The organism is Mesorhizobium sp. B2-4-6 (assembly GCF_006442775.1).
In the GTDB taxonomy this organism is placed as follows: Bacteria; Pseudomonadota; Alphaproteobacteria; order Rhizobiales; family Rhizobiaceae; genus Mesorhizobium.
The window spans coordinates 169,678-373,371 of sequence record NZ_VFVI01000005.1; the positions used below are offsets into that span (position 1 = coordinate 169,678).

Consider the following 203,694-nt stretch of genomic DNA (forward strand, 5'->3'; position numbering starts at 1 on the left):
CGTTCAACGGCATCGTGCCGGAAACCGCCGTGCCGTCGTTGCCCTACATCTTCCGCTCGGTCGAGCATATGCGCCATGTCATGGACGGGCCGATCGGCGACGAGATCCTGAAGGCCTTCGAAGCGCATGACCTTGTCGGACTCGCCTTCTACGATTCCGGCGCGCGCTCCTTCTACAACACCAAGAAGGACATCGCCTCGATGGCAGACATGAAGGGCATGAAGTTCCGCGTCATCCAGTCGGACGTCTTTGTCGACATGGTGAACGCGCTTGGCGCCAACGCCACGCCGATGGCCTATGGCGAGGTCTATTCGGCGCTGCAGACCGGCGTCATCGACGGCGCCGAGAACAACTGGCCGAGCTTCGAGTCCGCCAAGCATTATGAGGTCGCCAAGCACTACACGCTGGATCAGCACCAGATCGTGCCGGAGGTGCTGGTGATGTCGAAGGCAAGCTGGGACAAGCTCGCGCCGGAAGACCAGGCGATCGTGCGCCAGGCGGCCAAGGACAGCGTCGTCAAGATGCGCGAGCTGTGGGACGCGCAGGAGAAGAAGTCGCGCGACGTCGTCGAGAAGGCCGGCGTCAAGGTCAGCGAGATCGACAAGCAGCCGCTGATCGACGCCATGAAGCCGGTCTACGACAAATATCTGTCGACGCCCGAGCTCAAGGACCTCGCCGCCCGCATCCAGGCGACGAAATGACCGGGATGGGCAACGGGCCCGGTGGCACGGAGGCTTCCGTGCTGCCATCCAGCCGGTCGGGTCCGAAAGGGTTCTGGCTGCGAGTGGAACGGACCCTTTCCGGGCTTGCGCGGTTGGCCTTATGGGTCAGCGGCACCGGGTTGACGCTGATGACCGTCATCATCTTCTGGCAGGTTTTCTCGCGCTACGTGTTGAACCGCTCGCCGAGTTGGACCGAATCCTCATCCGTGCTGCTGATGGGCTGGTTCATCTTTCTCGGCGCCGCCGTCGGCGTGCGCGAGCGCACGCATCTCGGCTTCGACGTGCTGCTCTATGTCTTGCCTGCCTCGGCCAAGGCGGTGCTGCGCAGCATTTCCGATCTCGTCGTGCTGGCCTTCGGCGCGGGCATGATCGTCTATGGCGTGCAACTGGCCAGGTTGACCTGGAACACGGTGATGCCATCGCTCGCCTTGCCTGGCGGTGTCAGTTTCCTGCCGGTCATCCTGGGTGGCGGGCTGGTCTGCCTGTTTTCACTCGAGCGGCTGGCGGGCCGCTTTGCCGGGCTGCCGGTCGATGCCGACATCTACGCAACCGGCGAGGAGCTTTGAACCATGGCGCTGATCGTGCTTTTCGGCACTTTCGTCTTCCTGCTGGTTATCGGCACGCCGATCGCGTTCTGCCTCGGCGTCGCCAGCTTCGCGACGATCCTCACGATCGGCCTGCCACCCGTCGTGGTGTTCCAGCGGCTCAATTCCGGCGTCAGCGTCTTTTCGCTGATGGCCATCCCGTTCTTCATCTTCGCCGGAGACCTTATGGTTCGCGGCGGCATCGCCGCCCGCCTGGTGGCATTGGCCGGGTCCCTGGTCGGCCATCTGCGCGGCGGTCTGGGCCAAGTCAACATTGCCGCGTCGACCATGTTCGGCGGTATTTCCGGTTCGGCGGTGGCCGATGCCTCAGCCGTCGGCGGGCTGATGATCCCGCAGATGAAGGCGCGCGGCTACGGCGTCGACTATGCCGTCAACATCACCTCCGTCGGCGCCATCATCGCGCTGCTGATCCCGCCATCGCACAACATGATCATCTATTCGATCTCGGCCGGCGGCCGCATCTCGATCGCGGATCTGTTCACCGCTGGCGTTCTGCCGGGGCTGTTGCTGGCCTTGTCACTGATGGTCACCGCCTATCTGGTGGCAAGCCGGCGCGGCTATCCGACGGAACCGTTTGCCGGTTTCGGCCGGGCCTTGCAGTTGCTTGTCGCCGCCATTCCCGGGCTGATCCTGATCGGCATCATCTTTGGCGGCGTCCGCTCCGGTATCTTCACCGCCACCGAAAGCTCGTGCATTGCCATCGTCTATGCTTTCCTGGTGACGTTGATCATCTACCGGTCGATGAGCTGGAACGATTTCGTCACCGCGACCACCGCGGCGGTGCGCACGACAGCGATGGTGCTGATGATTATCGGCTGCGCCGCGGCCTTCGGCTGGCTGCTGGCCTATCTCCGGGTCCCGGCAGCGCTTGTCGCGTTCTTGCAGTCCGTGTCCGACAACAAGCTGGTCATACTGCTTCTGATCAATGTCGTCCTGCTTATCCTCGGCACATTCATGGACATGTCGCCGCTCATCATTATCACCACGCCGATCTTCCTGCCGGTGGTCATGGCCTATGGCGTCGATCCCGTGCATTTCGGCGTCATCCTGATCCTCAATCTCGGCATCGGCCTTTGCACGCCGCCGGTCGGCGCGGTGCTGTTCGTCAGTTGCGCCATCGGTCGCATTCCCATCTGGACGGCAATGCGCTCGATCTGGCCGTTCTATGGAGCGGCCTTCGCGGTGCTGATGCTTGTCACCTACATACCGGAAATCTCATTGTGGCTGCCGAGCCTGTTCCATTAGGAGGGCACCACGTGTCCCAAACAGTTGCCGACCTCAGGGTCGAACGCAAGCCGAAACTGTCGGAGACAGTGGTCGCGGCGATCCGCAAGCAACTCCTGGCAGGCGAGGTTCCGCCTGGACAGAAGCTGCCAACCGAAGGCCAGCTGACGGAGACTTTCGGCGTCAGCCGCACGGTCATCCGCGAGGCGCTGGCCAAGCTTGCCGCGGATGGCATGGTCGAAGCGCGGCAAGGCGCCGGCGTCTTCGTCAGCGAGCACATCTCGACGACCTTCGGCGTTTTGGCCGCCGACATGGGAGCCAAGGATTCGGTCGCGCTCAACGTGCTCGAGGTCCGCCTCGCGATCGAGATCGAATCGGCGGGCCTGGCCGCCATCCGCCGCAACGCCGCGCAGGAGGCCGCGATCCAGGAGGCCTTCTTCGAGTTCGAGCGGCTGCTGCTCGCCAGCCAGCCGACCGGCCCGGCCGACCTCGCCTTCCACCGCACGATCGCCAGCGCCACCAACAACCCGTTCTATGTCGAGATGCTCGAGGTGCTGGGACGCCGCGCCATTCCCTGCGACGTGACCTCGCCCTGGTCGACAGAGCTCGTCCAGTCGGACGAGTACCAGCGCGGCCTGCAGCGCGAGCATCTCGTCATCCTCAATGCGATCTCGGCGGGCGATGCCGAGGCCGCGCGCGAGGCGATGCGCACGCATCTGACCCGCAGCCAGCAGCGCTACCGCGAGCGGCTGCAGGCCAGACAGGCCTATTATGCCAATTCGCTGAAAGCCGCATCGACCGAGTGACCGTCGGACAAGGCCTAGAAATGGACCAGAGCCTAGAAATGGACCAGACACACACCGAATTTTCCTCGCGCTTCGCCATCGATCCTATCGCCGCCGCGGCCATGGGGACCGACGAGCTGCGCCACCATTTCCACGTCGAGGGGCTTTTCCAGCCGGGCCTCGTCAGCCTGACCTACACGCATTACGACCGCATGATCGTCGGCGGCGCCATGCCGGTCGACAAAATCCTGCCGCTCGAGGCGGTCAAGCCGACCGGAACCAAGGCTTTCCTCGACCGCCGCGAACTGATCGCCGTCAACATCGGCGGCGCCGGCACCGTCATGGCCGACGGCCTGCCTTACGAATTGGCGGCGCGCGACATGGTCTATCTCGGCATGGGCACCGAGCAGGTGTCGTTCGCCTCGGCGGAGCCCGACAAGCCGGCAAAATTCTACCTGCTTAGCGCACCGGCGCACCGGACCTATTCCAGCCAGTTGATCCGCATCGGCGACGCCAGGCGGCTCGACCTCGGCAGCCAGGCGACCAGCAACGAACGCTCGATCTTCCAGTTCATCCACGCCGACGGCGTCAAGACCTGCCAGCTCGTCGCCGGCATGACGCAACTGGCGCCCGGATCTGTGTGGAACACCATGCCCTGCCATGTGCATGACCGGCGCATGGAAGCCTATCTCTATTTCGATCTGCCGGAAGGGCAGCGCGTCTTCCACTTCATGGGCGAACCGGACGAGACGCGCCACATCGTCATGCGCAGCGAGGAGGCGGTGCTGTCGCCGGGCTGGTCGATCCATTCGGGCGCCGGCACATCCAACTACGCCTTCATCTGGGCGATGGCCGGCGACAATGTCGACTATACCGACGTCGACCAGGTGGCGATGGATCAATTGCGGTGAGCGATCTTTCCGCCTTCAGCCTCACGGGCAAGCGCATCCTGGTCACCGGCGCCAACACCGGCATCGGGCAAGGCATCGCCGTGTCGGTCGCGCGCGCCGGCGGCATGGTCGTCGGCGCAGGCCGCTCGGCGATGGACGAGACGGCCGGGAAGGTCGCGGCGGCGGGGGGCAGCTTCGAAGCGGTGAAAGTCGACCTCGGCGATCCCGCCGAGGCAGCCGCGATGCTCGACCGGGTCTGGGACGAGAGCGGCCCGCTCGACGGCCTCGTCAACAATGCCGGCATCATCCGGCGCGCCGATGCGGTCGACCTCAGCGAAGCCGACTGGGACGAGGTGATGGAGGTCAATTTGAAGACGGTCTTCCGCCTCTGCCAGGGTTTCGCGAGGCGCGTGCTTGCGGATACGGGACGGCGCGGCAAGATCGTCAACATAGGCTCGGTGCTGAGCTTCCAGGGCGGCGTCCGCGTTGCCTCCTACACGGCCTCGAAGCATGGCGTGCTCGGCCTCACAAAGCTGCTCGCCTGCGAATGGGCGGCGAAAGGCATCAACGTCAACGGTATCGCGCCGGGCTATGTCGAGACCAACAACACCGAAGCCTTGCGCACCGACCCCGACCGCAGCGCCGCCATCCTCGGGCGCATCCCGGCCGGACGCTGGGGCCAGCCCGAGGACATAGGCGATGCAGCCGTGTTCCTGCTGGCGCGGGCGTCGGACTATATGCATGGCGCGGTCATGCCGGTCGACGGCGGCTGGCTGGCGCGGTGACTGTCTCCTGCCCCTTTCGAACGGACGTTGAGCGATGACCGATATCTTTTCCCATGCGGGCGAAAAAGCCTGGGAGCCGACGCTGGACGGCAACCGACGGCGGGTGCTGGTGCACACCGATGAATTGATGATGGTCGAGTTCGCCTTCGACAAGGGCGGCATCGGCGCACTGCATTCGCATCCCCACGTCCAGGCAAGCTATGTCGCCGAGGGCCGCTTCGAGGTCACCATCGACTGCCGGTCGGAGATCCTCGAAACAGGAGGCAGCTTCATCGTGCCGTCCAATCTCGTGCATGGCGTCAAGGCGCTGGAGGCCGGGCGGCTGGTCGACAGCTTCGCGCCCTGCCGGGCCGATTTCCTGAACTAGATCGTGATGGCGTTTCGTTGAATCGCCGTCACGATCTAACTCTTTGTTGGAGCATGATCTTTCTCCGAAAACCGGTTCCCGCCACGTGGTCGCGGCAGCCTGCCGCGAGCAGGCGATGCGCGGCATCGAGTATGGCCTCGACCGGCGTGTCGGCGACATTGGCCGAACGGCCTCGCCTGGGCGCCGTGACGACCTCGACCGTATTCGAAAGCGGCCGCCAGCGCTCCATATTGGCGCCGTTGTTGACGATCACCGCCGGCGTCATGACGGTGGCCATGAGATGCGCCAGCCCGCCCTCCATGCCGATATAGGCGACCGCCATCTCGCCCAGCGCCAGCAGGAGATCGTCGAAGCCTGCGACGTCCGGCGCGAGTTCCGGGCCGGCCACCTGGAGGCGGCTTTCCCTTGCGACCAGAGCCTGCGGGGTCGGTCCGCTGCCGGGGGTCGCCAGATACAGCACCCGGTAGCCGGCACCGATGAGATTGCCGGCGACGGCCACCACTTGATCTTCGCTCATGCACTTCCTGCCCTGGGCATTGCCGCCAAGCAGGACGAGCGGACGGCCGCAACCGTCCCGCAGCTGGCGCGCCCGCGCGCGGGCGGCGTCTGGAACATCGAGCCTGTGATCGAAAGGCAGGTGCCGGCCCGCCAGGCGCTCGATGAGCCGGTGGTAGCGCCAGGCATTGTGTTCCGGCCGCAGCGTCAATCGCGTGTCCCAGCGCAGCGACAGAAGGTGGCCAGCAAAATTCGCTTCGTGGCGGATGCCCCGGCCCGCGAGTTGCAGAGCCGTGAGCATCAGGCCCGGCACGCCGGTCCGCAGATCGACGACGATGGCCTTGCGGCCGCGTGGCGCGAATTCGGCGAGGATGGCGGAAAGCGGCGTCTTCGTCCTGAAGTCATCGACGAGATGCGCGACATGCTTGCGCAACACCTGCGAGAGCGATGAACCGCGCATGGCGCCGTAGACGATATGGCTTTGGGGAAAGGCCGTTCTTGCCGCACGCAGGGCCGGAATCCGCAGCAGGCCGTCGCCAAGCGCGTCGTTGCGGGCATAAAAGATCAGCACGGGCGCGGACGAATCCATCGTGACGGCGAATTCCATTGATGTGTGATGCCGCAGAAGCTGGATCGCAAGAATTCTTGCAAGAAAAATCAGCACCCCGGCTGAAATCCCGCAAGAACATGCCTGGTTTCTTGTATAAGGAAAAGCTTGGCTTTGTCATCCCGCCGGCGGGGACCGGGTTGGCGATGTCAGGCTCGACATGGCCCGGGGGGTTCCGGCTTCGAACAAGGCTATTTCGGCCAATAAACCGAGGGCGGCTGGGGCAAGTCGTTCCACGCGATGGGGGTGGATATGCCAAAACTCGGGGCGGCCGTCGGTTTTCTGATGGCCCGGTCAAGCAGGGAGCTTGATCGCCTGGTGACAGCCGTCAAAATTCGCTGGCGGTCGAGGCCGAATGCGTGGGCCGCGCAGGCCAACAAGATATTCATAGCCGGGTGCGCGCGCAGCGGAACGACCCTGACGCAACGCGTCATGAAAAGCTTCGAGGATACTTTCGTCTGGCCGCCCGAGGCGCGGCACACGAAGTTCTATCTGCTGGACCGCCGGGAAAACAATCTGGTCGTCAAGCGCGATTCCCGGGCCTTCGTCCACCTTGCAAAATTGCCTGCCGGCATCGGTCTCGTCTATTGCGTTCGACATCCTTTGGATGTGCTCACCAGCGTGCATCCGCAGACCATGGGGGAACGTCGATTTCACACCACGGCGGACCGCTGGGTGCTGGAATACGATGCGCTGCTGAGCCTGAGAAAGGCGCAGCCGGCCCGCGATATTCTCTACGTGCGCTACGAAGACACGATCGCCGACCCGGACGCCGTGCAGCTGCGAATCGCAGATCGGTTCGGGCTCCGCCCGAGAGTGCCGGTGACCGCGGACGGGCAGGGCCCTATCCACGCACGCTCGCTGCGCAAGTGGGAGCGCAACGAAGACTATCGCGCCTATCTTCAAGGCCAGCTGTCACAGGCCGTCCTTGGACCCATGCAAGCCTTCTGTCGCGAATTCGGCTACGACATGCCTGCCTGGACCGGCGCTACCGGGTGAAGCATTTCAGCGCTGCTGCAGCGCCAGGCGTATGCCGAGCGCGCAATAGATGCCGCCGACCGCTTTGCCCTGCCATTTCAGCACTGCCGGATTGCGGCGCAGGCCCAGGCATTGGCTTCCGTTTCAACGCTCGCCGTTGTATCGAAACGACAAGGCCGAACGATGCCGGACGGCCATCGCCAAGGCGCCTGCCGCGCGCGGCGGCGGCAGGATCAATCCTTGAAGGGGGCTGGCTTGGAAGAGCAAGCGACACGTGACATCCAGCGAAACCGGGCTGGAACGTGCAGGCTCCACAACAGGCTGGCTGGTCGTCGGAACGGAACCGGCGACCGGAAGCAGCCCGCCGCATGATCGCGCAACCCGTTCTCACCGCAAGGCGGCATGGGCTCATCGTGACGCCGGACATGTTGCCCGGCGGCGATGGCATCAACATCAACGGGCCGTCGCTGATCGGCATGCCCGACTGGGCGCCCGGGCGGCTCGGCGCCTATCATCTCTATTTCGCCGACCACAATGGATCCTATATCCGCCTCGCTCACGCGGATTCGATCGAGGGTCCGTGGCGCATCCATCCCGGCGGGGTGCTGTCGCTCGATCAATGCCCCTTCATCGAAGGCCACATCGCGTCTCCCGACGTTCACGTCGATCGGCGCCAGCGTCGCTTCATCATGTATTTTCATGGACCGGCAAAAGGCAGGGAAGGCCAGATGACCTTTGCCGCGACATCCGGTGACGGCCTTCATTTCAATCCGCTTTCCGAGCCGCTCGGGCCTTCCTATGCCCGGTTCTTCCACCACGGCCAATGGTGGTACGGTCTTCTCGGGACAGGGGCCGTCACCGTCTTCCGCTCCAGGACCGGCATCTCCGATTTCGAACGGGGCCCGGCCGTTCTTCACGGCATGAAGCGTCTCCCCGTCCCACGGCATCTGGCGCTGCAGAAATCCGGTCGCTGGCTGCGGGTCTATTACACGCGCAGGGGCGACGCGCCGGAACGGATCCTTCACGGCACGATCGATCTCGCCGAGGACTGGCGAAACTGGACGGTGCGGGGCGAGACCGAACTGCTGCGGCCGCGGACGGATTTCGAAGGGGCGGGCTTGCCGGTCCGTCGCAGCCGGGAAGGCCCTGCCAAGGGCAGGGAGAACGCGTTGCGCGATCCCGCCATTTTCGAGGAGGACGGGCGAAGCTGGCTGCTCTACGCCGTCGCCGGAGAGAGCGGCATCGCCTTGGCCGAGATCATTTCGAGGGACGTCCCTGCCAAGGCAGTCCGGACGCCGGCGACCACTCTGCGGCGTGGCGCAAGACGACTGTTCTGGCGCTTGCGCAAGGCTGCGCCGTGGCTGCCCTCGGCAATGACGTCTCGCAAAAGAATCTTCATTGCCGGCTGCGCCCGCAGCGGAACCACGCTCGGCCGTCGCTTGATGGGGTGCTTCGACGATATCTATGTCCATGCGGACGAAGCGCCTTACCGGACGCTGCTCGAACTGGATCGCCCCGAATTCAATCTGGTCGTCAAACGCACCTATGAGAGCCACAAGGACATCGAGCATCTACCGGACTCGATCGGGTTGATCTATTGCGTGCGGCATCCTTTCGACGTGCTCACCAGCTCTCATCCGGAGACTGTGAACGAGCGGCGCTTTCATGTAACGACCGAGCGCTGGGAGGCGGAGTATGACGGATTGATGCGCCTTAGAAAGGCTCAGCCCGAAAGAGCCGTTTTCCATCTGCGCTATGAGGACTTGGTTGCTGAACCCGATATCGTCCAGGGCAGGATCGCTCGGTCGTTCGGTCTTTCACCGGTCACCCTGTACAGCCGGGATGCGGACAATCCGATACGGGCGACGTCGCTGAAAAAATGGGAGCGCAATGAAGAATTCCGGACCTATCTGCATGGCCTGCCGGCGGCGTTCCTCGCCCGCGTGGAAAGCTTCTGCCGCGAATTCGGCTATGACGTGCCGGCCGACGCCTTGAACGCGGGAACGGCGCGGTGATGCCGGTACAGGCAGCGGGCCTGCGGGCCGAGGACCATAAGCGGCGCGTCCTGAAGGATGTGTTCGGCTTCGACGATTTTCGCCCCGGGCAGGCGAGCGTGATCGAGGCGTTGCTGGCCGGGCGCCATGTGCTGGCGGTCATGCCGACGGGCGCCGGCAAGTCGCTCTGCTATCAGGTTCCGGCGCTGGTCAAGGGCGGGCTCACCATCGTGGTGTCGCCGCTGGTGGCGCTGATGCAGGACCAGGTCGCCGCCTTGCGCCTCGCCGGCGTGGCCGCCGACACGATCAATTCCTCGCTCGACCGTGACGCCAATGTCGCTGCCTGGCGCCGCGTGGCGTCCGGGCAGACGCGGCTGCTCTACATGGCGCCGGAGCGGCTGATGACGGAGCGGATGCTCGAAGCCCTGTCCCGGCTCGATGTCGGTTTGATCGCCATCGACGAGGCGCATTGCATTTCGCAGTGGGGACCGGCCTTCCGGCGCGAATATGAGGACCTGTCGAAGTTGCGCGGCGTGTTTCCGCAGGTGCCCATCATCGCGCTCACGGCGACGGCGGACGAGGCTACCCGCGCCGACATCGAAGCCCGGCTGTTTGCCGGGCGCGCCGAGACCCTGGTGCTGGGCTTCGACCGGCCCAACATCAGGCTGGCGATAGAGCCCAAGCAGGACAGCAAGCGCCAGCTGCTCCGCTTCATCGAGCGCCACCAGGGCAAGAGCGGCATCATCTATTGCCTATCGCGCCGCAAGACGGAGGAAATGGCGGCCTTCCTGGACAAGAACGGCGTGCGCGCGCTCGCCTACCATGCCGGAATGAGCAAGGACGCGCGGGAAGCGAACCAGAACACCTTCATGAGCCTGTCGGGCGTCGTCATGGTGGCGACCATCGCTTTCGGCATGGGCATCGACAAGCCCGATGTCGCCTATGTCTTCCACACCGACCTGCCCGGCAGCTTGGAGGCGTATTACCAGGAGATCGGCCGTGCCGGACGCGATGGCCGGCCGGCGGAAGCCCACATGCTCTACGGTGCCGGCGACATCCGCACGCGGCGGATGTTCATCGACGACGAGGATACCTCGCCCGAGCACAAAAGACGGGCGCATCGCCGGCTCGACACGCTGATCGGCTATTGCGAGACGGCGCGGTGCCGGCGCCAGGTGCTGCTCGGCTATTTCGGCGAGGAGGCGCAAGCCTGCGGCAATTGCGACAACTGCCTCGACCGGGCGCCGCGCGCCGATGGCGGCGCCGAGGCGCGGATCATCCTCGCGGCGGTCGAACAGAGCAGCGAGCGCTTCGGCGCCGCCCATGTCATCGACATCCTGCTCGGCCATGAGACCGAAAAGGTGCTGGCCAGAGGCCATCAGCAGCTCGCCAGCTTCAAGACCGGCATCATGCACCGGAAGCCGGTCTGGCTGTCGCTCATCCGGCAACTCGTCGCCGGCGGCTTCCTGGTGCCGGATCCCGATGGCCATGGCGGCCTCGCCATCTCCGAAAGCGGCCGCTCGCTTGGCCGTGGCGAGGTGGCGTTCGAATATCGTGTCGAGGGCCGGGACCGTCTTGCGCGCGGCAGGAAACGGGCCGCGCAAGGCTCCGCCATGGGCGGCGAGGGCGTGGACACTTCCTTGCTGGCCGCGCTCAAGACGTTGCGGTTGCGGCTCGCCAAGGAACGCCAGGTGCCGGCCTATGTGGTGTTCTCCGACCGCACCCTGATCGACATGGCCGAGCGCCGTCCGCGCGACCTCGACGACTTCGCCGAAGTCAACGGCGTGGGCGCCGCCAAGCTCAAGGAGTTCGGGGAGATCTTCGTGAGCGCGATCGCGGCGCATGAGGCGAGCGGGTCGATCTAAGGACCTCACCCCGCTGGGGCATGCGGATCGCTCGGCGGGCGATCGATGGCTGTGGCCTGCGAGCTGCCGTTCCGACGTCTCTGGCGAACAGCTCTGGTGCCCGCCGCGGGCCGCCGCTCAGCCGTCGCCGAGCTTGTTGGCGAGCTCCGTCTGGATCCGGCGCAACACGGCGGAGGCGGTCTCGAGCTCTTCATCGCCGATCAGCGAGACCAACTCGTGCCGGAGTTCGGCAAGCACCGCGTTGATGGTTTTCATCCGCGCCTCGCCTTCCTTCGTCAGCGACACGATCTTGGCCCGGCGGTCGCTTGGATCCTCCCGTCTCGCGACAAGGCCTTCCGCCACCAGAAGGTCGATAAGACGGACCAGCGAAGGACCTTCGAGACCGGCCTGTTCGGCAACGGCGCCCTGGCGAGCTTCGCGGCCCAATTGCCACAGCGCCAGAAGGGGCATGGCCATGGCGTGGGACAGGCCGCAGCGATCCAGCCGCTCGTTGGCGGTGCGGCGCCAGAGGCGCGCCACGTTGGTTATGATCTGGCCGATCGTTTCGCGGCTTCTGGACCGTTCATTTTCCATTGCTAATTGTTGGCATACAATCTATTAGGATGCAATCTATATCGGCGAGACAACATGATCGATCCGTTGTATCCGGACAGATCCGTTCTCACCAAGTCTCCGTTCTCAACACGGGGGACCGGCCTCGGCCCGTTCCCCCAAAGGTGTTTTCGATGTCCGTTGCCTTCGACGCAGTGCCAGCAGCTTCTCCCGCCAATCCCCGCTCCAGGGTGATCCTGGCGAGCCTCATAGGCACCACGATCGAGTTCTACGATTTCTATGTCTATGCCACGGCGGCGGTGCTCGTGTTCCCGCATCTGTTCTTCCCCGCCGGCAACGACACGACGGCGCTGCTCGCCTCCTTCGCGGTGTTCGGCGCGGCCATGATCGCGCGGCCGCTGGGCGCGATCTTCTTCGGCCATCTCGGCGACCGGCGCGGCCGCAAGATCACGCTGGTCGGCGCGTTGCTCACCATGGGGCTGGCGACATTCCTGATCGGCCTGCTCCCGACCTATGCGAGCGCCGGATGGCTGGCGCCGGCCCTGCTGGTGGTGCTGCGCCTCGCTCAGGGTTTTGCCCTCGGCGGGGAGTGGAGCGGCGCGGCGCTGGTCGCGACCGAGAATGCGCCGAAGGGCAAGCGCGCCGTCTACGGCACCTTTCCGCAGTTGGGCGCGCCGATCGGCTTCATCATCGCCAACGGCCTGTTCCTGATCATCGCCGCCATGCTGCCTTCGGACGATCCCTCGCGTCCGTCCCTGGCCTTCCTGTCCTGGGGCTGGCGCATCCCGTTCCTGTTTTCGCTGATCATGGTGGCCATCGGCCTCTGGGTGCGGCTGAATCTCGTCGAAAGCGCCGCCTTCGACAACGCCGTGCGGGCGGGCAAGGTCAGGAAGCTGCCGTTGGCCTCGGTCATCAACACGCATTGGAAAGAGCTCGTCCTCGGCACGTTCTACATGCTTGCCACTTACGTCTTGTTCTACCTGATGACGACGTTTTCGCTGAGCTACGGCCGCGCCGCGCCCTCGGCCGCCGTGCCCGGCCTCGGCTACGGCTACACGACCTTCGTGCTGATGATGATCATCGGCGTGGTTTTCTTCGGCGTCTTCACCATGGTCTCGGGGCCATGGGCCGACCGCTGGGGCCGACGCCGCACGCTGATCTGGATCACCATCGCCATCGCTATCTTCGGACTGTCGTGGGTGCCGATGCTCCATGCCGGAACCGTCGGCGTCATGGCTTGGCTCATCATCGGCTTCAGCCTGATGGGCATGACCTTCGGCCCGATGGGAGCGCTGTTGCCTGAACTTTTCCCGGCCAATGTGCGCTACACCGGCTCGGGGATTTCCTACAACGTGTCGTCGATCCTCGGCGCCGCGGTCGCGCCTTTCATCGCCGTGGCGCTGTGGAGCAAGGGCGGCGGGCCTCTCTGGGTCGGCGTCTATCTCTCGGCGATGGCGGTGCTCACGCTGGTCGCCCTGCTGATCGGGCGCGAAACCAAGGATGTCGACATCAACCGCTAGCCAACCGTGGCGCCCGCCAGTGAGGAGGCGGGCGCGAGAGCCAAATCCATGACGCTTCCCTCCTGGCAAGACTCGCTGTTTTCGATCAAGGCGTTCCTCGCCTCGATGCTGGCGCTCTATATAGCGCTTTCGTTCGACCTGCCGCGGCCATACTGGGCCATGGCCGCCGTCTATGTGGTGGCCAATCCGCTCGCCGGCGCGACCTCGTCCAAGGGGCTCTACCGCGCGCTCGGCACGCTGATCGGCGCGGCCGGGGCCGTCCTGCTGTTGCCGACCTTCGTCAATTCGCCGCTCTTGATGAGCATCGCCGTGGCGCTGTGGACAGGGGTTCTGCTCTACATCTCGATGCTCGACCGTACGCCGCGCAGCTATGTCTTCATGCTCGCCGGCTATTCGCTGCCGCTGATCGCGCTGCCGGCCGTCGACTCGCCCCAGACGATCTTCGACATCGCCTCGGCCCGCAGCCAGGAGATCATCCTCGGCATCGTCTGCGCCAGCGTGGTCGCGCAGCTGGTATTCCCGATCGGGCTGTCTTCATTGATGTCGTCGCGTATCTCCAGTTGGCTGGGCGACGCCGCCCAGTGGGCCGGTGAAATCCTGCGAGGCGAGGGCGCTGCGCGGCCGGCGCCTCCGGTCCGGCAGAAGCTGGCATCCGACATTTCCGGCTTCGACATCCTCATCAGCCAGCTTGGATACGATCACCAGACGCACGGGCTTACGCGGCAGGCGCGGCAATTGCGCGGGCGTCTCATGCTGCTGCTTCCCCTGCTCTCGTCGCTCGATGACCGGCTTCATGAACTGAGATCGCAGGATCGGGTGCTGCGCGACGATCTCATTGCCCTGCTCGACGACGTCGGGTCCTGGCTGCAGGCCGTGGCCGATCCGGATCGCGCCGTCGCGCTGCGCTCGCGCATCGCCGATCTGCGTCCGCCTGCCTATGCCGTCGACTGGAAGAGCCTGATCCTCGACAGCGCCTTAGCCAGGCTGCGCGAGATCGTCGATGCATGGCACGATTGCCTCGTCTTGAAGAAGCAGATCGCGACCGGCGAATCGAGCGGTGAAAAGCTTGCTTTCCGCCGGCGCCGGACCTTCTCGCGCACCCGCCATCACGATTATGGAATGCTGTCCTTCTATGCCGCTTCGGTGATCCTCGCCGTCCTGATTGCCTTCGCCCTGTGGATCTACTCGGGCTGGGCCGAAGGCTCCGGATTCGTTCTCATGGTGGCGGTCGCCTGCTCATTCTTCGCGGCGACCGACCGGCCCGCGCCGCTTCTCCTGTCGATGTTCATCTGGTGCACGGTGAGCCTGGTGGTCACCGCGGCCTATCAATTTGCCATCCTGCCCTCGATCCAGAGCTTTCCGTTGCTGGTTCTCGTGCTGGCGCCACCGTTCCTTGTGCTAGGCACCATCATTCCAAGGCCTCAGTACAACATGCTGGCAATGCTGCTCACCGTGAACACGGCGTCGTTCATCGCGCTCAGCGACAGGTTTTCCGCCGATTTCACCTCCTTCGCGGGCGGCGGGCTCGCTGCCTTGGCCGGCGTCGGTTTCGCGCTTGTGTGGACGCTGGTGGTCCGGCCTTTCGGCGGCGAGATCGCCGCCCGGCGACTGGTGCATGCCGGCTGGTCCGACCTTGCCCAGCTTGCCGCGGGCGAACGCGCCGAGGACCAGCGCAGGCTCGCGGGGCGCATGCTGGATCGCCTCGGGCAACTCGTTCCCCGGCTCGCATCCATGGAAAACAAGGAGCTGTCGACGATCGACGGCTATGCGGAAATCAGGCTGGGGCTGAACATCGTGGAGTTGCAGCGGCTGCGCAACCGGCTCACCTCGGCCGAAGGGACAGCGGTCGGCGAGGTTCTGTCCGCCATTGCCGTGCTGTTCAAGGAGCGGCTCCGGCTCGGCGAGCCTGTTGCGGCGTCACCGCGGCTGCGCGAACGCATCGACGCCGCGCTCGCCCTCGTGGCGGGCCGTCAGGCCGCGCCGGCGCGGCGATCCGTCGACGCGCTGGTCGGTCTGCGGCGCGCGCTGTTCCGAAACGCCGAGCCACCCGTTCATTCGACAGTGCCGGAGCCGATGCTCCTGGTAGCGGAGTAGGTCACATGCAGAACGATATCAGCATTGGCGGCGTCTATCTGCCGGGACTTCTGGTCACGATGCTGGCGGCCTTCATCGTGGCGCGGGTCGTCTGGCAGGTGCTGTCGTGGACCGGCCTCTATTCGTTCGTCTGGCACCGGGCGCTTTTCAACCTCGCGCTGTACATCCTCATCCTCGGGGCAATGTCCTCGCTCTCAAATCGGCTGTTCTCATGAAATACCGTCTTCTTCGACTGACCGGCAGGGTCCTCGTCACGGCCGCCGTCGTCGCCGTCGCCTGCGTCGCCGCCTGGAAGCTGTGGGACGACAACATGAACGCGCCATGGACGCGCGACGCGCATGTGCGCGCCGATGTCGTCGGCGTCACGCCGGACGTTTCAGGTCTCGTGGCCGAGGTCCTGGTCAAGGACAACCAGGCGGTCAGGAAGGGCGACGTGCTGTTCCAGGTCGACCGCCAGCGCTTCGCCGTCGCCCTCGCGCAGGCGCAGGCGATGGTCGAGGGCCGACAGGCGACGCTCGACCAGGCGAGGAGAAACCTGGAACGTCTGAAACGTCTGACAGCCTCGGCGGTCAGCGTCCAGCAGATCGAGGAGGCGCAATCGAGCGTGGCCGAGGCGGAGTCGGAAAGCCTGCAGGCAAGCGCTGCGCGCGACCTGGCGCAGCTCAACCTCGACCGCGCGGAAGTCAGGGCGCCCGTCAATGGCATCATCACCAATCTCAGCCTTCGCCCCGGCGACTATGTCACGATGGGAGGGGCGACGATGGCGCTGGTCGACACCGACACGGTCCGCATCGACGGCTATTTCGAGGAGACGAAACTGCCGCGCATCGAGGTCGGCGCCAGGGCGTCGATCAGGCCGATGGGATGGAAGTCGTCGCTGTCGGGCCACGTCGCAAGCATAGCCGCCGGCATCGAGGACCGCGAGCGCACGTCCGGGACGCTGCTGGCGGACATCAACCCGACTTTCACCTGGGTGCGGCTGGCGCAACGCGTTCCGGTGCATATCGTGCTCGACGGCGACACCGCCACCAAGGCAAGGCTGGTCGTCGGAACCTCCGCGACAGTGACCATCGACCGAGCGGCCGCCGACTGAAAACCTGGCGATCGGGGTCACCCATCGATCTGTAGCGGCGGCCAGCTTACCCGCCAATCGATCTGCTTGAGCCGGCTAACGCCAAAGGCACACCCGGACGTCATTTCCAACATAGCAGGCGCCTTCGCGGTGAAGCTCTCCCCAATCTTGTCCCTCGCCATGCGTTTCGCGGACGTCTCCGTTCGCATAGCCTGCCCAAGAATCTCCGTCCTTGTAGACGACGGCCCAGTAATCCTTGGACATTTCACCAGCCCCACTGTGCGTGTCGGGATAGTCGATACCTGCGAAAACCTGCCGGGGCCCCTGGATGTTGAAATCGCCGCCCTGCTCGATCTGATAGGAGCATTTTCCGGAGATGCGGGTCTCGCCGTGAACGACCAGCAGGCAGCGGCCCCATTTGTAGCCGCTCGGCAAACGATGCTGCGCGGCGTGCGAAGGCGAAACGGAAAACGCAATTGCCAGGGCAGCCGCTATGGTTCGGCCAGTCAACAGCCGATCCGAAGAGCGATCGGACAATGTTGGATTCCGCCCAGAGCGCATGTCGAACGATCCTCCGCGGGACGATCCCCTGAGGTCATACTATTATCGACCATGGTCGGATTTCTGTCACGCGTATGTGTGCTGCTTCACGACCCGGATATGGATCGATCGAAACGCGTTGATCCGGGCTCGAGGCGTTTTAAGTCCGGCGATCCAGCCCTCCTTCGCTAAAGCTTCGGAGGACATCCTGTTTCGCGCCAAGGATCGTGCTTATCCTGCGAAGCTCGAAGAGCGAAGCAGGATGGCGGAGAGGGAGGGATTCGAACCCCCGATACCCTTGCGAGTATGCCGCATTTCGAGTGCGGTGCATTCGACCACTCTGCCACCTCTCCGCGAGGTCATGGTCGGCCGTTGCCGGCGCGGCGCACTAGATAACGGCTGACTGTTAGAGTTACAAGGCCCTATTCGACCGATTTCCAGCTTCCGCGAAAAGCGACGGCGACGGAACAAGTCGATATTTGCCGGCAACGTCGCTCGATGCATCTGCAGGCGCGAGCCGCTTGCCTTGACTCCGGCGCAACCTTCGGTTAGGGACAGCCCGCAATCGGCGTGGAGGCTCTTCCGCGCCGCTTGTTTTTTGAACCCGCAGACTGACAAAAAGACGGCCGAACCGCCTGACGCGGTTCATCGAGGCCGACCGAACAGCGAAAGGCAAAAAATGTTCGCAGTCATCAAAACGGGCGGCAAGCAGTATCGCGTCGCCGCCAACGATCTCCTGAAGATCGAGAAACTCGAAGCCAAGGTCGGCGATATCGTCGAGATCGGCAATGTGCTCGCGCATGGCGAGGGCGAGAATGTCACCTTCGGCGCGCCGTTCGTCGATGGCGCCATGGTCACGGCGGAAGTCGTCGAGCAGGGCAAGAACCGCACCGTCATCGCTTTCAAGAAGCGCCGCCGCCAGAATTCGCGCCGCAAGATCGGCCACCGCCAGCTGCTGACCACCGTCAGGATCGCCGAGATCCTGCTGGGTGGCGCCAAGCCGTCGAAGAAGGCCGCCGCCAAGCCGGAAGCCAAGGCAGAGGCAAAGGCGCCCGAAGCCAAGGCGGAAGTCGCCGCCGAGGCGAAGGCCGAAGCCGCTCCGAAGGAGCCGAAAGCCAAGAAGGAACCCAAGGCAGAGGCCGCTCCGAAGGAAGAGGCTAAGGCCGAGACCGCCGCCGCGCCGCTGTTCAAGGCGCCGAAGGGCGAGCCGGACGACCTGACCGTGATCAAGGGCATCGGCCCGGTCGCGGCGAAGGACCTCGCCGAGCAGGGCATCGTCACCTTCGCGCAGCTCGCCAAGCTCACCGACAAGGATGTCGCCAAGATCGACGAGCACATGCCGTTCAGCGCCGACCAGATCAAGGACTGGCGCGAGCAGGCCAAGGAACTGGCAAAGAAGTAATTCTACCGGCGACGATCGTCGCCGGTACGGGACTTGAAACGGAACGCGAACGCGTTCATAAGACCATTCAAGCGCCTCAGGGCGCATCGGAGTTAGTCAAATGGCACACAAGAAAGCTGGCGGTTCGTCGCGCAACGGTCGCGATTCGCACTCCAAGCGTCTGGGCGTGAAGAAGTTCGGCGGCGAAGCCGTCGTCGCCGGCAACATCATCATCCGCCAACGCGGCACGACCTGGCATCCGGGCACCAATGTTGGCATGGGCACGGACCACACCCTTTTTGCGCTCGACGCCGGCGCAGTCACCTTCAACAAAAAAGCCAACGGCCGAACCTACGTATCGGTGAACCCGATTACCAAAGCAGCGGAGTAGCCGGTTCCGCACCATAACACCGGCGCCCATCTCGGGAACCGGTGTCTGGCCAGGCCAGGAAAAGGATCAGGAGAGATGGGCTTGCCCTCTCTCCTTTTTCATTTTTCTTTGCCCTGGAGGACTAAATGGTTGCCGAAGCGGAAGATACCGAAGACGAAAGTTACGTGATCGATTGCCCGGTGCTGGCCACCGAGCGGCTGGTCATGCGCGCCCCGCGCGAGAGCGATCTCGAGCAACTCGTCACGCTTGCCGACAACCGGCACGTCGCCGAAATGCTGGCCCGCATGCCGCATCCCTACGGCGAAGCCGAGGGCCGCACCTTCCTTGCCATGGCGGCGTCGCGTCGCGCCGGCATCGTCTATGCGCTGACGCTTGCCGGCACCGGCACCTTCGTCGGCTGCGCCGGCTTGAACACCACCGATCGCGGACTGGAGCTCGGCTACTGGATCGGCGAACCCTACTGGAAGCGCGGTTATGCGACGGAGGCCTCGCATGCGCTGGTCGACCTCGCGTTCCAGAACACTTCGATCCACGTGCTGCACGCCTCGACCCGGGTGATCAATCCGGCCTCGCGCCGCGTCATCCACAAATGCGGCTTCCAGTATGCCGGCCAGGGCATGCTGAACTCGATCGTCGCCGGCCAGGTGCCGGTTGAGCGCTACCGGCTCGACAGGAAGACCTGGACCAGTCTGCGCAACTGGGTCCACTTCTAGGCATATTGAAATTCAGGTGAGGCCGGCCTGCAAATGCCGGCTTCCTGCGCTTCCGGTGCTCACGTACTTTAAGTACGCTCCGCTCCGGTTCCCGGTAGCCATCATTTTCGGCTCGGCCTGACCTGAATAGCAACACGCCTAGGCGTCGGCGCTCGAAGGCGACTCAGCCCAGTTCGGCCCAGAGCGGCAAATGATCGGAGCCGACTGCTTCCCGGTCGGACCACAGGCGCTGCAGCGACTTGGCCAACGAGGCGCTGGTGAAGACATAGTCGATGCATTTGTGGCGGCTTTTGTCGCCGGGGCGGTCGGGGTCGACCCAGGTGACGAGGTCGGCGACGGCCAGACGCTGGGCGACGTCGACGGCAAGATCGGCGGTCAACGGCATGCCGAACTCATGGTCCGGGCGGCCCGCGAGCTCGACATATTCGGGCGATCCGGTCAGCATGTTGAAGTCGCCCATAACGATGAAGGCTTCCGGATAGGGCAGGTCCGGCAGGCCGATCTCGGGAATGCCCGACAGACCACCGCCTTCCAGCGTGTAGTTCAGCAGGCGTTGGCGCAGGAAACGGATCTGGCCCTGGCGCTCGACCGGGCTGCGGTGGTCGAGATGGGTGGAATAGAAGCGGATGAAGCCGAGCGGCGTCTCGATCAGCGCCTCGAGCGCGCCGCGCTGGAAGTTCATGGTCTCGAGGCTGCGGCTGCGCGGCAAAAGGAGGTTGCGCGACAGATGGATGGGCGTCTTCGACAGCACCATGTTGCCGAGCTGGAAGGACGTCGAGACGGCGCGGCCGTTCTCCAGGCGCGAGCCGATATTGACCTCGAAATTGCTGCCATAGGCGGCAAAATAATCGGGCAGCGCCTCGCCGATCTCGGCCACCATGTCGCGACCGCCGTTGCGCGGATTGTTGCGGGTCACCTCCTGCAGCGCGATCACATCGGCACCGCGTACCGCATCGGCGATGCGGCCAAGATCGTATTTGCCGTCGAGGCCGATGCCGAACTGGATGTTGTAGGTGACGACCTTCATTCGAGCATTTCCCCAACCCTGGCTCGCGAACAGTGCTACTGCGTCTTTTGCAAAAGGGCATCAGGCGCTTTAGTCGCAAAACAGCCTCGCCCTTCGTCCCGCCTTGGTTTAGAGCAATCCCGCAAGGCCACCAGCAGAAACTTGAAACGCAGATGAAATTCCTCGACCAGGCAAAGGTTTACATCCGCTCCGGCGATGGCGGCGCTGGATCGGTGTCGTTCCGGCGCGAAAAATTCATCGAGTTCGGCGGACCGGACGGTGGCGACGGCGGCCGCGGCGGCGATGTCTGGATGGAAGCGGTCGACGGGCTGAACACGCTGATCGACTATCGCTACCAGCAGCATTTCAAGGCCAAGACCGGCATGCACGGCATGGGCCGCAACATGACGGGCGCCAAGGGCGCCGACGTGACGCTGAAAGTGCCGGCGGGTACGCAGGTCTTTGCGGAGGACAATGAAACGCTGATCTGCGACCTGACGATCGTCGGCCAGCGCTTCCTGCTCGCCAAGGGCGGCAATGGCGGCTTCGGCAACCAGCATTTCAAGAGCTCGACCAACCAGGCGCCGCGGCGCGCCAATCCCGGCCTGCCCGGAGAGGAGCTGAGCATCTGGCTGAGGCTCAAGCTGATTGCCGACGCCGGCCTGGTGGGCATGCCCAATGCCGGCAAATCGACCTTCCTTGCCGCCGTCACCGCCGCCAAGCCGAAGATCGCCGACTATCCTTTCACCACGCTCTATCCCGGCCTCGGCGTCGCCCGCATCGACGGCCGCGAATTCGTGCTGGCGGATATTCCCGGGTTGATCGAGGGCGCGCATGAAGGTGTCGGCATCGGCGACCGTTTCCTCGGCCATGTCGAGCGTACGCGCGTATTGCTTCACCTGGTCTCGGCGCAGGAGGAGAATCCCGGCAAGGCCTACAAGACCGTGCGCGCGGAGCTCGATGCCTATGGCCATGGGCTGACCGACAAGGTCGAGATCGTCGCGCTCAGCCAGATCGATATCCTCGCCGCGGATCAGCGCAAGAAGAAGGCCGCCTCGCTGAAGCGCGCCGCCGGCCGCGCGCCGCTGCTTGTCTCGGCCGTCACCGGCGAAGGCGTCGAGGCGGTGCTGCGCGCGCTGATGGCGGTGGTCGCCGAAGCCCGCGATGCCGTTCCGGCTCCTGTCGACACGCGCTGGCGATAAGACCCATGAAATCGCTGAAATCATACCGGCGCGTCACCGTGAAGATCGGTTCGGCCCTGCTCGTCGACCGCGCGACAGGTTTGAAGCGCGACTGGCTGACCTCGCTTGCCGACGACATCGCGGCGCTTGCCAATGCCGGCGCGGAAGTGCTGGTCGTATCCTCAGGAGCCATTGCGCTTGGCCGCACCATTCTCGGCCTCGGCAAACGCGCGCTGAAGCTCGAGGAGAGTCAGGCCGCCGCCGCGGTCGGCCAGATCGCGCTTGCCGGCGCCTGGTCGGACGCGCTCGGCAAGGACGGGCTGAAGTCGGGCCAGATCCTCCTGACGCTTGGCGACACTGAAGAACGTCGCCGCTACCTCAACGCGCGCGCGACGATCTCGACCCTGCTCAAGATGAAGGCGGTGCCGGTTATCAACGAGAACGACACGGTGGCGACGTCGGAAATCCGCTACGGCGACAACGACCGGCTGGCGGCGCGGGTGGCGACGATGATGGGCGCCGATCTCTTGGTGCTGCTTTCCGATATCGACGGGCTCTACACGGCGCCGCCGGCCAAGGATCCGCAAGCAAAATTCATCCCCGTGGTCGACCGCATCACCCCGGACATCGAGGCGATGGCGGGCGTGGCCGCATCCGAGCTGTCGCGCGGCGGCATGCGCACGAAACTCGACGCCGGCAAGATCGCCAACGCCGCCGGCACCGCCATGATCATCACCTCGGGCACCAGGCTGTCGCCGCTGATGGCGATCGAGCGCGGCGAGCGCGCGACCTTCTTCAAGCCGAGCGCCAATCCGGTGAAGGGTTACAAGACCTGGATCGCCGGGCAGCTCGAGCCGGCAGGCCGGCTCACGGTCGATGCGGGCGCCATCGGTGCGCTCAAATCGGGCAAGTCGCTGCTGCCGGCGGGCGTTAAACTGGTCAGTGGCAATTTCTCGCGCGGCGACACGGTGGCGATCCTGTCGCCCGAGGGCCGCGAGATCGCGCGCGGCCTTGTTGCCTATGATGCCGCCGATGCCGTAAGGATCGCGGGCTTGAAGACGGCCGAGATCGAAAACGTGCTCGGCTACGAGGCCCGCTCGGCGATGATCCATCGCGACGACCTTGTGGTAAGCGTCGCCGGCGACCAAGTATTGGCCGACGACTAGAGCATCGGCCGACGACCAAGCGGAGGGATGAACCATGCTGAAGCTGCATGAAAAGTCCGGCGAAGACACCGTGGCCCTGATGGCCGATATCGGCCGCCGCGCCCGCGCCGCCGCGCGACCGTTGGCCGTCGCTTCCACCAAGGCCAAGAATGCCGCGCTCATCGCCATGGCCGATGCCATCCTGCGCAACGAGCAGGCGATCCTCGACGCCAACGCCATCGACATCTCGAATGGCGGGGAGGCCGGGCTGTCGGGCTCCTTCATGGACCGCCTGAAGCTCACCCCCTCGCGCATCAAGGCGATGGCCGACGGCATAAGCGAGATCGCCGCGCTCAAGGATCCGGTCGGCGACGTCATCGCCGAATGGGATCGGCCGAACGGCCTTCATATCGAGCGCGTGCGCACGCCGCTCGGCGTCATCGGCGTCATCTATGAAAGCCGCCCCAACGTGACGGCGGACGCCGGCGCGCTTTGCCTCAAGGCTGGCAATCCGGTGATCCTGCGCGGCGGTTCGGACTCGATCAACTCGTCCTCGGCGATCCACGCCTGCATGGTCGAAGGGCTGAAGGCCGCCGGCCTGCCGCAGGATGCCATCCAACTGGTGCCGACCGCCGACCGCGCCGCCGTCGGCGAGATGCTGAAAGGTCTCGGCGGCAATCTCGACGTCATCATCCCGCGCGGCGGCAAAAGCCTGGTCGGACGCGTGCAGAACGAGGCGCGGGTGCCGGTCTTCGCGCATCTGGAAGGCATCTGCCATCTTTATGTCGACCGCTCGGCCAAGCTCGACATGGCGGTGAAGATCGCCGTCAACGCCAAGATGCGGCGCACTGGCGTCTGCGGCGCCGCCGAGACCTTGCTGGTCGACCGCGCGGTGGCCTCCACGCATCTGGTGCCGATCCTCGAAGCGCTGCGCGCCGCCGGCTGCGAGATCCACGCCGATGCCGAGGTGACGGAAGCGTTCGCCGACGCCAGCCCGGCGACCGATGCGGATTGGGTGACGGAATATCTCGACGCCATCATCGCGGTGAAGCTGGTCGACGATGTCACCGGCGCGATCGAGCATATCGAGACCTTCTCGTCGCACCACACCGAGGCGATCGTCGCCGAGGATGCGCGGGCGGTCGAGAAATTCTTCAACGAGATCGACTCGGCGATCCTTTTGCACAACGCCTCGACGCAGTTCGCCGATGGCGGTGAGTTCGGCATGGGAGCCGAGATCGGCATCGCCACCGGCAAGATGCACGCGCGCGGGCCGGTCGGCGTCGAGCAGCTCACCTCATTCAAATACCGCGTGCGCGGGTCTGGGCAGGTGAGGCCTTGACGCTTGCCGCTAGAGCGTGAGCCTTTGCGCCAAGGCCCCCCCCTCTGGCCTGCCGGCGATCTCCCCCTCAAGTGGGGAGATTGGCAGCTTCGGCGCCGGCGCTCGGCTTGCAACGCCGGCGATTGGCGAAAGCATAGGCAACATCTGATCTCCCCCGTTGAGGGGGAGATGGCCGGCAGGCCAGAGAGGGAGGCCTAGCACCATGCTTTCCCTGCCCGAGCCTCCCGTCCCCGCTCACTACCTCCGCATGCCGCACGCCCCCAAGGGGCTGACCGTCGGTCTGTTCGGCGGTTCGTTCAATCCGCCGCATGCCGGTCACGCGCTGGTCGCCGAGATCGCGCTGAGAAGGCTCGCGCTCGACCAGCTGTGGTGGATGGTGACGCCCGGCAATCCGCTGAAGAGCGCGCGGGAGCTGGCGCCGCTCGCCGAGCGCATCGAGCTGTCCGAAAAGATCGCCAGGAATCCGAAGATCAAGGTCACCGCCTTCGAGGCGGCGCAGCACGTGCGCTACACCGCCGACACGCTTGCGCTGGTCAAGGCGCGCAACCCGGGCGTCGATTTCGTCTGGATCATGGGCGCGGATAGCTTGCGCGACTTCCACCGCTGGCAGCGCTGGCGCGAGATCGTGCTGACTTTCCCCATCGCGGTCATCGATCGCCCGGGCGCCACGCTCTCCTTCCTGTCGTCGGTGGTCGCCAAGACCTTCGACTATGCCCGCGTCGACGAGGGCGACGCGCCGCTGCTTGCCCGCATGCCGGCGCCTGCCTGGACTTTCATCCACGGTCCGCGCTCCTCGCTGTCCTCCACCGCGATCCGCAAGGCGGCGAAGGGGTAAGCGCCCTCCTTTTCCCGCAAGGGGAGAAGGTAAGTCCGGCCATGTCGCTTTTACGGCGGCTTTTTGCCTGTTCGTAGGCCAAGCTTGCGTGGACATGCTCAAGCAGAATCAATCCGCGAACGATCCCAGCCGCGCCACGCAATCGGCGCCGCTGATCGCCATTGCCAGCGTCATCGTGTCGATGGCGCTGATCGCAATCGGCAACGGGCTGATGTTCGCCTATATCCCGGTGCGGCTTGGCGCCGACGGTTTCGACCCGACCTGGGCCGGGCTGATCGTCACCGGGCTTTCGGCCGGCGGGCTCGCCGGCTGCATCCTGACCGGGCCGCTCGTCAAGCGAGTGGGCCACGCCCGCGCCTTCATGGTGCTTTCGGCGCTGATCGCGCTTTCCAATGCCGCGATCGGCGCCGGGCCGATCCCGTTGCTCTGGATCGCGGCCCGGGCGCTCTACGGCTTTGCGATCTGCGGGCTGTTCATCGTCGCCCAGAGCTGGCTGAACGACGCCTTGCCGAATTCGATCCGCGGCCGGATCATGGCGGTGTTCTACGTCGCCTATATTGGTGGATTGGGCGTTGGCTATGCGACGCTCGCCGCGATCGACATCCATACAGCCGCCGCCGCGCTGATCGGCATCACCTTCACCGCGCTTTCCATTCTGCCGGTCGGCATGACGCGGCTTGCCCAGCCGCCGGCGCCGCAGGCCGCATCGGTGGCGCTTCGCCGCGCCTGGCGGATCTCGCCGGTCGGCGTCGCCGGCATGCTGGCGGTCGGCGGCCTGTCGATGATCGTTTCAGGTTTTGCGCCGATCCATGCCACCGCCAAGGGCTACAGCCAGGCCGACGTGGCGCTGCTGTTGTCGGCGATGCCGGTCGGCACGCTGATCCTGCAGATCCCGCTCGGCTGGATTTCCGACCGCACCGACCGTCGCTATGTGCTGGCGGGCGCGGCGGCGCTCGCGACCGTCGCAAGCGCGTTCGCCATTGCCTTCGACGGCGGCGCGCTGATGGCGCTGGTGGTGATCTACCTGATCTGGGACGGGGCGTCGGAATCGATCTATGCGCTCTCCAGCGCGCATGCCGCCGATCGCGCCGGCAAGGATGAGCTTCTGGCGCTGTCGAGCTCGATGCTGTTTGCCTGGTCGCTGGCCGGCTTCATCGTGCCGGGCATCGTGACGGCGCTTTCCGTCGTCTTCGGCACAGCGACCTTCATCTATGTTGGCATCGTCATCGCATCGGCCTTCTGCCTGTTCGTGCTGTGGCGCGTGATGGCCGGCCGGCCGACGCCCGCGGCCACAAGCGGCAGTTTCGCGCCGATGTCGGCGCAGACGCCCTTGCCGGTCGAGCTAGCCTTCGCGCCGGACGAGACGGCCACGAAGCGCTGATCGGGCTACTGCTTGCGCGCCTCCGGCGCCGGCATTTCCGGCGGCGGCAGCGGGATCGAGATGCCTTCGCTGTCGAAAGCCTGCTTGGCGCGCTTGGTCATGTCGGTCTGGGTCGAGAAATAGTCGGCGGCCGACGTCCAGTAGCGCAAGGTGAGCGAAACGGTGGTGTCGCCGAGATTTGCCACGAAGGCGATCGGCGCCGGTTCGCGCCGGATGCGCCTTTCGGCGCCGGCGATGGCAAGCAGCGTCTTTTGCGCGCGGTCAATGTCGTTCCAGGAGCCGATGCTCAAGCTCATGTCGGTGCGGCGCACGCCGTTGCGGGTGAAATTGCGCACCGGCTGGTTCCACAGCGTCGAGTTGGGCGCCAGCACATAGACGCCGTCGACGGAGCGCAGCTTGGTGGCGAAGAGGCCGATCTCCTCGACGGTGCCGGCAATCGAGCCGACCTCGACATATTCGCCGATGCGGAAGGGCCTGAGCGCCAGAAGCATGATGCCGGCGGCAATGTTCTGCAGAGTGCCTTGCAGAGCCAGCCCGATGGCCAGGCCGATTGCGCCTATTGCCGCGATGATGGAGGCGGTCTGCACCCCGAACTGGCCGAGCACCATGATGGTGACCAGGATCAGGATGGCGTAGCGGACGATCTTGGAGAAGAAATGACGCAAGGTCACGTCGAAGCCGTGGATATGGCCGAGGCCGGCGGAGATCGAGCGCTCGGCGACACCAGCGACGAAATAGCCGACAACCAGCAGGATTATGGCGCCGATGGCCGAGAAGGAATAGGAAACGATCAGCGTGCTCAGCTGCGCAAGCCCCGCCTGGATGGTGATGAGGGCGCTTTGCGGGTCGGTTGGCATGGATGAAGTCCCCATTGGTCAGTGAGCCGATAACCTATGCAAAGCGCAAAGGGTTCCGATTTTTTCGGGGCGACGGAACCTGCCGGGCGGAGCCGCGTTGGCGCGGGCAGGGCGCGCCCGTCTTGAAACTGCAATGGAACTCTGCCTATCTAACTGGTGTCACCTGATTTGCCTGGTGATTTGGTTGTTCTTGTTGGGAAAGGAAACACACTGAGAACAGCACTGCGGAAGAAGGCTGACATCATGCCTTCGCCGGCAGGGATCAGCGTAAACGACGCCGCGTCCCTCGCCATCGACACAGTCCTTGCCAGTCTGGAAGACTCCAAGGCCGAAAACATCGTCTCAATCGACATCCAGGGAAAATCGAGCCTCGGCGACTACATGGTCATCGCCTCGGGTCGATCGCACCGTCATGTCTCGGCTGTCGCCGACCACCTCCTCAAGGCGCTGAAGGATGCCGGCCTCGGCACGGCGCGCGTCGAGGGGCTGGCAGGCGCCGACTGGGTCCTGATCGATTCGGGCGACATCATCGTCCACGTCTTCCGCCCCGAAGTCCGCGAATTCTACAATCTGGAAAAGATGTGGCAGGCGCCGGATCTCGAGGAAGAGACCTTGCACTGAGCCTTGATCCGTGTGCCGTGAACCGTCACGGTATGCGTTAGGACAAGCTCGCTGGGGCGAGGATGAAGATCACCGTTCATGCCGTGGGCCGGATGAAGACCGGCCCCGAGAGAGAACTCGCCGACCGCTATTTCGAGCGCTTTTCGAAGAGCGGGCCTGCGGTCGGACTGGAATTTGCCGGCATTGTCGAGGTTCCCGAAAGCCGCGGACAGAGCGCCGACGAGCGCCGCCGCGAGGAAGCCCAGAGGCTGCAGGCCCAGTTGCAGCCGGGCATTGTTCTCATCCTGCTCGACGAACGCGGCAAGTCGCTCTCCTCGGAGGACCTTGCCGCCCGCATCGGCCAGTTGCGCGACGGCGGCCGCAAGGCGCTCGTGGTCGCCATCGGCGGCGCCGATGGCCACGACAGATCCTTGCGCGAGCAGGCGGATCTGGTGCTGTCGTTCGGCGCGCTGACCTGGCCGCACCAGCTGGTGCGCGTGATGCTGGGCGAGCAGTTCTACCGGATCGCCACGATCCTTTCCGGTCATCCGTATCATCGATCGTGAATAACGGCATCGGCCGAAAAGCTGGGGATTGCCGGCCTGCGCCGCGATTTCCGCCTCAATCGCGCTTCCAACATGGTTGATGGTTCGTTAACGAAGCGGCGGATACAGTCGAGGCCTGATGTCTGAAGGCTGGAATTCCAGAACGCGCGCCTGGCGCAGCCGCTGCGGTTTGACCCTTGTCGCCGCCGTGGTCGCGCTCGGGCCGGTCCGGGCGGCCGAGAACTCGCTCGACATGGCGCCCGATCCGGATCAGAGCCGGGCCGAATACGAGCAGGTTTCCAAGGAGATCACCTTGTCGTCGGAGCGGCTGGGCAAGCTCGCCGCCGACATCGCCTCGGTGCGGAAGGACTATGCCTCGATCACCGCGGCGCTCATCCAGTCGGCGATGACGGAACAGAAGCTCGGCCAGGACATCGAGGACATCGGCGCCAAGCTCGAAGGGCTGAAGGCCGAGGAAACGAAGCTGCGCGCCTCGCTCATGGCGCGGCGCGACGTACTGGCCGAGGTGTTGGGCGCCCTGCAGCGCATGGGGCTCAATCCGCCGCCGGCGATCCTGGTCAAGCCCGAGGACGCGCTGTCGTCGGTGCGCAGCGCCATCCTGCTCGGCGCGGTGGTGCCGGAACTGCGCCAGCAGACCGAAAGGCTGATGGCCGATCTCAAGGAGCAGACGCGGGTCACGGCCTCGATCGAGGCAGAACGGGCGAGACTCACCACCGCGGTCACCGACCAGACGGCGGAAAAGAAGCGGCTCACCATGCTGCTCGAAGCCAAGAAGAAGCTGCAGGCCGATACCCAAACGGCGATCGCGGCCGAACAGCAGCACTCGCAGCAGCTAGCGGCGAAGGCGAGCAGCCTCAAGGACCTGATCGCCTCGCTCGAAGCCGACAAGGCGCGCAAGGCGCAAGAACAGGTCAAGGCGGGCGAGCGGAAATCGACGGACAACGACACCACGGCCTCGACCACCGAGCTCGCCGCGCTGCCGGTGCCGGAGGCCAATCGGCTGACCGGATCGGCGCCGTTCTCGGCATTGCAAGGCCAGATCGCGCTGCCGGTCATCGGCAAGATCAAACTGCGTTTCGGCGCCGACGACGGCAATGGCGCGGCGATGCAGGGCGACATGGTTGCGACACAATCGGGAGCCATCGTCACCGCGCCGGCGGATGGAAACGTGCTTTATGCGGGGCCGTTTCGCTCGTATGGTCAACTCTTGATCCTCAATGCGGGCGACGGGTATCATGTCGTCCTGGCGGGGATGAGCAGAATCAGCGTCGCGACCGGACAGTCGGTGCTCGCAGGAGAGCCGATCGGCGCGATGGGAGAGGCCCGGGTGGCAAGCACCTCTGCCTCGAGGAATGACAATTCGACGCTGGAACTCTATGTCGAGTTCCGCAAGGATGGAAAACCCGTCGATCCGGCCCCATGGTGGGCGGATCGATTTTCTGGAAGGACGTGAAATGATGCGGAAACTGTCGCTTCTGTTTGCCGGCGCGCTGATGGGCGCATCGGCAATGAGCCTGGTCTACGGCGCACCGGGTTCGGCGGCGAACGCTGCGGGTTCGGAAACCTACAAGCAGCTGGCGATCTTCGGCGACATCTTCGAGCGCGTGCGCGCCAATTACGTGACGCCGCCGGACGATAAGTCGCTGGTCGAGAACGCCATCAACGGCATGCTGGCCTCGCTCGACCCGCACTCCTCCTACATGAACGCCGAGCAGGCGCAGGACATGCGCGTGCAGACCAAGGGCGAGTTCGGCGGCCTCGGCATCGAGGTCACGATGGAGAACGACCTCGTCAAGGTCATCACGCCGATCGACGACACGCCGGCCGCCAAGGCGGGTGTGCTGTCGGGCGACTACATCGCCAAGATCGACGGCGAAGAGGTCCGCGGCCTGACCCTCAACGACGCGGTCGAGAAGATGCGCGGACCGGTCAATACGCCGATCAAGCTCACTATCCTGCGCCAGGGCGCCGACAAGCCGATCGAAATCACGGTGGTGCGCGACGTCATCAAGGTCAAGGCGGTCAAGTACCGGGTCGAGAACGACATCGGCTACATGAAGATCACCTCCTTCACCGAGAAGACCTATGACGATCTCGAGAACGCCATCGAGAACATCAAGAAGCAGGTGCCGAACGACAAGCTGAAGGGCTATGTGCTCGACCTGCGCCTCAATCCGGGCGGTCTGCTCGACCAGGCGGTCAGCGTGTCGGATGCCTTCCTCAAGCGCGGCGAGATCGTTTCGACGCGCGGCCGCGATCCGAAGGACGTCACCCGCTTCGACGCCAAGCCGAAGCAGGTCGACGACATCAACGGCAAGCCGATGATCGTGCTGGTCAATGGCGGCTCGGCGAGCGCCTCGGAAATCGTCGCCGGCGCGCTGCAGGACCTGCGCCGCGTCACGGTGGTCGGCACGCAGTCCTTCGGCAAGGGCTCGGTGCAGACCATCATCCCGCTCGGCGAGAATGGCGCGCTGCGGCTCACCACGGCGCTCTATTACACGCCGTCGGGCAAGTCGATCCAGGGCAAGGGCATCACGCCCGACATCAAGGTCGACCAGCCGCTGCCGCCGGATCTGCAGGGCCGCGACCTGACCCGCGGCGAATCCGATCTCAAGGGCCACATCAAGGGCGCCGACGAGAGCTCCACCGGTTCGGGCTCGGCCGCCTATGTGCCGCCGGATCCGAAGGACGACCTGCAGCTGATCTATGCCGAGCAGCTTCTGCGCGGCGAAAAGACCGATCCGTCGTTCCCGCCGAACCCGGACAAGGCCGTGCTGAACCAGTAATACCAGTAATGCGGTCCGGCTCTGGCCGGCTGCGCGAAGCAATGCAATGCTGCCGGGGCCGCGAGGTTCCGGCAGTTTGATTCGGGGACCGCGGTCGGGCGCCACGCGTCTGGGGTATCGCGCCAGCGATTGCGAAGTTTACGCGAGATGTCACGAAAAAGTGACCTTGGCGGGCTTCCGGGGAAACACGACTTGGCTGAGATCGGCAAGGATATCGAACGCCCGCTCGGACAGACGCTCCGGCCTCAGCGCAAGGCCTCGCGCGGCATCGGCTCCGGCACGCTCGTCGCTGTGCTGGCTGTGCTTGGCGTGATCGGCGTTTCCGGTGCTATCGCGCTGCGTGAAAAGCCGTTCCGCAAGCCAGAAGAAGTGGGAGTTTCGACGCCGAAGGTCACCGCTGCGCCTGCCGCTGCGGCGGCAGCGGCGCCCGCGCCGGCTCCGGTAGCCGCGGCGACGCCACAAGCCAGCACGCCGATGAAGAGCGGCGGCCCGCAGATCATCCACGTCCAGACCGAAGAGGGCGACGGCCCGCCGAAAGCGGCGATCGTCATTCGCGATCCGTCGACGCTCGGCCAGAACCTCAAGGTCGCCCATATCCCGGACAGGGCGCTGATCGAGGCCAGCGACACCGGTCCGCTGCCGATGCGCTCCGCCGACGGCAGGCGGCCTTTCGACGTCTATGCGCGGCCTTGGTCGGGCGCGCGCGGGGCGCGGGTGGCGATCGTCATCGGCGGGCTCGCCGTCTCGCAGACCGGCACGCAAGCGGCGATCGCCAAGCTGCCGGCCGAAGTGACGCTGGCTTTCGCGCCGCAAGGCAACAGCATCGGCCGCTGGATGCAGGCGGCAAGGCAGAGCGGGCATGAGATCGTCATGCAGGTGCCGCTCGAGCCATTCGATTATCCGAACGTCAATCCCGGCCGCAACACGCTGACGGTGTCGGCCAGCCCGGACGAGAACCTGAAGAGCCTGCACTGGGCGCTGTCGCGTACCACCAACTATACCGGGGTCATGAACTATATGGGCGCGCGCTTCTCGACCGACGCCTCGGCGATGGAACCGTTCATGGCCGAGCTCGGCAAGCGGGGGCTCGCCTATATCGACGACGGATCGTCCGCTCGCAGCGTTGCGCCTGACCTTGCGCTCAAGGACGGCGTGCCGTTCGTTGCCGGCGACATGGCGATCGATGCCGTGCAGGACCGCGGCGAAATCCTCAAGAAGCTGGACAGCCTGGAAGCGACGGCGCGGGCCAAGGGCTCCGCCGTCGGCATCGGTTCGGCCTTCGATATCACCGTCGACACGGTGACGTCCTGGATTGCCAAAGCGAAGAAGCGCGGCATCGAGATCGTGCCGATCTCGGCGGTGGCGATCGATCCGCAAAAAGGCTAACCCTACCCGCCTCGCCGAAGTCAATTCTCAAAGACGGCTGGAACGCTGACCCATGGCCAAGAAGATCGACCCTGAAACGCTGCCTTACCGTCCGTGCGTCGGGCTGATGATCCTCAACGGAGCGGGCCTGGTCTGGGTCGGGCACCGCATTGCCGAACCGGACAGCGAGTTCGCCGGCACGACGCAGCTTTGGCAGATGCCGCAAGGCGGCATCGACAAGGACGAAGAGCCGATCGAGGCCGCGGGCCGCGAACTCTATGAGGAGACCGGCATGCGCAGCGTGTCGCTGCTGGCCGAGGCGCCGCACTGGATCAATTACGACCTGCCGCCGCATCTGGTCGGCGTCGCCTTCAAGGGCCGCTATCGCGGCCAGACGCAGAAATGGTTCGCCTACCGCTTCGAGGGCGACGAAAGCGAGATCGAGATCAATCCGCCGCCCGGCGGCCACACCGCCGAATTCGACGAATGGGCCTGGCGGCCGATGCGGGATCTGCCGGAGCTGATCGTGCCGTTCAAGCGCAAGGTCTACGAGCAGGTCATCGCAGCATTCCAGCATCTCGTCCCCTGAGCGGTCGTCCGCCCCGGTTGTCGCGCCGGCCCTGTGGCCGTATTGATTGCCGATGCAATGAGCGGGGGTCGCCATGAACGACGACACCGGACGCGGGTTTCCGGCACATGATGCAAGCAGCGGTTCGACGGTGAGCGAGGCGGCCGCCGGCGCGATCCTGACGATCGACCTCGGGGCCATCCGGGAAAACTACCGCCGGCTAAAGCTGCGACTCGACGGCGTTCGCTGCGCGGGCGTGCTCAAGGCCGACGGCTACGGGCTTGGCGCCGCGCAAGTGGCATCGGCGCTGGCGAAGGAGGGCTGCGACATCTTTTTCGTCGCGCTGCTCGGCGAGGGCATCGCGCTGCGCAAGGCGATCGGGCCCGGGCCCGACATCTTCGTGCTGAACGGGCTGCCTCCGGGTTCTGAACCGGAAGCCGCGGCGGCCGGGCTTTGGCCGGTCGTCAACAGCGCCATGCAACTGAAGGCCTGGCGCGAGATCGCGCGAGCGATGGGCCGGAGCCTTGCCGCCGCCATCCAGGTCGACAGCGGCATGGCCCGGCTCGGCATGGCGCCGGCGGAAGTCGAGGCGGTGGTGGGCGAGGCCGGCGCCTTCGACGGCGTCGACATCCGTTTCGTGATGAGCCATCTCGCCCGCGCCGACGAGCCGCAACAGGCGGCGAACGAGAAGCAGCGACGCGAATTCGAATTGCTGCGCAAGATGCTGCCCGCGGCGCCCGCCTCCCTGGCCAATTCGTCCGGCATCTTTCTCGGGCCGGCCTACCACTACGACCTTGCCCGCCCGGGAGCCGCGCTCTACGGCGTCAATCCGACGCCCCATGCACCCAATCCGATGCTGCCGGTGATAGGGCTGCAAGCCAAGGTGGCGCAGACGCGGCAGGTCGGCGCGGGCGCGGGCATCGGCTACGGCCACACCCATCAAGCCGAGGGGCCGCTCAGGCTGGCGACCATTTCGCTGGGCTATGGCGACGGCTGGCACCGGCGCGCCGCTTCGGCCGCCTGGTTCGAGGGCGTGCGGTTGCCGTTCATCGGGCGCGTGTCGATGGACTCGATCGTCCTCGACATTTCGGCGCTTACGGCAGGCCGGCTCGGCGAAGGCGACCTCGTCGAGCTCATCGGTCCTTCGCAAAGCGTCGACGACGCGGCCGGCCACGCCGGCACCATCGGCTACGAGATATTGACCAGCCTGGGTGCACGCTTTCACCGCCGTTACATTGGTTCCTGAAGCGGGGGCTTGCTTGACAAGCCGGGACTTCTCGGCAAGGTTCTGCGCATGAGCAACATCGCTTATACCAAAACCTGCTTCAGGGTTTGCCCCATCGCGGGAGCGTAGCCCCGGCGTGGCCGCCAATGCCGGCGGCCGCGTGAACAGGGGCGTTTGAATTCCAGACAATTTCATCGAGCCGGTGGCCTTTGCGGTCCGGCTTTGTTCGCCGCCCTCGACGTGGCGGCTTGCGCGCATTCGCTTCGCCGATGCGCCAGCATATGAGGTATGCCATGCCCACAGCAACGCAATCGCGTTCCACCATCCTTGTCAGCGCGGCGGATCACGAGCGGCTGAGCAGTCTCGCCAGGGCCTTTCTCAACCGTACGCCCGATATGGCCGAGGACCTGCTTGCCGAGATGGACCGCGCCCGGGTCGCCACCGAGGCGGGAATGCCCGCCGACGTGGTGCGAATGGGCTCGACGGTGACGCTTCAGGATCCGGAAGGAAGCCTTCAGACGGTGACGCTGGTCTATCCGGCGGAGGCCGACATCGCCGAAAGACGCATATCGGTGCTGACGCCGCTTGGAACGGCGCTGATCGGCGCGCGCGCCGGCCGCAGGGTCTCCTGGCGCAGCCGCGACAGTCGGGTCCTCTCGGCTACGATCGACGCCGTCGAACAGACGCGGAGGACGGCATGACCAGGACGGTCTACCGCCTGACGGCCAAGGACTTCGCGGTGATCGAGGCGATGCTGATGCGTCGCCGCGCGTTTGCCGATCCGATCGCGCCGATGCTCGAACGCAAGCTCGCCGAAAGCCGCGTCATTGCGACGGGAACCGTCGAGCCCGACCTTGCCACGCTCAACAGCCGGGTGACTTTCCGCTTCGGCGGCGGTCCATCGCAAACGCGGACGCTGGTGCAGGCCGAAGCATCCGCTCCCGTCGGCTCCAGCCTGCCGGTCGCCACGTGGCGCGGCCTTTGCCTGCTTGGCATGAAAGCGGGCCAATCGGCGCTGGCCGAGCGGCCCGACGGCCCTGCCGAGGAGGTCCTTCTCGAGGATGTGGCCTATCAGCCGGAGGCCGCGCGGCGAGCGGCGCGGGATCGCGCCGCCGAGCGACCTCACCACGGCCTCAGGCTGGTCCACAGCGCATCCGCCGGTGACTGGCCCCTTGGCGGGCGCGGCAAAATCCGGCAGACAGAAGGGGACGATCCAGGCCCTTCCGCGGCATGATCGGCTTTGAGGGAGCATAGAATGAAAGTCATCGTGCTGGGCGGCGGCGTGATCGGGGTCACCACCGCCTACTTCCTCGCCGAGGCCGGTCATGAAGTGACCGTCTACGATCGCCAGCCGGGGCCGGCGCTCGAAACCAGCTTCGCCAATGCCGGCGAAGTATCGCCGGGCTATGCCTCGCCCTGGGCCGGGCCCGGCATCCCGGTCAAAGCCGTCAAATGGCTGTTGATGAAATACGGACCGCTTGTCGTGCGGCCGGCCTTCGACCCGAATATGTGGACGTGGCTCCTCAAGATGCTGCGCAACTGCACGGCCGAGCGCTACGCGCTCAACAAGTCGCGCATGGTGCCGCTTGCCGAATACAGCCGCGACACGCTGAAGGCGCTGCGCGAGGCGACCGGCATCACTTACGACGAACGCAGCAAAGGCACGCTGCAGCTCTTCCGCAAGCAGAAGCAGCTCGACGGCACCGGCGGCGACGTCGAGGTGCTCAAGAAATATGATGTGCCTTACGAGATTCTCGACCGCGACGGCTGTGTCGCGGCCGAGCCGGCCCTTGCGGCGGTGCGCGAGAAGTTCGTCGGGGGCCTCAGGCTTCCGGGCGACGAGACCGGCGACTGCAAGATGTTCACCGACAAGCTCGCGGAACTCTGCTTAGCGCGCGGCGTGACCTTCGAATACGGCTCGACCATCCGGCGCATCGTCAGGAACCGCAATCGCCTCACCAATGTGCTGACCGATCGCGGATGGAGATCCGCGGACGCCTTCGTGATGGCGATGGGCAGCTATTCGGCGCAGTTCATGCGCTCGCTGGGGCGGCCGATTCCAGTCTATCCGGTCAAGGGCTATTCGATCACCGTGCCGATCAGCAATGCCGAGGCAGCACCGGTGTCGACCGTCATGGACGAGACCTACAAGGTGGCGATCACCAGGCTCGGCGACCGCATCCGCGTCGGCGGCACGGCGGAGATTTCGGGCTATGATCTTCGCCTGCAGGAATCGCGCCGCCGCACGCTCGAACACTCGGTCGGCGATCTCTTTCCGGGTGGCGGCGACCTCAAGGCGGCGAGCTTCTGGTGCGGCTTGCGGCCGATGACGCCGGACGGACCGCCCTTGATCGGGCAAAGCGAGGTCGCCAACCTCTATCTCAACACCGGGCACGGCACGCTCGGCTGGACCATGGCCTGCGGCTCCGCCAAGGTGCTTGCCGACATCATGTCGAACCGGGTGCCGGAGATCAACGCGCGCGACCTCAGCCCGGAGCGGTATCTGAAGCCCATCTAAGGCGCGCCGATATTCAAGTGATGCCGGCCCTGTCGAGTGGTGGTGTTCAAAACGCTTCCCTGACCCAGGTGTCGCTGAACAGCAGCCGGTAGGCCCAGCCGATGGTGACATTGGTGGCGACCGGGCGCGAATGGGCGAGGTAATCGTCATAGACCGGCTTCATTCGGCGGTAGAAAGCCGGATCGAGCACGACCATGCCGTTTTCCGAGTCATGGAAGAAGCTGCGGTTGTTGAGGTTGACCGAGGAGATGGCGACCAGCCTTTCGTCGATCATCATGATCTTGGAATGCAGCACGACGTCCGGCGCCTTGAACTCGCGGATGTCGATGCGGTCGCCATATTTCTCGACGAACAGCTTGTTGAGCGCGGTGAGGAAGCGGCCGCCGATATCGCCCTTGAGGTCGATACGGCCGACGACGTCGATCTTCACGCCCCTGGCCAGCGCCCGGTCGATGGCCCGGGCGATATCCGGCGTCAGGTTAAGGTACGGATTGACGATCTCGATGCGATGCTCGGCGGTGTCGATCAGTTCGACGAAATAGGCTTCCAGCGCGTGCCCGTCCTCGTAAGGCACGGAAATGAAATGCCGCGCCACGCCGCGCGGGCTTCCACCGGGAACCGGAATGGAAAACGGTCGCGACAGGTTGGTGTCGGCGTCGCGCAGCCAGATTGTCGACATATGCGCGGCCAACGTCTCGACGGTCGCCGGGTCGGCGATCTCGATGTCGAAGTCGCTCCAGTTGGAATAGTAATTCAGCGAGAAGCCGTCGGTCTTGCCGTATTGCTCCAGGTCCGGATAGCGCGTCAGGTCGACGGGCTTGTGGAACAGAAAGCCGTCATGGATGTTGCGGCCGCCGATGATCACGCGCGAGCGTCCAGGATGCTCGGCCAACGTCGCCAGCATCTTGATATGGTGAACCTTGTGCAACTGCGAGATCTGCTCGTCGAACGGCGCGCCGTGGTCCGCCTGCCAGCGATATTCCTGTAATTGGACGTTAGGGAACTCAGCCGCGAGCCGGTGCAGCAGCGCGTCGTCCTTCTCACGCTCCAGCACGTCGGTCACCAGGATGCGCACCTTGGTGCCAAGCGCTGCATGATGGCGGATCAGCCGCTCCATGATGCGGCCGGAGAAATCCGCCTTGAACTCCAGCGACGACAAATAGATCAGCTTAAGTTTCGGCGCGCTTGAGAAGTCGAGCGGCAGTTCTGGGTCGGCCTTGTCGAAGGCGCTGTCGGGCAGTGTCCGGCCGAGCAGCGCCTCGACCTTGGCGTTGAAGCCGTCGCGCGATTTGCGCAGCAGGGTCGGCGACCCCAGCGCCAGCGCGCAGGTCTGCGACAGCCAGCGGCTGGCATAAAAAACGCGGTCGAGTTCCTCCATCCCCGCCGGGTCGGGCACCGGGCAGCGGTCGTAGCGGCTGTCGAGCTTCGCGATCCAGGGGTCGGCGGTCTCCTCGCGCAGCAAGGTCAGCGGCGCGCCGGCCGGCGCCAGGGTGGAGCCGACGCGCAGATCGCAGCGGGTCAGCGCCTGGTCCGGAAACAGGCCGACGGAGGTTTCGGCGACGGGCAGGCTTAGATGGAATGGGGAGGCCGCGGCGACGGTGATGGATCGCCCCGACGCGCGGATCGCGAGCGGGCCGTTGCAGGTGCCGCCGATGTCGACTTGCAGGTGCCCCGCCTGGCGCAACACGATCTCGACCGAGCGCGCCTGCAGGCCGGAGAAGCTGAAGGTCTTGGGCGCCGAGGGCCGCGCGGCGGCATCGAGATAGAGCGTCTGGCGCGACATGCGCCAACGGCCGGTGAACCGGCCTTCGCCCGGCTCGCCTCGTGTCGGCGTCAGCTCGGTGCCGTCGAGCGGTTTGGCGAGCCGTTGCAGTGTCGGATAGGTCGTGTGGAAGCCGCTGTTCTGGACATCTCGCCAGTCGCGGCCGAAACGGCCGGTGCCGTTGGCGCGGTCGAGCGCATCGAGGCGGCTTTGGGCGAGCAGCGCCTGGAACTGCTTGTCATAGGCGCTGTTGCCGTCGCCTGCGAAGTAGTGAGCTCCGGCTATCTCGGCGCCGCTGCTGTCCGCCGAGACCGGCAAGCGGCCGCAGGCGCCGTCGCCTGGAAAGAAGGCGCAGGCCGAATGCCCAGGCATGCCGGCGCAACCGGCAAGCGCTGCCAGCGCCAGTCCAAGCAACGCCCTGGTTAAGGCCGACCCGAGCCTCATCCAGTTGCCCCGTTCATGGCCTTGAGCTGGGCCGGGTTGCGCGGCGGCATGAAGCCTTGCGGAAAGATCCTGCAGACCGGAAACGCGAAGGTGGCGATCAGCAATTCTGCCTCGTTTCGCATTTTGCGCGGCGCCGTCCGGTCGTCGCGGATCGTCCTCGCGGAGGCGACAAGCGCTCCGTCGCAGTCGCAATGATTGTGCCGGGCAATGTAGCAGGCGTCGTGGACCTGGCAGGCGGCGTCGAGACGGTCGACCGGCTTTGCCGACAGATCGCCGGTGCGGGTGCCCGGGCCGCAATAATTGCCGATGACGAAAGGCGAGGGGCGCGCCATGGCGTAGCGGATCGGCTTCGGCAGCTCCGCTTCCGGAACCTTCGTCCAAGGGTTGGCGCAGTCCGACAGAAAAATCAGCGGCAAAATCGCAAGTACGGCTCGCATTTCTCCGCCGGCGTTCCGAAGATTGTCCCCAGAGCGTTTCACCGTTTCACGGAAACGGCGAACACTCTATCTCCTTGCTTTGACGCAATTCCAGACGGAAGGCTACGGCAAAGGCGCCGAGCCTAGCCGCTCACACTTTTCCTGGAATTGCTCTAAAGCGCGTCGCGCTGAAACGGATTCAGGCGACGCGCTTTAGGTCCTTGTTTTGATGCATGTCGTTGTCCCAGAACCGCTGCACACTTCTGGGCGACACGCGTTAGCGCTCCATCATGGCATGGCGAAGCGCGCTGACGCCACAGTCGCCGAATTTGTGGCGGAGGCAAGGCGGCAACAACCAACTGGCTGTGATAGGGATCGGACGCGGCGAGGGGACTTTGGGATGCGTGTTTTTCTTGTTGCGGCGGCGGCCTCATATCTGACCTGCACCCCGGTGGCGTTTGCCGCGGACAAGACCGTTCACGACAAGGAGCACGGCTTTTCGCTGACCTATCCCGAGGAATGGACGAGCGAAACCACCTTTGGCAATACCATGCGGCTCAAGGTCAAATCCGGCGAAGAAGGCCTAACCTGCAGGGTGTCGCAAAATCTCTACGACCCGACCGCCCCGGACAATCCGCCCGATCCCAGGGCATTCATCGAGAAGGACTGGTCGGCGGAAAACTGGCAGACCATGATCGGCGTCGCTTATCAGTCGGCCGGCTTCAGCCAGGACCGGCTGGCGCATTTTCCGGACGGCTATCCGGTGCGGGTCGCCGACATGGATTTCCACTACGCCGACGACAATGTCAGCTTCTACGGCCATTCCCGCATCGCGCTGACGCTGCGCAGCTCGCATTACGGCTTCGTCGATTGCGGGGTCACGGGCGACAGCGCCGACGAGGCGGCGCGCAAATGGGCGCCGCTTGCGGACGAAGCCGGGAAAGTGGTGAGTTCGTTCGTGCTCGACGCGGATTAGACAAAAAGTCCGCGCTCGCGTTCCACCACTTTGGTGATGAAATTGGCGACGAGCTGGACGCGGCGCAGCGGCCTCACCGATTCATGATAGACCAGCCAGTAGGCGCGGCGGATGGGCGCGACGATGTCGACCGGCACCAGCTCCGGCATCGAACGGGCAACGAAAGTGTGCAGGATGCCGATCCCGGCGCCGGAGCGTACCGCTTCGGCCTGGCCGAGCGCCGAGGAGATGGCGAAGCTGGTGCGCCATTCGGGGCTGAACTCGGCGGCATAGTCGAGCGACGGGCTGACGATGAGGTCCGGCACATAGCCGATCAGCGTGTGCCGGCCGAGCTCGGCCGGCGTTTTGGGCAGGCCGTTGGCCTCGGCATAGGCGCGGGAGGCGAAGAGGCCGAGCGTATAGTCGACCAGCTTGCCCGCCACCAGCCGGCCTTCGGTCGGCCGCTCGACGGTGATCGCGATATCGGCCTCGCGCCTGGACAGCGAGAAGGAGCGCGGCACCGGCACCAGCTGGATGGTGAGCTCGCGATGCAGCGCGGTCAGTTCGCCCAGCCGCTTTGCCAGGAAGGCGACGCCAAATCCGTCGGGCGCGCCGATGCGCACGGTGCCCGAAACGTCGTCGCCCTCACCGGCGATGGTCGAGCGCGCGGCGATCATGTCGCTTTCCATGCGCTCGGCTATGTCGAGGAAGCGCTCGCCGGCCGGCGTCAATTCGCTGCCGGTGGTCAGGCGGCGGAAGAGCTTTGTCCTCAGCGCCTCCTCGAGCGCGGCGATGCGGCGCGAGACGGTGGCGTGGTTGAGCTCAAGGCGCTTGGCGGCGCCGAGGATCTGCCCGGCGCGCGCCACGGCCAGGAAGATGCGGACGTCATCCCAGTTCATAGGAAATCCCCGACGACAGCGCACCTGTCATTTGCGACAATTAATGCACACTCCATTGTCGTTGTCTATTTTCCGCACAACGGTTGCGTTTTGGCTCGCGTTGCCATCGCCGCCGCAAAGGCGGATAATGCATCATCACCAAACAAGGGAGAGAAGGCATGATCGAATACGGTCATTTCATCGGCGGCAAGCGTGTCGCCGGCACCAGCGGCCGCAAGCAGGATGTGATGCAGCCGATGGACGGCTCCGTGCGCGGCACGGTGGCGCTTGCCTCGCAGGCGGAACTGCGCGCCGCGGTCGAGAACGCCAAGGCGGCGCAGCCGAAATGGGCCGCCACCAACCCGCAGCGCCGCGTGCGCGTGCTGATGAAATTCCTCGAGCTGGTCGCCCGCGACTATGACGAACTGGCCGACATCCTGGCGCGCGAGCACGGCAAGACGATCGCCGACGCGCGCGGCGACATCCAGCGCGGCCTCGAAGTGGTGGAGGTCTGCATCGGCGCCCCGCACATGATGAAGGGCGAGTTCACCGACGGCGCCGGCCCCGGCATCGACGTCTATTCGATGCGCCAGCCGCTCGGCGTCGTCGCCGGCATCACGCCGTTCAACTTCCCGGCCATGATTCCGCTGTGGAAGATCGCGCCGGCCATCGCCTGCGGCAACGCCTTCATCCTGAAGCCGTCCGAGCGCGATCCGGGCGTGCCGATCCGTATCGCCGAACTGTTCATCGAGGCCGGCCTGCCTGCCGGCATCCTCAACGTCGTCAACGGCGACAAGGAAGTGGTCGACGCCATCCTCGACGATCCGGACATCAAGGCGATCGGCTTTGTCGGCTCGACACCGATCGCGCACTACATCTATTCGCGCGGCACCGCAGCCGGCAAGCGTGTGCAGTGCTTCGGCGGCGCCAAGAACCACATGATCATCATGCCCGACGCCGACATGGACCAGACGGTCGACGCGCTGATCGGCGCCGGCTACGGCTCGGCCGGCGAGCGCTGCATGGCGATCTCGGTGGCCGTCCCGGTCGGCAACGACACCGCCAACCGGCTGATGGAGAAGCTGGTGCCGCGCGTGGAAAGCCTGAAGGTCGGTCCGTCGACCGATTCGGCGGCCGATTTCGGCCCGCTGGTGACGGCACAAGCGCTGGAGCGCGTGAAGAGCTATGTCGATATCGGCGTCAAGGAAGGCGCCAAGCTCGTCGTCGACGGTCGCGGCTTCAAGATGCAGGGCTATGAGAACGGCTACTATATGGGCGGCTGCCTGTTCGACAACGTGACGGCCGACATGCGCATCTACAAGGAAGAGATCTTCGGGCCGGTGCTGTCGGTGGTGCGCGCGCCGCGCTACGAGGACGCGATCAAGCTCGCCAACGACCACGAGATGGGCAATGGCGTCGCCATCTTCACCCGCGACGGCGATGCGGCGCGCGACTTCGCATCCAGAGTCCAGGTCGGCATGGTCGGCGTCAACGTGCCGATCCCGGTTCCGATCGCCTACTACACCTTCGGCGGCTGGAAGGCGTCGTCCTTCGGCGATCTCAACCAGCATGGTCCGGACGCCTTCCGCTTCTACACCAAGACCAAGACGGTTACGTCGCGCTGGCCGTCCGGTATCAAGGACGGTGCGGAATTCGTCATCCCGACGATGAACTGACCGGACAGGTCGTCCAAGCCAACATTGGGGAGGCGCGGTGCAAGCCGCGCCTTCTTTTTATGGATGCAGGTGGAATGCTGCGGCTTTCGTCCACCAGCTTTGCACCGTCCAGCTCACGCCGCCAAAAGCGAAGCGCAACTTCAGGTGCATGAATTCTGGTGCATCGCGCCAGGAGAGCATCCGCACCTTCTAATAATTCCATCGCCCTGTGATGGAACCAACAGACCACCCTCCGTCTTAGGCTGTATTCCTGCCATGCGTGCAGGCAAATCAAACAGCGCCGGTGGCAGCCGGGGTTCGCGTCTGGCGCGAGGAGGTGTCAGATGAAACGATTTCTTATGGCGACAATGCTGGCGGCGGCGGTGGTGACCGGTGGATCGGCGTCGGCGAACGCGGCGACGCAATGCGCTCCGCGCGCCGACATCATCAAGTCGCTCGGCGACAAGTTCCACGAAAGCGAGGCCGGGCGTGGCCTGATCAATCCCAACGTTGTGCTCGAAATCTTCGTGTCGGATCAGGGCAGCTGGACCGTGCTTGCCTCCGACACCAAGGGGCAAAGCTGCATCCTTTCCGTGGGCGAGGGTTGGGACAGCCCTACGATCGCGGCAGCCATGCCAGGCGCCTGAAGTCGCCAGGGAGCTGGGGTGAGCCACAACGGTTCCTCCGGTCGAGCGTCAAATTGCACCACGGAAGACGCTGGCAGCGGCATTCGAGGAGAAGCGGCTGGGCTATGGTGTGGCAGCCGGGAGGCTGAGGACGCCTCGGGCAGGCGCTGACCCGCTCAGCGCGTAGCGGCCACCTCGGCATGACCGCGCAGCAGCGCCATCAGTTTCTTGGCGTCCTTGGCGGCGCCTTCCTCGTCGCCGTCGAGGATGGAACGGATCAGCGCCACGTGGTGCTCGGCTGATTCGGCCAGCCCGGTGTCGGCTTTGTAGCGATACCAGAAGCGGCGGCTGTGCGTCTGCAAGGGGGCGGCCACGCGCGCCGCGAAGGGGTTGTCGGCGGCGATTGCCAGCGCCTCGTCGAGCGCCTTGTCGGCTTGGATGAAGGCAAGCACGTTGCCGGAGATCACTGCCTTCTGCATGGCCAGGGCCGCCTCGTGAAACAGGTCGGCGGCCTCGCGGGTGACGAAGCGGGCGGCCGAGCGGGCGAGCACCACCTCGATGCCGCGCCGCGCATCCAGCACCCGCAGCCAGTCGCCGGCGTGAAGCGGCGCGACCGCGATGCCCGCGCGAGGCCTGATATCCAGCAGTCCTTCCCAGGCGAGCCTCTGGATCGCCTCGCGCACGGGGGTGCGTCCGAGACCCAGCCGCTCGATCAGCGCGCCTTCGGTGACGAAGCTCGACGGCGCCAGCTCAAGCGTGACGATCATATGCTCCAGCGCGCGGTAGGCCTTGGTCGCCGCCGGCTCGAAGGCCGCGTTCGTGTCAGCGGATATCAGTGGGGAGATCAATGGCAGGCTCCTGATATATTTTTCATATATCATAATGGATTCAGCGTTGACGAGCCAGCTTTTAATAGATATACGACTGATATATCAATGGAGAAACAAGCCATGTGGACCGGAGTTTTCCCCGCCGTCACGACCAAATTCACTGCCGACGACCGGCTCGACCATGCCGAGATGGAGCGCTGCTACGGACTGCAGATCGAGGCCGGCTGCGACGGCATCATCGTGTGCGGCTCGCTCGGCGAAGGGCCGATGCTGTCGCCGGACGAAAAGATCGAAGTGCTGAAGACGGCGCAGAAAGTCGCCGGCAAGAAACCGGTGCTTTTGACCGTCAACGAGCCCGGCACGCGCGAGGCGGCGAGCATTGCGAAGCGCGCCGCCAAGGAAGGCGCCGACGGCCTGATGGTGGTGCCGAGCCCGATCTACCACACCAATCCGCAAGAGACGGTCGCCGCCCTTCGTGCGGTCGCGGAAGCCGGCGACCTGCCGGTGATGATCTATTCCAACCGGCTCGCCTATCGCGTCGACGTGACCATCGACCTGATGGAAGAACTGGCGTCGGACAAGCGCTTCGTCGCCATCAAGGAATCGTCCGACGACATCCGCCGCTCGACCGAGATCATCAATAGATTCGGCGACCGCTACGATCTCTTCACCGGGGTCGACAATCTCGCCTTCGAGGCGCTGTCGGTCGGCGCGATCGGCTGGGTCGCCGGCCTTGTCACCGCCTTCCCGCGCGAGACGGTGGCGATCTACCAACTGATGAGAGAGGGCCGCCGCGAGGAAGCGCTGGCGATCTACCGCTGGTTCCGGCCCTTGCTCGACCTCGATGTCTCCACCTATCTGGTCCAAAACATCAAGCTTGCCGAAGTGCTGGCGATCGGTACCAATGACCGTGTGCGCATGCCGCGCCAGCCGCTGTCGGGCGAGCGCCGCAAGGCGGTCGAGAAGATCGTGCGGGATGCGCTGGCGGTGCGGCCGAAGCTGCCGTCGCCCCAGGACTCTCCTCGATCGGCAGAGAAGATGGTGGCAGCCGAATAAGGGACAGCACTGACGTGCAGAAAAATTCCGAGGAGGGGCGCCGCCCCTCATCCGCCCTTCGGGCGCCGCGGCCCTCCGCTGTCGCTGCGGGCGTTCGTCATTCGGAAAGCCAAGCAATTGGCTTTCCGCCCGCTACGCGGAACACTCCTCACCCCCGTGAACGGGGAGAAGGGGAAGACATCGCCATCATCGGTGGCGGCATCGTCGGTATCTGCGCCGCGACTCTGCTCTCAGAGGCGGGCCGCGGCGTCACCGTCTTCGACCGTACCGGCATCTGCGAAGAGACGAGCTCCGGCAATGCCGCCGCTTTCGCCTTCTCCGACGTGCTGCCGCTGGCGCATAAGGGCATGATCCGGCAATTGCCGAAATGGCTCGCCGACCCGCTCGGGCCTTTGGCCATCCCGCCGGCCTATCTGCCCAAGCTGCTGCCCTGGCTGGTCCGCTTCTGGTGCGCGGGCGCCACCAAACACTACGAAGCGAGCCTGGCGGCGCAGGTCGGTATGATGAAGCTCGCCGAAGCCGAATGGATGGGACTGCTCGACCGCTCCGGCACGCGGCCGATGCTGCGCGAGGATGGTTCGCTGGAATTCTATGAGAGCGAGGCGGAGTTCCGTGCCTCGCTGCCCGGCTGGGCCGAGCGCGGGCGCTTCGGCATCGGCTTTCGCCATGTCGAGGGCGAAGAAATGGCAGCGCTCCAGCCAGGTCTTGCGCCGCGCTTCGTCAAGGGCACCTTCGTGCCAGGCTGGAAAACGGTCGCCGACCCCAAGCTGCTCGGCAAGGCGGTCTGGGCTTATGCGGAAAAGCTCGGCGCCCGTTTCGAGCATGCGCGTATCGAACGCGTGGAAGCGGACGCAAACGGAGCGACGATCGTCCTAGCCGACGGCACCAGGCGGAGGGCAAAGAAACTCCTGATCGCCGCGGGCGCCTGGTCGCATCTCCTGGCAAGAAATATCGGCGACCGCATCCCGCTCGAAACCGAGCGGGGCTATAACACGACGCTGCCGGTGTCCGCCTTCGACGTGAAGCGGCAGCTGATCTTTTCCGGGCATGGCTTCGTCATCACGCCGTTGGAAACGGGTCTGCGCGTCGGCGGCGCCGTCGAACTCGGCGGTATCGAGCGACCGCCGAATTTCGCCCGCTCGAAGGCGATGCTGGAGAAGGCGAAGCGTTTCCTGCCCGGGCTCGATTCGTCGGGCGGCCGCGAGTGGATGGGTTATCGCCCGTCGCTGCCGGACTCCTTGCCGGTGATCGGCGCGGCGCGCGCGCCGAATGTCTTTTATGCCTTCGGGCACGGCCATCTCGGCCTGACCCAGTCGGCGGCGACCGGTCGCTTGATCCGCGATCTCGTTCTCGGGCAGACTCCGCCGCTCGATCTCACCCCTTTCAATCCGCAGCGGTTCTGACAGTCAGGAATGGTCATGGCCAAAAAATCCTTCTTCTGCATCGACGGCCACACCTGCGGCAATCCGGTGCGCCTTGTCGCCGGCGGCGGGCCGCTGCTCGAGGGCTCGACGATGATGGAGCGGCGGGCGCATTTCCTCGCCGAATATGACTGGATCCGCACCGGGCTGATGTTCGAGCCGCGCGGCCATGACGTGATGTCGGGCTCGATCCTTTATCCGCCGACGCGCGAGGACTGCGACATCGCCATCCTGTTCATCGAGACCTCGGGCTGCCTGCCGATGTGCGGCCACGGCACCATCGGCACGGTGACGATGGCGATCGAGCATGGGCTGGTGAAGCCGAAGACGCCAGGCGTGCTGAGGCTCGACACGCCGGCCGGCCTTGTCATCGCCGAATACAAGCAGGTCGGCGAATATGTCGAGGAGGTGCGCATCACCAACGTGCCGTCCTTCCTCCATGCCGAAGGCCTTACCGTCGAATGCCCGGTGCTCGGCGAGATCAGCGTCGACGTCGCCTATGGCGGCAATTTCTACGCCATCGTCGAGCCGCAGCAGAATTACCGGGACATGGCCGACTATTCGGCGGGCGACCTCATCGCCTGGAGCCCGGTGGTGCGGCAGCGCCTCAACGAGAAATACTCCTTCGTGCATCCGGAGAATCCCGGCATCAACCGGCTGTCGCACATGCTGTGGACCGGCAAGCCGAAGCATGCCGAAGCCGATGCCCGCAACGCCGTGTTCTATGGCGACAAGGCGATCGACCGCAGCCCTTGCGGCACCGGCACCTCGGCACGCATGGCGCAGCTCCATGCCAAGGGCAGGCTCAAGCCCGGCGACAGTTTTGTCCACGAATCCATCATCGGCTCGCTGTTCAAGGGCAGGGTCGAAAAAGAGGTCAGCATCGCCGGCAAGCCGGCGATCATCCCTTCGATCGGCGGCTGGGCCCGCATGACCGGGCTGAACACGATCTTCATCGACGACCGCGATCCGTTCGCGCACGGCTTCGTCGTCACCTGATACGATCAGCCGGCAGGCGCTTCGGCTTCGGTTTCCGCTTTCGCCGACACCTGATCGCGGAACCAGTCGCCTCGCGAAAGACCTCGATCGGGCAAAGGGCGACACCGTGGCCGGCGATGACCGCCGTCGCCAGGATGGTGAAATCCGCAAAGACCGGGCCGCTTCCGACATCGCTGCCGCCGCTCGAAAAGCACAGTCTCAATGGAGAGGGAGGCTCCGCTTGCTGAGACGTCGCCTCAAGGCTTTTCCACTTCGGCGCGGCGTCTTCCGCCGAAGGCGTCTCGCCGTCACATGGCCGTCACAGATGGCGCAAACCTCACCCAACGGAAGGCGCGGCGGTTGAAAAGCAGCGCCTCGGTTCTTGCAAGAATTCTTCTCATCAACTTATTTTGACGCCGATTTCTTCGACATGAGGCCCATCATAAGGTTGAATCGTCAAAGACATTGCGTTGTGCCAATGCTACGGTCCGCGATAGTCCAGGGGTCGGGCGCGAAAAAAACGGGCAATCGGACGGCGTGCTTCCAAACCACGCAGAGCGATTGAAAAATCACGTTGCAATCCGGGCTCGAAACTTTACGACTAGGGGAAATACGAAAAGGAATGCGTCCTCAAAAGCGACATTCCAGGGGAGCCGCTTAAATATGCAGTACTTCGTCCAGCAGCTTATCAATGGGCTGACGTTGGGGTCGATCTATGGCCTGATCGCGATCGGCTATACGATGGTCTACGGCATCATCGGCATGATCAATTTCGCGCATGGCGACATCTTCATGGTCGGCGCCTTCACCGCGCTCATTGTCTTCCTGATCCTTGGCGCATTGTTCTATTCGGTGCCGGTCGTGGTGGCGCTTCTGATCATGATGATCGTGGCGATGCTGCTCACCAGTCTCTACAACTGGACGATCGAAAAAGTGGCTTATCGGCCGCTGCGCGGATCGTTCCGGCTGGCGCCGCTGATCACCGCCATCGGCATGTCGATCGCGCTGTCCAATTTCGTGCAGGTCACGCAAGGCCCGCGCAACAAGCCGATCCCGCCGATGGTGTCGCAGGTTTACACGATCGACGGCATCAGCATCTCGCTGAAGCAGATCATCATCGTGCTGGTCACCGCCGCGCTGCTGGCGATCTTCTGGTACCTCGTCAACAGGACGGCGCTCGGGCGGGCCCAACGCGCCTGCGAGCAGGATCGCAAGATGGCGGCGCTGCTCGGCGTCGACGTCGACCGCACCATCTCCATCACCTTCATCATGGGCGCCGCCCTTGCTGCCGTCGCCGGCACGCTGTTCCTGATGTATTACGGCGTCGTGGTGTTCTCGGACGGCTTCGTGCCGGGCGTGAAGGCCTTTACGGCGGCTGTGCTTGGCGGCATCGGCTCACTGCCCGGCGCGGTGCTCGGAGGACTGCTCATCGGCTTCATCGAGAGCATGTGGTCGGCCTATTTCTCGATCGACTACAAGGACGTCGCCGCCTTCTCGATCCTGGCGATCGTGCTCATCTTCCTGCCCTCCGGCATCCTCGGCCGGCCTGAAGTCGAAAAGGTCTGATCCTCATGGCCGTTACCGTGTCTTCGGAGCGCGACGCCGTCGCTACTCCAGTCCAGCGCGCTTTTCGCGAAGCGCTCTATGCAGGCGCCATCTCGCTCGGCCTGTTCGTGCTGTTCATCGGTCTCAGGACCGACCAGAATATCTCCAACGAACTGATCCTGGTGCAGCGCTGGGGCCTGCTTGCCCTGGTGGTCATCGCCACTGCCGTGGGCCGCTTCCTGTATGTCGCCTATGGCCAGCCCTTCGTGGCCAGCCTGAAGATCGCCGACATCGACACAGGCCTGCTGCCCGACACCATGGCGGCACGCTTTTTCAGGATGCCTTATTTCATAGCCGCGGTCGTTGTCGCAGCCTTGCTGTTTGTGCTGGCCGGCTCGCTTGACGGGCTGCTCGGACCCGACCTTGCCGGCTACGCACGCTTTGTGCGGGCGCTGGCGATCATTTATGCCGTCGCCTGGGTGATGTATTATTTCCGGGCCTTCATCCACGCCCACTTCTCGGCATTGGGCATCAGCGCGCTGGCGCTCTATCCGATCGTCGTCGTGCTGGTGCTTGCGCTCGTAACAGGATCGATGGCGGGAGGGTTTCAGGGCTCTCTGAAGTGGGTCGACAATTTCGGCATACAGATCCTGATCTATGTGATGCTGGCCTGGGGGCTGAACATCGTCATCGGCCTCGCCGGCCTGCTCGATCTGGGCTACGTCGCCTTCTATGCCGTCGGCGCCTATGCCTATGCGCTGCTCGGCACGCATTTCGGTCTGTCGTTCTGGATCCTGCTGCCCGCCGCCGGCTGCATGGCCGCCTTCTGGGGCGTCATGCTCGGCTTTCCGGTGCTGCGTTTGCGTGGCGACTATCTGGCGATCGTCACCCTTGCCTTCGGCGAGATCATCCGCCTCGTCCTGATCAACTGGCGCGAGGTGACAAACGGATCGGCCGGCATTTCCGGCATTCCAAAGGTCTCCTTTTTCGGACTGATGTCGTTCAACGTCTCGGATCCGAACTACATCGCCAAGGTGCTGCACATCGCCACATCGAGCGCCTATTACAAGATCTTCCTTTACTATCTGATCCTCGGACTCTGTCTTTTGACCGCCTTCGTTACCATCAGGCTGCGCCGGCTGCCGGTCGGCAGGGCGTGGGAAGCGCTACGCGAGGACGAGATCGCCTGCCGCTCGCTCGGCATCAACACCACCACCACCAAGCTGACGGCGTTCGCCACCGGCGCCATGTTCGGCGGCTTCGCCGGCTCGTTCTTTGCCGCACGGCAAGGTTTCGTCAGCCCCGAATCCTTCGTCTTCCTGGAATCGGCGATTGTCCTCGCCATCGTCGTGCTCGGCGGCATGGGTTCGCTGGTCGGCATCGCCGTGGCGGCGCTGGTGATGATCGGCGGCACAGAAGCGTTGCGAGAGCTCGACTTCCTGAAACGGGTCTTCGGTCCCGATTTCACGCCTGAACTCTACCGCATGCTTCTGTTCGGCATGGCCATGGTCATCGTCATGCTGTGGAAGCCGCGCGGCTTCGTCGGCAGCCGCGAGCCGACAGCCTTCCTGAAGGAGCGAAGAGCGGTTTCAAGCTCCTTCACCAAGGAGGGACACGGCTGATGAACGCGACTCCTTCCTCGAAAGACTTCATTCTGCAGGTCGAGCATTTGTCGATGAAATTCGGCGGCCTGGTCGCTATCGGCGACCTGTCGTTCCAGGCCAGGCGCGGCGAGATCACGGCGCTGATCGGGCCGAACGGCGCCGGCAAGACGACGGTGTTCAACTGCATCACCGGCTTCTACAAACCGTCGGAAGGCATGATCACGCTGAACCGGAACGACGGCTCGACCTATCTGCTCGAACGCCTGCCCAACCATGAGATCCCTGCGCGCGCCAAGGTGGCGCGTACCTTCCAGAACATCCGCCTGTTCTCGGGCATGACGCTGCTGGAGAACCTTCTGGTCGCGCAGCACAACAAGCTGATGAAGGCTTCGGGCTATACTCTCCTCGGCCTGTTCGGCTTTCCGAGCTATCGCCAGGCCTCGGCCGAGTCGATCGATCTCGCCAGGCACTGGCTGGAGAAGGCAGATCTTGTCGATCGCGCCGACGATCCCGCAGGCGACTTGCCCTATGGCGCGCAGCGGCGCCTGGAAATCGCGCGCGCCATGTGCACAGGGCCGGAGCTTCTGTGCCTTGACGAGCCGGCCGCCGGCCTCAATCCGAAGGAATCGGCGGCGCTCAACGAGCTGTTGATGGGCATCAAGAGCACCGGCACGTCGATCCTGCTCATCGAGCACGACATGTCGGTGGTGATGCAGATCTCCGATCACGTCGTGGTGCTCGAATACGGCCGCAAGATTTCCGACGGCAATCCGGAATCGGTCCGTACCGATCCGCGCGTCATCGCCGCCTATCTCGGCGTCGACGACGAGGAAGTCGAGACGGTGCTGACCGAAGTCGGCGACGAGGATGTCATCGAGCAGCTCGATACGGGCCCCGACTCCGCGCACGGACCGGGCAATTCCGCTTCGATGATGGCCGGGCCGGTTTCCGACAGCGTCGAACACGCCGGCGAGGGCGAGCGGGTCACGGTGTCGAAGGGCGCCTCGAAAGCGGCGCAGGTCGATGCGCGCGCCGCGGCGATCGCCAGCAAGCCGATCGCGGCTCCGGCAGCGACGAAGCCGGCGGCGAGGAAGCCGGCCGCAAAAGCGCCGGCGAAAAAGGCAATCGCAAAGGCCCCGGCCACGAAAGCCGGCGGCATCTCCAATCGCCTCGACGCGCCGCGTGGCGGCAAGGCGGACAGTCTGATCCGCATCAAGGGCATCGGCCCGGTCAACGAGCGAAAGCTGAACGAGCACGGCATCTTCCATTTCGACCAGATCGCCGCCTGGAAGAAGGCCGACATCGACGCGGCGGAAGCCTATCTCGCCTTTGACGGGCGTATTGCCCGCGAAGACTGGATCGGCCAGGCGAAGGCGCTGGCGAACGAAGTGGCGGCCAAGCCCGCGACACGTGGAGGGCGTAAATAATGGCCGGCACAACGCTGCTCGACATCAAGGGCGTCGAAACCTACTACGGCAACATCCGGGCGCTGAATGGCGTCAACGTGCAGGTTAACCAGGGTGAGATCGTGGCGCTGATCGGTGCCAACGGCGCCGGCAAATCGACATTGATGATGACCATCTTCGGCGCGCCGCGCGCGCGTACCGGCAGCATCACCTTCGCCGGCGCCGACATCACACAGATGCCGACGCACGAGATCGCCCGCCTGCGCATCGCCCAGTCGCCGGAAGGACGCCGCATCTTCCCGCGCATGACGGTGATGGAAAACCTGCAGATGGGCGCCAGCCTCGACAACCTCAAGCACTACGACGAGGACGTCGAGAAGGTGTTCACGCTGTTCCCGCGGCTGAAGGAGCGCATCGCCCAGCGCGGCGGCACGCTGTCGGGCGGCGAGCAGCAGATGTTGTCGATCGGGCGCGCCCTGATGGCGCGGCCGAAACTGCTTCTGCTCGACGAGCCGTCGCTTGGTCTCGCGCCGCTGATCGTCAAGCAGATATTCGACGCCATCCGCGAGCTCAACAAGACGCAGGGACTGACTGTATTCCTGGTCGAGCAGAACGCTTTTGGGGCGCTCAAGCTCGCCACGCGCGGCTATGTCATGGTCAACGGCAATGTGACGATGAGCGGCACCGGCAAGGAACTGCTCGCCAATCCGGAAGTGCGCGCCGCCTATCTCGAAGGCGGACATCACTGAGATCGAGGACATCAATCATGCAGGGCATTATCTACGAAGAAGCCTCGATCTGGCAGTTCCTGTTCGTCACCTGCCTGCTCGGCGGCTGGGCGGCATGGATGACCGGCAAGGCCGCCGCTCAGACCTGGAGCACCTACGTTCAGCTGTTTTTCTACATGCTGGGTCTCGGCGTCGGCATCAGGTTCATCCATCACGCCTTGTTCGACGGCACAATGTTCTCGCTGCATTACTATATCATCGATACCATCGTGCTGATGATCCTGGGCTTTCTCGGCTATCAATACACGCGCACCAACCAGATGGTCACACAGTATAACTGGCTCTATGAAAGAGCTTCATTGTTAAGCTGGAAACCGAAAGGTTGACGTTCACCATTGCGCCGTTCGGACATGAATCGGCGTGACAAGTGCCTGAAAATCGGCATTCTATGCTTTCTGCGATAAGGGTGGGCATCGCATGAAAGTATCATCCACGCCCACTCCGTAAATGGGAGCGTTTCAATGAAAAAATCACTCTTGTCCGCCGTTGCGCTGACCGCGTTCGTCGCGTTCAGCGGCAGCGCGTGGGCCGCTGACATCCTGATCGGCGTCGCCGGTCCGATCACCGGCCCGAACGCCGCGTTCGGCGCACAGCTGCAGAAGGGCGCGGAACAGGCGATCGCCGACATCAACGCGGCGGGCGGCATCAATGGCCAGCAGCTCAAGCTCGAGATCGGCGACGATGTCTCCGACCCCAAGCAGGGCATCTCGGTCGCCAACAAGTTCGTCGCCGACGGCGTCAAGTATGTCGACGGCCACTTCAACTCCGGCGTGTCGATCCCGGCCTCGGAAGTCTACCAGGAAAACGGCATCCTCGAGATCACGCCGGCCGCGACCAACCCGAAGTTCACCGAGCGCGGCATGTGGAACACCTTCCGCACCTGCGGTCGTGACGACCAGCAGGGCAAGGTGGCCGGCGACTACATCGCCAAGAACTTCAAGGACGCCAAGATCGCCATCATCCACGACAAGACGCCTTATGGCCAGGGCCTCGCCGATGAGACCAAGAAAAACCTCAACGCCAACGGCATCACGGAAGTGTTGTACGAAGGCGTGAATGTCGGCGACAAGGACTTCTCGGCCCTCATCGCCAAGATGAAGGAAAACGGCGTCACGCTCATCTACTGGGGCGGCCTGCACACCGAAGCCGGCCTGATCATCCGTCAGTCGGCCGACCAAGGCCTGAAGGCGCCGCTGTTCTCGGGCGACGGCATCGTCTCCAACGAACTGGCCTCGATCGCGGGCGACGCCGTCGCCGGCACGCTCAACACCTTCGCTCCGGATCCGCGCAAGAATCCGGCCGCCAAGGAAGTGGTCGAGAAGTTCCGCGCCAACGGCTTCGAACCGGAAGCCTACACGCTCTACTCCTATGCCGCGGTGCAGATCATCGCCCAGGCCATCGCCAAGACCGGCTCGGCCGACGACGCGCAGAAGGTTGCGGAGACGATCAGGGCCAACACCTGGAAGACGGCCATCGGTGACATCGGCTACGACGCCAAGGGCGACATCACCCGTCCTGACTATGTCATCTATGAATGGAAGAAGGGTGACGACGGCAAGTACAGCTACTTCGAGAAATAAGCCGGCAAACCCTAAAGCAGGTCGCGAGACCTGCTTCAGGTCTTTCGTTTCAAACATGTCTTTGTCCCGAACCGCTGCGCACTTTCGGGAGGCATGCTTGAGCCGACTTTTCGGAAATGCCCGGCGCACGCGCCGGGCATTTTCGTTTGCGGGTGGAGGCCGACCGGAAAGCTCCGCGTCGCGCGCTCGAAGAACGGCAATAACAGTTTGACGCAAACAAGCGACTTAAATCGTTTTAGGTGTCGCTCAAATTTGTTTGCAGTGCAGCATTTTCACGCTAATCATTGCGCCGGTTCATCTTCCCTTACGCTGCTGGAGCCCAGTCCTTGGCCATCACGAAGATCCTCGTCGCCAACCGGTCCGAAATCGCCATCCGCGTGTTCCGCGCGGCCAACGAGCTCGGCCTCAAAACCGTGGCGATCTGGGCGGAGGAGGACAAATATTCGCTGCACCGCTTCAAGGCCGACGAGAGCTACCAGGTCGGGCGCGGACCGCATCTGGCCAAGGACATGGGTCCGATCGAAAGCTACCTGTCGATCGAGGAGGTGATCCGGGTCGCCAGGCTGTCGGGCGCCGACGCCATCCACCCCGGTTACGGGCTGCTGTCGGAAAGCCCGGAATTTGCCGAGGCCTGCGCCGAGGCCGGCGTCACCTTCATCGGCCCGAAGCCGGAAACGATGCGCCGGCTGGGCAACAAGGTCGCCGCGCGCAACCTGGCGATCGAGGTCGGCGTGCCGGTCGTGCCGGCAACCGATCCGCTGCCCGACGACATGGACGAGGTCAAGAAGCTCGCCGCGCAAATCGGCTATCCGGTGATGCTCAAGGCCTCGTGGGGCGGCGGCGGCCGCGGCATGCGGGCCATCCGCGCCGAGGCCGACCTCGCGCGCGAGGTCGTGGAAGGCAAGCGCGAGGCCAAGGCGGCCTTCGGCAAGGACGAGGTCTATCTCGAAAAGCTGATCGAGCGCGCCCGCCATGTCGAGGTGCAGGTGCTGGGCGACACCCACGGCAACGCCGTGCACCTGTTCGAGCGCGACTGCTCGATCCAGCGCCGCAACCAGAAGGTCGTGGAGCGCGCGCCGGCGCCCTATCTCAGCGAGAAGCTGCGCCAGGAGCTTTGCGGCCATGCGCTGAAGATCGCGCGCGAAACCGCCTATATCGGCGCCGGCACGGTCGAGTTCCTGCAGGACGCCGACACCGGCAAGTTCTATTTCATCGAGGTCAATCCGCGCATCCAGGTCGAGCATACCGTCACCGAGCAGGTGACCGGCATCGACATCGTGAAGGCGCAGATCCACATCCTCGACGGCTTTGCCATCGGCACGCCGGAATCGGGGGTGCCGGCGCAACAGGACATCAGGCTCAACGGCCACGCGCTGCAGTGCCGCATCACCACCGAGGATCCGGAGCACAATTTCATCCCGGACTATGGCCGCATCACCGCCTATCGCGAAGCGGCCGGCTTCGGCATCCGGCTCGACGGCGGCACCGCCTATTCGGGCGCGGTCATCACCCGCTTCTACGATCCGCTGCTCGAAAAGGTGACGGCCTGGGCGCCGACGCCCGGCGAGGCGATCTCGCGCATGAACCGGGCGCTGCGCGAGTTCCGCATCCGCGGCGTCGCGACCAACCTCACCTTCCTCGAAGCGATCATCAACCACCCGCGCTTCGCCGACAATTCCTACACGACCAGGTTCATCGACACGACGCCGGAACTGTTCGAGCAGGTGAAGCGGCAGGACCGCGCCACCAAGTTGCTCAACTACCTGGCCGATGTCAGCGTCAACGGCCATCCCGAGACGCGCGGCCGGCCGATGCCGAAGGCGAATGCGGCGGCACCGGTGGTGCCCTATCTCAATGGCCATATCCCGGACGGCAGCAAGCAGAGGCTCGATGCGCTCGGCCCGGAAAAATTCGCGGCCTGGATGCGAGAGCAGCGACAGGTGCTGGTCACCGACACCACGATGCGCGACGGCCACCAGTCGCTGCTCGCCACGCGCATGCGCACGCATGACATCGTCGGCATCGCCGGCACCTATGCGCGGGCGCTGCCGCGGTTGCTCTCGCTGGAATGCTGGGGCGGCGCCACCTTCGACGTCGCCATGCGCTTCCTCACCGAGGATCCATGGGAGCGGCTGAGCAAGGTGCGCGAGGCGGCGCCCAACCTTCTGCTGCAGATGCTTTTGCGCGGCGCCAACGGTGTCGGCTACACCAATTATCCCGACAATGTCGTCCAGCATTTCGTCCGCCAAGCGGCTAGCGGCGGCGTCGATCTGTTCCGCGTCTTCGACTGCCTGAACTGGGTGGAGAACATGCGCGTCGCCATGGACGCGGTGGGCGCCGAGGGCAAGCTGGTCGAAGCGGCGATGTGCTACACCGGCGACATCCTCGATCCGGCGCGCGCCAAATACGACCTCAAATACTATGTCGGGCTGGCCAAGGAACTGGAGGCCGCCGGCGCGCATATCGTTGCCGTCAAGGACATGGCCGGCCTGCTGAAGCCGGCCGCGGCGCGCGTGCTGTTCAGGGCGCTGCGCGAGGCGACCGACCTGCCGATCCATTTCCACACGCACGATACGTCAGGCCTCTCGGCGGCGACGGTGCTCGCGGCGGTGGAGAGCGGCGCCGACGCCATCGACGCGGCGATGGATTCCTTCTCCGGCAACACTTCGCAGCCCTGCCTCGGCTCGATCGTCGAGGCGCTGAAGGGCACCGAGCGCGATCCCGGCCTCGATCCGCAGTGGATCCGCCGCATCTCCTTCTACTGGGAAGCGGTGCGCAACCAGTACGCCGCCTTCGAGAGCGATCTCAAGGGACCTGTCTCGGAAGTCTACCTGCACGAAATGCCGGGCGGCCAGTTCACCAACCTCAAGGAACAGGCGCGCTCGCTTGGGCTGGAGACGCGCTGGCATGAGGTCGCGCAGGCCTATCACGACGTCAACCTGATGTTCGGCGACATCGTCAAGGTGACGCCGTCGTCCAAGGTGGTCGGCGACATGGCGCTGATGATGGTCAGCCAGGATCTGACCGTTGCCGACGTCGAGAATACGGCCAAGGATATCGCCTTCCCGGATTCGGTCGTGTCGATGCTGCGCGGCGATCTCGGCCAGTCGCCAGGCGGCTGGCCGGCAGCGCTGCAGAAGAAGGCTCTGAAGGGCGAGAAGCCGATCACCGTTCGGCCCGGCTCGCTGCTGAAAGCAGCCGACCTCAAGGCCAGCCGCAAGGACATCGAGACGAAGCTCGACCGCAAGCTCTCGGAATACGAGTTCGCGTCGTGGCTGATGTACCCGAAGGTGTTCACCGACTTCGCCGCGGCGCAGGAGACCTACGGGCCGGTGAGCGTGCTGCCGACGCCGACCTATTTCTACGGCATGAAGTCGGAAGACGAGATCTTCCTCGATATCGAGAAGGGCAAGACCCTGGTGGTTCGCTGCCAGGCGTTCGGCGATGTCGACGACAAAGGCATGGTCACCGTGTTCTTCGAGCTCAACGGCCAGCCGCGCCGCGTCAAGGTGCCGGACAGGGCGCATGGCGCGTCCGCCGCCAAGGCGCGCCGCAAGGCCGAGCCCGGCAATGAGGGGCATGTCGGCGCGCCGATGCCCGGCGTGGTGTCGGCGCTTGCCGTGGCGGCCGGACAGGCGGTCAAGGCTGGCGATGTGCTGCTGTCGATTGAGGCGATGAAGATGGAAACCGCGCTTCATGCCGAACGCGACGGCGAGATCGCCGAGGTGCTGGTCAAGGCCGGCGACCAGATCGATGCGAAGGATCTGCTGGTCGCCTTCAAATAACAGCCTGATCGGGATTTTGAACGGCGGCTGACAGCAGCCGTCCACAGCCGCTCGACAAGTGTCTTGACCCGCCGCGCCCGCTCGGGCAGGGAACCCGCTCCAATTCGCCGTGGCGGGAATCGCCATGGCTCCAGAAGACGCGGAGAGAAAAATGGCCGACGAAATCACCGAGACCAGCCAGACTGTAGCCGCCGGCCAGCTGCGCACCATCATCGAGCGCATCGAGCGGCTCGAGGAAGAAAAGAAGACGATCTCCGACGACATCAAGGACGTCTATGCCGAAGCCAAGGGCACCGGCTTCGACACCAAGGCGATCCGCACGATCGTGCGGCTGCGCAAGAAGGACCAGGCCGAGCGCCAGGAAGAAGAGTCGATCTTGGACCTCTACAAGGCCGCCCTCGGCATGGCGTAAGCCTCATGGCCGGAGGCCGGCCATGAGTGAATTCGACTTCGGCGGCCGTCGCGCCTCGGAGTTCCGCCATCGCGGCTTCTGGGCGCTGTTCGCCGAGCGGCACCCGGAAGAGAGGTCCAGGCTCGCGCGGCGCGGACCGTGGTTCTGGCAACGCGGGCTGCCTGACTTCGCGCTGGTGCTTTCGATGTATGTCGCGCCGGCGCAGAGCCATGTCGGCGTCTTCTTCGGGCGTAACGAAAAATTCGGTGCCACGGACTCCTGGTCCCGGCTGAAGCCGTTCCAGCCGGCGATCGAAGCCAGGCTGAAACTCAAGCCGGAACAAAGCGCCCAGAATCTCGGCATCAATTCACTGTGGCGCGTCAACTGCTATGCCGAGGACAACTGGCCGGCGATGGCCGACTGGCTGGCGAACGAATGCTCGCGCTTCGAACGGGCCGTCGTCGAGGTGCTCGGAGACGAAGGCCTGCCGTAAGATTGACTGCCTACCGCTGCTCTTACGCGCTTTCAGCTCGCCGCCGCCCATCGCGGCCGATTTCATCCAGACGCTGCTGCAGGGCCAAGTGATCGAGCGATGTTATCGGCAGGTTCGTGAACAGCGCGATGCGGTTGCCGACCATGCGATAAGCCTCGGCGAAAGCGAAATGCTGCTCGGCTTCAGTGCCACTGGCCTTGGAGGGATCGGGGACAGCCCAAAGCGCGGTCATCGGATGGCCTGGCCAGACCGGACAGCTTTCATTCGCTGTGGTGTCGCAGAGGGTGAAGACGAAGTCCATCTCCGGTGCGTCCGGCCCTGAAAATTCGTCCCAGCTCTTCGACCGGGCAAACGACGTGTCGTGGCCCATGCTCTCCAACAACTGAATCGCACGGGGCTGGACGGTGCCTTTCGGTCGCGAGCCAGCGGAATAGCCCTTGAAGCGGCCGGCCCCGAGCTTGTTAAGTATGGCTTCGGCCATGATCGAGCGGGCCGAATTGGCATTACAGAGAAAGAGAACGTTGTAGACCTGATCGCTCATTCCGAACTCCTGGGTGTTGCGGCGAAAACGACAGAATACGATATGGGTCACGTGTCTGTGATCGTACAGGTTTTGGCGGCGGATTTCTGCGGCATCAGCATCAAATTTCGCAGCATCATCCCGCCGAAACCTTCGGCGCTCCGCTCAACGAGGCTTGATTGATGGGTGACTTCGACCCCACGGGCGTGACAGCGCTAATCGATCACAAAGCCGGCTTCTTGCGCTCACGCTGGAGGGGCGAAGCGCCGCTCGACCGGCTGTTCTGGCGCGACATGCTGCTTGTCGGGACGATCGTGAGCATCGCCTCTTCGGCGCTGGCGCTGGTCCTGCTTGGGCTGAAGCTGCCGCTCTGGCTGGTGCTGGCGGTGCATTTTCTCCCCGTTCCCTACACCATCTTCCTGACGGTCGCCGTCTGGCGGACCGCGGAGAAGGTCGGGGGTTTCAAGGCGCAACTGATGATGCTGGGCTCGGCGCTCTGGTTGATCGCGACGGCCATCGTCTAGAGCATGATGTCGCCCGAAAACCGCTTCGCGCTTTTCGGCGTCATGCTCTGAGCTCGCATGAAAAAGGGCGGCCGAGGCCGCCCTTTGCGACGTCATTCACGAGGCTTCAAGCTGCCGGCTCGAAGCGCAGCGCCACGCCATTGATGCAATAGCGCAGGCCGGTCGGCGGCGGGCCATCCTCGAAGACATGGCCGAGATGGCTGCCGCAGCGCGCGCAATGGCATTCGGTGCGGACCATGCCGTAGCTGCGGTCGACAGTGGTGTCGATCGAGCCCGGGACCGGATCGTTGAAGCTCGGCCAGCCGGTGCCGCTCTCGAACTTCAGCTTGGATTCGAACAGCGGCTGGTCGCAGCCGACGCAGTAGAAGGTGCCGGCGCGCTTCTCGTAGAGCAGGGCGCAGCTGCCGGGGCGCTCGGTGCCGTGATTGCGCATCACGGCATACTGCTCCGGCGTCAGCCGGGCGCGCCACTCGGCGTCGGTGCGGGTGACGGGATAGGCGTGGGTGTCCATGGAATCTCCTCGGCCTTGGCGGCTCGTTGTTGCTTGCAACGGGTATTCGCCGAAACATAGGCATTTGTTACAAACGCTGCCAGCGAAAGCGAGCTAATGCTTGCGCGACAACTGCTTTGTCGCCGCTTCGAGCCCGGCCAATGTCAGCGGGAACATGCGGCCGCCGAAGATGTCGCCGATCAACTGGATCGAATGCGTGTAGCGCCAGTTCTTCTCGGCTTCCGGGTTTAGCCAGATCGCGTTCGGCCATTGCTGCAAGAGCCGCGCCAGCCACACGCTGCCGGCCTCCGGGTTCCAATGCTCGACCGAGCCGCCCGGATGGGCGATCTCGTAGGGGCTCATCGAGGCGTCGCCGACGACGATCACCTTGTAGTCAGGCCCGTATTTGTGGATCAGGTCGAAGGTCGGGATCGTCTCGGCCAGCCGCCGCCGATTGTCCTTCCAGACGCGCTCGTAGAGGCAATTGTGGAAATAGAAATATTCGAGCTGGCGGAACTCGGCGCGCGCGGCCGAGAACAGCTCCTCGACGCCGCGGATATGGTCGTCCATCGAGCCGCCGACATCGAAGAACATCAAAAGCTTCACCGCGTTGCGCCGCTCGGGCCGCGTTTTGACGTCGAGATAGCCGTGCTCGGCGGTGGCGTGGATGGTGCCGGGAAGGTCGAACTCCTCCTCCGCGCCCTCGCGCACCCAACGGCGCAGCCGCTTCAGCGCTACCTTGATGTTGCGGGTGCCGAGCTCGACGGTGTCGTCGAAATTCCTGAACTCGCGCTTGTCCCAAACCTTCACCGCCCGGCGATGCCGGCTCTCGTGCTGGCCGATGCGCACGCCTTCGGGGTTGTAGCCATAGGCGCCGAAGGGCGAGGTGCCGCCGGTGCCGATCCATTTCGAGCCGCCCTGGTGGCGGCCCTTCTGTTCCTCAAGGCGTTGCTTCAAGGTTTCCATTAGCTTGTCGAAGCCGCCCAAAGCCTCGACGAGCTTCTTCTCCTCCTCGGTCAGATGCTTTTCGGCCAGCCGGCGCAGCCACTCTTCCGGGATGTTGGCGACGTCGACGGCGTCTGGACCGCCAAGCGCCTCGACGCCCTTGAAGACATGCGCGAAGACCTGGTCGAAACGGTCGATATGGCGCTCGTCCTTCACCAGGGCCGAGCGCGCGAGGTAGTAGAAAGCCTCGACGTCATAATCGACCAGCCCGGCTTCCAGCCCTTCCAGCAGCGACAGATATTCCCTGAGCGAAACGGGAACCCGCGCGGCCTTCAGTTCGAGGAAGAAGGGGATGAACATCGGCTATCTCTAACCAATGACCACGGCGGACCCACCTGAGATGCAGTCGATTTCGCCTGATCTCAGCAGACCAGCCAATGTACGTGGGCTGGGGATGGGCAGGCGCTTCGCAATACGAATCTCAGTCCATTCCCGGGTCGCGAGCGCTGCGTCGGCAACCGCTTCGTCGGGGCTCGCGCCACCGCCACGGCAACCCGGAAGATCGGGTATCCGAACCCCCCAGACGTCATCGGCACCGTCCAAAATTCCTACATAGCAGGTCATTCAGCTCGTTCCGGGTTTTCAAATTGCCTTATAGCAGATCGTACTCGATGAAGCCCGTTCGCCGCGCCACATGATCGTAGAGCCGACGCGCCGTGGCGTTGGTCTCGTGCGTCATCCAGTAGACGTTTTTCACCCCAATCTTGCCGGCCTCGTCCTGCACCGCTTTGATGAGCGCGGCGCCCACGCCCTTGCCGCGCACTTCGGGGTCGGCGAACAGGTCCTGCAGATAACAGTTGTTTTTCTCGGACCAGCCTGAGCGGTGATAGAGATAATGGGTGAGGCCGACAGCCTTGCCGTCGAGCGTGGCAATGAAACCCTTCGGCTCGAACTCGCCGTTCGTGAACAGGCGCTTCCAGGTGATCGCGTAGACCTCTTCCGGCAGCTTCGTCTCATAAAAAGTCAGATAGTCGGTCCACAGCCGGCGCCAGTCCGCGTGGTCGGACTGCGCGAGTGGGCGGATGGTGATCTCGGACATTTTTTTCCTCCAACATTTTGACCCGAAGCTGCGGCAGCGGCCGCTCGCCGGCAACGGTCCACGGACGGGAAAGCGCTATTGCTGCCGGCTTACTGCTGCCGTCTCGCCATGAAGGCCAGGCGCTCGAACAAATGCACGTCCTGCTCGTTCTTCAACAGCGCGCCGTGCAGCTTCGGCAGCATGTTCTTCGGATCGGCGCGCAGATCCTCGGGCGCGATGTCGTCGGCGACCAGCAGGCGGATCCAGTCGAGCGCCTCGGAGGTAGACGGCTTCTTCTTCAGGCCCGGCACCTCGCGGATCTCGTAGAACTGCGTGAGTGCCGCTCGCACCAGGTTCTGCTTGATGCCGGGGTAATGCACTTCGACGATGCGGCGCAGCGTATCGATGTCGGGGAAGCGGATGTAGTGGAAGAAGCAGCGGCGCAGGAAGGCGTCCGGCAGTTCCTTCTCATTGTTCGAGGTGATGATGACGATCGGGCGGAATTCGGCGCGGATCGTCTCGCCGGTCTCGTAGACGAAGAACTCCATCCGGTCGAGTTCCTGCAGGAGGTCGTTGGGGAACTCGATGTCGGCCTTGTCGATCTCGTCGATCAAAAGCACGACTTTCTTTTGCGCCGCGAAGGCATCCCACAGCTTGCCGCGCTTGATGTAGTTGGCGATATCGTTGAAGCGCTCGTCGCCGAGCTGGCTGTCGCGCAGCCGCGAGACGGCGTCATATTCGTAGAGGCCCTGCTGCGCCTTGGTGGTGGACTTGACATTCCATTCGATGAACTCGAGCCCGAGCGCAGATGCCACCTGGCGGGCGAGCTCGGTCTTGCCGGTGCCGGGCTCGCCCTTGACCAGCAAGGGCCGTTCCAGCGCGATCGCGGCGTTGACCGCGACCATCAGATCCTTGTCGGCGACATAGGCCGCGGTGCCTTCGAAACGCATTTTTTCTCCTGGCCATTTCGCGGCGACCGTAAGGAGGCGATTTCCGCAGCGCAATAGCCGGTCATCGCGGAGTGCTCCGCTGGCACCATTATGAGGTGGCAAATAATAGGCTGACAGCCGTCCGTTCTTCTGGCGTTCGGCAGGGCGGCGGCCTATATTGGGATCGGCGGTCTGCGCTTCCCGGCAGGAGAAACTTATCCCCGGGGCCTTATCGATCCTTAGGGAGCTGTCCCTGGGAAGACCCGTGGGTTTTCTCACACGGCGCCCACCTACTTTGTAGGCACCCGGGATCGACCTCTCCACCGGTTGTGTGGATCGTCACTCTCCCGATTTTGGGAGACTTGCGCTAGAAAACGTCGCTCCTGCAACGCTGTAGAACCTTGGCCTTTTCTAGCGTCCGCACATGACATCATCCAAAGACCTGAAGAAACAGCTTCGCAAGGAAGCGCTGGCGCGCCGCGACGCGCTCGACGAATTCTGGCGGGTGGAAATCGCGCTCGAAATGGCCGAGACCGCGAAGGAAAAAATCGATTTCGAGCCCGGAAGGGTCGTCTCCGGCTTCTGGCCGATGCGCTCGGAGGTCGATGTGCGGCCGCTGATGTTCGCGCTGCGCGAGAAGGGCGCCAGGCTCTGCCTGCCGGCGATTATCGACAAGACCACGATCGTCTTCCGCGAGCTGGTGCGCGGCGCCCCGATGGTCGAGATGGGGTTCGGTACCGTCGGGCCGCATGAAGGGGCGGAAGTGCTCGACCCCACGCTGATGCTGGTGCCGCTCGCCGCCTTCGACGCCCGCGGTCACCGCATAGGCTATGGCGCCGGCTATTACGACCGCGCCATCGCCAGGCTGGCCGACAGGGGCATTGTGCCCAGGCTGATCGGCATCGCCTTCGATTGCCAGGAAGTGCCGCTGGTGCCGAACGAAGACCACGACGTCGTCATTCGGGAAATACTGACCGAGAGCGGGTTGCGCCGCTTCGATATCGCTTAAAGCGCGTCGCGCTGAAACGAATTCAGGCGCGCCTTAGGTTTTGTCGGTCGTCCCAAAAGCGCTGCGCTTTTTTGGGCGACATGCATTGAACTGTCGCGACCTGCTTATCGCGTTCCCAACAAACGTCGGCTATATTCCTGAAAAATAGTCCAGCTCGACGGGGGTCGTGGTGTTTATTCTTGCGCGCTATTTGCTGATGCCGTTCGCGTTGATCTCGGCGATACTATTTTTGATGGCATCGCACATCATAGGAACTGCCCTGCACCACCAGTCCGCTTGGCAGCGGACGGTCGCCACCGTAACGGATGTCAGTCCTTACAGCGAAACGCAGGCGAACGGCCTCAAAACGGACGGCATCAATGTCGCCTTGGCTTACGTCGCCAACGATGCGCCGATGACATGGTCCGGCAAGGGCAAGGACATCGGCCTCTACAAGGCAGCCAAGGGCGACCAGATGGAATTCTACTACGATCCCGCCGATCCATCGAACCTTGATACGGCCGCGATGAAAGGATGGCGCGGCGGCCTGCTGCTGCTTGCCGTCACCGGCGGGTTCACCGCTTTCTATCTCTGGTTCTTCTGGTCGCGAGGACGGAACACGCCGCCGGCCTTGCCGATGATCGCCTCGGCTAGCCGCGTGTCGGGCGCGAGCGCAAGGCCGACCGAACGGCAACGCGCCACTTTCGGCAGGCGTTAGGACTTCCGTGCCGCTTGCCTAGCGTCCACAGCTCTGGATAGAAGTGGCTATGAGACTCCTCTTCCTCGGCGACATGGTTGGCAAGACAGGACGCACGGCGGTTTGGGAACAGCTGCCAGGGCTGATTTCCGACTTCAGGCTCGACTTCGTCATCGTCAATGGCGAGAACGCCGCCGGCGGCTTCGGCATCACCGAAGAAATCTTTCGCGAGACGCTCGCGGCGGGCGCGGATGTCGTCACCACCGGCAACCATGTCTGGGACCAGCGCGACGCGCTGATCTTCGCGCCGCGCGAGGAGCGCTTCCTGCGGCCTTCGAATTTTCCCAAGGGCACGCCCGGGCGCGGCTCGGGCGTCTACATCGCCCGCAATGGCGCGCGCGTGCTGGTCGCCAACATCATGGGCCGCGTCTTCATGCACCCGGAGCTCGACGACCCTTTCCAGGCCGGCGAGCGTGAGCTTGCCGCCTGTCCGCTCGGCGAGCAGGCCGATGCGGCCATCGTCGATTTTCACGCAGAGGCGACCTCGGAGAAAATGTGCTTCGCGCATTTCGTCGACGGCCGCGCCAGCCTCGTGGTCGGTACGCATACGCACCAGCCGACCGCCGACCATCAGATCTTGAATGGCGGCACCGCCTATATTTCGGACGCCGGCATGTGCGGCGACTATGACTCCTCGCTCGGCATGGACAAGGAAGAGCCGCTCAACCGGTTCCTGTCGAAAGTGCCGAAAGGCCGGTTCGAGGCGGCCAACGGGCCGGCGACATTGTGCGGCGTCGGCGTCGATATTTCCGACCGCACCGGGCTTGCCGAGAAGATCGCGCCGTTTCGTCGCGGGCCTCGGCTCGAAGAAACGGCACCGTCTTTCTGGTCGTGACATTGATATAGGTGCGCAGAGTACCTAATTGCCGGCAGCACTGCTCTAGATCGTAGAGGGGACGACCTCCATGCAGCTTGTCGAATTTCTGGCGCCGCATTTTCACTTTGTTTCCGATCCGACCGCATGGGTCGCGCTTTTGACCCTTGTGGTGCTTGAGGTCGTGCTCGGCATCGACAATCTGATCTTCATCTCCATCCTGACCAACAAATTGCCGGAAGCGCAGCGCGCCCGCGCGCGCCGGCTCGGCATCTCGGCGGCGCTGGTCATGCGCCTGATCCTGCTCGCCACGATCTCGGTCATCGTGCAACTGACGGCGCCGGTGTTCACCGCTTTCGGCCACGACTTTTCCTGGCGCGACCTGATCCTGATCGCCGGCGGCCTGTTCCTGGTCTGGAAGGCGACCAAGGAGATCCATCACACGGTCGACCCGCAGGACCATCAGGACACGATGGTGGGCACGCTGCAGATGAGCCTTGCCGGCGCCATCTTCCAGATCCTGCTGCTCGACCTCGTCTTCTCGATCGATTCCATCATCACCGCCGTCGGCATGACCGACGAGATCGCCATCATGTATATCGCGGTGATCGTGGCGGTGAGCGTGATGATGCTGGCGGCGACGCCGCTCGCCAATTTCATCGCCAAGAACCCCTCTATCGTCATGCTGGCGCTGGGCTTCCTGTTGATGATCGGCATGACGCTGATCGCCGACGGCATGGGCTATCATGTGCCCAAGGGCTACATCTACGCCGCCATGGGTTTTTCAGCCTTGGTCGAGGGCCTCAACATGCTGGCACGGCATCGCAAGAAGCAGGGTTCGGGCGACGGGCATTGAGGCTTGACTCTTACATATTTGTACGTACATACTTGTATGCTAAGGGAGCGCGATGCGGTTCGAGTGGGATCCCGAGAAAGCGTGGCGCAACCTTGCCAAACATGGCGTCGCCTTTGACCTCGCGAAGAAGGTTTTTGACGATCCGCTCCATCTGATTGTGCCCGATCGTTTTGAAGATGGGGAACAGCGTTGGCATGCGATCGGTATGGTTGGAATTCAGGTGATCCTGCTCGTTGTTCACACGTACCCGACAGTGGCAGACGAAGAACATGTTAGAATTGTCGGTGCTCGCAAGGCCACCCCACATGAAAGGAGGCGCTATGAGCAGGAAGGACCTTAGCCAGGATCAGCATGATCAACTGGCCAAGCTGGCTGATCTGCCTGACGATCAGATCGATACTTTCGATATTCCGGAAGCGCCAGTGGAGAACTGGGCACACGCTCGCCGAGGAGATCTCTACCGGCCCCTCAAACAACCTGTCACCATTCGCCTTGATGCTGACGTGCTCGCCTGGTTCAGAGAGCACGTCGAGAAGGATGGTGGTTATCAAACGGAAATCAACCGGGTGCTCCGGCGTTATGTGACCGAGCAGGAGAGGCGTCGATCCTAGCTTTCTATTTGGCCGAAATGCTCTGGGGGTGACGGTCGCCGATCAGGCCGAGCGTCAGGCCCTGTTCCAGCCATGCCTTGGCGCCGGCGAGCACCAGAGAGAAGCCGCCGGTCGAGTCGACCGCCTGCTTGACCTGCTCGTCGGCAGAGCCGGCGAAGCCGAAATTGCGGACTTCGAGGAAGGTCGCCTCATCGGGCATTTTGGTGAAGGTCCAGACGACGGTGGCCGGCGGATCGCTCCATTGCATGACGATCTTCTCGTTGGGGACGATCTCGCTGACCTCGACCCTGGTCGAGACCCCGTACATGCGCCACTCCCACTTGACCGTCTTGCCCTCGTCCAGTCGGCCGCTCGAACGCGTGAACCAGAATTTCGTGGTGATCGCCGGGTCGATGATTGCTTCGAAGACATCGGCGACCGGCCGCCGGATCAGCATGGCGGTTTCGGCGGTGGGGGCGCGCTTCAATTCCACAGTACCCTCCTCGATGTCAGGGCAAGTTGATCTGCCAGGAGACGCCGAACCGGTCATTGAGCCAGGCGAAACGCTGGCTGAAGCCGTAATTGCCTGGTGGCATCAGAAATCCACCATCCTTGGAAAGAACGTCGACGATCCGCTCCAGTTCCTGCCCGGAAGAACAGTCGACAAAGAACGAGAAGGACGGCGTGAAGGTGAAGGCGTGATGCACGGGGCTGTTGTAGATCCTGACCTCGACGCCGCCGATGGACGCGCGCGCCAGCTTGAGCGTTCCTTCCGCCCCGTCCTCGTCCGAGCCGTAGCGCGTGACGTCGAGGACACGGCTATCGGGGATGGTCTCGCAATAGAGGGTCATGGCCTCCTCGCCGTTTCCCTCGAACATCAGGAATGGTGTTGCTTTCGTCATCGGGGCGACCTCCTCCTGCCGGATATCGGGACTTAACGCAGGCTCAGATGTTGGTCTCGTTGGCCGGCTCGCCCTTCATCTCGCTGCGGTAGTAGCCGTCGCGCAGATTGATGCCGTATTCGAGATAGGCCTTCATGCAGGCGAGCATCTGCGACCAGCCTTCGCAATTGAGATAGGATTTCTTCAGGCCTACCTCGCCTTCGTGCCAGCCTTGCTCGGCGATGGTGACGAAAGTGCCGCCGTCCTCAAGCGGCTCGAAATTCATCTCGATGCGGGTCTTGTAGGCGGGCTTGCCGTCGGCATCGGTGGCGTCCCAGCGCAGCACGATGCGCTTGTCCTTGGTCACTTCGTCGACCTCCACCGGCACCATCTTCCACCAGGTGACGGTGGTGCCGGCGACAAGCGGAGCGGAGGCGCCGCCAATGGTGGTGAAATAACCGCTGAGCTTTGTCGGGTTGACGACGGCGTCGAAGACCTCGGCGACCGGTTTGCCGATGCGCCCGGAAATCCTGAATCCAAGGGACATATCCACAGCTCCTTCCTTGCTCGCCCGAACAATATGTTATAGAAACATAACATGTCAAGCCAAACCGTGGACGATCATGTTTTCAAGGCCTTGGCGCATTCGCGCCGGCGCGAATTGCTGGATCGGCTGAAGGACCAGCCGCAGACCACCGGCGCGCTATGCGAGGCTTTTCCGGACATGGACCGCTGCACGGTCATGATGCACCTGAAAGTCCTGGAGGAGGCCGGCCTGATCGTTGCCAAGCGTGAGGGGCGCGAGCGCTGGAATCATCTCAATGCGCTGCCGATCAAGCAGATCCACGACCGCTGGATCAGCCGGTATGCCGGTCACGCCGTCAGCATTCTCGACCGGTTGAAGTCCGATCTGGAGGGGTGAGCGGGCCGGTTCAACGTCGGAGTGACGGCGCGGCTGGACGAATTGAGCCGATTTATCTATAAGCCGGCCATTCCGACAAAGAGCGCCGCGTGCCTTCGCAGGCATGTCCGGGACGTTCTGAAAGATTGAATTCGAGCATTTTGCCGAAGACGAGGTGATGACACCCCGCTTCGAGATGCTCTAGCCGAACACGACAGGGGTGCCATGGCTGGCCATTCGCAGTTCAAGAACATCATGCACCGCAAGGGGCGCCAGGACGCGGTGCGGTCGAAAATGTTTTCCAAGCTGGCGCGTGAAATCACCGTCGCCGCCAAGAGCGGGACGCCCGATGTATCGATGAATCCGCGGCTTCGCCTCGCCGTGCAGAACGCCAAGGCGGTGTCGATGCCGAAGGACAACATCCAGCGCGCCATCAACAAGGCGTCGATGGGCGATGCCGAAAACTACGAGTCGGTGCGTTATGAAGGTTACGGTCCCGGCGGCGTCGCGCTGATCGTCGAGGCGCTGACCGACAACCGCAACCGCTCGGCCTCCAATGTGCGCGCCGCCTTCACCAAGGCCGGCGGAGCGCTCGGCGAAACCGGCTCGGTGTCCTTCATGTGGAACCGCGTCGGCGAGATCTACTATCCGGCCTCGGCCGGCAGCGCCGACAAGGTCATGGAAGCGGCGATCGAAGCCGGCGCCGACGACGTGGAATCGGACGAGGAAGGCCACACCATCTATTGCGCCTTCGAAAATCTCGGCGACGTGTCCAAGGCGCTGGAAGCCTCGCTCGGCGAAGCGGAATCGGTGAAGCTGATCTGGCAGCCGCAGAACAATGTCCCGGTCGACGAAGAGCGGGCGCAGTCGCTGATGAAGCTGGTCGCCACGCTCGAGGACGATGACGACGTGCAGAGCGTCTACGCCAATTTCGAGGTCGACGACGAGACGATGGCCAAGCTCAGCGCGGCCTGAGCGGCAGCGCCATGAGCGAAGCTCGATCCGATGTGAGCGGAACTCAATCCGGCATGAATGAGAAGCCGCTGCCCGTCATCCGCATCACCTACTGCACGCAGTGCCAGTGGCTGCTGCGTGCCGGCTGGATGGCGCAGGAGCTCTTGTCCACCTTCGGCACCGATCTCGGCGAGGTGACTTTGGTCCCGGGTACCGGCGGCATCTTCACCATCTCCTGCAACGATGTGCTTGTCTGGGATCGCAAACGCGACGGCGGTTTTCCGGATGCGGCGAAGCTCAAGCAACTGGTGCGCGATGTCATCGATCCCAACCGCGACCTCGGCCACGCCGATCGCAAGGATCGTAAAAAAGACCCCGCCTGATGAACTGACCCCCGAAAGTTGGACGCAACCTTCGGGAGTTTTGCATTCGCGGGCTGCCGTCTTCAGATCAACGCCATGATGAAGCAGGCCATCGCCACGATGGCGGTGACGGTGCGGACATGGTTCCACATCACCCATTGGCTCAGATGGTTCGCCCATACCGCGGCGCCGTTGGCGCTTTCCGGATCGACGGCGGCCAACGCGTCGTTGAGCGGCACGTTGAAGACCATGGTCACGATCGGATTGCCGATGAAGTAGATCACGGCGCCGGCAAGCAGCCAGTAGGAGCCAGACTGGCTCCAGCCGAAGAAAACGCCGGCAATCAACACCAGGCAGATGAGGCCGGTGCCGAACAGCGCCGTCATGAAGGTCGGGGTGATCACCGTGACGTTGATCGAATTCATCGCCGCGATGCCGCTCGGGACGGGCAGCCGGGCAAGCGCCGCCATGACGAAATTGGAAAAGGCGAAGAATACGCCGCCGACAACGCCGGAACCGACTGCGGCGATGAAGGTGAGGGTGGGAAGAAGTTTCATCATCTCAGTTGTTCCAGATGCCGGGTTTTGCTCGATTCAAAAATGCGAGTAATTCTCACATTTGCAAAACGTGATAACCCCTCGTATTTTGTGAGTCAAGCCAGTTTTCGAGAAATCGCCCGGACAGAGCCATGGATGAAAAAGTTACCGCCAAGCCGGACCAGGCGGCCATTGCTTCGCCGCGCCGGTCGCCTATGCAGCAGCGCAGCCGCGAGCGGGTCGAGCGCATGCTCGCGGCCGCCTCGGCGCTGATTGCCGAGCAAGGCAGCGATGCCATGCGCATGGGCGAGGTGGCGGAAAGGGCTGGGGTGTCGATCGGCTCGCTCTACCAGTTCTTCCCGGACAAGCGGGCGATCGTCTGGGCGCTTGCCGAGCGCTACACCGCCGAAAGCCAGGCCTGCATTGCGACGGCGCTCAAGGATGTCCGCGATGTCGAGGGAATGAAACGGGCGTTTTCGGAGCTGGTGGACATCTACTACCAGTTGTTCCTGGCCGAGCCGGTGATGCGCGACATCTGGTCGGGTACGCAGGCCGACAAGGCGTTGCGCGAACTGGAACTCGCAGACAGCCGGGCCAATGCCGAATTTTTGGTCGCGGTGCTGAAGCGGCTGCGTCCCCATGCCGATCCAGTGGAGCTGGAAACGACGGCGTTCCTCACCTGGCAGATGGGCGAGGCCGCGGTGCGGCTGGCGATCTCCGTCGATCGCGAGGAGGGCGACAGGCTTGTCGCGGCCTATAAGCGCATGGCGCTTAGGGAGTTTGTGGGGGAGTAGGTACAACCCAGGCGCTTTCCCACAGCGTCGGCGATTGGCGAAATCGCCGGCGAGAGCGCCCCTCTCCCCGTCACTATACGGGGAGAGGATGCCGGCAGGCAGGTGAGGGGCGGCGCCGACCTATGACATTGGCGTCGTCGAAAAAGCGCACTGTCATCGAATTCTGAATTTCTCGCACCTTGGCCGGCCAATCGCCGGGGCTGGCGCTGCCCCTCATCCGCCCTTCGGGCACCTTCTCCCCGTAGAACGGGGAGAAGGAAGAAATGCGGCCAATAAAAAACCCGCCTCGAAGGCGGGTTTTCAAAGTCTGCCGATGTATCCGGCTTAGAGGCCGAAGCCTTCGAAACGCTTCTTGAACTTCGAGAGGCGGCCGCCGCGGTCGAGCAGGGTCTGCTGGCCGCCGGTCCAGGCCGGGTGCGTGGTCGGGTCGATGTCGAGGTTCATCGTGTCGCCTTCCTTGCCCCAGGTCGAGCGGGTCTGGTATTCGGTGCCGTCGGTCATGACGACCTTGATGGTGTGGTAGTCGGGATGGATATCGGCCTTCATTGTCGTGTTTCCTGGCTGCCGGCGCGGGTGACGGGCCTAAAGGCCTGCGTCGATGCGCCCCTTTTTAAAACTCGAAGCCGCAGCTAATGAAAAGCCACGGCTTCTAAAACGGTCGGCGAGCCTATACATCAGCCGGAATTGAATCACAAGGCCGCGGCAGGCGCATATTGAATGTGGCGCCGTCAAGCGGCCAGAGGAAACGCTTATGGCGGAAATCGGTGCCAGCGCAAGCGAGCGCACACGCTCGGTCCGGCCGCTCCGCAGCCTTTTTCCCTATATCACCCGCTATAGGAAGCTTGCCATCGGCGCCATCATCTCGCTGATCGTGGCGGCGGTGACGACGCTTGCCTTGCCGATGGCCGTGCGGCGCATGATCGATCACGGTTTCCAGGCATCGGGCTCCACCTTCATCGCGGAGTATTTCGCGGCACTGGTTCTGATGGCGGCTTTGCTGGCGGCCGCTTCGGCCAGCCGGTACTATTTCGTCATCACGCTCGGCGAACGTGTCGTGGCCGACATACGCCGCGACGTTTTCTCTCATGTCACGACGCTGTCGCCGGCGTTTTTCGATCGTTCGCATTCGGGCGAGATCGTATCGCGGCTCGCCGCCGACACCACGCAGGTGAAGTCGGCGGTCGGCGCCACCGCTTCGGTCGCGCTGCGCAACGTCATCCTCGGCCTTGGCGCGGTGGCGATGATGGTCGTCACCAGCCCGAAACTCTCCGGCCTGGTGATCGCGGCCATTCCGGTGATCGTGCTGCCGCTGGTCGCCTTCGGCCGCTCGGTGCGGCGCAAGTCCCGGCAAGCGCAGGACACGCTCGCCGAAGCCACCGCCTATGCCAGCGAGCAGATCGGCGCGGTGCGCACGCTGCAGGCCTTCACCAACGAGAAGCTGGTCACCGGCCGCTTCGCCGCTGCCGTCGACGCTGCCTTCGAGGCGGCGCGGGCCTCGGTGTTCGCGCGTTCCTTCCTCACCTTCTTCGCCATTTTCATGATCTTCTCCTCCGTGGTCGCGGTGTTGTGGTTCGGCTCGCGCGATGTGCTTGCCGGCACGCTGTCGGCCGGCACGCTCGGCCAGTTCCTGCTCTATTCGGTGTTTGCCGCCGGCGCGCTCGGCGCGTTGTCGGAGGTGTGGAGCGAGCTGTCGCAGGCGGCGGGTGCCGCAGAGCGGCTGACCGAGATTCTGGCCGAGACGCCGGCGATCCAGCGGCCTGCCGACCCCGTTCCGTTGCCCGCCACGGCCAAGGGTGCGATCGGCTTCGACGACGTCTCCTTCTCCTATCCGGCGCGGCCGGACCGTGCCGCCGTGCATGGCCTGAGCTTCCAGGTGAAGCCCGGCGAGACGGTGGCGGTCGTCGGGCCTTCGGGCGCCGGAAAAAGCACCGTCTTCTCGCTGATCCTGCGCTTCTACGATCCCGAGAGCGGGCGCATCGTCATCGACGGCGTCGATGTGCGCCAGGCCGACCCCGCCGCGATCCGCGGGCGCATCGCCATCGTGCCGCAGGACGTCACCATCTTCGCGGCGAGCGCTGCCGACAATATCGGCTTCGGCCGGCCGGGCGCCAGCGCGGCCGAGATCGAAGCGGCGGCCAAGGATGCGCTTGCCGACGAATTCATCCTCAAGCTCGAAAAGGGCTATGACAGCCAGGTCGGCGAGCGCGGCGTGACGCTGTCCGGCGGGCAGCGCCAGCGCATCGCGATCGCCCGCGCCATCCTGCGCGACGCGCCGATCCTTCTGCTCGACGAAGCGACCTCGGCGCTCGACGCCGAGAGCGAGACGCTGGTGCAAAGGGCGCTGGAGCGGCTGATGCGCGGCCGCACCACCGTCGTCATCGCGCACCGGCTGGCGACCGTGCTCAAGGCCGACCGCATCCTCGTCATGGAAGGAGGGCGCATTGTCGAGGAAGGCACGCATCAGAGCCTTGTCGCCAAGGGCGGCATCTACGCGCGGCTCGCCAAGCTGCAATTCGAGACCGGAGCCGGCGCCTTCAAGGGCGCGGCGGAGTAGAAATATGTCAGTCTGCTCGCCAGTCGGCGAGTAGAGTGATGCGGCCCAAATGTTTTGTTTTGGCAAAATGCCGCCGGTCGGCTGTCACCAACGTTGCAGCGCGATTGATGGCGATTGCATGGTAAACGCAATCGTTGAGCGTCGGATAGCCGCCAGCCGGACTGAGTTGCGTCGCCATCTCCTGAGTTTTGGCCAGTTCGTCCATATCCGGCTCCAGAAGCTCGAAACCGCCTTCGCGCAGTCCGGCGATGAGCTTTGCGACCATGACAAAGGATTGCTCATAATGAAGCGCAGCCGATAACGCCTCGTAAAGCAGGATGCCAGGAGCGGCCATGGCGCGGCCATCCGCAATGTTCTTCACGAACAGATTTCGCGCCTGTTCGCTGTCATCCTCATATCGAAAGAGTTTGATGAAGATCGACGCATCGACGATGATCACTTTTTACGGCCTTCGAGGATATCCACCGGCCGGCCGTCCATTTCCAGACGAATTCTGTGCAGCACGTCAGTGGAGTCTTCGCCGCCGGTCGAGGTCGACTTGAATTCCCGGATCATTTTCAGAGCGCGTTCTTTCGCGGCGTCCTTCAATGCCTTCGCGATCGCCTCTTCGACAAAGCGGGATCGCTTGCTTTTCGGAATCTGGCTTTCAAGCGTCTCCTTGATCGTGCTGTCGATCGAAAACGTTGCGCGTTCCTTGGGACCTGAAGCGTTCATCTGCGCACCTCTTGGTCATAACATATAGTAGTACGAAATGGTATGCAAACGGGCGGCCGTTGCCGGCGTCGGTCTATGAGGCCCCGTAACGCCGGCGCAGATGCTCGGTGAAGTAAGCTGCGTTCAGCTTCTCGCCCGTGGCACGCTCGAGCAGTTCGGGGGTGGACCACCGCGAGCCTTGCGACCAGATCCGGTCGCGCCGCCAGCCATTGATGGCGCTGAAATCGCCTTTTGCCAGGTCCTGGTCGGCGGTCGGATGATCTTTGACCAGGGCCGCCCATTGCTGCGCCGCCATCATGGCGCCCAGCGTGTAGGAAGGGAAATAGCCGAAGGCGGCGCCCGGCCAATGCACATCCTGCATCGGCCCGTCGGCGGGATTGTCGATGGTCGAGAGGCCGAGATAGTCGCGCATCTTGGCGTCCCATGCCTCCGGCAGGTCGGCGACCTCCAGCCGGCCGGACACGAGTTCCTGCTCGAGCTCGTAGCGCAGGATGACATGCAGCGGATAGGTGACCTCGTCGGCATCGACGCGGATCAGGCCGCGCTCGACATGGTGGACATGCGGCAGGATGTCGTCGAGCGACCAGGCTTCGCCGAGGTGTCTTTCGACCACCGGCAAAGCCCAGCGCCAGAACGCCGGGTTGCGGCCGATCTGCTTTTCGACGAACAGGCTCTGGCTCTCATGCACGGCCATGCCGCGCGCCTTGCCGAGCGGCCAATGCGACCAGGCTTTCGGCAGGTTCTGCTCGTAAAGCGCGTGGCCGGTCTCGTGCAGCACGCCCATCAGCGCCGACAGGAAGTCGGAGGTCTTGTAGCGGGTGGTGATGCGCACGTCGGTCGGCACGCCGCCGCAGAAGGGATGGTGCGACACCGACAGCGAGCCATGGGTGAGATCGAAGCCGACGGCCGCCATCATGGCAAGGCCGAGTTCGCGCTGGCGGTCGACGGCATAGGTGCCCGATAGCGGCTTCAACGGATGTTTTGCCAGCCGCGCTTCCTGCATGGCCAGCGCACGCGGCAGGAAATCCTTGAGAAAGGCCTTCAGCTCGGCAAACACCGGCGTGATGTCGGCGGCACGGTTGCCGGGGTCATACTGTTCCATCAGCGCGTCATAGGGGGCAAGGCCGGGCGCGTCGGCGCGCAGCGCCGCTTCCTCGCGCACCAGAGCCACGACGCCTTCCAGCGCCGGCAGGAAGCCGGCCCAGTCGTTCTTGGCGCGCAGGTCGCGCCAGAGCTGCTCGGAACGCATGCGCGCCACCGTCTGGCGCTCGACGAATTCGACAGGCAGGCAGGTGAGGTTGGTGTATTGGCGGCGCAACTCCCTGACCGCCGCCTGCTGCTCTTCGCTCAGTGACTCGGCTTCGGCGGCCGCGATCCAGTCACCGATCTCCGGCGCGGTCGCCTGGGCGTGCAGCATGCCGGCAAGCGAGGACATCGCCTCGGCGCGCTTCTCGCCGCCGCCGACCGCCATATGCGTCGCCTCGTCGGCGCCGAGAATGGCTAAAGCATGCTCCAGCGCTTCGAGCTTGTGGCCGAGTTGGTCGAGTTTCTGGAAGGACATGATGGATACCCAGATTCAATTTGGCTGGCGCGAAAAGATACCAAGGCGTCGAGCTTGGCAACCCTGATCGGCCGGGATGGAATCGGCCGTCTTGCCTTGTAAGGCGACTGCGTGATCAATGCCGGAAACAAACTGCTGGAGGGGACAATGATCGGCAATATCCTCGTCGGGCTGGTGGCGCTGATCCACTGCTATATCGTCTACCTTGAGATGGTCTTGTGGGACACGCCGCGCGGCCACAAGGCGTTCAGGCTGACGCCGGAATTCGCCAGCGCCTCGAAGGTGCTTGCCGCCAATCAGGGGCTCTATAACGGCTTTCTCGCCGCGGGCCTGATCTGGGGGCTCTATCTCGGCGCCGGCGGATTCCAGATCAAGTTGTTCTTCCTGCTTTGCGTCACTATTGCCGGCCTCTACGGCGCGGCGACCGTCGGCCGCAAGATACTCTTCATCCAGACGGTACCGGCGGTGCTCGCCAGCGTCGCGCTTTGGCTCGGCCTTTAGAGCGTTTCACCGTTTCACAGAGACGCCGAACCGCCCTATCCCTTTGTTTTCACGCAATTCCGGGCGGAGGGGTACGGCGAAGTTGCCGAGCCTAAACGCTTCGCACTTTTCCTGGGATTGCTCTGATCGAAGCAGGACGCGATCCAAAAAGGACGCCCTCGGGGCCAGGTTCCGCGGGCGCCAGTTGGTCCCTTTCCGTGTGCCGTCCGTCTCCCTGAAATGGCGAACCGCTTCAGCCGTTCGGGTAATTGCCGTTGTCGGAGCCGTCGCCCACCATGAAGCCGCTGCCGGTGTCGTTCATCAGCCTCTGGTCGACATTGTCGAGGCGGCGCAGCATCTCATGATATTGCGCGGACGGTATCCTGCCGTGATCCGCGGCCGCGACATGCTCCGCGGCCTGGCTGATATGTGCGGCGCGCATGTGCAGTTGCCGCGCTTCCGAAGCCGAAATGTTGTTTGCCTGCCGGGCGTCGGTGATGCCCTGATCCACGCCCTGGATCTGATCGATCAGGCTGGTCACGCGCGGTCCGATGAAATCGGCTGGAGGGGTCGCGTCGAGAAGCCCCTTGTGGTGCCCGGCCGCATAGGCGCCGGCGAGCGGGGCCGCGATCAGAACCGCAGCGAGGGTTGCAGTCTTGAGAGATGTTGAAGCGCGCATGGCGGCGCATCCTTCTACCAGGAAGGGAGCGGCCGCGCCGCGTCGCCTTCCGACCTTCCGGGCCGTCCGGTTCCGTCGCGTCGCGATGGGAGCCATCGCCGGCGGGACCCCGGCCCTGCGCGGCAAGTTAGATGCGTCGATTCGCGATGTGTAATTAAAAAAAGATAATGTTTTCAGGCCTTGCCGCCGGAACTTGGCGTTCTAAGTATTCAGCCGACAAACAACTTCCCGTGACTTTGCGTGATCCTAAAGCGCGTCGCGATCTTCAGATACGCTCCGTGCGCTTTAGGGCTTTGATTCCACGCATGTCTTTGTCCCGAAACCGGTTCCCACTTTCGAGAGACATGCTTCAAATCACCGTTCGGTGAGCTTCAGCTCAATACGACGGTTCTTGCTGCGCGCGTCATCGGTGTCGGCTGGATCGAGCGGCTGGAATTCGCCGAAGCCGGCGGCCACCAGCCGGTTGGCCGGCACGCCGTTCTCGATCAGGAACTTCACGACGGACGTCGCGCGCGCGGTCGACAATTCCCAGTTGTCGCGATAGCGGCCGGTGCCGGACAGCGGCTTGTTGTCGGTGTGGCCGTCGACGCGCAGCACCCAGCTGATCTCGGGCGGGATTTCCTTCTGCAATTCGATGATGGCGTCGGCGAGCTTCTTCATCTCGACCTTGCCGGCGTCGTTGATCACGTCGGAGCCGGTCGGAAACAGCACCTCCGACTGGAAGACGAAGCGGTCGCCGACGATACGGATGTTCTCGCGGTCGGCGAGGATCTCGCGCAGCCGACCGAAGAAGTCGGAACGGTAACGGTTGAGCTCCTGAACGCGCTGCGCCAGCGCGACATTCAGGCGGCGGCCGAGATCGGCGATCTTGGTGTTGGAATCGCGGTCGCGCTGCTCGGAGACGTTGAGCGCGTCTTCGAGCGCGCCGATCTGCTTGCGCAGGGCCGCGATCTGCTGGTTGAGGATCTCGACCTGGCTCAGCGCCTGCTGGCTTATCTGGCGCTGGTTGCCGAGTTCGCCGGATAGCTGGTCGGCGCGCCTGCTGGCCGCGTCGCCGGCGCCGGCGCCCTGCGCCAGCAACTGTTCGAGGCGGCTCTTTTCGGCCTGCGCCGCCGACAGCGACGCCTGCAGGTTGGCGAGCGAATCCTCCTTGTCCTGGCTGTTCGTGCGTTCCAGCGCGAGCAACTGGGTCAGCTCGTTGATCTGCGAGTTGAGGCGGTTCAGCACCGCGTCCTTGCCGGATATCTCGCGGCTGAGCAGGAATTGCGCCAGCACGAAGACAGTGAGCAGGAACATGATCGCCAGCAGCAGCGTCGACAAGGCATCTACGAAGCCCGGCCAGTAGTCGATGCGGCGGTCGGCGCGCCGTCTTGCCAGCGCCACGTCAGTGGACCCCTTGCTTCTTCAGCGCGTCGGCGATCTTTTCCAGTGTGTTGCGCATGGCCTTCTGCTCATCGGACTGTGCCTCGACCCAGTCGCGCATGATCTGCTGCTCGGAGCGCATGTTCTTCACCAGCCCCGAGATGCCGTCGGCAAGATTGGCCATGGCGGTGGCGACGCGTGGATTGGAGCCTCCGCCATTCTCCTGCAGGCTGCGCAGCCGTTCCGACAGCAGCCGGATATCCTCGGAGGATTCGGCGGCCTTTGACGTATCGGACACGACGATGTCCGACGACAGATCGGTGACCGAGGAGAGCCAGTTCTCGAGTTCGGTGTAGAAGCGGGTCTGGGCGCGGCCGGCCTGCAGATCGAGAAAGCCGAGCACAAGCGAGCCGGAAAGGCCGAACAGCGAGGACGAAAACGCGGTGCCCATGCCGGCGAGCGGCGCCGACAGGCCCTGCTTCAGCGCGTCGAGCACGGCGGCGGCATCGCCGGTGCCCGGGTCCAGCGCCTCGATCGTCTCGCGGATCGAGGCGATGGTGTTGAGCAGGCCCCAGAAGGTGCCGAGCAGGCCTAGGAACACCAGCAGGCCGACCAGGTAGCGCGAGGTGTCTCGGCTTTCGTCGAGGCGGGTGGCGATGGAATCCAGCATCGTGCGCATCGACGAGGTCGAGAAGGCCACCGAGGACGAACGGCCGATCATCGCCTTCATCGGCGCCAAAAGAACCGGCTCGGTGGTCTCGGAGCCGGCGCGGAAGGAATTGACCCAGCGCACCTCGCGGAACAGCCGCCCGACCTGCACGAACGCAAGCAGGATACCGACCGCCAGCACGCCGATGATCAGTCCGTTGAGGCCCGGATTGCTGGAGAAGGCGGTCGAGATCTGGCGGGTGAGGATGGCGGCGATGAAAGCGACGATGATCAGGAAGATCACCATGGTGAGCAGGAAGACCTGCGGACTCGACAGCTTGTGCGGATCATAGACCAGGACGTCCGATCGCCTGCCGAAGGATCTGAGAAAAGCCATCCGTGCCCCGTTTCCGATGCCACCGCCGCAGAATTGCCGCGACTCTAAACGGAATTGTGACCAAATTGAATGGCGCTTGGCAATATGGCCCGATAGGCCGGCGCCACAGGCCTAGAACCGGTTGACCACCAGGCAGTCGACCATGGCGGCCAGATGCAGGCCGGCGCCGGTGACGACGAAGCCGTGCCAGACGGCATTGTGGAAGCGCAGGCCCTTCCAGGCGAAGAAGACGACGCCGCAGGAATAGACGATGCCGCCGGCGACGAGCAGCGCGACCGAGGTCGTCGGCAGTGTTTCGACCAGCGGTCCGGCGAGCACCACGCCGCTCCAGCCGATGGCGAGATAGAAGACGATGGCCAGCCGGTCGTAGCGCCCGGGCAGGAACATCTTGATGGCGATGCCGGCCGCTGCTGCGCTCCACACGACGACGATCATGGGTAGCGCCAGCGGCGTGCTGTGGAGCTGGGCGAGGAAGGGCGTGTAGGTGGCGGCGATCAGGAGATAGATCGCTGCGTGATCGAAGCGGCGCAGGATCCATTTCGCCGGCCACGAGACCGGCCACAGATTGTAAGTCAGCGATACGGACAGCACGGTGAGCAGCGACACTACGTAGAAGACGGCTGCGGTATATTCGCCTGGACCGGAATGAAAAGCGGCGAGCGCCAGGAAAGTCGAGCCGGCAGCGATCGCCAGCACTATGCCCACCGCATGCACGATGCCGTCGGCGATTATCTCGGCGCGCGAATAGTGCCAGCGCCCCACAAAGGGGATGTCAAGCTGGGTATCTGGCCGCACATCGTTCATAAAATGATCCTGCTGTCCCTTGATCTGGGCAGTCGCGGACCAGTATTTCAAGCTTCGGTTGCGGTTTTGCGACTGCGGAGCGGCGCGTCCTTTCGACGCGCAAAGGACACTGCAGCACTTTGATTTGCACACGATCCTTTCCGAAAATCGATTCCGACTTTCGCAGTAAGGGCGCTTCGCGCGCCCCACCTCTCAGCGCGACGACAGCGGTTTCTTCACGGTCTTGAGAAGCGCGCGCTGGATGAGCTCGTTGCCGGCGACGACCTCGCCATTGTCCAGCATGTCCTGTCCGCCATCCATATCGGAGACGAAGCCGCCGGCTTCGCGCACCAGAAGGATGCCCGCGGCGATGTCCCAGGACGACAGGCCGGTTTCCCAGAAGCCGTCCATGCGGCCGGCCGCGACATAGGCGAGATCGAGCGCGGCGGAGCCAAGGCGGCGTACGCCGGAGACTTCGGCCATGACGTTGCGCAGCTCGATCAGGAAATTGCCGTGCTGGCCGCGGCCGAGATGCGGTACGCCGCAGCCGATTATCGCGTCGGTCAGCTTGGAGCGTCCGGCAACGCGCAGCCGACGGTCGTTCATGAAGGCGCCGCCGCCGCGCTCGGCCGTGTAGAGTTCGTCCATCGCCGGATTGTAGACGACGCCGGCGACGATCTGGCCCTGGCGCTCGAGCGCGATCGACACCGAGAAGACCGGAATGCCGTGCAGGAAGTTGGTGGTGCCGTCGAGCGGGTCGACGATCCAGCGATGCTGGGCGTCCTCGCCTTCGACGGCGCCGCGCTCCTCCATCAGGAAGGCGTAACCCGGCCGCGCCTTGGAAAGCTCGGCGAAGACGATCTCTTCGGCCTTGCGGTCGGCCTGGCTGACATAGTCGCCCGGGCCTTTCATCGAGACCTGCAGGTTCTGCACCTCGCCGAAGTCGCGCGACAGCGAGCGGCCGGCTTTCATCGCGGCCTGGACCATGACGTTGAGGAGAGCGGAACGCGCCATTTTTTCTTCCTGCTTTTTTGCCGTTAATCCGCGCGGCGCATGTAGGTGATTTCGTTGGTGTCGACGATGATACGCTCGCCGGCCGAGATGAAGGGCGGCACCAGCACGCGAATGCCGTTCTCCAGCACCGCCGGCTTGTAGGAGGAGGCGGCCGTCTGGCCCCTAACCACCGGGTCGGCCTCGGTGATGGTCAGCGTTACCTGGTCGGGCAGCGAAATGCCGATCGGCCGCTCTTCGTAAAGCTGCACCGTCACCATCATGCCGTCCTGCAGGAAGGCGGCGCGCTCGCCAACGAAGTCCTTGGCCAGCTCGAGCTGCTCGTAGCTTTCGGTATCCATGAAGACCAGGGCGTCGCCCTGCTCGTAGAGGAACGAAAAATCCTTCAGATCGAGCCGGATCTGCTCGACGGTCTCGGCCGAGCGGAAGCGCTCGTTGAGCTTGGTGCCGTTGATCAGGTTCTTCAGCTCGACCTGATTGTAGGCGCCGCCCTTGCCAGGCTTGACGGTGTTGGTCTTGACCGCCACCCACAGCCCGCCATCGTGCTCGATGACGTAGCCGGGACGGATTTCGTTGCCACTGATCTTGGCCATGATGAACTGATCCGGAATGAGATTTTTCAGGCGCGGGTCGCGCTTTGGCGCCTCCAAGACCACAAATTGCACGCAGTAGCAAGGGAGGGAGGCAAGGGAGGGGACCCAAGCGAGCCAGGAAATGGTGTCCGTAGCGCCATGCGTCAACGCAGGCGATTTGCCTTCTGCAGCGCCTGCTTGGTCTGGTCGTCGTCGAGGCCCTGCAGGAAATCGTCCATCCGCGGGTCGATCAGGCCGGCGCGGCGGGCGACGATGTACCAGGCGCCGGCAAGGATCAGGTCCGGGTCGGTGCCGATGCCGCCCATATAGAGCTTGGCGAGGCGGTTCTGGGCGGCGACGTTGCCGCCCTCCGCCGCCCGCTTCATCCAGGCAAAGCCCGATTTCAGGTCGCGCCCGCCGCCGCGGCCCTCGATCATCCAGGCGGCGAGGTCGATCTGCGCGGTGTCGTAGTTCTGCCTCGCGGCTTGCGTCAGCAGAAGACGCGCCTGGGCGTCGTCGTGCGGCTTGCCGCCGACGCCGTTGGCGTAGAGCTGCGCCATTGCATATTGCGCATCGGCAAGGCCGGTGGCGGCGGCACGCTCGTAGTAGACGGCGGCCTTCACCAGGCCGTCATCGCCGGGATCCTGCTGGACGAGCAACTGGGCGAAATTGAACTGTGCAAGCCGGTTGCCGGCCTCGGCCGAGGCCTGCATCAGCGCGAAGGCGCCCTTTTCGTCCTTCTTCACATAACGGCCGTCGAGCAGCATCAGCGCATATTGGAACTGTGCCTCCGGCACGCCCTGTTCGGCGGCCAGCGCATACCATTTGCCGGCCTCGGCCGGATTGAGCGGCACGCCCAGTCCGCGCGACAGGATTTCGGCCACCAGCGTCTCGGCCGCCGGATCGCCGTTCTTGGCGCGGTCCATGGCGAGGTTGTAGGCGGTCTTGTAAAGCCCGCGCTGGAAGGCGCCGTAGGCGGCGTCCGGCTGCTTGGCGCCGAAGCGGTCGGGATTGACGGCGTCGGCCGATGGCGGCGTCATGGTGGCCGGTTGCGGCAAGGTGTTTTGGATCGGCTTGTCGATGTGCGTGACGGTGCCGAACCTGCTCGCATCCGGCTCGCCGGCATCCGGCGTTGCCGCGTTCGGTGTGGGCGTATTCGGTGTGCCGGAGTCCGGAGTGCCGGCATCCGGCCGCTGCTGTGGCAGCGGGATGGTCTCAGCCGCCATCGCGGCCTGCGCCAACAAGCCGGCCAGGACAACCAGAGAAAGGACACGCAGGCGCATGTCAGTCCTCGAAACGCGGCGCGGTTTCATCGAGCAGCGCGTTGGCGGCGGCAATCGCCGCCCGCGGGTCGCGCCCGTCGGCAAAGACGGCGCTGGACAGCGCCACAAATTCCGCGCCAGTCGCGGCCACCGTCTCGACGGAAGCAAGCTCGGAGCCGGCCATGACGATGCAGGGGATCGAAATCATCTCCGCCCACCATTTGCCGAGGGTGAGGTTGCGGTGGTGCGGCTCCGGCTTGTTATCATAGCCGAAACGGCCGAAGAACATATAGTCGGGCCGCTCCTCGCCGAGCTCCAGCGCCTCGTCGCGCGTCTTGGCGCCGCCGATGCCGACCATCATCTTGCCGGCCAGGCGCTCGATCGTCTCGGCGAGTTCCCCCGACTTCACTTCAACATGGATGCCGTCGGCCTGGACGCGCCCGGCGATGCGGCTGTCGCCGGCGATGATGACAGCGACGCCGGCACTTTGAGCGATCGGCACGATCCTTTCGGCAAAGGCCTGGAAGGAGGCATCGTCCATGCCGTTGTCGGGCAGGATCAGCGAGGCGACGTCGCCGCCCTCGAACGCCGCGCAGATCTGCTCCGCCGGCACGAGCGGCGGCGCGATCAGCACGATGCGGCAGCGGTTGGGCGGAGTTAAATCGTTCATTGGCCTTCGATCCCGGTTTCGCCTATGCCGGGCGAAGATGGTTGCATTGCGGCATAGAGCAAAGGGGGCGGCTTGAACAGCAGCCGTGCGGCGCCAGGGCCAAAATGCTTAACCACCGCTGTGGCTTGCGTCGCCCATTTGGGTTCCGAGGATGGCGTTGGAAGCCGCGGGGAGGTCCGCTAGATATGCAGGCAAAAAGCAAGACAGGCACATGGCGCAAAACATCTACGACCGTCCGGATTTCTTCGACGGCTATAGTCGTCTCGGCCGCTCGGTCGAGGGCCTGGACGGCGCGCCCGAATGGCCGGCGCTGCGCGCCATGTTGCCCGACGTCAACGGCTTGAGCATCGTCGATCTCGGTTGCGGGTTCGGCTGGTTCTGCCGCTGGGCGCGCTCGCATGGCGCGAGCGAAGTCCTCGGCCTCGACCTGTCGGAAAAGATGCTTGCACGGGCACGCGCCGCCGGCTCCGACGATGCCGTCACCTATCTGCGCGCCGACCTCGACGAACTCAGTCTGCCAAAAGCCCGTTTCGACCTTCGCCTACAGCTCGCTTGCCTTGCATTATGTCGGCGATGCCGCGGGCTTGTTCGCGACCGTCCACGAGGCCCTGGTTCCCGGCGGAACCTTCGTCTTCTCGACGGAACATCCGATTTACATGGCGCCGACCAACCCGGGCTGGTCCGTCGATGCCGCGGGCAGGAAGACATGGCCGGTCGACCGGTATCTGGTCGAGGGACCGCGCACCACAGACTGGTTCACCAAGGGCGTGGTCAAGCACCACCGCACCATCGGCGCCACGCTCAATTTGCTGATTCAGGCCGGATTCAGCATCGGGCATGTCGAGGAATTTTGCCCGTCGGAGGAGCAGATCGCCGCCCGGCCGGAACTGGCCGAGGAACTCGAGCGGCCGATGTTCCTGCTGGTCCAGGCACGGCGGTGATGAACTCAGCTTGAAGCTAACGCCTCGCGCACGCGGCCACTTTCGCCAGCGCCGAATGTCGGGATCAGGCGCAAGTTCGGCGCATTCCTTGGCGACTCCCGCACGCCTCCGGCACTAAGCTGTCCTTGCTGCCTCAAGGAGGTTCCGCATGCGCGGCCATTGCCTATGTGGCGCTGTTGCCTTTGAAGTCGATGGTTCGGCACAGGCCTGCGTGGTTTGTCATTGTGAAAGTTGTCGGCGGCAATGTTCTGCGCCGATGACCGCCTATATTGGCGTCCTGGACGGCCAATGGCGATGGCTCGGCAGGCCACCGAAGGTATTCAACTCTTCTCCCGGCGTGGAAAGAACTTTTTGCGATCACTGTGGCTCGCCGCTTTCCTTCCGCTCAAAGAACATGTCTGGTGTCATGCATTTTTTTGCGGCGGCGATGGCGGAGCCGGAAAAATTTGTGCCTACGCTACATGTCGCTTTCGAGGAAAAGCTCCCCTGGTTGAAATTCGCCGACGGCCTGCCGACGCGTTTTGGGCCTGACTATACGAAAGGCTAGAGGGGGCAGGCGCTTCCGTGAAACGCTGAGCCGCTCTACAGCTCCAGCTTGTAGCCGATATGGCTGGCCTTTAAGCCAAGGCGCTCATAGAAGCGATGCGCGTCGAGCCGGCTCTTGTTGGTCGTCAGCTGGGCGACGCGGCAGCCGCGCTCGCGGCATTTGTCGATCGCCCATTCCAAGAGGCGCTGTCCCAAGCCCTCGCCGCGCCGCTCCGCCGCGATGCGCACCGCCTCGATCAGGCCGCGCTGGGAACCGCGCAGCGACAGCCCGGCGATAAAGGTGATCTGCAGCGTGCCGATCACGTCGTCGCCGTCGGTCATCACCGCGAGGAACTGGTTCGGATCGCCGTCTATCGCGGCGAAGGCGTCCAGATAGGCCCGCGACAGCGGCAGGCCGGCGTCTTCGCGGGCCTGGCCGAGCGCGTCGTCGGCAAGCATCGCGACGATCGCAGCAATGTCCGCTTCGCGTGCCTTGCGAATGCTGATGGCGTTCATTTCCATACCTCGAGACAGCGAGCCGGCCGAATGACGAACCTTGGCCGTGCGGCAGGTCGTCGATATCGGGCCGGCAATAGCGGATGCAGGCAATAATGACTATCCGGGCCGCGCTATTCTGCGCTATTGCTGAATTCCCGCCTTCTCCAACCTTCCCTTGCCGATGTCAGGCCTGCTCAGCGACCCGTGGTTCTATGCCGCCGCCATTCCGGCGGTGATCCTTGTCGGCCTGTCGAAAGGCGGCTTCGGCGGCGCCGTCGGTTTCGTCGGCGTGCCGCTGATGGCGCTGACCATCCCGCCGGTTCAGGCGGCCGCCATCCTGCTGCCGATCCTTTGCCTGATGGATGTCGTTTCCGTGTGGACCTGGTGGGGCGTCTACGACCGCAAGATGCTGGTCGACATGATGCCTGGCGCCGTCATCGGCATCGGGCTCGGCTGGCTGACAGCGGCTTTGGTCACCGAGGAGATGGTACGGCTGATCGTCGGCGCGGTCGCGCTGGTGTTCGTGCTGCGCTGGATTTATCTGCAGTTCCGCCATGGTGCCGACCATGCGGCGGAACCGAACCGCATTGCCGCCGCCTTCTGGGGCACGGTCGCCGGTTTCACCAGCTTCGTCGCCCATGTCGGCGGCCCGCCCTTCCAGGTCTATGCGCTGCCGATCCGGCTCGATCCGAAAGTGCTGTCGGGCACGGCGGCGATCTTCTTTGCCGCCACCAACGCGCTGAAGCTCATCCCCTATTTCGCGCTCGGCCAGTTCGACACCACCAACCTCACAGCGTCGGCGGTGCTGATGCCGCTGGCGCCGCTCTCCACCATCGCCGGGGCGTGGCTGGTGCGCCGCATGCGGCCGGAGATCTTCTACCCGTTCACCTACGCCACCGTCGCGGTGGTCGCCGTCAAGTTGCTGTGGGATGGTATCGCCGGCTTGTGGTGAGTGGCCATCTGGCCACTCACCACAAGGACTCAGGCAGCGTTCGGCACCATCTGGCGACCGCCGCCGAAGGCGAGCGCGGCGCCCAGCGCAACCACCATGACCATGCCGGCAAGAATGCCGATGTCGTGCAGGGTGGGCTTCAGCACCATGTCGGCGATGATCACCAGCATCACCGCATAATCGAGGCGCGCCCAGTTCATCATGCGCTGGCCGATGGCAAGAACGGCCGGCGTCACGCCCTGCTCGGCGATCATGGCGCCCATGCGCTCGCCGGTCGGCTTGAAGACGAGCATGCCGATCGAGAAGGTCGTGGCATAGCCGACGAGGCCGATGACGATCCACAGGTCGGCAAAGCCGACCCAGAAGCCGCACATGATGAGGCCGAAGACCAGCGTCAGCATCGACATCGGCGCGAAAAACCTGCCGCCGAGCTGTCCGCTGGCGCGCATAGCCTGCAGCTTGTCCTCGATGTTGCCGGCACGCTCGGCCAATACACCGAGCAGGAACAGCACGAAGCCGCCGCCGACCCACAAAACGGCCGAAACGATGTGAAGGAATTTGACGATCGAATACCAATCCATGATCTGCTCCCGGATATCCCGCATGATTTTGAGCGGCGCGGTTTTGCGCGCCGCTCAGAGGAGCGGGCTTTTGCGTGGCGCGTGTTTCGGAACGATGCCGCGGCGGCAGCCTACATGTTTCGAAAGCCGCGATGACTGCATCCGAAATACGGTTCCCGGGCGGCGAGGCCGGCTGTCCTATTGCGGCACGGGAAAGCGCGTTCGCTTAAAAAATCGTCGCCGCGTTAAGGGTTCATTAAGCTTTACGGGCGTTTACTATGCGCATCCAGTTTTGCTGGATTCTTACCGAGTGGTTGGAGCCACTTTGTTTGACGCCTCCCTGTTAAACTCCTGAGAGCCGCCTTATCCGCGGCTCTTTTTTTGTCCGCGGGCGGCAAGCCGGTGCCATCCGCTTGCGAATGGCTGGAACGAGGCCGGCGTTAACCGTTTGTTAAACATGCGCTTGCCTTCATGGGCATCGAAGCGCATTTTCAAGCCTCAGTCATTTAGGGTGCGGGCCACGTCGGCAAGGATTGCCGAATCGGCCGACGGCAGTGCAGGGGCGTATCGATGAACGAGCCTTCGAAGGGCAGCGCGAAAACCATCAAATTGGCGGAGCGCCGGGTTTTCTCCCAATCCTTCAAGCCGCTCTACCAGGAAGGTATGGGGCTGGTCGAGCAGGCCGCCGAATATCTCGATGGCAAGGGCAGGCTCGAAGCCAAGAAATTGTCGCGCACGGCGGCGACGCTCTATGCGGCCGAGTCGATGCGGCTGACCACAAGGCTCATGCAGGTCGCTTCCTGGTTGCTTTTGCAGCGGGCGGCGAATTCCGGCGAGATGACGCGCGACCAGGTGGCCTCGGAGAAATCCAAGGTGCGGCTCGACACCGCCTCCGCGCATGACGAGGCGCTTGGCTGGAACGAACTGCCCAAGGATTTTCTGGACCTCGTGACGCGTTCGTTGCGCCTGCAGGCTCTGGTGCGGCGCATGGACGAGGAAATCTATGGCGGCGTCATCAACGACACGCACGTCCCCAGCCGGCGGGCCAACCCGGTTTCCGACCAGATCAGTCTCTTGAATACGGCTTTCGCGCGCGGCTGAAACCGCGTTTGCAACAAACGCCGCGACAGCGGCGCGCGAAGCGGGAACCCACATCCTTCAATCGAGGCGCGATCCGGCGAGCCGCGATCGTGGCCGTAAGCCGAATGCCTGCGACCGCCGACTGCTCTTCGATACTGCGGCAGCCGTCGTTGCATCGAAGGTCATGCCGGCCTTCGCGAGAAATATCGCCCTTGTCTTGAAGCGATGGGCCTCTAGTTGGAGCCGTTCGCCGCAGCCGGGTCGACCCGAGCCGGTTTTGCAAGAAAATCACCGTCACTGTGACCAAAGCAGATTGCGAGGCTTGATCCGTGCATTCGCCATTGGACCGCATCCCGGTATCGATCATCATCCCCAATTACAACTACGGACAGTTTCTTGGACGCGCCATCGACAGCGCGTTGGAGCAGGACCACCAAAATGTCGAGGTCGTGGTCGTCGACGACGCCTCGACGGACGCGTCGGTGGCCGTCATCGAATCCTACGGCGACAAGATCCGCTCGTGCCTCAGGCGCAGGAATGGCGGACATGCCGCTGCGTTCAATACGGGGTTCGAGGCGAGCACCGGGGAGATCGTTCTTTTCCTCGACGCCGACGATTATCTCTATCCGAACGCCGTCTCCGAGGTCCTGGGCGAGTGGGACGCGGATGTCGCCCAGGCGCAATTCAGATTGCATCTCGTCGATGAGGACCAACATATCAAGGATGTCTTTCCGCCCCCGGAACAGCCGTTCGACTCGGGCGACGTCGTCCCGGAGTTGTTGCGCAAGGGGCGCTACCGTACGACGGTGACGAGCGGGCTGGCGTTCGACCGTGAGGCGCTGGATCCGATAATGCCCGTGCCCGAAAGCGATTTCCGGCAAGGCGCCGATGGCTATCTCGCAACGCTCGCGCCGCTGCACGGGGACGTGAAATCCATCGACACCTGCCTTGGCGCCTACCGCATCCACGGCTCCAACCATTCGGTCTTTGCCGAAAAGCTTGCCGAGCGGGCGCGCTGGCGCGTGGCGCATGACTTCCGGCGCCTTGAAGCCTTGTCCGACCGGGCGGCCGAGATCGGTCTGACCGTACCGCCGGATGCCGGCCTTCGCGATCCGGTTCATCTGGAAGAGCGACTGGCCTCGCTTTGCGTCGACGAGCCCCGGCATCCGGTCACGACCGACTCCCGGCTGGGGCTGGCAAAAGCGGGCGCCGCCGCCAGTCTGGAAATGGACGCATCCTGGCGGCGGCGGGCCGCGCTGGCAGCCTGGTTCCTCTGCATCGGGCTCCTGCCGCGGCGCATGGGAAATGCAGTCCTGGCATGGAAGCTGGTCGCGTCGTCGAGGCCGGCATTTCTCACGCGGCTGTCGAAAACCATCCGTCGTGTGACGAACTAAAGGCTTTGTTTTCATGCATGTCGTTATCGCAAAACCGCTGCGCACTTTTGCGCGACACGCATTAGGTCCGGGATTTCGCGCCTGCCAGCCCGTGAACGCCAGCTTGATGGGATTTCGAATGCGTTCTTAAGATCGCGATTGTTTCTGGTTTGTTCACATTTCGCTGGCATCGCTTGCCGCCACGGCTAGACTTGGCGCATGGGGGAAGCGATTCGCATCATCGGCATCGATCCGGGGCTGAGGCGCACCGGTTGGGGTATTATCGACAGCGTCGGCAATTCGCTGCGCTTCGTCGCGTCCGGCACGGTGAGGTCCGACGAAAAGGAGTCGTTGGCGACAAGGCTCTGCCAGCTGCATGACGGTTTGGCCGAGGTCCTGCACCAAGCCATGCCGCATGAGGCAGCGGTCGAGCAGACTTTCGTCAACAAGGATGCCACGGCGACGCTGAAGCTCGGCCAGGCGCGCGGTATTGCCATGCTGGTGCCGGCGCGTGCCGGGCTGGTGGTCGCCGAATATGCCCCCAATGCCGTCAAGAAGGCGGTTATCGGCGTCGGCCACGGCGAGAAGAAGCAAATCCATATGATGGTCAAGGTGCTGATGCCGAAGGCGATCTTCGATACCGACGATGCTGCCGACGCTTTGGCCATCGCCATCTGCCATGCGCATCACCGCCAAAGCGTCGCCTACCGGATGGCAGCGCTGGCGTGAGGGGACAATCATGATCGGCAAGCTGAAAGGCACGCTGGACGAGATCGACGAGGACTCCTGCCTCGTCGACGTGCACGGCGTAGGCTATGTCGCGCATTGCTCGGCGCGCACGCTGGCGTCGCTGCCATCGCCCGGCGAGGCGGTGGTGCTGTTCATCGAGACCTATGTGCGCGAGGACATGATCCGGCTCTACGGCTTCCAGTCGGCGCTGGAGCGCGAGTGGTTCCGGCTTTTGATGAACAATGTGCAGGGCGTCGGCGCCAAGGTGGCGCTGGCGGTGCTGTCGACGCTGGCGCCGGCCGAACTCGCCAATGCGATCGCGCTGCGCGACATCGCCATGGTTTCCCGCGCCCCCGGCGTCGGCAAGAAAGTGGCGGAACGCATCGTCACCGAATTGCGCACCAAGGCGCCGGCCTATGCGGGCGCGGCCAGCGGCACGATCGGCCTCAAGCAGGAACTCGGCGAAGGTGTCGCGGCGGCACCGATCACCGACGCTGTCTCGGCGCTGGTCAATCTCGGCTATTCGCGCGATATCGCTGCGAACGCGGTCGCGGCAGCGCTGAAATCGGCCGGCGAGGGCGCGGATGCGTCCAAGCTGATCCGCTTCGGCCTTAAGGAACTGGCGCGGTGAGGCGGCGCTTGTTCCATTGTCGGTCCTATGCAAGGAAGGCGGCATGAGCCTTTCGCCCCGCCTCATTGCCCCCGACAAGCGCGGTGAGGATGCCGACCAGACCTTGCGGCCGCAGTCGCTCGACGAGTTCGTCGGCCAAGCGGCGGTGCGCGCCAATCTCAAGGTCTTCATCGATGCCGCCAAGGGCCGCGGCGAGGCGCTCGACCATGTGCTGTTCGTCGGTCCGCCGGGGCTCGGCAAGACGACCCTGGCGCAGATCATGGCGCGCGAGCTCGGCGTCAATTTCCGCTCGACCTCCGGCCCGGTCATCGCCAAGGCCGGCGATCTGGCGGCGCTGCTCACCAATCTCGAGGAGCGCGACGTGCTCTTCATCGACGAGATCCACCGGCTCAATCCGGCGGTCGAGGAAATCCTCTATCCGGCCATGGAGGATTTCCAGCTCGACCTGATCATCGGCGAGGGGCCGGCGGCGCGCTCGGTCAAGATCGACCTTGCCCGTTTCACGCTGGTCGCGGCGACGACCCGGCTTGGGCTCCTGACCAATCCGCTGCGCGATCGTTTCGGCATTCCCGTCCGGCTCAATTTTTATACGGTCGAGGAGTTGGAGCAGATCGTGCGGCGCGGCGCCCGCATCCTGTCGATGCCGCTTGGCGACGATGGCGCGCTGGAGATCGCGCGCCGCGCGCGCGGCACGCCGCGCATCGCCGGCCGGCTACTGCGCCGGGTGCGCGATTTCGCCAGCGTCGCGGGGGACGGCCATGTCGACAGGAAGATCGCCGACGAGGCGCTGACAAGGCTGGAGGTCGACGCGCTCGGCCTCGACGCGCTCGACCGCCGCTATCTGTCGATGATCGCGCGCAATTTCGGCGGCGGACCGGTCGGCATCGAGACGATCGCGGCCGGGCTCTCCGAGCCGCGAGACGCCATCGAGGACATCATCGAGCCCTATCTGATCCAGCAGGGCTTCATCCAGCGCACGCCGCGCGGCCGCGTTCTGACCGCCAATGCCTGGCGCCATCTCGGGCTCGACCCGCCGAAGGATATCGCCCAGCAGCAGATCAGCCTGTTCCAGGAAGAGTAACGCATATTTGTTCGCCGTTTGGCCGCGTAACGGCCCGTCTGTGCAGAATCTGCTCGCCTCCGCCTAGCTGAGGGCGCAATTGCCGCCTTTAAGGCAGCTTCCCGATAGAATCCCAAGGGGCTTGGGCCGATCCATGATCACCAGACGTGGTTTCCTGCGCCTTGTCGGCGGCTCGGCCTTCAGCCTGGTGTCGCTTGGCGCTTATGCCGTCGGTATCGAGCCGATGCTGCTCACCCATGTGAAGCGCTACACGCTGACGCCGCCGCACTGGCCGGCCGGACTCAAGTTGCGTGTCGTGGCGCTGGCCGACATCCACGCCTGCCGGCCCTGGATGACGCCGGAACGGATCGCAGCACTTGCCGAGGAAGCCAATGCGCTGCAGCCGGACGTCATCGTCATGCTTGGCGACTACCCCGCCGGGACCCGGCTGGTGACCGGCTGGGTAAACGCGTCGGAATGGGCGCCCGCGCTGGCAGGGCTCAAGGCGCCGCTCGGCGTGTGGTCTATCCTCGGCAATCACGACTGGTGGGAGGATCGCTCGGCGCAAGCGGCCGGGGCAGGGCCGACCATTTCGCGAAAGGCGCTGGAGGCCGTCGGCATTCCGGTGCTGGAGAACGACGTCGTACGCCTGGAAAAGGACGGGCAGGGCTTCTGGATAGCCGGCCTGGCCGACCAGATCGCCCTGTTGCCGGACAAGGCCAGGGGCCGCAGCGGGCTCACCGGTCTCGACGACCTTCCCGGCACGCTGGCCAAGGTGGGCGACACCGCTCCGATCATCCTGCTTGCGCATGAGCCGGACATTTTTCCGAAAGTGCCCTGGCGGGTTTCGCTCACCTTGTCCGGTCACACGCATGGCGGACAGGTGCGGCTGTTCGGCTATTCGCCGGTGGTGCCTTCCGCCTATGGCAACCGCTACGCTTATGGCCACGTGGTCGAGAACGACCGCAACCTGATTGTCTCCGGTGGACTGGGCTTCAGCATCGCGCCGATACGTTTCGGGGTGCGGCCGGAGATTCTGCAGATCGATCTGGGATAGTCCGCTTTCCGCGCGTTTTACCGAAGCGACCTGATCACGTCCATCACGTCGGGTTCCGCCTTTTCGCCGTCGAAGGCATCGACGATGCCGAAGGCGCCGCCATAGCTCCACACCGACCATGAAAAGCCATGCGCCTCGGCGCGGGCGATCATGTCGCGCACATAGGCCGCGCGGTAGGCGGCCGGCATGACGAAGCCGTTACCGTATTCCTGGCGGATCATGCCGAATTCGCCGAGCGTGATATCCTGCGGCTTGACGCCGTTTGCCTTCGCCCAGGCGTTGACCGTCGCGAACGGCGCATCCATCAGGCCAAGCAGCTTTTCAGGACTGTCCATCGTCGCCGCCTGTTCGTCGAGATAGGCGAGCAGGCCGTTCCGTCGCGGCCAGGGCGCCTCGGCCTTGATCCGGTCGCGGATCGTGTCCAGCGTCATGTCCAACTGCGCCTTCGGAACGGCCGTCAGCGGGTAAGGCAGGCCGGTGACATAGGGGATGAAGTCGCCGGCCCAGCTAGCGCCCTGATGCGTCAGAAGAAACGGATCGTAGGAGTGGAAGGTCCAGATGACGTTGTCATCGGCGATCGTCCCGGGATCGATTTTGGCCAGCGACTCCGCGTTCGAATAGCAGCCGCCGCTCAGCACCAGCGTGAGCCTGGTGGCAGAGGCGCGCGCGGCGGCGAACAAGCGCTTCTGCAGTTCGGGCCAAGGATTGGTGACGCTCGCGTCGCAATCGACCAGCGGCTCGTTCATCAGTTCCAGCGCGACAAGCTTTGGATCCTCCTTGGAGAGCGTCCGCGCCATCTTGCGCACCAGCTCGGTATAGGCATCGAAGACGGCCGGATCGTGCATCACCTCGCTCATGCCGATCTTGCGATTGCCGCCGGCGGGGATCAGATGCAGGTCGACGATCACCTTGAGACCGGCGCGGTTGACCATGCGCGCCGAGTCCAGCACGCTGCCATAGAGGTCGTCGCGAAGGGCCGCGCTCTGGTCCGAAAGAAAGGGCGCGGGATCGACCGGCATGCGTAGGAAGTCGAAGCCTGCATCCTTGAGCGCCTTGAGGTCGTCCTCGTTGAGGAATTTGCGCCACTCCGGATAGGGCAGGATGGCCTGGCGGTCGCCCCATCTGTCCTCGGCCGGCCAGGTCACCCACTGGTCGAGATTGAGGCCGCGTTTCATCGAGAACGTCGCCGCTCCGGCGGGCAATCCCAAAGCGGCAAACGCAAGCAGCGCCGCCATCAAGGTCTTGATCATCGTGCCCAACAATGCCATCCCGTTCCCGCGCGAAAACAGTGCGTGTCGCCCAAAAGTGTGCAGCGGTTTTGGGATAACGATACGCATAGAAAAGTGCCTGAAGTCCGAGGGCTTTAGGTGCCTGTTCGGGCCTGAAAAGGAAAGCGCGATGGACGATCATGGTGAATCGGCGGCGCTGAGCGCCGGGCTTTCCGGCGCGCTGACCGAATTCGGCCATCGGCTGATGGCCCGGGTCTACTATGCCGACACCGATTTCTCCGGCGTCGTCTATCATGCGCGCTATCTCGAATTCCTCGAACGCGGCCGCTCCGACTATCTGCGGCTGACCGGCGTCCATCACACCGAACTCCTGGACGGCAAGCATGGCGAGCGGATCGTCTGGGTGGTGCGGCGCATGGAGATCGACTTCCGTTCGCCGGCGCGCATGGATGATATCCTGACCATCGACACACGCACTGACGACATTTCCGGCGCCCGCATCTTCATGGGCCAGCAATTGAAGCGCGGCGACGATGTGCTGGTCGAGGCCAAGGTCGAAGCGGCGATCGTCGGCGAAAGCGGCCGGCCAAAGCGTTTCCCGAAGGAATGGATCGCGGCTTTCATGCCGAAGGCAAAAGCCTGAAGCTTCCACACATGGTCCCATCCGGAAGGCCTTGACCAGACGGCCCCGGTCTCCGGCCGGACCAGCCACGCGCGGCAATGCGCCGCGGCTTACGTCCTAACCCATCCTTAACCATAACGGTTCATGAAGGAATTGGCGAAGATTGGCGCAATCCGTGCGCCTTCCTTTCACCAATATTTGCCTCGAAAAGGCCGCGAAACGGTGCACTCGGGGCTTATCCCGCAAGCTTCACGCTTCGCGCGATCGGACCAAAGGGATGCCATGGGCCAGCCGCCAGCGATGCCCGGATAATCTTAAGGACTTAAGTCATGGAAAACATCGCACTCGCCGATCCGGCAGCGCATCTATCGATCTGGGCGCTGTTCATGCAGGCCGGCTGGGTGGTCAAGCTGGTCATGATCGGCCTGCTCTGCGCCTCGATCTGGACCTGGGCCATCATCATCGACAAGCTCGTCGCCTATAGCCGGATGAAGTTGGCACTGAACCGCTTCGAGCAGATCTTCTGGTCCGGGCAATCGCTTGAAGAACTCTATCGGACGCTGGCCGACCGCAAGACCACCGGCATGGGCGCGATCTTCGTCGCCGCCATGCGCGAATGGAAGAAGAGTTTCGAAAAGGGCGCGAAATCGGCGCTGGCGCTGCAGACCCGCATCGACAAGGCGATGGACCTGGCGCTGACGCGCGAAATGGAGAAGCTGGAGGGTCGCCTCGGTTTCCTCGCCACCACCGGCTCGGCCGCACCCTTCATCGGGCTGTTCGGCACCGTCATCGGCATCATGACGTCGTTCCAGGCGATCGCCGCCTCGAAGAATACCAGCCTCTCGGTGGTGGCGCCGGGTATCGCCGAGGCTCTGCTGGCGACCGCGATCGGCCTGCTCGCGGCCATTCCCGCGGTCATCGCCTACAACAAGCTGTCATCGGACGCGAACAAACTCGGTGTGCGCATGGAAGGGTTCGCGGACGAGTTCTCCGCCATACTCTCGCGCCAAATCGATGAAAAAGTAGCGCAGAAGACCTGAGGAACGATCATGGGGATGTCTGCAGGCGCAGGTGGCATGGGGCGAGGCGGACGCGGCCATAGGCGGCGTGGCCGTCACCATGCCCTGATATCCGAAATCAACGTCACGCCGATGGTCGACGTGATGCTGGTGTTGTTGATCATCTTCATGGTCGCGGCGCCCCTGCTCACCGTCGGGGTTCCGATCGACCTGCCGGACACGCAGGCCAAGGCGATGAATGTCGACACCCAGCCGATCACCGTTTCGATCGACGCCGCGGGCAAGATTTTCCTTCAGGAGACCGAGATTCCGATCGAGGAACTGGTAGCCAAGCTGCAGGCGATTTCCAAGACCGGCTATGACGAGCGCATCTTCATCCGCGGCGACAAGTCGACCGACTATGGCACGGCGATGAAGGTCATGGCCCGCATTTCGGCGGCCGGCTACAAGAATATCGGCCTGGTCTCGCTGCAGGAACAGGATCAGTAGACGCCAAATGCGGACCGGCCTCACCTCTTCGGTGATATTGCATGCGGTGGCGCTGGCCTTCGGGCTGTTCACGCTGTCGTCGCCGCCGGCCATGCCTGCCAGCGACGTGGAGTCGGTGGCGGTCGACATCGTGCCGATGGAAGCCGTGGCACAGACGCTGCAGGGCGACAAGAAGGCGGTCATGCATGACAAGCCGGCGCCGCTGCCGACCAAGCGTCCCGATGTCGTGCCCGACGCCCAGAAGGTCGGCGAGAACACCGTCGATACCGACAAGCCGGTGACGGACCAAGCCAAGCCCAAGCCGGTCGAGAAGACAGCGGCGCCGCCGCCCGCACCGACGCCGACCGAGAAGCCCGCGGTCGAGGACGTGCCGAAGCCGCAGGAGAAGCCGAAGCCGACCCCGGCGACCGAGGTAGCCCCGACGCCGACGCCGAAGGAAGAAGTCAAGCCCGAGCCGGTCAAGCAGACGGAGCCGAAGCCGACGCCGGCCAAGGAACCGACGCCCGCGCCGCAGCCGGACAAGACCGCGGCCATCCAAAAGGAAGAGGTCAAGCCCGACGCCGTCGCAGAGGCGATCTCGCAGGATCAGCCGACGGAAGAGGCAAAGCTTCCGGATTCGGCGCCGGCGCCGGAAGCGCGGCCGAAGCCGCAGCCGGCCCAGGCCGAGAGCGCCAAGGCGCCGGATCGCAAGGATGCGGAAAAGCCGGTCAAGGAAGCGTCTTCCAGGAAGAAATCAGACGAGAAGCAGTTCAACGCCGACGAGATTACGGCCCTGCTCGATAAGCAGAAGCCGTCCGGCGGCGGCGCCAAGCGCTCGACCCAGCAGGCCTCGCTCGGCGGCGAAAAGGACCAGGGCCAGAAGCTCTCCAAGTCGGAGCAGGGGGCGTTGGAGGATCAACTCGGTGGTTGCTGGACCCTTCCGGTGGGCCTCGAAGGTTCCGAGAACTTCACCGTGGTGATCCGTTTCAACCTGAATGCCTCCGGCAAGCTGGAGGGCCGCCCGACCGTTGAGAAATCCAGCGGCAACCCTCAGTTCGACGCCAGCGCGGTTCGCGCCGTGCAGAAATGCGATGTCGCCGGACTGCAGGTTCCCGCCGGGAAGCAAGACATATGGTCCGACGTTCGCGTCAACTTCGACCCGAGAGCGATGCTCGGTCTTTAGCCTGAGCGTCCGAGAAATCAGCAAGAGAAGCGAGAAGACATGCAATCCATCCTCAAGCCGCTCCTGATGGTCGCCGCGATGGCGATGGGCATAAATGCTGCCGTCACCTTGCCTGCCCGAGCAACCCTCGAGCTCAACGTCAACAAAGGCAATGTCGAGCCGATGCCGATCGCCATCCCTGACTTTCAGGGAGGGCTTGGACCGCAGATATCGGAGATCGTCGCAGCCGACCTGAAGCGGTCAGGACTGTTCGCGCCGATCGACAAGGCCGCCTTTGTCGAAAAGATCACGAATCCGGATGCCCAGCCCCGTTTCGAGGACTGGAAGGTCATCAATGCGCAGGCGCTGGTGACCGGCAGCGTGAGCAAGGAGGCGGATGGCCGCATTCGCGCCCAGTACCGGCTGTGGGATATTTTCGGCAACCAGCAGTTGGCCGGCGAGCAGTTTTTCGCCAACGACGCCAACCAACGCCGTGTCGCGCACATCATAGCCGATGCGATCTATGAGAAGATCACCGGGGAAAAAGGGTATTTCGATACCCGCGTCGTCTTCGTCGATGAATCCGGCGCCAAGAACGCCCGCAAGAAGCGGCTCGCCATCATGGACCAGGACGGCGCCAATGTGCGCTACCTGTCGGACGGCCGCGCGATCGTTCTGACGCCGCGCTTCTCGCCGAACCGGCAGGAAATCACCTACATGTCCTATGAAAGCGGGCAGCCGAAGGTCTATCTGCTGCAGATCGAAACCGGACAGCGCGAGCTGGTGGGCAACTTCCCCGGCATGACGTTCGCGCCGCGCTTTTCGCCCGACGGCCAGAAGGTGATCATGAGCCTGCTGCGCGATGACGGCAATTCCAACATCTTCGCCATGGATCTGAGGAGCCGTTCGACGACGCGGCTCACCGATTCGACCGCGATCGACACTTCTCCTTCCTATTCGCCGGACGGCTCGCAGATCGTCTTCACCTCCGACCGCGGCGGCGGCAGCGGCCGTTCGCAGATTTACGTCATGGGCGCGGACGGCTCCAATCCGCACCGCATCTCCTTCGGCGACGGCGTCTATTCGACGCCCGTCTGGTCGCCGCGCGGCGACCTCATCGCCTTCACCAAGCAGAGCGGCGGCGAATTCCAGATCGGCGTCATGAAGACCGACGGCTCGGGCGAGCGCATCCTGTCCTCCGGCTTCCAGCAGGAGGGTCCGACCTGGGCGCCGAATGGTCGCGTGCTGATGTTCTTCCGCGACACCGCCGGCGGTCCCAAGCTGGTCTCGGTCGATCTCACCGGCCGCAACGAACAGCAGATTCCGACAGCGAACTATGCTTCGGATCCGGCGTGGTCACCGTTGCTGGAGTGAGGGGCGGGGAACTGGAGAACTGAAGAAGCAGGAACGCTACGTTGGACGCGCCAGCGAAGTCGAGACATGGATCTCCTACGCCTTCGACCTCGGGCACATTTCGAAGGCCCAGTTTGACGAGTGGCTGCGATCCTACAACCAGATCTACGGAATGCTGGTGAATCTCAGAGGGTCGCTGAAGTGACCTGTTTCTCCAGTTCTTCAATTCTCCAGTTCCCCAATTCCCTCTTTTTTCATGTTTTGGCCGCATTTCCGCCTAGGGTCCGCGCGCAATGTCGCGCCTTGGAAAGCGTGGGGCCAAGCGGTCGCGGACGGCGGCTCGAAACCAAACATTAACCGTGTTTCTTGAATGCCGGTTAACCCAAACGTGGTTACTGGGTGATCAACGAAATCACTCGAATGCGAAGGAGAGGCGGCATGGGCCGTATCGCAGCACTTACCCGAAACCCGGCCATGATCGCGCTGGTGGCGGCTCTCGCCATTACCGGTTGCGCCTCGAAGAAGACCCCGAACAGCGCGGCCGATCTCGGCCTCAACGGCGCCGGCGCCGCTACGCCGGGTTCCGCGCAGGACTTCACCGTCAACATCGGCGACCGCATCTTCTTCGATACCGATTCCTCGTCGATCCGCGCCGATGCGCAGACCACGCTGGCCCGCCAGGCGCAGTGGCTGAACCAGTACCGCCAGTACGCGATCGTCATCGAAGGCCATGCCGACGAGCGCGGCACGCGTGAGTACAATCTGGCGCTGGGCGCCCGCCGCGCCGCCGCCACGCGCGACTTCCTGGTCTCCAAGGGCGTCTCCGCCGGCCGCTTGAAGACGATCTCTTACGGCAAGGAGCGTCCGGTCGCGGTCTGCGACGACATCTCCTGCTGGTCGCAGAACCGCCGCGCCGTCACCACGCTTTCCGGCGCCGGCTCCTGATCGATTTTCGCCAAGGGCGCCAGGCGTCCCAGGCGACAAAAATACAACATCCCAAAATGAAAGGCGGCCTCGGGGCCGCCTTTTTCATTTGCAACGGCTTGAAACAAAATTTGGCCGAAGTCTCGCGTCCTGCTATGAGCGCGAGGGCGCTTCCTCCCACTGTTTGATTTGGAAAGGCGCATCAGGCCAACACCCACCGCGAGAGACAGAATGCATTTCAGAACGGTCCTGAGCGGCACGCTTGCGCTGCTGCTCGTATCAAGCCTCCCAAGCCTTGCCGCCTCGGCCGACAGTGCCGGGCGGGCCTCCGACAGCGGGTTCACCTTCCATCTGCCGACGCTCGGCATCTTCGGCGACAAGAAGAAGCCGGAACAGGCGCAGGTCGCGCAGCAGGATGGCAGCGCTGGCATGACTGGCCTGGAGGACCAGCTTCGCCAGATGAACGGCAAGATCGAGGAGCTCAATTTCCAGATCCTGCAGATGCAGGAACAGATGCGCAAGCAGCAGGAAGACAATGAGTTCCGTTTCCAGCAGCTCGAGGGCGGTTCGCAAGGAGGCACCAAGCCGGCCGGGCAGAAGAAATCGGAAGCCGCGCCCCAGGACGGGGACAGCAACACCAATCTCGGCGATGCCGGCACCGGTCAATCCGGCACCGGCGACGCCGGAACCGACAACAGCGTCGCCCAGGCTCCGGCGACGCGGGCGCCGGCCGACACCGGCGCGCAAAACGGCGGCAAAAGCGTTGGCGACGTCATCGTGGAATCGCAGACCGGCGATCCCGGCAAGCTGATCACCGGCGCGCCGCCAAAGAATTTCGGCACCATCACCGTCGACAAGAACGGCAATGTCGTCAATGCCGAGACCGGTTCGCAGCCCGGCGCGCCGGCGGAAGCCCCGGCGGCCACCGCAAGCGCTCCCTCCGCCGAGACGCCGGCCAAGAAGAACAAGGCCGGCGACACGCAAGTTGCCGCTCTGCCGTCGACCAACGATCCCGACGAGCTCTACCGCAACTCCTACCAGTTCATCCTGTCGGGCGATTACCCGACCGCCGAGCAGGGTTTTCGCGATCATATTTCGCGCTTCCCCAAGGACGCCAAGGCGGCGGATGCGCATTACTGGCTGGGCGAGTCGCTGCTCGGCCAGCAGAAATACCGTGACGCGGCCGAGATATTCCTCGCCGCCAGCAAGGAATACCCGAAGGCCAAGAAGGCGCCCGACATGCTGCTCAAGCTCGGCGTTTCGCTGGTCGGCCTGAAGCAGAACGACGTGGCCTGCGCCACCTTCAGCGAGATCGGCAAGCGCTATCCCGACGTTTCCGGCGCGCTCAAGGAACGCATCAAGCAGGAAAAGGCGCTGGCGGCGTGCTGACGCCCGATACCAAAACTCACCTTTCAGACCACCTTTTCTCCGACCTAGACTTTTCGACCGGCGCCGTTGCAGCCGTGTCCGGCGGCAGCGACTCGACCGCCCTGCTTATTCTCCTCAAGGATTACTTCGATCGGACCGCATCGGGCGCCAGGCTGCTCGCGGTGACCGTCGATCATGGCCTAAGGCCAGGCTCGGCCGTCGAGGCGCGGCAGGTTGCCCGTTTCTGCGCCGAGCGCGGCATCGCGCATCGCATTCTTCCCTGGCGCGGCGACAAGCCCGCGACCGGTCTGCCGGCCGCCGCGCGCGAGGCGCGCTACAGGCTGCTTGCCGAAGCGGCCGGCGCCGAAGGCATCAAGCTGATCCTGACCGGCCATACCGCCGACGACCAGGCCGAGACGGTGCTGATGCGGCAGGCGCGCGACGACGAAGGCCGGGGCCTCGCCGGCATGGCGCCCGCCACGCTGCACGACTGGCGGACATGGATCGTCCGGCCGCTGCTAGGCACCAGGCGCGCGGTGTTGCGCGCCATGCTGCGGGCTCGCGACATCGGCTGGATCGAGGACCCTACCAATGTCGATGTCCGGTTCGAGCGGCCGCGCGTGCGGGCAAAGCTCGGGCAGGGTGATGGCGAACGGCGGATCGCGGAAGCGTTGGCACGGTCGCAGCAGGCGTCGCTCGAGCGCCACGACATCGGCCGCCGCGCCGCCGTGCTCATCGACGCATTTGCCGACAGGCCGGTTCCGGGTCTCATCCGCCTCGACCGCGAGTTTACCGAGCATGAGGATGGCCAAGCCGCCATCTATGCGCTGCGCATCCTTTTGGCCGCTGTCGGCGGCATGGCGTTCCTCGCCGACGAGGCGCGCTGCGCCGCGCTGCTTTCCCGCCTGCGGTCGGCTCCGCTTTGCGCCACATTGTCGCGGACGATGGTCGACGCCCGCCGAACCGGCATTTTCCTGCGCCGCGAGAACCGCAACCTGCCCGCTGTCGTGTCGCCGTCGAATAACCAGCTTTGGGACAACCGGCGACGCATCACTTTGAAAGACGGGCCGGGCAGCTTGGTGATCGCGCCGCTGGGGTCCGCCGCTGCCAGGAAAGTGCCTTTGAGCGAGGATATCCCACCAAGCCTTTCGCGCGCTGCGCTTGCCGCGGAGCCCGCGCTATGGTCCGGAGACGAACGCCTTGATTTCACTGGCGGCGATGCCGGCCCGCGGGCGATCTCGATGGTCCCAGTGGTAGCCCCTTTCGCCCGCTTCCTGCCATCCTTCGATCTCGCGCCCGCCGCCGCCGCCGCCGCCCTTGTCGACGCGCTGCCGCCGCCGGCGCCGCCATTGCACGGCCATGATGGCGGCCGAGGGTGGGCGAAAGCTTAACCGATACGTGCTGTTCTGCTTGGCAAGGGGAGGCGCTCTCCCTATGTTAGGCCCAGCTTCTCCATCATCGCGGGTCCGTACGCGGGACCCCAACGGGACAATAGATGAATCCGAATTATCGCAACCTCGCGCTCTGGGCGATCATAGCGGTCCTGCTCATCGCCCTGTTCAATCTTTTCCAGACGCCCCAGACGCGCGGTGCCACGACGGATATCGCCTATTCGCAGTTCCTGCAGGATGTCGCGTCCGGCCGGGTCAAGAGCGTGACCATCGCCGGTGCCCGCATCCTCGGCAACTACACGGACAACGCCAATGGCTTCCAGACCTACTCGCCCGGCGACCCGTCGCTGGTCTCCAGGCTGCAGGACAAGAACGTTACCATCACCGCCAAGCCCGAAACCGACGGCTCCAATTCGCTGTTCGGCTATCTGATCTCGTGGCTGCCGATGATCCTGATCCTCGGCGTATGGATATTCTTCATGCGGCAGATGCAATCAGGCTCCGGCCGCGCCATGGGCTTCGGCAAGTCGAAGGCCAAGCTTTTGACCGAGGCGCATGGCCGCGTCACCTTCCAGGACGTCGCCGGCGTCGACGAGGCCAAGGAGGATCTCGAAGAGATCGTCGAATTCCTGCGCGATCCGCAGAAATTCCAGCGCCTCGGCGGCAAGATCCCGCGCGGCGTGCTCCTGGTCGGCCCGCCCGGCACCGGCAAGACGCTGCTCGCCCGCTCCGTCGCCGGCGAAGCCAACGTGCCGTTCTTCACCATTTCCGGCTCGGACTTCGTCGAGATGTTCGTCGGCGTCGGCGCATCCCGTGTGCGCGACATGTTCGACCAGGCCAAGAAGAACGCGCCCTGCATCATCTTCATCGACGAAATCGATGCCGTTGGCCGCCATCGCGGCGCCGGCCTCGGCGGCGGCAATGACGAGCGCGAGCAGACGCTGAATCAGCTGCTGGTCGAGATGGACGGTTTCGAATCCAACGAAAGCATCATCCTTATCGCCGCCACCAACCGGCCCGACGTGCTCGACCCGGCGCTGCTGAGGCCCGGCCGTTTCGACCGCCAGGTCGTGGTGCCGAACCCCGACATCGTCGGACGCGAGAAGATCCTCAAGGTGCATGTCCGCAACGTGCCGCTGGCGCCCAATGTCGACCTCAAGGTGGTTGCGCGCGGCACGCCGGGCTTTTCCGGCGCCGATCTGATGAACCTCGTCAACGAATCCGCGCTGATGGCGGCGCGCCGCAACAAGCGGCTCGTCACCATGGCCGAGTTCGAGGACGCCAAGGACAAGATCATGATGGGCGCCGAGCGCCGCTCGTCGGCCATGACGCAGGCCGAGAAGGAGCTCACCGCCTATCACGAGGCTGGCCACGCGATCCTGGCGCTCAACGTGCCGTCCGCCGATCCGCTGCACAAGGCGACGATCATCCCGCGCGGCCGCGCGCTCGGCATGGTCATGCAGTTGCCGGAAGGCGACCGCTATTCGATGAGCTACAAATACATGGTCTCGCGGCTCGCCATCATGATGGGCGGCCGCGTCGCCGAGGAGTTCAAGTTCGGCAAGGAGAACATCACCTCCGGCGCCTCCTCCGACATCGAGCAGGCGACCAAGCTGGCACGCGCCATGGTCACGCGCTGGGGCTTCTCCGACAAGCTCGGCCACGTCGCCTATGGCGACAACCAGGAAGAGGTCTTCCTCGGCCACTCGGTGGCGCGCACGCAGAACATCTCGGAAGAGACCGCCCAGATCATCGACGCCGAGGTGCGCCGGCTGATCGACGACGCCTATTCGACCGCGAAGACTATCCTGACCAAGAAGAAGAAGGAATGGATCGCGCTCGCCGAAGGGCTGCTCGAATACGAGACGCTGTCGGGCGACGAGATCAAGCAGCTGATCGCCGGCAACAAGCCCGCCCGCGACCTCGGCGACGACACCCCGCCCAGCCGCGGCTCGGCCGTGCCGAAGGCCGGCACCGGCGGCCGCCGCAAGAAGGGCCCCGAGCCTGAAGGCGGCATGGAACCGCAGCCGCAGGGCTGAGGTTCGGTAGACGATACAAACATACGCCGCGGATCAAACCGCGGCGTTTTCGTTTTGGGAGCGCCAAAGGTTTAGCCGGCGCGGCTGGTGATTGGCGAAATCCGGCTCGACAGCCAATCTCCCATCCCTTGTGGGGGAGATGCCCGGCAGGGCAGAGAGGGGCGCTGTCCCGGCGCCCTCTTCGTCATCCTCGGGTCCGACCGCATCGAAGCAAAATTCTCAGCCGCTGCAACGCCTTAAAGCGCGTCACACCGCTGCACACTTTTGCGCGACACGCATTAGCGTCACGGCATGGATTCCAGGGTCTGCGCGCTTCGCTCCGCTTCTTGCTTCGCCCTGGAATGAACGACCCCGCCAAGTAGCGATCCTTCGCCCCTCTGCCGGACATCTCCCCCACAAAGGGGGAGATTGGAAGCGTAGCCGACGGCGAGCCTCCTTGTAACGTGGGTATGACCTTTGTGAGCCACCCAACAAAAAAGCCCGCGCATCTTGCGATGCGCGGGCCTTTCTCTGGAAGAGACTAAGCGATCAGCTCTTCAGCTTGGCATTGCACAGGCTGTAGAAGCCGCCGCCCTTCTGGATCCACTTCAGGCCGTTCAGCGTGTTGGCATCCTTGTTGGCGTAGTACTGCTCGAGGCAGGTGTGCATGCGGCCCTTGGCCGGGGTCTCGGTGGCGAATTTCGGCGAAATCGCCTTCGGGAAGCTGACGCCCTTCGGCGCAGCGACGGACGGCTTCGCCGGCTCGTTGGTGTAGGTGGCTTCCGTCGGAGCCGGCACGGTGTCGTCATCGTCGGCGCCGGCGCCGCACTCGGCCTTGCGGAAGTCGTTCCACTTCATGCCCTTGAGCGTATTCGCCGTTTTCGCAGCCTGGTACTTGGTGCTGCATTCGGCCATGCTCAGGCCCTTGCCGCCGTCGGCAGCCGCGGTCGAGGTCTTGGCGGGCGCGGTTGCCGCCGCGGCGGTTGCGCCCGGGCCGCACTCGGCCTTGCGGAAGTCGTTCCACTTCATGCCGTTCAGCGTGCCGGCGGATTTCGCAGCCTGGTATTTGGCGCTGCATTCCTTGGAACTCAGGCCCTTGGCGGCGTCGTCGGTAGCGGCGGCGGCCGCCTTCGTCGTCTTGGCGGGCTTGGTGTCGGCGGCCTTCGTATCGGTCGCCGCCTTGGCGCCTGTCGCCGCCTTGGTGTCGGTGGCGGCGGAAGCGTCGCTACCGCACTGCGCCTTGCGGTACTGGTTCCAGGTCTGGCCAGCGAGCGTTCCCGCATCCTTGGCCGCGTTATACTTGGTGCTGCACTCGGCCATGGTCAGCGCGTTGGCCGGCGCCGCCAGGAACAAGGTTGCGACGGCGATACCCGTCAAAGCTGCAAGTCTATGAATAAGCATGGCGTTTTCTCCCTTGCTGCCGCCAATAAGTGTCCCTATGCCAAATCAATAACGCTCAATGTCCGGTTGCGCCAGATGCTTCCGGCATGGGCACCGTCACAAAGTGTGTTGCTCCCGATAAGGTGATGAATTGCTTGCCGGTCCGCCACCAGACAAGCTTTGCCGGTGGATGGGGCGCCGAAGAGCCTCGCACGGGCAGGTGTAGCGCCGCCAAGTCAAAGGTGGTGATAGGCTGCCGAATCACTTGCGCCGCCCGCGACAATGTTTTTCTAAGGATTGGTAATATATAATCACGAAATTTGATGATCGGATGCGGCCCAATTGTGGCAATACGGGCGGCTGAAAAACCGACGGGGACTGTAAGGCACATGGCAGGTCAGTATTTCGGCACCGACGGTATCCGCGGACGCGCCAACAAATTTCCGATGACGGCCGAGGTCGCCATGCGCGTCGGCATGGCCGCCGGGCTCTCCTTCCAGCGCGGCAATCATCGTCACCGCGTCGTGCTCGGCAAGGACACGCGGCTTTCCGGCTACATGATCGAGAACGCGATGGTGGCGGGCCTGTGCGCCGCCGGCATGGACGTCTTCCTGCTCGGTCCCATACCGACGCCCGCGGTCGCGATGCTGGTGCGCTCGCTGCGCGCCGACATCGGGGTGATGATCTCGGCCTCGCACAACCCTTATTTCGACAACGGCATCAAGCTCTTCGGTCCCGACGGCTACAAGCTCTCCGACGAGATCGAGGAGCGCATCGAAGGCATGCTCGACAAGGACATCGAGCTGGCGCTCGCCGATTCCGACGGGCTCGGCCGAGCCAAGCGCGTCGACGGCGTGCATGACCGCTATATCGAATTCGCCAAGCGCACGCTGCCGCGCTCGATGTCGCTTTCGGGGCTGAGGATCGTCGTCGACTGCGCGAACGGCGCAGCCTACAAGGTGGCGCCCGAGGCGCTGTGGGAACTCGGCGCCGAGGTGGTGGCGATCAATGTCGAGCCGAACGGCTTCAACATCAACAAGGAATGCGGCTCGACCCACCCGGCCGGCCTGCAGAAGAAGGTGCACGAGGTGCGCGCCGACATCGGCATCGCGCTCGACGGCGACGCCGACCGCGTCGTCATCGTCGACGAGAACGGCGCGATCGTCGACGGCGACCAGATCATGGCGCTGATCGCCGAATCCTGGCACCAGAGCGGAAGGCTGGCCGGCGGCGGCGTCGTCTCCACCGTGATGTCCAATCTCGGCCTGGAGCGCTTCCTCGGCGACATGAAGCTGCAGCTGCACCGGACCAAGGTCGGCGACCGCTACGTGGTCGAGCATATGCGCGCGCACGGCTTGAATGTCGGCGGCGAGCAGTCCGGCCACATCGTGCTTTCCGATTTCTCGACCACCGGCGACGGCCTCGTCTCGGCGCTGCAGGTGCTGGCCTGCATCAAGCGGCAGAACCGCCCGGTCAGCGAACTGTCGAAGAAGTTCGAGCCGGTGCCGCAGCTCCTGAAGAATGTCCGCATCTCGGGCGGCAAGCCGCTGGAGGAAGCGCCGGTCAAGGCGGCGATCGAGGAAGGGCGCAACCGGCTCGGCACGTCCGGCCGCCTCGTCATCCGGCCCTCGGGCACCGAGCCGCTCATCCGCGTCATGGCCGAGGGCGACGATCCGCAGCTGGTCGAAGCGGTCGTCAACGACATTGTCGGCATCCTGCAGGAAACCCGCAGCGCCGCCTGAAGCCGGCCGCCGGGGTCTCACATGGTCTTCAAGCCCGCCGCCAGGCGGGCTTTTTCGTCGCCGGGTGGAGCCATCCGGACAACGGCGTTCCCTTTAAAATTGTATAGATTCGTGGTTAATCGGTACGGTTAAACGGCTTTTAACCTTTCCAATTCATTATCCATACCCGAGGTCAATCATCTTCGGGCGATGTCGTCCCGAGGCTTCTCAGGGGTGACAGAATGTTCAAGACAGCAAGAATGGCATTGCTTGCCGCGCTGTTCGCGGGGATAGCCGGACCGCTCTTCGCGGCCGACCTCCCCGAACCGCAAATCGAAGAGGCGCCGCCGCCGGTCGTGGAAGCCCAGCCCGTCGATGTCGGCGGCTGGTACATCCGCGGCGACCTCGACTATCACTGGTCGCGCTTCGGTGGCGCCGACTACATCACCTACGGTCCGCCGCCCGGCTCGAACAGCTTTGACAGTGGCAAGCTGAAGGGCGCCTTCTCTGCCGGCGCTGGTGTCGGTTATCAGGTCAACCAGTACTTCCGCACCGATCTGACCGCCGACTGGCTGAGCAAATCCAATTTCAATGGATCGACGATCGGAACCTGCGGCGGTGGCGTTGCCTGTATCTCGACCGACACTTCGTCTTATTCGGCGCTCCTGCTGCTGGCCAACGCCTATGTCGATATCGGCACATGGCACGGTGTCACTCCTTATGTCGGCGCTGGTATCGGCGGTGCCTGGATGAAATGGGACACGCTGCACAACAGCGATGACGACGGTGACTTCTTCCATCGTGGCGGCAAGGGCTGGCGCTTTGCCTACGCCCTCATGGCCGGCGCTTCGTACTGCCTGACGGACCACGTGAAGCTGGATGTCGGCTATCGCTACAGCCATATCAATGGCGGCCGGATGTTCGAATATGCGGCGGGTGCCGGCGGAACCACCGGTGCCGGTCCAGGTTTCGACCGTGGCATCAACGTGCATGAAGTTCGCGGTGGCCTCCGCTACCAGTTCGGCCAGTCCGACTGCGCTCCGCCGCCAGAGCCCTACCAGCCGGAACCGATCTACACCAAGTAATCGTCTTCATTATCCCGAAATTCGTCAGCCGCCCGGCGCCAGCCGGGCGGCTTTCGCTTTCCTACGACCGCTAAAATCCGATCGAAATCAATTCGGTAACCGGCCGTTATCCTTAACCCGCACTTAACCACTATGGTTAACAATGGCTCCTTGAAACGGCGCCTGCGTTCGCGGCTGGCGCCAATTTCGGGAGCCGGGGACCATGATATCCAGATCGCGTATCGCGTCAGCGCTTGCCGCAACCATCCTGTTGCCGATGACGCCGGCGCTGGCGGCGGACTACGATCCGCCGGTCTATGCCGACCAGGCGCCGGACTACCAGCCGGTCGAGGTCGGCTCGGGCTGGTATCTGCGCGGCGATGTCTCCTATCTGGCGAACAAAAGCTTCGAGAAACAGGATTTCGCCTTCACACCGGCGAGCTTCAGTAACGACGAGACGCCGGTCTTCGCCAGCGTCGGCTTCGGCTATCACTTCAACGACTATCTGCGCGCCGATCTCAATCTGGGCTACCTGCCGGGTAACAAGGTGAGCGTCGGCTATGATGATTCAGCGACGGCGGCGGAACCCACCATCGCTTCCGCACACCTCAAGAACTACGCCTTCACGGGGCTGCTCAACGGCTATGTCGATTTGGGCACCTATGTCGGGGTCACGCCTTATGTCGGCGCCGGCGTCGGTTTCATCCGGTCCAAAAGCAAACTGTCGGCTTCCTACACTACTGAGAACGGTGACGACACGGACGATTTCGTCCTGAAGAACAACAGAACCCAATATGCCTTCGCCTATACGCTGAATGCCGGTCTTGCATACCAGGTAAGCAAGAACCTCCTGGTCGATCTCGGATACCAGTATTTCTCCGCACCCGACGCCGAATACGTGACCGCCGAGAGCCTGACCTCCTATCCGGTCCGCAAGGGGATCAGCAATCACCAGGTCAAGCTCGGCTTGCGCTACGACCTCTGGTAGGCGAAGTGGGTTACGAAATGCCACGGTGGGTTCCAACGGCTCGCCGGTTTCATTTCGGTGCGCGCAGAGGTTGGAGCGAATATCCCGTCAGCGACAAAAATTTTGCTCTTGACGCCGGAAGCCTGAGCGCATATCGCCGTCCGTGGGCCACCCCTCCCCAACGAGGGGCCACTATCTGGAAGGATAGACCACGATGACGACGCTTACCAAGCCCGGACTCCGTCCGGCAAACCCCAATTTCTCTTCAGGTCCTTGCGCAAAACGCCCCGGCTGGTCGGTCGAGGCGCTCAAAGCTGCCGCGCTCGGGCGCTCCCACCGCGCCAAGATCGGCAAGAGCAAGCTCGAGCAGGCGATCGAGCTGACGCGCGAAATCCTCAAGGTTCCCGCGGACTACCGCATCGGCATCGTGCCGGCGTCGGATACCGGCGCGGTCGAGATGGCGCTGTGGTCGCTGCTCGGCGAGCGTGGCGTCGACATGGTCGCCTGGGAAAGTTTCGGCTCCGGCTGGGTGACCGATGTCGCCAAGCAGCTGAAGCTCGCCGACATGCGCAAGTTCGAGGCCGGCTACGGCCAACTGCCCGACCTGACCCAGGTCGACTTCGACCGCGACGTCGTCTTCACCTGGAACGGCACGACCTCGGGCGTGCGCGTGCCGAATGGCGATTTCATTCCTACGAACCGCAAGGGCCTGACCATTTGCGACGCGACGTCGGCCGCCTTCGCGCAGCGGCTCGATTTCGAAAAGCTCGATGTGGTCACCTTTTCCTGGCAGAAGGTGCTGGGCGGCGAGGGCGCGCATGGCATGCTGATCCTCAGCCCGCGCGCCGTCGCCCGGCTGGAGACCTACAAGCCGGCCTGGCCGCTGCCGAAGATCTTCCGCCTGACCTCGGGCGGCAAGCTGATCGAAGGCATCTTCAAGGGCGAGACCATCAACACGCCGTCGATGCTGTGCGTCGAGGATTATCTCGACGCGCTCCACTGGGCGAAGTCGATCGGCGGGCTCGAGGCGCTGATTGCCCGCGCGGACGCCAATGCCGCGGTGCTCGACCGGTTCGCCGACAAGTCGGCGTGGCTCGGCCACCTCGCCGTCGATCCGGCGACGCGCTCGAACACGTCCGTGTGCCTTTCGTTCACCGACGCGCAAGTGGCGGCGCTCGATGCGGACGGGCAGGCGGCCTTCGCCAAGGGCATCGTGTCTTCGCTCGACAAGGAGGGCGTCGCTTACGACATCGGCTCCTACCGCGACGCGCCGCCCGGCTTGCGCATCTGGTGCGGCGCCACGGTAGAGACCGCCGATCTCGAAGCGTTGCTGCCTTGGCTCGACTGGGCCTTCGCCACGCAGAAGGCATCGCTCAAGGCAGCGGCCTGAAATCCGTGGCGGCCTCCGGTCGCCACCATTTTCCGACACATCCAATCCCCTTCAAGGAGGCCGTGATGGCGCCCCGCGTTCTCGTTTCGGATAAACTTTCCACCACCGCCGTGCAGATCTTCAAGGATCGCGGCATCGACGTCGACTACCTGCCCGACCTCGGCAAGGACAAGGAAAAGCTGCTCGAGGTGATCGGCCAGTATGACGGCCTCGCCATCCGCTCGGCGACCAAGGTCACCGAGAAACTGATCAATGCCGCCGGCAGGCTCAAGGTCGTCGGACGCGCCGGTATCGGCGTCGACAATGTCGACATCCCGGCCGCCAGCCGCAAGGGCATCATCGTGATGAACACGCCCTTCGGCAATTCGATCACTACGGCCGAGCATGCGGTGGCGATGATCTTCGCGCTGGCGCGACAGATACCGGAAGCCAATGCCTCGACCCATTCCGGCAAGTGGGAAAAGAACCGCTTCATGGGTGTCGAGATCACCAGCAAGACGCTGGGCGTGATCGGCTGCGGCAATATCGGCTCGATCGTCGCCACGCGCGGCGTCGGCCTGAAGATGCATGTGATCGCCTTCGACCCGTTCCTGTCGGACAGCCGCGCCGAGGAGCTCGGCGTCCAGAAGGTCGAGCTCGACGAGCTCTTCGCCCGCGCCGACTTCATCACCTTGCACACGCCGCTGACCGACAAGACGCGCAACATCATCGACGCGGCGGCGATCGCCAAGATGAAGGACGGCGTGCGCATCATCAATTGCGCCCGCGGCGGATTGGTGGTCGAGGCGGACCTTGTCGCGGCGCTGAAGAGCGGCAAGGTGGCGGGCGCCGGCATCGACGTGTTCGAGGTCGAGCCGGCCGAGCAGAACGCGCTGTTCGGCATGGACAATGTCGTGGCTACCCCGCATCTCGGCGCCTCGACCACCGAGGCGCAGGAGAATGTCGCGCTGCAGGTCGCCGAGCAGATGAGCGACTATCTGATCAAGGGCGCGGTCTCCAACGCCATCAACATGCCTTCGATCAGCGCCGAGGAGGCGCCGCGGCTGAAACCCTTCGTCAAGCTTGCCGAAGTGCTCGGCGCCTTTGTCGGCCAGGTCACCGAGGATCCGATCAAGGAGGTCGAGATCCTGTTCGACGGCTCGACCGCGACGATGAACACGCGCGCGCTGGTGAGCGCCGCCCTTGCCGGCCTCATTCGGCCGCAGGTCTCCGACGTCAACATGGTGTCGGCGCCGATCATGGTGAAGGAGCGCGGCATCATCGTCGCCGAGGTCAAGCGCGACAAGTCGGGCGTGTTCGACGGCTATATCAAGCTCACCGTCAAGACCGAGCACATGACGCGCTCGATCGCCGGCACCTGCTTTTCCGACGGCAAGCCGCGCTTCATCCAGATCAAGGGCATCAATCTCGACGCCGAGGTCGGCCAGCACATGCTCTACACCACCAATGCCGACGCGCCCGGCATCATCGGCCTGCTCGGCACGGTGTGCGGCGAGAACGGCGTCAACATCGCCAACTTCCAGCTCGGCCGCAACCGGCCGGGCGGCGATGCGATCGCGCTGCTTTATCTCGACGCGCCCTTCCCGGAAAAAGTGCTGGAGCAGGTGCGCGCGCACAAGTCGATCGACTCGGCGAAGCGGCTTCGTTTCGACGTCGGCGGCGAGTAGCCGATCATCCATCGTCCGACATGAAATGCCTCGCCTGCAGCAGGCGGGGCGTCAATGACATGGCCGTCACCCGACGGCTGCTTGGCGCATGATTTGAGACATCATCCCGTCTGCAGCGCTGCTCGGCTGCCGCTGTATTCGGCAAGCCCAATGCCGCCCAGGACAAGCGCCAGCGCGAAAGCCTGATAGGCCTGAAACTGCTCGCCGACGATCAGCACCGAAAGCAGCGTGCCGAAGATCGGCACCAGGTTGATGAACAGGCCGGCGCGGTTGGCGCCGATCAATTCGTTGCCCTTGATGTAGAGAACCTGCGAGACGACCGAAGCGCCAAGCGCCGTGTAGAGCGTGAGTGCCCATCCACGCGCATCCGGCACGATGACGCGGCCGGATGCGACCTCCCAGACGAAGAAGGGCAGGGAGATCAGCAGCGCGGCGATCGACAGCGCCAGCATGAAACTCTGCCAGCGGATTGCCGGCTTGAGGCGCAGCCCCACCGAATAGAGGCTGTAGCAAAGCACCGCGACAAGCATGATGGCGTCGCCGAAGTTGAGATCGAGCTTCAAGAGCTGGCCGAGGTCGCCATGGCTGGCGGTCAGCGCGACGCCGACGATGGTGAGGACGACGCCGACGACCTGCAGAGGCTGCACGCGCAGCCTGAACAGCACGAAATTGGCAAGGATGATGACGATCGGAATGGCGGCCTGCTCGATCGAGACGTTGATGGCGGTCGTGTAGTTGAGGGCCGTGTAGAAGATGACGTTGAAGATGGTGAAGCCGCAGGCGCCGAGGCCGGCAAGCAACTTCCAGTGCCTGCGCACTTCAGGCCAATCCTCACGCAGCGTCCGCCAGCCGATGGGCAGCAGGATCAGCACCGCCATCACCCAGCGCAGGAACACCAGCGTCATCGGCGAGACATGGCCGACCGCAAGCTTGCCCGCCACCGAATTGCCGCCCCACAGGAGCATGGTCGACAGAAGGAACAGATAGGCGGCTCGGTGCATGGAGGTTCCGGCCTCGGTGTTCGAGGGGTTCAGCCCGGACTAGAGTGGAGGCGGCAGCAAGTAAATGATGCGAAAGCCGGAATTTGTTGTGCCTGGATCAGGTTGACGTCTCGCCGGCGGCGTCATCTTGATCCAATTCCTGTATGAGGCATGGTCACTTGCGAAAGCCGGTTCCCGCTTTTTGGGTCCGCTGACCTTCGGTTCGGGGTCGTGCGCCAAGGATGGTTTCGGCGGCAAAGAAAGGGTCGCGCCCGCCTGCGCTAGACGCTATAGAGGCCTGTCGTTTCAGGCTGCCCGCGCGGCATTTCAAGGGAAAAGAACATGGCCAATGTGGTGGTCGTCGGCTCGCAATGGGGCGACGAAGGCAAGGGCAAGATCGTCGACTGGCTGTCGGAACGGGCCGATGTGGTCGTGCGCTTCCAGGGCGGCCACAATGCCGGCCATACGCTGGTCGTTGACGGCAAGGTCTACAAGCTGTCGCTGCTGCCCTCGGGCGTGGTGCGGGAAGGCAAGCTTTCGATCATCGGCAATGGCGTGGTGTTCGATCCGCATGCCTTCGTCGCCGAAGCCAAAAAGCTCAAGGAGCAGGGCGTGGAGGTCACGCCGGAGCGCCTGAAAATAGCCGAAAACACCGCGCTTATCCTGTCGCTGCACCGGGAACTGGACGGATTCCGCGAAGACGCCGCCTCAAATTCCGGAACCAAGATAGGCACGACCCGCCGCGGCATCGGCCCCGCCTATGAGGACAAGGTGGGACGGCGCGCGGTGCGGGTGATGGATTTGGCGGATTTGGAAACGCTCCCCTTGAAGGTCGACAGGCTGCTGACGCACCACAACGCGCTGCGCCGCGGGCTCGGCCATGCGGAAGCAACGCATGAGGCGATCATGCAGGAGCTGACCTCGGTGGCCGCCGAGATCCTGCCCTACATGGATCGCGTCTGGAAGGTGCTCGACGACAAGCGTCGCGCCGGCGAGCGCATCCTGTTCGAGGGCGCGCAGGGCACGCTGCTCGACATCGACCACGGCACCTATCCCTTCGTCACCTCGTCCAACACCGTGGCCGGGCAGGCCGCCGCCGGCTCGGGCGTAGGCCCCGGCGTCATCGGCTATGTGCTCGGCATCACCAAGGCCTACACGACGCGCGTCGGCGAGGGACCGTTCCCGACCGAGCAGAAGAACGAGATCGGCGAGTTCCTCGGCACGCGCGGCCATGAGTTCGGCGTGGTCACCGGCCGCAAGCGCCGCTGCGGCTGGTTCGACGCCGTGCTGGTGCGCCAGGCCGTCGCCGTCAACGGCATCAAGGGTATCGCTCTCACCAAGCTCGACGTGCTCGACGGGCTGGACGAGATCAAGGTCTGCACGGGCTACAGGCTCGATGGCGAGACGATCGATTACCTGCCGGCCAGCCAGGGCGCGCAAGCGCGGGTCGAGCCCATCTACGAGACGCTCGAAGGCTGGAAGGGAACCACCGCCGGCGCCAGAAGCTGGAACGATTTGCCGGCGCAAGCCGTCAAATATGTCCGCTATATCGAGGAGCTGATCGGCGCCCCGGTGGCGCTGCTCTCCACCAGCCCCGAGCGGGACGACACAATACTTGTGACCGATCCGTTTCAAGACTAGTTTCACAGCCCTTCCCGGCGCTACGGCTGATTTGCGGCCGGCGGGAAAAGAATGCAGGTCACCTGACGCATGGCAGATTTCGTTAGTGTTCTGAAAAAGCAGATCGAGAAGAAGGTCGATCCTTCGTTCGAGGTGCGCAAACAGATATACGACGGTGCCCGCGCGGTGCTGGCGAAGAAGCTCGCGGAGTATTCCCCGCCGCTTGCGCCCGATGTCGTCAGCAAGCAGAAGCGCTCGCTGGAAGATGCCATCTCCAGCGTCGAGCGCGAATATGCCAAACCCGTTCCGGCCGAGGATCCGCTGGCGGAGCTGGAGCACATTTTCTCCTCCATCGACCGCAACAAGAACCAGCCGAGCCATTCCCGCCAGCCGACGGCGCCTGAGCCTGCCAAGCCGGATCCGTTCAAATCCGAACCGTTCAGGCCGGCGCCCGCGCCCGCCAGGACGGAACCAAGCTGGCAAAGCGCGCCGAAGGCGGAGCCCGCGCGGCAAAACCCCGTAAAAGCCGAGCCGGCGTGGCAGAACACGGCGAGGACGGAGCCGAACTGGCAGACCGCGCCAAAGGCCGAACCAGCCTGGCAGAAGGCGCCGCCGCCGATGCCGTCGCCGCGCGAGGACGATGTAGGCCCGGCGGGCATGGACGGTGCCGATGACGGCGGCGACGTCTTCGCCAATGACGAGCAGCCGGCGGCCGATACCTTCCAGCGCCTGCGGCCACAGCGGCAGGAACGCAAGCGCAGCTATGGCGGCTTGATCGCCGCTCTCATCGCGCTGTTGGTGCTCGCCGGCGGCGGCTACGGCATATGGCTGAACAAGAATGCGTTCGGCTCGCTCTTCGGCGTTGGCGGCGGCAGCAAGACGGTTTCGACCGAGCCGCTGGTCAAGCCGGCTCCGGCCAAGCCGGCGACGGAGACGGCGGCCGCGCCGGCTGCGCCCAGCGCCAGCGAGCCGGCGGACACCGCCAAGTTCACGCAACGCCTGACGCCCGAGGGCAAGGAGACCGATCCCGGTCCGGCCGGCGGACAGGCCACGATCGGCGAAGGCGAATCCGTCGCGGCGCTGACCTCGCGGCCGCCGGCTACGCCGGTGACGACACCGCCTGTTCCGGCCACGCAAACGCCCGAGGCGCCTGCCGCAACGCCGGCTCCGACCGACGCCGCCAATCCGACACCGCCAGCGGCCGGAACAACACCGCCCGCGGCTGATGCGGCAACGCAGCCCGCGGCTGGCACCACGCCACCGGCGGCTGGAGCAACGCCGCCGGCCGCAGGCACGGCGCCACCCGCGCCAGCGCCGACGACCGCCGAGGCGACCGTGCCGGTAGGACAGAAGGCGATCTTCTATGAGGAGCGCACCAGCACGCAGCAGGGCACGGCCGAGCCCGGCAGCATCGTCTGGTCGCTGGTGCAGGAATCGCCCGGCGGCGATCTGCCGCCCGAACCGGCGATCCGCGCCGAGGCGACGATCCCCGGCAAGAATATCCAGCTGCGCATGACGATCCGGCGCAACACCGACCAGACACTGCCGGCCAGCCACATCGTCGAGATGATCTTCCTGACGCCGGAAGGATTTGACGGCGGCGGGGTCGACAACATCCTGCGCATCGCCATGAAGAGCTCCGAACAGGACGCCGGCAGCCCGCTGATCGGCATTCCGGCCAAGATCGCCGACGGTTTCTTCCTCGTCGCGCTCAACGACACCAAGGCGGACGAGGACGCCAACCTGACGCTGCTTCGGGGCCAGGACTGGATCGACGTGCCGGTGGTCTACAAGACCGGACGCCGCGCGCTGCTCACCATGGAAAAGGGCATTCCGGGCGAGAAAGTGTTCGACGAGGCGCTGAAGGCCTGGGCGGCGAAGACGTCGGGGTGAGCGGTGGCGGCGACGCAATGGCGCCGCTGCTCAAAATCCCTGAAAAAGCATGTCGAGAGCGGCGACGATCTCGTCACGATGCCTGGCAAGGTTTCCTTCTGCCGCCCGCAATTCGGAAGCGGTCACAGCCGAAATGAACTGAGTGACCATAACGTGTTCGTTGCCGTCGATCCTGAAGATCGGGTTCAGCCTGCGTGCCGGCAGCGGTGCGATGTTGGGGGGCAGAAGGGGAACGACGACATTGGTATCGAGGTGTTCCAGTATGTCGGACTGAACGTCGAGGAGATAACCGTCGCTTCCCGTGCTCCGGTAGAAATCGTAGCGGGCCATCAAAACAGCCGGTACTTGGCTAAAGGCAGACCGTTACGCTTGACGTATTCGTTAGAGCTTTCGAGCGCTTCCTTGTTCTCCTCCTGCCAGCGACGGGTCTTCTCGGCAGAAATTGCCTTGGCGATTCCTTGCTCGGCAGCGCGGGACATATTGATACCCAATGCCTTGGCCTCGTCGATCAATCTCGAATCGATCGAGGTGTTTACCGATTTGCGCTGCGGTTTCGCAGTTGATTGGAGCACGGCAGCCTCCCTGTTCTATGCGCATAAGATAAGCGCATAGAAAGGTGCGGGCAAGCCTACCCCTCCATCTCTTCGCGCAGCATCTCCAGTTCCAGCCACTCTTCCTCGAGTGCCGCCAGCGTCGTGCGCTCCTTGTCCAACGCGGCAATGGTCTTCTGGAACGAGGCCGGGTCGCGCTCGTAGAAGGACGGGTCGGCGATGTTGTTCTCCAGCCGCGAGATTGAGGCCGTCACCGCCTCGATCTTCTTGGGCAGCGAGTCCAGCGCGAATTTCTGCTTGAACGAGAGCTTTTTGGCGGGGCCTTTGGGTGCTGCCTGTTCGGCTTTCGATCCAGGCTCGCTCGCCTCGGCCTTCGACCTCGCCTTGCGGTCTTCCAGCTTGGAGCCGCCGCGCTGCGCCAGCATGTCGGAATAGCCGCCGGCATATTCGATCCAGCGGCCGTTGCCCTCCGGCGCGATCACGCTGGTGATGGTGCGGTCGAGGAAGTCGCGGTCGTGGCTGACCAGGATCACGGTTCCGGCAAAACCGGCGACCAGTTCCTGCAGCAGTTCCAGCGTCTCCATGTCGAGATCGTTGGTCGGCTCATCGAGCACCAGGAGGTTCGCCGGCCGCGCCAGCACGCGGGCCAGAAGCAGGCGCGCGCGCTCGCCGCCGGAAAGCTCGCGCACCGGCGTGCACGCCTGCTCCGGCTTGAAGAGGAAATCCTTCATGTAGGAGACGACATGGCGCTGCTCGCCATTGACAACAAGGTTCTCACCGCGCCCGTCGGTGAGGTAATGCGCCAGCGTCTCCTGCGGGTCGACGGCCTCGCGCTTCTGGTCGAGCGTCGCGATCTCCAGATTGACGCCGAGCCGCACGGTGCCGGCATCCGGCGCCAGCTCGCCGGTCAGCATCTTCAACAATGTCGTCTTGCCGGCGCCGTTCGGGCCAACAAGGCCGACGCGGTCGCCACGCTGGATGCGGGTCGAGAAACCCTTGACCACGGTGAGCTCGCCGAAGCTCTTGTCGATGCCCTTGGCCTCGATCACCAGCTTGCCGGATTCGGCTGCATCGCTCGCCACCATGGTGCCAGTGCCTTCGGCGCCGCGATGGCCGCGGAAGCGTTGGCGCATGGTCTGCAACTCGCCGAGGCGACGCATGTTGCGCTTGCGCCTGGCGGTCACGCCATAGCGCAGCCAGTGCTCCTCGCGCACGATCTGGCGGCCGAGCTTGTGCTGCTCGCGCTCTTCTTCTTCCAGCACCTGGTCGCGCCATTCCTCGAAATGGGCAAAGCCCTTGTCCAGTCGTCGCGTCTGGCCGCGGTCGAGCCAGACGGTGGCGCGCGTGACACGCTCGAGAAAGCGGCGGTCGTGCGAGATCAGGATCACCGCCGACGAGGTGCGGGCGAGTTCCTCTTCCAGCCATTCGATGACCGACAGATCGAGATGGTTGGTCGGCTCGTCGAGCAGGAGGATATCGGGCTCCGGCGCCATGACGCGGGCAAGCGCGGCGCGCCTCGCCTCGCCGCCGGAAAGATCGTTCGGACGCTCCTCGCCGGTCAGGCCGAGATGCTCCATCAGATAGGTGGCGCGATGCGGATCGTCGGCCGGGCCGAGGCCGGCCTCGACATAGGCGCGCACGTCGGCGAAGCCGTCCATATCCGGCATCTGCGGCAGATAGCGGACGGTCGCCGAAGGCTGGCGAAACACCTCGCCGTCCTGCGGCTCGATCATGCCGGCGGCGATCTTGAGGAGGGTCGACTTGCCGGAGCCGTTGCGGCCGACCAGCGCGATCTTCTCGCCTGCGGATGCGCTGAGCGCCGCGCCGTCGAGCAGCGGGGTGCCGCCGAAGGTCAGTTTAATGCCGTCGAGATTGAGGAGTGGCGGCGCCATGTCTGGAATGTCAGCTTTCTGGAAGAGGATAGGGGTGGGCCAGAAGCAGCGCCCGGCCGCGCTCCAGCGCGATGCCGAGCTGCCCTTTGACCTCGTTTGATATAGTGAGCGAGGAGCCGAACGCCACCTCGACGCGGTCGAGCGGCCATTTCGCGCCGGTCACCGTCAGGCCGGCGAGATCGGAGAAGCCAAGCACCGAAAACAAGGTGCCGTCGTCATAGTCGAAGCTGGCCTTGCCAGGCAGGATGGGAACGCCTTCCTGCGCGCCGCTGGTCAGCAGCACGGTGGTGCCAGCCTCGGCCAGCCGCACGGCCAGCGCCAGATGCAGGAAGGCATGATCGGCGCGCTTGCCGCCGAAGGCGCCGGCCAGCACCAGGCTGGCGGCGCCGCGCCGGAGCGCTTCCGCTATGGCGAGTTCGCCATCGGTCATGTCCTTCTCGGCCGGGAAGATTTTTCGCGGAACGGCGGCGAGATCATCCGGCAGATTGGCAGGCACCGAGTCGAAATCGCCGACCCACAGCTCCGGCACCAGTCCAAGCATGCGGGCATGGCCGATGCCGGCATCGGCGGCGATGACGCGCGAACCTTCGATCTGGCGTTCGAGCCGAGGTGTGCGGACAAGCTCGCCGCCAAGCAGGATGGTGAATGTGCCCATGGCCGTGGCCCTTACCAGCCCTCCAAGCGAAACGGAAGCCGGACGGCCCGCGCTTCGCTTGCGCGCCTGTTGCCGCGAACATTAGCTGCCCGGCAAACTTCCGCTTGCGCGCCGCTTCGGCGGGGCCTATCTGTCGAAACGCTCTAACGGGGTGCCGGACGTGATCCGGCTGAGAGGCGATCAAGCCAACCCGCTGAACCTGATCCGGTTTGTACCGGCGGAGGGATTAGACGTTTCGGACGATCCGACGCCTCAATTCCTTTAACGCGAACGAAGGAGGCGCCGATGCGCGCAATGCTGTCCAATCTCATTCTCGCAACCGGTCTTGTCTCGCTTCTGGCGGGCGTCGCGCCTGCAGAGGCAAAGAACAAGCTCACCGTCTATACCTATGAGAGCTTCACCGCCGACTGGGGTCCCGGCCCGGCCGTCAAGAAGGAGTTCGAGGCCGAATGCGGCTGCGATCTCGAATTCGTCTCGGTCGCCGACGGCGTCGCCCTGCTCAACCGCGTCAAGCTCGAAGGCGCCGGCACCAAGGCCGATATCGTGCTCGGCCTCGACACCAACCTGACGGCGGATGCCAAGGCGAGCGGCCTGTTCGCGCCGCATGGGGAAGTCGCCGGCATCAATGTGCCTGGCGGCTGGAAGGACGACACGTTCGTGCCGTTCGATTACGGCTATTTCGCTGTCGTCTACGATACCGAAAAGCTGAAGACACCGCCGAAAAGCCTCAAGGACCTGGTCGAGGGCGCCGGCACGGACAAGATCGTCATCCAGGATCCGCGCACCTCGACGCCCGGCCTCGGCCTGCTTTTGTGGGTGAAGTCCGTGTATGGCGACAAGGCGCCGGAGGCCTGGGCCAAGCTCAAGCCAAAGGTGCTGACGGTGACGCCGGGCTGGAGCGAGGCCTATGGCCTGTTCACCAAGGGCGAGGCGCCGATGGTGCTCTCCTACACCACCTCGCCGGCCTATCACATGGTGGCCGAGAACACCGAGCGCTACCAGGCGGCCTCCTTCGAAGAGGGCGAGTACCTGCAGATCGAGGTTGCCGGCATCACCACCACCGGCGCGAAGAACCCGCTGGCGCAGAAGTTCATCGCCTTCATGACCGGACCGAAATTCCAGGACGTCATTCCGGAGACCAACTGGATGTTCCCCGCCGGCAAGACCGACAAGCCGCTCAACCCGGCCTTCGAGAAGCTGGTCAAGCCGACCAAGACCTTGCTGTTCAGCCCGCAGGAAGTGGCTGCCAACCGCAAGGCGTGGGTGGATGAGTGGCTGGCGGTGATGAGCAAGTAGGGCTGCGATGCTTGCGCCAAGGCCCCCCTCTCTGTCCTGCCGGACATCTCCCCCTCAAGGGGGGAGATTGGCTGTCACGCCGGCCTTCGCCAATCTCCGGCGTTGCAGGATCGAGCGCGCCGTCGAAGTTGCTAATTTCCCCCCTGGAGGGGGAGATGTCCGGCAGGACAGAGGGGGGCGCAAAGGAACGCGGCGTTTGCTGAATTCCACCAAGGTGCGACGTGCAAGCCGCCGCGCACCCTGACTCCCGCATCCCCGCCGGCGTCATCGCCCTTGCCGCCATCGGCTTCCTCATTGGCGGCGCCTTCGCCGGCCTCGTCCTCGAAGGCGCGCAGGATCTCTCCGGCGCTGCCGCCGCCTTCGACGGCTACCTCTTGCGCGTCGCCCGCTTCACGCTGTGGCAGGCGCTGCTGTCGACGCTGCTGTCGGTCGCGCCGGCGCTGCTGATCGCGCGCGCTTTGTCGAGACATCCGACCTTTCCCGGGCGTCGCCTGATCCTGCAATTGTTCACCGTGCCGCTGGCCTTGCCGGCGATCGTGGCCGCGCTCGGCATATTGGCGCTCTATGGACGGGCGGGGTATTTTGCCGGCGTCTTCGCCGAACTTGGCGGTGGGAATTGGCCGGGGATCTACGGCCTCTCCGGCATCCTTGTCGCGCATGTCTTCTTCAACCTGCCCCTGGCCACGCGCCTCTTCCTCGAGGCGCTGGGCACCGTTCCCGCCGACCAGTGGCGGCTGGCGAGTCAGCTCGGCATGGGCGCCCGGCCGGCTTTCCGGCTGATCGAATGGCCGGTGCTGCGCGCGGCCCTGCCGGGGATCGCCGGGCTGGTCTTCATGCTCTGCATAACCTCCTTCACCATCGTGCTGACGCTGGGCGGCGGTCCGGCCGCGACGACGCTGGAGGTCGCCATCTACCAGGCGCTGCGCTTCGATTTCGATCCCGCGCGCGCCGTGGTGCTGACGCTGCTGCAGATCGCGCTGACCTTCGTCGTGGTCGTCGCGCTCACGCGGCTCGGCGCCAACACGGTCGGCGATGCCAATCTGCCGGTGGCGCCACGCCGCTACCTTTCGGCGGGACGGACCGAAAGCGTGCTGAACGCCGGCCTCATCGCGCTGGCCCTGCTGTTCGTCGCCGGGCCGATGCTGGCGACCGTGCTTTCAGGCCTTCAGGCCGATCTCGGCCGGTTGGCGGGCGAGGAGGCGGTGCGTCGCGCGACGCTCACCAGCGCGGGCCTCGCCCTGCTTGCGGCGCTGCTCAGCGTGACGTTGTCGCTGGCGCTGATCGCGGCGCGGCGCGCGCTGGCCCTGCGGCGCCGGGCAGGCGGCGCCATGGGCCTGCTCGAACATGCCGCCGATACCGGAGCCGGCTTCGTGCTGGTCGTGCCGCCGATCGTGCTTGGCGCCGGCTGGTTCCTGGCGCTGCGCCACGTCACCGATGTCTTCGCCGTCGCGCCGGCCATGGTCGTCGCCGTCAACGCGGTGATGGCGATTCCCTTCGCCATCCGCGCCATTCGCCCGGCCTATGACGCGGCGAGCGAGCGCCACGAGCGGCTTTGCCTGGCGCTCGGCATATCCGGCTGGGCCCGCCTCAGCCTGATCGACTGGCCATCGCTCAGGCGGCCCCTGGCCACCGGCTTCGCCTTCGCCATGGCGCTGTCGCTCGGCGATCTCGGCGTGATCGCGCTGTTCGGCAGCGATTCCGTGCAGACCTTGCCCTATCTGCTTTTGGCGCGCATGGGCAGCTACCGGACAGCCGACGCGGCGGGACTTGCCTTGCTGCTCGGCCTCGTCTGCCTGATGCTGGTGGTCGCCGCCGACTGGCTGGGGCGGGAAGGAAAGTCATGACGACGACAATCGACGGCGCCGCCGCGCAAAAGGGCCTCACCGTCGCGCTGGATGGCGTTTCGTTCAGCAATGGCGCATCCTCCTTCAGTTTCGACGCCGAATTCGCGGCCGGCAGGATCACCGCCATCATGGGGCCGAGCGGCTCCGGCAAGTCGACGCTGCTCAATCTGATAGCCGGCTTCGAAACGCCCGATGCAGGCAAGGTGCTGATCGGCGGCGCCGATCTCGGCAACACGCCGCCTTCGGCGCGGCCGGTGTCGATGGTGTTCCAGGAAAACAATTTGTTCGCGCATCTTTCGGTCGAAGCCAATGTCGGGCTTGGCCGCTCGCCGTCGCTCAAACTCGGCGATGCCGATCGCGCCGACGTCGCCGAGGCGCTGGCGCGGGTCGGTCTTGCGGGCAAGGAAAGGCGGCTGCCGCGCGAGCTTTCCGGCGGCGAGCGGCAACGCGTGGCGCTGGCGCGGGTGCTGCTGCGCGATCGGCCCGTCTTGCTGCTCGACGAACCTTTCGCGTCGCTCGGCCCGGCGCTGCGCGACGACATGCTCGACCTTATGGCCGGCATCCATGCCGAGCGCGAAATGACGGTGCTGTTCGTCACACATCAGCCGGAAGATGCGCGCCGCATCGGCCAGGACGTGGCTTTTCTCGATGAAGGTACGATCGCGGCGACCGGGCCGGCGGATGATTTCTTCGATCGGTCTGGACCGGACGCCTTCCGGCGCTATATCGGCGATCGAGGCGGCACCGTTGCCGGATCACAACATATTGCCCGGAAGCGGACATAATTTATGGCCAAACCGGCAATGGGCGATCCGGCGTTTGCTTGCCTTGTCCGGGGGAGTGTGGCTAGGTCCGGCCATGCTGGTCCGGCTGGGCCGCGATTTGCCGAAAGAGTTCGAAAGGAAGCCGATCTGTCGACCGGCGCTGAGAAGGTTTGGATGAGGCCGCTGGCACGATTTCTCGCGCTGGCGAGCGTTGCCGTGCTGGCCAGCTGCCAGATGTTCACGCCGCCGGACGTGCAGGAAAGCGGCTTCCAGCCTTCCGACAAGCCGATCACCGTCGACAACGTGGTCGCCAATGCCAAGCTCGCCGAAATGGCGAAGGCGCAGCATCCGCGGATTCTCGCCACCTATGGCGGTGAATATTCCGACCCCAGGCTCGAACGCATGGTGGCCAAGGTCGTCGGCAATCTGACGGTGGTGTCGGCGAACCCTACCCAGACTTATCGCATCACCATCCTCAACTCGCCCAACGTCAACGCCTTCGCGCTGCCGGGCGGCTATCTCTATGTGACGCGCGGCTTGCTGGCGCTGGCCAACGATTCGTCCGAGCTTGCCGCCGTCATCGCGCATGAGATGGGCCACGTCACCGCGAATCACGGCCTGCAGAGGCAGCAGCTCGAAGCCGAGGAAGGCCTGGCGACCAAGGTGGTCTCCGATGTGCTCGGCGACAGCCCGACGGCCAAGGCGGCGCTCATCCGCGGCAAGCTCAGGCTTGCGCAATTCTCGCGCAACCAGGAACTGCAGGCCGACGCCATCGGCATCAAGTCGATCGGCGAGGCGGGCTACGATCCCTATGCGGCGGGTCGCTTCCTCCAGTCGATGTCGGCCTATACGGATTTCCGCTCGGTCAGCGGCGCCACCGACGCCAGCCTCGACTTCCTGGCGACGCACCCCAACACGCCGCAGCGCATCGAGCTGGCGCAGCGCCTTGCGCGCAATTTCGGCCCGCCCGGCGTCGGCACGCGCGACCGCGACGCATTTCTGGCCGGCATCGATGGCCTGCTTTACGGCGACACGCCGGAAGAAGGCTATGTGCGCGGCCTGACCTTCATGCATCCCAAACTCGGGGTGTCCTTCACCGTGCCGGACGGTTTCGTCATCGACAATTCGGCGGCCGCCGTCACCGCGACCGGGCCTGGCGACATCGCCATCCGTTTCGACGGCGTGGCGATCGACAAGTCGGTATCGCTCCCCGATTACATCCGCAGCGGCTGGGTGGCGGGGCTGGAAGACGCCAGCGTGCGCCAGGAGACGATCAACGGCAACGATGCGGCGACGGCGCATGCCAGCGCGCAAGGCTGGCAGTTCGACATCGCGGTGATCCGCGCCGGCGGCCAAGTCTACAGGCTGCTGACGGCCGCGCCCTCGGCCAGCGCCGCGCTGGACCCGGTGGCGCGCTCGGTCAGCGGGTCCTTCCGCGTGCTGAGCCCTGCCGAGAAGGCGGCGCTTAAGCCGCTGCATATCAGGGTCGTCACCGTCCAAGCCGGCCAGACCATGGGCTCGCTCGCCGCGCAGATGGTCGGCGTCGACCGCAAGCTCGACCTGTTCCGCGTGCTCAACGCCATGTCGCCGGGCGCGACAGTGTCGTCGGGCGACAAGGTCAAGATCGTCACCGACAGGTAGGGACTCGCGATTCGGACCAACCAGGCGCCGCCCGGCTATTTTTACAATCGCCGGGCCGGGAGCTGTTGTCCTTCACAAGCCGTCACTACCGGTGTTGCCGCCGTCACCTTCGCCGTCGCCGGTATTGCCACCGCCGGTGGGGGCAGCGTGGCTACTGCCACCAGTCCAGGATGTCCTGCCGGTTTCCGTTGGGGTCGGCTTGACCTTTGGCGCCCCCGGAATTGTCGGTGTGACGGTCTTCGGTTTCGACACGGGCACGCGGACCACTTTTATCTTCGTGATAACCTTCGGGGCCTTGCACGCCATGACCACGGGGGTGGTGCGCGCGGGGTGCGCGGAAAGACCGAGAATGCCCATCGAATAGACGTCTTGCCGCTCCATGCCGGCTTGGAGGAAAGCCAGGGCGCGGGCCGGGTCGGCGGGCACGCCGTTGCGGCCTTCCTTGAAGATCACGGCGAGCTCCTTCATGGCGTCGACATGCCCCATCGCCGCTGCCTGGAGCAGCAGGTCGAGGCCTTTGCCGGTGTCGCGCTCAACGCCGAGGCCATTGAACAAAGCGCGTCCCCAGGCGGCCAGGGCGTAGGGGTCTCCCTTGTCCGACGCCTTCGAATAGAGGTCGTTCGCCTTCAATGTATCGACAGCCGTCCCTGTTCCGGACGAGGCGATGGAGCCGAGCGCGAACAGGGCGCGGATTTGTCCCTTGTCCGCGGCTTCCTGGATGGCCTGCCTGGCCTCGTCGATCCTGCCCGCCGCCAGCAGTGCTCGCCCCAGTTCGTAACGGAAGCGCGCAATGTCGGGGTAGGACTTCACCGCCGCCTCGCAGGTCTCGAGAGCCCCGCCGCCGATCTCATTCGGCAACCGTCCCGGGACAATGCCCTGCAGGTCGAGCGGCTCGCCAGCGGCCTCGTCGCAAGGGTCGACGCCCGGCGACAGTTTCATCGTCGCCCGCTTCGCGGCGTTGCCCAGGCGGATCTCGAAGCCGACTTCGACGGGAGCGGCCGAGCCGATCTGCGGCTCGTAGCGCAGATTGTCGACCTCGGCGGCCATCAGGCTCGATTGCGGCGACAGGACGCGATCGGGCAACGACAGCGTTCCGGTCGCCGGGTAGCTCGCAAGCTTGAGGCTGATCGAGGCATCCTTGGCCGGAAGATCCAGTTTCAGCGGAACCGGGCCGACGCCGACCGGGACGCGGATATCGCGACTTCCAATCGCCTCGGCGGCATCGGCGACCTGGATTCCGCGCTCCGCCACCTGATCGTTCTGCTGCGCGTCGGGAGGCGGCGGCGCTGGTTGCTCCGCCCCGCGCATCAGCACGACATCGTCGAGCAGCGAGGAGTTCTCCCACGGAACCTGCTTGCCGTTGGTGGCTTTGACCACGTCGCGGCGCACGGCCGCCATGACCGAGCGTATCTCCTGGTCCGGCGCCAGCGCGCGGCGGGAGAAGGACGACGAGAACGGGCTGAGATCGCCGGACCCGTCATAGGCGACCGCCCCCGGCTCGGTGGCAAAGGCAATCAGCGTGTTCTGCGAACCTGTTACCTGCGCAAGTCCGCTGCCGCCGGCGACGATCAACTGGTCGCGCAGCCAATAGTCCTTGCGCGGGAAGGGATTGTTGCGACAGGCGTCGAGGATGATCATCTGGATCTTCGATCTCGAGCGCAGTTGCCGCAATATGTCGTCGACCTTGATGGCCTGGACCTCCATGTCGGCCGCATCTTTCAGCGACGCATCCACCGGAATCAGGAAATTCTCCCCGCCGATCTGAAAGCCGTGTCCCGAATAGTAGACGACCGCGAGATCGGCGCCGTCGGCCGCCGCCAGATAGTGGCGGAACCGCTCTTCGAACTGAAGCCTGGTCAGATCCTTGGCGGCGAACACCTCGAAGCCGGCCAGCCGGAACGTGTCCGACACGTCGTCCGCGTCCTTGTCGGGATTCTTGAGCGCCGGGATCTCGCGATATTCGGAATTGCCAATGACGAGGGCAACCCTTCGATCGGCGTGCGCTTCGAATGTCGTGAGGCCAATAAGGAACAGGGTTGCAAGGAGCACGCAGCATCGCAGCATGGCAGATCCCCCATATGTCATGGTCTGGAGGCGTCAAAAAGCCCGATTGCGGCGCTACAGTCTGTTAAAGAGTTCACAATCAATATGCATCATCGAGGAAAAATTGCCTCGACGGCGATGTATTCTTATTTAATAAATTTCCTATCTTTGATTTTCGATTACATTAGCTTCAGGCGGCTTCCGCCAAAAATTCCGGATTCTGCTTCACAAGGGCCAGCTTCAGCTTCTCCATGGCGCGGGCCTCGATCTGGCGGACGCGCTCCTTGGAGATGCCCAGCTGTTCGCCGAGCGCTTCCAGCGTGGCGCCGTCGTCGCTCAGCCTGCGCTCCTCGATGATGCGAAGCTCGCGGGCGTTGAGCGCGCCGAGTGCGCTCTTCAGCCAGACAGCCCGGCGCTGGACATCGATCCGGTCGCCGACGATCTCGTCGGGGAGCGGGTCTTCGGAGACCAGGAAATCCATCCGCTCGGCGGCGCCGTTCTCGTCGGCCAGAGGCGCGTTGAGCGAGCTGTCGGGCGAGGACAGGCGTGAATCCATCATCGCCACGTCGGCTTCCGGAACGCCAAGCGCGGCCGAGACCTCGCGGTAGAGCGAGGCATTGGAGAGCGGCTCGGCGCCGTTGGCGAGGCGGGCGCGCAGACGCCGCAGGTTGAAGAACAGCGCCTTCTGCGCCGAACTGGTGCCGCCGCGCACGATCGACCAATTGCGCAGGATGTAATCCTGCATGGAGGCGCGAATCCACCAGGTGGCATAGGTCGAGAAGCGCACTTCGCGCGCGGGCTCGAAACGGGCGGCAGCCTCGAGCAGGCCGACATGGCCCTCCTGGATAAGGTCGCCGAGCGGCAGGCCGTAATGGCGGAACTTCGAGGCCATCGAGATGACCAGGCGCATATGGGCGACGGTGATCCTGTGCAACGCGTGCTGGTCGTTCTCTTCCTTCCAGCGCAAGGCGAGAACATGCTCCTCGTCGCGCTCGAGATAAGGAGCCTTCATTGCCGCCCGGACCAGCGTCCGTCCTGCTGTGTCCTCGATCATGCCGGCTCCTTTTGGCGGTGAGTGGGCTTACAGCGGTTGAAAAGACGCCGCCGCGCCCTACAACAGCGATGCAACGTGTCAGGCGCATCGATGGTTCCGCCGTCCGAGCGGGCAAATATTGCCAGCCGGAACATTTTGTCATCGGCCCGAAAGAGTCGCTTGGCGGGTTGTCAGGCAATTTTGAGAATCAGATTTCTGGCAGAGCTTATTTTTGAAATCTGGTTCCTTATTTCCCAGCCTTCTATCTGTCAGTTTCCGGCTCTCACAATCGCGCCGGGACACCGGTCAAAACGGGATCACAGAAAAATGAAATGGCTCAAATCGCTCCTTGTCGCCGGAACGTTGCAGGTTCTGGCGGTCACGGCCGGGCATGCCGGCGCCAATCTCGACCAGATCAAGCAGGCGGGCGTCATCAGGGTCGGCACCGAAGGCACCTACGCGCCCTTCACCTATCATGACGAATCCAACGCCCTGGTCGGCTTCGATGTCGAAATCGCCAAGGCCATCGCCGACAAGCTCGGCGTCAAGGTCGAGTTCCTCGAAGGCAAGTGGGACGGGCTGATCGCCGGCCTCGACGCCAACCGCTACGACGCCGTCATCAACGAGGTCGGCATCACCGATGCGCGCAAGGCCAAGTACGACTTCTCCGATCCCTACATCGCCTCGAAGGCGGTGCTGATCGTGCGCGGCGACAACACCGACATCAAGACCTTCGCCGACCTCAAGGGCAAGAAGTCGGCGCAGTCGCTGACCTCCAACTTCGGCAAGCTCGCCGAGGCCAACGGCGCCGAGCTCGTCGGCACCGACGGCTTCGATCAGTCGATCCAGCTTCTGCTCACCGGCCGCGCCGACGCCACCATCAACGACAGCCTGTCCTTCCTCGACTTCAAGAAGCACAAGCCGGACGCCAATGTGAAGATCGCCGCGCAGGAAGAGAATGCCGACTATTCCGGCGTCATCGTGCGCAAGGGCGATCCCGAGCTGGTCGCGGCCATCAACAAGGCGCTGGCCGACATCAAGGCCGACGGCACCTACCAGAAGATCGCCGACAAATATTTCGGCCAGGACGTTTCGAAGTAAGGCAATCGTCCTCTTGTTCGGAAACCGGCGGGCCGTCAAAGACGGCCCGTTATTTTTTGCACGATATTCATGCGCCGCCGTCTTTGACGGCCCGCCGGTTTTTGCATGATAGTCAGTCCATACGGGGGAACGCGCCGCCGTATCTGGAAGGGAGAAGCGCTCCGTGCCGCACTGGCTGCAATTGATGCTGGAATCGTTGCCGACGCTGTTGTGGGCGGCGCTGATCTTCACCGTGCCGCTGACGCTCCTGTCCTTCGCGCTCGGGCTCATCGCCGGACTGGCGACCGCGCTGATCCGGCTGTTCGGTCCAAAGCCGCTGGTTGTGCTGGTTCGCTTCTATGTCTGGATCTTTCGTGGCACGCCGCTGCTCGTTCAGTTGTTCCTGATCTTCTACGGCCTGCCGTCGGTCGGCATCCTGCTCGATGCCTTTCCCGCCGCGCTTATCGGCTTCACGCTGAACATCGGCGCCTATACGTCGGAGATCATCCGCGCCGTCATCGGCTCGGTGCCGAAAGGCCAATGGGAGGCATCCTACTCGATCGGCATGACCTGGAGCCAGGCGATGCGGCGCACCATCCTGCCACAGGCCGGCCGCGTCGCGGTGCCGCCGCTTTCCAACACCTTCATCTCGCTGGTTAAGGATACCTCGCTGGCGGCGGCGATCACGGTGCCTGAGATGTTCCAGGCGGCGCAGCGAATCGTCGCCACCACCTATGAGCCGCTGATCCTCTATGTCGAGGCGGCGGCGCTCTATCTCGCATTGAGCTCGGTGCTGTCGGCGCTGCAGGCGCGGCTGGAGGTGCGGCTCAACCGCTATGGCGGGTTCCTGGAGGCCAACGCATGATCGGCCTCACCAACATCGAAAAGCGCTTCGGCGACAATCTGGTGCTGAAAGGCGTCACCGTCAGCCTGGACGAGGGCAGCGTGACGGCGCTGGTAGGCCCTTCGGGCGGCGGCAAAAGCACGCTCTTACGCTGTATCAACCTGTTGGAGATCCCGACGTCCGGCGCTTTGCGCATCGGCGAGGAGAGGCTGGAATTCCGTCCGGGCATCAAGGTGCCGGCCAAGGACATCCAGCGCATTCGCCTGCAGACCGGCATGGTGTTCCAGAATTTCCAGCTCTTCCCGCATCGCACCGCGATCGAGAATGTCATGGAAGGGCTGGTGACGGTGCTGAAATGGCCGGAGCCAAGGGCGCGCGAGCGGGCCATGGCCCTGCTCGAAAAGGTCGGCATGGCGCACAAGGCCGATGCCTGGCCGGCGACGCTGTCGGGCGGCCAGCAGCAGCGCGTGGCGATCGCCCGGGCGCTGGCGCCGTCGCCGCGGGTGCTGCTTTGCGACGAGCCGACCTCGGCGCTCGATCCGGAACTGGCGCAGGAAGTGGTCGACGTGCTTGGGCAGCTTGCCCGCGAAGGCACGACCATGGTGATGGCGACGCACGATCTGAGGCTCGCCTCCAAGATCGCGCAGGAGGTCGTCTTTCTCGATGCCGGCTCGATCGTCGAGAAAGGCCCGGCCTCGGTCGTGTTCGACAATCCGGAGCGCGAGCGGACCAAGCGCTTCATCGCCTCGCTGCGGCAGGAAGAAGCGCAGAAGGAGCCTGGCGGCTGAGCATCACGCCCTTTGTTGGGGGCGGATCGAAGGTCCGGGTAACGAGCGGGGCTGCCGCTTCTTCAAGGCTTTGTTTTCATGCATGTCGTTATCGCAAAACCGCTGGCACACTTTTGCGCGACATGCATTTTAAAGCAGGTCGCGTGAAAAAGGATTCACACGACCTGCTTTAAGTTTTGATTTTAAGCATGTCTTTGTCCCGAAACCGGGCTCACTTTCGGGAGACATGCATCAAGCCCAAACAAAAACCCGGCGCGAGGCCGGGTTCTTCGCAGTTCGATGAGCGAAAAAGCTCAGGCAGCTTCTTCCTGTTCGGATTCTTCGTTGTCGGCCTTGGCGCCGCGCTTCGGACCCTTGTTGAGGTTGACCTCGATGAGGCGAACCGCCTCGGTCTCCGACATGCGGTTCACAGCGGCGATCTCGCGGGCCATACGGTCGAGCGCGGCTTCATAGAGCTGACGCTCGGAATAGGATTGCTCCGGCTGGTTGTCGGCGCGGTAAAGGTCGCGCACCACTTCCGAGATCGAGATCAGGTCGCCGGAATTGATCTTGGCATCATATTCCTGGGCGCGGCGCGACCACATGGTGCGCTTGATGCGGGCGCGGCCCTGCACGACCTTCAGCGCGCGGTCGACATAGTCCTCTTCCGACAGCTTGCGCATGCCGATCGAGGTCGCCTTGGCGACCGGTACCTTGAGCCGCATCTTGTCCTTCTGGAAATCGATGACGAACAGTTCCAGCTTGTGACCCGCAACTTCCTGCTCGTCGATCGCCACGATCTGGCCGACGCCATGCGCCGGATAGACGATGAACTCGCCGGTCTTGAACCCGTGGCGGGCCGCGTTGGACTTCTTCTGCGGGGTGATCGTTGCCATTACGCCCTGAACTCCTTAGTTGTGCAGCCGGCATCATGCCGGCTCGAACCGATGGGGCCGGCAACAGCCGACCATTAGCCACGCAACAGGATGAACCACCGGACAGCAGGGACCGGCATACCGCACGAATGCGACCGCCTGCCCCAGATCGCTCTGGTCCGGATCTAAAAGCTCACCTTTCAGTGATTTGGGGCGTTAGCGCCTTAAATCGACGTTGTGTCACCGGCATGTTTCGCTGATGTAACACAAAAAGTCGGAAGAATCAAGGTTTTGCTGCGTTCGCTAACGCCAAACGGGGTCGCTGCCTGTCAAGACAGCAATTGTATCGGCCCCGTTACGTCGTGTCATGCCGGCGTTGCCGGCGCCAGCATCAATCGCCTTCACCGGGCTCCGGCGAGAAATATTTCTCGAACTTTCCGGTCTCGCCGTCGAAGGTCTTGGCGTCCGCCGGCGGCTCTTTCTTGGCGGTGATGTTGGGCCATTTCTCGGCGTATTCGGAATTGACCTGCAACCATTTGTCGAGGCCGCCCTCGGTGTCCGGCTTGATCGCGTCGGCCGGGCATTCGGGCTCGCACACGCCGCAGTCGATGCACTCGTCGGGGTGGATGACGAGCATGTTATCGCCTTCGTAGAAACAGTCGACCGGACAGACCTCTATGCAGTCCATGTATTTGCATTTGATGCAATTGTCGGTCACGACGTAGGTCATTGCAGGCTCCGGAACGTCCCGATTTGCTCGGCTTTTTCAGGTTGAGGTAACGCCTTTGCCGGCTGCTTGCAAGGGCAGGGCATTCGGGCACTGCCGGCCCCGGGGAATAGAATTCCAGCGGTCTCGCCGCTGGCGGTCCGGCTGGCCCAATTCAATCATCGCCGAGCAGACGGTCGGTCTGCCGCCGCTCGCGTTTGGTCGGGCGCCCGCTACCGGCCTCGCGCAGGGCTGGAATGGCATCCGGAACCGCCTCGCCCTTGGGTGTCGGCGCCGGCGACATATCCTCGTAAAGCAGCCGCGCCTCTTCGGCCGGACCGCGTCGCGTGCCGCAATTCAGCACCTTCCAGACCAGGATACGGCCCTCGAGCGTGATGGTGAGAACGTCGCCGGGCTTGACCAGATCGGAGGCCTGCGCTGCTTTGTCGCGATTGATGCGGACGCGCCCGGCGACGACGACTTTCGCCGCCAGGGACCGTGATTTCACCGCGCGCGAAAAGAACAGCCATTTGTCGATGCGCTGGCGGCCCTCTCCAACCATCGGGGCTAGCTTTGTTGGAGCATGATCTTATCCGAAAACCGGTTCCCACTTTTCGCTGACGCGGTCCTTCGGCTCGGGATCATGCTCTAGCCTATTTCTTGAGCTGGTCGCGCAAGGCGGCGAGCTTGGCGAAAGGCGAATCCGGATCGAAGCGCTGCGGGCGTTCCTCGCGCGGCTTGCCTTGGAAGGCCGGCTTGCCGCCCTGGGCGTTGCCCTTGCCGTCCTGCCTGTTGCCCTTCCAGTCGGGCCGGCCCTCGCGGCGGCCCCCCTCGTGGCGATCCGGCCGCTCGCCTTGCGGTCTGCCTTCGCGCCGTTCGCCACCTTCGCGCCGGTCGCCGGTTTCCGGCCTGGGCTTGAACTTCGAGCGGTCGAAGCGCGGCTTGCCGGCGCCGTCGCGCTGCTCGCGGCGGCCTTCCTGGGCGGGCCGATCGCCGGGCTGGCCGGCAGCGGCGCCAGGCTGGCCATCGCGCGCGGGCTGGCCGCCTCGCGGACGATTGTCGCGACGGTTGTCTTGGCGATGGCGCGGACGCTGATGATCGAAGCGCGCCTGGCGCCACAGAAGGACAGGCTTCGGCTCTTCAGCCTCGGCCGCGGTTTCGCCGGTGGCGGCTTCCGTCGATGCGGGGGTCTCGCTCGTGGCCGGGATTTCGGTCTGCGAGGATACGGCCTGAGCCGAGGGCACGCTTTCCTCAGTCACGGCATCGCCGGCCGGCTCATCGCTTTGCGCTGCCGGTTCGCTTGCCGCCACGGTTTCCGTGGCCACTGTCTCCTGTCCAGCTGTGTCGTCGACAGGCTCCGCCGCGCTCTCGGCGGGGATTTCGGTCTGCGAGGATTCGGCCTGAGCCGAGGGCACGCCTTCCTCCGTCACGGCCTCCCCGGTCGGCTCATCGCTTTGCGCTGCCGGTTCGCTTGCCGCCGCGCTTTCCGTGGCTTCCGCGGCCAGTGTCTCCTGTCCGCTTGTTTCGTCGACAACCTCCGCCGCGCTCTCGACCGGCGTCTCCGCGGCATGGATTTCGGTGCTGTCCGTCCCCGGGCCCTCGCCGGACGTTGCCACGGGAGCTGGCGCCTCCGCCGCCTGCGCGGCGCGAGCGGCCTCTTCCGCGGCGAGCCTGGCCGCGGCCGCTTCACGGGCGGCGTCGTCCTGGGCGTCGAGCTTCGCCTTCACCTCGGCGGCCGGCTTCGCCTCGGAGCGATAGCCGAGACCCTTGAGGATCTCCTCCATGTCGTCGGCGGTGGCGCCGAGGATCGACATCATCGGCGGCGTCACCATGAAGGCGTGGCCGTCATAGGCGCCGTCCGGACGCTGGCCGAGGCCGGGCTTCCAGTTGGTCGCCGGGCGGATGAGGTCGGCGAGCCTTTCAAGGATGTCGACGCGCACGGCGCGGCGGCCGAGGTTGCGGTAGCCGGCGAGCTTGTAGAAGGTCTTGTCGAAGGCCGGGTCGATGACCACGGAGGTGCGGCCGGAGGCCAGCGCATGCACCACGTCGCCGAAGCCCGGCTTGTCCTTGCCGTCATTCTTCAACGCCCAGAGCAAGGTCACCAGGCCGGCCGGCGCCGGCTTGATCAGCGCCGGCACGAAGACATGGTAGGCGCCGAAGCGCACGCCGAGGCGGCGAAGTGCCGCGCGGCCTTCCTGGTCGAGAGACTTCATCTCTTCCGCGATGTCGCGGCGATTGATCAGGCCGAAATGCTCGACCAGCTGGAAGGCGATGCCGCGCGCGATGCCGGTGAGCTGGTCGGCATTCTTCAGGTCGACCAGCGGCTTCAAAAACGACTCGATCTGGAAATTGACGAAACGCTCGGCGCGCGCGGCGACCTTGTCGCGGGCAGGCCCGGTCAATTGCTCGTCGGCAAGCAGGACCAGGCGCGGCTTCAAGGCCTCGTCGCCGGCGACCAGCGTGCCGATCGGCGCACCGATCCAGCGCAAGACGCCGTCCGAGCCCAAAGCCAGGTCGCCATTGGCGCAGGCGGCAAAGCGCTCGGCGCGCGCCTCGAACTCGGCCGCGAGCGCCTTCTGGGCGGCGGTGCGCACCGCCTTGGCGTCCTCGCCGCCGGCGCTCTGGTCGGCGGTGAAGCGGAACCCCTGCAGCTCGCCGACATGATGGCCTTCGACGAGGACGGTTCCGGTAGGGCTGATTTCGGCTTCAGGCATGGTATTTTCTCTAAGGCGCCGCATGAGGACGGAAGTCCTGCGGTCTACGAAGCGTTTCGTCAACCGCTCATGCAGCGCATCCGACAATCTGTCTTCGATTTCGCGCGTCTTTTCCTGCCAGTGTAGCTGATCGGCCAGCCAGCCGGGGCGGTTGGAGACGAAAGTCCAGGTGCGGATCTGCGCGATCCGGTGCGAGAGCGTGTCGATATCGCCGTCCGTCGTGTCGGCGCGCCGCACCTGCTCGGCCATGTAATTCTCATCGACATGGCCGTGACGCGCAAGGTCCATATAGATCGAGGCGACGAGGTCGGCATGATGGGCCGGCGCGATCTTGCGGTAGTCCGGCAGCGCGCAGGCTTCCCACAGCAGCGCCACGCGCTCCTTGCCGGTGGCCAAAGCGCGGATGTCGCCATCGCGCGACAGATGCTCCAGCGCCTGCGCGTCCACGGCCGGCAGCGCGCGGGTCAACCCTTCGACCGGCGCATTGGCCTCGATCGAGCGCTTCAGCGCATCGAGGCTGGAAAAGTCGAAATCGGCGGTACGCCACTGCAGCACCTTCACCGGGTCGAAGTCGTGTCCCTCGATCTTGGCGACCAGATCCTCGTCGAACGGATCGACCTGGCCGGTGACGCCGAACGTGCCGTCGCGCAGGTGCCGGCCGGCCCGGCCGGCGATCTGGCCAAGCTCGGCGGCGGTCAGGTTGCGGTATTGGTAACCGTCGAATTTGCGGTTCTGGGCGAAGGCGACATGGTCGAGGTCGAGGTTCAGTCCCATGCCGATGGCGTCGGTGGCGATGAGATAGTCGACATCGCCGGACTGGAAGATCTCCACCTGCGCGTTGCGGGTGCGCGGCGAGAGCGCGCCGAGGACGACGGCGGCGCCGCCCTGCTGGCGGCGGATCAGCTCGGCGATGGCGTAGACCTCGTCGGCGGAGAAAGCGACGATGGCGGTGCGCCGCGGCAGCCGGGTGAGCTTCTTGGAGCCGGCATAGGCAAGGTGCGACAGCCGCGGCCGCGTCACCACCGACACGCCCTTCAACAGGCGCTGCAGAATGCCGTGCATGGTGGCGGCGCCGAGAAGCAGCGTCTCCTGGCGGCCGCGCAGATGCAGGATGCGGTCGGTGAAGATATGGCCGCGCTCGAGATCGCCGGCGAGCTGCACCTCGTCGATGGCGACGAAGGCGGCGTCGGTTTCGTGCGGCATCGCCTCGACGGTGCAGACCGAATATTTCGCCCCGGCAGGCACGATCTTCTCCTCGCCGGTGATCAGCGCCACCTTGTGGGCGCCGACCTTCTCGCAGACCCGGGCATAGACTTCGCGGGCGAGCAGCCTGAGCGGCAGGCCGATGACGCCGGTCTCATGCGCGACCATGCGCTCGATGGCGAGATGGGTCTTGCCAGTGTTGGTGGGGCCCAGCACGGCCGTCACGTCGCGGCCCGAAAGGATCAGCGGCTGGGAGTGTTTCGGCTGGATGTTCATCGGCTCGGAAATTAGGTTTCTGCCGCTTGTAGTCTGAAGCACGGCGGTGCCGCCGCGTGTGACAGGCGACACATAGGGACTTCGGGCGTGAAGCGAAAGCGGAATGTTCCTTTGGGGACAGGCAGAGCGGGCCGGGGTGGCCAAAATTCGGTCGTTGTTAACGGCTGGAACGAGTCTGGAACGAATCAGCGACGAATCGCTGACTCGTTCTGATTCAGGTTTTGTTCACGGCTATATGTGGGTTTTTTGACGGTGAGTCTCACCACATGCTGAATCGTTGAATTGGCCCGATTCCTGCGTGGCCCCGTCGGACCGAGACTGTCGTTAACTTTTGCCGGGCAACGGTCGCGGTCGACTTGAGCCTTGCCCTCAAAGTTTTGAAATTGTTGATTTTTCTTAATCGATTTTAACGAATTCGGCGACGTTTGCGCCGTCCGCCGTTAACTTTCCGGCCAAAGCCAGAACGAATCGGCGACGAATCAGCGATCCGGTTATTTTCCCGGTTTGTTCACCCCTAGATATGGTGTTATCCACAGCTTACCCACCGAGAATTCACAGCTTGTTGGCGGAGTTGCGCACAAGGGGGGCAGCTGCCGTTAACCTTTGCGTGCCGAATTGAGGCAACGTGACGCGCCGATCTCGTCGACCGGGCAAAAAGGCGGCTCCGATGTCGGGGCCGCCTCAACGCAAAAAGGGTATCAGGCGAAGTTGGGTATCAGGCGAAGTACTGGCCGCCATTGGCGGTGATGGTCGAGCCGGTGATGAAGCCGGCCTCTTCGGAAGCCAGGAAGACGACGCAGCGCGCGATCTCTTCCGGCTCGCCGAGGCGGCCAACCGGGATCTGCGGGATGATGCGCTCGTTGAGCACCTTTTCGTCGATCGCCTTGACCATTTCGGTCGCGATATAGCCGGGGCAGATGACGTTGACGGTGATGCCCGCGCGAGCGCCTTCTTGGGCAAGAGCCTTACTGAAGCCGATATCGCCGGCCTTGGCGGCCGAGTAGTTGACCTGGCCGGCCTGGCCCTTCTGGCCGTTGATGGAGGAAATGGTGATGACGCGGCCGAACTTGCGGTCGCGCATGCCGCTCCACAGGGGATGCGTCATGTTGAAGACGCCGGAGAGGTTGGTGTCGATGACTTCCTTCCACTGCGCGGGCGTCATCTTGTGGAACATGGCGTCGCGGGTGATGCCGGCATTGTTGACCAGCACCCCGACCGGGCCGAGATCGGCTTCGACCTGCTTGATGCCGGCGGCGCAGGCCTCGTAGTCGGCAACGGACCATTTGTAGACCGGGATGCCGGTCTCGGCCTTGAATTTCTGGGCCGCCTCGTCATTGCCGGCATAGTTCGCCGCGACGGAATAGCCGGCGGTCTTCAAGGCGACCGATATCGCCGCGCCGATGCCGCGCGATCCGCCCGTGACGATTGCTACCTTGCTCATGTGGTCCTCCCTTTAAAAATCGTCCGAGCGAATAGGGAGTGGCGAATAGCGAGTAGGGATCCGATGTCCCGCCGCGCGACGCTCCTTCTTCCCTATTCGCCACTCCCTATTCGCTGCTCGCTGAACTCAGAGCGCTTCCACGCACATCGCCACACCCATGCCGCCGCCGATGCAAAGCGTGGCGAGGCCTTTCTTGGCGCCGCGGCGGCGCATCTCGTGGACCAGCGTGTTGAAGACGCGAGCGCCGGAGGCACCGATCGGATGGCCGATGGCGATGGCACCGCCATTGACGTTGACGATCGAGGGATCCCAGCCCATGCCCTTGTTAACGGCGCAGGCCTGCGCGGCGAACGCCTCGTTGGCCTCGACGAGATCGAGGTCCTTGACCGACCAGCCGGCCTTCTCCAGCGCCCGCTTCGAGGCAGGGATCGGCCCCGTGCCCATGATCGCCGGATCGACGCCGGCGGTCGCCCATGAGGCGATGCGGACCAACGGGGTGATGCCGCGCCTTGCAGCCTCGGCCTCGGTCATCAGCAGCGCGCCGGCGGCGCCGTCATTGATGCCGGAGGCGTTGGCGGCGGTGACCGTGCCGTCCTTGTCGAAAGCGGGCTTCAGCTTGGTCATGGCGTCGAGCGTCGCGCCATGGCGGATGTACTCGTCCTGGTCGACGACGGTGTCGCCCTTCTTGCCCTTGATGGTGAAGGCGACGATCTCGTCCTTGAACCTGCCGGCCTTCTGCGCGGCCTCGGCCTTGTTCTGCGAGGCCAAGGCGAACTCGTCCTGGGTTTCGCGGGTGATCTGGAACTGGCGGGCGACGTTCTCGGCGGTGTTTCCCATATGATAGCCGTTGAAGGCATCCCACAGGCCGTCCTTGATCATGGTGTCGATCATCTTGTAGTCGCCCATCTTGACGCCGGCGCGCAGGTGCTCGGCATGCGGCGACATCGACATCGATTCCTGGCCGCCCGCGACGATCACCTTGGCGTCGCCGGTGGCGATCTGCTGCATGCCGAGCGCGATGGCGCGCAGGCCCGAGCCGCAAACCTGGTTGAGGCTCCAAGCGGTGGTCTCTTTCGGCAGGCCGGCATTGATCGAGGCCTGGCGGGCCGGGTTCTGCCCTTGAGCGGCGGTCAGCACCTGGCCGAGGATGACCTCATCGACATCCGCCGCCTCGACATTCGCTCGCGAGAGCAATTCCCTGATGACGACGGCGCCGAGCTCATGCGCCGGCGTGGCGGCGAAACTGCCGTTGAAGGAGCCGACCGCGGTGCGGGCGGCGCTGGCGACGACGATGGAATTGGAAGCGGACATTTTCTTCTCCAGACTTCGAGGTGTCGTATTTTCGAGATCGCTTTAGGACTTTCTTGCCCGTTCGAAACCCTGAGTCAAACCGGAAATGGGCATGACCGCCATGCGCGGCAAGCAGAGCGCGCGCCAGTCGCGGTAACGTGACGTTGGCCGTGCGGCGGATTTTGCAATGGCCGTGCAGCATTAATTGATGCCGCAGTGCACAAACCGCTTGGAATTGTGACGCTTTTGCGCGTATCCTCGATAACGGGTACAATCGTTACCGGCCGCTTACTCCTAAAGGTGCCGGTGTCCTGGGGAGGATACGGATGGCCGCAAAAGACGACCCGATCGTCATCAAGAAGTATGCCAATCGCCGGCTCTACAATACCGGCACAAGCACCTATGTGACGCTCGAGGACTTGGCCGAGATGGTCAAGAAGGGCGAGGAGTTCACGGTCCAGGATGCAAAGACCGGCGACGACATCACCCACCCGGTGCTGACGCAGATCATCTTCGAGCTGGAGAACAAGGAAGGGCAGAACATGCTGCCGATCCCGTTCCTGCGCCAGCTCATCTCCTTTTACGGCGATCAGATGCAGATGATCGTGCCGAGCTTCCTCGAACAGTCGATGATCGCCTTCTCCAAGGAGCAGGAGCGGTTTCGCGAACAGCTCAAGGGCGCCTTCGGCAAGACGCCGATCGACTTGATGAAGACGCCGATGAAGGCGCTCGAAGAACAGACGCGACGCAATGTCGAGATGTTCCAGAACGCCATGCGCATGTTCACGCCGTTCCCGCCCGCCGGCGGCAATTCGGCAGCGCCGGCCGAGCCGCCAAAGAAGGAAGAAAAGGGCGACGATCTGCAAGAATTGAAGGCGCAGATTGCGGCCATGCAGCGCAAGCTGGACACGATGTCCTGACGGGTGCGCCGATGTTCAGGTGAGGCCGGTCTGCGAACGACGGCTTCCTGCGCTTCCGGTGCTCATACTTCAAGTACGCTCCGCTCCGGTTCTCGGAAGCCATCGTCCTCGACTCGGCCTGACCTGAAACTCGACACCCCCCTTTCGTGTTTCACCGAAAGGCGAAGCGCTGAGCGCTTCACCCTTAAGGCACCCATCGGCCGCCACTAAAGCGCGTTGCGTCGAAACGGATTCACGCGACGCGCTTTAGGTCGTTGCTTGATGCATGTCGTTGTCGGAAAAACCGAGGTCACTTTTGCGCGACACGCATTAAGTCCCGACCGGTCCGTCATAGCGGGCGCGGGGCCTGATCAGCCTGTTGCTGGTCACCTGCTCGACGGCATGCGCGGTCCAGCCGACGCTGCGGCCGAGCGCGAACAGGCGGAACGGGGCGTCGGCGGGCAGGCGCAGGCCGCGCGTCATCGCGGCCAGCGCGAAATCGATGTTCGGATGCAGCCCGGTCGCGGCAAGAACCGCCTTGCGCAGTTGCAACAGGCCGTCATCGATCCTGAAATCGGAAAACAACCCCTCGGCGCGCGGATCGCCTTCGGGGTAGAGCGGGTGGCCGAAGCCCGGCAGCGGACGGTCATGGGAGAGCCAGCGGGCGATCGCCTCGTCCGCGCCCAGCCGCTCGGCATCCTCGACCAGCGCGATCGCCGCCGCGCCCGCGCCGCCATGGCGCGGGCCGGTAAGCGTCGCAAGGCCGGCGAGCAGGCAGGCGGCGACCGGCGCGCCGGTGGAGGCCGCGACGCGGGCGGCGAAGGTCGAAGCGTTGAGCTCATGATCGGCCAGCAGCACCAGCGCCTTGCGGATGAGTTTTGCCCCCGCGGCGTCCACCGACCAGCCCTGCGCCAACCTGTCATGCACCGGCTCCGATCCCGGCGTCGAGCCGAGCGCGGTGGCCAGCGCGCTGGTGGCGGCGGCGCCGTCCTGCTGCAGCATGGCCGGCCTGCGGCCGAGCGAAGGCCAGCCTTCGGCAGCCAGCGCCGAAAGCCTGGCAAATGCCGTTGGCGTGCCGCTTTGCCGGGCAGCCGAAGGAGTCAGCGAAGCGAACGACACCGGACGGTCGGAAGCCCACAGCAGTTCGGCGGTCTCCTCAAGCGTCGCCGTCGCCGAAAGCTCCACCGCGTCCCTGCCGCGATAGACGAGGCGGCCATCCAGCACCGTCGAGATTGACGTGGGAATCGCCGGCTCGCCCCAGGCGATGGCGCTCTCGGCGATCGCCCGCGGGCTCCTTCCGCGGTCGCGGCGCGTGGCGAGTGCTGCGATGTCGTCGGCGCGGTACTGGCTGCGGCGCGGGTCGGTGTCGTCCGGCTTCATGCCGATGCGGCCGCGGCTGACATAGGCATAAAGCGTCTGCGGCCGGACGTTCAGCCTCTCCAGCGCTTGCTCCCGCGACAGCCATTCCGTCATTTTGCCGCTTACGTTGATTATCTTGATCAAGATTGATGCGTTGATTGCGCAGCATTAATTGCAATGCACAAAAGGTCAAGGAGGCGATCATGGCGAATGGGCTCGATGATGTTGTGGCGGCCGACACGGTGCTTTCCGATGTCGACGGTGTAGGCGGGCATCTCACCATCCGCGGCCATTCGCTGATGGAACTCGCCGGCCGCTGGCGTTACGCGCAGGTGGTCCGGCTGTTGTTCGACGGCTTCTTCGATGACCTTCCCAGCGATGCCGAACTGGCGAAGGCGATCGGCAAGGCGCGGGTGGAAGTATTTGATCGTGTGAAACCGATGCTCACCCAGCTGGCGCCGCTCGATGTCTATAGCGGCATACGGGCCGGCATGGCCGTCCTGCCGGACGGCGACGGACTTGCCGACGCGCTGCGGTTGATCGCGGCGCCGGCGGTGCTGACGCCGGCCTTGCTGCGCCTTGGCCGGGGCGAGACGCCGGTCGCTCCCGACGAAAAAGCCGATCATGCCGGCGATATGCTGCGCATGCTTGCCGGCACCGCCTCGCCGGCGCTTGCCGGAGCGCTGGACAGCTATCTGGTGACGGTCTGCGACCATGGGCTCAACGCCTCGACCTTCGCGACCCGCGTGGTGGCCTCGACCCAGGCCGGCCTGACTTCGGCGATCCTGGCCGGGCTCGGCGCGCTGAAAGGTCCGCTGCATGGCGGCGCGCCGGGGCCGGTGATCGAGATGCTCGACGCCATCGAGGCCAGCGGCGACGCCACCGCATGGCTGCGCAACGAGATCGCGCATGGCCGGCGCATCATGGGCTTCGGCCATCGCATCTACCGCGTGCGCGATCCGCGCGCCGACGCGCTGAAGGCAGTCGTGCGGCAGCTCGGTTCCCGCAACGAGACCGGCAGCCGGCTGGCCTTCGCCGAGACGGTGGAGCAGGCGGCGCTCGAAGTGCTCAGGATCGCCAAGCCGCAACGCTCGATCCAGACCAATGTCGAGTTCTACACCGCGCTTCTCCTGGAAGCGGTAGGCTTCCCGAAAGAGGCATTCTCCAACGTCTTTGCCGCCGGCCGCGTCGCCGGCTGGATCGCCCACGCCCGCGAACAGCAGGCGACCGGACGGCTGATCCGGCCGCAGTCGCGCTATGTCGGGCCGGTGCCGGATCTCGTCGCCTGAGGGTAGTTCCTCGCCCCACTTCGTCTACGGCATGCACACATTTCCAAGCGGCTGGCCTTTGGCGATAGCGTGTATGCCAGCTTGGCGCATGCATTGGCTAACGTAGCGCTGATCGACCCCCACTCCGTCTCGGCTTCGCCGAGCCACCTCTCCCCCGATCGGCGGGGTAGAGGAAAGGCGCCAAGCTTTTTGCCGTCAATGCTCGTCCAGCAACGCTCCCTTCCTTTCCCTCCGGAGGGGGAAAGGTGGCGCTGCGAAGCAGCGACGGATTGGGGGAACCACGTGGCAATCAAGCCTCAGGTCTGATCAGTCACGCCAGTCACAGCATGCTGTAGCCCACTTCGTGGGGCGAGGAAAATCCATGATCACGCTTGTGTGTTCGTGTTCTTGCCTTGGTCCGCCCTTATATGCTGCACTGCAACATAGGCTGACTGCGCCGGCTCCGTCCAAATGACGCGGCGGTAGGCCGGCGCATCGAGACAAGGAACGCCATGGCGAAGAACGGCAAGGCGGAGGAAAAGAAGAAGATCAACATCGCCTTTCAGGGCGGCGGCTCGCACGGCGCCTTTTCCTGGGGCGTGCTCGACCGGCTGCTGGAAGATGGGCGGCTGGAGATCGCCGCGGTGTCTGGCACCAGCGCCGGCGCCATGAACGCGGTGGCGCTGGCCGACGGGTTTGTCCGGGGCGGCGTGGAAGGCGCGCGAAAAAAGCTCGACGATTTCTGGCGGGCGGTGGCCTCGAAGGGTCGTTTCAGCCCGGTGCAGCGCATGCCTTGGGATGTGGTCTGGGGCAATTGGTCGATCGAGAACACACCCGGCTATGTCTTCTTCGACACGATGTCGCGGGTGTTCTCGCCCTATGCCGCCAATCCGCTCGGCCTCAACCCGCTGCGCGATGTGGTGGAAAAGGAGATCGATTTCGACAACGTGCGCGCCTGCAAGTCGATGGAACTGTTCATCTCGGCGACCAATGTCGAAACCGGGCAACTGCGCGTCTTCTCCGACGGCGAGATCGACCTCGACACGGTGATGGCCTCGGCCTGCCTGCCGCAGCTGTTCCAGGCGGTCGAGATCAAGGGCGTGCCCTATTGGGATGGCGGCTATGGCGGCAATCCGGCGCTCTATCCGTTCTTCAAGACGGCGGCGACCGAGGACGTGCTCCTGGTGCAGATCAATCCTGTGGTGCGCGAAGGCACGCCGAAGAGCGCCAACGAGATCCAGAACCGCATCGACGAGATCACCTTCAACGCCGGGCTGCTGCGCGAATTCCGCTCGATCGCCTTCGTCAAGGAACTGATCGCGGCCGGGCGCTTGCCGCATGGCGAATATCGTGACATCCGCATGCACCGCATCGATGCCGACGAGGCCTTCAAGGACCTGTCCGCCTCGTCCAAGGTCAATGCCGAATGGGCTTTCATCGCCTATCTGCGCGACCTCGGCCGCAGTGCCGCCAGCGACTGGCTGGAAGAAAATTACGACGCCGTCGGCCAGCGGGCCACGCTCGATCTCTCGGGCGAGCTCGACGACGGGTTCAAGCCGCTGCGCGGCCCGGCGCCGGGGCGGCGCGTCAAGGAATTCCTCGCCGCGCGCATCAAGCCGGAATCCGCGCGGCGCCGCGCCTGATTGCGGGGTTCTGAACCTGCAAGACCGCGACCTGGTGGACAGCGCCCGGTCCGTTTTTTGAGTGGACAGGCCGCCGTCAGAGGGCGGCGCTATTTCAGCGGCAGAAACAGCTCGACGATGATTTCAGGCACCGGCGCGTCCGGGGAAAAGGACAGCCGCCGCTGGCAATAGATCGGGAAGTCGCGTGCTTCCTCGCCGCTGGCCGGAAGCCAGTCTCGATAAAGATAAAGCGCGGCCGGCTCCAGATTGTTGGTGTTGCCGGGGTAGCGCAGCACGGCGCAGCGTCCGCCGGGGATCACGCCAGCCTTCGTGTGCTCGTCGCCCGCGTCGATCGGCCGGTCGGTGCCGACACAAATGTCCATGCTGTAATCGGCCGCGACAGCGGGACATCTTTCGGACCGGAAGACGTTGAAGGTCGGGCTCGTTTCGGGCGACAGGCCGGCTGCCTTGCGCCAGGCGATGAACCGCTGGATTGTGTCGCCGAGCGTCGCCCGATCCCCGCGATGTTCCATGATCGCCACCGGGGTGGGCGGCACGTCGCGGATCATCACGTCTTCCGGTGTAAAGATTATCTGCATCAGCTTTCTCCTCGCGTTGTCGAGAGGCCCGAAGGCCATCAGCCACGAACCCCAGTCGGGAGATCTCCGGAACGACGACGGCGATTGCCCGCACCGTTGCCGGAAGGCGCGGGCGAAGGCATCCGGTGCGTCGTAACCGGCATCCATCGCTATATCGATGACGCTTTCGGCATCCGCGCAGCCCAGCCGGCATGAAGCGCGCTTCATGCGGGCGAGCTGGACATAGCGATGCACGGACAGCCCGAAGGCCGCCGTAAACTGCCGATGGAAATGATATTTCGAGTAGGCCGCGACACCGCTCAGCGCGTCCAGGTCCAGATCGTCGTCCAGATGCCGGTCTATGTGATCCAGCACCCTCTGCATCCGGGCATGGTGGTTTTGAACTGCCGCCTTCATCGTTCCATTCTCCATGGCAGTACCAGCTAAGCCGCGCGGACATGAGGCGCTCGACCGATCTTGCGGTTTGTCGCGAGCCGCCCACCGTCGCCAAGGACCGTTTTGCACGCCGATTCATGCATGAACGGCGAAAAGGGCTGTTTGCGGACCGGTGGCTTTCCTATGTCGATGACGGGGTGCCAAGCAGGATATCCGGATCGCTTGGATCGGGACATTCCCCTACGGAATCGGGGCAATGCTGGATTCGGTTGCTTGACCGATGTAACTTACCTGAACGTAAAGGGGAGGTAAGCGATGCTGCAGACCAGACAGAACGCTCTCGGGGTCAGGTTTGAAGCGCAGTGCAGGGCCTCCGAGAACGAACCGTTCCCGACGCTGGACATGCGCAAGGACCGGCTGAACCGCCTTCTGGCGCTCACCGAAAAGCATCAGGCCGAGATCTGCGCGGCGATCGACAGCGATTTTTCGGCACGCTCGGCTGAGGAAACGCGGCTTGCCGAGCTGTTCGTCGTGCGCGCCGGCATCAGGCATGCGCTGTCGCATCTCGGCGCCTGGATGCGCGAGCGGCGCGTCGCCACCAGCCTGCCGTTCCTGCCGGGACGCAACCGCCTCTTGCCGCAACCGCTCGGCGTCGTCGGCATCGTCTCGCCCTGGAACTATCCGTTCCAGCTCGCCGTTGCGCCGGCGACCGCGGCACTCGCCGCCGGCAACCGCGTTATGATCAAGCCGTCGGAACTGACGCCGAAGTTTTCGGACCTGCTTGCCAGCCTGGTCGAAAAATATTTCGCCGCCGACGAGGTCAGCGTGATGGTCGGCGACGCGGAGGTCGGCAAGGCGTTCGTGTCCTTGCCGTTCGATCACCTGCTGTTCACGGGCTCGACGGCCGTCGGCCGCCAGGTTGCGCTCGCCGCCGCCGCCAATCTGACGCCGGTGACGCTTGAGCTCGGCGGCAAGTCGCCGGCGATCTTCGATATCTCCTGCGATCTCGACGCGGCGGTCGCCAGCGTCGCCTATGGCAAGCTGCTCAACGCCGGCCAGACCTGCATCGCGCCGGACTATCTGATGGTCCCGCAAGGCCAGGGCACGGCGATCGCGGCCAAGTTCGCGGCGGCAATCGCAAAGCTCTATCCGCGCCTTGGCGACAATCGCGACTATACGGCGATCGTCAGCGAGCGGCATCACCGGCGGCTGGGCGACATGGTCGCGGAGGCGCGCGACAGTGGCGCCGACATCACCGAGATCAATCCTGCGAACGAGAAGCTCGGCGTCACTGACCGCAAGATGGCGCCCGTGCTGGTGCGCAATGCCGGCGAGAATCTGCGGCTGATGCGCGAGGAGATCTTCGGGCCGGTGCTGCCGATCGTCGAATATGGCACGGTGGACGAGGCCATCGAACATGTGAACCGGGGCGAGCGTCCGCTGGCGCTCTACTGGTTCGGCAGCGACAGCGCCAATCGCCAGAGGGTCATGCGGGAAACCGTGGCCGGCGGCGTCACGGTCAATGATTGCATGCTGCATCTGGTGCAGGAGCGGCAGCCCTTCGGCGGCGTCGGCGAGAGCGGCACCGGCGCCTATCACGGCGAATGGGGGTTTCGCACCTTCAGCAAGGAAAAGCCGATCTTCATCCAGTCGAAGCTCAGCGCCGGCGGCCTGCTGCGCCCGCCCTATGGCAAGACCTTCGAGCGTCTCTTCCGGCTGCTGAACCTCATCACTTGACAGCTTCAACCGGGAAATGGCGGGGCGTGACTGCGCTCCAGCCGGGCGACTGCCGCCGCCTGCGGAAGATTTTCCGCATCATGCTGACGGCTGCTGCCAGTAACCATGGGGAAACCTGTCGGCGCGCCCACAAAAGCGGCAGCCGGCTGACAGAAAAGCCTGCATTTGTCGAGCCACAGCGTTCCACGCCGCAACGCTCCCGCAACTTTTCCGGCTATATTGCGCCGCAACTTTCAGGTAAAAGCGGCGCTTCGCCGTTCACGGCAAATTGAACTGGGCCCCGTGCGCACCCATATCGGCCGCGCGCCCGAAGTCGGAAGCGCCGACCTCGCAGGTCCTGCAACGGAAAAATGACGATGCCGAAAATCAGGTTTCACAAGCTTGCAGCCATTGTCGTGCTCATCGGATTCGCGGCCTGGATGGGGACGGGCGAGTTTTCCTCCGTCGGCAGCGCCGCCGACAAGTCGGTTACCGCCAACAAGCAGTCTGACGCCGGCAAGCCGGCGCAGCCCGAAGCCGGGAAGCCAGCGCAGCCGGAGGCCGCCAAGCCGGACGCGGCGCAAGCCGAGCCCAAGGCTGCGCTTCGCACCGTCGCGGTGGTGACGCCGCCGCGCAAGACCTTTGCGCGCGCCATCCGCGTTTCCGGGCTGACCGAGGCCGACAAGCGCGCGGTTCTTGCAACCCGCGTCAATGGCGTCATCGAAAAGCTGCCGGTCAAGCAGGGCGATCACGTCAAGACCGGCGACCTGGTGCTGATGCTGGCCGCAGAGGAGAAGATCTCCAATGTCGACAATGCCAAGCAGCTTGTGGTGCAGCGCAAGGCCGAGCTCGATGCCTCGGAGCGGCTGGCCAAGACCGGCAACCTGCCCAAGCTGCAGCTCGACACCGCCCGCTCCAACCTGACGCTGGCGCAGTCCCAGCTGGATACCGCGCAGGCTGAACTCGACCGCAACGAAGTCAAGGCGCCGTTCGACGGTGTGATCGACCGCATTCCGGTTGAGCTCGGCAGCTCGGTGATGCAGGGCGGCGAGGTGGCGACGATCCTGAAGCTCGATCCGGTGATCGCGCGCGGCGAGATCAGCGAGCGCGACCTGCGCTACGTCAAAATCGGCGACGAAGCCGATGTGCGCCTGGTCAACGACCAGAAGGTCACCGGCACCGTGCGCTACATCAGCCGCGATGCCTCGGCGCAGACCCGTACCTTCCGCGTCGAAGTGGCGATCCCCAACGGCGACGGCTCCATCCCCGCCGGCATGACGGCCGAGATCACGCTCAGCGCCGAGCCGACCAACGCGGTCATGCTGCCACGCTCGGTGGTGACGCTGGGCGACAAGGGCGACCTCGGCATCCGCGCCGTCGGCAAGGACGACAAGGTGGCGTTCTTTCCGATCGATCTCGTCGACGACACGCCGCACGGCCTGGTGCTGGGCGGCATCCCGCAGGATGCGCGCATCATCGTCGCCGGCCAGGAATTGGTGAAGGAAGGCGACCTGGTGAAGCCCGTCGAGGCCGACCAGGCGACCATCAGCAAGCTGATCGGCGAAGCCACCGCCGGCACGCAGTAAAGCACGACGCGGCGCGCGCCGGGCCACCCGGCGACGGCACGTCCGCAGCCTCCGAAGCATAACAGGCCGAAGTCATGGATATCGTCAGACTCGCCATCAACAACGCCCGCCTCACCATATCGGCGCTGCTGTTCCTGCTCGTCGCGGGCTGGGTCGCCTATCAGTCAACACCGAAGGAAGCGGAACCCGACGTTCCGATTCCAATGATGTATGTCAGCCTGATCTATCAGGGCATCTCGCCGGAGGATTCCGAGCGCCTGTTGCTGAGGCCGATGGAGAGCAAGCTCAAAAGCCTCAAGGGGCTCAAGGAGATGCGTTCGGCCGCCTTCCAGGGTGGCGGCTACGTGCTGGTCGAGTTCCAGCCGCAGACCGACCTCGCGACGGCATTGCAGGACACGCGCAGCAAGGTGCAGGACGCCAAGGCCGACCTGCCGCAGGCGGCCGAGGAGCCGACGGTCAACGAGGTCAACGTCTCGGAATTCCCGGTTCTCGTCGTCACGCTTTCCGGCGATGTGCCGGAGCGCGTGCTGACGTCGGCCGCGCGCGAGCTGCGCGACCGTATCGAGGAAGTGCCCGGCGTGCTCGAAGGCTCGCTGCAGGGCGCGCGCGACGACCTCGTCGAGGTGGTCGTCGACCCGGTGAAGCTTTCCTCCTACGGGCTGCAGCTCGACCAGGTGATCCAGGGCGTCGCTTCCTCCAACAGCCTGGTTGCCGCAGGCAATCTCGAAGGCTCGGAAGGCAAATACGCGGTCAAGGTGCCGTCGCTGATCGAGAAGCCCGAGGATGTCGCCAACCTGCCGGTGGTCGCCACGCCGAATGCCGTGGTCCAGGCCAAGGACATCGCGACCATACGCTCGACCTTCAAGGACGCCGAGACGGTGACGCGCCTCGACGGCAGGCCGGCCATCGCGATCGAAGTGAAGAAGCGCATTGGCGCCAATCTGATCGACACGCTGACCCACGTCAGGGAAGTGTCGGACAACTTCATCAAGACGATGCCCGAGGGCATGCATGTCACCTACACGCAGGACAAGTCGGTCTTCGTCAACCAGCTGCTGGGCGATCTGCAGAACCATGTGATGATCGCCGTCATCCTGGTGTTCATCGTCATCCTCTACGCGCTGTCGGGGCGAGCCTCGCTGCTCATCGGCCTAGCCATCCCGTCGTCCTTCCTGATGGGCATCCTGCTGCTCGCGATGATGGGCTACACGATCAACATGATCGTGCTGTTCAGCCTGATCCTGGCGGTCGGCATGCTGGTGGACGACGCCATCATCGTCACAGAATTCGCCGAACGGCGCATGAGCGAGGGCATGCCGAAGGCGGACGCCTTTGCCTTGGCCGCCAAGCGCATGGCCGGCCCGGTCATCGCGGCGACGATGACGCGCATCGCCGCCTTCTCGCCGCTGTTGTTCTGGCCCGGCATCATCGGCGACTTCATGAAATACATGCCGATCACGCTGATCGTGACGCTGTCGGCCTCGATGCTCTACGCGCTGGTCTTCGCGCCGACTTTGGGCGCGATCTTCGCCAAGGCGCCGGAGCATCACGAGGAAGGCAACCGCGACGGCTGGTACATGGCCGTGGTCAAGCAGGCGGTGCGCTTCCCGATCACCGTCATCCTGCTCACGGTCGGCCTTTTGGTCGGCGTCGGCTTCGCCTATTCGAAATATGGCGCCGGCGTCGAATTCTTCCCCAGCGTCGAGCCGGATTACGGCCTGCTCTATGTCCATGCCCGCGGCAATCTCTCGCTGGCGGAAATGGACGCGGCGACGAAGACGGCGGAAAACCGCCTGCTCGGCTGGCCCGGCGTGAAGTCGGTCTACACGCGTGTCGGCAAGACGCAAGGCGGCGGCCAGGACATTCCCGAAGACGTGGTCGGCGTCATCCAGTACGAGTTCGTCGACTGGCGCGAGCGCAAGTCCGCCAACCAGATCCTCGACGACCTGCGCGGCGTCATGGCCGGCATTCCCGGCGTCGATGTCGAAGTGCGCGTGCCGGAAGCCGGTCCGCCGACCGGCAAGCCGATCCAGATCCGGCTGTCGGCCGCTGATCCGGCCGGACTCGACGACAAGGCGCGGGCGGTCGCGGCGCGCATCGCCAAGATCCCCAATGTCATCGACATTTCGGACGGCCTGCCGCCGCCCGGCGTCGACTGGGCGATCGAGGTCGACCGCGCCAAGGCGGCGCAATACGGCATCAGCCCGACTTCGGTCGGCACGGTGGTGCAGCTGGTGACCAACGGCCTCAAGCTGTCGGAGTATAGGCCGGCCGGCGCCGACGACGCCGTCGACATCCGGCTGCGGCTGCCCGAGGACCGGCGCACGCTGTCGACGCTCGACGAACTCCGCGTGCAGACCTCGCAAGGTTCGGTGCCGATCTCCAACTTCGTCGTACGCAAGCCCGAGCCGACCGTCGGCATCCTGAACCGCATCGACGGCGCACGCACGGTGGTGGTGCAGGCCAATGTCAGCGCCGGCGCGCAGGTCGCGGCGGTGCAGGAGCAGGTGACCAAGGCCGTTACCGACATGGGTCTCGGCAGCGGCATCCGCTGGAAGCTCGCCGGTTCCAACGAGGACAGCGCGGAGGCCAGCGCCTTCCTCGGCAAGGCCTTCGGTGCCGCGATCTTCCTGATCTTCCTGGTGCTGCTTGCGCAGTTCAACAAGTTCACCAGCGTGTGGCTGGTGCTGTCCTGCGTGGTCATGGCGACGATCGGCGTTTTCCTCGGATTGCTTCTGACAGGCGAGGCCTTCGGCATCGTCATGTCGGGTATCGGCGTCATCGCGCTTGCCGGCGTGGTGGTGAACAACAATATCGTGCTCATCGACACCTATGACCGGCTGCGCGAGGAAGGCTGGGACAAGATGGACGCGGTGCTGCAGACCTGCCGCGAGCGCGCCCGTCCGGTGGTGCTGACGGCGGTGTCGGCAATCCTCGGCGTGCTGCCGATCGCCTTCGGGCTCGGGCTGGAAATCTTTCATCACGAGACGACGATCAACGCGCCGTCGACGCAATGGTGGATTTCGCTGTCCTCGGCGATCGTCTTCGGCCTGTCCTTCGCCACGCTGCTGACCTTGGTGGTGACGCCGTCGATGCTGATGGTGTTCACCCGCGCCAAGGTGAAGCCCGGCCAGCGGCGCGGCTGGCTCAGCCGCCTGTTCCGGCGCGGCAAGGGCAAGATCGCGACCGACGAGCCAGCCAAGGAGACCGGCGCCGAGCCGGAAGTCGCCTTCCCGAAGGCCGCGGAATAGAGCAGTTTCGGAACCCAACGCAAAAGCCGCCAGGGAACTCCCGGGCGGCTTTTTACATTGTTCCCTCGAAGTTCAACCAGACGGCGAGGGTTTTTCATGACGATCGGCACAATTCTCGTAATTATTCTAATCCTGATCCTGATCGGCGCCGTGCCGGCATGGCCGCATTCGCGATCGTGGGGCTACGGCCCCTCGGGCATCGTCGGCGTCATCCTGGTCGTGCTGTTGATACTCTTGTTGATGGGCAGGATCTGATCAGGCGGCCTGGCGCGAACTCGCGGCGGAAATGCCGATATCCTGCAAGGCCTCCTTCACCGCCTGGTCCAGCGGGGTATGCGGGATTTCGCCGATGACCTCCTCCAGCCGCGTCGAAACCAGCCGGTGCGCTTCGAAGCGCAGATAGGACATCGAGACGATCTCGCGCCACATGGCGACAAACGGGCTGCCGGCGCGCAGCACCCACCAGGGCATGAAGGAGAGCTTCAGCTTGCGGCCGAGCGCCTTCTCGGCCGCCGCCTTCATGTCGAGGTCGGTGATGGCGTGCCCGGGGAAGTTGATGGTTTCGAAGAAACCGAGCTTGTCGAGATTGCGTGCCAGGCCGACGAAGCCGACGGCGAAGTCCGGCAGATAGGCCCATTCATGCACGAGGTCGGCCGGGCCGGGCGCGGTGTAGACGCCCTTCTCCATCTTGGCCGCGACGACGAGGTCGAACCAGGAGCCTGAGCCGGTGCCGCCGAAGAAATCGCCCGCGCGCAGGGTAATGGTGCGCACCCGGCCGGCTTCGGCCTCGCCGCGGAACAGCGCTTCCATGGCGCAGCGGATGCGGCCCTTTTCGGTGGTCGGATGGAACGGCGTCGCTTCCGTGATCACCTGCGGCATCGGCGAGCCGTAATTGTAGACTGTGCCCGGAAAGAGATGCAGCGCGCCGTTTTCGCGGCAGGCGGTCATGACGTTCTCGGCCATCGGCATGCACTTGTCCCAATCGGTATAGATCGGGTTCAGGCCGTTGAAGACGATGTCGACGCCGTGCGTGGCACGGATCAGGGAGTCGCGGTCGAGCGCGTCCCCGGCAATAGCGGCAGCGCCTTTGAGTTCCGCCGGCACTTTGCCTGTGCGGGTGACGGCGCGGACGTCGAAGCCGGCGTCGATGAAGGCTTTGCCGACCACGCGGCCGAGCCGGCCATTGGCTCCGAGGATTGCGATCTTGGTCATTTGCTCTCTCCGTTGTTTGAGGCGACGGGACAAGCCCGTCGCTTCAGAGGTTGTTCGGGTATGGACGTTCAGTGGTTGCCGAAGAGGTCGCGGCTGTTGCGTGGGACCGCCGGCGTCTGGTCGGTCGTCTCGGATTTGCTCGTTGATGCGGTGGGTGCCTTGTCGGTGCCGGTGACCGCCGGCTGGCTGGCGTCATTCGAGCCGAACTTGTCGCTGCCGGCAAAAGCGGTGCTGGCGGCGATGAGGAGAGCGGCGGCGGCGAGTGCGATCTTGGTCATGTCAGTTACTCCTGGTTGGTTGGTTGCAATCCGTATCGGTGTTTGCAGGTCGAATATGGTTGCCTCATCGGCGAATTGAAATTGACCACGGATGCAGAGTTGTTATTCATTATTGAATGGCCGATATGGATTGGAATCTGATCAAGAGCTTCGTGACGGTCGCGGAAACAGGCAGTCTCTCGGCTGCCGCGCGAAAGCTGTCCGCCAGCCAGCCGACGCTCGGCCGGCACATCGGGGAGTTGGAGCAAGAGCTCGGCGTCACGCTGTTCCGGCGTGGGCGAAGCGGCTATACGCTGACGGAAGCGGGAGCCACGCTGTTCGAGCAAGGTAAGGCCGTCAGCGAGCAGGCCAGCGCTTTTTCACGTCTGGCGCTGGGCTCGGCCGAGGCTATCGAAGGCACGGTGCGCATTGCTGCCAGCGAGGTGGTGGCGGCCTATGTGCTACCCGACATGACGGCAAGGCTCGGCATCGATGAGCCTGGCGTCGAAGTCGAAATCGTCGCCTCAAACCAAGTCGAGAATCTGTTACGCCGCGATGCCGATATCGCCATTCGCATGGTCAAGCCGGTGCAAAACGAACTGGTGGCGCGCAAGGTCTGCGATATTTCGCTCTGCGCCTGCGCGGCCATATCCTATCTCGACAGACGGGGCCGTCCGCTCGGTCCCGCCGATCTCGTCCACCACGCCCTGGTCGGCTTCGATCGCAGCGACGAGATGATCAGGGCCTTTGTCCAGCATGGCATCCCAGTCACCCGTGGCAGTTTTCGCTTCCGCGCCGACAACCAGATCGTGCTATGGGAGGCGGTGCGGGCCGGAAACGGCATCGGCCTCGGCCAGCAGCCGTTGGCGGAGCGGGACCCGCTGATGGAGAAGGTGCTGCCTGGCCTGCCACTGCCGGTTCTGCCCGTGTGGCTCGCCATGCATCGCGACGTGCGCACCAGCATGCGCATCCGCCGCGTGGCGGATTTCCTGCATGAAGAATTGAAACGCTATTCGGCGGGCATGGGCTCGGGCGCGAACTCGGCCCGGTGAGCGAGCCCGGCCATCAAGAGGACGATGACCAGCAGCCCGGACAGCGCGACGAAGATCGGCCCGAAGCTCGAATGCTCGGCGACGAAACCGATCGCCGACGGCGCCACCAATATACCGGAATAACCCATGGTGGTGACGACGCTCATGCCTGTGCCTGAAGACATGCCCTCCTGGTTGCCGCCGGCCGAAAAGAGGATCGGCACCATGTTGGCGATGCCGAAGCCGCAGAAGGCGAAAGCGGCGATGGCGAGGTAAGGCGAGGGCGAGAGACCGGCGACCAGCATGCCGGCGGCGGCGACCAGCGCCGAGCCGCGCAGCGTCGCCACCGCGCCGAAGCGGTTGCGCACGCCATCGCCCAGGAAACGCATCAGCGCCATGACTCCGGAAAAGGCGGCATAGGCGAGGCCGGCGACCGCGAGATCGGCGCCCAGCTCCTGGTGCAGGAAGAGCGCCGCCCAGTCGAGCACCGCGCCTTCCGAGATCATGGTGAGCAGCGCCATCAGCCCGACCAGATAGACAGCCGTGTGGCGCGGCAGCGTGAATTTCTGGTGCTCGACGGCCTGCGGCTTGTCTTCCGCGACGAGATAGCGAATGGCGAAGGCGATGATGGCAAAGGCGATCGCCGTCACCACGACGGCATGGGGAAGATACCCGTAGTTCTGGATCGAATAGCCGCCGAGCGCGCCGCCGGCGAAGCCGCCAAGGCTCCAGAAGCCATGCGAGGACGACATGATCGCCCGGGAAAGCCGTCTTTCAACCACCACGGCGTTGGAGTTCATCGCGACATCCATGCCGCCGATCGAGCCGCCGAAGATGAGCATGGCAATGGCCGCCAGGGGAACATTGGGCGCGAGCGCCACGATCAGCAGGCCGAAGCTCCCGCAGATGCCGAACCAGCGCGTCACGGTGCGCGAGCCATGCCTGGAAATGAGATGGCCGCACCAGGTCATGGCAATCACGGCGCCGACGCCGAACAGGAGGATCAGCAGGCCAAGCGTGAATCTCGTGATGTCGAGTCGGGTCAGGAACACCGGGATCTGCGGCGCCCAGCTGCCGGTCAAGAAACCATTGGCGAGGAAAATGCCGGCGACGGCCCAGCGGCCGCGTGTCGCGGCCTGCATCGTGGTTTGCACACTCATGGTCTGATTCCGCTGGGCCAAATGGCTCTGCGCGGCAAATTAGATCGATTCAATCGGTAGTCAAGGACCGTGTCGAGGAAGCGCTTGGACCAAGGGCACGACCGATGCCGTTTTCGTTCGTGGCGGGCTGCCGCCGTGGAGATTGGCCGAAACGCCCCTCCGGTTCGTCATCCACGGGCGAAGCAAGGAGCGAAGCGACGCGCGCAGACCCGAGGATCCATGCCGTGACCTCCACATAGAGTGCAACGGTGCAGAATTCTGTAATCGCTGCAACGCCTTAGCGTAACGGCATGGATCCTAGGGTCTACGCTCCGCTTCGCGTCGCTACGCCCTAGGATGACGACGCCCGGGCGGCCTGCGTCCTAATGATCCTTCGGCCGCCGCGCCTCGAATTCGGCCTTCTTGGCTTCCGACGCGTCGGTCTGGTTGAGCGCCTGCCATTCGGCATAGGGCATGCCGTAGATGATCTCGCGCGCAGCGTCCTTCGACAGCGCCACGCCCTCTGCCTCGGCGGCTTCGCGATACCAGTTGGACAGGCAGTTGCGGCAGAAGCCGGCGAGATTCATCAAATCGATGTTCTGGACATCGCCGCGTCCGCGCAGATGCGTCACCAACCTACGGAAGGCCGCTGCCTCGAAATCGCGCTTCTGGTCGTCGCTGAGTTCGGTCATGGGGAAACTCCCGGCCTGTCGGCCTTCTCACACCGGCCCGGTGCGCGAGCCGAACATCTTCACCTGGTGTATATCGGCGCGCCGGTCGATGGCGTCAACGATCGGCGCCAGGCGCTCGGCCCAAGCGAGAGCGCCGGCGCGGTCGGCGATCAGGTCCTGGCGGATCTCGATCAGCGCGTGGGCGTAGCCGTTGGCGATGGCATGGCGGAACATGGTGTCGCCGCGCAGCGCGCCGTCATAGGGTTCGTTGTCGCCGACGACGAGGGACTTATCCTCGGCCAGCGTGTCGATCAGCGGCCGCGCCACGCGGTCGTCGCGGTCCCACAGCACGCCGACATGCCAGGGGCGGACAAAACCCTGCATCACCGGCGTGAAGGAATGCACGGAGAAGATGAACGGCGCCTTGCCCGAGGCGTGCGCGACGGAGGCGATCATCGCGCCGACGGCGTCGTGGTAGGGCCGGTAGAAGCGGTCGAGCCTCCGCTCGCGTTCCTCCGGGGCCATCGGATAATTTCCCGGCACCACGGTCCCGTCATAGAGCTGGCGGATCATGGTCGGGTCGTCCTCGCCCCGGTTGGGATCGATCAGCAGCCGCGAGAAGCCGGCAAGCACCGCCGGCACGTCGAGCACTGCTGCGAGCTCGCGCGTCACCGTCTCGACGCCGATGTCATAGGCGATGTGACGATCGAATTCGGACGCCGGCAACCCGAGGCTGCCATACTCCTCCGGCAGGTCGCGGCGAGCGTGATCGGCCAGAAGCACGACGCCTTTCTTGCGGTCGCCCTCGACAATGTCGAACGGCGTGAAAACTGTGGATCGGGTCATCGGCTGAAAAGGGGATGGCGGCTGCGATGTGCTATCGTCATTCCACGAAGAGGACGCCGGCGCAATGCCGTTGTTTGGCCAAGGTTTCTGCAAAAAATCCCCGGCGCGGGGAGAATTTGCGCAACGGGCCCTTCTAAATCGATTGGAATTGGACAAAACGGCGCGTTGACATGCGACCGGAGTTTGCTGAAAAGGGGCGTCGAGAGATGCAAATGTGGTTCGCAAGGGGATCTGCGATGGGTTTTGCCGGCCGGTTGCGCAAGCGCCTGGTCGTGCCGTTGCTGATCATCGGCGCGGGATTTTTCGCGATAGCCGCGACCTCGCCGGCCCGGGCCGACTTCCGCGTTTGCAACGCAACGCAAAATCTGGTGGGCGTCGGCATCGGCTATCGCGCCAAGGCCGGCTGGATCACCGAGGGCTGGTGGCACATCGAAGGATCGACCTGCAAGACGCTGATCGAAGGTCCGCTGTCATCAAGGTTTTATTATCTTTATGCAGAAGACGCCGAACGCGGCGGGCGCTGGGACGGCCCGATCAACATGTGCGTCGCCGAAAAAGAGTTCAAGATCGCCGGCGTGAATGATTGCGTCGCCCGGGGCTTCCAGCGCGCCGGATTTCAGGAATATGACACGGGCGAGCAGGCCAGCTGGATGGTCCAGCTGACCGACGAGCCCGCAACGGGAGGCGCGCCAGCAGCGGCCCCCGCTCCGGGAACAAACAGTCAATGAGACGTAACCGCAAGGTCAAGATCCTCGCCACCATCGGTCCGGCTTCCTCCTCCGAGGAGATGCTGAAGAAGCTTTTCGAAGCGGGCGCCGATGTCTTCCGCATCAATATGAGCCATACCGACCACGAGCTGATGCGCACGCTGGTCGGCCGCATCCGCGCCGTCGAGGAAGCCGTCGGCCGGCCGATCGGCATCCTCGCCGACCTGCAGGGCCCGAAGCTCAGGGTCGGCAAGTTCGCCAACGTCAAGGAAGCGCTGACTCCAGGGCAGACATTCACGCTCGACAACAATCCGGAGGCCGGCAATTCCAGCCGTGTCTTCCTGCCGCATCCCGAAATTCTGAGCTCGGTCGAGGCCGGTCACCGACTTTTGATCGACGACGGCAAGCTGGAGCTGAAGGCGGTCAAGAGCGACGGCAAGTCGATCACTTGCACGGTCGTCGCCGGCTCGGGAATTTCCGACAAGAAGGGCGTCAGCCTGCCCGACACCGACCTGCCGGTCGGCGCGCTGACCGAGAAGGACCGCGCCGATCTCGATGCGGTGCTCGCCACCGGCGTCGACTGGGTGGCGCTGTCCTTCGTGCAGCGGCCGGAGGATTTGGCGGAGGCCCGCAAGATCGCGCGCGGCCGCGCGCTGATCATGGCCAAGATCGAGAAGCCGCAGGCGGTGGCGCGGCTCCCCGAAATCATCGAGCTCTCCGACGCGCTGATGGTCGCCCGCGGCGATCTCGGCGTCGAGATGCCGATCGAAGCGGTGCCCGGCATCCAGAAGCAGATCACGCGCGCGGCGCGCCGCGCCGGCAAGCCGGTGGTGATCGCCACGCAGATGCTGGAATCGATGATCACCGCGCCCGTGCCGACCCGCGCCGAGGTCTCCGACGTGTCGATCGCCGTCTTCGAAGGCGCGGACGCGATCATGCTTTCGGCCGAATCCGCGGCCGGCGCCTATCCGGTCGAAGCGGTCGCCATGATGAACCGCATCGCCACCAAGGTCGAAGCCGACCCGACTTATGCCGGCATCATCAACGCGCAGCGCTCGGAGCCCGAGGCCACCGGGGCCGACGCCATTTCGCTGGCCGCGCGCGAGATCGCCGAGACGCTGAAACTGTCGGCGATCATCTCCTACACCGCATCGGGCACCACTGGGCTCCGCGCCGCGCGCGAGCGCCCGCAGGTGCCGATCGTAGCGCTGTCGCCGATCCTCAACACGGCGCGTCGCCTGTCGCTGCTGTGGGGCACGCATTGCGTCGTCTCGCCGGATGCCACCGACCTCGACGACATGGTCGACCGGGCCTGCCGGATCGCGCTGGAAGAAGGCTTCGGCAAGCCGGGCGACCGGGTGATCATCACGGCCGGCGTGCCGCTCAGGACGCCCGGTTCGACCAATATGCTGCGGATAGCGTATCTGGGATCGGACGCGCATTAGATATGCCGATATTCAGGTGAGGCCGGCCTGCAAGTAGCGGCTACCTGCGCTTCCAGTGCTCACGTATTTAAAGTACGCTCCGCTCCGGTTCTCGGAAGCCACTACTTTCGACTCGGCCTGACCTGAATCTCGACACACCTAACCGTCTCCGCCGTGGCATTCAGGAGCTAATTTCCCAAAAATCAGGTCGGCGCGAGCTCGGCGTCGGGCACTTTGATGTCGGGGCATTTGCCGTCGTTGTAGGCGTCGCCGGCGATCCGGCCTTCCACCGTTCTTGCCATTGCCTGCAGGTCGATCGGCGCACCGGCAACCTTCTCGATCGCGCCGACCACGAGGTCGGACGCGATCCAGTCCGGCTTGTGGCCGAGATTGTGGACCCAGACCAGTTCGGCGCCGGGAATGTCGCGTTCCAGGCCGATGGAGTGGATCGTTGCGTAAACCACCTTGTCGCGATCGCCCGAGATGACGACCGTCGGCGCCTTGATCTCGCGATAAGCGGGCGAGGCGGCGCGGACATAGTCATAGAGCTGGGCGACATCGCGGGCGTTGGCGCGGAAGGCGGACGGCCGCAGCACCAGCGGGATCGAGGTGTTGTCGATATAGAAGTCCGGCAGTTTGTTGGGCGAGAAGACGCAAGCCGTCGCATTGCCGATCCGCAGCATGCCGGCCGGATAAGCGAGCGTTTCGGAAAACAGCCAGCCAATCGCCGGCATGGCGGTGAGCTTGTAGTACCAGGCGGTCGCGCCGCCCGGCCAGGGATGCGTGGCGGGAGCCAGGAAGACGAGGCCGAGCGTTTTGTCCGGATGCTGGCGGGCGAAGGCCGTGGTGATCGCGCCGCCGAAGGAGTGGGCGACGATGACCGCTTTTGCGATGCCAAGGCGATCCATCAGCGCGGCAATGGTGTCCGCCTGCGCGACAAGCGTTTCATTATCGCCACGCTGCGACCAGCCGAAGCCCGGCCGGTCGAGAAACAGCATTTCGGCGCGGCCCTCGAGCAGGGGCTTCAGCGGCAGCATCTGGTCTTTCAGATTGGCGCTGGCGCCGTGGATGAAGACGACCGGCGGCAGATCGGCGCCGGCCGTCGTCGGGATATGGACGTGGTGGATGTGCGCGCCGTTGATCTCGGCGAACCCGCCGACGGGTGGATTGCGGCGCTCGATCGACCAGACGCCCGCGCGGGTGACACCGGCGAAGGCAAAGAGGAGAGCGACGAGAAAAAGGAAGGCGGCGCAGATGAGGTTCATGGGGGGAAATACGGGTGGGGAGGAAGTTTGGTTCAGGCAGTAGGCAGTAGGCAGTAGGCAGTAGGCAGTAGGCAGTAGGCAGCTCTCTTTCCCTACTGCCTACTGCCCAATTCCTATTGCCTAAATCCCCTCGCCGGCCAACTCTTCCGAGAGCGTCGAGACCTGGTTCTGGGCGCTGCGCATCATGGGGTAGATGGTGAGCACCCTCTGCCAGGCTTCCAGCGCCGATTGCTTGTGGCCGGTCTCGGCCATGATCTGCGCCAGCCCCGAGAGCGCGCCGAAATGGCGCGGCTCGAGCTGCAAGGTGCGGTCGATGTCGGCCATCGACTTTCCGTAGTTCTTCATCATGAAATGGACGGTGGCGCGCCGGTTCCAGCCTTCGGCATAATCGGGCTGCAGGGTCACCACCTGGTCGAGGAAGTCTAGCGCGACGTCGAATTTCTGGTCTTCCGTCGCCTTTTGCGCCCACTGCATCATCAGGTCTATCGAGGCGCTACCGGACTGGTTCCACTCGTTCCAGATACGGCCAGCGATGCGCTCGGCCGCCTTCTCGTTGCGCTCGCGCTTCAACTCGGCGAAGAGCTGGTCGAGGCGACCCTGCTTGGTCGGAGCGGCCGGCGGTGGCGTGGCGGCGGGTGGCGGCGCCTCATCTGGAGGCAGCGCGCCTGGCACCGTTTCTGCCCCTGCAGGCAAAGCTGTGCCGGACAGCAAAAGGGCGGCGAGAAATGCAAAACGAATCCGCATCGCCGGAATCTAATCCCGGGCGGCGGATCGTCAAAGTGATTTTAGCGTGAGAGGGCCGGCGAACCGGCACTCGACATCAGCGGCGCGGCGTGGTCGCGCCGCGCGCAGCAAGTCTCAGCCCTGGCGCGCCTTGTAACGCGGAGCGGTCTTGTTGATGATGTAGATGCGTCCCTTGCGGCGAACCAGCTGGTTGTCGCGGTGACGCGCCTTGAGCGCCTTGAGCGAATTCTTGATCTTCATGGTCTTGCCTGTTCGGTCAGGGCCCGTCCCGGGCCGAATTTTAAAGGCGCGCCCGGAAAAAGCGCGCCTTTGAACTTGCGGTGGCTCATAAACGAGGAGTGTTGTCCGTGTCAACCACGTGACGATGTCCGAATGCCACAAGTGGCGCGGCATATCAAATATTCGCCATCCGCGCGGCGCGGCATTGCGCGACTCAAGGCCGACTGGAATGGTGGGGCGACTGGAATGGTGATCCAGGCCCAAGCGACTGGAGATTCCCCATGCGCCGTCTCTTTCTGCCCGCTTGTCTGGTCTTGCTTGCGACCGCCCCGGCCGCCTTTGCCGAGGATTGCGACCGCAACGACGACAGCCAGTCGATGCTGAACATTTGCGCCGATGCCGACTACCAGGCCGCCGATGCCAAGCTCAACGCCGCGTACAAGGAACTTGTCGGCGACAATGACCAGAAGGCCAACAAATTGCTGCAGACCGCGCAACGCGCCTGGCTCGCCTTTCGCGACGCCGAATGCGCCTATTCGACCGCCGACAGCGAGGGCGGCTCCATCCAGCCGATGGAGGTTTCGGAGTGCCTGACGGAGCTGACCAACCAGCGCATAAAGCAGCTCACGTCCGACGCCAACTGCAAGCTGAGCGATCCGAGCTGCGCCGGCTCGGATGGGAGCGACGGCGACCAGGATATGCAATAGGGCGCGAGCTTAGCCCGGGCGTCGAATCCGCGTGAAATGGCCCATCTTGCGGCCGGGGCGTGACTCGGTCTTGCCATAGAGATGCAGCATGAGGTCGGGCTCGGCGAGCAGCGCCGGCACCTTCAGCATATCGTCGCCGATCAGGTTTTCCATCACGCAGTCGAAATGCCGGGCGGGCGAGCCCAGCGGCAGGCCGGCGACGGCGCGGATATGCTGCTCGAACTGCGAGACGACGCAGGCGGCCTCCGTCCAGTGGCCGGAATTGTGCACGCGCGGCGCCAACTCGTTGGCCAGAAGCGAGCCGTCGGCAAGCATGAAGAACTCGACGCCGATGACGCCGACATAATCGAGCGCGGACAGGATTTTCGCGGCTGCGTCCTTGGCGGCGGCGGCCGTTTGCGGACGGATGGCGGCCGGCAAGGTCGAGCTGCGCAATATGCCTTCGCGGTGGACGTTTTCGGCCGGATCGAAGGCGGCGATGGTTCCGTCGAGGCCTCGCGCGGCGATCACCGAAATCTCGCGCTCGAAAGCGACGAGCGATTCCAGGATCAGCGGCACATTGCCCATCGCCTCGCAGACGCCGGCAAAGCCGGCCGTTTCCATGTTGCGGAAGACGCGCTGGCCCTTGCCGTCATAGCCCATGCGGCGGGTCTTCAGCACCCCGCTGCCGTCGAACGCCTTCAGGGCCTCGGTCAGTTGGTGGTCATTGTCGACCGGGCGGAACTCCGCGGTGGGAATGCCTATGCCGTTCAAAAAGCCTTTCTCGGTGATGCGATCCTGCGCCACTTCGAGCGAGCGTGCCGGCGGATAGACCGGGACCTTTGCCGCCAGCGTTGCGGCGGCGGCGACCGGGACGTTCTCGAATTCATAGGTGACGACGGCGCTGGCGGCGGCCAGTTCGGCGAGCGCTGCCGGATCGTCATAGGCGGCGACGATCTGCCGGTTGGCGACCTGCGCGGCCGGGCAGTCGGACTGGGGCTCCAACACGACGATATGGTAGCCGAGGCGCGCCGCGGCCATAGCCAGCATGCGGCCGAGCTGGCCGCCGCCGATGATGCCGATGGCCGATCCAGGAGCCAGGCTCACGGCGCGTCCGTCGGCTCGGTGGCGACCTTGGCGGTCTGCGCCGAGCGCCAGGCATCGAGCCGGGCGGCGAGCTTGTCGTCGTTGAGCGCCAGCACCGCCGCGGCGAGCAGGGCGGCATTGGCGGCGCCCGCCTTGCCGATCGCCAGCGTGCCGACCGGGATGCCGGCCGGCATCTGCACGATGGAAAGCAGCGAGTCCTGGCCCGAAAGCGCCTTGGACTCGACCGGAACGCCGAAGACCGGCAGAGGCGTCATCGCCGCCGTCATGCCCGGCAGATGCGCCGCACCGCCGGCGCCGGCGATGATGACCTTGTAGCCGGCGGCCTTGGCGCCCTTGGCGAACTCATAGAGGCGGTCGGGGGTGCGGTGCGCCGAGACGATCAGCCTTCTGTGCGGGATGCCCAGCGCCTCCAGCGTCTCCGCGGCCTGGCGCATCGTCGCCCAGTCGGACTGGCTGCCCATGATGATGGCGACGTCGGCACGCTGATCGGTCAAGGTGTGGCTCCGCGACGGCAAAGGCGCGCCTTAGCGGAATTCGCCGACAGCCGCAAGGATGTGGTGGATGCGCTCTCCCGCTGGCCGCACGGCCCGTGGCCTCCCGGCCGCGACCCCGCGTCGGCTCCTAAGCGATGATGTCGGGGATGATGCGGTCTTCCAGCGCCGACAGCCGGTCTTTCAGCATCAGCTTCTTCTTCTTCATGCGCTGGATCTGAAGCGGGTCGCAGCCGGTGGCGATCATCGCGTTGATGGCGGCGTCGAAATCGGCGTGTTCTTGTTTGAGCCGGGAATATTCGAGGCGTATTTCAGCCTGTTCCTGTTCGGACATTATCTACCGTCTGCGTGTGCATCGCCCAATCGGGCTGTTTGGGCGGGGCCGTGACTTGCGGGTTTGTGACCGGCGCGCAGCCCTTACCACATTTCACTTTGTCGTGGAATGCTACCACGTGGCATTCGACATCGAGATCGGTTGGTGGCAAACTGTCATGGTGCCGTCACAGTCGCAATCTGCGGTGAAGGCGACCGCGACGGCTGCAATCGAGGAAACCATGAAAGGGAGAACCAATCATGTCTCTTGCATCCCATCTTGATGAGTTGCAGCGGAAACACGGTGACATCGAGCGCGAGCTCACCGATGCGATGAACCATCCTTCGGTGGACGACCTCGAAATCGTGAATCTCAAGCGACGCAAGCTGGCAATCAAGGACGAGATTGAAAAGCTGAAGGGGAGCCCTACGACACACTGAACATGCCCTAGGCAAACATCACCGCAGCAGCTGCGGTGCCAACCTACCGGTGGCAAGATATGCCGCCGGCTTGTTGGTTTTTACTGAATCACCAAGCCGTTTTAGTGTAGATCTTGCAGCCCGAGGGTTTTTACATGAGCCCTGCGGCCGTTGATCGCGCTCACCGATTTGCAAGCCTTGGCCGCAGCTTGCCATTGACAAGCCATCTTTGCTCCGCCACCTCATGCCCGGAACATCCCAGATGAAGGCGGCCGGCATGACCGGATATTTTTCTTCTCCCTTCCCGCGGCGCCAGTCGGTCGGCGTATCCGTCGGCGGCGTGATGGTGGGCGGCGGCGCGCCGGTCGTCGTGCAGTCGATGACCAACACCGACACCGCCGATATCGACCAGACCGTCGCCCAGGTTGCGGCGCTGCACCGTGCCGGCTCGGAAATCGTGCGCATCACGGTCGACCGCGACGAGAGCGCGGCGGCGGTTCCGCGCATCCATGAGCGGCTGCTGAGGCTCGGGATCGACGTGCCGCTGGTCGGCGACTTCCATTATATCGGCAACAAGCTGCTCGCCGATCATCCGGCCTGCGCCGAGGCGCTGGCCAAATACCGCATCAATCCCGGCAATGTCGGTTTCAAGGACAAGAGGGACCGCCAGTTCGCTGCGATCGTCGAGATGGCGATCAAACACGACAAGCCGGTGCGCATCGGCGTCAACTGGGGCTCGCTCGACCAGGAGCTTTTGACCCGGCTGATGGACGACAACCAGGCGAAGGGCTCGCCGCTCACCGCGCAGGAAGTCACGCGCGAGGCGATCGTGCAGTCGGCGATCCTGTCGGCCGAGATGGCGGAAGAGATCGGGCTCGGCCGCGACAAGATCATCCTGTCGGCCAAGGTCAGCGGCGTGCAGGATTTGATCGCCGTCTACACCGAACTCGCCACCCGCTCCGACCATGCGCTGCATCTGGGTCTCACCGAAGCCGGCATGGGCACCAAGGGCATCGTCGCCTCTTCGGCCGCCATGGGCATCCTCCTGCAGCAGGGCATCGGCGACACGATCCGCATCTCGCTGACGCCGGAGCCGAATGGCGACCGCACCCGCGAGGTGCAGGTCTCGCAGGAATTGCTGCAGACCATGGGCTTCCGGCAGTTCGTGCCGATCGTCGCGGCCTGCCCCGGTTGCGGGCGCACGACGTCAACCGTGTTCCAGGAGCTCGCCCAGAGCATCCAGGCCGATATCCGTAAGAACATGCCGGTGTGGCGAGAGAAGTATCCCGGCGTCGAGAGTCTCAAGGTCGCGGTGATGGGCTGCATCGTCAACGGTCCGGGCGAATCCAAGCATGCCGATATCGGCATCTCGCTGCCCGGCACCGGGGAGACGCCGACGGCGCCCGTCTTCATCGACGGCAAGAAGGCGGCGACGCTGCGCGGTCCGTCCATCGCGCAGGATTTCGAGAAGATGGTCGGCGATTATATCGAGCAGCGCTACGGACACGGCAAAGCAGCGGCCGAGTAGGCCGATGCCGCTTTTGCCGCGCGCGACGCTGATCCTGATCTGCGCGCTGATCCTTTCCGGTCAGGCATTCGCCGACCCACCGCAGTCGCGGTCCGCCGCCAAACGGCTGATCAACCGTGTCTGCGATCTGATCGAAGCCCAGGCCCAGCAGAACGGCCTGCCCAAGGATTTCTTCGCCCGGCTGATCTGGAAGGAAAGCCGCTTCGATCCGAACGCGGTGAGCCCGGTCGGCGCCGAAGGCATAGCGCAATTCATGCCGGGCACCGCCAAGATGCGCGGGCTCGCCGATCCCTTCGACATCGGGCAGGCCATCCCGGCCTCGGCCAAATATCTCGCCGAGATGAAGGTCAGCTACGGCAATCTCGGCCTCGCGGCGGCGGCCTACAATGCAGGCGAGAACCGTGTGTCGCGCTGGCTGAGTTCGGGCGGCTTCCTGCCGATGGAGACGGAGAGCTATGTCTTCGACGTCATGGGCGAGCCCGTCGACAAGTTCTCGGACAAATCCTATGCCGGCACCATCCAGCCGCTCGACCCGAAGATGAGCTTCGCGGTTGCCTGCCGCAGGCTGCCGGTGATCATGTCGCGGACCGTCGCCATGGCCTCGATCAACGTCAAGCCGTGGGGCGTGCAGGTGGCGGGCAATTTCCGCCGTTCGGCGGCGATAGGCCAGTGGCTGAGGGTCAGGGGCCGGTTCCCGGCGCTGCTCGCCAGCCACGACCCGGTGGTGAGCCGTGTGCGCACGCCGATCGGCCGGCGCGGCATCTATGCGGTCAGGATCGGCGCCGACTCGCGCGGCGAGGCCAACGGTATCTGCAACAAGCTGCAAAGCGTCGGCGGCGCCTGCGTGGTGTTGCGCAACCGGTGACGCCAACGCCAAGACAGATGGGGTGGCAAGAGATGACAACCAAAATCGTCCTGCTGAACGGTGTCGGCAGCGCCGGCAAAAGCTCGATCGCCAGGGCTTTGCAGGGAATGACCGCCGAGCCGTATCTGCATGTCGAGATGGACGCCTTCCTCGAAATGCTCCCCGAGGCGTTGCAGGAAAACATGCCGGGCTTCGCCTACAAGACCAACTGGAAGGACGGCAAGCCATCCGTCGCCATCGAGGCCGGGCTTGTCGGCAAGCGAGCCATGCAAGGCATGCGGCACGCCATCGCGGCGATGGCGCGCCAGGGCAACAACCTGATCGTCGACGATGTGATGCTTGACGGCGAAATGGCGCAGTATCTGGAATTGCTGTCCGATTTCGCGGTTTTCCGCGTCGGCGTGTTCGCGCCGCTCGATGTGCTCGAAGCCCGCGAAAGTGAGCGTGGGAACAGGTTGCCTGGCCTCGCACGCGGGCAGTTCGATCGCGTGCATGAGGGGCAGCACTACGACCTTGAAGTCGATACCAGCCTGCTTTCCGTGCAGGAATGCGCCCTTCGCATCCAACGGCGATTTCGGCTATAGGCGGCCGGGATCATTCCGGCTCCAGCAGCGGCGGGTAAAATGTTTGACGCATACATCATCTGCGGCACGCCCCGGACCGGCAGCACTTTGCTGTGCGATCTGCTGACATCGACCAAGAGGACTGGCGTGCCCCACTCGTTCTATCGCCGGCAGGACATGCCGGAATGGAGCGAGGAGTGGGGCCTGCCCGGTCGCGGCGCGATGAGCGAGCTCAACTTCGATGTCGCCTATCTCAACGCGGCCATCAAGGCCGGCAAGGGCGGCACGGGCATCTTCGGCCTGCGCCTGATGCGGGAAAATCTGGACGAGCTTTCGGCGATCTTCGACCGGATCCATCCCGGGCTTCCATCAGACAAGGCGCGTTTCGAGAAGGCCTTCGGCCGGGTTCTTTACATGCATCTTTCGCGCGAGGACAAGCTCGCGCAGGCCGTCTCGCTGGTCAAGGCGGAGCAGACCGGCCTCTGGCATATCGCCCCCGACGGAACCGAGATCGAAAGGGTCGGGCTGCCGGCTGAATCGCGCTATGATTTCGAGCGCATCAGGGATGAAGTCAGCGAGCTCCAAGCCTATGACACGGCCTGGAACGTCTGGTTCGCGCAGCAGGGCATAGCGCCGCTGCGGATCGGCTATGAGCGCCTCGCCGCCGATCCGGCCGCAACGTTGATTTCGATTTGCGAGGCGCTAGGCGCTCCACCTCCGGACGCCGATGACATCAGACCGGGCGTAGCAAAGCTCTCCGACGAGACAAGCCTCGACTGGATGCGCCGTTATCGTCTCGACGCGGCGATTTGACTACGCTGTCTTCGCCGCCATGGTCTCGCTGAGCCAAGTGCCGATCTTGGCGCCGAGGCGGTCGGGCGAGACAGGCTTGGGCAGATAGTCGTCCATGCCGGCCTCGATGCATTTTTCGCGGTCGCCCTTGAGAGCATGCGCGGTGACGCCGATGATCGGCGTGCGATCGCCGTTCTGCTGTTCGATCGCACGGATGGCGCGGGTCGCCTCATAGCCGTTCATCTCCGGCATGGAGACGTCCATCAGCACCAGGCGCGGGCGCAGCGAGCGGTACATCTCGACCGCGGTGCGGCCATTGCCGGCGATGCGGTAGCTGAGACCGAAACCGTTGAGTATCTGGCCGAAGACCAGCTGGTTCACATCATTGTCCTCGGCGATCAGGATGTCGATAGGGCCGCTCGGCGCTGCCGTCGATTCCGGCGCGGCCGGGACCGGAACGGCCGGGCCGCGGATGACGGTGAAGGCCGGCGGAGCCGCCTGCGCCGCGGCCGGCTCGCGCACGAAATGCGCCTTGGCGCCTTGCGTGCGCGCCTTCTGGATAGCGGAGATCACGGTGCCCAGCAGCACCGCCGAACGCGCCGGCTTGGTGAGATGCGCGACGATGCCGAAATCGATCACCATCCTGCCGAAATCGACCTGGTCGACCGAGGTCAGCAGCACGACCGGGATGGAGGAGAGGCGGGTGTCGGCGGCGATGGCTCTGGCGACATCGGCGCCGTTCATGCCGGGCATCTGGTAATCGAGGATAATGCAGTCGACCGAGGCGCCGAGCTGGCAGGCGCGGTCGAGGAAGGCGAGGCCGACCGCGCCGCTTTCGGCGGCGGCGCAGTCGAAGCTCCAGCTTCTGAGCTGCTCCAGCAGGATCTCGCGGTTGACCGGATTGTCGTCGATGACCAGCACCCGGGCGCCGGTGACGTCGACGGGCACCAAATCGTCGCGCGACTGCTGGTCGTGCGCCGGCAGCGGCACGGCGAACCAGAACACGGAACCGCGGCCGATCTCGCTTTCGACGCCGATCTTGCCGCCCATCAGGTCGACAAGCCGCGCGCCGATCGCGAGGCCAAGGCCGGTGCCTTCATGGCGGCGGGTCGAGGAGCCGTCGACCTGGGCGAATTTCTCGAACACGCTTTGCAGTTTTTCGGCCGGAATGCCGATGCCGGTGTCCTCGACGCGGACCTTGAGCTGGACCACGCCGTCGACGACATCGCCGCCGACATCGACCAGGACATGGCCCTTCTCGGTGAACTTCACGGCGTTGCCGAGCAGGTTGGTGACGATCTGCCGGAAGCGCCCGGCATCGCCGACGACGAAGGCCGGCAGGCGCGGGTCGACGCGCACGATGAGCTCGAGGTTCTTTTCGGCAACGCGTGCCGATACCAGCGTCGCCACATCCTCGACCGCTTCCGCCAGGCGGAAGGGGGCGGGGTCGAGCGTCAGCTGGCCGGCATTGATCTTCGAGAAATCGAGGATGTCGTTGATGATGGTCAGCAGCGCGTTGCCGGATTTGACGATGACGTCGGTGAAGGTCTTCTGGCGCGGCGTAAGCTCCGTCTTGGCGAGCAGTTCGGCCATGCCGAGCACGCCGTTCATCGGCGTGCGGATCTCGTGGCTCATATTGGCGAGGAATTCGGACTTGGCGCGGTCGGCTGCCTCGGCCTTGAACAAAGATGCGGCGGTCTCGGCGAAAGCGCGGCGGATCGCATTCTCCATCGGCCGGAAGATCAGAGCCGCGGCGATGGAGAGCACTGCGAACAGCAGGCCGCTCGCCCACAGGAGCAGCCGGTCGTTGGAAGCATCGGCGAGGCGGCGCTCCTCGTCGAGCGCGGTGCGCACCTTCACCAGCATCGGCTGGGCGAAAAGGTCGTTCTGGTTGCGGATTTCGCGGTAGCTCCACTCGTCGACCTTCTGGGCGACCGCCATCAGGTTGAAATTGCGCACCATATCGCGCGCCGACCAGAACAGGTCGTCATTGACCGAAGCGGTGTCCAATGCGTTGACGGTGCTCCTCGACAGGCGCGGCCTGATCGCGGCGAGCTGGGCGTTCAGGATGCCGATCTCGCCCGTCAGGCGTTCGGAATGGCCGCGCGCGGCGGTCGTCAAGGCGTCGCGCGTCTCGCTGCGCCAGGCGGTGCCGGTCGTCTCGGCGAAATTGGTGGCGTTGCGCAGGTCGCGGGCGAAGATGACGAAATTGCCGCTGAGGGCATCGACCTCGTGACGGTACGAATTCACACGGTTGAGCGCGAACATGACGGCGGCAGAGGCCAGCGCGAAGACAAGCAGTCCCGAAATGTAGCGGATCCGGATCGACCGGAGGAAGGAAGAATATTCCGGCATGCGCAACCCCAACACATACGCACAATTTTAATGGTCGGGATTACGCTTGATTTACATTAAGATTTCGTTGGAGGAATTGGCGAGCCTGATGACAGCTTTTGATACAGATTCGGCGTATCGGTTTCGCGACAAGCCAGATCGCCGATCGTCTATGATGCCGGTCCAGTGCGGAGCTTTACGCCGAGCGCATTGCGCATTCCAGGCAGTGTTTTGGAAGCCGAACGGCAGATCGTCAATCCGACGTATCGGAGAGGATTCGGTTTCCCTTGCACAGCGTGATCCGCCGCTGAGGGTGCTCGTCCCTTGCGGCTTGAAAAATAGCGCGGGCAAGCTGGGCCGTAACGGCGCGTGCGAGAATCCGTTCAACGATCTCATGGCTTTCGGCGTGCCAGAGTTCGATGCGATAGGGCAGTGCTTCAGCCGAACGGGAAGTGTTGGCGCTCCGTGTCATAGACAGGCCTCGGCCTAATTCGTCGGACCGTTCCATCTCGAAACGAAATTGTTCTTGTGCCGCAAAGTGACGTAACGGTCCGGATGCTCACGCGTCGCCGCATAATAAGCGGCGTAGCCAATGCTGGCGTTTGCCGTGACAGCAAGAATTTGTTCGACGCCATTCTTGGCGGCGTTCCACAATTCGACCTTATACGGGAGTTCGTCATGCTCGGCGGAGCCGAGCTCGTGAGAGGCGGAATTTTCCTCGTCGTCTCCGGGTTCGTTTTCCGGAGCAAAGCTGTATAAATGGTCAAGGTTTCTGAGATTGGCCGCGAGAGCGGGTGAATATGTCGCCATTGGTCCAAGCTTGTTGCTATGCCGGAGTGGGCGCGCCTATGCTGCGGACGCGTTACCGGACGAACTGCTTAATGCGAGCGTAGAACGCGAGTCCGACAATGCCATTGACCACAACCGACGCGCAACATCTTTCCGACAGCCATCGCCTCGAATTCTTCATCGATGCTGTCGCCGACTACGCGATCTACACCCTTGATGCAGATGGCTTCATCACCAGCTGGAATGCCGGCGCCGAAAAAATAAAGGGCTACGCGGCTTCGGAGATCCTGGGGCAACATTTTTCCCGGTTTTTCACAGTCGAAGATCAGGCGAACGGCGTCCCGGACAAGATGCTTGCCGAGGCAAAGGCGGAGGGAAGATACGAGGCAGAAGCCTGGCGGGTGCGCAAGGACGGGACCAGGTTCTGGTCGAACGGCGTTGTTCAACGGGTATTGGACCGCAACGGCGTTCTTCTGGGTTACGCGAAGGTCACGCGAGACATCACCGAGCGCGTTGCCGCGCATCAGTCGCTGCTGCAGAGTGAGCGGCGCTTTCGTATCCTTGTCGACGGCGTGACCGACTATGCCATCTATATGCTCGATCCAAGCGGCATGGTCACCAACTGGAACGCAGGCGCCGAGCGGCTCAAAGGCTACACCGCCGAGGAAATCGTCGGCCAGCACTTCTCGAAATTTTACACGCGCGAGGAACGGGCAAAAGGCACGCCGCTCCGCGTCCTCGAAGCAGCCATGCAGAACGGTCGGTATGAAGGCGAGGGCTGGCGCGTACGCAAGGATGGCAGCCGTTTCTGGGCATCGGTTGTCGTTACACCGATCCGCAACGATGCCGGGCAGCTCGAAGGATTCGCCAAGGTTACGCGCGACATCACCGAACGCCGTGCGGCGCACGAAGCTTTGCGTCAAAGCGAGCGCCAGTTCCGCCTGCTGGTGAGCGGCGTGACCGACTATGCGCTTTTCATGCTTGATCCCAACGGGCTGGTGACCAGTTGGAACACCGGTGCGGAGCGTATCAAGGGCTATACGGCCGAAGAAATCATCGGTCAGCACTTCTCACGTTTTTACACGGAGCACGACCGTGCCGCCGGTTTACCTGGCCGCGCGCTCTATACGGCAACGCGGGATGGACGCTTCGAAACCGAGGGCCATCGCGTCCGTAAGGACGGGACGCTGTTCTGGGCGAATGTCGTGATCGATCCGATCCGCGACGAGCGAGGGGAGCTGATCGGTTTCGCCAAGATCACGCGCGACATAACAGATCGGCGCGATGCGGAGGTCGCACTCCGGCAGGCGCAAGCGCAACGCGTCCATACTCAGAAAATGGATGCGCTCGGTCAACTGACCGGCAGCATCGTGCATGATTTCAACAACCTTCTGACGGTGGTCGAAAGCTATGTTCGCCTGGGGAAGAAAATCGGCACCGATCCCGAAATGAAGCGGGCGACCGAATCCGTGGAACTTGCACTCCAGCGCGGCGCCGCATTGACACGCCAGTTGCTGGCCTTCTCGCGCAAGCAGTCTGCTCGTTACGAGGTCGTATCGCTGGCGGAGCGGGTGGAAGCCGTTCGCGGAATGGTAGCGGGTTCCATGCGCAAATCGGTGAAGCTGGTCGCCGCTATCGGACCCGAAACCTGGCCGGTGAAGGTCGACCCCGGCGAACTGGAGCTTGGCCTCGTCAATATCGCCTTCAACGCGCGGGACGCCATGCCTGACGGTGGCCTGGTAACGATCACGGCGGAGAACGCGCTGTTATCGAGCAACGACAATGCAGCCGGACTGCAAGGTGAATTCGTCGTGTTAAGGGTGGCCGACACAGGCATCGGAATTGCGCCAGACGTGCTTCCGCAGGTTTTCGAGCCGTTCTTCACGACCAAAGGGCCCGAGAAGGGCACAGGTCTCGGCCTCGCACAGGTCTACGGTTTCGCGCAGCAGTCCGGCGGCGCGGTCGCGATCGACAGCGAAGTCGGCAAGGGCACAACCGTGACGATCTATTTGCCGCGAGCCGATATGACGGCCGCCGCGCAGGGCGCGGAGGCAGACCGGCCGACCGGTGCAAATGTGGTGCCATTGAGGACAAAGGGCCGTCTTGCAGGGGACCAGGACTGATCGGGCGGCTGACCGCGCTGGCCGCGCCACAGTGGCTCGCCCTGTTCAAAACAGACCGCATTTTTTGCCTGGTAGAGGAATCCCGCCGGATCACATTTAAAGCATCGCCGGCCCAACTCGTCCGGGCACAACCGGCCGCTCTCAGCTGCTTCGCGTCGCCACGAACGTCGCGGCGGCTTTCAGCAATTCCGCCTGCTCGCCATAGGGCTCGAGCAGCGCGTGCGCCTGGTCGATAAGGCCGTGGAGCTGGCCGCGCGCCCAGGCGGGGCCGTGCAGCGCGGCAAGCGTCGCCTTGCCGGCGGCAGCGTCCTTGTTCGTTGCCTTGCCCATCTGCTTTGCATCCGCCGTCAGGTCGAGCAGGTCGTCGGCGAGCTGGAAGGCAAGGCCGATCGCCGAGCCGAACTCGGCCAGCCTCTCGCGGTCGGCTGGCGGCGCGCCGGCGACGATCGCGCCGGCCTCGCAGGCGAAGCGGATCAGCGCGCCGGTCTTCATCGCCTGCAGCGTGATGATGCCCGCCTCGTCCGGCCGTTCGCGCTCGGCTTCGAGGTCCAGCATCTGGCCGCCGACCATGCCGCCGGCGCCGGCCGCGCGGGCAAGTGCGAGAACGAGGGTGGCGCGGCGCTCGGCCGACAGCACGGACGCTTCGTCGGCGATGATATCGAAGGCCAAAGTCAGCAGCGCGTCGCCGGCGAGGATCGCGGTCGCCTCGTCGAAGGCCTTGTGCACCGTCGGCTGGCCGCGCCGCAGATCGTCGTCGTCCATGGCCGGCAGGTCGTCATGGATCAGCGAATAGCAATGCACGCATTCCAGCGCCGCCGCGACGCGGAGTGCGGCCTCGTTCTCGGTCGAAAACAGCGCGGCGCTTTCCAGGACCAGAAAAGGCCGCAGCCGCTTGCCGCCGTTGAGCACGCCGTGGCGCATCGCCGCCATCAGGCGCCCAGGCCGCGCGATCTCACTGGTGAGCGGACGCGCGTCGAGGATCCGCCGCAGCTCGGTCTCGACCGCGGCGGCACGCATGAAAAGCGCGGATTCGAAGGCGATCTGGTCGTCTTTGCTCATGGCCGGAGCGGTAGCCGACACTCAGACATTGCGCAAGCAGGCTCGCGCCTTTATGCCGGAGGAGGCGAGGCACGGGTGGGGCGGCTTGACGGAACCGATCGTCGAATATGAAAGCGAAGGGCTGGACATGGCGCGACGTCGGCGCCTGAACCGCGCCGGTCTCAAGCGGCTTGGCCGGCGTTGCCTGGTCGTCGCCATCGTTTTGGCGGCCATCCCGGTCGTGCTCACCTTCCTCTACCTGCCGCCCTTCGTGCATCCGGTCTCGACGCTGATGCTGAAGGACCTCGTGACTTTTTCCGGCTACGACCGGCGCTGGGTGTCGATCGACGACGTGGCGCCGGTGCTGGCGCATTCGGTGATCATGTCGGAGGACGGGCAGTTCTGCTTCCACCGCGGCGTCGACCTCGGCGAATTGCGCGGCGTGGTCGACGACGCGCTGGCCGGCGAGGCGACGCGCGGAGCCTCCACCATCACCATGCAGACGGTGAAGAACCTTTTCCTGTGGTCGCGGCCATTGGGCAGCGTGCGCAAGGTCGTCGAGCTGCCGCTGGCCGTCTATTTCGACGCGGTAATGTCGAAGCGGCGGATCATGGAAATCTATCTCAACATCGCCGAATGGGGGCCGGGCATCTACGGCATCGAGGCAGCCGCCCAACATCATTTCGGCGTCTCGGCCAAGCAGTTGTCGCGAAGGCAGGCGGCGCTGCTGGCCGTCAGCCTGCCCAACCCGATCGCGCGCAATCCCGCCAAGCCGGGGCCGGGCCTGCGGCGGCTGGCCTCGCTGATCGAGCGGCGCGCGAGCAGGTCGGGTGCGTATGTGGGCTGCCTGGATTAGAGCGTGATCCCGAAAGGTGGGAACCGGTTTTCGGAAAAGACCACGCTCCCAACGAAGACTTGGATCATGACGGCGTTTCAACGAAACGGCGTCCCGATCCAAGCGAAGCGCCGCCGGCTCAAAAAAATTCGCGGCCAGCGCTGGCCAAAACGGCGCAAGGCGTGTATAGGCACCCGACTTTCTCAGATTATGGCCTCGATGCGGCCCTTTCGCGAGGGTTGTCGGGGCATTTTGACCATGTAGTGGAGCATATCCATGGCCGTTCCAAAAAGAAAAACCTCTCCGTCGAAGCGCGGCATGCGCCGCTCGGCCGACGCGCTCAAGGCCCCGACCTATGTCGAGGACAAGAATTCCGGCGAAATGCGCCGCCCGCATCATATCGACCTGAAGACCGGCATGTATCGCGGCCGCCAGATTCTGGAGCCGAAGGAAAGCTGAGAAGCTTCCACGGTTCATGACGTTTCAAAGACCGGCTTCTGGCCGGTCTTTTTGTTTTGGCGACCTCATGGGCGCGGCGGCCGACCCGAAATCGGCACAACCTGACTTCGCGCTGACTTCGCGCGGCCCCTGGGTCGTCTCCTCTCCATTTCAAGCGCTAAGGGTCGTTCGCGCGTGAGATGATGGCGCGATGTCAGTCGAACAACTGGCTGACATCGTTATTTCATTAGGTCTTAGAGCGTGTTCGCCGCCGCCGGTGAAAACCCTTGACGGCGCGCCTGCGGCGGATTTTACAAAAGGGTGCCCCCATTGGAGTCGCCCAGATGTTCGGTGCCATCCCGCTGCTGATCGTGCCCTTCGTCCTCTACAATCTCGGCCTGCTCGGATTGTTCGGCGGCGGCGACGATCCCTGGATGACCGAGATGTTCTCCTTCCGCATGATGTCGGGCGGCGTGTTCTCGATGACGCTCGGCGACCTGATGGTGCTGATCGGGCTGATCTTCCTGTTCATCGAGATCTCGAAATCGGTGCGCACGACCAATGCCTCGATCTTGGATCATCTTTTGTCGACGCTGGTCTTCATCGCCTTCCTGGTCGAATTCCTGCTGGTGAAGGGCGCGGCGCACTCCGTCTTCTTCACGCTGATGATCATCGCGCTGTTCGACGTGCTGGCCGGCTTCTCGGTGTCGATGCGGTCGGCGAGCCGGGATATCAATCTGAACTAGGTCTTCCAATGTCGTCATTCCGGGGCGAAGCGACGCTGCGCAGACCATAGGATGACGACGCGAGGGACGTTTCGGCCAATCTCCAAGGGCTACCGGGACGAAAGCGCTCAACCCACGGTGGCTTCAGCCTTTCGTGCGACAACCGCCTCGTAGGCAGCGCGCAGTTGCTGGCGCACGGTGGGCGTGTCCGGCGGCGTCTTCGAAGGCATGCCCAGGTGCTCGTAGCGCAGTTCGTCCATGAATCGCTCCCATAGCGGCGGGCCGCCTTTTTCGAGCAGCTCGGCGCGGATCGACAATTCTTCCGTAACCGGCAGCCAGACGCGTCCCCAGGCGCCGAGCTGCGCCATGATCGGCACCAGCGTGATCGCCATCTCGGTCAGGCTGTAGATCGCCTTCTGCTTGTGACTGGGGTCGTCGGCCTTGGTCAGAAGCCCGAGCTGCATCAGCCGCTTCAGCCGGTCGGCCAGGATGTTGGAGGCGATGCCTTCGATCGAGCCGTTGAGCAACTCGCGGAAATGGCGTTTTCCGCCGAAGATCATGTCGCGCAGGATGATCAGGCTCCACCGGTCACCGAACACTTCGAGCGACAGATTGATCGGGCAACCGGACCGACGGTCGATGCTCATGGCAGTCTCCAGAAAAACCAGTTGCATCATGATATCGGTTTCACTATCCTGCAACTGATTGCAAAATGCAATCAGATTGGAGGAGCAGATGACCACCGCAGCGCAGCGCCCCGACATTGTTTCGGAGACCTTCGGCAGTTCGAAAGATCCGACGATCCTTTTGATCATGGGCGCCATGGCCTCGATGTCGTGGTGGCCCGAAGCCTTCTGCCGGCAACTTGCCGAGCGCGGCCGCTTCGTCATCCGCTACGACAACCGCGATACCGGCCTGTCGACGAAATATCCGCCGGGGGCGCCGACCTACACGTTCGAGGACATGGTGGACGATGCCATGCGCGTGCTCGACGACCACGGCGTCGCCAGGGCGCATGTCGCCGGCATGTCGATGGGCGGCATGCTCGCGCAGAGCGTCGCGCTGAAATATCCCGAACGCGTCGGCGCGCTCACGGTGATCTCTTCTTCGCCGCTCGGCGTCGACACATCCGGCCTACCCGGGACGACCGAAGCCTATAAGGAACATTCGGCCCAGGGCGCCGATGTCGACTGGTCGAACAGGGACCAGGTGCTCGACTTCATGGTCAAGGACGCCCGCGCGATTGCCAGCACGCGCCATCCGTTCGACGAGGAACGGACGCGCGCGATGATCGAGGCGGACTACGATCGCTCCGGCGGTCTCGCCAGCGCGACCAACCATTTCCTGCTCAAGGGCGGCGGCCCGCAGCGGACGGTGCGGGATCTTCGCGCGCCGCTGCTCGTCATCCACGGCAGCGCCGACCCGCTCTTCCCGATCGAACATGGCGAAGCGCTGGCCAAGGCCGTTCCCGGCGCAAGGCTGGTCAAGGTCGAAGGCGGCGGCCATGAACTGCACCGCAACGACTGGCCTCAAATCGTCGACGCTATCGCCGCACATCATTAGGCGTGGCGGCTCCGGCTTGACTCAACCGGCTTGAGAAAATAGTTAAGTTATCACTTCAGTATTCCCGACGACCGAACGCGAAGAAGAGCGAGAATGTCCCTGACGCTGCATTTCCACCCGCTGGCCTCGTTCTGCTGGAAGCCGCTGATCGCGTTCTACGAGAACGGCACGCCTTTCGAACCGGTCATCGTCGATCTCGGCGACGAGGCATCGCGCATTGCCTTCCTGAAAGTGTCGCCGACCGGCAAGATGCCGGCGCTGCGCGACGATGCGCGGGACCGCACGGTGCTGGAATCGACCATCGTCGTCGAATATATCGCCGCGCATTATCCGGGGCCGGTCGAGCTCGTTCCCGCCGCTATCGATCTCGCCCTTCAGGTCCGCCAGGCCGACCGCTTCTACGATTTCTACGTGCAGCATCCGATGCAGAAGATCGTCGGCGACAGGCTGCGGCCAAAGGACAAGACCGATCCGTTCGGCGTCGAGGAGTGCCGGGCGCAGCTGCGCAATTCCTACGCCATCGTCGAAGAGGATATGCAGGGCAAGACCTGGGCGGTGGGCGAGACCTTCACGATGGCCGACTGCTCCGCGTCGCCGGCGCTGTTCTATGCCAACAAGGTCGAGCCGTTCGGCGACAAGTTCCCGGCGGTGAAGCGCTACCACGACCGGCTGCTCGCGCGTCCGTCCTTCGCTCGCGTCATCGAGGAAGCGCAGCCCTATTTCAAGTTCCTCCCTTACAACAACGGCTAGAGCCGGATGATTTCAGGTCGAATCGACCTGAAATCTGAATCCGTCTCTAAATCAAAGAGATAGAGCATGATGTCGTCCGAAAACCGCTTCACACTTTTCGGCATCATGCTCTAGAGCGCGATGCTGCACGATCCCGCCCAGCTCGACCTGATGTTCCAGGCGCTCGCCGATCCGGCGCGGCGGCAAATGGTGGATCGGCTGTCGCGCGGGCCGGCGTCGGTCAGCCAGCTGGCGGAACCGCTGGCGATGTCATTGTCGGCCGTCGTCCAGCATCTCAACGTGCTCGAGGCGAGCGGCCTGGTGAGGACCGAGAAGCTTGGCCGGGTCCGCACCTGCCGGATCGAACCGCAGGCGCTTCGGGCCGCCGAGCGCTGGATCAACGAGCGGCGGCTCGCCTGGGAGCGCCGGCTCGACCGTCTCGGCGATTTCCTCGCCCAGACCAAAGACGAAATCTGAAAGGATACATCATGAGCGAACGATCCGTCGTCCATTCCACCTTCGTCATCGAACGCGTCTACCCGGCGGCGCCCGAGAAGGTCTATTTCGCGCTGAGCGATCCGGCGGCCAAGAAGCGCTGGTTCGTCGATCCCGACAACCCCATGCCCAGCCGGCATGAGATGGATTTTCGCGTTGGCGGCAAGGAGGTGAACGCCGGCTGTCCCAGCGACGGGCAGATGCATTTCTACAACGCGGTCTATCAGGATATCGTGCCCAACCGGCGCATCGTTTACAGCTATGAGCTCTTGTTCGGCGAAACCCGGGTCTCGGTTTCGCTCGCGACGATCGAGCTTATCCCCGAAGGCAAGGGAACGCGGTTTATCCTCACGGAGCAGGGCGCCTTCTTCGACGGCATCGATACGCCGGCCACCCGCGAGCATGGCACCGGCGAACTGCTGGATGCGCTCGGCGCTGCCCTGCAGGCGGCGGCTTGAGGCCTCCAGCCAAAGCGCATCGCGCTTTGGATCTTTGTCTGATGCATGTCGTTGCCTCGGAACCGCTGCACACTTCTGAGCGACATGTCAGGACTATTCCCCCGGCGCCGTTTCCCAGAACTGGTCGAGCCAGATGTTGAGTCTGAGGAAGCCGGCGCTGCTGACGGCATAGACGCGCCTCGTGCCTTCGGCCTTGGCATTGACCAGGCCGGCGTCGAGCAGGACCTTCAGATGCTGGGAGACCGCAGGGCGTGAGACGGGCAACCCGGCCGCCAATTCGTTCACCGTCTTCGGGCCGCGCCGGAGTTCTTCCAAAAGATAGCGCCGGTTGGGATCGGCTATCGCCACAAAGGCGTCAGAAAACATCATGCCTTTATTTGTGAGGCAAAGTCTTGCGAATCTCAACTATTGGTTTCAACCTTTCTGCGCGGATCGAGCCGCGTGGCCTCGGGCGTGACCGCGCGGTCCGCGGGCTGCGTCTTGAAGGCATCGCGGTTTTCGATCGGCACCGGCGCGCGGGCGCGGATACGCAGCAGCGTGTAGCCGGCAAGGCTGAGATGCGCGAGCGCGGTTGCCAGGAAAAGCCCCTCCGGACGCACCGAGCCCATCAAGGCCGCGGCCAAGAGCGGACCGATCATCGTGCCGAAGCCATAGAGCAGGAGCAGGCCGCCTGAAACCTTGACGAAGTCCTCGGAGCGGGCGTGGTCGTTGGCATGCGCGACAGCGATCGAATAGAGCGTATAGGCGAACGCGCCATAGGCGGCGGTCATCACGATGATGAAGACGCTCGAACGCGGCGCGATCAGGAAGATCAGCACCGCGACCAGGGCCGCGCCGAAGGCCGCGCCAGCCAGCACGAAGCGGCGGTCGGTTGTATCCGACAGACGCCCGGCCGGTAGCTGCATGGCGGCGCCGGAAATGACCACCAGGCTCATCATCAGCGCGATCTCGGCGGTCGATATGCCGACGCGGGCGCCATAAACGGCGCCCAGCGTGCCCCAGGCACCGTTGGCGATGCCGATCAGGAGGCAGGCCACCGCCGATACCGGTGAATTGGCGTAGAGGCCTTTGACGTCGAGCTTGACGTCCTGCAGGGGCTTGGGATGCGACTGCGTCGACACGGCCGTCGGAATGAGCGACAGGCAAAAAAGGATGCCGGTGATCATGAACAGCGAGGCCGACCGCACATCGCCGCCGGCGACGATCATCTGGCCGCCCATGATCGAAGCATAGGTGACCATCATGTAGAGGCCGAAGACGGTGCCGCGGTTCTCGTTGGTGGCCTTCTCGTTCAGCCAGCTCTCGATCACCATGAAGGCGCCGGCCATGGTGAAGCCGGTGAAGGCGCGCAAAAGGATCCAGAAATATTCGTCGATGATGAGGCCGGTGAGCAACGCGATGATCGCGCCTGACGCGGCGAAGGCGCCGAAAGCCCTGACATGGCCGGCGCGACGCACGAGACGTGGTGCGAAGAAGCAGCCGGCGACGAAGCCGCCCGCCCAGGCCGTGCCCATCAGGCCGAGCGATGCGGTCGAAAAACCCTCCACCTGGCCGCGCAGCGGCAAGAGCAGGCCGTGCAGGCCGGACGCGGCGAGCAGGAACGCCGTGCCGCGCAGCAGCGAGAGGATCGGTCTGTAGGTTGCAAACATCGCTTGATCCGGGTTCGAGACGCAGGGTCTGAAGACAGATGTATTCGGGCTTTTCGGCGGCGAGCGAGCACGCCGAACAATTTATCCGCGGCGGAACAGCGACTCGGCGGCGGATTTGGTGGCGCCCTTGGCGGTGCGCTCGGCTTCCAGCCTGGCGATCTCGTCGCGCAGCAATGCGATGCGCTCGGACAATTCGTCCACGGACAGCAGCGACAGGTCCTGGCCGATCTCGTGCGGGCGCGGCTTCTTCCTGGGTTCGTCGTCGAAGATCGCCATCCGTCGCTCCTCCCTTACTTGGCCATTTGCCTGATTTGACAATCAGCATACATAGGGCAGGGGCGCTGATGCAAACGGCCGGCGACAGGCCTGGAGCGCCGCGCGCCTTTTCAGACGCGTAGTAAGTCGCGCAACGAGCTTTCCGACAATCGATTCCGGTTTTCGGGCCGAGGCGCATGCAAGGAGAACGGGACACTATGGCAAACGGGCAGAAGATTCCGGCAAATATGACGGCCATCGCGATCTCGCAACCGGGCGGGCCAAAGGTGCTCAAGCCGGAAACGCGCGACGTGCCGGTGCCCGGCCCCGGCGAAGTGCTGATCCGTGTGCACGCGGCCGGAGTCAACCGGCCGGACGTGCAACAGCGCAAGGGCGCCTATCCACCGCCGCCCGGCGCCTCGGACCTGCCCGGCCTCGAGGTGGCCGGCGAAATCGCGGCACTCGGCGACGAGATATCGCGCTGGCGCATCGGCGACCGGGTCTGCGCGCTGACGCCGGGCGGCGGCTATGCCGAATATGTCAAGGTCCATGCCGGCAGCGTGCTGCCGATCCCGGCCGGCTTCACCTATTCGGAAGCCGCCGCCGTGCCGGAGAACTATTTCACCGTCTGGCACAATGTGTTCGAGCGCGGCGGCCTGAAGAAGGGCGAGACACTGCTCGTCCATGGCGGCTCGTCCGGCATCGGCACCACCGCCATCCAGCTCGCCTCGGCATTCGGCGCCACTGTGATCACCACCGCCGGCAGCAAGGAGAAATGCGACGCCTGCCTCAAGCTCGGCGCCGCCCGGGCCATCAACTACCGCGAGGAGGATTTCGTCGCCGCGGTGAAGGACGCGACCGACAGGAAGGGCGCCGACGTCATCCTCGACATGGTCGGCGGCGACTATGTCGCGCGTAACTACGAGGCGGCGGCCGTCGAGGGGCGCATCGTCCAGATCGCGGTGCAGGCCGGCGCCGTCGCAAGCACCAATTTCGCAACGCTTATGGTCAAGCGCCTGACCCACACCGGCTCGACACTTCGCCCGCGCACCGTCGAATTCAAGGCGGCGATTGCCGCCGCGCTGGAGGCCCAGGTGTGGCCGCTGCTCGGCACGCGCAAGGTTGCCCCCGTGATGGACATGATCTTTCCGCTGACCGAAGCCTGGCGCGCGCATGAGCGGATGGAAGAGGGCGAGCATATTGGCAAGATCGTCCTCGACGTCGGCTAGGACGGGCCGATACAGGTGAGGCCGGCCTGCGAATAACGGCTTCCAGTGCTTCCGGGGCTCACGTACTAAAGTGCGCTCCGCTCCGGTTCTCGGAAGCCATTGTTCTCGGCTCGGCCTGACCTGAATCTCGACCCATCCTGGCTCCGCGCCCTCCCTTAGCGACAAGCTGAACGAAGGCTTAATGCTGCAATGCACAAAACGCATTGCGGCCATGCAAAAGCGTCCGTTCAATTTGTGGGCAGGAGTGCCTATTTACGCGGCATCAAACGATTTGACCAAACGACTGGAGAAACCATCATGAACCCGATCAGTGCTTTCCGTAAGTGGCGCATGTACAACGAAACCGTGCGAGAGCTGAACAAGCTCAATGCCCGCCAGCTGAGCGACCTCGGCATCAACCGTGCCGACATCGAGCGTATCGCCCGCCAGGCGGTGTAATCAGACGCAGGCCGACCGCAAGGCCGGGCTGCGGCATGCAAGCCAGAGCCGTCGAGACGCTTGCTTTGTTTCCGGTTCCAAACCCGCTGGACCTCGTCCAGCGGGTTTTGTCTTTCCAGGGCTGTGAATCGGGGCCCTTCCCAAAAACATTGCGAAAATTGGAGGGAGCGTTTATACAGGCCGCGAATTTCCCATTTTGGTGGCTCTAAAACCACCGCCCGCGCGGGAACGCGGGCGAACGAGAAGGATTTTTGATATGGCCAATTCGCTGCTGATGCCCAAGGCGACCGCCGTCTGGCTGGTCGACAACACCGCGCTCTCCTTCGAGCAGATCGCGCAGTTCTGCGGACTGCATCCGCTTGAGGTCAAGGCGATCGCCGACGGCGAGTCGGCGCAGGGCATCAAGGGCATGGACCCGATCATCACCGGCCAGCTGACGCGCGACGAGATCGCGCGCGGCGAGAAGGACGTCAACTACCGGCTGAAGCTGTCGGAGCCGAAGGTGCGGGTGCCTGAGTCGAAACGCAAGGGCCCGCGCTACACGCCGCTGTCGAAGCGCCAGGACCGGCCGAACGCCATCCTGTGGCTGGTGCGCAACCATCCCGAGCTCAAGGACGCGCAGATCTCGCGTCTTGTCGGCACCACCAAGTCGACGATCGAGCAGATCCGCGAGCGCAAGCACTGGAATTCGGCCAACCTGCAGCCGATGGATCCGGTGACGCTCGGCCTTACCTCGCAGATCGACCTCGACCTCGAAGTCAACCGCGCCTCGCGCGGCCGCGAGCCGGCGCAGCCCGTCGGCGACACGCTGCTGCCCGCGGCGCTCACCGAACGGCTGGTGCCCGCGCCCGAGAAGCCGAAGGACGAAGACCAGGAATTGGACGCCAACGCCGTCTTCGCCAAGCTTTCGGCGCTCAAGTCGAAGAACGAGGATGCGGACGACGAGTAGTCGTCGCGCTGCGGTTTCTGCACGCTTTTGAGCGGCGGTATCCACGAACCCAACAAAAAAGCCCGCTTCACGCGGGCTTTTTCGTTGGACAATGGCTTGGGAGGAAGTCACGTCCGCGCGGCGCGGTCGGGCGCCATGCCGTAATCCTCTGAGCGCTCGACGGCGCGGTAGAAATCGGCGAGCTGCTTGCCGCGCTCCGGCTTGAAGATACGGCCGGCGATGACGACCGAGGCGATGCGGTCGATGCGGAAAGCGCGGAAATCGTCGCGCATCTCGCACCATGCGACCAGGGTCCAGACCTTGCCCCAGAACCACAGGCCGAGCGGCCTGATGTCGCGCGCGGTGCCGCGGCCGGCCTCGTCGGAATAGTCGATGGTCAGCACCTGGCGTTTCTCGACGGCGCGCTCGATCAAGTCGATGGCCTCGCGCGCGGCGTCGCTCACCACCCACATCGGCGTGTGGATTTCGGTGCGGGCGATGCGATCCTTCTCGGCATCGGGCAGCACGGCGCCGATCTTGACCAGCGCCTCGTCGGCGGCCCTCGCCATTGCCGCGCCGCCGAAAGCGCGCACCATGCGGGCGCCGGCAACCAGCGCCACGATCTCGTCACGCGTGAACATCAGCGGCGGAAGGTCGAAACCCTCCCTCATCATGTAGCCGACGCCCGCTTCGCCGTCGATCGGCACGCCGGTCGACTGCAGGTCGGCTATGTCGCGGTAAATGGTGCGCTCGGAAACCTCGAGCCACGTGCCGAGCTTCTGCGCGGTGACCAGCCGGCCACCCCGCAAATGCTGCACGATCTGGAAAAGCCTGTCGGCGCGGCGCATCGATTTCTCCCCCGGGGTTTATGGCTTCAGCCCTTCGCGCTTGCGTTGCGCGGCAACGAATTTCGCTCCGAAGGACAATCTGCCCGTGGTCGGCGTCCCAGCATCCAGCACTCGCCAGAAGGGCGCGACGTCGCCCGGCGCCATGCCGCGCTCGAGGTTCTCGTGAGCGGCCTCGGCAACGGTGCGCAGATGGTAGCCGATCGTCACCGGGCATGTCACTTCGGCGCCGTGCTCGATCGCCAGAGCGGTACGCAACGCACGAACATCCATTTCGACGCCTTCAGGAATCGAGCGGATGAAGTCGTCGACCTGACGCGCAGTCGGCACCAGCATCGACTGGCCCTCGACGACATCGCCGACCGTGCGCGGCGACGGCTTGATGCCGTTGATGCCTGGCGTGTTCAGCCTGTCGTTCCAGCTTTTCACCATACGCGGATTGGTCCTGATCGTCGGTTCGTGTTCGTTGCTGTCAGGATCGAAGCCGCTCCAACTACCGCACGCCTCCTGACAACATCCTGTCAGGAGGCTGCGGCGAAGCTACCGGCAAACAATGCTTCTTCCCTGAACTCAACGTCACTGGCTGCCATTACATCTGGGCGCGGTGCCGCCACAATCCAAGTCGCGGCGGCAAAATTTCAGTTTTCGCGCACGCGGCCCGTGTAAAGGTCCGGCCAGCCGATGTCCTTGCGGATGTCCGCCGGCAATGTGTTCAGGAAACGCTGGGTACGGATCTCGTTGCGCACGGTGCGGATCCTGCCGACATAGTGCTGCACGCTGCGCAGAATGGTAAAACCGTTCATGACCTCACTCCTCTCTTTTCGATGAGGAGAGTATCTCACACCCCTCCTGACAGCAGTCTGTCAGGAGGTTGACAGGGTGCCGAAGAAGGCGGTGCGGTGCCCCTCGCAGAGTTCAAAGGAAGCCGGTTCTGTCAGGAATGGTCCGCACGAAGCGTGCCTTAAGAACGGCTTTGACAGGCATCGGCATTGCTGGTCAAAGGCGGCATGACGAAACTGCTCGCCCTTGTCATCTGCGGCATCATGCTGATCCAGGTCATCAAGCCGCTGGGATGGCCGGGGCTGAAGCGGCGCGGCGATTTCTGGAAGCTGGCGCTGCTGGCCATGGCCGCGATCTCGCTTGCGGCGGTGCTTGGGCACTGGGCGTAGGTCTGTCCATATTCAGGCGAAGACGGCCTGCGAGTGGCGTGTCCTGACCTGAGGCTCAACTTACCTGGCTCGCTTCACCACAGCACGAAATCCAGCAGATGCTCCGCCCAGGCGCGATAGCCTGCTTCGGAAGCGTGGAATCCGTCGGAGGCGAAACCGGCCTCGGGATCGGTGATCGGCAGGCGCGTGGCGGCAATGGCGCCGCGCTCGTTGCAGAGCCGCACGCCCATGCGGTTCATTTCCGTGGCGCGGATCTCGAGAATCCCACCGAGCAATGGCGGCATTGCCGGCGAGCGGGTGAATTGCAGCACCGGCGACCACACGACACGCGCTTCCGGCCATTTGGCGCGCAGCGCGTAGAGCGGCCGCCGAACTCCTTCTTGAAGCGCGGCACGGAGTGGAAGTTCTTGGTGTCGTTGGTGCCGATGGCGAGCACGATATGGGTCCAATGATCGGCCGACAGATTGGGCAGCACATAATCGCGGATCTGGCCGGATGTCGCCGAATTGAAGCCGGCGGCGCGCCAGCGCACGGCGCTGCCGGTGCGATCGGCGATCAGGCCGGCAAGCTGCGCGGCAAGCCCGTATTCGGATTGCTCGATCCCGACCGCCGCTGCCGAGGAGTCGCCCAGGACCAGCAAGGCGACGGGCGGCGCCTTGCCCGGTATCTCGTGCAGGACCGGGCCTCGCGCGGGCAGATGCGCGTGGTGCGCCGCCGCACGCCGAGGCCCTGCCAGACATAGATCGGGAAAGCGAGCCAGGTAAGAAGGGCAAGCAGGCGCGGCATGGCGGTTCCGTTGGCGTGACCCGCAAGCCATTAGCGCATGTTTGGGCTGACGTGAACGACACCGTTCACGCGCAGCAGTCCGGCCCGTCCTTTTCCTTGTCCTGATACTCGTCGTGGAGGCGCACCCAGTCCATCAACCCGTGATAGGGGCCGGTCTCATCGCGGCCCTTCGGCGTCATGTCGAGATAATGGTAGGCGCCGATCAGCGCGTCGCCGCCGCGGGCTCGCGACAGGAAGGTGAGGAAGATGTCGCCATTGCCGTCGCGGTAAAAGACGCTGGTGCCCGGCAGGTCTTTCGATCGCAACGGACGCTTCTCGAAATTGTAGGTGGTTTCGCCGGCGGCGATCTGCTTGTCGGTGAAGGAGACCTGCAGGTCGAAGTTGAAATCGGACGCGTAGGAAGACACCCAGTCGAACTTCCAGCCCATGCGCTGCTTGTAGGGCAGGATCTCGGCCAGCGGTGCGCGCGAAATGACGACGAGCGAGACGTCATGATGCTTCAGATGCTGGTTGGCGCCGTCGATATGGTCGGCGAGGAACGAGCAGCCCTGGCAACGGTGATCGCAACCCGGCGTCATCATGAAATGGTAGACGATCAGCTGGCTCCTACCGGCGAACAACTCGCCAAGGCGCTTCGGCCCCGCTTCGCTTTCGAAGACATAATCCTTGCGCAGCTTGAACCAGGGCAGCTGCCGACGCTCGGCGGCAACAAGGTCGCGGAACCGTGTCAGTTCCTTCTCGCGCTCGAGGTGCGTTCGGTGCGCTTCGAACCAGTCTTCGCGCGAAACCACGGCATTGCGTTGCATGACCATCTCCTGTCCTCTCCTGCCAAGGACGTTCGACATGGGCGCGATCCGACATCGCTGCCGCGTTTCGCTGCATCAGGTAGGGATGCGGCCTGCAAAAAACAAAAACCCGGGCCGATGGCCCGGATTTTCCGTTGACTGCGAAGGGATGGTGTCAGGCGGCTTTCTCCAGCGCCGGCTTCCATTTTCCGAGCGCCGCCAGATGGTTCATCTGAGCGCGGTGGATGAAGGCGGCCTGGCCCGCGGCAACGTTCGCAGCCTTGCCGCTCCACGCCTTCTGCGGCGCGGCCTGCAGGGCGCGGCCATAGGAGAAGGTCAGCTTCCACGGATGCGGCCCGATGGCGTTGATGGCGTTGAGGTTGGCGGTCGCCTCCTCGTCCTCCTGGCCGCCGGAGAGGAAGGCGATTCCCGGCACCGCCGCCGGCACCACTTCGCGGAACAGCTTGATCGTCTTCTCGGCGATTTCCTCCGGGCTGTCGGTCCTGCCCGATTTCTTGCCCGAGATGACCATATTGGGCTTCAGGATCGAGCCTTCCAGCACGACGCGCGCCGCATAGAGCTCATCATAGAGCTTGACCAGCGTCGCCTTGGAGACGTCGTAGCAGGTGTCGATCGAATGGGCGCCGTCCATCAGCACTTCCGGCTCGACGATCGGCACGATGCCGACCTCCTGGCAAAGCGCGGCGTAGCGAGCCAGCGCATGGGTGTTCGAGGCGATCGAATTGGCCGAAGGCACGCCCTTGCCGGCGTCGATATCGATCACCGCGCGCCATTTGGCGAAGCGGGCGCCGAGCTTGTAATAGTCGGCGAGCCGCTCGCGCAGCCCATCGAGGCCCTCGGTGATGGTGTCGCCGGGAAAGTTCGCCAAAGGTTTGGCGCCAAGATCGACCTTGATGCCCGGAATGGAACCGGCTGCCTTGATGATATCGACCAGCGGGGTGCCGTCGGCAGCCTTCTGGCGGATGGTCTCGTCATAGAGGATGACGCCGGAGATGTACTTCGTCATCGCCTCCTTGGCGCGGAACATCATCTCGCGGTAGTCGCGCCGGTTGTCGGCGGTCGATTCGACGCCGATGACGTCGAAGCGCTTCTTGATGGTGCCGGAGCTTTCATCGGCGGCCAAAAGGCCTTTGCCATCGGCCACGATCGCGGCGGCGATATCTTCGAGACGTTCGCTCATGGTGCTCTCCTTGACGGTAATATTCCGCGCCTAGCAGAACACTAGCGCCAAAGGAATGACGCCGAAAAGCTCGAATCGATCGAAAGTCCTCGATAACTGCGTCTGCTCGCTGAGTCTTGAATGGCTCAGCGCTTCAGCACCTCGACGCCGGGCAGCGGCTTGCCTTCCATCCATTCGAGGAAGGCGCCGCCAGCGGTCGAGACATAGGTGAAGTCGTCGGCGACGCCGGCATGGTTGAGCGCCGCCACCGTATCGCCGCCGCCGGCGACGGAGACAAGCTTGCCCGCCTTGGTGCGCGCTGCGGCATGCTTTGCCGCGGCCACCGTGGCGCGGTCGAAGGGCTCGATCTCGAAGGCGCCAAGGGGGCCGTTCCAGACCAGCGTCGCGGCGCGGTCGATCCAGTCGTTGACGCTCTGCACGGTCTTTGGGCCGACATCGAGGATCAAGCCGTCGGCCGGCACGTCGGCGATGGCGACGGTCTGGCTGGCGGCGCCCGCCTTGAATTCCTTGGCCACGACGCCGTCGGCGGGCAGGATGATGGCGCAGCCGGCTTCGGCGGCTTCGATCATGATCTGCTTGGCGGTGCCGGCGAGGTCATGCTCGCACAGCGACTTGCCGACATCGGTGCCGCGCGCGGCCAGGAACGTGTTGGCCATGCCGCCGCCGATCACCAGCGCGTCGACCTTCTTCACGAGGTTCATCAACAGGTCGATCTTGGTCGAGACCTTGGCGCCGCCGACGATGGCCACCACTGGACGGGCCGGATCGCCAAGGCCCTTTTCCAGCGCGTCGAGCTCGGCTTGCATGGTACGGCCGGCATAGGCCGGCAAATGACGCGCCAGGCCTTCGGTCGAGGCATGCGCGCGGTGCGCGGCGGAAAAGGCGTCGTTGACATAGATGTCGCCATTGGCGGCGAGCTTTTCGGTGAAGGCCGGCTCGTTCTTCTCCTCGGCCTTGTAGAAGCGGGTGTTTTCGAACAGCAGGACGTCGCCGTCCTTCATCGCCGCGACTGCATCCGTCGCCTTGTCGCCGACGCAGTCGGCGGCAAAGCCGACCGGACGGCCGAGAATCTCAGCCGTGGCCCTGGCGATCGGCTCGAGCGAGAATTCGGCCGATGGGCCGTCCTTGGGGCGGCCGAAATGCGCAAGCAGGATGACCTTGGCGCCCTTTTTCGAGAGCTCGGCGATGGTGGGCGCTATGCGCTCGATGCGGGTGGCGTCGGTCACCTTGCCGTCGGCGACGGGAACGTTGAGGTCGACGCGCACAAGCACGCGCTTGCCGCTGACGGCGCCGATATCGTCGAGTGTCTTGAAGCCGGCCATGGTCGTTCCTTTTTAGCGAAAACGCGGCGACCTTACCCGGCGCGAGGGACGATGCAAGGGTCGCGTCGACGGCTCGCGCGCAAAAATGATGTCGACGTGAGACATCAGCCTTCGCCGGTTGCCTTCCGCCCGTCCGGCTCGGGCGCCTCGGGGTCGATCGGCACGTCGTCGGCCGCCTGTTGTTCCACCGGCCTGCGCCAGTTGCGGATCATGGCGGCTATACGGTCGCCGATCTCGCCGGCGCTCAGGAAAACCGGCACGCGCGCGACCGGCGCGGTCGGCTCGAAAGACAGGCCGAGGCCGGCGATCCGGCCTTTTTCGTCGACATCGCGCACGATCAGCTCGATCGGACCGATCACCACGCGGTCGGCATATTCGGGATGGCCGCCGAGCCGCTCCGATACCAGCGCGGCGACGGTGAGCTTCTGTTCCGCTTCGGTCAGGCCCGGCCCGTAGGCGGCTTCCAGTTCCGCGGCCGAGCGGGCCGGATCGACGGCAAAGGCGCCGAAGAAGTCGGCATCCTCCGGATCGACCACGGCGCGGCTGGCGAAAAGCTTGTCGAGCAGGCGCGGGTAGCGGTCCGGCACGAAGATGTAGACCTGATCGCCGGCCGCCAGCCGGCCCATGTCCTGGAAGCGCATCGAGCGCCCGTCGCGCAGCACCAGCGAGGGTCTCGCCCAGCGTGGGATACGCTCGCCCCGCGCCACCGGGCTGCCGGGTGCTACGCGATAGGCGAGCAACTCATGATGCGCCGAGCCCGGCAATTCGAGCTCCACCTTGTCCAGCGGCCCAAGACGGGCCGGTACGATCAGACCGAGACGCCGCGCCAGCGGACCGACCGTCCAGCCCTGCACCACCAACGATACAAGCACGATGATGAAGGCGGCGTTGAAGATCAGGCGGCCATGCTCGAGACCGCCGAGCAGGGGCGTGATGGCGAGCAGGATCGAGACCGCGCCGCGCAGGCCGACCCAGGAGACGAAGGCGACCTCGGGGCGCGGCAGCCGGAACGGGATCAGGCAGAGCCAGACGGCCAAGGGCCGGGCCACGAAGATCAGGAACAGGCCGAGCAGGATCGCCGGCACCAGGATCGCCGGAAACTGCGAAGGCGTGGCGAACAGGCCAAGGATCAGGAACATGATGATCTGCGCCAGCCAAGACATGCCGTCCTGGAAACGCTTCAGGATGGTGACGGCGCGGATATCGGAATTGCCGGCGATCAGCCCGGCAAGGTAGACGGCGAGGAAGCCCGAGCCGCCGATGGCGCCGGCCGCCGCGAAAACCATCAGCGACAGCGTCAGCACGAAGATCGGCAGCAGGCCGTGGTCGAGGTTCAACCGCTCGACAAGACGCACGATGCCAAAGCCGCCGAGCACGCCGATGACGGCGCCGAGCCCCATATTGGCGAGGAAGCCGAGCAAAAGGTTGGTGGCCAGCACATTGGCTTCCGGGTTGGCATGCGCGGCGATGATCTCGACCAGGGTGATGGTGAGAAAGATGGCGATCGGGTCGTTGGTGCCGGATTCCACTTCGAGCGTGGCGCGCACGCGCTCGCGCAGGTGGATTTCGCCGGCGCGCAGCAGGAAGAAAACGGCGGCCGCGTCGGTAGAGGCGACGGCGGCGCCGAGCAAAGAGGATTCCAGCCAGCTGAGTTTGAGAACATAGGAAGCGGCGGCACTGAAGATGGCTGTGGTCAGGATAACGCCGATCGTGGCCAGCGACAGCGCGGGCCCCGCTGCTTGCCTGAGCGCGTTGAGCGGCGTGCCGAAACCGGAATCGAACAGGATGATCGCCAAAGCCAGTGAGCCGGCAAAATAAGCCAGCCGCGCATTGTCGAATTCGATGCCGAGGCCGTCGACGCCGGTGGCAAGGCCGATGCAGAGGAAGAGCAGCAGCAAGGGGGCGCCGAAGCGGAAGGCGATCAGGCTCGAAAACGCTGCGGCGACAATGAGCGCCGTGCCGACCAGCGTCACGAGATAGATCGCATGCTCCATCCGCTATTGCCCCCTCCCAGAGCGTTTCACCGTTTCGCGGAAACGGCGAACCGCTCTATCTCTTTCCATTGACGCAATTCCCGACGGAAAACCGCTTCACACTTTTCCTAGAATTGCTCCAAATCCCTCTATCTGCCGCTTTAACAGAGAGTGGGGCGAAGGCATGACCAGTGCAAGGCAACGGTGTGTTTTTTGGCTCAGCCGGCCAATAAAAAACGCCCGGCCGAGGCCGGGCGTTTCAAACTGGGAGCAAGGCTACGATCAGGCGATGGTCTTGCCGAAGGCGACCGCAGTGTCGCCCATGCGGTTCGAGAAGCCCCATTCGTTGTCGTACCAGGACAGGACCGAAACGAAGTTGCCGTCCATCACCTTGGTCTGATCGAGCGCGACGATCGAGGAATGCGGGTCGTGGTTGAAGTCGATCGACACGTTCGGGTGATGGGTGACCGACAGCACGCCCTTGAGCTTGCCCTTCGAGGCGGCGATCAGCGCCTCGTTGATCTCCTGCGGCGTGGTCGAACGCTTGGCGATGAACTTGAGGTCGACGACCGAGACGTTCGGGGTCGGCACGCGGATCGAGATGCCGTCGAGCTTGCCCTTGAGGTCAGGCAGAACGAGGCCGATCGCCTTGGCGGCGCCGGTCGAGGTCGGGATCTGCGAGAGCGCCGCGGCGCGGGCGCGGTAGAGATCCTTGTGCATGGTGTCCAGCGTCGGCTGGTCGCCGGTATAGGAGTGGATCGTCGTCATCATGCCCTTCTCGATGCCGACGGTCTCGTGCAGAACGGCCGCCAGCGGCGCCAGGCAGTTGGTGGTGCAGGACGCGTTCGAGATGACGATGTGGTCCTTGGTCAGCTTGTCGTGGTTGATGCCGTAGACGACGGTGAGATCGGCGCCTTCGGCCGGGGCCGAGACGATGACGCGCTTGGCGCCGGCGGTCAGGTGAGCCGCGGCCTTGTCGCGGGCGGTGAAGATGCCCGTGCATTCAAGCGCGACGTCGACGCCGAGCTCCTTCCACGGCAGCTGGGTCGGGTCCTTGATCGCGGTGACCTTGAACTTCTCCTTGCCGACCGAGATCTGGTCGCCGTCGACGGCCACCTCATGCGGGAATCGGCCATGCACGCTATCGTAGCGCAGCAGGTGCGCGTTGGTCTCAACCGGGCCGAGATCGTTGACGGCGACCACGTCGATGTCCTTGCGGCCGGATTCATGGATAGCGCGCAGGATGTTGCGGCCGATGCGGCCAAATCCGTTGATGGCAACTCTGACGGTCATTGTTCTCTCCCTTGGGGGCTGGAAAGCGGATGGGTCCGCAGTTTCATAACGGCGGAAGGCGCAAGAATCCAGCCGCAGAACGTCGCATTTAAATCGATTAGGTTGGTCCAGCCCGGCAAAACCGTCAATCGGCACTGCCGGGCCCGAGGCAATTCCTACTTGCCGTGCAGGCGGGCTTCGACCGCCTTGGCCGCGGCGTCGGCGGTGATGCCGAAATGCGGATAGAGCTGTTCGATCGTGCCCGAGGCGCCGAAGCCATGCATGCCGATGAAGATGCCGTCGGTGCCGATCAGGTGGTCCCAGCCCTGGCGGATGCCGGCTTCGATGGCGACCTTCACCTTGGCGTTGCCGATCGTCTTCCTGCGGTAATCGTCGCTCTGCTGGTCGAACAGCTCGAAGCACGGCACCGAGACGACGCGGGTCGGGTGGCCATGCTTTTCCAACAGCTCGCGCGCACCGAGGGCGATCTCGACCTCGGAGCCGGTGGCGAAGATCGTCACCACGACCTCGCCGCTGGCGGCGGCCAGCTCGTAGGCGCCCTGGCTGGAGAGGTTCTTTGCCGAATGCTCTGTGCGCACGGTCGGCAGGTTCTGGCGGGTCAGCGCCAGGGTCGACGGCGTCTTTTCGGATTCCAGCGCGATCTGCCAGCATTCGGCGGTTTCGACCGCGTCGGCCGGGCGGAAGACATTGTGGTTCGGGATGGCGCGCAGCGCCGCCAGATGCTCGACCGGCTGGTGGGTCGGGCCGTCCTCGCCGAGGCCGATCGAGTCATGCGTCATGACGAAGATCGAGCGGATGCCCATCAGCGAGGCAAGGCGCATCGAGGGGCGGGCATAGTCGGAGAAGCACAGGAAGGTGCCGCCATAGGCGATCAGGCCGCCATGCAGCGTCAGACCGTTGATCGCCGCCGCCATGCCGTGCTCGCGGATGCCGTAGTGGACATAGCGCTGACCGTAATCGTCGGGTGTGATGTTCTTGGTCTGGCTGGTCTTGGTGTTGTTGGAGCCGGTCAAGTCGGCTGAGCCGCCGATGGTCTCCGGCACGGCGCCGTTGATGACTTCCAGCGCCATTTCCGACGACTTGCGGGTGGCGACCTTCGGCTTGTCGGCCGACAGCTTCTTCTTGTAGTCGGCGATGACGGCATCGAAGTTCGACGGCAGCTTGCCGGCAAGGCGGCGCTCGAACTCGGCCTTCAGCTTCGGCTCGGCCTTGGCCAGACGGCCTTCCCAGTCGGTGCGTGCCTTGGTGCTGTTTTTACCCACGGCGCGCCAGGCGTCGAGGATGTCGGCCGGAATCTCGAAGGGCGGCGAGTCCCAGTTGAAGAATTTGCGCGCGCCGGCGATTTCATCCGCGCCCAGCGGCGAGCCATGCGCCTTGTTGGTGCCGGCCTTGGTCGGGGCGCCGAAACCGATGGTGGTCTTGCAGGCGATCATGGTCGGCTTGTCGGAATGGCGCGCCGCCTCGATCGCGTAGGCGATCGCTTCGGGATCTGTGCCGTCGATGTGGCTGGCGTTCCAGCCGGACGCCTGGAAGCGGGCGACCTGGTCGGTGTTGTCGGCCAGCGACACCGGGCCGTCGATCGAGATGTTGTTGTTGTCCCAGAAGACGATCAGCTTGTTGAGCTTCAGGTGCCCGGCCAGCGCGATGGCTTCCTGGGAGACGCCTTCCATCAGGCAGCCGTCCCCGACCAGCACATAGGTGTAGTGGTTGACGAGGTCGTTGCCGAAGGCGGCGTTCATGATGCGCTCGCCGAGCGCGAAGCCGACCGAATTGGCCAGGCCTTGGCCGAGTGGGCCGGTGGTGGTCTCGATGCCAGCGGCATGGCCGTATTCCGGGTGGCCGGCGGTCTTGGAGCCGAGCTGGCGGAAATTCTTGATCTGATCGATCGTCATGTCCTCATAGCCGGTGAGGTAGAGGAGCGAATAGAGCAGCATCGAGCCGTGGCCGGCCGACAGGATGAAGCGGTCGCGATCGGCCCAGTGCGGCGCCTTGGCGTCGAATTTCAGGAAACGGCTGAACAGCACCGTGGCGATGTCGGCGCAGCCCATCGGCAAGCCGGGGTGCCCGGAGTTCGCCTTCTCGACGGCATCCATGGAAAGGAAACGGATCGCGTTGGCCATCCGATCATGTTGTTCACGCGACGTCATGCTTCCTCCGGAAGTGGGTTGGAGCTTGGGAGAACCCTTGGAAAGGATGCCGGGACACATAGCAGGCACGGCCTTTTAGTCAACAAATCGGGGCGGATTTTGCCGGGCTTGTGATGGCATCGAACGCCTTACATTAGCGATAGCGGGGGACAGTCGCGAGAGCTTTGTTGACGCGCCCTTCACCCGGTGCCTAATCTTTCCGAGGTAACGCATTCTGAACGCGCGCGATTCGGTGATGGGCAGGGCATAGGACGAGGCCATGACCGGGGAAACGACCCTCAAGGAAGTCATCGCCAGGCTGGGCAAGGCCATGGAAGGGCTGGAAAACGCCGTGGCGGCGAAGCTTGAGCATGACCGCGATTATTCGGAAGCCGAGGCCGAGGTGCAGCGCATGAACGCCGACCGCTCGCGCCTGGCGCAGGAGCTCGACAATTCCGAAGCGCGCGCCGAGCGTCTGGAAGATGCCAACAAGGAAGTGTCGCGGCGGCTGGTGACCGCCATGGAAACCATCCGCGCGGTTCTGGACAGGTAAGGCAATGGCACAGGTCACCGTTTCCATCGACGGCAAACAGTATCGCATGGCCTGCGACGAGGGCCAGGAAGAGCACCTGATCGACCTTGCCGAACGCTTCGACCGCTATGTCTCGCACCTGAAGGATTCCTTCGGCGAGATCGGCGACCAGCGGCTTACCGTCATGGCCGGCATCATGGTGATGGACGAACTTTCGGAGCTCACCAAGCGCGTCAAGGGCATGGAGAGCGAAGTGCTGACCTTGCGCAAGACGCGCGACGAGGCGCTGACCAAGGCCGACAAGAGCGACAGCGTGCTCACAACCGCGCTCGGCGCGCTTGCGCAGCGCATGGAAGATCTCGCGGCGACGCTCGCGATAAAGAAAGCCTGAGCGCCCGGCGCCAACGGTAAATCGAAAATCCTGCCTCCAATTGCGGGCGAGGGCGAAAAATTTTCACCTGCCATGGGCAAGCTTCCTACTCCCGGCGTTTGAACCCTACCCTCATGGTGCTAGAACTAACGTCCGGCCTCCGCCCAACGGGGGCGCGCCGGCGGTTTTCACAAAAGGGTAGGGATAGGTCATGAGTCTTCGTATCAACGATATCGCGCCGGATTTCACGGCCGAGACCACGCAGGGCACCATCAAGTTCCACGATTGGATCGGCGACGGCTGGGCAGTGCTGTTCAGTCATCCGAAGAACTTCACCCCGGTCTGCACCACCGAGCTCGGCACCATGGCCGGCCTGGAAGGCGATTTCAAAAAGCGCAACGTCAAGATCATCGGCATCTCGGTCGATCCGGTGTCGAGCCACGACAAGTGGCAGGCCGACATCAAAACCGCCACCGGCCATACGGTGCATTATCCGCTGATCGGCGACAAAGACCTTCACGTCGCCAAGCTCTATGAAATGCTGCCGGCCGGCGCCGGCGAGAGTTCGGAGGGTCGCACGCCGGCCGACAACGCCACCGTGCGCTCGGTCTACGTCATCGGCCCGGACAAGAAGGTCAAGCTGGTGCTGACCTATCCGATGACCACGGGCCGCAACTTCGACGAGATCCTGCGTGTCATCGATTCCATCCAGCTGACGGCCAAGCACCAGGTGGCGACGCCGGCCAACTGGAAGCAAGGCGACGACGTCATCATCACCGCCGCCGTCTCCAACGAGGACGCGATCAAGCGTTTTGGCGCTTATGAGACGGTGCTGCCGTATCTGCGCAAGACGAAGCAGCCTTCGGCGTGATGAGCCTTTTTCCTTCTCCCTGTTAAACGGGGAGAAGGTGCCCGAAGGGCGGATGAGGGGCGGCGCGGCGGTCGAAGATGAGCGCGCGCCTGCTTCCCGGTCCGATTGTTTGTTCTGAGTTGACAACCTCGCAGCCTCGGCGCTGCCCCTGATTGCTGCCCATCCTCCGCTGCGGCTGCGGAGGGTGAACCGGCATTTCTCCTCGCATAGCGACTGGGAGAAAGGCGCGCGCCACCGCTTTCGCCAAATAAAAACGGCGGCGCCAGATTCTGGCGCCGCCGTTTTGCTGCTCAATGCGCGGTGGCTTTACGCCGCCGGCTGCGCCTCGATGGTGCGCAGCGCCTGGATCTGGCGCTTGGCGGCGGCCTTGACCGCGTCCTGCACCTTCTCGAAGGCGCGCACCTCGATCTGGCGCACGCGCTCGCGGCTGATGTCGAACTCGGCCGACAGCTCTTCCAGGGTCAGCGGCTCTTCGGCGAGGCGACGCGCCTCGAAGATGCGCCGCTCGCGGTCGTTGAGCACGGACAGGGCGCCCGACAGCATGGAGCGCCGGTTTTCCAGCTCGTCCTGCTCGATCAGCATCTCTTCCTGGCTTTCGTGGTCGTCGACCAGCCAGTCCTGCCATTCGCCGGACTCGCCCTCGCTCGCCCGGATCGGGGCGTTGAGCGAAGCGTCGCCCGACAGGCGGCGGTTCATCGATACCACTTCCGCCTCGGAAACGTTGAGGCGGGTGGCGATCTCGGCGATCTGGTCGGGCTTCAAGTCGCCATCGTCGAGCGCCTGGATCTTGCCCTTCACCTTGCGCAGGTTGAAGAACAGACGCTTCTGGTTGGCGGTGGTGCCCATCTTGACCAGGCTCCACGAGCGCAGGATGTATTCCTGGATCGAGGCCTTGATCCACCACATGGCATAGGTGGCGAGCCGGAAACCACGCTCCGGTTCGAATTTCTTAACGGCCTGCATGAGGCCGACATTGCCTTCCGAGATCACCTCGCCGATCGGCAGGCCGTAGCCGCGATAGCCCATGGCGATCTTGGCGACGAGCCGCAAATGGCTGGTGACGAGCTTGTGGGCAGCCGTGGTGTCCTGATGCTCGGCGTAGCGTTTCGCGAGCATGTACTCTTCCTGCGGCTGAAGCATCGGAAAGCGGCGGATTTCTTCCAGGTAACGGGCGAGACCGCCTTCACCGGAAACGATACTGGGTAATGATTGGGCCATGATAGCGCCCCCTCTCTCTTTGGAGTGGATGCCCCCGAAACGCGGCGGGCATTCGTCACAGATGCCAAAGGCTCATCCGCGACAACCTACATATATAGGAACAAAACCAGAAAAGACAGGCATTTGTTCAACGCTAAACAGTCTGTCACGCTAAAGTGAACAACGCCGGTCAGGTTTTTTGATGGCTGGTTTGCAGCTTGTTCGTGGCGGGTCGGTTCAAAGTTCCCGGAAGTCGCCGACGAGTTCCTCCATGTCTTCCGGCATCGGCGCTTCGAACCTCATCGTCAGATGGGTGGTCGGGTGCCGAAATTCAAGGAGCCAGGCATGCAGGGCCTGCCGGGGAAAGGCGCTGACCTTGGCTTTCAAGGGTTCGGGCAGCCGGTTGGCCTTGGTGCGGAAGGCCTGCCCGTAATCCGGGTCGCCGATCACCGGATGGCCGATATGCGCCATGTGGACGCGGATCTGGTGGGTGCGGCCGGTCTCCAGCCGGCATTCGACCAGGCTTGCGGTGGCGAAAGCCTGCTGTCCTTCGCCGAAGCGCTCGACGACGCTGAAATGGGTGACGGCATGGCGGGCATCGTCACGGCCTTCCGGCACCACCGCGCGGCGGACGCGATCGGCGGCGCGGCCGAGCGCGGCGTCGACGGTGCCCGTCGGCCGTTGCGGAATGCCCCAGACCAGCGCCAGATAGGCGCGTTCGAGATCGCCGGTGCGGCCGTGGTCGGCAAAGGCCTCCGACAGCGCCTTATGCGCGCGGTCGGTCTTGGCCGCGACCATGACGCCGCTGGTTTCCTTATCCAGGCGATGGACGATGCCCGGCCGCCTGACGCCGCCTATGCCGGACAGGCTGTCGCCGCAACGATGGATCAGCGCGTTGACCAGTGTGCCGGTCCAGTTGCCGGCGCCGGGGTGGACGACCAGCCCCGCAGGCTTGTTGATGACGATCAGCTCGTCGTCCTCGTAGAGGATGTCGAGGGGAATGTCCTCGCCTTGCGGCTCGGCCGGCACCGGCGCGGGCACCAGAATTTCGATCCGCTCACCGGCGGTCAGCTTGCGCTTGGCCTCCAGCACCTGCCTGCCGGCCATGGAGACCGCGCCCTGTTTGATCAGCGCCTGCACGCGGCTGCGCGAGAGCTCCGGCCCGAGCCGGGCGGCAAGCCACTGGTCGAGACGCTGGCCGGCGGCGTCGGCGCCGGTTTCCAGCACGACGGCTTCGCCGGCAGCCGATTCCTCGTCCGCCAATTCGTCCTCTATCAATATCGGGGTCTCTTCGTTATGAGCGCTCATCGAAAACCGTTGCGGATCGTCTAGCCATGGCCCGGCCAATCGCCGAAGAAGATGAGGAAAAGCCGCTCGACCCCGCGGCCGAGAACGTGCGACGCAAGCTCGTCCGCTTCATGATCGTCAATCTCGGCCTACTGTTCCTCGCCCTTATGGTGGTGATCGGGGCGCTTGTCTACAAAGCCCGCAACGCGCCGGTGGCCGGACCGGCTCCCGCCGCTGATGTCCAGGCTCCGGCCGGCGCGCCGCTGTCGGGCGACATCGTGCTGCCCGTCGGCGCCAAGGTGATCAGCCAGTCGCTCTCCGGCAACCGCCTGTCGATCGATGCCGAGCTTATAGATGGCAGCCGTTCGATCTTCGTCTACGACATCGCCGAACGCCGCATCGTCGGCCAGTTCTCGATCCGTAACAAATGAGCGGCTTTGCCGAACGCCGCAGCGTCGCGACCGTCGCGCTCGTCGTCGGCAATTACGACGAGGCGGTCGCCTGGTATGTCGAGCGGCTCGGCTTCATGCTCATCGAGGATGTCAACCTCGGCGGCGGCAAGCGCTGGGTCATCGTCGCGCCGGCGAAGGGCCAAGGGGCGCGGCTGCTCCTGGCGGAAGCATCCGGCGAAGAGCAGGAAAGCCGCATCGGCAACCAGACCGGCGGCCGCGTCTTCCTGTTTCTCGAGACCGACGATTTTTCCCGCGACCATCGGGCGATGCTCGCAAAGGGTGTCGAATTCCGCGAGGCGCCGCGCTTCGAGGCCTACGGCACGGTGGCCGTCTTTTCCGATCTCTACGGCAATCTCTGGGACCTGATCGAACCGAAACGGCAGGGCTGACCGGTGGCGGCCGGCAAAGCGCGCGAAGCGGTCGAAACCCTAGGCGGAGCACTCAACGGCGAGCCAATGAATGCTCGCCTTAGGCCTTTTGTTTTGTCGCAGATTCTTGTCGGAAAACCGTACGACACTTTTCCGGAATCTGCTCGGTTGCTTTTTCCCGGCCGCCAGCCTATGTAGCCAATTCTTGAGCGCGCCCATCGTCTAGCGGTCAGGACACCGCCCTCTCACGGCGGGAACAGGGGTTCGATTCCCCTTGGGCGTACCAGACAATCAAACAAGCCGAATTTTTTGCCGAACTACAACTGCCGACGCCGTATTGTTTCGGCGAGTTCGGCAAAGGCATCGACGATTCCCTCACCGTTCTTGGCGCTCACGAACT

The 203,694-nt window shown here is 64.2% G+C and carries 205 protein-coding genes, 2 tRNA genes, 1 other RNA gene, 3 pseudogenes and 1 riboswitch (1 of these 212 only partly in view); of the genes and pseudogenes, 129 read left to right on the forward strand and 82 right to left on the reverse strand.

Going from position 1 to position 203,694, the window contains the following annotated elements; all coding sequences use genetic code 11:
* The 7 genes in view from FJ957_RS15600 to FJ957_RS15630 are tightly spaced (at most 38 nt apart) and all read left to right on the forward strand, a layout consistent with a single transcriptional unit that may run on beyond the window.
* On the forward strand, positions 1-701 hold the 3' portion of the coding sequence (locus FJ957_RS15600; RefSeq protein WP_140832784.1) for a TRAP transporter substrate-binding protein. 277 nt of this gene lie to the left of the window's left edge; only the last 701 of its 978 coding nucleotides appear in the window; the start codon falls outside the window, past its left edge; it ends in the stop codon at positions 699-701.
* A complete protein-coding gene (locus FJ957_RS15605) occupies positions 698-1,288 on the forward strand; it encodes a TRAP transporter small permease (RefSeq protein ID WP_181180579.1) in 591 nt (196 codons plus the stop codon). Before FJ957_RS15600 ends, FJ957_RS15605 begins: the two co-directional genes overlap by 4 nt.
* A 3-nt stretch (positions 1,289-1,291) precedes the next feature.
* The gene (locus FJ957_RS15610) at positions 1,292-2,572 is read left to right on the forward strand and encodes a TRAP transporter large permease (RefSeq protein WP_140646490.1); all 1,281 of its coding nucleotides are present in this window, start codon (positions 1,292-1,294) and stop codon (positions 2,570-2,572) included.
* 11 nt (positions 2,573-2,583) lie between these two features.
* Entirely contained in the window at positions 2,584-3,357 is a 774-nt protein-coding gene (locus FJ957_RS15615; RefSeq protein ID WP_140832786.1) for a FadR/GntR family transcriptional regulator, read from the forward strand.
* 38 nt (positions 3,358-3,395) lie between these two features.
* On the forward strand, positions 3,396-4,247 hold the full coding sequence (gene kduI, locus FJ957_RS15620; protein ID WP_140832788.1) for a 5-dehydro-4-deoxy-D-glucuronate isomerase: 852 nt from the start codon (positions 3,396-3,398) through the stop codon (positions 4,245-4,247).
* Positions 4,244-5,011 (forward strand): 2-dehydro-3-deoxy-D-gluconate 5-dehydrogenase KduD, encoded by a 768-nt coding sequence (kduD, locus tag FJ957_RS15625; protein WP_140832790.1) that lies wholly within the window; start codon positions 4,244-4,246, stop codon positions 5,009-5,011. The genes kduI and kduD overlap by 4 nt, the downstream gene beginning before the upstream one ends.
* A gap of 34 nt (positions 5,012-5,045) precedes the next feature.
* The gene (locus FJ957_RS15630; protein WP_140832792.1) at positions 5,046-5,378 is read left to right on the forward strand and encodes a cupin domain-containing protein; all 333 of its coding nucleotides are present in this window, start codon (positions 5,046-5,048) and stop codon (positions 5,376-5,378) included.
* 28 nt (positions 5,379-5,406) lie between these two features.
* Here FJ957_RS15630 and FJ957_RS15635 read toward each other — a convergent pair whose 3' ends face one another.
* Positions 5,407-6,480, reverse strand: a complete 1,074-nt coding sequence (locus tag FJ957_RS15635; protein WP_140832794.1) for a glycosyltransferase family 9 protein — start codon at positions 6,478-6,480, stop codon at positions 5,407-5,409.
* 252 nt (positions 6,481-6,732) lie between these two features.
* Here FJ957_RS15635 and FJ957_RS15640 point away from each other — a divergent pair, with 252 nt between their 5' ends.
* A complete protein-coding gene (locus tag FJ957_RS15640; RefSeq protein WP_181180580.1) occupies positions 6,733-7,479 on the forward strand; it encodes a sulfotransferase in 747 nt (248 codons plus the stop codon).
* 6 nt (positions 7,480-7,485) lie between these two features.
* On the opposite strand, the pseudogene FJ957_RS32240 reads toward FJ957_RS15640, so the two are convergent.
* Positions 7,486-7,587, reverse strand: a pseudogene (locus FJ957_RS32240) (LysE family translocator); the annotation flags it as partial.
* Positions 7,588-7,826: 239 nt separating this feature from the next.
* On the opposite strand from FJ957_RS32240, the gene FJ957_RS32245 reads away from it, so the two are divergent.
* Both FJ957_RS32245 and recQ read left to right on the forward strand, forming a co-directional pair.
* Positions 7,827-9,473: a sulfotransferase gene (locus FJ957_RS32245; protein WP_246685854.1), complete on the forward strand. Its 1,647-nt coding sequence runs from the start codon at positions 7,827-7,829 to the stop codon at positions 9,471-9,473.
* The gene (recQ, locus tag FJ957_RS15655; RefSeq protein ID WP_140832798.1) at positions 9,473-11,317 is read left to right on the forward strand and encodes a DNA helicase RecQ; all 1,845 of its coding nucleotides are present in this window, start codon (positions 9,473-9,475) and stop codon (positions 11,315-11,317) included. Before FJ957_RS32245 ends, recQ begins: the two co-directional genes overlap by 1 nt.
* 117 nt (positions 11,318-11,434) lie before the next feature.
* Here the strand turns inward: recQ and FJ957_RS15660 are convergent, their stop codons facing one another.
* Positions 11,435-11,890, reverse strand: coding sequence for a MarR family transcriptional regulator (locus tag FJ957_RS15660; protein ID WP_140832800.1), 456 nt, complete (start codon positions 11,888-11,890; stop codon positions 11,435-11,437).
* Between the two features lie 152 nt (positions 11,891-12,042).
* On the opposite strand from FJ957_RS15660, the gene FJ957_RS15665 reads away from it, so the two are divergent.
* From FJ957_RS15665 to FJ957_RS15680, 4 genes are read left to right on the forward strand one after another with little or no spacing between them, the layout of a single operon-like run.
* Positions 12,043-13,389 carry an MFS transporter gene (locus tag FJ957_RS15665; RefSeq protein WP_140832802.1) on the forward strand — a complete coding sequence of 449 codons (1,347 nt, stop codon included), beginning with the start codon at positions 12,043-12,045 and terminating at the stop codon, positions 13,387-13,389.
* Positions 13,390-13,437: 48 nt separating this feature from the next.
* Positions 13,438-15,483, forward strand: coding sequence for an FUSC family protein (locus tag FJ957_RS15670; RefSeq protein ID WP_140832804.1), 2,046 nt, complete (start codon positions 13,438-13,440; stop codon positions 15,481-15,483).
* Positions 15,484-15,488: 5 nt separating this feature from the next.
* The gene (locus FJ957_RS15675; RefSeq protein WP_140832806.1) at positions 15,489-15,698 is read left to right on the forward strand and encodes a DUF1656 domain-containing protein; all 210 of its coding nucleotides are present in this window, start codon (positions 15,489-15,491) and stop codon (positions 15,696-15,698) included.
* Positions 15,695-16,576, forward strand: coding sequence for an HlyD family secretion protein (locus FJ957_RS15680; RefSeq protein ID WP_140832808.1), 882 nt, complete (start codon positions 15,695-15,697; stop codon positions 16,574-16,576). The genes FJ957_RS15675 and FJ957_RS15680 overlap by 4 nt, the downstream gene beginning before the upstream one ends.
* Positions 16,577-16,651: 75 nt before the next feature.
* On the opposite strand, the gene FJ957_RS15685 is transcribed toward FJ957_RS15680, so the two are convergent.
* Positions 16,652-17,065 carry a hypothetical protein gene (locus FJ957_RS15685; RefSeq protein WP_140832810.1) on the reverse strand — a complete coding sequence of 138 codons (414 nt, stop codon included), beginning with the start codon at positions 17,063-17,065 and terminating at the stop codon, positions 16,652-16,654.
* A 293-nt stretch (positions 17,066-17,358) separates the two neighbouring features.
* Positions 17,359-17,448: transfer RNA gene (locus FJ957_RS15690), tRNA-Ser, on the reverse strand.
* 326 nt (positions 17,449-17,774) lie between these two features.
* Between FJ957_RS15690 and FJ957_RS15695 the strand changes: the two genes are divergently transcribed.
* From FJ957_RS15695 to FJ957_RS15705, 3 genes are all read left to right on the forward strand, one after another.
* Positions 17,775-18,497, forward strand: a complete 723-nt coding sequence (locus tag FJ957_RS15695) for a 50S ribosomal protein L21 (RefSeq protein ID WP_140832811.1) — start codon at positions 17,775-17,777, stop codon at positions 18,495-18,497.
* 100 nt (positions 18,498-18,597) lie between these two features.
* Entirely contained in the window at positions 18,598-18,867 is a 270-nt protein-coding gene (rpmA, locus tag FJ957_RS15700; RefSeq protein WP_140646513.1) for a 50S ribosomal protein L27, read from the forward strand.
* A gap of 125 nt (positions 18,868-18,992) precedes the next feature.
* Positions 18,993-19,580 (forward strand): GNAT family protein, encoded by a 588-nt coding sequence (locus tag FJ957_RS15705; RefSeq protein ID WP_140832813.1) that lies wholly within the window; start codon positions 18,993-18,995, stop codon positions 19,578-19,580.
* Positions 19,581-19,743: 163 nt separating this feature from the next.
* Here the strand turns inward: FJ957_RS15705 and FJ957_RS15710 are convergent, their stop codons facing one another.
* Positions 19,744-20,607: an endonuclease/exonuclease/phosphatase family protein gene (locus tag FJ957_RS15710; RefSeq protein ID WP_140832815.1), complete on the reverse strand. Its 864-nt coding sequence runs from the start codon at positions 20,605-20,607 to the stop codon at positions 19,744-19,746.
* Positions 20,608-20,759: 152 nt separating this feature from the next.
* Here FJ957_RS15710 and obgE point away from each other — a divergent pair, with 152 nt between their 5' ends.
* The 5 genes from obgE (at position 20,760) to FJ957_RS15740 (ending at position 26,470) form a co-directional block, all read left to right on the forward strand.
* Entirely contained in the window at positions 20,760-21,788 is a 1,029-nt protein-coding gene (gene obgE, locus FJ957_RS15715; protein ID WP_140832817.1) for a GTPase ObgE, read from the forward strand.
* A gap of 5 nt (positions 21,789-21,793) precedes the next feature.
* The gene (proB, locus tag FJ957_RS15720; protein WP_140832819.1) at positions 21,794-22,933 is read left to right on the forward strand and encodes a glutamate 5-kinase; all 1,140 of its coding nucleotides are present in this window, start codon (positions 21,794-21,796) and stop codon (positions 22,931-22,933) included.
* Between the two features lie 34 nt (positions 22,934-22,967).
* Positions 22,968-24,254: a glutamate-5-semialdehyde dehydrogenase gene (locus tag FJ957_RS15725; RefSeq protein ID WP_140832821.1), complete on the forward strand. Its 1,287-nt coding sequence runs from the start codon at positions 22,968-22,970 to the stop codon at positions 24,252-24,254.
* A gap of 247 nt (positions 24,255-24,501) precedes the next feature.
* Complete coding sequence (locus tag FJ957_RS15735; RefSeq protein ID WP_140833109.1) at positions 24,502-25,089, forward strand: nicotinate-nucleotide adenylyltransferase; 588 nt, start codon at positions 24,502-24,504, stop codon at positions 25,087-25,089.
* A gap of 94 nt (positions 25,090-25,183) precedes the next feature.
* Entirely contained in the window at positions 25,184-26,470 is a 1,287-nt protein-coding gene (locus FJ957_RS15740) for an MFS transporter (protein WP_140833111.1), read from the forward strand.
* A 5-nt stretch (positions 26,471-26,475) separates the two neighbouring features.
* On the opposite strand, the gene FJ957_RS15745 is transcribed toward FJ957_RS15740, so the two are convergent.
* A complete protein-coding gene (locus tag FJ957_RS15745; protein WP_140832822.1) occupies positions 26,476-27,327 on the reverse strand; it encodes a mechanosensitive ion channel family protein in 852 nt (283 codons plus the stop codon).
* Between the two features lie 243 nt (positions 27,328-27,570).
* On the opposite strand from FJ957_RS15745, the gene rsfS reads away from it, so the two are divergent.
* The 10 genes from rsfS to FJ957_RS15795 all read left to right on the forward strand — a co-directional run bounded on the left by rsfS (position 27,571) and on the right by FJ957_RS15795 (position 36,955).
* Positions 27,571-27,948, forward strand: a complete 378-nt coding sequence (gene rsfS, locus FJ957_RS15750) for a ribosome silencing factor (protein ID WP_140832824.1) — start codon at positions 27,571-27,573, stop codon at positions 27,946-27,948.
* A 62-nt stretch (positions 27,949-28,010) separates the two neighbouring features.
* Positions 28,011-28,493, forward strand: a complete 483-nt coding sequence (gene rlmH / locus FJ957_RS15755; protein ID WP_140832826.1) for a 23S rRNA (pseudouridine(1915)-N(3))-methyltransferase RlmH — start codon at positions 28,011-28,013, stop codon at positions 28,491-28,493.
* A gap of 118 nt (positions 28,494-28,611) precedes the next feature.
* A complete protein-coding gene (locus tag FJ957_RS15760) occupies positions 28,612-29,946 on the forward strand; it encodes a murein hydrolase activator EnvC (RefSeq protein ID WP_140832828.1) in 1,335 nt (444 codons plus the stop codon).
* 1 nt (position 29,947) lies between these two features.
* Complete coding sequence (locus FJ957_RS15765; RefSeq protein ID WP_181166921.1) at positions 29,948-31,279, forward strand: S41 family peptidase; 1,332 nt, start codon at positions 29,948-29,950, stop codon at positions 31,277-31,279.
* Positions 31,280-31,471: 192 nt separating this feature from the next.
* Positions 31,472-32,665 (forward strand): divergent polysaccharide deacetylase family protein, encoded by a 1,194-nt coding sequence (locus FJ957_RS15770; protein WP_140832830.1) that lies wholly within the window; start codon positions 31,472-31,474, stop codon positions 32,663-32,665.
* Positions 32,666-32,717: 52 nt separating this feature from the next.
* Positions 32,718-33,233, forward strand: coding sequence for an RNA pyrophosphohydrolase (locus tag FJ957_RS15775; RefSeq protein WP_140832831.1), 516 nt, complete (start codon positions 32,718-32,720; stop codon positions 33,231-33,233).
* Positions 33,234-33,306: 73 nt separating this feature from the next.
* On the forward strand, positions 33,307-34,458 hold the full coding sequence (gene alr / locus FJ957_RS15780; RefSeq protein WP_140832833.1) for an alanine racemase: 1,152 nt from the start codon (positions 33,307-33,309) through the stop codon (positions 34,456-34,458).
* Between the two features lie 272 nt (positions 34,459-34,730).
* Complete coding sequence (rnk, locus tag FJ957_RS15785) at positions 34,731-35,138, forward strand: nucleoside diphosphate kinase regulator (RefSeq protein WP_246685855.1); 408 nt, start codon at positions 34,731-34,733, stop codon at positions 35,136-35,138.
* Positions 35,135-35,671 carry a nucleoside-diphosphate kinase gene (locus tag FJ957_RS15790; protein WP_140832837.1) on the forward strand — a complete coding sequence of 179 codons (537 nt, stop codon included), beginning with the start codon at positions 35,135-35,137 and terminating at the stop codon, positions 35,669-35,671. Before rnk ends, FJ957_RS15790 begins: the two co-directional genes overlap by 4 nt.
* Positions 35,672-35,692: 21 nt before the next feature.
* Positions 35,693-36,955 (forward strand): D-amino acid dehydrogenase, encoded by a 1,263-nt coding sequence (locus FJ957_RS15795; protein WP_140832839.1) that lies wholly within the window; start codon positions 35,693-35,695, stop codon positions 36,953-36,955.
* 46 nt (positions 36,956-37,001) lie between these two features.
* Here FJ957_RS15795 and FJ957_RS15800 read toward each other — a convergent pair whose 3' ends face one another.
* Together FJ957_RS15800 and FJ957_RS15805 are read right to left on the reverse strand one after the other, a co-directional pair.
* Positions 37,002-39,161: a phosphatidylserine/phosphatidylglycerophosphate/cardiolipin synthase family protein gene (locus tag FJ957_RS15800; RefSeq protein WP_140832841.1), complete on the reverse strand. Its 2,160-nt coding sequence runs from the start codon at positions 39,159-39,161 to the stop codon at positions 37,002-37,004.
* Positions 39,158-39,598, reverse strand: coding sequence for a hypothetical protein (locus FJ957_RS15805; RefSeq protein WP_140832843.1), 441 nt, complete (start codon positions 39,596-39,598; stop codon positions 39,158-39,160). The genes FJ957_RS15800 and FJ957_RS15805 overlap by 4 nt, the downstream gene beginning before the upstream one ends.
* 379 nt (positions 39,599-39,977) lie before the next feature.
* On the opposite strand from FJ957_RS15805, the gene FJ957_RS15810 reads away from it, so the two are divergent.
* A complete protein-coding gene (locus tag FJ957_RS15810; protein ID WP_140832845.1) occupies positions 39,978-40,553 on the forward strand; it encodes a hypothetical protein in 576 nt (191 codons plus the stop codon).
* Here FJ957_RS15810 and FJ957_RS15815 read toward each other — a convergent pair.
* Positions 40,550-41,431, reverse strand: a complete 882-nt coding sequence (locus FJ957_RS15815; protein ID WP_140832847.1) for a LysR family transcriptional regulator — start codon at positions 41,429-41,431, stop codon at positions 40,550-40,552. The genes FJ957_RS15810 and FJ957_RS15815 overlap by 4 nt on opposite strands.
* A gap of 158 nt (positions 41,432-41,589) precedes the next feature.
* Here FJ957_RS15815 and FJ957_RS15820 point away from each other — a divergent pair, with 158 nt between their 5' ends.
* Together FJ957_RS15820 and FJ957_RS15825 are read left to right on the forward strand one after the other, a co-directional pair.
* Positions 41,590-43,086, forward strand: coding sequence for a CoA-acylating methylmalonate-semialdehyde dehydrogenase (locus FJ957_RS15820; protein ID WP_140832848.1), 1,497 nt, complete (start codon positions 41,590-41,592; stop codon positions 43,084-43,086).
* Between the two features lie 323 nt (positions 43,087-43,409).
* Positions 43,410-43,712, forward strand: a complete 303-nt coding sequence (locus tag FJ957_RS15825; RefSeq protein ID WP_140832850.1) for a hypothetical protein — start codon at positions 43,410-43,412, stop codon at positions 43,710-43,712.
* A 155-nt stretch (positions 43,713-43,867) separates the two neighbouring features.
* On the opposite strand, the gene FJ957_RS15830 is transcribed toward FJ957_RS15825, so the two are convergent.
* Positions 43,868-44,572, reverse strand: coding sequence for a GntR family transcriptional regulator (locus FJ957_RS15830; RefSeq protein WP_246680862.1), 705 nt, complete (start codon positions 44,570-44,572; stop codon positions 43,868-43,870).
* 69 nt (positions 44,573-44,641) lie between these two features.
* Here FJ957_RS15830 and FJ957_RS15835 point away from each other — a divergent pair, with 69 nt between their 5' ends.
* The 12 genes from FJ957_RS15835 to FJ957_RS15895 all read left to right on the forward strand — a co-directional run bounded on the left by FJ957_RS15835 (position 44,642) and on the right by FJ957_RS15895 (position 59,568).
* Positions 44,642-45,577, forward strand: a complete 936-nt coding sequence (locus tag FJ957_RS15835; protein WP_140832852.1) for a dihydrodipicolinate synthase family protein — start codon at positions 44,642-44,644, stop codon at positions 45,575-45,577.
* Between the two features lie 116 nt (positions 45,578-45,693).
* Positions 45,694-46,980, forward strand: coding sequence for an FAD-binding oxidoreductase (locus tag FJ957_RS15840; protein ID WP_140833115.1), 1,287 nt, complete (start codon positions 45,694-45,696; stop codon positions 46,978-46,980).
* Positions 46,981-46,995: 15 nt separating this feature from the next.
* Positions 46,996-47,997, forward strand: a complete 1,002-nt coding sequence (locus tag FJ957_RS15845; RefSeq protein WP_140832854.1) for a 4-hydroxyproline epimerase — start codon at positions 46,996-46,998, stop codon at positions 47,995-47,997.
* 642 nt (positions 47,998-48,639) lie between these two features.
* A complete protein-coding gene (locus FJ957_RS15855; RefSeq protein WP_140832858.1) occupies positions 48,640-49,542 on the forward strand; it encodes a branched-chain amino acid ABC transporter permease LivH in 903 nt (300 codons plus the stop codon).
* 5 nt (positions 49,543-49,547) lie between these two features.
* Positions 49,548-51,143 (forward strand): high-affinity branched-chain amino acid ABC transporter permease LivM, encoded by a 1,596-nt coding sequence (gene livM / locus FJ957_RS15860; RefSeq protein WP_140832860.1) that lies wholly within the window; start codon positions 49,548-49,550, stop codon positions 51,141-51,143.
* Positions 51,143-52,552, forward strand: a complete 1,410-nt coding sequence (locus FJ957_RS15865) for an ATP-binding cassette domain-containing protein (RefSeq protein WP_140832862.1) — start codon at positions 51,143-51,145, stop codon at positions 52,550-52,552. Before livM ends, FJ957_RS15865 begins: the two co-directional genes overlap by 1 nt.
* On the forward strand, positions 52,552-53,280 hold the full coding sequence (locus FJ957_RS15870; protein WP_140832863.1) for an ABC transporter ATP-binding protein: 729 nt from the start codon (positions 52,552-52,554) through the stop codon (positions 53,278-53,280). Before FJ957_RS15865 ends, FJ957_RS15870 begins: the two co-directional genes overlap by 1 nt.
* Positions 53,281-53,297: 17 nt before the next feature.
* Positions 53,298-53,645 (forward strand): DUF6867 family protein, encoded by a 348-nt coding sequence (locus FJ957_RS15875; protein WP_140832865.1) that lies wholly within the window; start codon positions 53,298-53,300, stop codon positions 53,643-53,645.
* A 135-nt stretch (positions 53,646-53,780) separates the two neighbouring features.
* Complete coding sequence (locus tag FJ957_RS15880) at positions 53,781-54,899, forward strand: branched-chain amino acid ABC transporter substrate-binding protein (protein ID WP_140832867.1); 1,119 nt, start codon at positions 53,781-53,783, stop codon at positions 54,897-54,899.
* Between the two features lie 326 nt (positions 54,900-55,225).
* Positions 55,226-58,684 carry a pyruvate carboxylase gene (gene pyc / locus FJ957_RS15885; protein WP_140832868.1) on the forward strand — a complete coding sequence of 1,153 codons (3,459 nt, stop codon included), beginning with the start codon at positions 55,226-55,228 and terminating at the stop codon, positions 58,682-58,684.
* Positions 58,685-58,835: 151 nt separating this feature from the next.
* On the forward strand, positions 58,836-59,096 hold the full coding sequence (locus tag FJ957_RS15890; RefSeq protein WP_095767239.1) for a DUF2312 domain-containing protein: 261 nt from the start codon (positions 58,836-58,838) through the stop codon (positions 59,094-59,096).
* A 22-nt stretch (positions 59,097-59,118) separates the two neighbouring features.
* On the forward strand, positions 59,119-59,568 hold the full coding sequence (locus tag FJ957_RS15895; protein ID WP_140832870.1) for a hypothetical protein: 450 nt from the start codon (positions 59,119-59,121) through the stop codon (positions 59,566-59,568).
* Between the two features lie 22 nt (positions 59,569-59,590).
* On the opposite strand, the gene FJ957_RS15900 is transcribed toward FJ957_RS15895, so the two are convergent.
* A complete protein-coding gene (locus FJ957_RS15900) occupies positions 59,591-60,109 on the reverse strand; it encodes an arsenate reductase ArsC (protein WP_140832872.1) in 519 nt (172 codons plus the stop codon).
* 161 nt (positions 60,110-60,270) lie between these two features.
* Here FJ957_RS15900 and FJ957_RS15905 point away from each other — a divergent pair, with 161 nt between their 5' ends.
* Positions 60,271-60,612 (forward strand): hypothetical protein, encoded by a 342-nt coding sequence (locus FJ957_RS15905; RefSeq protein ID WP_140832874.1) that lies wholly within the window; start codon positions 60,271-60,273, stop codon positions 60,610-60,612.
* Positions 60,613-60,718: 106 nt separating this feature from the next.
* Here the strand turns inward: FJ957_RS15905 and msrB are convergent, their stop codons facing one another.
* From msrB to FJ957_RS15930, 5 genes are all read right to left on the reverse strand, one after another.
* Complete coding sequence (gene msrB, locus FJ957_RS15910; RefSeq protein WP_140646549.1) at positions 60,719-61,123, reverse strand: peptide-methionine (R)-S-oxide reductase MsrB; 405 nt, start codon at positions 61,121-61,123, stop codon at positions 60,719-60,721.
* Between the two features lie 93 nt (positions 61,124-61,216).
* Positions 61,217-62,407: a VWA domain-containing protein gene (locus tag FJ957_RS15915; protein WP_140832875.1), complete on the reverse strand. Its 1,191-nt coding sequence runs from the start codon at positions 62,405-62,407 to the stop codon at positions 61,217-61,219.
* Between the two features lie 9 nt (positions 62,408-62,416).
* Positions 62,417-62,671: a type II toxin-antitoxin system HicB family antitoxin gene (locus FJ957_RS15920; RefSeq protein ID WP_140832877.1), complete on the reverse strand. Its 255-nt coding sequence runs from the start codon at positions 62,669-62,671 to the stop codon at positions 62,417-62,419.
* A 28-nt stretch (positions 62,672-62,699) separates the two neighbouring features.
* Complete coding sequence (locus tag FJ957_RS15925) at positions 62,700-63,146, reverse strand: GNAT family N-acetyltransferase (protein WP_140832879.1); 447 nt, start codon at positions 63,144-63,146, stop codon at positions 62,700-62,702.
* Between the two features lie 89 nt (positions 63,147-63,235).
* Positions 63,236-64,075, reverse strand: coding sequence for a MoxR family ATPase (locus FJ957_RS15930; protein WP_140832881.1), 840 nt, complete (start codon positions 64,073-64,075; stop codon positions 63,236-63,238).
* Between the two features lie 165 nt (positions 64,076-64,240).
* Between FJ957_RS15930 and ssrS the strand changes: the two genes are divergently transcribed.
* The 7 genes from ssrS to FJ957_RS15965 all read left to right on the forward strand — a co-directional run bounded on the left by ssrS (position 64,241) and on the right by FJ957_RS15965 (position 68,080).
* Positions 64,241-64,396, forward strand: a non-coding RNA gene (gene ssrS, locus FJ957_RS15935) — 6S RNA.
* 82 nt (positions 64,397-64,478) lie between these two features.
* The gene (locus FJ957_RS15940; protein ID WP_140832883.1) at positions 64,479-65,063 is read left to right on the forward strand and encodes a 5-formyltetrahydrofolate cyclo-ligase; all 585 of its coding nucleotides are present in this window, start codon (positions 64,479-64,481) and stop codon (positions 65,061-65,063) included.
* Between the two features lie 196 nt (positions 65,064-65,259).
* Positions 65,260-65,760, forward strand: coding sequence for a DUF3592 domain-containing protein (locus FJ957_RS15945; RefSeq protein ID WP_281407680.1), 501 nt, complete (start codon positions 65,260-65,262; stop codon positions 65,758-65,760).
* 49 nt (positions 65,761-65,809) lie between these two features.
* Positions 65,810-66,634 (forward strand): YmdB family metallophosphoesterase, encoded by an 825-nt coding sequence (locus FJ957_RS15950; protein ID WP_140832887.1) that lies wholly within the window; start codon positions 65,810-65,812, stop codon positions 66,632-66,634.
* 70 nt (positions 66,635-66,704) lie between these two features.
* Positions 66,705-67,469 (forward strand): TerC family protein, encoded by a 765-nt coding sequence (locus tag FJ957_RS15955; RefSeq protein ID WP_140832889.1) that lies wholly within the window; start codon positions 66,705-66,707, stop codon positions 67,467-67,469.
* A gap of 52 nt (positions 67,470-67,521) precedes the next feature.
* Positions 67,522-67,809, forward strand: coding sequence for a BrnT family toxin (locus FJ957_RS15960; protein ID WP_140832891.1), 288 nt, complete (start codon positions 67,522-67,524; stop codon positions 67,807-67,809).
* Positions 67,790-68,080, forward strand: a complete 291-nt coding sequence (locus FJ957_RS15965; RefSeq protein WP_140832893.1) for a BrnA antitoxin family protein — start codon at positions 67,790-67,792, stop codon at positions 68,078-68,080. Before FJ957_RS15960 ends, FJ957_RS15965 begins: the two co-directional genes overlap by 20 nt.
* 4 nt (positions 68,081-68,084) lie before the next feature.
* Here the strand turns inward: FJ957_RS15965 and FJ957_RS15970 are convergent, their stop codons facing one another.
* From FJ957_RS15970 to FJ957_RS15980, 3 genes are read right to left on the reverse strand one after another with little or no spacing between them, the layout of a single operon-like run.
* Positions 68,085-68,552 carry an SRPBCC family protein gene (locus tag FJ957_RS15970; protein ID WP_140832895.1) on the reverse strand — a complete coding sequence of 156 codons (468 nt, stop codon included), beginning with the start codon at positions 68,550-68,552 and terminating at the stop codon, positions 68,085-68,087.
* Between the two features lie 16 nt (positions 68,553-68,568).
* Positions 68,569-68,961 (reverse strand): VOC family protein, encoded by a 393-nt coding sequence (locus FJ957_RS15975; RefSeq protein WP_140832897.1) that lies wholly within the window; start codon positions 68,959-68,961, stop codon positions 68,569-68,571.
* A gap of 43 nt (positions 68,962-69,004) precedes the next feature.
* Positions 69,005-69,487 (reverse strand): SRPBCC domain-containing protein, encoded by a 483-nt coding sequence (locus tag FJ957_RS15980; RefSeq protein ID WP_140832899.1) that lies wholly within the window; start codon positions 69,485-69,487, stop codon positions 69,005-69,007.
* A 51-nt stretch (positions 69,488-69,538) separates the two neighbouring features.
* Here FJ957_RS15980 and FJ957_RS15985 point away from each other — a divergent pair, with 51 nt between their 5' ends.
* The 3 genes from FJ957_RS15985 (at position 69,539) to FJ957_RS15995 (ending at position 71,178) form a co-directional block, all read left to right on the forward strand.
* Positions 69,539-69,862 (forward strand): helix-turn-helix domain-containing protein, encoded by a 324-nt coding sequence (locus FJ957_RS15985; protein ID WP_140832901.1) that lies wholly within the window; start codon positions 69,539-69,541, stop codon positions 69,860-69,862.
* 204 nt (positions 69,863-70,066) lie between these two features.
* Complete coding sequence (locus FJ957_RS15990; protein WP_140832902.1) at positions 70,067-70,816, forward strand: YebC/PmpR family DNA-binding transcriptional regulator; 750 nt, start codon at positions 70,067-70,069, stop codon at positions 70,814-70,816.
* Between the two features lie 53 nt (positions 70,817-70,869).
* Complete coding sequence (locus FJ957_RS15995) at positions 70,870-71,178, forward strand: SelT/SelW/SelH family protein (protein WP_140832904.1); 309 nt, start codon at positions 70,870-70,872, stop codon at positions 71,176-71,178.
* 62 nt (positions 71,179-71,240) lie between these two features.
* Here the strand turns inward: FJ957_RS15995 and FJ957_RS16000 are convergent, their stop codons facing one another.
* The gene (locus tag FJ957_RS16000; protein WP_140832906.1) at positions 71,241-71,717 is read right to left on the reverse strand and encodes a DUF1772 domain-containing protein; all 477 of its coding nucleotides are present in this window, start codon (positions 71,715-71,717) and stop codon (positions 71,241-71,243) included.
* Positions 71,718-71,845: 128 nt separating this feature from the next.
* Between FJ957_RS16000 and FJ957_RS16005 the strand changes: the two genes are divergently transcribed.
* On the forward strand, positions 71,846-72,487 hold the full coding sequence (locus FJ957_RS16005) for a TetR/AcrR family transcriptional regulator (RefSeq protein ID WP_140832908.1): 642 nt from the start codon (positions 71,846-71,848) through the stop codon (positions 72,485-72,487).
* A 324-nt stretch (positions 72,488-72,811) separates the two neighbouring features.
* On the opposite strand, the gene rpmE is transcribed toward FJ957_RS16005, so the two are convergent.
* Positions 72,812-73,033 carry a 50S ribosomal protein L31 gene (rpmE, locus tag FJ957_RS16010; RefSeq protein ID WP_027166741.1) on the reverse strand — a complete coding sequence of 74 codons (222 nt, stop codon included), beginning with the start codon at positions 73,031-73,033 and terminating at the stop codon, positions 72,812-72,814.
* A gap of 205 nt (positions 73,034-73,238) precedes the next feature.
* Here rpmE and FJ957_RS16015 point away from each other — a divergent pair, with 205 nt between their 5' ends.
* Positions 73,239-75,041: an ABC transporter transmembrane domain-containing protein gene (locus FJ957_RS16015; protein ID WP_140832910.1), complete on the forward strand. Its 1,803-nt coding sequence runs from the start codon at positions 73,239-73,241 to the stop codon at positions 75,039-75,041.
* Positions 75,042-75,048: 7 nt separating this feature from the next.
* Here FJ957_RS16015 and FJ957_RS16020 read toward each other — a convergent pair whose 3' ends face one another.
* The 3 genes from FJ957_RS16020 to FJ957_RS16030 form a co-directional block, all read right to left on the reverse strand.
* Entirely contained in the window at positions 75,049-75,480 is a 432-nt protein-coding gene (locus FJ957_RS16020; RefSeq protein WP_140832912.1) for a type II toxin-antitoxin system VapC family toxin, read from the reverse strand.
* Positions 75,477-75,755, reverse strand: a complete 279-nt coding sequence (locus FJ957_RS16025) for a hypothetical protein (protein WP_140832914.1) — start codon at positions 75,753-75,755, stop codon at positions 75,477-75,479. Before FJ957_RS16025 ends, FJ957_RS16020 begins: the two co-directional genes overlap by 4 nt.
* A 73-nt stretch (positions 75,756-75,828) precedes the next feature.
* A complete protein-coding gene (locus FJ957_RS16030) occupies positions 75,829-77,316 on the reverse strand; it encodes a carboxypeptidase M32 (protein ID WP_140832916.1) in 1,488 nt (495 codons plus the stop codon).
* Positions 77,317-77,463: 147 nt separating this feature from the next.
* Here FJ957_RS16030 and FJ957_RS16035 point away from each other — a divergent pair, with 147 nt between their 5' ends.
* Entirely contained in the window at positions 77,464-77,817 is a 354-nt protein-coding gene (locus FJ957_RS16035; protein WP_140832918.1) for a DUF1304 domain-containing protein, read from the forward strand.
* Between the two features lie 232 nt (positions 77,818-78,049).
* Here the strand turns inward: FJ957_RS16035 and FJ957_RS16040 are convergent, their stop codons facing one another.
* From FJ957_RS16040 to FJ957_RS16075, 8 genes are all read right to left on the reverse strand, one after another.
* Entirely contained in the window at positions 78,050-78,475 is a 426-nt protein-coding gene (locus FJ957_RS16040) for a hypothetical protein (protein ID WP_140832920.1), read from the reverse strand.
* A gap of 354 nt (positions 78,476-78,829) precedes the next feature.
* On the reverse strand, positions 78,830-79,858 hold the full coding sequence (locus FJ957_RS16045) for a peptidoglycan -binding protein (protein ID WP_140832922.1): 1,029 nt from the start codon (positions 79,856-79,858) through the stop codon (positions 78,830-78,832).
* Position 79,859: 1 nt separating this feature from the next.
* Positions 79,860-80,882 (reverse strand): MotA/TolQ/ExbB proton channel family protein, encoded by a 1,023-nt coding sequence (locus tag FJ957_RS16050; protein ID WP_140704530.1) that lies wholly within the window; start codon positions 80,880-80,882, stop codon positions 79,860-79,862.
* 111 nt (positions 80,883-80,993) lie between these two features.
* A complete protein-coding gene (locus FJ957_RS16055) occupies positions 80,994-81,686 on the reverse strand; it encodes a hemolysin III family protein (RefSeq protein ID WP_140832924.1) in 693 nt (230 codons plus the stop codon).
* Between the two features lie 192 nt (positions 81,687-81,878).
* Positions 81,879-82,679: an inositol monophosphatase family protein gene (locus FJ957_RS16060; RefSeq protein ID WP_140832926.1), complete on the reverse strand. Its 801-nt coding sequence runs from the start codon at positions 82,677-82,679 to the stop codon at positions 81,879-81,881.
* Positions 82,680-82,702: 23 nt separating this feature from the next.
* On the reverse strand, positions 82,703-83,269 hold the full coding sequence (gene efp / locus FJ957_RS16065; RefSeq protein WP_140645868.1) for an elongation factor P: 567 nt from the start codon (positions 83,267-83,269) through the stop codon (positions 82,703-82,705).
* A gap of 143 nt (positions 83,270-83,412) precedes the next feature.
* Entirely contained in the window at positions 83,413-84,531 is a 1,119-nt protein-coding gene (locus FJ957_RS16070; protein WP_246685856.1) for a tetratricopeptide repeat protein, read from the reverse strand.
* A gap of 1 nt (position 84,532) precedes the next feature.
* On the reverse strand, positions 84,533-85,180 hold the full coding sequence (locus tag FJ957_RS16075) for a thiamine phosphate synthase (RefSeq protein ID WP_140832928.1): 648 nt from the start codon (positions 85,178-85,180) through the stop codon (positions 84,533-84,535).
* A 211-nt stretch (positions 85,181-85,391) separates the two neighbouring features.
* Here FJ957_RS16075 and FJ957_RS16080 point away from each other — a divergent pair.
* Positions 85,392-86,121 (forward strand): annotated as a pseudogene (locus FJ957_RS16080) (class I SAM-dependent methyltransferase).
* A gap of 148 nt (positions 86,122-86,269) precedes the next feature.
* Positions 86,270-86,668 (forward strand): GFA family protein, encoded by a 399-nt coding sequence (locus FJ957_RS16085; RefSeq protein WP_140832930.1) that lies wholly within the window; start codon positions 86,270-86,272, stop codon positions 86,666-86,668.
* Positions 86,669-86,703: 35 nt separating this feature from the next.
* On the opposite strand, the gene FJ957_RS16090 is transcribed toward FJ957_RS16085, so the two are convergent.
* The gene (locus FJ957_RS16090; RefSeq protein WP_181180588.1) at positions 86,704-87,168 is read right to left on the reverse strand and encodes a GNAT family N-acetyltransferase; all 465 of its coding nucleotides are present in this window, start codon (positions 87,166-87,168) and stop codon (positions 86,704-86,706) included.
* A 157-nt stretch (positions 87,169-87,325) separates the two neighbouring features.
* Between FJ957_RS16090 and FJ957_RS16095 the strand changes: the two genes are divergently transcribed.
* Positions 87,326-88,096: a sulfite exporter TauE/SafE family protein gene (locus tag FJ957_RS16095; protein WP_140833119.1), complete on the forward strand. Its 771-nt coding sequence runs from the start codon at positions 87,326-87,328 to the stop codon at positions 88,094-88,096.
* A gap of 29 nt (positions 88,097-88,125) precedes the next feature.
* Here the strand turns inward: FJ957_RS16095 and FJ957_RS16100 are convergent, their stop codons facing one another.
* The gene (locus FJ957_RS16100; protein WP_140832934.1) at positions 88,126-88,677 is read right to left on the reverse strand and encodes a DUF2269 family protein; all 552 of its coding nucleotides are present in this window, start codon (positions 88,675-88,677) and stop codon (positions 88,126-88,128) included.
* Positions 88,678-89,226: 549 nt separating this feature from the next.
* Between FJ957_RS16100 and FJ957_RS16105 the strand changes: the two genes are divergently transcribed.
* From FJ957_RS16105 to FJ957_RS16130, 6 genes are all read left to right on the forward strand, one after another.
* Entirely contained in the window at positions 89,227-89,757 is a 531-nt protein-coding gene (locus tag FJ957_RS16105) for a DUF1465 family protein (protein WP_140832936.1), read from the forward strand.
* Between the two features lie 308 nt (positions 89,758-90,065).
* Complete coding sequence (locus FJ957_RS16110; RefSeq protein WP_140832938.1) at positions 90,066-91,130, forward strand: glycosyltransferase family 2 protein; 1,065 nt, start codon at positions 90,066-90,068, stop codon at positions 91,128-91,130.
* Between the two features lie 198 nt (positions 91,131-91,328).
* Entirely contained in the window at positions 91,329-91,838 is a 510-nt protein-coding gene (ruvC, locus tag FJ957_RS16115; protein ID WP_140704551.1) for a crossover junction endodeoxyribonuclease RuvC, read from the forward strand.
* A gap of 10 nt (positions 91,839-91,848) precedes the next feature.
* Complete coding sequence (gene ruvA, locus FJ957_RS16120) at positions 91,849-92,469, forward strand: Holliday junction branch migration protein RuvA (protein WP_140654908.1); 621 nt, start codon at positions 91,849-91,851, stop codon at positions 92,467-92,469.
* A gap of 43 nt (positions 92,470-92,512) precedes the next feature.
* Positions 92,513-93,550: a Holliday junction branch migration DNA helicase RuvB gene (gene ruvB / locus FJ957_RS16125; protein ID WP_140832940.1), complete on the forward strand. Its 1,038-nt coding sequence runs from the start codon at positions 92,513-92,515 to the stop codon at positions 93,548-93,550.
* A 133-nt stretch (positions 93,551-93,683) separates the two neighbouring features.
* Positions 93,684-94,586, forward strand: a complete 903-nt coding sequence (locus tag FJ957_RS16130) for a metallophosphoesterase (protein WP_140832942.1) — start codon at positions 93,684-93,686, stop codon at positions 94,584-94,586.
* Positions 94,587-94,603: 17 nt separating this feature from the next.
* On the opposite strand, the gene FJ957_RS16135 is transcribed toward FJ957_RS16130, so the two are convergent.
* The gene (locus FJ957_RS16135; RefSeq protein WP_140832944.1) at positions 94,604-95,854 is read right to left on the reverse strand and encodes a cellulase family glycosylhydrolase; all 1,251 of its coding nucleotides are present in this window, start codon (positions 95,852-95,854) and stop codon (positions 94,604-94,606) included.
* 130 nt (positions 95,855-95,984) lie between these two features.
* Here FJ957_RS16135 and ybgC point away from each other — a divergent pair, with 130 nt between their 5' ends.
* From ybgC to ftsH, 10 genes are all read left to right on the forward strand, one after another.
* On the forward strand, positions 95,985-96,458 hold the full coding sequence (gene ybgC, locus FJ957_RS16140; protein WP_140832946.1) for a tol-pal system-associated acyl-CoA thioesterase: 474 nt from the start codon (positions 95,985-95,987) through the stop codon (positions 96,456-96,458).
* Positions 96,459-96,766: 308 nt separating this feature from the next.
* A complete protein-coding gene (gene tolQ / locus FJ957_RS16145; RefSeq protein WP_140678888.1) occupies positions 96,767-97,477 on the forward strand; it encodes a protein TolQ in 711 nt (236 codons plus the stop codon).
* Between the two features lie 9 nt (positions 97,478-97,486).
* Positions 97,487-97,945 carry a protein TolR gene (gene tolR / locus FJ957_RS16150; protein WP_140645854.1) on the forward strand — a complete coding sequence of 153 codons (459 nt, stop codon included), beginning with the start codon at positions 97,487-97,489 and terminating at the stop codon, positions 97,943-97,945.
* Positions 97,946-97,952: 7 nt separating this feature from the next.
* Positions 97,953-99,107 carry a TonB family protein gene (locus FJ957_RS16155; RefSeq protein WP_140832948.1) on the forward strand — a complete coding sequence of 385 codons (1,155 nt, stop codon included), beginning with the start codon at positions 97,953-97,955 and terminating at the stop codon, positions 99,105-99,107.
* Positions 99,108-99,173: 66 nt separating this feature from the next.
* The gene (gene tolB / locus FJ957_RS16160) at positions 99,174-100,460 is read left to right on the forward strand and encodes a Tol-Pal system beta propeller repeat protein TolB (protein ID WP_246674347.1); all 1,287 of its coding nucleotides are present in this window, start codon (positions 99,174-99,176) and stop codon (positions 100,458-100,460) included.
* On the forward strand, positions 100,423-100,644 hold the full coding sequence (locus FJ957_RS16165; RefSeq protein ID WP_140832952.1) for a four helix bundle protein: 222 nt from the start codon (positions 100,423-100,425) through the stop codon (positions 100,642-100,644). The genes tolB and FJ957_RS16165 overlap by 38 nt, the downstream gene beginning before the upstream one ends.
* Positions 100,645-100,877: 233 nt before the next feature.
* The gene (gene pal / locus FJ957_RS16170; RefSeq protein WP_126080754.1) at positions 100,878-101,384 is read left to right on the forward strand and encodes a peptidoglycan-associated lipoprotein Pal; all 507 of its coding nucleotides are present in this window, start codon (positions 100,878-100,880) and stop codon (positions 101,382-101,384) included.
* Between the two features lie 210 nt (positions 101,385-101,594).
* Entirely contained in the window at positions 101,595-102,752 is a 1,158-nt protein-coding gene (ybgF, locus tag FJ957_RS16175) for a tol-pal system protein YbgF (RefSeq protein WP_140832954.1), read from the forward strand.
* Complete coding sequence (gene tilS / locus FJ957_RS16180) at positions 102,749-104,122, forward strand: tRNA lysidine(34) synthetase TilS (protein WP_140833121.1); 1,374 nt, start codon at positions 102,749-102,751, stop codon at positions 104,120-104,122. Before ybgF ends, tilS begins: the two co-directional genes overlap by 4 nt.
* A 104-nt stretch (positions 104,123-104,226) precedes the next feature.
* A complete protein-coding gene (ftsH, locus tag FJ957_RS16185; protein WP_140678899.1) occupies positions 104,227-106,161 on the forward strand; it encodes an ATP-dependent zinc metalloprotease FtsH in 1,935 nt (644 codons plus the stop codon).
* Positions 106,162-106,689: 528 nt separating this feature from the next.
* Here the strand turns inward: ftsH and FJ957_RS16190 are convergent.
* Positions 106,690-107,541 carry a hypothetical protein gene (locus FJ957_RS16190; RefSeq protein WP_140832956.1) on the reverse strand — a complete coding sequence of 284 codons (852 nt, stop codon included), beginning with the start codon at positions 107,539-107,541 and terminating at the stop codon, positions 106,690-106,692.
* Positions 107,542-107,909: 368 nt separating this feature from the next.
* On the opposite strand from FJ957_RS16190, the gene glmM reads away from it, so the two are divergent.
* From glmM to serA, 5 genes are all read left to right on the forward strand, one after another.
* Complete coding sequence (glmM, locus tag FJ957_RS16195; protein ID WP_140832958.1) at positions 107,910-109,262, forward strand: phosphoglucosamine mutase; 1,353 nt, start codon at positions 107,910-107,912, stop codon at positions 109,260-109,262.
* A gap of 221 nt (positions 109,263-109,483) precedes the next feature.
* Positions 109,484-110,326: an outer membrane protein gene (locus FJ957_RS16200; RefSeq protein ID WP_140832960.1), complete on the forward strand. Its 843-nt coding sequence runs from the start codon at positions 109,484-109,486 to the stop codon at positions 110,324-110,326.
* 202 nt (positions 110,327-110,528) lie between these two features.
* Positions 110,529-111,293 (forward strand): outer membrane protein, encoded by a 765-nt coding sequence (locus FJ957_RS16205; protein WP_140832962.1) that lies wholly within the window; start codon positions 110,529-110,531, stop codon positions 111,291-111,293.
* A 193-nt stretch (positions 111,294-111,486) separates the two neighbouring features.
* Positions 111,487-112,662 (forward strand): phosphoserine transaminase, encoded by a 1,176-nt coding sequence (locus FJ957_RS16210; protein WP_140832964.1) that lies wholly within the window; start codon positions 111,487-111,489, stop codon positions 112,660-112,662.
* A gap of 65 nt (positions 112,663-112,727) precedes the next feature.
* Positions 112,728-114,329: a phosphoglycerate dehydrogenase gene (gene serA, locus FJ957_RS16215; RefSeq protein WP_140832966.1), complete on the forward strand. Its 1,602-nt coding sequence runs from the start codon at positions 112,728-112,730 to the stop codon at positions 114,327-114,329.
* Positions 114,330-114,430: 101 nt separating this feature from the next.
* Here serA and FJ957_RS16220 read toward each other — a convergent pair whose 3' ends face one another.
* A complete protein-coding gene (locus tag FJ957_RS16220) occupies positions 114,431-115,330 on the reverse strand; it encodes a DMT family transporter (protein ID WP_140832968.1) in 900 nt (299 codons plus the stop codon).
* Between the two features lie 321 nt (positions 115,331-115,651).
* Here FJ957_RS16220 and FJ957_RS16225 point away from each other — a divergent pair, with 321 nt between their 5' ends.
* Both FJ957_RS16225 and FJ957_RS16230 read left to right on the forward strand, forming a co-directional pair.
* A complete protein-coding gene (locus tag FJ957_RS16225) occupies positions 115,652-116,950 on the forward strand; it encodes an adenylosuccinate synthase (protein ID WP_140832970.1) in 1,299 nt (432 codons plus the stop codon).
* 69 nt (positions 116,951-117,019) lie between these two features.
* Positions 117,020-118,822 carry a hypothetical protein gene (locus FJ957_RS16230; protein ID WP_140832972.1) on the forward strand — a complete coding sequence of 601 codons (1,803 nt, stop codon included), beginning with the start codon at positions 117,020-117,022 and terminating at the stop codon, positions 118,820-118,822.
* A 30-nt stretch (positions 118,823-118,852) separates the two neighbouring features.
* Here the strand turns inward: FJ957_RS16230 and FJ957_RS16235 are convergent, their stop codons facing one another.
* From FJ957_RS16235 to FJ957_RS16250, 4 genes are read right to left on the reverse strand one after another with little or no spacing between them, the layout of a single operon-like run.
* Positions 118,853-119,152 carry a CcdB family protein gene (locus tag FJ957_RS16235; protein WP_140832974.1) on the reverse strand — a complete coding sequence of 100 codons (300 nt, stop codon included), beginning with the start codon at positions 119,150-119,152 and terminating at the stop codon, positions 118,853-118,855.
* Positions 119,152-119,394, reverse strand: coding sequence for a type II toxin-antitoxin system CcdA family antitoxin (locus FJ957_RS16240; protein ID WP_140832976.1), 243 nt, complete (start codon positions 119,392-119,394; stop codon positions 119,152-119,154). Before FJ957_RS16240 ends, FJ957_RS16235 begins: the two co-directional genes overlap by 1 nt.
* Positions 119,395-119,450: 56 nt before the next feature.
* Positions 119,451-121,265, reverse strand: a complete 1,815-nt coding sequence (locus FJ957_RS16245) for an ABC-F family ATP-binding cassette domain-containing protein (protein ID WP_140832978.1) — start codon at positions 121,263-121,265, stop codon at positions 119,451-119,453.
* A 10-nt stretch (positions 121,266-121,275) separates the two neighbouring features.
* The gene (locus tag FJ957_RS16250) at positions 121,276-121,920 is read right to left on the reverse strand and encodes a thiamine diphosphokinase (RefSeq protein WP_140832980.1); all 645 of its coding nucleotides are present in this window, start codon (positions 121,918-121,920) and stop codon (positions 121,276-121,278) included.
* 137 nt (positions 121,921-122,057) lie between these two features.
* Positions 122,058-122,163, forward strand: a riboswitch (TPP riboswitch).
* Positions 122,164-122,205: 42 nt separating this feature from the next.
* On the opposite strand from FJ957_RS16250, the gene thiB reads away from it, so the two are divergent.
* The 4 genes from thiB to FJ957_RS16275 all read left to right on the forward strand — a co-directional run bounded on the left by thiB (position 122,206) and on the right by FJ957_RS16275 (position 127,465).
* Positions 122,206-123,216 (forward strand): thiamine ABC transporter substrate binding subunit, encoded by a 1,011-nt coding sequence (gene thiB, locus FJ957_RS16255; protein WP_140832982.1) that lies wholly within the window; start codon positions 122,206-122,208, stop codon positions 123,214-123,216.
* A gap of 221 nt (positions 123,217-123,437) precedes the next feature.
* The gene (thiP, locus tag FJ957_RS16265; protein ID WP_140832984.1) at positions 123,438-125,060 is read left to right on the forward strand and encodes a thiamine/thiamine pyrophosphate ABC transporter permease; all 1,623 of its coding nucleotides are present in this window, start codon (positions 123,438-123,440) and stop codon (positions 125,058-125,060) included.
* Complete coding sequence (thiQ, locus tag FJ957_RS16270; RefSeq protein ID WP_140832986.1) at positions 125,057-125,845, forward strand: thiamine ABC transporter ATP-binding protein; 789 nt, start codon at positions 125,057-125,059, stop codon at positions 125,843-125,845. The genes thiP and thiQ overlap by 4 nt, the downstream gene beginning before the upstream one ends.
* A 153-nt stretch (positions 125,846-125,998) precedes the next feature.
* Complete coding sequence (locus tag FJ957_RS16275; protein WP_140832988.1) at positions 125,999-127,465, forward strand: M48 family metalloprotease; 1,467 nt, start codon at positions 125,999-126,001, stop codon at positions 127,463-127,465.
* Positions 127,466-127,537: 72 nt separating this feature from the next.
* On the opposite strand, the gene FJ957_RS16280 is transcribed toward FJ957_RS16275, so the two are convergent.
* On the reverse strand, positions 127,538-129,514 hold the full coding sequence (locus FJ957_RS16280; RefSeq protein ID WP_246685857.1) for a caspase family protein: 1,977 nt from the start codon (positions 129,512-129,514) through the stop codon (positions 127,538-127,540).
* Positions 129,515-129,698: 184 nt separating this feature from the next.
* On the reverse strand, positions 129,699-130,562 hold the full coding sequence (locus FJ957_RS16285) for an RNA polymerase factor sigma-32 (protein WP_140832991.1): 864 nt from the start codon (positions 130,560-130,562) through the stop codon (positions 129,699-129,701).
* Positions 130,563-130,868: 306 nt separating this feature from the next.
* Between FJ957_RS16285 and FJ957_RS16290 the strand changes: the two genes are divergently transcribed.
* The 3 genes from FJ957_RS16290 (at position 130,869) to FJ957_RS16300 (ending at position 133,253) form a co-directional block, all read left to right on the forward strand.
* Complete coding sequence (locus tag FJ957_RS16290; protein WP_140832993.1) at positions 130,869-131,642, forward strand: amino acid ABC transporter substrate-binding protein; 774 nt, start codon at positions 130,869-130,871, stop codon at positions 131,640-131,642.
* Between the two features lie 163 nt (positions 131,643-131,805).
* On the forward strand, positions 131,806-132,486 hold the full coding sequence (locus tag FJ957_RS16295) for an ABC transporter permease subunit (protein WP_140832995.1): 681 nt from the start codon (positions 131,806-131,808) through the stop codon (positions 132,484-132,486).
* Positions 132,483-133,253: an amino acid ABC transporter ATP-binding protein gene (locus FJ957_RS16300; RefSeq protein WP_140832997.1), complete on the forward strand. Its 771-nt coding sequence runs from the start codon at positions 132,483-132,485 to the stop codon at positions 133,251-133,253. Before FJ957_RS16295 ends, FJ957_RS16300 begins: the two co-directional genes overlap by 4 nt.
* 293 nt (positions 133,254-133,546) lie before the next feature.
* Here FJ957_RS16300 and FJ957_RS16305 read toward each other — a convergent pair whose 3' ends face one another.
* From FJ957_RS16305 to FJ957_RS16330, 6 genes are all read right to left on the reverse strand, one after another.
* On the reverse strand, positions 133,547-134,128 hold the full coding sequence (locus tag FJ957_RS16305; RefSeq protein ID WP_140645828.1) for a CarD family transcriptional regulator: 582 nt from the start codon (positions 134,126-134,128) through the stop codon (positions 133,547-133,549).
* A gap of 370 nt (positions 134,129-134,498) precedes the next feature.
* Positions 134,499-134,837, reverse strand: a complete 339-nt coding sequence (fdxA, locus tag FJ957_RS16310) for a ferredoxin FdxA (protein ID WP_140832999.1) — start codon at positions 134,835-134,837, stop codon at positions 134,499-134,501.
* A gap of 151 nt (positions 134,838-134,988) precedes the next feature.
* Entirely contained in the window at positions 134,989-135,375 is a 387-nt protein-coding gene (locus tag FJ957_RS16315) for an RNA-binding S4 domain-containing protein (RefSeq protein ID WP_140833001.1), read from the reverse strand.
* Between the two features lie 91 nt (positions 135,376-135,466).
* Entirely contained in the window at positions 135,467-139,006 is a 3,540-nt protein-coding gene (locus tag FJ957_RS16320) for a helicase-related protein (RefSeq protein WP_140833123.1), read from the reverse strand.
* A 715-nt stretch (positions 139,007-139,721) separates the two neighbouring features.
* Positions 139,722-140,447: an acetoacetyl-CoA reductase gene (gene phbB, locus FJ957_RS16325; protein WP_140833003.1), complete on the reverse strand. Its 726-nt coding sequence runs from the start codon at positions 140,445-140,447 to the stop codon at positions 139,722-139,724.
* A 126-nt stretch (positions 140,448-140,573) separates the two neighbouring features.
* Entirely contained in the window at positions 140,574-141,758 is a 1,185-nt protein-coding gene (locus tag FJ957_RS16330) for an acetyl-CoA C-acetyltransferase (protein WP_140833005.1), read from the reverse strand.
* 305 nt (positions 141,759-142,063) lie between these two features.
* Between FJ957_RS16330 and phaR the strand changes: the two genes are divergently transcribed.
* A complete protein-coding gene (gene phaR / locus FJ957_RS16335) occupies positions 142,064-142,657 on the forward strand; it encodes a polyhydroxyalkanoate synthesis repressor PhaR (protein WP_140833007.1) in 594 nt (197 codons plus the stop codon).
* Positions 142,658-142,966: 309 nt separating this feature from the next.
* On the opposite strand, the gene FJ957_RS16340 is transcribed toward phaR, so the two are convergent.
* Complete coding sequence (locus FJ957_RS16340; RefSeq protein WP_140833009.1) at positions 142,967-144,109, reverse strand: citrate synthase; 1,143 nt, start codon at positions 144,107-144,109, stop codon at positions 142,967-142,969.
* Between the two features lie 89 nt (positions 144,110-144,198).
* Here FJ957_RS16340 and FJ957_RS16345 point away from each other — a divergent pair, with 89 nt between their 5' ends.
* Entirely contained in the window at positions 144,199-145,284 is a 1,086-nt protein-coding gene (locus tag FJ957_RS16345) for a citrate synthase/methylcitrate synthase (protein WP_140833011.1), read from the forward strand.
* Positions 145,285-145,775: 491 nt separating this feature from the next.
* Complete coding sequence (locus FJ957_RS16350) at positions 145,776-146,906, forward strand: patatin-like phospholipase family protein (RefSeq protein WP_140833013.1); 1,131 nt, start codon at positions 145,776-145,778, stop codon at positions 146,904-146,906.
* Between the two features lie 89 nt (positions 146,907-146,995).
* Here the strand turns inward: FJ957_RS16350 and FJ957_RS16355 are convergent, their stop codons facing one another.
* A complete protein-coding gene (locus tag FJ957_RS16355; RefSeq protein ID WP_140833015.1) occupies positions 146,996-147,880 on the reverse strand; it encodes an AraC family transcriptional regulator in 885 nt (294 codons plus the stop codon).
* 294 nt (positions 147,881-148,174) lie between these two features.
* Here FJ957_RS16355 and FJ957_RS16360 point away from each other — a divergent pair, with 294 nt between their 5' ends.
* The 5 genes from FJ957_RS16360 (at position 148,175) to FJ957_RS16380 (ending at position 154,667) form a co-directional block, all read left to right on the forward strand.
* The gene (locus FJ957_RS16360) at positions 148,175-149,596 is read left to right on the forward strand and encodes a coniferyl aldehyde dehydrogenase (protein WP_140833017.1); all 1,422 of its coding nucleotides are present in this window, start codon (positions 148,175-148,177) and stop codon (positions 149,594-149,596) included.
* Positions 149,597-149,622: 26 nt separating this feature from the next.
* Complete coding sequence (locus FJ957_RS16365; RefSeq protein ID WP_140833019.1) at positions 149,623-149,868, forward strand: hypothetical protein; 246 nt, start codon at positions 149,623-149,625, stop codon at positions 149,866-149,868.
* Between the two features lie 84 nt (positions 149,869-149,952).
* Positions 149,953-151,161: an efflux RND transporter periplasmic adaptor subunit gene (locus tag FJ957_RS16370; protein WP_140833021.1), complete on the forward strand. Its 1,209-nt coding sequence runs from the start codon at positions 149,953-149,955 to the stop codon at positions 151,159-151,161.
* 74 nt (positions 151,162-151,235) lie between these two features.
* Positions 151,236-154,412, forward strand: a complete 3,177-nt coding sequence (locus tag FJ957_RS16375) for an efflux RND transporter permease subunit (RefSeq protein ID WP_140833023.1) — start codon at positions 151,236-151,238, stop codon at positions 154,410-154,412.
* A 96-nt stretch (positions 154,413-154,508) separates the two neighbouring features.
* The gene (locus FJ957_RS16380) at positions 154,509-154,667 is read left to right on the forward strand and encodes a DUF3309 family protein (protein WP_040991775.1); all 159 of its coding nucleotides are present in this window, start codon (positions 154,509-154,511) and stop codon (positions 154,665-154,667) included.
* Here the strand turns inward: FJ957_RS16380 and FJ957_RS16385 are convergent, their stop codons facing one another.
* Positions 154,668-155,624 (reverse strand): SDR family oxidoreductase, encoded by a 957-nt coding sequence (locus tag FJ957_RS16385; RefSeq protein ID WP_140833025.1) that lies wholly within the window; start codon positions 155,622-155,624, stop codon positions 154,668-154,670.
* A 68-nt stretch (positions 155,625-155,692) separates the two neighbouring features.
* Entirely contained in the window at positions 155,693-155,902 is a 210-nt protein-coding gene (locus FJ957_RS16390) for a DUF680 domain-containing protein (protein WP_140833026.1), read from the reverse strand.
* A 116-nt stretch (positions 155,903-156,018) separates the two neighbouring features.
* On the opposite strand from FJ957_RS16390, the gene FJ957_RS16395 reads away from it, so the two are divergent.
* Positions 156,019-156,933, forward strand: coding sequence for a LysR family transcriptional regulator (locus FJ957_RS16395; protein ID WP_140833028.1), 915 nt, complete (start codon positions 156,019-156,021; stop codon positions 156,931-156,933).
* On the opposite strand, the gene FJ957_RS16400 is transcribed toward FJ957_RS16395, so the two are convergent.
* The 3 genes from FJ957_RS16400 to FJ957_RS16410 all read right to left on the reverse strand — a co-directional run bounded on the left by FJ957_RS16400 (position 156,891) and on the right by FJ957_RS16410 (position 159,568).
* Positions 156,891-158,072, reverse strand: coding sequence for an MFS transporter (locus tag FJ957_RS16400; RefSeq protein WP_140833030.1), 1,182 nt, complete (start codon positions 158,070-158,072; stop codon positions 156,891-156,893). The genes FJ957_RS16395 and FJ957_RS16400 overlap by 43 nt on opposite strands.
* A gap of 362 nt (positions 158,073-158,434) precedes the next feature.
* Positions 158,435-158,743, reverse strand: coding sequence for a DUF1244 domain-containing protein (locus tag FJ957_RS16405; protein WP_140833032.1), 309 nt, complete (start codon positions 158,741-158,743; stop codon positions 158,435-158,437).
* 27 nt (positions 158,744-158,770) lie between these two features.
* A complete protein-coding gene (locus FJ957_RS16410) occupies positions 158,771-159,568 on the reverse strand; it encodes an N-formylglutamate amidohydrolase (RefSeq protein WP_140833034.1) in 798 nt (265 codons plus the stop codon).
* A gap of 170 nt (positions 159,569-159,738) precedes the next feature.
* Between FJ957_RS16410 and FJ957_RS16415 the strand changes: the two genes are divergently transcribed.
* Positions 159,739-160,296 carry a DUF1036 domain-containing protein gene (locus tag FJ957_RS16415; RefSeq protein WP_181180583.1) on the forward strand — a complete coding sequence of 186 codons (558 nt, stop codon included), beginning with the start codon at positions 159,739-159,741 and terminating at the stop codon, positions 160,294-160,296.
* Entirely contained in the window at positions 160,293-161,720 is a 1,428-nt protein-coding gene (pyk, locus tag FJ957_RS16420) for a pyruvate kinase (protein WP_140833036.1), read from the forward strand. The genes FJ957_RS16415 and pyk overlap by 4 nt, the downstream gene beginning before the upstream one ends.
* A 182-nt stretch (positions 161,721-161,902) precedes the next feature.
* On the opposite strand, the gene FJ957_RS16425 is transcribed toward pyk, so the two are convergent.
* From FJ957_RS16425 to ykgO, 3 genes are all read right to left on the reverse strand, one after another.
* Entirely contained in the window at positions 161,903-162,964 is a 1,062-nt protein-coding gene (locus FJ957_RS16425; protein WP_140833038.1) for an alpha/beta hydrolase, read from the reverse strand.
* A 120-nt stretch (positions 162,965-163,084) separates the two neighbouring features.
* Positions 163,085-163,708 carry a hypothetical protein gene (locus FJ957_RS16430; RefSeq protein ID WP_140833040.1) on the reverse strand — a complete coding sequence of 208 codons (624 nt, stop codon included), beginning with the start codon at positions 163,706-163,708 and terminating at the stop codon, positions 163,085-163,087.
* A 114-nt stretch (positions 163,709-163,822) separates the two neighbouring features.
* A complete protein-coding gene (ykgO, locus tag FJ957_RS16435) occupies positions 163,823-163,948 on the reverse strand; it encodes a type B 50S ribosomal protein L36 (RefSeq protein ID WP_006203764.1) in 126 nt (41 codons plus the stop codon).
* A 260-nt stretch (positions 163,949-164,208) separates the two neighbouring features.
* Here ykgO and FJ957_RS16440 point away from each other — a divergent pair, with 260 nt between their 5' ends.
* Positions 164,209-164,634, forward strand: coding sequence for a lysozyme inhibitor LprI family protein (locus FJ957_RS16440; protein ID WP_140833042.1), 426 nt, complete (start codon positions 164,209-164,211; stop codon positions 164,632-164,634).
* A gap of 9 nt (positions 164,635-164,643) precedes the next feature.
* Here the strand turns inward: FJ957_RS16440 and FJ957_RS16445 are convergent, their stop codons facing one another.
* From FJ957_RS16445 to FJ957_RS16455, 3 genes are all read right to left on the reverse strand, one after another.
* Positions 164,644-165,720: a 5-(carboxyamino)imidazole ribonucleotide synthase gene (locus tag FJ957_RS16445; protein WP_140833044.1), complete on the reverse strand. Its 1,077-nt coding sequence runs from the start codon at positions 165,718-165,720 to the stop codon at positions 164,644-164,646.
* Complete coding sequence (gene purE / locus FJ957_RS16450; protein ID WP_140833046.1) at positions 165,717-166,214, reverse strand: 5-(carboxyamino)imidazole ribonucleotide mutase; 498 nt, start codon at positions 166,212-166,214, stop codon at positions 165,717-165,719. The genes FJ957_RS16445 and purE overlap by 4 nt, the downstream gene beginning before the upstream one ends.
* Before the next feature lie 127 nt (positions 166,215-166,341).
* The gene (locus FJ957_RS16455) at positions 166,342-166,545 is read right to left on the reverse strand and encodes a DUF465 domain-containing protein (protein WP_040985243.1); all 204 of its coding nucleotides are present in this window, start codon (positions 166,543-166,545) and stop codon (positions 166,342-166,344) included.
* 239 nt (positions 166,546-166,784) lie between these two features.
* On the opposite strand from FJ957_RS16455, the gene FJ957_RS16460 reads away from it, so the two are divergent.
* The 5 genes from FJ957_RS16460 to FJ957_RS16480 all read left to right on the forward strand — a co-directional run bounded on the left by FJ957_RS16460 (position 166,785) and on the right by FJ957_RS16480 (position 170,712).
* Positions 166,785-166,964: a YdcH family protein gene (locus FJ957_RS16460; protein ID WP_027166662.1), complete on the forward strand. Its 180-nt coding sequence runs from the start codon at positions 166,785-166,787 to the stop codon at positions 166,962-166,964.
* A gap of 256 nt (positions 166,965-167,220) precedes the next feature.
* Positions 167,221-168,471 carry a flavodoxin-dependent (E)-4-hydroxy-3-methylbut-2-enyl-diphosphate synthase gene (gene ispG / locus FJ957_RS16465; RefSeq protein WP_140833048.1) on the forward strand — a complete coding sequence of 417 codons (1,251 nt, stop codon included), beginning with the start codon at positions 167,221-167,223 and terminating at the stop codon, positions 168,469-168,471.
* Positions 168,472-168,475: 4 nt separating this feature from the next.
* Positions 168,476-169,336 carry a lytic transglycosylase domain-containing protein gene (locus FJ957_RS16470; protein WP_140833050.1) on the forward strand — a complete coding sequence of 287 codons (861 nt, stop codon included), beginning with the start codon at positions 168,476-168,478 and terminating at the stop codon, positions 169,334-169,336.
* 32 nt (positions 169,337-169,368) lie between these two features.
* Positions 169,369-169,920, forward strand: a complete 552-nt coding sequence (locus FJ957_RS16475; protein ID WP_140833051.1) for an AAA family ATPase — start codon at positions 169,369-169,371, stop codon at positions 169,918-169,920.
* 39 nt (positions 169,921-169,959) lie between these two features.
* Complete coding sequence (locus FJ957_RS16480) at positions 169,960-170,712, forward strand: Stf0 family sulfotransferase (RefSeq protein ID WP_140833053.1); 753 nt, start codon at positions 169,960-169,962, stop codon at positions 170,710-170,712.
* Here FJ957_RS16480 and FJ957_RS16485 read toward each other — a convergent pair whose 3' ends face one another.
* Complete coding sequence (locus FJ957_RS16485; RefSeq protein WP_140833055.1) at positions 170,713-173,046, reverse strand: response regulator; 2,334 nt, start codon at positions 173,044-173,046, stop codon at positions 170,713-170,715.
* A gap of 465 nt (positions 173,047-173,511) precedes the next feature.
* A complete protein-coding gene (locus FJ957_RS16490; RefSeq protein WP_140833057.1) occupies positions 173,512-173,835 on the reverse strand; it encodes a hypothetical protein in 324 nt (107 codons plus the stop codon).
* Positions 173,836-173,933: 98 nt separating this feature from the next.
* Between FJ957_RS16490 and FJ957_RS16495 the strand changes: the two genes are divergently transcribed.
* Complete coding sequence (locus FJ957_RS16495; RefSeq protein WP_140833059.1) at positions 173,934-175,937, forward strand: PAS domain-containing sensor histidine kinase; 2,004 nt, start codon at positions 173,934-173,936, stop codon at positions 175,935-175,937.
* 141 nt (positions 175,938-176,078) lie between these two features.
* Here the strand turns inward: FJ957_RS16495 and FJ957_RS16500 are convergent, their stop codons facing one another.
* The gene (locus tag FJ957_RS16500; RefSeq protein ID WP_246685860.1) at positions 176,079-176,954 is read right to left on the reverse strand and encodes a polyprenyl synthetase family protein; all 876 of its coding nucleotides are present in this window, start codon (positions 176,952-176,954) and stop codon (positions 176,079-176,081) included.
* Positions 176,955-177,123: 169 nt separating this feature from the next.
* On the opposite strand from FJ957_RS16500, the gene FJ957_RS16505 reads away from it, so the two are divergent.
* The 3 genes from FJ957_RS16505 to FJ957_RS16515 all read left to right on the forward strand — a co-directional run bounded on the left by FJ957_RS16505 (position 177,124) and on the right by FJ957_RS16515 (position 178,994).
* On the forward strand, positions 177,124-177,831 hold the full coding sequence (locus FJ957_RS16505) for a transglycosylase domain-containing protein (protein WP_181175322.1): 708 nt from the start codon (positions 177,124-177,126) through the stop codon (positions 177,829-177,831).
* Between the two features lie 255 nt (positions 177,832-178,086).
* Positions 178,087-178,269: a 50S ribosomal protein L32 gene (gene rpmF / locus FJ957_RS16510; protein WP_140833063.1), complete on the forward strand. Its 183-nt coding sequence runs from the start codon at positions 178,087-178,089 to the stop codon at positions 178,267-178,269.
* 323 nt (positions 178,270-178,592) lie between these two features.
* Positions 178,593-178,994, forward strand: a complete 402-nt coding sequence (locus FJ957_RS16515) for a hypothetical protein (protein ID WP_042641631.1) — start codon at positions 178,593-178,595, stop codon at positions 178,992-178,994.
* A gap of 107 nt (positions 178,995-179,101) precedes the next feature.
* On the opposite strand, the gene FJ957_RS16520 is transcribed toward FJ957_RS16515, so the two are convergent.
* Positions 179,102-179,620 (reverse strand): helix-turn-helix domain-containing protein, encoded by a 519-nt coding sequence (locus FJ957_RS16520; RefSeq protein ID WP_140833065.1) that lies wholly within the window; start codon positions 179,618-179,620, stop codon positions 179,102-179,104.
* 88 nt (positions 179,621-179,708) lie between these two features.
* Here FJ957_RS16520 and FJ957_RS16525 point away from each other — a divergent pair, with 88 nt between their 5' ends.
* The 4 genes from FJ957_RS16525 to FJ957_RS16540 all read left to right on the forward strand — a co-directional run bounded on the left by FJ957_RS16525 (position 179,709) and on the right by FJ957_RS16540 (position 182,218).
* Positions 179,709-180,536 (forward strand): alpha/beta hydrolase, encoded by an 828-nt coding sequence (locus tag FJ957_RS16525; RefSeq protein WP_140833067.1) that lies wholly within the window; start codon positions 179,709-179,711, stop codon positions 180,534-180,536.
* A 93-nt stretch (positions 180,537-180,629) separates the two neighbouring features.
* Complete coding sequence (locus tag FJ957_RS16530) at positions 180,630-181,286, forward strand: glutathione S-transferase family protein (protein ID WP_140833069.1); 657 nt, start codon at positions 180,630-180,632, stop codon at positions 181,284-181,286.
* 120 nt (positions 181,287-181,406) lie between these two features.
* Positions 181,407-181,742 carry a metalloregulator ArsR/SmtB family transcription factor gene (locus tag FJ957_RS16535; RefSeq protein ID WP_140833071.1) on the forward strand — a complete coding sequence of 112 codons (336 nt, stop codon included), beginning with the start codon at positions 181,407-181,409 and terminating at the stop codon, positions 181,740-181,742.
* Positions 181,743-181,753: 11 nt separating this feature from the next.
* Positions 181,754-182,218, forward strand: coding sequence for an SRPBCC family protein (locus tag FJ957_RS16540; protein WP_140833073.1), 465 nt, complete (start codon positions 181,754-181,756; stop codon positions 182,216-182,218).
* 93 nt (positions 182,219-182,311) lie between these two features.
* Here FJ957_RS16540 and FJ957_RS16545 read toward each other — a convergent pair whose 3' ends face one another.
* The 3 genes from FJ957_RS16545 to FJ957_RS16555 all read right to left on the reverse strand — a co-directional run bounded on the left by FJ957_RS16545 (position 182,312) and on the right by FJ957_RS16555 (position 184,143).
* Positions 182,312-182,587, reverse strand: a complete 276-nt coding sequence (locus tag FJ957_RS16545) for a metalloregulator ArsR/SmtB family transcription factor (protein ID WP_040985209.1) — start codon at positions 182,585-182,587, stop codon at positions 182,312-182,314.
* Between the two features lie 32 nt (positions 182,588-182,619).
* A complete protein-coding gene (locus FJ957_RS16550) occupies positions 182,620-183,867 on the reverse strand; it encodes an MFS transporter (protein WP_140833075.1) in 1,248 nt (415 codons plus the stop codon).
* 81 nt (positions 183,868-183,948) lie between these two features.
* Positions 183,949-184,143 (reverse strand): DUF1192 domain-containing protein, encoded by a 195-nt coding sequence (locus tag FJ957_RS16555; RefSeq protein ID WP_140645782.1) that lies wholly within the window; start codon positions 184,141-184,143, stop codon positions 183,949-183,951.
* A 197-nt stretch (positions 184,144-184,340) separates the two neighbouring features.
* On the opposite strand from FJ957_RS16555, the gene FJ957_RS16560 reads away from it, so the two are divergent.
* From FJ957_RS16560 to FJ957_RS16570, 3 genes are all read left to right on the forward strand, one after another.
* On the forward strand, positions 184,341-185,351 hold the full coding sequence (locus tag FJ957_RS16560; protein ID WP_140833077.1) for an NAD(P)H-quinone oxidoreductase: 1,011 nt from the start codon (positions 184,341-184,343) through the stop codon (positions 185,349-185,351).
* A 297-nt stretch (positions 185,352-185,648) separates the two neighbouring features.
* Positions 185,649-185,789, forward strand: a complete 141-nt coding sequence (locus FJ957_RS16565) for a DUF1127 domain-containing protein (RefSeq protein WP_095767350.1) — start codon at positions 185,649-185,651, stop codon at positions 185,787-185,789.
* Positions 185,790-186,045: 256 nt separating this feature from the next.
* Positions 186,046-186,738 (forward strand): DUF1013 domain-containing protein, encoded by a 693-nt coding sequence (locus FJ957_RS16570; protein ID WP_140645780.1) that lies wholly within the window; start codon positions 186,046-186,048, stop codon positions 186,736-186,738.
* Positions 186,739-186,845: 107 nt separating this feature from the next.
* Here FJ957_RS16570 and FJ957_RS16575 read toward each other — a convergent pair whose 3' ends face one another.
* From FJ957_RS16575 to FJ957_RS16585, 3 genes are all read right to left on the reverse strand, one after another.
* Complete coding sequence (locus FJ957_RS16575) at positions 186,846-187,565, reverse strand: YafY family protein (RefSeq protein WP_091578656.1); 720 nt, start codon at positions 187,563-187,565, stop codon at positions 186,846-186,848.
* 18 nt (positions 187,566-187,583) lie between these two features.
* Positions 187,584-187,994 carry a hypothetical protein gene (locus FJ957_RS16580; protein WP_181177716.1) on the reverse strand — a complete coding sequence of 137 codons (411 nt, stop codon included), beginning with the start codon at positions 187,992-187,994 and terminating at the stop codon, positions 187,584-187,586.
* A gap of 206 nt (positions 187,995-188,200) precedes the next feature.
* Entirely contained in the window at positions 188,201-188,365 is a 165-nt protein-coding gene (locus tag FJ957_RS16585; protein ID WP_116397974.1) for a hypothetical protein, read from the reverse strand.
* Positions 188,366-188,569: 204 nt separating this feature from the next.
* Here FJ957_RS16585 and FJ957_RS16590 point away from each other — a divergent pair, with 204 nt between their 5' ends.
* Positions 188,570-188,731, forward strand: coding sequence for a hypothetical protein (locus FJ957_RS16590; protein WP_108702902.1), 162 nt, complete (start codon positions 188,570-188,572; stop codon positions 188,729-188,731).
* A 74-nt stretch (positions 188,732-188,805) separates the two neighbouring features.
* Here the strand turns inward: FJ957_RS16590 and FJ957_RS16595 are convergent.
* The 7 genes and pseudogenes from FJ957_RS16595 to tkt all read right to left on the reverse strand — a co-directional run bounded on the left by FJ957_RS16595 (position 188,806) and on the right by tkt (position 198,238).
* A pseudogene (locus FJ957_RS16595) lies at positions 188,806-189,517 on the reverse strand (SGNH/GDSL hydrolase family protein).
* A 65-nt stretch (positions 189,518-189,582) separates the two neighbouring features.
* A complete protein-coding gene (locus FJ957_RS16600; RefSeq protein ID WP_140833078.1) occupies positions 189,583-190,323 on the reverse strand; it encodes a thioredoxin family protein in 741 nt (246 codons plus the stop codon).
* Between the two features lie 154 nt (positions 190,324-190,477).
* Positions 190,478-191,503 (reverse strand): class I fructose-bisphosphate aldolase, encoded by a 1,026-nt coding sequence (locus FJ957_RS16605; RefSeq protein ID WP_140833081.1) that lies wholly within the window; start codon positions 191,501-191,503, stop codon positions 190,478-190,480.
* 125 nt (positions 191,504-191,628) lie between these two features.
* Positions 191,629-192,825: a phosphoglycerate kinase gene (locus FJ957_RS16610; RefSeq protein WP_140833083.1), complete on the reverse strand. Its 1,197-nt coding sequence runs from the start codon at positions 192,823-192,825 to the stop codon at positions 191,629-191,631.
* Positions 192,826-192,929: 104 nt separating this feature from the next.
* A complete protein-coding gene (locus tag FJ957_RS16615) occupies positions 192,930-194,819 on the reverse strand; it encodes a potassium/proton antiporter (RefSeq protein WP_246685858.1) in 1,890 nt (629 codons plus the stop codon).
* A 261-nt stretch (positions 194,820-195,080) separates the two neighbouring features.
* Positions 195,081-196,091, reverse strand: a complete 1,011-nt coding sequence (gene gap, locus FJ957_RS16620; protein WP_140833085.1) for a type I glyceraldehyde-3-phosphate dehydrogenase — start codon at positions 196,089-196,091, stop codon at positions 195,081-195,083.
* A 155-nt stretch (positions 196,092-196,246) separates the two neighbouring features.
* The gene (gene tkt / locus FJ957_RS16625; RefSeq protein WP_140833087.1) at positions 196,247-198,238 is read right to left on the reverse strand and encodes a transketolase; all 1,992 of its coding nucleotides are present in this window, start codon (positions 198,236-198,238) and stop codon (positions 196,247-196,249) included.
* Positions 198,239-198,497: 259 nt separating this feature from the next.
* Here tkt and FJ957_RS16630 point away from each other — a divergent pair, with 259 nt between their 5' ends.
* The 3 genes from FJ957_RS16630 to FJ957_RS16640 all read left to right on the forward strand — a co-directional run bounded on the left by FJ957_RS16630 (position 198,498) and on the right by FJ957_RS16640 (position 199,990).
* Positions 198,498-198,770: a DUF4164 domain-containing protein gene (locus tag FJ957_RS16630; protein WP_140833089.1), complete on the forward strand. Its 273-nt coding sequence runs from the start codon at positions 198,498-198,500 to the stop codon at positions 198,768-198,770.
* A gap of 4 nt (positions 198,771-198,774) precedes the next feature.
* Positions 198,775-199,140, forward strand: coding sequence for a cell division protein ZapA (locus FJ957_RS16635; protein WP_040985184.1), 366 nt, complete (start codon positions 198,775-198,777; stop codon positions 199,138-199,140).
* Between the two features lie 190 nt (positions 199,141-199,330).
* Complete coding sequence (locus FJ957_RS16640; protein ID WP_140833091.1) at positions 199,331-199,990, forward strand: peroxiredoxin; 660 nt, start codon at positions 199,331-199,333, stop codon at positions 199,988-199,990.
* Positions 199,991-200,296: 306 nt separating this feature from the next.
* Here FJ957_RS16640 and rpoH read toward each other — a convergent pair whose 3' ends face one another.
* Together rpoH and FJ957_RS16650 are read right to left on the reverse strand one after the other, a co-directional pair.
* The gene (gene rpoH / locus FJ957_RS16645; protein WP_140647889.1) at positions 200,297-201,208 is read right to left on the reverse strand and encodes an RNA polymerase sigma factor RpoH; all 912 of its coding nucleotides are present in this window, start codon (positions 201,206-201,208) and stop codon (positions 200,297-200,299) included.
* Between the two features lie 216 nt (positions 201,209-201,424).
* Positions 201,425-202,495: an RluA family pseudouridine synthase gene (locus tag FJ957_RS16650; RefSeq protein ID WP_140833093.1), complete on the reverse strand. Its 1,071-nt coding sequence runs from the start codon at positions 202,493-202,495 to the stop codon at positions 201,425-201,427.
* Positions 202,496-202,521: 26 nt separating this feature from the next.
* Between FJ957_RS16650 and FJ957_RS16655 the strand changes: the two genes are divergently transcribed.
* The 3 genes from FJ957_RS16655 to FJ957_RS16665 all read left to right on the forward strand — a co-directional run bounded on the left by FJ957_RS16655 (position 202,522) and on the right by FJ957_RS16665 (position 203,580).
* Complete coding sequence (locus FJ957_RS16655) at positions 202,522-202,905, forward strand: fimbrial protein (protein WP_140833095.1); 384 nt, start codon at positions 202,522-202,524, stop codon at positions 202,903-202,905.
* Positions 202,902-203,315, forward strand: a complete 414-nt coding sequence (locus FJ957_RS16660; protein WP_140833097.1) for a VOC family protein — start codon at positions 202,902-202,904, stop codon at positions 203,313-203,315. The genes FJ957_RS16655 and FJ957_RS16660 overlap by 4 nt, the downstream gene beginning before the upstream one ends.
* Positions 203,316-203,505: 190 nt before the next feature.
* A tRNA-Glu gene (locus tag FJ957_RS16665) sits at positions 203,506-203,580 on the forward strand.
* Positions 203,581-203,694: the final 114 nt, after the last annotated feature.

Coding starts and splice junctions, on each gene's coding strand:
- FJ957_RS15605 (WP_181180579.1), top strand. CDS start 698: ATGACCGGGATGGGCAACGGGCCCGGTGGCACGGAGGCTTCCGTGCTG.
- FJ957_RS15610 (WP_140646490.1), top strand. CDS start 1,292: ATGGCGCTGATCGTGCTTTTCGGCACTTTCGTCTTCCTGCTGGTTATC.
- kduI (WP_140832788.1), top strand. CDS start 3,396: ATGGACCAGACACACACCGAATTTTCCTCGCGCTTCGCCATCGATCCT.
- FJ957_RS15630 (WP_140832792.1), top strand. CDS start 5,046: ATGACCGATATCTTTTCCCATGCGGGCGAAAAAGCCTGGGAGCCGACG.
- FJ957_RS15635 (WP_140832794.1), bottom strand. CDS start 6,480: ATGGAATTCGCCGTCACGATGGATTCGTCCGCGCCCGTGCTGATCTTT.
- FJ957_RS15640 (WP_181180580.1), top strand. CDS start 6,733: ATGCCAAAACTCGGGGCGGCCGTCGGTTTTCTGATGGCCCGGTCAAGC.
- FJ957_RS32245 (WP_246685854.1), top strand. CDS start 7,827: ATGATCGCGCAACCCGTTCTCACCGCAAGGCGGCATGGGCTCATCGTG.
- recQ (WP_140832798.1), top strand. CDS start 9,473: ATGCCGGTACAGGCAGCGGGCCTGCGGGCCGAGGACCATAAGCGGCGC.
- FJ957_RS15660 (WP_140832800.1), bottom strand. CDS start 11,890: ATGGAAAATGAACGGTCCAGAAGCCGCGAAACGATCGGCCAGATCATA.
- FJ957_RS15665 (WP_140832802.1), top strand. CDS start 12,043: ATGTCCGTTGCCTTCGACGCAGTGCCAGCAGCTTCTCCCGCCAATCCC.
- FJ957_RS15670 (WP_140832804.1), top strand. CDS start 13,438: ATGACGCTTCCCTCCTGGCAAGACTCGCTGTTTTCGATCAAGGCGTTC.
- FJ957_RS15675 (WP_140832806.1), top strand. CDS start 15,489: ATGCAGAACGATATCAGCATTGGCGGCGTCTATCTGCCGGGACTTCTG.
- FJ957_RS15680 (WP_140832808.1), top strand. CDS start 15,695: ATGAAATACCGTCTTCTTCGACTGACCGGCAGGGTCCTCGTCACGGCC.
- FJ957_RS15695 (WP_140832811.1), top strand. CDS start 17,775: ATGTTCGCAGTCATCAAAACGGGCGGCAAGCAGTATCGCGTCGCCGCC.
- rpmA (WP_140646513.1), top strand. CDS start 18,598: ATGGCACACAAGAAAGCTGGCGGTTCGTCGCGCAACGGTCGCGATTCG.
- FJ957_RS15705 (WP_140832813.1), top strand. CDS start 18,993: ATGGTTGCCGAAGCGGAAGATACCGAAGACGAAAGTTACGTGATCGAT.
- FJ957_RS15710 (WP_140832815.1), bottom strand. CDS start 20,607: ATGAAGGTCGTCACCTACAACATCCAGTTCGGCATCGGCCTCGACGGC.
- obgE (WP_140832817.1), top strand. CDS start 20,760: ATGAAATTCCTCGACCAGGCAAAGGTTTACATCCGCTCCGGCGATGGC.
- proB (WP_140832819.1), top strand. CDS start 21,794: ATGAAATCGCTGAAATCATACCGGCGCGTCACCGTGAAGATCGGTTCG.
- FJ957_RS15725 (WP_140832821.1), top strand. CDS start 22,968: ATGCTGAAGCTGCATGAAAAGTCCGGCGAAGACACCGTGGCCCTGATG.
- FJ957_RS15735 (WP_140833109.1), top strand. CDS start 24,502: ATGCCGCACGCCCCCAAGGGGCTGACCGTCGGTCTGTTCGGCGGTTCG.
- FJ957_RS15740 (WP_140833111.1), top strand. CDS start 25,184: ATGCTCAAGCAGAATCAATCCGCGAACGATCCCAGCCGCGCCACGCAA.
- FJ957_RS15745 (WP_140832822.1), bottom strand. CDS start 27,327: ATGCCAACCGACCCGCAAAGCGCCCTCATCACCATCCAGGCGGGGCTT.
- rsfS (WP_140832824.1), top strand. CDS start 27,571: ATGCCTTCGCCGGCAGGGATCAGCGTAAACGACGCCGCGTCCCTCGCC.
- rlmH (WP_140832826.1), top strand. CDS start 28,011: ATGAAGATCACCGTTCATGCCGTGGGCCGGATGAAGACCGGCCCCGAG.
- FJ957_RS15760 (WP_140832828.1), top strand. CDS start 28,612: ATGTCTGAAGGCTGGAATTCCAGAACGCGCGCCTGGCGCAGCCGCTGC.
- FJ957_RS15765 (WP_181166921.1), top strand. CDS start 29,948: ATGATGCGGAAACTGTCGCTTCTGTTTGCCGGCGCGCTGATGGGCGCA.
- FJ957_RS15775 (WP_140832831.1), top strand. CDS start 32,718: ATGGCCAAGAAGATCGACCCTGAAACGCTGCCTTACCGTCCGTGCGTC.
- alr (WP_140832833.1), top strand. CDS start 33,307: ATGAACGACGACACCGGACGCGGGTTTCCGGCACATGATGCAAGCAGC.
- rnk (WP_246685855.1), top strand. CDS start 34,731: ATGCCCACAGCAACGCAATCGCGTTCCACCATCCTTGTCAGCGCGGCG.
- FJ957_RS15790 (WP_140832837.1), top strand. CDS start 35,135: ATGACCAGGACGGTCTACCGCCTGACGGCCAAGGACTTCGCGGTGATC.
- FJ957_RS15795 (WP_140832839.1), top strand. CDS start 35,693: ATGAAAGTCATCGTGCTGGGCGGCGGCGTGATCGGGGTCACCACCGCC.
- FJ957_RS15800 (WP_140832841.1), bottom strand. CDS start 39,161: ATGAGGCTCGGGTCGGCCTTAACCAGGGCGTTGCTTGGACTGGCGCTG.
- FJ957_RS15805 (WP_140832843.1), bottom strand. CDS start 39,598: ATGCGAGCCGTACTTGCGATTTTGCCGCTGATTTTTCTGTCGGACTGC.
- FJ957_RS15810 (WP_140832845.1), top strand. CDS start 39,978: ATGCGTGTTTTTCTTGTTGCGGCGGCGGCCTCATATCTGACCTGCACC.
- FJ957_RS15815 (WP_140832847.1), bottom strand. CDS start 41,431: ATGAACTGGGATGACGTCCGCATCTTCCTGGCCGTGGCGCGCGCCGGG.
- FJ957_RS15820 (WP_140832848.1), top strand. CDS start 41,590: ATGATCGAATACGGTCATTTCATCGGCGGCAAGCGTGTCGCCGGCACC.
- FJ957_RS15825 (WP_140832850.1), top strand. CDS start 43,410: ATGAAACGATTTCTTATGGCGACAATGCTGGCGGCGGCGGTGGTGACC.
- FJ957_RS15830 (WP_246680862.1), bottom strand. CDS start 44,572: ATGATATATGAAAAATATATCAGGAGCCTGCCATTGATCTCCCCACTG.
- FJ957_RS15835 (WP_140832852.1), top strand. CDS start 44,642: ATGTGGACCGGAGTTTTCCCCGCCGTCACGACCAAATTCACTGCCGAC.
- FJ957_RS15845 (WP_140832854.1), top strand. CDS start 46,996: ATGGCCAAAAAATCCTTCTTCTGCATCGACGGCCACACCTGCGGCAAT.
- FJ957_RS15855 (WP_140832858.1), top strand. CDS start 48,640: ATGCAGTACTTCGTCCAGCAGCTTATCAATGGGCTGACGTTGGGGTCG.
- livM (WP_140832860.1), top strand. CDS start 49,548: ATGGCCGTTACCGTGTCTTCGGAGCGCGACGCCGTCGCTACTCCAGTC.
- FJ957_RS15865 (WP_140832862.1), top strand. CDS start 51,143: ATGAACGCGACTCCTTCCTCGAAAGACTTCATTCTGCAGGTCGAGCAT.
- FJ957_RS15870 (WP_140832863.1), top strand. CDS start 52,552: ATGGCCGGCACAACGCTGCTCGACATCAAGGGCGTCGAAACCTACTAC.
- FJ957_RS15875 (WP_140832865.1), top strand. CDS start 53,298: ATGCAGGGCATTATCTACGAAGAAGCCTCGATCTGGCAGTTCCTGTTC.
- FJ957_RS15880 (WP_140832867.1), top strand. CDS start 53,781: ATGAAAAAATCACTCTTGTCCGCCGTTGCGCTGACCGCGTTCGTCGCG.
- FJ957_RS15890 (WP_095767239.1), top strand. CDS start 58,836: ATGGCCGACGAAATCACCGAGACCAGCCAGACTGTAGCCGCCGGCCAG.
- FJ957_RS15895 (WP_140832870.1), top strand. CDS start 59,119: ATGAGTGAATTCGACTTCGGCGGCCGTCGCGCCTCGGAGTTCCGCCAT.
- FJ957_RS15900 (WP_140832872.1), bottom strand. CDS start 60,109: ATGAGCGATCAGGTCTACAACGTTCTCTTTCTCTGTAATGCCAATTCG.
- FJ957_RS15905 (WP_140832874.1), top strand. CDS start 60,271: ATGGGTGACTTCGACCCCACGGGCGTGACAGCGCTAATCGATCACAAA.
- msrB (WP_140646549.1), bottom strand. CDS start 61,123: ATGGACACCCACGCCTATCCCGTCACCCGCACCGACGCCGAGTGGCGC.
- FJ957_RS15915 (WP_140832875.1), bottom strand. CDS start 62,407: ATGTTCATCCCCTTCTTCCTCGAACTGAAGGCCGCGCGGGTTCCCGTT.
- FJ957_RS15920 (WP_140832877.1), bottom strand. CDS start 62,671: ATGACCTGCTATGTAGGAATTTTGGACGGTGCCGATGACGTCTGGGGG.
- FJ957_RS15925 (WP_140832879.1), bottom strand. CDS start 63,146: ATGTCCGAGATCACCATCCGCCCACTCGCGCAGTCCGACCACGCGGAC.
- FJ957_RS15930 (WP_140832881.1), bottom strand. CDS start 64,075: ATGCGTTTCGAAGGCACCGCGGCCTATGTCGCCGACAAGGATCTGATG.
- FJ957_RS15940 (WP_140832883.1), top strand. CDS start 64,479: ATGACATCATCCAAAGACCTGAAGAAACAGCTTCGCAAGGAAGCGCTG.
- FJ957_RS15945 (WP_281407680.1), top strand. CDS start 65,260: ATGCCGTTCGCGTTGATCTCGGCGATACTATTTTTGATGGCATCGCAC.
- FJ957_RS15950 (WP_140832887.1), top strand. CDS start 65,810: ATGAGACTCCTCTTCCTCGGCGACATGGTTGGCAAGACAGGACGCACG.
- FJ957_RS15955 (WP_140832889.1), top strand. CDS start 66,705: ATGCAGCTTGTCGAATTTCTGGCGCCGCATTTTCACTTTGTTTCCGAT.
- FJ957_RS15960 (WP_140832891.1), top strand. CDS start 67,522: ATGCGGTTCGAGTGGGATCCCGAGAAAGCGTGGCGCAACCTTGCCAAA.
- FJ957_RS15965 (WP_140832893.1), top strand. CDS start 67,790: ATGAGCAGGAAGGACCTTAGCCAGGATCAGCATGATCAACTGGCCAAG.
- FJ957_RS15975 (WP_140832897.1), bottom strand. CDS start 68,961: ATGACGAAAGCAACACCATTCCTGATGTTCGAGGGAAACGGCGAGGAG.
- FJ957_RS15980 (WP_140832899.1), bottom strand. CDS start 69,487: ATGTCCCTTGGATTCAGGATTTCCGGGCGCATCGGCAAACCGGTCGCC.
- FJ957_RS15985 (WP_140832901.1), top strand. CDS start 69,539: ATGTCAAGCCAAACCGTGGACGATCATGTTTTCAAGGCCTTGGCGCAT.
- FJ957_RS15990 (WP_140832902.1), top strand. CDS start 70,067: ATGGCTGGCCATTCGCAGTTCAAGAACATCATGCACCGCAAGGGGCGC.
- FJ957_RS15995 (WP_140832904.1), top strand. CDS start 70,870: ATGAATGAGAAGCCGCTGCCCGTCATCCGCATCACCTACTGCACGCAG.
- FJ957_RS16000 (WP_140832906.1), bottom strand. CDS start 71,717: ATGATGAAACTTCTTCCCACCCTCACCTTCATCGCCGCAGTCGGTTCC.
- FJ957_RS16005 (WP_140832908.1), top strand. CDS start 71,846: ATGGATGAAAAAGTTACCGCCAAGCCGGACCAGGCGGCCATTGCTTCG.
- rpmE (WP_027166741.1), bottom strand. CDS start 73,033: ATGAAGGCCGATATCCATCCCGACTACCACACCATCAAGGTCGTCATG.
- FJ957_RS16015 (WP_140832910.1), top strand. CDS start 73,239: ATGGCGGAAATCGGTGCCAGCGCAAGCGAGCGCACACGCTCGGTCCGG.
- FJ957_RS16025 (WP_140832914.1), bottom strand. CDS start 75,755: ATGAACGCTTCAGGTCCCAAGGAACGCGCAACGTTTTCGATCGACAGC.
- FJ957_RS16030 (WP_140832916.1), bottom strand. CDS start 77,316: ATGTCCTTCCAGAAACTCGACCAACTCGGCCACAAGCTCGAAGCGCTG.
- FJ957_RS16035 (WP_140832918.1), top strand. CDS start 77,464: ATGATCGGCAATATCCTCGTCGGGCTGGTGGCGCTGATCCACTGCTAT.
- FJ957_RS16040 (WP_140832920.1), bottom strand. CDS start 78,475: ATGCGCGCTTCAACATCTCTCAAGACTGCAACCCTCGCTGCGGTTCTG.
- FJ957_RS16050 (WP_140704530.1), bottom strand. CDS start 80,882: ATGGCTTTTCTCAGATCCTTCGGCAGGCGATCGGACGTCCTGGTCTAT.
- FJ957_RS16055 (WP_140832924.1), bottom strand. CDS start 81,686: ATGAACGATGTGCGGCCAGATACCCAGCTTGACATCCCCTTTGTGGGG.
- FJ957_RS16060 (WP_140832926.1), bottom strand. CDS start 82,679: ATGGCGCGTTCCGCTCTCCTCAACGTCATGGTCCAGGCCGCGATGAAA.
- efp (WP_140645868.1), bottom strand. CDS start 83,269: ATGGCCAAGATCAGTGGCAACGAAATCCGTCCCGGCTACGTCATCGAG.
- FJ957_RS16070 (WP_246685856.1), bottom strand. CDS start 84,531: ATGCGCCTGCGTGTCCTTTCTCTGGTTGTCCTGGCCGGCTTGTTGGCG.
- FJ957_RS16075 (WP_140832928.1), bottom strand. CDS start 85,180: ATGAACGATTTAACTCCGCCCAACCGCTGCCGCATCGTGCTGATCGCG.
- FJ957_RS16085 (WP_140832930.1), top strand. CDS start 86,270: ATGCGCGGCCATTGCCTATGTGGCGCTGTTGCCTTTGAAGTCGATGGT.
- FJ957_RS16090 (WP_181180588.1), bottom strand. CDS start 87,168: ATGGAAATGAACGCCATCAGCATTCGCAAGGCACGCGAAGCGGACATT.
- FJ957_RS16095 (WP_140833119.1), top strand. CDS start 87,326: ATGTCAGGCCTGCTCAGCGACCCGTGGTTCTATGCCGCCGCCATTCCG.
- FJ957_RS16100 (WP_140832934.1), bottom strand. CDS start 88,677: ATGGATTGGTATTCGATCGTCAAATTCCTTCACATCGTTTCGGCCGTT.
- FJ957_RS16105 (WP_140832936.1), top strand. CDS start 89,227: ATGAACGAGCCTTCGAAGGGCAGCGCGAAAACCATCAAATTGGCGGAG.
- ruvC (WP_140704551.1), top strand. CDS start 91,329: ATGGGGGAAGCGATTCGCATCATCGGCATCGATCCGGGGCTGAGGCGC.
- ruvA (WP_140654908.1), top strand. CDS start 91,849: ATGATCGGCAAGCTGAAAGGCACGCTGGACGAGATCGACGAGGACTCC.
- ruvB (WP_140832940.1), top strand. CDS start 92,513: ATGAGCCTTTCGCCCCGCCTCATTGCCCCCGACAAGCGCGGTGAGGAT.
- FJ957_RS16130 (WP_140832942.1), top strand. CDS start 93,684: ATGATCACCAGACGTGGTTTCCTGCGCCTTGTCGGCGGCTCGGCCTTC.
- FJ957_RS16135 (WP_140832944.1), bottom strand. CDS start 95,854: ATGGCATTGTTGGGCACGATGATCAAGACCTTGATGGCGGCGCTGCTT.
- ybgC (WP_140832946.1), top strand. CDS start 95,985: ATGGACGATCATGGTGAATCGGCGGCGCTGAGCGCCGGGCTTTCCGGC.
- tolQ (WP_140678888.1), top strand. CDS start 96,767: ATGGAAAACATCGCACTCGCCGATCCGGCAGCGCATCTATCGATCTGG.
- tolR (WP_140645854.1), top strand. CDS start 97,487: ATGGGGATGTCTGCAGGCGCAGGTGGCATGGGGCGAGGCGGACGCGGC.
- FJ957_RS16155 (WP_140832948.1), top strand. CDS start 97,953: ATGCGGACCGGCCTCACCTCTTCGGTGATATTGCATGCGGTGGCGCTG.
- tolB (WP_246674347.1), top strand. CDS start 99,174: ATGGTCGCCGCGATGGCGATGGGCATAAATGCTGCCGTCACCTTGCCT.
- FJ957_RS16165 (WP_140832952.1), top strand. CDS start 100,423: ATGCTTCGGATCCGGCGTGGTCACCGTTGCTGGAGTGAGGGGCGGGGA.
- pal (WP_126080754.1), top strand. CDS start 100,878: ATGGGCCGTATCGCAGCACTTACCCGAAACCCGGCCATGATCGCGCTG.
- ybgF (WP_140832954.1), top strand. CDS start 101,595: ATGCATTTCAGAACGGTCCTGAGCGGCACGCTTGCGCTGCTGCTCGTA.
- ftsH (WP_140678899.1), top strand. CDS start 104,227: ATGAATCCGAATTATCGCAACCTCGCGCTCTGGGCGATCATAGCGGTC.
- FJ957_RS16190 (WP_140832956.1), bottom strand. CDS start 107,541: ATGCTTATTCATAGACTTGCAGCTTTGACGGGTATCGCCGTCGCAACC.
- glmM (WP_140832958.1), top strand. CDS start 107,910: ATGGCAGGTCAGTATTTCGGCACCGACGGTATCCGCGGACGCGCCAAC.
- FJ957_RS16200 (WP_140832960.1), top strand. CDS start 109,484: ATGTTCAAGACAGCAAGAATGGCATTGCTTGCCGCGCTGTTCGCGGGG.
- FJ957_RS16205 (WP_140832962.1), top strand. CDS start 110,529: ATGATATCCAGATCGCGTATCGCGTCAGCGCTTGCCGCAACCATCCTG.
- FJ957_RS16210 (WP_140832964.1), top strand. CDS start 111,487: ATGACGACGCTTACCAAGCCCGGACTCCGTCCGGCAAACCCCAATTTC.
- serA (WP_140832966.1), top strand. CDS start 112,728: ATGGCGCCCCGCGTTCTCGTTTCGGATAAACTTTCCACCACCGCCGTG.
- FJ957_RS16220 (WP_140832968.1), bottom strand. CDS start 115,330: ATGCACCGAGCCGCCTATCTGTTCCTTCTGTCGACCATGCTCCTGTGG.
- FJ957_RS16225 (WP_140832970.1), top strand. CDS start 115,652: ATGGCCAATGTGGTGGTCGTCGGCTCGCAATGGGGCGACGAAGGCAAG.
- FJ957_RS16230 (WP_140832972.1), top strand. CDS start 117,020: ATGGCAGATTTCGTTAGTGTTCTGAAAAAGCAGATCGAGAAGAAGGTC.
- FJ957_RS16235 (WP_140832974.1), bottom strand. CDS start 119,152: ATGGCCCGCTACGATTTCTACCGGAGCACGGGAAGCGACGGTTATCTC.
- FJ957_RS16245 (WP_140832978.1), bottom strand. CDS start 121,265: ATGGCGCCGCCACTCCTCAATCTCGACGGCATTAAACTGACCTTCGGC.
- FJ957_RS16250 (WP_140832980.1), bottom strand. CDS start 121,920: ATGGGCACATTCACCATCCTGCTTGGCGGCGAGCTTGTCCGCACACCT.
- thiB (WP_140832982.1), top strand. CDS start 122,206: ATGCGCGCAATGCTGTCCAATCTCATTCTCGCAACCGGTCTTGTCTCG.
- thiQ (WP_140832986.1), top strand. CDS start 125,057: ATGACGACGACAATCGACGGCGCCGCCGCGCAAAAGGGCCTCACCGTC.
- FJ957_RS16275 (WP_140832988.1), top strand. CDS start 125,999: ATGAGGCCGCTGGCACGATTTCTCGCGCTGGCGAGCGTTGCCGTGCTG.
- FJ957_RS16285 (WP_140832991.1), bottom strand. CDS start 130,562: ATGATCGAGGACACAGCAGGACGGACGCTGGTCCGGGCGGCAATGAAG.
- FJ957_RS16290 (WP_140832993.1), top strand. CDS start 130,869: ATGAAATGGCTCAAATCGCTCCTTGTCGCCGGAACGTTGCAGGTTCTG.
- FJ957_RS16300 (WP_140832997.1), top strand. CDS start 132,483: ATGATCGGCCTCACCAACATCGAAAAGCGCTTCGGCGACAATCTGGTG.
- FJ957_RS16305 (WP_140645828.1), bottom strand. CDS start 134,128: ATGGCAACGATCACCCCGCAGAAGAAGTCCAACGCGGCCCGCCACGGG.
- fdxA (WP_140832999.1), bottom strand. CDS start 134,837: ATGACCTACGTCGTGACCGACAATTGCATCAAATGCAAATACATGGAC.
- FJ957_RS16315 (WP_140833001.1), bottom strand. CDS start 135,375: ATGGTTGGAGAGGGCCGCCAGCGCATCGACAAATGGCTGTTCTTTTCG.
- FJ957_RS16320 (WP_140833123.1), bottom strand. CDS start 139,006: ATGAACATCCAGCCGAAACACTCCCAGCCGCTGATCCTTTCGGGCCGC.
- phbB (WP_140833003.1), bottom strand. CDS start 140,447: ATGAGCAAGGTAGCAATCGTCACGGGCGGATCGCGCGGCATCGGCGCG.
- FJ957_RS16330 (WP_140833005.1), bottom strand. CDS start 141,758: ATGTCCGCTTCCAATTCCATCGTCGTCGCCAGCGCCGCCCGCACCGCG.
- phaR (WP_140833007.1), top strand. CDS start 142,064: ATGGCCGCAAAAGACGACCCGATCGTCATCAAGAAGTATGCCAATCGC.
- FJ957_RS16340 (WP_140833009.1), bottom strand. CDS start 144,109: ATGACGGAATGGCTGTCGCGGGAGCAAGCGCTGGAGAGGCTGAACGTC.
- FJ957_RS16345 (WP_140833011.1), top strand. CDS start 144,199: ATGGCGAATGGGCTCGATGATGTTGTGGCGGCCGACACGGTGCTTTCC.
- FJ957_RS16350 (WP_140833013.1), top strand. CDS start 145,776: ATGGCGAAGAACGGCAAGGCGGAGGAAAAGAAGAAGATCAACATCGCC.
- FJ957_RS16355 (WP_140833015.1), bottom strand. CDS start 147,880: ATGAAGGCGGCAGTTCAAAACCACCATGCCCGGATGCAGAGGGTGCTG.
- FJ957_RS16360 (WP_140833017.1), top strand. CDS start 148,175: ATGCTGCAGACCAGACAGAACGCTCTCGGGGTCAGGTTTGAAGCGCAG.
- FJ957_RS16370 (WP_140833021.1), top strand. CDS start 149,953: ATGCCGAAAATCAGGTTTCACAAGCTTGCAGCCATTGTCGTGCTCATC.
- FJ957_RS16375 (WP_140833023.1), top strand. CDS start 151,236: ATGGATATCGTCAGACTCGCCATCAACAACGCCCGCCTCACCATATCG.
- FJ957_RS16380 (WP_040991775.1), top strand. CDS start 154,509: ATGACGATCGGCACAATTCTCGTAATTATTCTAATCCTGATCCTGATC.
- FJ957_RS16385 (WP_140833025.1), bottom strand. CDS start 155,624: ATGACCAAGATCGCAATCCTCGGAGCCAATGGCCGGCTCGGCCGCGTG.
- FJ957_RS16390 (WP_140833026.1), bottom strand. CDS start 155,902: ATGACCAAGATCGCACTCGCCGCCGCCGCTCTCCTCATCGCCGCCAGC.
- FJ957_RS16395 (WP_140833028.1), top strand. CDS start 156,019: ATGGCCGATATGGATTGGAATCTGATCAAGAGCTTCGTGACGGTCGCG.
- FJ957_RS16400 (WP_140833030.1), bottom strand. CDS start 158,072: ATGAGTGTGCAAACCACGATGCAGGCCGCGACACGCGGCCGCTGGGCC.
- FJ957_RS16405 (WP_140833032.1), bottom strand. CDS start 158,743: ATGACCGAACTCAGCGACGACCAGAAGCGCGATTTCGAGGCAGCGGCC.
- FJ957_RS16410 (WP_140833034.1), bottom strand. CDS start 159,568: ATGACCCGATCCACAGTTTTCACGCCGTTCGACATTGTCGAGGGCGAC.
- FJ957_RS16415 (WP_181180583.1), top strand. CDS start 159,739: ATGCGACCGGAGTTTGCTGAAAAGGGGCGTCGAGAGATGCAAATGTGG.
- pyk (WP_140833036.1), top strand. CDS start 160,293: ATGAGACGTAACCGCAAGGTCAAGATCCTCGCCACCATCGGTCCGGCT.
- FJ957_RS16425 (WP_140833038.1), bottom strand. CDS start 162,964: ATGAACCTCATCTGCGCCGCCTTCCTTTTTCTCGTCGCTCTCCTCTTT.
- FJ957_RS16430 (WP_140833040.1), bottom strand. CDS start 163,708: ATGCGGATTCGTTTTGCATTTCTCGCCGCCCTTTTGCTGTCCGGCACA.
- ykgO (WP_006203764.1), bottom strand. CDS start 163,948: ATGAAGATCAAGAATTCGCTCAAGGCGCTCAAGGCGCGTCACCGCGAC.
- FJ957_RS16440 (WP_140833042.1), top strand. CDS start 164,209: ATGCGCCGTCTCTTTCTGCCCGCTTGTCTGGTCTTGCTTGCGACCGCC.
- FJ957_RS16455 (WP_040985243.1), bottom strand. CDS start 166,545: ATGTCCGAACAGGAACAGGCTGAAATACGCCTCGAATATTCCCGGCTC.
- FJ957_RS16460 (WP_027166662.1), top strand. CDS start 166,785: ATGTCTCTTGCATCCCATCTTGATGAGTTGCAGCGGAAACACGGTGAC.
- ispG (WP_140833048.1), top strand. CDS start 167,221: ATGACCGGATATTTTTCTTCTCCCTTCCCGCGGCGCCAGTCGGTCGGC.
- FJ957_RS16470 (WP_140833050.1), top strand. CDS start 168,476: ATGCCGCTTTTGCCGCGCGCGACGCTGATCCTGATCTGCGCGCTGATC.
- FJ957_RS16475 (WP_140833051.1), top strand. CDS start 169,369: ATGACAACCAAAATCGTCCTGCTGAACGGTGTCGGCAGCGCCGGCAAA.
- FJ957_RS16480 (WP_140833053.1), top strand. CDS start 169,960: ATGTTTGACGCATACATCATCTGCGGCACGCCCCGGACCGGCAGCACT.
- FJ957_RS16485 (WP_140833055.1), bottom strand. CDS start 173,046: ATGCCGGAATATTCTTCCTTCCTCCGGTCGATCCGGATCCGCTACATT.
- FJ957_RS16490 (WP_140833057.1), bottom strand. CDS start 173,835: ATGGCGACATATTCACCCGCTCTCGCGGCCAATCTCAGAAACCTTGAC.
- FJ957_RS16495 (WP_140833059.1), top strand. CDS start 173,934: ATGCCATTGACCACAACCGACGCGCAACATCTTTCCGACAGCCATCGC.
- FJ957_RS16500 (WP_246685860.1), bottom strand. CDS start 176,954: ATGCGTGCCGCCGCGGTCGAGACCGAGCTGCGGCGGATCCTCGACGCG.
- FJ957_RS16505 (WP_181175322.1), top strand. CDS start 177,124: ATGGCGCGACGTCGGCGCCTGAACCGCGCCGGTCTCAAGCGGCTTGGC.
- rpmF (WP_140833063.1), top strand. CDS start 178,087: ATGGCCGTTCCAAAAAGAAAAACCTCTCCGTCGAAGCGCGGCATGCGC.
- FJ957_RS16515 (WP_042641631.1), top strand. CDS start 178,593: ATGTTCGGTGCCATCCCGCTGCTGATCGTGCCCTTCGTCCTCTACAAT.
- FJ957_RS16520 (WP_140833065.1), bottom strand. CDS start 179,620: ATGAGCATCGACCGTCGGTCCGGTTGCCCGATCAATCTGTCGCTCGAA.
- FJ957_RS16525 (WP_140833067.1), top strand. CDS start 179,709: ATGACCACCGCAGCGCAGCGCCCCGACATTGTTTCGGAGACCTTCGGC.
- FJ957_RS16530 (WP_140833069.1), top strand. CDS start 180,630: ATGTCCCTGACGCTGCATTTCCACCCGCTGGCCTCGTTCTGCTGGAAG.
- FJ957_RS16535 (WP_140833071.1), top strand. CDS start 181,407: ATGCTGCACGATCCCGCCCAGCTCGACCTGATGTTCCAGGCGCTCGCC.
- FJ957_RS16540 (WP_140833073.1), top strand. CDS start 181,754: ATGAGCGAACGATCCGTCGTCCATTCCACCTTCGTCATCGAACGCGTC.
- FJ957_RS16545 (WP_040985209.1), bottom strand. CDS start 182,587: ATGATGTTTTCTGACGCCTTTGTGGCGATAGCCGATCCCAACCGGCGC.
- FJ957_RS16550 (WP_140833075.1), bottom strand. CDS start 183,867: ATGTTTGCAACCTACAGACCGATCCTCTCGCTGCTGCGCGGCACGGCG.
- FJ957_RS16555 (WP_140645782.1), bottom strand. CDS start 184,143: ATGGCGATCTTCGACGACGAACCCAGGAAGAAGCCGCGCCCGCACGAG.
- FJ957_RS16560 (WP_140833077.1), top strand. CDS start 184,341: ATGGCAAACGGGCAGAAGATTCCGGCAAATATGACGGCCATCGCGATC.
- FJ957_RS16565 (WP_095767350.1), top strand. CDS start 185,649: ATGAACCCGATCAGTGCTTTCCGTAAGTGGCGCATGTACAACGAAACC.
- FJ957_RS16570 (WP_140645780.1), top strand. CDS start 186,046: ATGGCCAATTCGCTGCTGATGCCCAAGGCGACCGCCGTCTGGCTGGTC.
- FJ957_RS16575 (WP_091578656.1), bottom strand. CDS start 187,565: ATGCGCCGCGCCGACAGGCTTTTCCAGATCGTGCAGCATTTGCGGGGT.
- FJ957_RS16580 (WP_181177716.1), bottom strand. CDS start 187,994: ATGGTGAAAAGCTGGAACGACAGGCTGAACACGCCAGGCATCAACGGC.
- FJ957_RS16585 (WP_116397974.1), bottom strand. CDS start 188,365: ATGAACGGTTTTACCATTCTGCGCAGCGTGCAGCACTATGTCGGCAGG.
- FJ957_RS16590 (WP_108702902.1), top strand. CDS start 188,570: ATGACGAAACTGCTCGCCCTTGTCATCTGCGGCATCATGCTGATCCAG.
- FJ957_RS16600 (WP_140833078.1), bottom strand. CDS start 190,323: ATGCAACGCAATGCCGTGGTTTCGCGCGAAGACTGGTTCGAAGCGCAC.
- FJ957_RS16605 (WP_140833081.1), bottom strand. CDS start 191,503: ATGAGCGAACGTCTCGAAGATATCGCCGCCGCGATCGTGGCCGATGGC.
- FJ957_RS16610 (WP_140833083.1), bottom strand. CDS start 192,825: ATGGCCGGCTTCAAGACACTCGACGATATCGGCGCCGTCAGCGGCAAG.
- FJ957_RS16615 (WP_246685858.1), bottom strand. CDS start 194,819: ATGGAGCATGCGATCTATCTCGTGACGCTGGTCGGCACGGCGCTCATT.
- gap (WP_140833085.1), bottom strand. CDS start 196,091: ATGACCGTCAGAGTTGCCATCAACGGATTTGGCCGCATCGGCCGCAAC.
- tkt (WP_140833087.1), bottom strand. CDS start 198,238: ATGACGTCGCGTGAACAACATGATCGGATGGCCAACGCGATCCGTTTC.
- FJ957_RS16630 (WP_140833089.1), top strand. CDS start 198,498: ATGACCGGGGAAACGACCCTCAAGGAAGTCATCGCCAGGCTGGGCAAG.
- FJ957_RS16635 (WP_040985184.1), top strand. CDS start 198,775: ATGGCACAGGTCACCGTTTCCATCGACGGCAAACAGTATCGCATGGCC.
- FJ957_RS16640 (WP_140833091.1), top strand. CDS start 199,331: ATGAGTCTTCGTATCAACGATATCGCGCCGGATTTCACGGCCGAGACC.
- rpoH (WP_140647889.1), bottom strand. CDS start 201,208: ATGGCCCAATCATTACCCAGTATCGTTTCCGGTGAAGGCGGTCTCGCC.
- FJ957_RS16650 (WP_140833093.1), bottom strand. CDS start 202,495: ATGAGCGCTCATAACGAAGAGACCCCGATATTGATAGAGGACGAATTG.
- FJ957_RS16655 (WP_140833095.1), top strand. CDS start 202,522: ATGGCCCGGCCAATCGCCGAAGAAGATGAGGAAAAGCCGCTCGACCCC.
- FJ957_RS16660 (WP_140833097.1), top strand. CDS start 202,902: ATGAGCGGCTTTGCCGAACGCCGCAGCGTCGCGACCGTCGCGCTCGTC.